Source organism: Mesorhizobium kowhaii (assembly GCF_003253745.1).
Lineage (GTDB): Bacteria > Pseudomonadota > Alphaproteobacteria > Rhizobiales > Rhizobiaceae > Mesorhizobium > Mesorhizobium kowhaii.
The window spans coordinates 631,999-858,019 of sequence record NZ_MZXV01000032.1 but is presented as its reverse complement, the minus strand read 5'-3'; the positions used below and the strand labels follow the sequence as shown (position 1 = coordinate 858,019).

Here is a 226,021-nt window from a genome sequence, read left to right as displayed (position 1 = left end):
CGGCTGCCGTCGAAGGATTGAACTTCAGGCTGGGTCTTTTCCGAAATCGCTGCGTGCATTTCCATCCTGTTCCTTGCGTTATGCGACACAGGCGCCTTTGAAATGGCGGACACGGTCGAAAGAAGCTGGGTAGGCTAGATGGTCAGCCTCGAGGGTTAAGGCTGACGGTAGTCGAGGCCGATATCGAGGATCGGCGCGCTGTGAGTCAACCAGCCGATGGAAATCAGATCGATACCAGTTGCGGCAACGGCTGGCGCAATCGCGGCGGTGATCCTGCCCGACGCCTCGGTCGTGGCGCGGCCGGCAACCATGGCCACCGCCTGGCGAAGCTCGTCGACCGACATGTTGTCGAGCAGGACGGCGTCGGGGGTGAGGGCCATGGCCTCCTCCAGTTGGGCTAGTGTGTCGACCTCGACTTCGATCTTGACGAGATGGCCGACGCTGCTTCGCGCGCGCTCCAGCGCGGGGCGAATTCCGCCGGCGATGGCGATGTGGTTGTCCTTGATCAGGATGGCGTCATCGAGGCCGAAACGGTGATTGGAGCCGCCACCGGCGCGCACGGCGTATTTTTCGACGGCCCGTAATCCAGGCGTTGTCTTGCGCGTGCAGACGATCTTTGCGCCATAGCCGCCAACCGCCGCGACGACCGATGCCGTCGCCGTGGCGATGCCGCTCAAATGGCAGAGAAAATTGAGCGCCGTCCGTTCCGCGGTGAGTATGGCCCGGGCCGGACCGCTGACCGATGCGATGGTCTCACCTTGCGCGATGTTGCTGCCGTCCGCTCGCTCCACTGTCATCTCGACATTCTGGTCGATCAGCCTGAAAGCGAGCATCGCCATATCGAGACCGGCTACAGTTCCGGCCTCGCGCGCAGTCAGCACCGTTGTCGCATGATGGTCCTTCGGTACGATGGCATCGGTGGTCAAATCACCGGCCCTGCCAAGGTCCTCGAGCAGAGCTGCCCGCACCAGAGGCTCGAGCATGATCGTTGGAAGGGGGGATAGGTTCATCAAGCGACGCTTTCCAGCATTGGAGAGTTGGCGAGTTCCCGCGCCGCAAACATGGCCGCGTCGAGCGTGATTTCGGAACGGCGGGCGACGGCCGCTTGATGGGGAAAGTCGGTCCGGTAGTGAGCGCCACGGCTTTCGCGGCGCAGCAAGGCGGCAACCGCGATCATCAGCCCGACGGCGGCGGGATCGGACGCTGTGTCGTGCCGCTGCAACAGCAGCAACAAGGCGCGCGCAGCCTCTTTCAAACCTTCGCCATCCCGCGTGACGCCAAGGGCATGTGACAGGAGAGGGCGCACAGGCCTTGGATCCGGCGTGGGCAGGTTAGCTGCCATTGCTGGCTTTCCGCCGCCGTCGGGCGAACCGGCTACGTTCTCGGCAACCCAGCGCGCACCGACGGCGGCCTCGGTCAGCGAGTTGCTGGCAAGCCGGTTGGCGCCGTGCAGCCCGGTCGAGGCGACTTCGCCGCAGGCCCAAAGTCCAGGAACCGATGTGCGCCCGGCCAGATCCACGGCGACACCACCCATGTGATAGTGCTGCGCCGGCCGGATGGGAATGAGATCACGCGCCGGATCGATGCCGTCCTTGCTGCAGGCTGATGCGATCGTTGGAAAATGCTGCGCGAACGTCGCGCCCGGCTTTTCGCGTGCGTCGAGGAAGACGCGATGGCCGTCGGCAAGATGCCTCCAGACGGCGCGCGCGACAATGTCGCGCGGTGCGAGTTCCGCCCCTCGCAAGCCGTCGAGAAAACGCCGCCCTGTCTCGTCGACGATCACCGCGCCTTCGCCGCGAACTGCCTCGCTGATGAGCGGCATCGGACGGCCTGGCCCGTCAAGCGCGGTCGGATGGAACTGGATGAACTCCAGGTCGGCAAGCACAGCACCGGCACGCGCTGCGAGCGCCAGCCCCTGTCCGCAACTGCCGAGCGGGTTTGTCGTGTCGTGGAACAAGCCACCGATCCCGCCTGTGGCGAGAACGACCCGTCCTGTGGCGAAGAACACCGGACCCGTCGAACAGCTCGCCAGCACCCCGGTGATCCTGCCGTCCTCCACAGCCAATCGGCGCGCTTCCACGCCTTCCACGACCACAATCGACGGAGTGGAACGCACGGCGGAGACCAGGGCGCGCATGACCTCCCGTCCGCTCCCGTCGCCGTCGGCATGAACGATGCGCCGTCGGCTGTGCGCGGCTTCCAACCCGAGGCGCAGCGCTCCTTCGGGTGTCCGATCGAAGCGAACCCCAAGGCGCGCCAGATCCTCGATCGCGGCGGGCGCCGCGTACACGATGTGCTCCGCTGCTTGCGCATCGCAGAGGCCGTCGCCTGCAGCGAGCGTGTCGGCAAGATGGAGCGCCGGTTCATCATTGTCGCCTAGGCTGGCGGCAAGTCCGCCCTGCGCCCAAGCGCTCGACGCATCCGCGCCTAGCGGCGATCTCGACAGGAGAAGCACTGGCTCAGGCGCCATGTGCAGCGCAGTCATCAGTCCGGCTATGCCGCCGCCGATGATGACCGGTCGCCCGGCGAGATCGCGGACGTCCATGCTCATACCGCCAGCATCCGCTCGACGGCCAGCCGAGCACGCCCGGCAATCTCCGGTGCGATGGTCACGACGTGGCGGTTCTGTTCGAGCGCCTCACGGATGTTGGCGAGCGTTATCCGCTTCATGTGAGGGCACAGATTGCAGGGCCGGATGAACTCGACCTCGGGATGCTCGACCGCGACATTGTCGCTCATCGAGCACTCCGTCATCAGCACGACGCGGGGCGGCTTTTGCCGTCCGACATAGTCGGACATGGCCGCGGTCGACCCGGAAAAATCGGCCTCGGCCACCACTTCGGGCGGACATTCGGGATGGGCCAGCACCGTCACACCGGGATGGTCCTCGCGAAGCTGGCGGATGTCGGCAGGCGTGAAGCGCTCATGCACCTCGCAACGCCCTTTCCAGGCGATGATCTGCACGTCGGTCTGGGCGGCGATGTTCTGGGCCAGATACTCGTCCGGCAACATGATCACCCGGGGAACGCCAAGTGACTCCACTACGGCTTTCGCATTGCCGGAGGTACAGCAGATATCGGACTCGGCTTTCACGTCGGCTGACGTGTTGACATAGGTGACGACCGATACGCCGGGATAGCGCTGCCGAAGCAGGCGAATGTCTTCGGCAGTAATCGAGTCGGCCAGCGAACAGCCTGCGCGCAGGTCGGGAATGAGTACCGTCTTTTGCGGATTGAGCAGCTTTGCCGTCTCGGCCATGAAATGCACGCCTGCCAGCACGATGACATCGGCTTCGGCCGTCATCGCCTTGCGGGCAAGCGCCAGGCTGTCGCCGACGATGTCGGCGACACAGTGGAAGATCTCCGGCGTCTGGTAGTTGTGCGCCAGGATGACGGCGTTTCGCTGCCGTTTCAGATCGAGAATGGCCTCGATATCGTCGGCGAAGGTCGGCCATTCGATGGGCGGGATGACCCGCCGCACGCGATCATAGAGCGCGGCCGTGCGCGTGGAGACGTTGAGCATGCCCGGCGTTCCTTATGCTCTATGTGAGTATAACTATGGCATATACTTAGCTTGAGTATAAGCAATGTCAAGCGCGCGAAAGTGGCAATTTCGTCCCTGCGACTGCTCGTTCCGCCAGAACCGTCTGGCGGAAGCGGAAACGCTTGGCCGGGCGCCCGCCTGTATCCGCCACCGTCTCGCCTGTCTCCTCGACCAGGTCCTGCTGTTCGATGAGACGCCGGAAATTCGGCTTGTGCACGAGCCTGCCGGCGAGCGCTTCGACGGTGCGCTGCAACTGCAGCAGCGTGAATGCCGGTGGCATCAGTTCGAAGACGACGGGCCGGTATTTGATCTTGGTTCGAAGCCTGGCGATTCCGGTCGCCAGAATACGGCGATGGTCGGCGATCATCGGTCGACCGGAGACAGATAGCGGGCTGCCATCGTCCGAGTGACGGGTGGCTTCGGCAACCAGCGCGGCTTCATAGAGCAGTTCGTATCGCTGCAGGACGAGTTCCTCGTTCCAGTCGCGATCATCCAGGCCGAAGGCATATGCCACGCGCTGCCGGCGATCACGGCGCATGTTCATGTCTTCGGCTTCATCGGTCCAGACCAAAAGTCGGGGCATGAGGATATCAGGCAGGACGGACGGCACGCCCGCACGGTGATCTTCCCACGGAAAATAGTCGTACCAGCCGCGCCAGCCATGCGTTGGAGACCTCTCGGCCTGCTCTTCCCGCGTCAGGCCGAGATAGCTGATCGAGATCTGCACGCGCTCGTCGCCGATCCGGTCTCGGTCGGCGAACGTATAGAGTTGTTCGATATAGCCCAGCGGATGACCGGTCTGCCGCTCTACCCACGCCCGCAGACCCGACTGCAAGGAGCGATGGCCGAGCTCAAAAGGGCCAGACGGCAAAGCGTCCGCCTGTCCGATGGTCAGAACGCGTGGTTCACCATTCGTCACGGCAATGACAACAGCGATCAGGTCCGCACTGACGGCCCGGCTGCGGTTGGTTGTTGCGGCGCGCTTCGTCGCCTGTGTCGTCGTGTCTTGCATTTGGGTCCGATGGAGTTCCGAAAATCGTGGCGCCCCGAAGGAACCAACGTGAGCGAAGGGTGGACTGCCGCCTGCTGCCCGTCAACGTTCGCGCGGAACGGCACAGTGCAGTCACTGCAGGTCTTTGCCCTTCGCATCCGCACAAATCTATGCCAAATGCGAGCGCCGGGTGGCTTACGTAAGGGAAGGATGCCATGAGCGCGACGCACCATGTGAGGGCGGTGACGCCGCCGGGGGTCGTTTTACGCCAAGAAGGCACTGGACATTCCAATCGCCGTCGTCGGCTGCTCGACGGTGCGCGAGGCTGACAGGCTGGCTCTCTCGTCGCGCAATGTCTGCCTCACGCCCGCCGAGCGACAGGCCGCGCCGAAACTTGCATCGGTGCTGTTCGACGCGGCGGAGCAACTCGCGCGCGGGGCGCCGGTTGGCCCAAAGCTTGTTGAGGCGCGGGCGGCGATCCTTGCCGCCGGCTACGCGCAAGTCGAATATCTGGAGCTGCGGGTGGAGGAGGATTTGCGGCCCGCTGCACGACCTCGACCGGCCTGCGCGACTGCTTGTTGCGGCGTGGCTTGGCGAGACGCGGCTGATCGACAATGTTAGGGTCTTACCCCGGTCGAGCGTACGCCAAGCTGTGACATAACTCGAAGGGATGTCCGTTCTTCCAAAACCGGCTGAATGCTCAAAATTAAGCCGGTGCCGCAGCCGGTTGATTGTAAAATATGTTAACGATTTCGATTAGATGGAATGGCGCGCCCGAAGAGATTCGAACTCCTGACCCCCAGATTCGTAGTCTGGTGCTCTATCCAGCTGAGCTACGGGCGCGCAATGGGCCATGCTTTCCATGACCCCGCGATCTGATCGTGAACGACCGGCCGCGACGAGACGTGTTCCCTAGCGACTGAATTTCCGAAAAGCAAGCCGATCCGGCAAAAGTTTTGTCGCAGGGGCCCTGGTCGGCGATCACAGCCCGGATTCCGGCGCTTCGAAACGGCATCGAAGTCGAGGGCCCGATCTCAATCCTTGAAGGGAAAAGCACCGATCCCTGAGAAATGGGCGGGGGCCTGAGGGGAGAGCATCGGGCGAAACAGCGCCCGAACACGATCATGCCGGGCGGCGCAGGCCGTTGCTGCGGGCCTGGTCGAGCCGGACCGGCTGGTCGGGAATGCTGACCGCGAATGTGGTGCGCCCGCCAATGCTCTCGACCAGCTCCACCGTGCCGCCATGCGCACGGATCAGTTCATGCGCGATCGCCAGGCCAAGGCCGGTGCCGCCGCTGCGGGCCGAGCCGCGAAAGGCCGCGAACAGGTTTTCCCGCGCCTTGGGTGGCAGGCCGGGGCCGGTGTCGGTGACAGCGATGCGGCTGACGCTGCCCAGGCGCACGGCCGACACCGCCAGGCGGCGGACCAGCGCGCTTTCATTGTCCGACGCCATGGCCTGCACGGAATTCCGGCAGAGATTGGTGAGCACGCGGAACAGCTGATCGGAATCGGCGTCCACCTCGAAGGACGGCTCGATGGCGTTGACGAACTCGATGCCCTGCTCGATGTCGAGCAGGCCGTGCACGTCCTCGACCAGCTGGCGCAGCCTGAGCCTGCGGCGCGAAGGCGGCGGCTCCTGGGTGCGGCCATAGGCGAGCACGCCTTCGGAATAGGACACCGCGCGGTCGAGCGCGCGCAGCAGTTTCGGCGCGAAGGCCTGCACGGTCGGGTCCTTGACCTGGCGCAGGCGGTCCGACATCAGCTGCGCAGAGGCCAGGATGTTGCGCATGTCATGGTTGATCTTGGAGACGGCCAGGCCGAGGTCGGCAAGGTGCTTCTGCTCGGAGAGCATCTTTTGCAGCCGCTCCTGCATCTGCGACAGCTCGCGCTCGGCAACGCCGATCTCGTCGGCGCGGGCGGCGGGATGGATGATGCGCCCGGGATCGTCGGGCGCCTCGGAGAAGGACAGCATCGAGCGCGTCATCGTCCGGATCGGCCCGATCATGATCAGGTCGATCGCGGCATAGACCAGCATTGCGGTGAACAGCGAGATCAGCAGCGAGACGAAGGCGACATTGCGCGAATATCTGAGCATGGCATTGCGCAGACTGTTGTCCGGCATGATCAGCTCGAACTCCTTGTCGCTGTCGCCGACCGGGCCGAAAACGCGCAGCATCCGGTTGCCGCCGAAAAACAGCGTGTCGAGCGCGCCGGTCATGCCCTTGATCATGCCGATCGAGGCGATGTCGACATGTTCGTCGACCTTCGGCGGCATCTCGGCCACCACAAGCAGCCGCGAGACGCCGCCGTCGCGCACCGCGATCGCCTTGGCGCCGATCGCCATCAGCACGTCGTTCTGGGCCGTACGCGACAGCGAGGTGGATTCACCTTGCACCAGCACGATCGACACCGCCGCCGCCGTGCTCAGCCGCTCCTTCAGCCAGTTCAGCCGGTAGCTGGCGATCCACGGCAGGAAGATCAGCACTTCGGCCAGAAGCACGAAGACGATGGTCAGGAGCAGCAGCTTGGTCGACAGGCCGCGCGACAGCGGGACGGTGCGCACGGTGGCTGGCGCCGCCGTGTCGATCCTTTCCTCCGCTTGTATGGTTTCGCTCATGCGACTCTATCTTCACAATCACTTGATCAACGCAGATTAGGCGATTACGGCTTTTTTGCCAATTTCATCCTTGGTCTGAAACATAAACTGGCCTGAACGACGACCGGCTTCGGCCTGACGACGCCGGATTGACTTCCAAAACCCTTCTTTCTATAAGCCCGCTCACGCTCGGGCCATTCGTCCCGGCGCGGTTTCGATCGCGCCAAAGCCGGCCCGGCAAAGCTCCTGTTACACAGTGACAGAATCAAGAAGGGCCGCACCCCGCGGTATTAAAACAAATGAAGCGTACCTACCAACCGTCTAAACTCGTCCGCAAACGTCGGCACGGCTTCCGTGCCCGCATGGCCACCAAGGGTGGTCGCGGCGTCGTCGCAGCTCGCCGCAACCGCGGTCGCAAGCGGCTTAGCGCCTGAACGGAAGACGAGATCGTTGCCCGCATCCGGCAAGCCAGTGGGACCAAATCCCAAGCGGCTTCTGAAGCGCGCGGAATTCCTGGCTGTCCGTCGTGGTGAAAAGCGACGCGGGCGGCTTTTTCTCGTTGAGGTTCTCGATCGCGGCGACGGCCTGTCGCCGCGCGTCGGCTATACCGTCACCAAGAAGGTCGGCAATGCGGTTGTCCGCAACCGCGTCCGGCGGCGGCTGCGAGAAGCCGTCCGTACGCATGCGGCAAGTGACATGGCGCCTGGCAATGACTATGTCATCGTCGGGCGCGAAGACGTGCTTACCATTCCGTTCGGCCAGTTGAAGGCCGAACTCTCCCGCCGATTGCGCGGAACACGATAGGCCAAGGGCTTTCGATGGAAAACAACCGGAACTTCTTCATCACCATCGCGCTGTCGGTGCTGATCCTGGCGGTGTGGCAATATTTTTATGTGCTGCCGCGCAGCGAGCAGCAGCGCGAGGCGGCCCGCATCGAGCAGCAGCGCGTCGAAGAGCAGAAGAAGGCCGCCGATGCCGCCAATCCCGGCGCCGATACCGGAACGCCCGTCGCACCTGGCGCCATTCCCAACGCACCCGGCACCGACGCCGTGACGCCGGCCGGCCGCGAACAGGCGCTGGAGACCAGCAAGCGCGTCAAGATCGACACACCGAGCCTCGAGGGCTCGATCAACCTCACCGGTGCCCGTCTCGACGACCTCAAGCTCAAGCACTACACCGAGACGGTCGACAAGAATTCGCCCGAGATCAGCCTGCTCAACCCGGCGGCACTGCCCAATGGCTATTATGCTGAGATCGGCTTTGTCGGCAACGACAAGACCGGCGCGGTGCCCGGTCCCGAGACGGTGTGGACCGTCGATGGCAATGCGACGCTGACCGCGACAACGCCGGTCACGCTGACCTATTCGAACGACAAGGGCCTGACCTTCAAGCGGACTTTTTCGGTCGACACCAACTACATGTTCACGGTTTCCGATACGATCCAGAATTCGGGCGCGGCTTCTGTCTCGCTATCCAATTACGGCCGTGTCACCCGGTTCGACAAGCCGGCCGTCGCCAGCACCTATGTGCTGCATGAAGGCCTGATCGGCTTCACCGGCACGGAAGGCCTGCAGGAACACAAATACGCGTCGATCGAGAAGGACAAGCAGGCGACGCCGGGCAAGTCGACCGACGGCTGGCTCGGCATCACCGACAAATACTGGGCGGTGACGCTGGTGCCGACCGAGAAGCAGCCGTTCCAGCCGCGCTACGCCTATTTCGAGGACGGCCGCCATCGCTACCAGTCCGACTTCCTGACCGACCCGATCACCGTCGATGCGGGTCAGTCGGCGACGCTGGAGAGCGAAATCTTCGCCGGCGCCAAGGAGGTCGGCAAGATCAACGCCTACGCGGAAGACCGCCACATCAAGCGGTTCGACCTCTTGATCGACTGGGGCTGGTTCCACTTCATCACCAAGCCGATGTTCTGGCTGATCGACACGCTCTACAAATTCTTCGGCAATTTCGGCCTGGCGATCCTCGCCACTACCGTCATCGTCAAGGCCATTTTCTTCCCGCTCGCCAACAAGTCCTACGCGTCGATGGCGAACATGAAGAAGGTGCAGCCCAAGATGCTGGAGATCCGCGAGAAATACGCGGACGACAAGATGAAGCAGCAGCAGGCGATGATGGAGCTGTACAAGACCGAGAAGATCAATCCGCTGGCCGGCTGCTGGCCGGTGGCGTTGCAGATCCCGGTCTTCTTCTCGCTCTACAAGGTGCTCTACATCACCATCGAGATGCGCCATGCGCCGTTCTTCGGCTGGATCCAGGATCTGGCGGCACCGGATCCGACGTCGATCTTCAACCTGTTCGGCCTCGTTCCGCTCACTCTGCCGCACATGCTGATGATCGGCGTCTGGCCGCTGATCATGGGCGTTACCATGTTCCTGCAGATGCGCATGAACCCGACGCCGCCGGATCCGACGCAGGCCGCGATCTTCACCTGGATGCCGGTCATCTTCACCTTCATGATGGCGGGTTTCCCGGCCGGTCTGGTCATCTACTGGGCCTGGAACAACACGCTGTCGATCCTCCAGCAAGGCGTGATCATGAAGCGCCAGGGCGCCAAGATCGAACTGTGGGACAATCTGGTCGCACTGTTTCGAAAGAAACCGTCGCCGGCGGAATAGCAGGCCTCTCTTTCAAAGAGCCCCGGCTGGTCCGGGGCTTTTTTTGTTTGGGCTGGGGTCGGCTCACGTTCCTGTGATCGGCGAAACTGAACGCGGTCTCGGGGCGGCCTCGACCGCTGCCAAAGCATCACTCCATGACGGCGCTGTGGTCGACCTTGGCCGACGTCACCGGCTTGCGCAGCAAAAGAACCAGCGGAACGGCGGCAAGCGACAGGATCATCATCAGCTTGAAGTCGTTCATGTAGCTGATGATCGTCGCCTGCAGCGTCACCACGCCGTCGAGTGCCGCACGGCCGGCGGCACTGTAGGGGTTCATCGCCTGGAAGATCGCCGGGTTGCTGAACGCCTGGTTGTACGGCGTCACATAGGTGGCGATGTTGGCGTGGTTGACCTGCACGTTCTGCGTCAACAGCGCGGTGACGACCGATATGCCGACGCTGGAGCCGATGTTTCGCGACAGATTGTACAGTCCGGTGCCTTCCGCGCGCCGCTCCGGCGCCAGCGTGGCGAAGGTGATGGTGGTCAGCGGAACAAACAGGAAGCCGAGCCCCGCACCCTGGATGAAGCCGGTGCTGATGATCGTCCATTGCGAGACATCAGGGGTCCAGCCGGTCATATCGTACATCGCCCAGGCGGTGATCAGCAGGCCGGTCAGGAGAAGCCAGCGCGTATCCACCTTGCCGATCAGCCTGCCGACGAGGAACATGCAAGCCATGGTGCCAAGGCCGCGCGGCCCCATGACGATGCCGGCCGTCACCACCGGATAGCCCATCAGCGTCTGCAGATAGGGCGTCATCAGGGCCAGCGAGGCGAGATAGGTGATGCCGACGATGAAAATGAAGACCATGCCGACGGCGAAATTCCGGTCAAGGAAGAGCCTTGGGTTCACGAACGAGTTGCGGGCGGTGAAGGTGTGGACGAGGAAGATGTAGAAGGCCGACGCGCAGATCAGCGCCTCGACGATGATCTCGGATGACGAGAACCAGTTGAGCTGCTCGCCGCGATCGAGAAACATCTGCAGCGATGCGATGGTGAGGCTGAGCATGCCGAATCCCAGCCAGTCCAGCCTTGCCTTGAGGTCGGTCTTGGTTTCCTGGACGAACATAGACACGCCGGCGAAAGCCAGCATGCCGATCGGGACGTTGATGTAGAACACCCAGCGCCAGCTGACATTTTCGGTCAGCCAGCCGCCGATGACCGGCCCGAGCACCGGCCCGACCATGATGGAAACGCCGAACAGCGCCATGGCCGAGCCGCGCTCTTCCACGCTGTAGATGTCGAGCAGGATGCTCTGCGACAGTGGCACCAAAGCCGCACCGAACAGACCTTGCAGCAGGCGGAAGCCGACGATCTGCGGCAGCGATTGCGCGAAGCCGCAAAGCACCGAAGCGACGACGAAGCCGGTGATGGCGGTCAGCAGGACGCGTTTGCGGCCGAAACGATTGGCAAGGTAACCCGAGGGCGGCGTCATGACGGCCGCGGCGACGATGTAGGACGTCAGCACCCAGTTGATCTGGTCGGCGCTCGCCGAAACGCTGCCCTGGATATAGGGAAGCGCCACGTTGGCGATGGTCGTATCCAGCGCCTGCATGATGGTGGCCAGGATCACGCAAGCGGTGATGGCGCCGCGATTGGCGATCACCGATGTGCCACCTGTCGCGGACGCGCCGGTCATGACTTCTGCTCGAACCGGTTGATGAGATCCGTGACGAAGTCCGGCAGGCCGCGCGCATGGCCGGTATCGATGCCGACCTCGACGCTCATCCCGCCGCGCAGCGGCGGCTTGCCCTGCGGATCGTCGACCGTCACGCGCATCGGGATGCGCTGCACGACCTTGACCCAGTTGCCGGTGGTGTTCTGCGCCGGAAGCAGCGAGAAGCTCGACGACGAGGCCGGGCTGATGGAGGCGACCGTGCCATGCCAGACGCTACCTGGATAGCTGTCGACGCTGATCGTCGCCGTCTGCCCTGGCCGCACATAGGTCAGTTCGGTTTCCTTCGGCTCCGCCGCGATCCAAAGGTCGGTCGCCGACACCAGGCTGAACGCCGGCTGCGACGCCGGCAGATACTTGCCGACTTGAAGCATATCCACATTGGTGACGATGCCGTCGAACGGCGCCTTGACGACGGCATCGTCGAGGTTGCGCTGGGCGTCGTCCACGGCCGACTGGGCCTGCAGGTAGAAGGGGTTCTTCTCGACCGGCTGGTTGGCGTCGCCACCCAGCTGGGCAAGCGTCGCCTGTGCCTGCGCCTTGGCGACGGACACTTTCTGGCGGGCGGCATCGAGGTCGTGCTGAGCGCTGTCGAAAGTCGCCTTGGAGGCAGTGGAGGTCTTGAGCAGATCCTGCTGGCGTTTGAAAGCGGCCTCAAAATAGGGAATATCGGCCTGCGCCTGCTCGATCTGCGCCAACGACTGCTGGTAACTTGCCTGCAAGGTCAGCACCTGGTTGCGCACCGTCCCGAGCTGGGCCTGGGCCGCGGCGAGAGCGGTATCGAAGGAGGCCGGCCTCAAGCGGAAAAGCACGTCGCCCTTCTTCACCGCCTCGTTCTCGTGCACGTCGATCTCGGAGACGGTGCCGGAGACGTCGGTGGAAACCCCGAGCGACTGCGCCTGGATGTAGGCATTGTCCGATGTCATGACCTGGCCGCCGACGACATAGGAATAGCCGCCGACAACCAGCGCGACCGGAAGCAGGGCGAAAAGGATCGGCCGTGTCAGGCTGCGCCTGGGCTTGACCGGCGCCGGGGGTGCAACGGCAACCGCGGCTTGCGGCTGCGGCTCCTTGGAGGGAGCCTCCAGCGCCGCCGGCTCGAGGGCAACCGGTGCTTCCAGTTCGTCACCGGCGATGACGGTGTTGGCTCGCCTCTGTTCGCGTTCGCTATCCAGCCGGATGATCTGGTCGCTCTTCCGATCCGAAGCTTCGTCCTTGGCGGGCTGTTTGGGTGAGGTTGAATCAGCCATGTACTTTCTCCCGGTCGACGGCTGGCTGGGCGCAAGCCTCGAGCAGATTGGATTTGATCAGGGATAGGGTTTGCAGCAGATGCCGCTGGGCATCCGCGGAAAGGCCGACAAAGGCCTCGTCACGCGATTTCTGGCCGTTGCTGCGCATGATTTCGAGCAGCGGATGGGCTTGCGGCGTCAGATAAAGCAGCCATGCCCGGCGATCGGCAGGATTGGGCCGGCGCTCGATGAAGCCGCGCGCCTCCATCTTGTCGAGCAGCCGGGCGAGCGTGATCGGCATGATCTCGATCAGGTCGGCCAGTCTGCTCTGGTGGATGCCTTCGTGCCGGGACAGATAGGCCAGCACCTGCCACTGGGCGCGGGTCAGCCCCGACGCCCGCGAACGCTGCTCGAACCGCTTTCGAAGCAGACGCGCGACATCGTGCAGCACGAAGCTGATGTTGGGTGACGATGGCATGGGGGGCTGGATTTCTGGGTGCGACTTTTAGTGAGCATGCTTATTATCATCATGCACATAATCCTGCTGGACGCGGCGTACAAGACGCACTAAGTCCGCTCGGAAAAAATGTCGCACGCGCTGCGGCGCAACAGAAAGGTCGGGCAGCAGGCAGTTGCCGGACGAGGATATGACGATGAATTGGCTCAAGATCGCGACCGTGGCGGCCTTCGCAGTATGGCCTGGCATTGCGCTCGCAAAGGAGGCGGTCAGCTGCGGCGGCGCCGCCATGCTGGGTGGAGCGCAATTGAACTGCAGCCACGTCGAACCCCAGGCGCCGCCTCAGTTTTGCACGTATAGCTGGGCTCTGCACACGCCGGCCGGCGATCAGAAAATCGTCGAAGGCACCTTCATGCTACCGCCCGGGGCTTCGAACGTCACCGTCTACCAGGGCAGCGGTTTCGACAGCGCTCTCTCCGATCCGATCGTGATCTGCCGCGGCAGCAAATGAGCAACGCCGCCACGCAAGGCTAGCTCGTCAGCCGATTGGTGCTATAGGGCGGATCACGCTATTTTGAACCGGCGCATGCGAACTTCGCTGTGCCTGGCGGCCAATTGATCGACGGACCTCGACATGGACGGACCCAACCCTGACATCAAGCATCCGATCCCGATGCACACCCGCGTCGGCTTCCTCAAGGGACTGGTGAGCGCGCCGAACATCGAGATCGGCGATTTCACCTATTATGACGATCCGGACGGGCCGGACAAATTCGCCGAGAAATGCGTGCTGCATCATTATCCGTTCATTGGCGACAAGCTCATCATCGGCAGGTTCTGCGCCATCGCCGAGGGCGCGCGCTTCATCATGAACGGCGCCAATCACGCCATGTCCGGCTTTTCGACCTATCCGTTCAATATTTTCGGCCATGGCTGGGAAAAGGGTTTTGACCCGGCGACCTGGTCGAAGGAAGTGCGCGGCGACACCGTGCTCGGCAACGATGTCTGGATCGGCATGGACGCGGTGATCCTGCCCGGCGTGACGATCGGCGATGGCGCCATCATTGCCGCGAAATCGGTGGTGACGCACGACGTGCCGCCCTATGCGATTGTCGCCGGCAACGCGGCCAAAATGGTGAAGTTGCGTTTCGACAACCGGACGATCAGGCGGCTGCTGGCGGTGGCGTGGTGGGACTGGCCGGTGGACAAGATCAGCCGCAACCTCGATGCTATCAGGGGTGCCGATATTTCTCTTCTGGAGGCAGCAGCTTGAACGCTCTGAACAACACCGTGATCGGCACCGAACTGTTTACGCGTGGGTGGATATTCATCCGCGGCGTGCCGGCAATGAAGTTCCTGCCGCCGGAAGGGCCGCCGGAAATCGCCTTTGCCGGCCGCTCGAATGTCGGCAAGTCGTCGCTGATCAACGCGCTGGTCAATCAGAAGGGGCTGGCGCGCACCTCCAACACGCCGGGGCGCACGCAGGAGCTCAACTATTTCGTGCCGGATGGATTTTCCGGCGAGGGCGCCGACCTGCCGCCCTTGGCGCTGGTCGACATGCCGGGCTATGGCTACGCCACCGCGCCTAAGGAGAAGGTCGACGAGTGGACCAAGCTGGTCTTCGACTATCTCAAGGGCCGCGTCACGCTGAAGCGGGTCTATGTGCTGATCGACGCCCGCCACGGCATCAAGGCCAAAGACGACGAAGTGCTGTCGCTGCTCGACAAGGCGGCGGTGTCCTACCAGATCGTGCTGACCAAGACAGACAAGATCAAGGCTGCCGGCGTGCCGCGGCTGATCGAGGAGACGCTGGCAAAGATCAAGAAGCGGCCGGCGGCATTTCCGTTCGTCCTGGCCACGTCTTCGGAAAAGGCCGAGGGCCTTGAGGAATTGCAGGCCGCGATCGTGTTGGCCGCCAATGGTGGCTAGAGCATGATCCCGAAAAGTGGAATCCGGTTTTCGGAAAAGATCATGCTCAACAGACAAGCAATTCCAGGAAAAGTGTGTAACGACTTTCCCGGGAAAAGCGCATAGCGCTTTCCCTTGGGAATTGCGTAAAAACAAATACCTAGGGCTTAGCCTCGATTGCAATCGTCTGGTGGCTTTCTTCCGCAGCAAGGCTTTCGGTGCCGTAGGTCTTCAGGAACATGCCGACGCCGGACCTGACGATGTGGTCGATTTCTTCCTGGCTCGGGGCTTTGGTGCGGTAGGCGAAGATGCACTGCCTGAAAAGACCGGCCAGGCACAGTTCGGTGAACTGATAGGCGGCAAGATCGACATCCTCGATCCGCAGCAAGCCGCGCTCGATGGCGGCATCGAGAAAGGCCGCGACCTTGTCATGACCGCGTTTGGGGCCGCGTTCGTAAAAACGCGCGCCAAGCTCGGGAATCCGGTCGGATGCGCCGATCACCGTGCGCTGCGCCTGGATAACCTTGGCCGAGGTGATCTTGAGGGCAAGAACCTTGCCGAACTTCACCAGCGTCTCGCGCAGGTCGTCGGCGTTATCAAGCACGTCATACATGTTCTTGAAGATCGTGCCGCGCTCTTCCTCGATCAGCGCTTCAAACAGCTCTTCCTTGTTGGCGAAGTAGACATAGATGGTGCCTTTGGAGACACCGGCCTCGCGCGTGATGTCATTCATGGAGGCGGCCTCGAAGCCCTTGTCGATGAACACACGACGGGCGCCCTCGATGATCTGGCTGCGCTTGACCGGATCCTGGCCCGCTGCAGGGCGCCCACGACGCAGGCTCTCCGGCAAATCGCACAGGTCCCTGTCAACATTGGGTAAGGCTTCGGCCATAAAAGTCACACCTCGAAAATAATTCGAACCAACCGGTTCGATTGCCCTTGATATGGTCCTGTTTCCGCGCTATGTCAACGGTCGGATCGAACCGAACGGTTCAGTATTATAGCTTTATTTTAGAGAGATGTCATGTCCTCGAACGCGCCAACCACCGCCGAAGTCCGTCCTTTCCCCAATGCCAAGGTCGCCCCGGCGACGGAAGCACCCGAAGTGCCTTTCCAGCCTGCCGTCAACACGCCGGTGGAAGCACCAGCCAAGAAGAAGCGCTCGGTGCGCTCCTTGCTGCTGCCGATCATCGGCGTCGCCTTGCTGAGCGCCGGCGCCTGGTACGGTTACAATTACTGGACCACGGGCCGCTTCATGATTTCGACGGACGACGCTTATGTCCAGGCCGACATGGCGTTCATCTCACCCAAGATTTCCGGCTATGTCGATCAGGTCAAGGTGAGCGAGAACCAGCAGGTCAAGGCTGGCGACCCGCTGCTCGTCGTCGATGACGGCGACTACAAGATCGCCGTCGCCCAGGCTGAGGCGCAGATCGCCACCTTGAGCAAGACGCTCGACCGTATCGACGCCCAGACGCAAGCGGCGCGCGCCTCGCTTCAGCAGGCGCAGGCACAGAAAGTCGCTGACCAGGCCGCAGCCGACAATGCGGCGAAGGTCGCGGCGCGCGCCTCGCAACTGCTCAAGACGCATGTCGGCACGCAGGCACAGCTGGACGATGCCCAGACGGCGGTCCAGCAGGCCAATGCCGCCCTTGTCGGTGCCGACGCGCAGATCGCCGCGGCACAGGCCAATATCGGTGTGCTGCAGGCGCAGCGCGCCGAATCGGCAAGCACGCTGGCATCGCTGCAGCTCGGCCACGACAAGGCCGTGCGCGATCTTTCCTTCACCGTGCTCAAGGCGCCTTATGACGGCGTCGTCGGCAACCGCTCGGTCGAGCAGGGCGATCTCGTCAGCCCCGGCCAGAAGCTCGCCGTCATCGTGCCGATGGACAAGCTCTACATCGTCGCCAACTTCAAGGAGACGCAGCTTGCCCGGCTGGTTCCCGGCGAGAAGGTCAAGATCGCGGTCGACGCGACCGACGGCCAGGATTTCGAGGGAACCGTCTCGTCGCTGGCGCCGGCTTCGGGTGCAGTGTTCTCGCTGCTGCCGCCCGAAAACGCTACCGGCAATTTCACCAAGGTCGTGCAGCGCGTCCCGGTCCGCATCGATGTGCCGGCCGACGTGCTGAAGAGCGGCAGGCTGCGCGCCGGCCTGAGTGTCGTCGTCGCCGTCGACAGCCGTACCGCGCCCTCGGCCTCGAACTGAGCGGCCGCCGGGGAGCAATGCCATGGCTACCGCAACCCTGACAGCAGGAGCGCCGCCGGCGAGGCCGGCTGTGCCTGACACCATCTCGACGCGGCGCGTCATCGCCTTCCTGGCGATGGTGTTCGGCATGTTCATGGCCATCCTGGACATCCAGATCGTCTCGGCTTCGCTGGCCGAGATCCAGGCCGGCCTGAGTGCCAGTTCCGACGAGATTCCGTGGGTGCAGACCGCCTATCTGATCGCCGAGGTGGTGATGATCCCGCTGTCGGGTTTCCTCAGCCGGATGCTGTCGACACGCGTGCTGTTCACGATCTCGGCGGCTGGCTTCACCGCGGCCAGCGCGCTGGCCGCGACCGCGACCAACATCGACCAGATGATCGTCTACCGTGCCGTCCAGGGCTTCATCGGCGGTGGCATGATCCCGAGCGTCTTTGCCGCTGCCTTCACCATTTTCCCGCCCTCGCGCCGCGCCGTGGTCTCGCCGATGATCGGCCTGGTGGCGACGCTGGCGCCGACCATCGGCCCGACCGTCGGCGGCTATATCAGCCATGCCATGTCCTGGCATTGGCTGTTCCTCATCAATGTCGTGCCCGGCATCCTGGTGACGACGGCGGCCTGGTCGCTGATCGACTTCGACAAGCCCAATCTCAAGCTGTTCAGCAAGTTCGACTGGTGGGGCCTCGCCGGCATGGCAGCGTTCCTGGGCTGCATGGAGTATGTGCTCGAGGAAGGCCCCAACAATGACTGGCTGCAGGATCAGGGCGTGTTCATCTGCGCCGTTGTCATGACCGTGGGCGGCGTGCTGTTCTTCTGGCGTGTGTTCACCGCCGAGGAGCCGATCGTCGACCTGAAGGCGTTCAGCAACGTCAACTTTGCCTTCGGCTCGCTGTTCTCCTTCGTCATCGGCATCGGCCTCTACGGCCTGACCTATCTCTATCCGGTGTTCCTCGGGCGCATCCGCGGCTACGATTCGATGATGATCGGCGAGGCGCTGTTCGTCAGCGGCCTGGCCATGTTCGTCACCGCCCCGATCTCGGGCATCCTGTCGAGCAAGATGGACCCGCGCCTGATGATGATGATCGGCTTCTTTGGCTTCGCCACCGGAACCTGGTGGATGACGCATCTGACCGCCGACTGGGATTTTTATGAGCTGCTCATCCCGCAGATCCTGCGCGGCTGTTCGATGATGCTGTGCATGGTACCGATCAACAACCTGGCGCTCGGCACCTTGCCGCCCGACCGGTTGAAGAATGCGTCCGGTCTGTTCAATCTCACCCGCAACCTCGGTGGCGCCGTCGGCCTGGCCGTCATCAACACCGTGCTGATCGACCGCAACGCGTTCCACTACGCAAGGCTCTCCGAGCACGTGCAGTGGGGCAGTGCCGCCGCGCAGCAAAAGCTGCAGAACATGACGCTCAATTTCGAGCAGACCGCCGGCCTCGACGCGACCAGCGCTGCGATCTCCAAGCTGTCGGGCATGGTGCAGCAGCAGGCCGCGCTGCTGTCCTTCATGGACGTGTTCTTTCTGCTGACGGTGCTGTTTGCGACGCTCGGGCTGTTCACCGTGCTGATCCGCAAGCCGGCAGCGGTCGGTGGCGGTGGTGGTGGCGGCCACTGATACCCAAACGTGGACAGCAGTTTCGGGAAGCTCCTCCAGTCCACGCCCGAAAGCTCTGACCGCGCAAAAAAACTCCGGGCCGCAAGCCCGGAGTTTTTTCGTATCCCGATTGGACCTAAACCGCCGTTACGAACCGGCTGCAATGGGGCCGGCTGCACGAATGATTAAAACATCTCGCGATACCTTATTTTAATGGAGACTTGGGTTCTTGCCGTCCTGCTGGTGGCGTGTGTGATCGGCTGTCCATTGTGGGTTCGCATTTGTTTGGCGAACTTGCGCCGATGGTCTGCGGCCGGTGTTGTCAGCCAACGCACCGGCAACGTTTCCCGAGATACCCAGCCCGTCCGGTTCTACTACATCCTTGCCATGATGGCGCTAGGCGCTGTGTTGCCACTTGTCGTAACAATCGCTTTGACCGTTCGACTCATCTTCGAGTAACTAGGCCAGCAATAGAGCGGTTCTGCGTGTCCGCGAACCGATGAACTATTCTAGGCCGTGGCGGGCTTAAAGGTCAGCGCCACGCCGTTGATGCAGTGCCGCAGGCCGGTCGGCGCCGGGCCGTCATCGAAGACGTGGCCGAGATGGCCGCCGCAACGGCGGCAATGTGCCTCGGTGCGGGTCATGCCGAGCGACCTGTCCACAGTCGTGCCGATGCCCTTGGCTATCTCCTGCCAGAAGCTCGGCCAGCCGGTGCCGGAATCGAATTTCGTCTCGGAAGAATAGACCGGCAGATCGCAGCCGGCACAGGCAAAGATGCCCTTGCGGTGTTCGTTGAGCAGCGGGCTGGTGCCGGGATATTCCGTGCCTTCCTTGCGCAGCACATCAAAAGCGGCCGGCGACAGGATGGCTTTCCACTCGGCGTCGGTCTTGGTGACCTCGAAGGTTTCGGCAGCCTGTGCGGGCTGCGGATTGCCCATGCGAAGCATTGTTGCGGCAGCCCCGACGATGCCGATGGCGGCGGCACCGCTCAAAAGAAAGTCGCGACGGTTCATGACCAGTTCCTCCTGTCGTCTCTTTTGCCAAACTATACCGCCCCGCGGAAATCAAAAGCCGGTGACGGTGGCCCCTCGAACGAACACTCCGCGCCGTTCCCCATCTGAACGTGGGCGGCGCGGAGTGCGCGGGTCAATTGCGGGTCACGGGAGCGAGACCATGCAATCGGCAGAGAGCCCTTGCTGCAATTTCGTCGGCAGCAAGCCCTTTGTTACATCTTCGCCCCCCTTTTACATTTTAGGGAGCAGAACCTTGTCGATGACGTGGATGACGCCATTGGACTGCTCGACATCGGCGATCGTCACATTGGCGACGTTGCCGTTCTCGTCGGTGACGGTGACCTTGCCGCCGTCTGCCTTGAGCGACAGTTCGCAACCGCCAACCGTCTTGACCTTGTGGGCGCCGCCATCAGCCTTGGCCATCGCGGCGACGTCCGCCCCCATCGCCTTGGCGCCGATGACATGACAGGTCAGGATCTTGGTGAGCTTGTCCTTGTTCTCGGGCTTGAGCAGCGTTTCGACCGTGCCGGCGGGCAGCGCGGCAAAGGCGTCGTTGGTCGGCGCGAACACCGTGAAGGGACCGGCGCCCTGCAGGGTCTCGACCAGGCCGGCCGCCTTGACGGCGGCAACCAGCGTGGTGTGGTCCTTCGAGTTCACGGCGTTCTCGACGATGTTCTTGCTGGCATACATGGCGGCGCCGCCAACCATCGGGTTTTCGGCATAGGCCGCGGTGGCAAGAGCGGAAACGGCGATCGTGCTGGCAAGCAAAAGGGTGGCGTATCTACGCATGATGTCAAACTCCTCGGGTTTTCTCTTCCCATCTTTGGGGACGCGAGGAGATACGGGACACAAAAGCGGGAGTTTCAGAAACATCGGGATTTTTTTAATTTTATTTACGTCGCCGGGAGATTTTCGCGCGAAGCGTTTTGCCGGCTCAATGGCGCGATTAGACATCAGCTGCGGAAGATAGACTGAAAGTCTTCTATTGTCGGCAGGGAACCCGGTCAGATGCTCTTCAGATCGCCCGCCGCGACCACCGGTCCGGTCGGCTGTCCGGTCGGCGAACCGCCCGCCGGTTCGAGGCTGACGGCGAGCACCGCGCCCTGGGCGAGCTTCTGCTGGGCAGCCGGCGAGACGACAATATGCGCCGTCGCGCCGGCCGGGATGACGCCCATCGAGACTGGCGGGTTCTTGCCCTCGATCATCCACAGCTCGAAGTCCTTGCCGGCGGCGCGCTCACCGGAGACATGCGACAGGCCGACCTCGTGATGCGCGACATCGTAGACGGCGAGATATTTGACATCACTGCCATCGGCGGCCAGCGAGGCGACAAGGCGCGCCTGCGGCTGCTCGACCGGCGGGTTGAGGGTGGGTACGGCTATGTAGATCGCCAGCGCGGCGACCGCCACTGCTGCGAGGCCACGCCAGAAGGCCAGGCTGGACCACAGCCCGCCGCGCGATTCAGCGGGCGTGGTCACGGCCGCGGTGGACGTGAACAGGCGGCGATCGACGGCAGCCTTGACCGAAGCCGGCGGTTCGATTTCCGGGTAGGCGGCGGCCAGCGGCGAGAGAGAGACCTCCCAGCCGTCGACAAGACGGGCGAACTCGGTCTCCGCGTCGATGCGCCGGGACGCAATCTGCCGCTCCTCCGCCGGCAGCACGCCGAGAACGTATTCGGCGGCGAGCAGGTCGTCGCCTCCACGTTCCGGTCCGGTGTCCTCTGCCAGCGTCATCTTTCCAGGCATTCTCTGAGTTTCAACAGGCTGCGGCGCAGCCAGGTACGCATCGTGTTCAACGGCACGCCATGGCGCTCCGCCAGTTCGGCATAACTCTCGCCCTTGAGATAGGCGCCCCGGACGGCCGCCGCCCGGCCCTTTTCCAGCTCATCGAGACAATGATGGATGCGTTCGGATTCTCCGCCCGCCACCACCATCGCTTCAGGCCCCGGCGCCGGATCGGCCACATCGAGCGCGGCATCGATATCGAGGGCGGGCTTGCGGCGCGCTCTGACGCGATCGATCGCGTGGTTGCGCGCGATCGCCACCAGCCAGGAGATCGGGCTCAAGTCTGAGACGGCAAAACGGTCCGCCTTCGTCCATATCTTGACGAAGACTTCCTGCAGGGCTTCTTCTGCATCTCCCCGGTCGTTCAATACACGAAGGCAGACACCGAAAAGTTTCGCGCTGGTCTGCCGGTAGAGCAGATCGAACGCAGCCCGATCCTTCATCGAAGTCCGGACGATCAGCTTGGTGATGTCCTGCGGCGCCATGCAGGCAAATTAGGGGATTGCCATGTATTTGCAACGACGGAAATGGCCTTGTGCACGCCAGACTTACCACATTGCCAGCCCGGATCTGTCCGTCGATTGCCAATGAAATCGCCACTGGCTAGCTTGTCTTCCCAATGGTGGGGGGAACGCGCATGTCAGTTGAACAGACACTGTGGGCGCAAGACGCAACCGGCCTTGCCGATCTGGTCCGCAAGGGCGAGATCTCACCGGTCGAACTGACCGAAGCGGCGATCGCCCGTGCCGAGGCCACCCGTCCCGACATCAACGCCAGCGCGGAGCCGCTCTATGACGCCGCCCGGACCCGCGCGAAGACCGTCGACCGCTCGCTGCCGCTGGCCGGCGTTCCCTTCGCCATCAAGGATCTCGGCATCGCCATCAAGGGCGTGCCGACGCATGGCGGCAGCCGCATTCCGGCATGGCTGGCCGATGTCAATTCGGTGCTGACCGACCGCTATCTCGCCGCCGGGCTCATTCCGATCGTGACTTCGACGTCGCCCGAACACGGGCTGCGCCTGATGACAGAATCCAAGGCCTTCGGCATCACCCGCAATCCCTGGAACACCGGCCATACCAGCGGCGGCTCGTCCGGCGGTGCTGCAGCGCTGGTCGCTGCCGGTGTGGTGCCGGTGGCGCATGCCTCGGATGGCGGCGGATCGATCCGGGTGCCTGCCGCCTGCACCGGGCTTGTCGGCCTCAAGACCTCGCGCGGCCGCATACCGCTGACGCCATTGGTGAGCGAGAGCTGGTACGGCATGGTCGTCGACCACGCGCTCACCCGCTCGGTGCGCGATTGCGCGCTGCTGCTCGACCTCACCCACGGGCCCGACCTTTTGTCGCCCTATGCCGCGCTGCCGCCGAAAGGCAGCTTCACCGCTGCTGCCGCGCGCGATCCCGGCAAGCTCAGGCTGGCCGTGTACCGCAAGTCGCCGCTTGGCCTGCCGGTCTCGGCCGAGACGCTTGTTGCGCTCGACACTGCGGTGGCGCTCGCCCGCGAGGGCGGCCATACGGTCGAGGACATCGACCTGCCCTTTATTGGCCGCGATTTCTTCGCCGATTTTGCCAGCAGCGTGGCCTCTGCCGTCGCCGGCACGATGCGGGCCGAAGCACTGCGTGTCGGCCGTTCCGTTTTGGGCGACATCGAGCGGGCGACGCGCGTGGTCGCCCGCTTCGGTGAACTGGTGTCGGCCGGCGAGACCTATGCCGGCCTGCAGCGGCTGCATGCCGCCTCACGGCAGCTGATCGCGGAGACCGCGCAATATGATGCCGTGCTGATGCCCATCATCGCCCATCCGCCGCTCGCCTGCGGCGGCATGGACCCGAAAGGCGCCGACGAATTCATCGAAAACCTGCTCGACAAGCTTCATCTCAGCGTCTTGCTGAAGCTGAAGCCATTGTTCGGCCAGATGATGGACAAGAGCCTCTGGTTCACCCATTGGCCGGCGATCCAGAATGTCAGCGGCCAGCCGTCGATCGCGCTGCCGGTGCATGTCACCGATGCCGGCCTGCCGCTCGGCATCCAGGCGGCCGGCCGTCCGGGCGACGAGGAGACGCTGCTGTCGCTTGCCGCGCAGATGGAGAAGATCTCGGGCTGGCTGGGCCGCAGGGCGCCGCTGAGGGTGCCGTCATGATGACGACGTCGTGAGGCGCTCGAATATGACAGCAAAGCCATTTGCGGCTGGCGCCAATTCCCGCTAAGACGCCGCCGTCCTTTCCAAGTGCATGTCGCCCAAAAGCGTCCGACGGTTTTTGGGACAACGACATGCATAAACCCAGTGCATGTCGCCCAAAAGTGTCCAGCGGTTTTTGGGACAACGACATGTATAAACCAAGAGCCAGGAACTAAGCCGATGACGGAGATTACCGCCACCGCCGAAATGCAGGCCGCCCTGCTTTCGCGGGCGTTGCCCTACATGCAGCGCTATGAGCACAAGACCGTCGTGGTGAAATATGGCGGCCACGCCATGGGCGATATCGAGCTCGGCAAGGCCTTCGCCCGCGACATCGCGCTCTTGAAGCAATCGGGTGTCAACCCGATTGTCGTCCATGGCGGCGGCCCGCAGATCGGCGCCATGCTGGCCAAGATGGGCATCGAATCGAAGTTCGAAGGCGGCCTGCGCGTCACCGACCAGAAGACGGTCGAAATCGTCGAGATGGTGCTGGCCGGCTCGATCAACAAGGAGATCGTGGCGCTGATCAACGCCGAGGGCGAATGGGCGATCGGCCTGTGCGGCAAGGACGGCAACATGGTCTTTGCCGAAAAGGCGCGCAAGACCATGATCGATCCGGACTCCAACATCGAGCGCGTGCTCGATCTCGGCTTCGTCGGCGAGCCGGTCGAGGTCGACCGTACCTTGCTCGATCTTCTGGCGCGTTCCGAAATGATCCCGGTGTTGGCGCCGGTGGCGCCCGGCCGCGACGGCCACACCTACAACATCAACGCCGACACCTTCGCCGGCGCCATTGCCGGCGCTTGCCAGGCAACGCGCCTGCTGTTCCTGACCGACGTGCCAGGCGTGCTCGACAAGAACAAGAAGCTGATCGACGAACTGACCGTGGCCGAGGCCAAAGCGCTGATCAGGGACGGCACGGTCTCCGGCGGCATGATCCCCAAGGTCGAGACCTGCATCGAGGCGATCGAGCGCGGCGTCGAAGGCGTCGTCATCCTCAACGGCAAGACGCCGCATTCGGTGCTGCTCGAACTCTTCACCGAACACGGCGCCGGCACGCTGATCGTGCCCTGAGCGACACCCTTGGCAGCTTGCTGCCAATCTATCAGGCGGGCTGCGGAAGGCGCGCGATAACCTTGATTTCAAAATCGAAGCCCGCCAGCCAGTTCACGCCCACCGCGGTCCAGTTCGGGTAGGGCGGTTCGCCGAACGCCTTCAGGCGAACGGCGTCAATCGCCGGCCATTGCGTGGCCGGATCGGTGTGGAAAGTGGTCACGTCGACGATGTCGTCGAATGTGCAGCCGGCGGCCTTCAGCACCGCCGCGAGATTGTCGAAGGCAAGCTGGACCTGCTTTTCGAAGACCGGCTCGGCCGACCCGTCCTCGCGGCTGCCGACCTGGCCCGAGACAAACAGAAAGTCGCCCGAGCGGATCGCCGCCGAGTAACGGTTGATCTCGTAGAGAGCCTGCCGGCCGGCAGGGAAGATCGCGTCGCGTTTGGTCATAGTTTCACTCCATCTAGACAAGGCAGGCCAGGCCTCCCGACGATCGCGAATTGGCTTCGCCGGGAGGGCGAGCCGTTCGCAAGGCTTCAGGGTGGTTTTGGATCGCTGCGCTCCACTGTTCGGGGCGGCTATTGACATACGTCCCGTATGTCGGATGTGGGCACATACGCTGCGTATGTCAATACGCATACGCGACGTATATTATTTCAAGAGATGACATTGGGCCGCGGTCCAAGCTCTTTCGAGCGGTCAGGCATTCGGCGAAATCGTGATCCCGGGCAAAGTCAGCTTGCGCGCCGGGCGTCGAACGGTCATCGATTCCTCCTCGGCGTCCTGCGGCGCGCCCCAGAATTCGGCAAGCGTCGGGCCGTCTTTCACCCGGCCGTCGCGGGCCAGAAAACCCCAGACCTCGCGGAACCAGACGCGGCGGCCCATCTGCGTGTACCAGCGCATCGAGTGCCGCTGCTCGGGGTCCTTGTGGAACAGGATGCGCGCCAGCGCCTTCGGCCGCGACTGCACCGCCAGTTCGATCAGCTTGACGCTGAAGAACAGCATCCACGGCTTCAGCCGCGTCATCTGCAGCACCTGGTGCTTGTAGTCCCACAGGCGGGCATCCTTCTGGATCACCTTGCGGTCACGGGCGATCCTGAAGAACGGTGTCCAGCGATGCGGCGTCACATAGAGCGCCTGGATCTGGTCCGGGTCGTAGGCGATGAGTTGGCGAAAGCCGCGCCACAGGTCGCGAAACCCTTCATCCTCGAAGCCGGCCACCCAGGTCGCCATCGACAGGATGCCGTTGAGGCGCAGCAGCCTTATCGCCTCGCGGTCGGATGAGGTGCTGCCGCCCTTGCGGATCAATTGCAGCGTCTGCTCATCGGTGTTTTCCATGCCGAGCAGCCAGCGGATGACGCCCGCCTTGCGGTAGAGATGCAGGATGTCGGCATCACGCACGATGTCGTCGGCGCGGGTCGAGCCGACGATCAGCACCGGTACGTTCTCGGCGATCATGGCGTCGAGAAAGGCGCGCCAGGCTTTCTTCGAAACGGTCGGGTTCTCGTCGGCAAGGTTGATCAGCTCGACGCCGTGCTCGCGATGCAGCCAGGCGATCTCCCTGGCGAATTTCACCGGATCGCGATGCCGCCAGCGGGTCCAGAAGCCGCGCTGGCCGCAATAGTTGCACAGATGCGGGCAGCCGCGCGAAAACTGCATGACCACGGCACGCTTGCCGCCCCAATAGCTGTAGCGGCCGTGGTCGATCAGCTCCCAGCCGACACGGTAGGCGTCGAGGTCGGCGATGGTCATTGCCGGCTGCGTTGCGAAGGGGCGGCGCAGATCGTCGCGAAAGGCAATGCCGGCCACGCTTGCCGGCGGCTGGTGCATTTCCAGCGCCTCGACCAGCGCCACGACAGTCGCCTCGCCCTCGCCGCGCACGATGAAGTCGAAGACGTCCGTATCAGTCAGGATGTCGCCCCAGTGATAGGTCGGGAACACGCCGCCATAGATGATGATGGTGGCCGGCTCGCGCTGCTTGATCATGCGCGCGATCAGCAAGGCGGTCGGGTGCGCCGAGGTCGATCCGGAATGGCCGATTAGGACGAAATCGGGATCATCGTCCAGCGCATTGCGCACCACCAGGTCGAGCGGCATCGGCCCGAATTCGGCGTCGACGAGGCGCACCTCATGGCCGGCATCGATCAGCGGGCCGCCGAGCGCCAACAGGCCAAGCGGCGGCAGGTGATCGTCCGGCACGCGGCTGCCGATGGCGGTGTGCGGTGGATTGATCAGGACGACTTTCATGGCGGACCTCCGGGGCAGTTGGTCCGCGCATGCTGGCCGGTGATATGGACGCCCGATTGGCCCGTTTCAGCAGTTTGCGTGCAGCTTTTCCGCAGGGAAGCGCAAGGCAGGCACCATCACCGCCTGAGGTGGCCGAGCGGCACGTGGCCGGGGCCCTTGATGTTCTGCAGCACCAGCTGGGTGTGGACGTCACGCACGCCGTCGAGCCGCATCAGCCGGTGCATCACGAAAGCGTTGAGCTCGTCGACCGACGGCACCATGACATGCAGCAGGAAATCGTGGTCGCCGGTCATCGTCCAGCATGACGACACCTCGTCCATGCGCTGCACGGCGGCAATGAAGCTTTCGGGCGAGCCGTCACTGTGGCTGACGAGGCGCACCTGGATGAACACCTCGACCATCAGGCCGACCGCGCGGCGGCTGATCACCGCGGCAAAGCCCTTGATGATGCCGGCCTCCTGCAGCGCCTCGAAACGCCGCGCGCACGGCGTCGTCGACAGGCCGATCTCTTGCGCCAGCTCGGACACCGGCTTGCGCCCGTCGCGCTGCAGGACATCGAGCATCTTGATCTCGAAATCATCGAATTGAGGCATTTTCACTCCGTCGAAGTGTTTCTCGAGTTAATATTATCTCGAATATCGCGTTCGAGCCACCATCAAAATCAATTTGCCTCGGCAAATCCGGCTAGCCTTTCGGCACGTCAGCCATTCATGATTTGCAGGGAGAGAACCCATGACCACGATGAGCGTTGCCGAGTATGCCCGCGACTGCGCAGCGCAGGGCTTGCGCGGCGACTATTCGGTCTGCTGCGCCGATTTCACCGTGGCGCAGGGTTACGATTACAGCACCGAGGAGCAGGCGGTGTGGCGCACGCTGTGCGACCGCCAGACCAAACTGACGCGCAAGCTGGCCCACCACTCCTATCTCGACGGCGTCGAGAAGCTCGGCCTGCTCGACCGCATTCCCGACTTCGAGGACATCAGCGCCAAGCTGCGCAAGCTGACCGGCTGGGAGATCGTCGCCGTCCCGGGTCTCATTCCCGCCGCGCCTTTCTTCGACCATCTCGCCAACCGTCGCTTCCCGGTCACCAACTGGCTGCGGACCAGGCAGGAACTCGACTACATCGTCGAGCCGGACATGTTCCATGATTTCTTCGGTCACGTGCCGGTGCTGTCGCAACCGGTGTTTGCCGACTTCATGCAGATGTATGGCCGCAAGGCCGGCGACATCATTGCACTGGGCGGCGACGAGATGATCACCCGGCTCTACTGGTACACGGCCGAATACGGCCTGATGCAGGAGGGTGGCCAGCAGCTGAAGGCCTTTGGCGCCGGCCTGATGTCGTCGTTCACCGAATTGCAATTCGCCGTTGACGGCAAGGACGCCCACCACGTGCCCTTCGACCTCGAAACGGTGATGCGCACCGGTTACGAGATCGACAAGTTCCAGCGCGCCTATTTCGTGCTGCCGTCGTTCGACGCCTTGCGCGATGCTTTCCAGACCGCCGATTTCGAGGCGATCGTCGCGCGTCGCAAGGGCCAGCCGGCGCTCGATCCGGCGACGGTCTAACCGTTCAGCCGGCCTCGGCCTTCAGCCGCGCCAGCTGGGCGCGCTGCAGGTCGAGTGCAGCGTTGACGAAGCGCGATATTGTGGCGAGCTCGGCATCGCTGAAGGTCGCGATGACCTTTTCGCCTTCCCGCGCGATGGCGCCGTAGTAGCGCGCCGACAGGTCCCGCGTGGCCTCGGTCGCCTCGATCACCACCTTACGCCTGTCCTCGAGACTGCGCGTGCGCGTCAACAGGCCCCGCGCCTCCAGCCGGTCGATCAGCGCGGTCACAGCGGCCGGCGTCAGCCCGGTCACAGTGGCGATCGCGCCGGCCGATTGCGGGCCGCCATGGAGCAGCCCGATGCAATGGCGTTCGGCCATGTTCAATCCCAGCCTCACCCCCACCGCCTCGTCATAGGCCTGCGTCGCGTCCTGCCATTGCATGATGGCAAGGCCGATGGCCGCCGTCATTTCGGCGCGATTCACACTTGACGAATTTATTTCGATCATCTAACTATTAATCTGTCTAACATTTAGACCATTATAGCAATATGCGGCTGCAGTGCCCACAAGGCAAGAGCCAGCCGCCATCATGGAGCGAAAAATGAGCTTGATTCAACAGCGTGCGCCCCTCTCGCATGAGGAAGAGTTGAAATATGCCAAGCTGGCAATGGAATGGTACGGATGGGGATCTCCCATCGGCCTCGGTATTTTGCTCGTGGCGCTGGCCGCTGCCGCGGTGTTGGTGCGCCTAGCCGTCTACGGCTTCTGAGCCATGCCGCGCATCTACCGGCGCCATCATTGGCGCCGGTATCGTCGGGATGCTCAACATCCCGAGACGTTGCGGTGGACCGTCAGACGGCGACCACCTTGCTCAGATGGTCTCCCAGCCGGCAGGCGAGCGCTGTGATCGTTGTCGTCGGGTTGCATTCGCCCGATGTGCAGAACACCGAGGAGCCGCCGACATAGAGGTTGTCCATGCCATGCACCTTGCAGTTGGCATCGACAACGCTCTTGGTGACGTCGGTGCCCATGCGCGTGCCACCCATATGGTGATGGCCCGCCGTCTCGTCTTTGGTCGGGTAGTCGTCGCCATTGGCGATCCAGTCGGCAATGCGCACCCGGCCGAGATTCTTCTCGATCAGCGTCGTGCCGAACAGTCTAAGCCCTTCGACAAGGGTGCGGCGTTCCAGTTCAGATTTCTTCCAGTGCAGCTCGATGCGCGGCACACCGGCATGGTCGACATCGGTCTTCGACAGTTCGATCTGGTTGGAGGCCAGCGGCGCCTGTTCCCAGGCGACATAGAGCTGGGCCGCGCAGCGCAGATTCTGGCTGAGCTTGGCGGACATCCATTCGGCCATGTCGGGCGCCGTGCAGGCGAGGTCGGCGATGAGGCTCTTGACGCCCGGATACGGCGTCTCGATCAGCCGGATGCCGAAATTCATGATTTGCAGCCGCTCCATGGCGGCAAGCGTCGGCGAGAAGAAGGCCTCGTTGACGGCATCGACCTCGAACTCGTTGTAATTGGCCAGGATGGCATTGCCGCCCTCGAAGGTCGGATGCTCCATCCAGTAGCGGCCAAGCGCTGTTGCATTCGGCACGACGCCGCCGTTCGAGCGCTGGTTCGACCACAGAAGCAGTCGCGAATTCTCCAGTCCGCCGGTGCAGACAATGAAATAGTCCGCGCTGAAGGCGCCGGCATCCTGTCCGTTGGACCACAATCTGGCCCCCGTCACGCGTTTGCCGTCGCCGGCAAGTTCAGTGGCGTAGGTGTTGAGCACGACCGCGATGTTCCTGCTCTTGTCGAGTTCGTCGGCGAATTTTTCGCCGAAGCGCACCGCCGGGCTCTTGATCAGTTGCACCCAGCGAATGTCGTCGGAAATCGGAACGTCTGGCCGGAAATCGGGAAGTTCGAGGATATCGTGCACTTCCGGCAGATAGGGTTCGATGTCAGTGCGGCGGATCGGCCAGCCCGTATCCGGCGCCCAGGCCTTCGGCTCGAAATCCTGTTTGTCGAGCACGCGGCACCAGCCTGCCCAGTGGTTCGAACTGCCGCCCATGAACCGCAGCCGGGTGATGTCGAGATCGAAATAGAAATCGCCGACTGTGGTGCCACGGTAGAAATCCTGCGACTCGTCGCTGAACTCCCTCGATCCGGCCTCCAGCACCACGACCGGAATGCCGGCGGCGCCAAGCTTGCGGGCAATGGTGGTGCCGGCCGGGCCGGAGCCGAGGATGCAGACTTTGGCGGTGAAATTCGCAGCGCGAAACGCCTCATAGCTGTCGAAGATCATGCCAGATCGCTCCGCTTCAGGATCCAGCCATTGACCTCGACGATCTCGTGCGGATCGGCCCGGGATGGATCGGCATGGGAGGCATTGGCATCGGCATCAGGCAGCTTGCGGAACAAGGACAGGGCAGGCAGTGCGATCAGCGCCTGCACGATCGTGCGGCGGGACATGTTCTTGATGAAGAAACTCATGACTGGTCTCTCGGATGGGGGCTTCGACTGCGCAGGGCGTTCCCGGAACGACAGGTCCCGAAACGACACATGCATCGCTGCAGAAGCCAGTATCGTGCCACGCTAACCGCAAAGCAGCGAAAACCGGGTAAACGGCGCAACCGAGTGCGAACAGGGTTGGAATTTCCTTAACGGGCCGGCCGGCTGATCACGCCGCCTCGGGAATGTCCGTATCGAGGATCGTTAGATTGCGGCCTCGGTGCTTGGCCTGGTAGAGGCGCCGGTCGGCGGCGCGCATCAGGTCCGATACGCTGATATTCTCGCCGCAGACGGTTCCGCCGATGCTGACCGTGAGCGGAACGGTCCGCTCGTCGACGGGCCGGAAGCGGATCAGCTCGACCTCGCGGCGAATGCGCTCGGCGACGCGCTTGGCCTCCTGCTCGGTGGCGCCGACCAGGAAGGCACCGAACTCCTCGCCGCCGATGCGGCCGAGCACATCGCCGCTGCGCACGCCGCGCTCGATCGCGCTGGCGATCAAAAGCAATGCGTCATCGCCGGTCAGATGGCCAAAATTGTCGTTGATCCTTTTGAAGTGGTCGGCGTCGATGATCAGCAGCGCGCCGCGATCGGACTTGCGGCGGGAACCGTCGAGCGTGGCAAAGAAGTTTTCCCGGTTGAGCATGCCGGTCATGTCGTCACGGCTCGCCTTTTCCGCCAGGCGGCGATGCGCGGCGGCGAGCTGGGCATGGGCTCGGGCAAGGTCGCGATGCGCGCTTTTCAGCCTGTCGCTTTGCCAGAAAGTGCTTGCGCTGGCTGCCCATGCGAGGACCAGCGGACACAGCGTTGAGGTCAGCCAGATCGTGCGGTTGACCGGAAATCCCATCGCCGGAACGATGATCAGTGTCAGCAGGAGAGAGGCCGCGACAGAGGCAAAAGCAACGGCGGCGGATCTCAGAATAACGCTATTCATCGCTGGCTCCCACAGGTCTGTCTCTGTGCCAGCAAGCCCTGAAGGCTACCTTTCCCCGATGCCTAAAATTTGAATGGTGACGCTATTTCCGCGACTCTCGACGCGCATAAGTTGTGGATAAAGTCTCTTTCGGAATGACCGTTTCATGCCATAAGGAGCGCATGACCACGCTGCCTGACCCCGCCCGCTTCGCCCATGTCACCGACTGGGTGTTCGACCTCGACAACACGCTCTATCCGCATCATTCGAATCTGTTCTCGCAGATCGACGTCAAGATGACCGCCTATGTCGGCGAACTGCTGGCGCTGCCGCGCGAGGAAGCACGCAAGCTGCAGAAGGAGCTCTATCTGGAATACGGCACGACGTTGAACGGGCTGATGACGCGCCACGGCATCGACCCCGACGATTTCCTCGAGAAGGTGCATGACATCGATTATTCATGGCTGGTGCCCGATCCCGTTCTCGGCACCGCCATTCGCCAGCTTCCGGGCCGCAAGTTCATCTTCACCAACGGCGACCGCAGGCACGCCGAACGCACCGCGCGCCAGCTCGGCATTCTTGATCATTTCGACGACATCTTCGATATCGTCGCCGCCGGGCTCAATCCCAAACCGGCGCGCCAGACCTACGAGAAATTCGCCGAACTCCACGCCGTCACCGGCCACAATGCCGTGATGTTCGAGGACCTTGCCCGCAACCTTGAGGTGCCGAAGTCGCTGGGCATGACCACGGTGCTCGTGGTGCCGCGCAATTTCGAACCGACCTTTTCCGAGATCTGGGAGCGCGACCCGGCCAATGAGGATGATGTCGATTTCGTCACCGACGACCTCGCCGGCTTCCTGACGGCCATCGTCGAGGTCACCGCCTGAGGTTCATCGATATTCAGGTGATGCCGAGCCGGCCTGACCTGAATGTCGACGAACCTTGACCCGCCTGCTCTCACAGATTGTAGAAGCGGCTGATGATCCCCCAGGCCTCGTCGGCGGTGTCGACGAAATCGATGATGTCCTGGTCGCCGGGGCTGATCGTGCCTTGTTCGGCGAGGAAATCGAGATCGATCGCCCGTTTCCAGAAAGATTTGCCGAACAGGATCACCGGCACGCGCTCCATGCGTCCGGTCTGGATCAGGGTCAGCGTCTCGAAGAACTCGTCCATCGTGCCGAAGCCGCCGGGAAACACCGCCACGGCCTTGGCGCGCATGACGAAATGCATCTTGCGGATGGCGAAATAGTGGAAGTTGAAGCACAGCTCCGGCGTCACATAGGCGTTCGGCGCCTGCTCGTGCGGCAAGACGATGTTGAGGCCGATCGACGGTGCGCCGACGTCGTGGGCGCCGCGATTTCCGGCTTCCATCACGCCGGGCCCGCCGCCGGTCACCACGACATATTCGCGGTAATAGGAAGCCGCCGACTGCTGCGAGCAGAGACGGGCGAATTTGCGCGCCTCCTCGTAATATTTGCTGTTTTCCTCGAGGTTCTTCTTCTGCGTCTCGTTCTTGGCCGCCCAGGCCTCGCCGCCGGGTTCCGGCAGGCGTGCGCCGCCGAACAGGATCACCGTCGAACGGATGCCGCGTTCGGCCAGGATCATTTCCGGTTTCAAGAGTTCGAGCTGCAGCCTGACCGCGCGCAATTCGCGCCGCGTCATGAACTCGGGATCATTCCAGGCGAGCCGGTAGGTCTCGGCACGCGTCTGCGGCGTGTCCGGCACGCTCTTCGACCGCTCCAGATCCTCGTCCGAATGCGGCAGCGGCGTCCACCCCGCCTTTTCCATAGGAGTCATAATTGCTTACCCGTCCGAATTCTTCAGTTGCGCCGTCCCATGACGCAGCCGCGATTGACCCTCATTGAGCCTTAACATAAGCAGGTTCCGCAAAAGTGTCCGGCGGTTTTGCGACAAGAACCTGCTACATGCAAAGACCCAGGCAGGCAAAGCCTGCCAGGGGTCCGCGACTTTCAAAACAGGTTAAGGCGCAGCCCCTTAACAGCTTGGTAATGGAGCGAATTCATGTCGAAGCCCGATCTGGCGAGCCTCGAAAAGACCATTGAGAAGGCCTTCGAGGAACGCGACGCGATTTCGACGGCGACGCGCGGCGAAACCCGCGATGCCATCCAGTCGGCGCTCGACCTGCTCGACCGCGGCACCGCCCGCGTCGCCGAGCGGCAGGCCGACGGCAAATGGCACGTCAACCAGTGGCTGAAGAAGGCCGTGCTGTTGTCCTTCCGGCTCAACCCGATGGAGATCATCAAGGGTGGTCCGGGCCAGGCCGTGTGGTGGGACAAGGTGCCGTCGAAGTTCGACGGCTGGAGCGCCGTCGACTTCGAGAAGGCGGGCTTCCGCGCCGTGCCGTCGTCGATCGTGCGCCGCTCCGCCTACGTCGCGCCGGGCGCCGTGCTGATGCCGTCCTTCGTCAATGTCGGCGCCTATGTCGACAGCGGCACCATGGTCGACACCTGGGCCTCGGTCGGCTCCTGCGCCCAGATCGGCAAGAATGTGCATCTGTCGGGCGGCGTCGGCATCGGCGGCGTGCTGGAGCCGATGCAGGCAGGCCCCACCATCATCGAGGACAATTGCTTCATCGGCGCGCGCTCGGAAGTGGTCGAAGGCTGCATCGTGCGCGAAGGCTCGGTGCTCGGCATGGGCGTCTTCATCGGCCAGTCGACCAAGATCGTCGACCGCGCTACCGGCGAAGTCTTCTACGGCGAAGTGCCGCCGAATTCCGTCGTGGTGGCCGGTACGATGCCGGGCAAGAACGTGCCAGGCGAAAACTGGGGCCCAAGCCTCTACTGCGCCGTCATCGTCAAGCGCGTCGACGCCAAGACCCGGTCCAAGACCTCGATCAACGAATTGCTGCGCGATTGATCTTTGCGCAAAGCGAGCGCACCTTCCCGCCGGCGCGACAATCCGTCGCGCTGGTTCAACACGGAGGGGTGGACATGGACTGGAAATATCTGCTGACGAGTTTCGACGGTCGCATCAATCGTGCCAAATTCTGGGCCGCAGTCGGGGTCTTTTTCGCCATTGGTATCGTTGCCTTCATTCTCGATGCGATCCTGGGGACACGCATCACCACCGCCAGCGGCGCCCAGATCGGTATCATCGGCATCCTCGCCGCGCTGGCCTCGATCTATTTCGCACTCGCGGTCTACGCCAAGCGCTGGCATGATCGCGGCAAGTCGGGCTGGTGGAGCCTGATCATGCTGGTGCCTTTCATCGGCGCGATCTGGTTTCTGGTGGAATGCGGCATTCTCGAAGGCGCCAGGGGTGCCAATCAATATGGACCGGACCCGCTTGCCTGACAGATCAGATCTCACCTGGCTTTTCTTCAAAACCTCGGGCCGCGTCAGTCGCGCGGCCTATTTTCTTGGCGGGTTGCTCGTTGCCATCATACAGGCCTTTCCGCTCTACCGCTTCACGCTGGTGCCGGAAGGCTCGGCCGAGAGCAACATGTGGTCGTTCATCTTCTTCATCGCCTTCATAGCCTCGCTGTGGTCGAACATCGTGCTGGCTGTCAAACGGCTGCACGACCTCGACAAGCCGGGCATTGCCGCGCTGATCCTGTTCGTGCCGGTGGTCTCGATCGTCGCCTTCCTTGTGTTGTGCCTGTTTCCAGGGCAGCCTGGACCCAACCGCTATGGCCGGCGCACCAACGAGCCGGACCAACCCTGAGGGCCGATCGGACATGCGCTACCGCACGCTTGATCCGAAACTGATCATCGACACCGCCGAACGGCTGGAGGGCCGCGTCGCCGAGCGTTTTCCCGACGCCGGACTGCGCGGCGTCGCCGCCGAACTGGTGTCGCTATCACGCGATCTTGCCAAGGCGGCTCAAGCGCTCGAAGCGCCGATCTGGTGGCTGCGCGGGCTCATCGTCGCCGCCGTCGTCGCCGGCGCGCTGATCTTCCTGTTCGTCGGCACCATCCTGCCGCTTATTCACATCTCCCAGGCCGACGATGCGGTTCAGTCGGTGCAAGGCATCGAAGCCACGATCAACATGATGATCCTTGCTGTGCTCGGCTTCCTGGCGTTGATCCGCACCGAGGAGCGCATCAAGCGCAAGCGGGTGTTTCGCCAGCTGCACGGCCTGCGGTCGCTGATCCATGTCATCGACATGCACCAGCTGACCAAGGATCCGGCTGCCCTTTCGGTCAATTTCAAGCCGACCTCGCACTCGCCGGCCCGCATCACCAATGCCGCCGACCTGGCGCGCTACCTCGACTATTGCTCCGAAATGCTGTCGATCACCGGCAAGATCGCGGCACTGTTCGCACAGTCGGTCAATGACGACGTGGTCATCGACGGCGTCAACGACATCGAAAACCTGGCGTCCAACCTGTCGCGGAAAATCTGGCAGAAGATCACGTTGATCGACGGCCAGTCGGCGGCGCAACAACCTGCTCCGGCGTCAGGCCCGGCGAGCCAAGCCGCGCCAATTCCGCCGCGCGCACCAGCGCGCTGACGCTCCTCAGCAGAGGCGCCGGCGTACCGGTTTTTTCAGCGAGGCCGAGCACTGCCCCTTGCAATTCGCCGATCTCCGTCTGCCGGCCGCGCTGGAGATCGTCCCACATCGACGAGCGCGCTTGCGGGTCGATCGCCAGCATGCGCCGCGCCAGCAGCCTGAACAGCCAGTCCGGCAGCCTGAGCACCTTCGGCAGCAGTGCCGGCCGCAAGCCGGCGATCTGCGCCGGCTCGATGCCGGACGCTTTCATAGCCGCCAGCGCCTCGTCGATCTGGCCGGCCAGGATCAGCCGCCAGCGCCGGTCGGCAAGTTCTCTCGCCAGCGGCAGGTCCGACAGCGCCACCAGCGCGTTGTTCAAATTCACCAGCAGCTTGCCCCACAGCACGGCCTTCATGTCGCCATGGGCTTCGACCGCAAACCCTTCGACGCCGAGAAGGCCGACCAGGCCGGCATCGCGGTCTTCGACCATCACCTTGCCGTCGCTGGCGCGGTGCGCACGCAGCGGCAGCTCGCCGTCCGGGGACTGCACCACATTGAACGGCACCATGCCGGCCAGCACCGTTCGGCCGTCGAGCCCAGCGCGCAGCCCGTCGGCATTGTCGACGCCGTTCTGCAGGCTGACCACCACCGCATCGCGGCGGGCGTGGGCCCTGATGAGGTCTGCCATGTCCTGCGTCGCGCCGCTCTTGACCGTGACCAGGATCACGTCCGCCTGAGGCAGGGCGAAAGCCGGATCGGCGGTGACGACAAGCGCGTCAGGCGCGATCATGCTGTCGCGGCCCTGGAGGTCGCTGACCCGCAATCCGCGCTGCCGCAACGCCGCCTCGATGCGCGGCCGGGCCAGCAGGATCACCCGGCGCCCGGCAAGCGCCAGGCAGCCGCCGGCATAGCAGCCGATGCTGCCGGCGCCGGCAATGACGATCCTTCTGTCCGCGTTTGCCATCCCGTCGCTCCGCACCGGCCGCAAACTATACGACATGAAAACCATAATGTCGGCGCCATCACTGGCCCTTATGTCTGGCCGTGACAGGCCCTCCGCTTTCGACTATCGCTTTTGCCATGACGCTGCCGACCGATCCCGCCGAAAACCTCGCCGCCCTTATCCGTTGTGCTTCGGTGACGCCCGCCGAAGGCGGCGCGCTGACCGCGCTGGAGACGATGCTGAAACCGCTCGGCTTCCTGGTCGATCGGCCGGTGTTTTCGGAAGGTGGCACGCCGGATATCGAGAACCTCTATGCGCGGCGTTCCGGCAACGGCCCGCATCTGATGTTCGCCGGCCATACCGACGTGGTGCCGGTCGGCGACGAAGCCGCCTGGACGCATCCGCCTTTCGGCGCCGAAATCGCCAATGGCGAGATGTATGGCCGTGGCGCCGTCGACATGAAGGGCGGCATTGCCTGTTTCATCGCCGCCGTGGCGCGCCATGTCGAGAACAATGGCGGCCCGAAAGGTTCGGTCTCGCTGCTGATCACCGGCGACGAGGAAGGGCCGGCCATCAATGGTACGGTCAAGCTGCTTGAATGGGCGGCTTCCAGGGGTGAGAAATGGGATGCCTCGATCGTCGGCGAGCCGACCAACCCGGACGCGCTTGGCGACATGATCAAGATCGGCCGCCGCGGCTCGATGTCCGGCGCCGTGACCGTCAATGGCCGTCAGGGCCATGTCGCCTACCCGCAGCTTGCCGACAATCCGGTGCGCGGCCTGATGGGCCTGGTCGACGCCTTGCTGCATCCTGTCTTCGACAAGGGAACCAGGGATTTCCAGCCGACCAATCTGGAGGTGACCTCCATCGATGTCGGCAATCCGGCCACCAACGTCATCCCGGCCAAGGCGACCGCGACCTTCAACATCCGCTTCAACGACACCTGGACGGCTGAGACCGTGCAGGCCGAGATCCACAACCGGCTCGATCAGGCGGCCAGGCGCAAGAAGTACCGGCAAGGCAAGAAGACACCGGTCGACTATGACCTGGTCTGGCGCGACCGGCCGAGCCATGTCTTCCTGACCCGCGACGACAGACTGATCGAAACGCTCCGCGGCTCGATCAAGTCGGCAGTCGGCAAGGAGCCGACGCTGTCGACCTCGGGCGGCACCTCGGATGCACGCTTCATCAAGGATTATTGCCCGGTGGTCGAGTTCGGCCTGGTCGGCAAGACCATGCACATGGTCGACGAGCGCGTCGCCATTGCCGATCTTGAAACGCTGACGCAAATCTACCAGCGCTTCATCGAAGATTGGTTCGGGCAGGGATGAGCATGCTTTCGGCCGACGAAACCCAAGCTTCGCTGACGGGCGCCTGGCGGTTGATGCTCGGCAAGGCCGACGGCCTGCGCCTGCTCGACCTGTCGGCTGACGGCTTTTGGAATTCCTTTTTCGCCATTATCGTTGCGGCGCCGGCGCTGATCGTCGGCTGGGTCGGCATCGCCAACGAGATCGGGGATCCCGACGCCTTCGCCGGGCGCTTCAGCATGCTGGTGCGCCTGGCGACGGTCGATATCGGCTCCTGGGTGCTGCCGCTCGTCGTTTTGGCCCTGGTCGCGCCGCGCGCCGGCATTGGCGGCCGCTTCGTCCACTATGTCGTTGCCAGCAACTGGGCCTCTGCCATCACCGCCTGGCTGATGCTGCCCTCGGCGCTGATCAGGCTTTTCCTGTCGTCGGCAAACCAGATATCAAGTGCCGTGTCGCTGCTGTTGTTTGCCCTGTCTATGGTGCTGACCTGGCGCATGACCAACGCCACCATCGGCAGAGGCCCAGCCGTCGGCAGCGCTGTCTTTGTCGGCATGTTCATCGCCTCGCTGTTGGTGCTGTTCGGCCTGCAGATGCTGCTCGGCATCACCGTGCCGGACGATGTCGGGTCTCAGAGCCTTTCCGGGTTCATCTCCGGATAGTCGACGCCTGGGTAATCGACGCCCTCGGGATAATCGACGCCAATGAGAAACAGCCCGTCGGGTGGCGCCACCTGGCCGCAGGCGGCGCGGTCGTGCGCTTCGAGCGCCGCTTTCAGGTCGGCAACGGTCCAGCCTCCTTCGCCGACACGTTTGAGGGAGCCGACCATCGAACGCACCTGATTGTGCAGGAAAGAGCGCGCCGAAGCCTTCACCTCGATCAGGTCACCCGCCCGGCTCACATCCAGCCGCTCCAGCGTTCTGATCGGGCTGTTGGCCTGGCATTGGGTCGAGCGGAAGGTGGTGAAGTCATGCCGTCCGAGCAGGACTTTTGCCGCTTCGTGCATGGCGTCGGCGTCGAGCCGTTTCGGCACCCACCACACCTTGCCCTTGTCGAGCGCTGCAGGAGCGCGGCGGTTGAGGATACGGTAGAGATAGTGGCGGCCGGTGGCCGAGAAGCGCGCGTCGAAGCTGTCGGCGACGGCCGTCGCCTTCAGGACGGCGACACGCGCGCCGGCCGCCTGCAGATGGGCGTTGACGGCATCGCGCACCTTGTCGCCCGGCCACGCCTTGACGAGGTCGACATGCGCCACCTGGGCGGTCGCATGCACGCCGGCATCGGTGCGGCCGGCGGCGCGCAACCTGACCTCTTCGCCGCAGAATTTTTCGATCGCCTGTTCGATCGCCTGCTGCACCGAAGGCTGATCCGCCTGGTGCTGCCAGCCAGCAAACAGGCTGCCGTCATATTCGATGTCGAGGCGAAAACGCGGCATGCTAGAGCATGATGCCGAAAGGTGTGAAGCAGTTTTCGGACGACATCATGCTCTATCTCTTTGAGTTAGAGGCGGATTCAGATTTCAGGTCGATTCGGCCTGAAATCATCCGGCTCTAATGCATGTCGCGCAAAAGTGCCTCGGTTTTGCGAAAACGACATGCATGAAACCAAAAACCCAAAGCGCGTCGCCTGAATCCGTTCAAACGCGACGCGTTTTAGGGCTGTCGCCGTTCACGCGGCGAGTGCCGAGCCGAAGGCCGAGGCGTAGACCAGCCTGCCGGCTTCCGGGGCATCGCCCCAGGCCAGTGCCTGCAGTGCTTCGCTCTGGTACTCGCTCTCGAACTTGTCGGCGCGTGCATGGCTGTAGCCGAAACGGCTGTAATAGGCCGGATCGCCCAGCACCACGGCCAGCGTCTCGCCGGCATCCCTGAGGCGGATATGCGCCTCGCGGATCAGCGCGCCGCCGATGCCGCTGCCATGGAACGAGGGCTCCACCGCCAGCGGCGCGAGCGCCACGGCCGCATAGTTCTTGCCGCTGCTCTGCACGAACAGCCGCGAAAACAGGATGTGGCCGACCACCTGGCCGTCTTCTTCCGCCACCAGTTCGGCGACGGCGTCGCCGCCGGTAACCAGCGCGTCGACCAGTCCGGCCTCCGCCTGCTGGCCGAAAGCGTGTTCCTCGACGAGGCGGATCGCCTCGCGATCCCGCGGCGTCGCCGCGCGTATCGACATCATGCTCATGAGAATTTCATTCCTTTTTCGATCTTGGCCCCGCGCAGGAACTCCGACGCGGCAGCGGGCCTTCCGCCCGCCCGTTGAACTTCGACCAGACTGATCGCGCCTGCCCCGCAGGCGACCGTCAGCCGGTCATCGAGAATTCCTCCCGACTCGCCGACGCCTTGCGACAGCGTCGAGCGAAGCAGTTTCAGCCGCTCCAGGCGGCCGCCAATTTCCATCTCGGACCAGGCACCTGGAAAGGGTGACAGGCCACGAATGGTATTGTGGACCGCGCTCGCCGAGCGAGTCCAGTCCACGCGAGTCTCGGATTTATCGATTTTTTTGGCGTAGGTCACCCCTTCCACCGCTTGGCGGGCAAATGTCAGGGTGTTCCTTTCCAGTCGCGCCAGCGCTTCCACCATCAGTGCAGCACCGACACTCATCAACCGATCATGCAGATCGCCGGCAGTCATATCGGGTTCGATGGCGCATTTTTCAACCATTGCCACCGGGCCGGTGTCGAGACCCTCTTCCATGCGCATCACCATCATGCCGGTTTCGCTGTCACCGGACATGATCGCGCGCTGGATAGGCGCGGCGCCACGCCAGCGCGGCAAAAGCGAGGCATGGCCGTTGATACAGCCAAGCCGGGGTGCCTCCAGAACCGCCTTCGGCAGCAGCAAGCCATAAGCGACGACCACTGCGACATCGGCCTGCAGGGCGCGGAAAGCGGCCTGCTCGGCCCCGCCTTTGAGCGATACCGGTGTGCGCGTCTCGATGCCCAGCCGCTCCGCTTCGCGCTGCACCGGCGACGGCGTCAGCTCCAGTCCGCGCCGTCCGGCGGCGCGCGGCGGCTGCGTATAGACGGCGGCGACCTCATGTCCGGCCTCGGCGATGGCGCGCAGCGTCGGCACCGAAAATTCCGGCGTGCCCATGAAGATGACGCGAAGGGGCATTTCCCCTATCCCACCAGCTTGCCCGGCGCCTTGTCCCTGGCCAGCTTCTTGAACTTCTTCACCACCATGTCGCGCTTCAGCTTCGAGATGTGGTCGATGAACAAGACACCATTGAGGTGGTCGATCTCGTGCTGCAGGCAGGTCGCCATCAGTCCCTCGGCTTCGAGTTCCTGCAGCTTGCCGTCGCGGTCGAGATATTTGACCCGCACGGCGGCCGGGCGTTCGACCTCGGCATAGTAGTCCGGGATCGACAGGCAGCCTTCCTCGTAGACGGAGCGCGTGTCGGCGCTCTCCAGGATTTCCGGATTGATGAAGACATGCGGTGCCGGCGTCTCGTCTTCCTTGGCCAGATCGATCACCAGCATGCGCACGGGTTCGCCGATCTGGATCGCCGCCAGCCCGATGCCGGGCGCGTCATACATGGTCGCCAGCATGTCGTCGGCTAATTTGCGCAACGGCGCGTCGACGCGCTCCACCGGCTTGGAAACCTGGCGCAGGATGGGGTCGGGAAGGATGATGAGCGGCTTGATCGGCATGGCGTTCCACCTAAGACCTCCAGCGAAAAGCGTCAACCGGTGCGCCTGGCGCTCGTTCACGTTTTGATCTGTGCCAGCCCCGCGAATCGGCTATGCTGTCCACATGAATGATCTGACATCCATCCTTTCGGAGCCTGTCGCCCGGCTTGGTGCCTCCACGATCACGCTCGGCCATGCGCTGGCCGTCGGCGCATTGCTGTTTCTTGGCCTGTTCGTGGCGCTTGTCATCGCGCTGTGGCGGTCGGCCAAGGCGCGCGCCATTGCCGCTGCCGAAGCCGCCGACCATGCCCGCGATGCCGAGGCGCGGATGGCCGGCATATTGCAAAGCCAGGCCGAGATGCAGGGCCGCATGGGCGCCATCGCCGAAGTGTTCGGGGCACGGCAAGCGGAGCTGACGCAGTCCATCGGCCAGCGGCTCGACGCCATGACCGGCCGCCTCGGCCAGACCATGACCGAGCAGACCAAATCCACCCATGAAAGCCTGGCCAAATTGCAGGAGCGGCTGGCGATCATCGATGTCGCGCAAGGCAACATCCAGTCGCTTGCCGGCCAGGTCGTGCAATTGCAGGCGATCCTCTCCAACAAGCAGACGCGCGGTGCCTTCGGCCAGTCGCGCATGGAGGCGATCGTTGCCGACGGCCTGCCGCATGGCGCCTATGAATTCCAGGCGACGCTTTCGAACGGCAGCCGGCCCGACTGCCTGGTGAAGATGCCGAATGGCGCGCCGTCGCTGGCCATCGATGCCAAATTTCCACTCGAAGCCTGGAACGCCATCCGCGCCGCCGATGGCGCCGACCTGCAGAAGGTCGCTGCCCAGGCCTTCCGCCGCGACATCGAGATCCATGTCCGCGATATATCGGAAAAATACCTGATCCAGGGCGAGACGCAGGACACCGCCTTCATGTTCGTGCCGTCGGAATCGGTGTTCGCCGAGATCCACGAGAATTTCGAGGCCATCGTCCACAAGGCGCACCGCGCCCGTGTCGTCATCGTCTCGCCGTCGCTGCTGATGCTGTCGATCCAGGTCATCCAGGCCATCCTCAAGGATGCCCGCATGCGCGAACAGGCGCATCTGATCCAGGGCGAAGTCATCCGGCTGATGGAGGACGTTGCGCGCGTCGACGAGCGGGTGCGCAAGCTGCAGGTCCATTTCGGCCAGTCGGCCAAGGACATCGACGACATCCTCGTTTCGACGTCGAAGGTGACCAGGCGTGGCCAGAAGATCGAGGCGCTGGAGTTCGGCGCCCAGCCCGACGGCGAGGCCAGCCCGGACGCCACATCACGGCCTCCCGCCGCGAAAGTCGAGACAGGCGCCCGCGTTGCCGATTCGAAAACCGGACAGCTCCGGCTGAGGGTCGTCGAAGGAGACGACTGAGCCGCTGGCTACTGCTCCTCCACGGTCGTCATGCCCTGAAATTCAGGCAGCCAGTGCAGCGCCGAGCGGTGCCATTTCTGCTGTGTCGGGATCAAATCCTCGCGTTGCCGCGCGGTTCCCACCCGAATTCCATAGATTTTTGGGCCATCTCCGACCGACGTGGCGTAAAGGTGCGAACCACAGTCGGCGCAAAAGGCCTGGGCGCGCTTGGCGCCGCTCGCCCCGGTCTTGGTGTAGATTTTCGGCGTACCCTTGGTGATCCGGTAGTGATCCTCGGACGCGGGAACAGTCACCCGAAACGCCGTGCCGGTCAGTTGCTGGCAATCCACGCAGTGGCAGATGCTGGTCTTTTCCGGGTCGACCTCCGCCTCGTAGGTGATGGCGCCACAGTGGCAGCCGCCGTCGATTTTCATCTTGCTTCTCCCTGCTTCGCCGGCATCTTAACCGGCCCGATCCGGCTCGTCTCCTGACGCGGCTTCAACAATCTTGCGCCGCCGTTCCCAGGTCCCGGTCGTCTGCGGCTTGACGAACAGCCGCGCGATCTCCGGCATCTCTGTCTTCAGCCGCTTCTCGATACGCTCCACACAGGCCTCGATGTCTGGGGCCGTCAGATGATCCTCGAACTCGATGCTGAGGGCGGCGACGATCTCTTGCGGGCCCATGTGGACGGTCAGAACGCCGTTCGCCCGCTGCACCGCCGGGTCCTGCTGGACGATCGCCAGCACCTTCTTCTGCACCTCTGGTGAGGCCGGCTCGCCGATCAGCAGGCCTTTGCTTTCGCGGGCGAGGAAGATCGCCGTCGCGCCAAGGATCAGCGCAATGCCGATCGAGGCGGCGCCATCGAGCTCCGGCATCTCGAGCAGTTTCGCTGCCAGGATGCCGGCAAAGGCGACGATCAGGCCGAGAAGGGCGGCGCTGTCCTCGAACAGCACGGTGTAGACGCTCGGATCCTTGCTCGATTGCAGCGCCTGGAGCCAGCCCTCTTTGCCCTTCTGCTTGCGGAACTCCCTCAGCGCCACCAGCCAGGAGCTGCCCTCGAACAGGAAGGACAGGCCGAGAACGATGTAGTTCACCTCAGAGTTGGCGACCGGTTCCGGTGCCATGATGTGGATCACGCCCTCGTAGAACGACACGCCGGCGCCCAGTGCGAAGACAAGAAGGGCGACGATGAAACTCCAGAAGTAGAGCTCGCGGCCGTGACCAAGCGGATGTGTGCGATCAGCCGGGCGGGCGGCGCGGTGCATGCCGTAGAGCAGCAGCCCGCCATTGCCGGTATCGACCAGCGAGTGCACGCCTTCCGACAGCATCGCCGAACTGCCGGTGAAGAAGGCGGCGGCGAACTTGGTCAGCGCGATGGCGAAATTGCCGGCGAGCGCCGCGTAAATAACTCTTTTCGAGCCGCCATGACCGGCCATGGTGTTTAGCCCTCTTCGATGCTGCGAACTTAGCGAAGCACTCGTAGAAGCTCCACAGCCATTCACAACGCTCGAACTGTCCAGTCGTTCAGGGTGCGGCGCAGGTGTCTGCTAGACGAACTCGTCGGTCCAAACTTTAAAGCCGGCAAGCGTGCCCGGCCCGAAAATATGGGTCAGCGGCACGTCGGCCGCGTCACGGCCGGAGGCGATCAGGATGCGGCCGATGCGCGGCGCATTGTTGCGCGGGTCGAAGACATGCCAGCGGCCGCCGAGATAGACTTCCATCCAGGCGGCGAAATCCATGCTCGACCACGGCTTTGGCGTGCCGATGTCGCTGATGTAGCCGGTGCAGTAGCGCGTCGGGATGTTGAGCGCCCGGCAGAAGGTGACCGCGAGATGGGCGAAATCCCGGCACACGCCACTCTGCTCGCGATAGGTTTCCGCCGCGGTGCGTGTCGGCCGCGCATTGCCGTAGTTGAAGACGATGTGATTGTGGACGAAGTCGCAGACCGCCTGTACGCGCGGGATGCCAAGCGGCGTGTGGCCGAACAGCCGCCACGCCTCGCTCGCCAGGAGGTCGCTCTCGCAAAAGCGGCTGGGCAGCAGAAACAAGAGTGTGTCCGCCGGCAGGTCGCGCACCTCGTGCTGCCAGGCCATCAGGTCGCCCATCTCGAAGGTGCCGGGATCGCGGATCACCGCGTCGGTGCCGAAGGTGAAGCGCCCGGGCGGAGCGACGAACCGGTTGCACCAATTGCCGAAACTGTCGCGGTAACTCTCGATCGGCACTGGCGGGTTGGAGGTCAAAAAGTCCGGCCGCTCGAGGTCGGAGGCGCGGGAATAGTGGACATTCAGCATTGCGATGAGCGGCGTTTCCTGCGGAAAGTCGAAGCTCATCTCGCAGCCGATGTGGATTCGCATTGTCGTCCTGACCGGCCTGCCTGTTCATCGCCCGACGAAAAGCCGGGCTGATGCTGCAGTGCGAAGACAACCATGGCACGGACCGCCATGGTTTACGAGCAAATTAGAAACCGGTTGAAAGCGGCCGGCTGGCGGCGTCGACAGGCACTGGCCTCTTGCAGTCGGACGTTTCTCTTGTTTCACTTCGCTTCCCGCAATCGGAGGAACGAATCATGGCTAAAGGTGCGATGAAGGCAGGCAAGGAAGCCCGCAAGCCGAAGAAGGACGCCAAGAAGCCCGCCCCGGCTCCGGCCCTGAAAGCGCCGCCGGTCAAGGCGATGAAGCTCAAGGACAAGTAGGTCCGGTTAATACCCGTCCGAATGGGATTGCGATCGGCAACGTTGTTGCCGGTCGTTGTTGATCGAGCGCTCGAAATTCTTATATTGGTGTGGCGGGGACGACCTCGCACTTTCCCCGAAAATCCGGCCGGGACGACCCGCCATTGTCGATTGAGCATCGGATTCCGAAAATCGAATTCGGCCCGATGCTTTGATGGAGCGTTGTCGATGTCGTGGATTCTTCTGTTTTTTGCCGGCCTGTTCGAGATCGGCTGGGCAATCGGTCTCAAATACACGGACGGCTTCTCGAAGCTGGTGCCGACCGTACTGACCGTTGCCTCGATGATCGTCAGCCTCACCCTGCTCGGCCTGGCGCTGAAGGCGCTGCCCGTCGGTACCGCCTATGCGGTATGGACCGGCATCGGCACCGTTGGCACGGCACTGCTCGGCATCTGGCTGCTCGGCGAGCCGGCCACCGCGATCAGGCTGGCCTGCATTGCGCTCATTGTCTGCGGCATCATGGGGCTGAAGTTCGCCGCCTGACCATACCGTTCTATCTCTTTGTTTTACGCAATTCCCTAAGGGAAAGCGCTACGCGCTTTTCCCGGGAAAACCGCTTCACACTTTTCCTGGAATTGCTCTAAAACGCGTCGCGTTTGAACGGATTCAGGCGACGCGCTTTGGGTTTTTGCTTTTTATGCATGTCGTCCTCCCAAAACCGGGACCACTTTTGGGCGACAGGCATTGGACAAACACGTTCAGGGCCGCTGCAAGGCGACCCTGATCTTCGAAGCAGATTGCTTCCGTTGCCTGGAGGCTAGCGGGCGGAGAAGCCTGGCGGCGTCCTGCCCGTGCGCTGCTTGCGCGCCGCATAACGCGCGTCGCGCTTGGCCTTGCGTTCGGCTTCGTCGGCCAGCAAACGGGCGATGCGCTCGTTTTCTTCGGCTTCCCGAATCTTGGCTTCAGCCTGTGCCGCCTCTTCGGCCGCAAGGCGTGCGGCTTCGGCTGCCGCCTCGCGCTCGGCCTTCTCGACCGCCTCGCGTGCCAGCTTTTCCTGCTTCAGCCTGGCCTTTTCAGCCTCGCGTATCTGACGAGCCTCGAGGATTGCCTTGCGTTCGGCCTGTCGTGCCAGCACCGCAGGATCGTCTGCCGTCGGCTTTGACTTGAAGCGCTCCAGAAGCGCCTTCTTTGCCTCGTTTGCGGCATTGCGCCGCTCGAAAATGTCTTTTTCCCTGTAGATAGCCAAGTCCACTTCCCTGAAGTCAATTCGCGACGCTTACATACGCGCGAATACCGAGAGTTCAAGCGCCAAAACGGCATGCCAGCCATGAAATTCCGGGATGTTGCACCCGGGAGACGCCTTTTCGACCGAAACCGACATGCACTGTTCACCGTCCGCCCCTCTGGCGGCGGGGCTGACGCGTCGCTACCTCTAGAGCGGTTCACCGAAACGGTGAACCGCTCTTTCTCTCTGTTTTGACGCAATTCCGGACGGAAAACCGTTTCACACCTTTCCTGGAATTGCTCTAGCGCGAAAACCCAACACCAGGATGACATTCGAATGGAACTCGGTCTCTACACCTTCGCCGACGTCAGCCCGCAGCCAGGCCGTGGCGCCATCGGCCCGCATGAGCGGCTGCGCAACCTGATCGAGGAGGTCGAACTGGCCGACCAGGTCGGCCTCGACGTCTTCGGTCTTGGCGAGCATCACCGGCCCGACTATGCCGCCTCCGCGCCGGTCGTGGCGCTGGCCGCTGCCGCCGAGCGCTCGAAGCGCATCAAGCTGACCAGCGCGGTCACCGTCCTGTCCTCCGACGATCCGGTGCGCGTCTTCCAGCAGTTCGCCACGCTCGATCTTCTGTCGGGCGGCCGCGCCGAGATCATGGCCGGGCGTGGTTCGTTCATCGAATCCTTCCCGCTGTTCGGCTACAATCTGGAGGACTATGACGAGCTGTTCGCCGAAAAGCTCGACCTCCTGCTCGCCATCCGCGATCATGTGAAGGTCACCTGGTCCGGCAATCTGCGGGCGCCGATCAACGATCGCGGCGTCTATCCGAGGCCGTTCCAGGACAGGCTGCCGGTCTGGATCGCCATCGGCGGCACGCCGCAATCGGCAGCGCGTGCCGGGGCGCTCGGCCTGCCGCTGGCGCTCGCCATCATCGGCGGCGAGCCGGCGCGCTTCGCGCCGCTGTTCGATCTCTACCGTGAGGCGGCCAAGCGCGCCGGCAGCGATCCAGCAAGCCTCGCCACCAGCATCAACGTGCACGGCTTCATCGCTGAAACCACAGAGCAGGCGGCCGACGATTTCTATGGTCCGCAGGCGGAGGTGATGAACCGCATCGGCCGCGAGCGCGGCTGGGGCCCGACATCGCGGGCGCATTTCGACCAGTCGCGCGGTCCCAATGGCGCCCTGTTCGTCGGCAATCCCGAGCAGGTGGCCGAAAAGATCGTCGCCCAGCACAGGATCTTCGGCAATGACCGCTTCCTGCTGCAGATGGCGATCGGCACCATGCCGCATGCCAGGATCATGAAGGCAATCGAGCTCTACGGCACCAGGGTGGCGCCGATCGTGCGCAAGGAAACGGCGAAATCCGCGCCGGCGCTGGCAGCGCCCGTCGCCTGAGCAGCGCGGCCGTTGCACGTTACGGGTTACCGGCGGCCGCCATCATCTCGGCATGATGGATCTCGGTCGCCTCGTCCGCCGGGAACATGCACTCGATGCGCAGTTCCTGGGCGGCAACGGTTTGCGGCGTGCCGACAGTGGTGACCATCGAAAAATAGTTGAGGACCCGGTCTCCCCGGATGAAACCCAAAGGAATGAACGGCATGAAGCCGATCGCCACGGGGTTCTTCCAGTCGCTGTTCACGTCCGGGTAGGCGAGCAGCTCTGCCAGCAAGGCCTTGGTCTTCTCGTCGACGACGCGGCCGAGGGATTCGCGATAGACACGTTCGAACAAACTCCTCGCCACATCCTGCCAATTGGCGACGAACGGGCGCATGCCCTGAGGATCGAACATCAGGTGCAGCATGTTGCGCGGTCCCTGGCGAGCGCCCATGTCGATGAAACAGCCAAAGAAGCGCGGCGCGGATTCGTTGGTCATGAGCACGTTCCAGTATCGATCCATGACCAGGGCGGGAAACGGCTCGTGCTGCCGCAGCATGCGCCTCAAGGCATTGGTCACGCTCGTCATCTCCGCGCTGTCCCACGCGCTTTCGGAAAACATCGGCGCGTAGCCTGCCGCCAGCAGCAATGTATTGCGGTCGCGCAAGGGCATATCGAGCGCCTGGGCGATGGCCATCAAGGTCTGGCGGCTGGGAACGCTGCGGCCGCTTTCGACGAAGCTGATCTGCTTTTGCGAAATGCCGGTATCGAGCGATAGATCGAGCTGGCTTCTGCCACGCAGATCACGCCAGTGGCGCAGGAGCACGCCCAGGTTCGGCATCATATTGGTCGTGAGTTCCGCCGATTTCATTGCTCGTATCCTCGCAACCACCTGCACCACACACGGCGCATACGCCCGACAGCGCATGGATGGCATCGGCCAATCCATGCGCTGCCGATTGATTCAGGCCGCAGCGGACCACGCCTGGGGCTGAAGGCGTTCCTCGATCGGCGTGCCGGCCATATTGGTGGTGGTTGCCGCCACGGTGGAAATGCCGACACCGGTCACCACTTCCAGGATCTGGGCCTTCGAATAGCCCGCCGACACAAACGCGTCGATGTCCACATCGCTCACGTTTCCTCTGTTCTCGATCAGCGCTTTCGTCAGCGCCGAGAGTGCCGCATATTTCGGGTCTCTCGGCAACCGGCCATCACGGATCGCCTTGACTTCGCTTTCGGCAATCCCGTCTTCGATGGCGAAGGTCGAATGCGCGGCAACGGTCCAGGGGCATTTGATCGTGACCGCGTTGGTAAGCAGCAGGACCTGTTTTTCAATTTCATCGAAGCTGCCGCCGTGAAAGCTGCCGAAGATGCCGACGAATCCGTTGAGAAGAACCGGATTGTTCGCCATCGTCGCCAGAGCATTCGGAAGGAAGCCAAATCTCTCTTCCAACGCCTTCAGCGCAGGCTTGGATTTTTCCGGCGCTGACTCGATTGTCTGAAGGTTGAATCTCTGCATTTCTAACGTCCTCTTCCAAGATCAGTTTCCGATTGCACGCACACCTTCGCATTGCGCCACGGCGGGTCGTTGCTCCCTTTGGCGTCGCGAAGGCCTGCCTGTATTAGGCTTGTCGAAGGCGTGGTCTCAATTACACGCCATGTAATATTTCGATCGATCGCTGCGCTGCTGCCGTCTGATTTCCTGCCAAGCCTCACGCCAGGCGGTCTCGTTCTCAAAGCCGGCTCATGGAACCTGCGCCCGTAACTCTGCGTTTCATGCGGGCAATTGCCGTGCGGAAGGGACGCCGGCTCGAGGGGCGAGCATGAAAACCGAACCCACTACCTTGGGCGCAGGCGTTGTCGATGGACCGGATCCGCGCGTCGCGGCTCGCGCGGACACGCATCTGATGCGTTCGCTGCTCGTCGGCATCTTCCTGTTCATGGCCATCTACGCGCTTTACTTCGCCCGTGCCTTCTTCATGCCGGTGATGCTGGCTTTCCTGCTGGCGTTGACGCTGACGCCGATCGTCCGGTTTCTGCGCAAGCACGGCATCCCCGAAGTGGTTTCGGCGACCCTTTTGGTGCTGTTATCGATCTGCATCTTTGCCAGCGCCGGCTATCTGCTCAGCGGCCCGATCATCGACCTTATCAACAACACCTCGTCGATCGGCCAGCAGCTCACCGAACGGCTGGCGCAATTGCGGCGTCCGCTCGAGAGAATCATGCAGATCTCGCATCAGATCGAACAGCTGACCCAGACGTCGCAGGAGCCCGGCATCCAGAAGGTGGCGGTGGCGCAGTCAGGCATGCTGTCGTCAGCGGCCAGCAACATCCTGTCGGCGGGTACAAGCCTCACCATCATCTTCGTGCTGTCGCTGTTCCTGCTCGCTTCGGGCACGATGTTTTACGAGAAGATCATCCAGTCCTTCGCCAGTCTCAGCGAAAAAAAGCGGGCGTTGCGCGTCGTCTATGACGTCGAGCGCGAAATCTCGCACTATCTGCTCACCGTCACCATCATCAATGCCGGTCTCGGCACGGTCACCGGCCTTGGTCTGTGGGCGCTCGGCATGCCCAACCCGCTGGTCTGGGGCGTCGCCGCCGCCCTGCTCAACTTCCTGCCTTATGTCGGGGCGCTGATGACAATCGTGTTTGTCACCATCATGGCGCTGATCAGCTTCGACACCATCTCCTACGCGCTGCTGGCGCCGGCCTTTGTGCTGTTGTGCGACATCGTCGAAGGCCAGTTCGTGACACCGATGGTGGTCGGCCGGCGGCTTGAGATCAACGCCGTGGCGATCTTCATCGCCATCGCCTTCTGGTCGTGGCTCTGGGGCTTCGTCGGCGCTTTGATAGCGGTGCCGCTGCTGGTCGTCATCAAGGTATTCTGCGATCATTTCGACGGGCTCAGCCATGTCGGCAACTTCCTCGCCGCGCAGCACGCGGCAGTCGTCGTGGAAGATGACGTCGCCGATCCCGAATCCGCAAAAGGCTGATCAATATTTTTGAATTTGCGGCGTCGCCAGGCGCTTCCTACATGCGGTCCCTACACAGGATCCCGTTCATGACCGCTCTTTCCGTTCTCGACCTGTCGCCGATCATCGAAGGCAGCGATGCCTCGCAGTCGCTTGCCAACTCGCTCGATCTTGCCCGTCATGCCGAGCGGCTGGGCTACAAGCGCTACTGGCTGGCCGAGCATCACAACATGCCGGGCATTGCCAGTGCGGCAACCGCGGTCGTCATTGCCCATGTCGCCGGCGGCACCAGGACCATTCGTGTCGGCGCTGGCGGCATCATGCTGCCGAACCATTCGCCGCTGGTGATTGCCGAGCAGTTCGGCACGCTGGCCGCCTTGCATCCGGGCCGCATCGATCTCGGCCTCGGCCGGGCGCCCGGCACCGACATGGGCACGGCACGCGCCTTGCGCCGCAATCTCGAGGCCGGCGTCGACAATTTCCCGCAGGATGTCGTCGAGCTGATGGGCTATTTCCAGCCGGCTGGGGAAGGCCAGCGCATCCGCGCCGTGCCGGGTGAGGGCCAGAACGTGCCGATCTGGATCCTCGGCTCCAGCCTCTACGGCGCGCAGCTTGCCGCCATGCTTGGGCTGCCCTATGCCTTTGCCTCGCATTTCGCGCCGGCGGAACTCGATCACGCGCTGGACATCTACCGCTCGCGCTTCCAGCCGTCGGAGCAGCTCGACAAGCCGCATGTCATGCTCGGCCTCAATGTCTTTGCCGCGCCCACCGATGCGGAGGCGAGGCTGCTGTTCACCTCGCTGCAACAGGCCTTCGTCAATCTGCGCACCGGAAGGCCCGGAAGATTGCCGCCACCGGTCGAGAATTATGACCGCGATCTCGATCCGATGGCCAAGACCATGCTCGGCCAGGCGCTGTCCTGCGCTGTCGTCGGGTCTCCGGAAACGGTCCGGCAAGGCATCGACGCCTTCGTGCGCCGCACCGGCGCCGACGAGCTGATGGTCACCGCGCAGATCTTCGACCATGCGGCCCGTGTGCGGTCGTTCGAGATCCTGGCCGAGGCCCACAAATCGCTGTCGCAGGCGGCCTGATATTCTCGGCTTGGAAGGTGCGGTCCGATTCTGCTAAGGGCGGGGCACCCGTCCGCAAGATCGAGTTCCCCCGTGAAAAATGACCATGACTCACGCATGCAGTTTGCCATCGAACTGGCGCGGCGTGCCGGGGACCTCGGCCTGAAATATTTCCGCGACCTCGACAGCCTGACCATCGAGAGCAAGGGCCATCAGGACCTGGTCTCGGAAGCAGACCGCGAGGTCGAACTGTTCATCCGCGCTGCCATTGCCGCCGACTATCCGCAAGACGGCATCGTCGGCGAGGAGCATGCCTCGGTGGCGGGCTCGACGGGCTATGTCTGGGTGATCGATCCCATCGACGGCACCGCCAATTTCGTGCGCGGCATCCCGGCCTGGTGCGTGGTGATCGCTTGCGCCAGGGACGGGGAAACCGTGGTTGGCGTGATCCACGAACCGTCGACCGGCGAGACGTTTCACGGCAGGCTCGGCGGCGGCGCCTTCGTCAACGGCAGACCGATCAAGACCAGTGCGGTCACCAGCCTGGAAGAAGGCTCCGTCGGGACCGGATTTTCAAACCGCGCCGACACCGAAAATGTCGCCGTGCTGGTCCGCATGCTGCTGGCCGAAGGCGGTGTCTTCTTCCGCAACGCATCCGGCGCCTTGATGCTCGCCTATGTCGCCTCCGGCCGGCTGCTCGGCTATGTCGAGGAGCACATGAACGCCTGGGATTGCCTGGCCGGCATGCTTCTGGTCGAAGAAGCCGGTGGCATGGTGGTGAAACCCGATCCGAAGACGGTGCTGCAGGACGGAACGCTGGTGATCACTGGCGGCAGGGGCGTCTTTCCGAAACTGCGGGAGCTTTGTTCTGAAGTGTTCAAGCTCTGAACGCTTTCTGCACGGAGACACCTGGCTGTGACGGCATTCAGGCCAATTTCGCCAGCAGCTTCATAAATGTGGCGATTTCCTTGGCCGAGAGCGGGGCCAGCGTCTCCTGGGTGATCTCGCGGGCAAGCGGGATCAGGCGCTCGACCGCGTCGCGGCCTTCAGCCGTCAGGTTGACCAGCAGCCGCCTTTTGTCGACTTCATGCTTGGAGAGATCGACAAGGCCGCGAGCCCTCAACCGGTCGATGACGCCCTTCACCGTTGCCGCGTCCATGGCGATCAGCGTGCCGAGCTGGTTCTGCGAGGTCTCGCCGACGTCGCGCAGTTTGGCGAGTGCCGCGAATTGCGGCGGCGTCAGATCGGCGATATGCGCGGCAAAGATCGAGACATGGCGCTGATGCGCCTTGCGCAGGATGAAACCGACCTGCTCCTGCAAGCGATAGTCGTTTTCGTCAGGCTCTTCGGCCTCGACCAGTTTGAGCAGATTGTCCTCGGCGCTCACCGCAGCCCGTCCCAGGCCTTGATATCCCCGGCCGCCAGGCCGCCCATGCGGTCGTGGACGCGCGGGCCGCAGGTCATGGCGAGGCAGAACAGGATCTCTTCGGGGCGCGGGCCGTCGCTGATGCCGACTTCCATGGCGTCGAAATGGCTGCGCACATAGGCGGCGTTGATATGGCCGAGCGGCACGTCGAGCCTGGAGCCGAAGGCACCGACCTTCTTTGCCGACGGCACGATCGCCTTGGCGTCGCCGAGCCGTTCGCGCATGGCATAGCCACCGGGCACATGCCAGAGCGCGCCGTGCTCAAGCTCGCCGGCGGAGCCGACGATGGCGCCTTTGCCATAGCCGTCGATCTGTTTCACGTCGCCGCCGAGTGCCGCGATCAGCCGGTCGGCCAGCAGCAGGCCGAGCGGCTTCAGATCGTCCATGGCGCTCTGCAAGTCTTCCACGTAGCGCCCAGCAAACGGGTTCTTGACCAGCGCCATAGCGGCGGCGCGTCGGCGCGGCACCTTGGCCACCGGCCCGCCCTCGTGAAAGATCTCTTCGGTCAGAACCGCGATCTTGCGGATCGGAAACTCAGGCATGGGCAACTTCCTTCCCTGGACTTTTGTTGGGCGCGGCAAGCGCCATGGAACCACTGATGCGGGTCTGGCCGGCAAGAAACAGCGCCGATGCGGCAATCAATCCTCTGCGGCGGAAATCTTCGGCGACGGCAAGTCCGCTGTCCAGCGCTGTGGCGATTTCCGCTGAAGAAAGCCGGCCGACCTCTTGCGTTACCAGCCGGTCGCCAAGGTCGCTGTCCGGCGCCAGATCGCGCGCCGGCACACGCCGGATGGCCGGATGCCCTGGCAGGTCGACGGCATTGGCAATCAGCGTCGCGGCGGCATCGGCCTCGGCCCCGGTTCGTGCCAGCACGGTGACGGCGTCGGCAATGCCAAGCGAAAACGAGCGCCCGCGCCAGCCACTGGTGGCGACGCCGCGCACGCCATCCTCCGCGCGGATGACGATGCGGTCGGCCAAGCCGTGGCCGGTGCCGGCGATGGCAAGCGTCATCGACTGGCCGGCGCCGAGATGGATCGCGCTGTCGCCGCCATTGTTGACATAGGCGCGCTCAAGCTTCCGGCCGGCAAGCATGGCCGCGAGCATTTCGTCGGCTACCGAGCCGGCGACGGCGGCCATCGGCGTGATGAAATCTTTCGCCAACGGCACGACAGCCGCTTCCATGCGCTGCGCTGTCGAACCAGCGAAAGCGCGCGGCCGAAGCGCGGCCGGCTGGCGCAATTCAGGCAATTCCTCCACCAGCTCGGGCAGGACGGTCTGGAAACGCGCCACCGCCTGCTCATAGGCCTGGCGGCATTCGTGCGCCTCGCCAAAGGCCTCGACGATCAGGTCGATCGGCCCGTGGTTGAGATGCAGCCGCTTGCCGTCCTGCAGCCAATGCGCTTGCGGGTCAGACATCACCCGGCCCCGTTCGGGGGCACACGGTGCAATTGAGCCAGCGGCGGCCATGGATTGCCGGCCGCGGCACCTGTGCCACGGCGCGGATTGAGATATTCGCCGCCTTTGGCAACGATATCCTTGACGCTGCGGATCTCGGCCTCGTAGCCGCCAAGCCGGATGTAGTCATCGCGGCGCAGGGTGAATTCGATCGGCGCCACCAGCGCCGGGGTCGGCACATAGCCGAAGGCGCCTTCCGGCACCCGCGTGACATCGACCATCAGCGTGATGCCGCCGCCCGGCCAGACATAGACCGGCGCGCCGCCGACCGTCACATAAGTCTTCAGGCCCTGCACGGAACGGGTCAAGTTGACCGGGTTTTCGGTGACGCCAGCGCGCAGCGAGCCGCCGGCGCCGCCAATGAACAGCACGGTGCACAGCGCCGGCTCGCAATTCTCCTCGATCAGGCCGACGGACTTCTGCAGCCGCTCCGGAAACGGCTTCTGCACCGGCTTCAATTCGTCATCGAGTTCGTAATAGGCAAACTGCTCGCCGGTGGTCGAAACCATCAGCAGCGACAGGCCCGGCCGCGCGCCCTTCTTGGCGTTCCACTCCCCAAGGATCGACAGCGGGTCGGATATGCTGGTGCCGCCCCAGCCGAGGCCGGGCTCGGACACCTTGAAGTAGCGGCCCGGCGTCGAGCGGCGGCCGACAATCTTGATCCCGGTATCCTGCCAGCCCAGCACCTTGCCGGCCTGATGCTCGGAAACGACGCCGGTGATGTGGTCGTCGACCACCACCACCTCGTCGACCAGACCGCGCCATTGCGTGGCGAACATGCCGATGGTGGCCGAGCCGCAGCCGACCCGCATGCGGTGTTCCTGCTTGCCGTCGATAACAGGTGGTTTGCCGGCTTCGACGATGATGGTGGCGCCGCCGTCGATGGCCAGTTCCACCGGCTTGCGGTTGCACAGATTGAGCAGCGCGTCGCAGGTGGCGCGGCCTTCCGCCTTCGAGCCGCCGGTGAGGTGATGCACGCCGCCCAGTGACAGCATCTGCGAACCATATTCGCCCGTCGTGACATGGCCGATCGCTTCGCCTTGCGATCGCACGGTTGCCGTTTCGGGTCCGATATGACGGTCGGTGTCGATCTTCACCTTGACGCCGCAGTAGGAGAAGATGCCTTCGGTGACGACGGTGACGAGATCGACGCCCTCGACTTCCTGGCTGACGATGAACGGGGCCGGCTTGTAATCGGGATAGGTGGTGCCAGCACCGATGGCGGTGACGAAACGGCGGCCCGTGTTGACGAGTTCGCCATCCCATGCCTCGCCCTCGGCGACGAACGGCACCATGGCGGCGCCGGCCTCGGCCGCGTGGTCGAGGATGGTCAGCGGGTCCATGCGCACGATCTTGCCGCCGACATTGCCGTAGCGGTCGCAGGCGCCGGTGCGGCCATCGGCGATGTAGCACATGACCGGGCAGGCATCGCAGCGGATCTTTTCCGCCACCAGCTTCTCGCCGGGATCGTGCGTTTCGAAGCGTTCGGCAAGCTCGCTCATGGGCGCGCCTCCTTTTCGCGAATGGCGGCGCGGATACGCGTCGGCGTCGCCGGAACCTTGGTGACCAGGACGCCGGTCGCATGGCGGATGGCGTTGAGGATCGCCGGCGCCGTCGGGATCAGCACATGCTCGCCCAGACCCTTGGCGCCGAACGGTCCTTCTGGATCGGGAACCTCGATCAGGATCGTCTCGATCGGCGGCACGTCGCCAATGGTCGGAATGAGGTAGTCGTGCAGATTCTCGGTGCGGCCGGGGATATACTCTTCCATCAGCGCCATGCCGATGCCTTGCGCGATGCCGCCCTCGATCTGGCCCTCGACCAGCAGCGGGTTGATCGCCTTGCCGACATCGTGCGCCGCGGTGATCTTGATCAGCTTGACCGTGCCGAGCTTGAGATCGACTTCGAGCTCGGCGATCTGCGCGCCGTAGCCATAGACCGCGTAGGGCTTGCCCTGGCCTTTGGCGTCGAGCGGCAGCGTCGGCGGATCGTAGGTCTCCTCGGCGCGGAAGACGAAGCCATCGGCATCCACGTCCAACGCTGCGAGATCGATGTGGCGCGTGGCCTCACCCTCTCGGATGACGATCGTAGTGCCGTCCAATTGCAGGGACGCCCTTTCAGAAACATTGGCAAAGCGCAGGATCGTTTCGCGCAAGGCGCGGCCCGCCTTTTCGGCCGCCTTGCCGGTGACAAAAGTCTGGCGCGAGGCCGATGTCTTGCCGGCATCGGGGCTGATGGCCGTATCGGCGCTCTTCAGCCGGAATTGTTCCAGCGGCAGGCCAAGCGCATCGGCGCAGATCTGGGTGATGACCGTGTTCGAGCCCTGGCCGATATCGACCGCGCCCTGATGCAGGATGATCGTGCCGTTAGCCGCTATGCCAACGCGGATGGTCGACGGGTTGGGCAGCGAGGTGTTGCCGCAGCCATACCAGCAGGAGGCCACGCCAACGCCGCGCTTTCTATCCCTGTTGGTATCGTTGAATGCATCCGCATCGGTCTTCGCGCGCGCCCAATGCGGCCGCAACGACTCGAGGCACTCGGCAATTCCGACGCCGGAGTCCAGCCGCTGTCCGGTAACCGTTTCGGATCCGTTCCGAAGGCAGTTTTTCAGGCGAAACTCGAGCCGGTCGATGCCCAGCTTCCCAGCCAGCTCGTCATAGAGCGTTTCCTGTATGATCGTCGCTTGAGGCACGCCGAAGCCACGGAAGGCACCGGAGATCGGCCCATGGGTGTGGATGGCGCGGCCCTCGGCGCGATAGTTAGGCGTCGCGTAGGGGCCGGACGCATGCACCGGCACGCGATTGGCGACGGTCGGCCCCCAGCTGGCATAGGCGCCGGTGTTGAAGTCGCCGGCAAATATCATGCCGGTGATAAGGCCATCGGCATCGGCGCCGATGGTCGCCGTCATCTCCGCCGGATGGCGCTTGGTGGTCGACATCATCGATTCGTTGCGGGTATAGGCGAGCGCCGCCGGTCGGCCGGTCTTCAGCGCCACAAGGCCGATCAGCGGCTGCAGCGAGACGTCGAGTTTCGAGCCGAAGCCGCCACCGGTTGCGGTCGGCACGATGCGCACCTTGTCGACGGCAAGGCCGAGCACCTTCGCGGTATCTTCGCGGTCCATATAGGGCGCCTGGGTGCAAGCGACGACGACCAGCGTGTCGCCATCCAGATATGCATAGCCGGCTTCCGGCTCGACATAGGCGTGCTCGACATAGGAGGTATCGATGGCGCCGGACACGGTGAAGGCAGCGCCGGCGAGCGCCGCCTCGGGATCGCCATGCTCGACAAAGCCGGAGGTGAGCAGGTTCGCCGGACGGTTTTCATGGATCAGCCTGGCGCCGCTGGCCTGCGCTTCGCAAGGCTGCAGGACATGCGGCAGTTCGCTCCAGCGGACCGGAAAATCCGACAGGTCGAGATCGAGCATGGCCTCGCGCTCGCCGGCGATCAGCGCCACCGCCTCGCCGCGAAGGCGAGCAAAACCCTCGGCCAGCGCCGGCTGGTCGGCGAACGGGCCGATGACGCCGAAACAGTTCTTTCCCGGAATGTCGGCGGCGGTGAAGACGCCGGCGATGCCGGGATGCGCCTTCACCCAGCCATCGAGGTCGCCGAAGGCGAAGCTGGCATGATAATGCGGCGAGCGGACCACCAGCACGGCCAGTGCATCGGCGGGGAAGGAATCGCCGCCGAATTTTTCACCGCCGGTGACCTTCGGCACGCCATCGAGCCTGACCGGCGACGAGCCGATCGCATGGCCCGATCGAGGCAAGCGGAAATCGAGGCTTCCGGCCTGCAGGGAGGCATCCATCACCGCCGCGATGATCTTCCGGTAACCGGTGCAGCGGCAGAGAATGCCGCCCAGCGCGTCCTGTACCTCGGTCTCGGTCGGGTTGGGTTTCTTGTCCAGCAATGCCGTTGCCGCGACCAGCAGCGCCGGGGTGCAGATGCCGCACTGCGCCGCGCCATGGTCGAGGAACGAGGCCTGCAGCGCCGACAGCCGGCCATTGGCGAGCCCCTCGACTGTTGTAACCGCCGTTCCCGCGGCTGAAGCCGCCGACATCAGGCAGGCGCAAACAGGATCGCCGTCGACCAGCACCGTGCAGGCGCCGCAGTCGCCGGCGTCGCAGCCGACCTTGGTGCCGGTCAGCAGCAATTCGTCGCGCAGCACCGAGGACAGCCGGCGCAGCGGCGGCACGTTGACCGAGATGGCGGCGCCATTCACCTCGAAGGCGATATCCGCTCGCTCGGGGCCGAGGCCAGGCTGAACGCCGCCGAGATCGGGCAGAGCTTCACGCACGTCAGGCGAGACCTGGCTCATGCCGCCACCACCTCGGGATCATTCATCAGCCCGCAGGCATTGAGCACGGCGCGGGCAACGATCTCGCGCACCGCATCGAGCCGGTATTCGGCGCTGCCGCGCACATCGGCGATCGGCGACAGTTCAGCCATCGGCGCGGCCAGGACCGCATTGGCGAGCGCTTGGCCGGCGGGCAAGCCGCGCAAGGCGGCTTCGACGCCGGCAAGGCGCTTGGCCACCACCGAGCAGGAGCCGGCGGCGACCGCCGATTCCACAATGATGTCTTTCTCGACGACCAGACGCGCCGCCACCATGGCGATGGAAATGACGAGATAGCGCCGCGCGCCGAGCTTGACGAAAGCCGACGTGCCGGCAGCAGGCTTCGGCACGCGGATGGCCGTAACCATTTCGCCGGGCTGCAAGGCGGTTCGGCGGTTGCCGAGAATGAAGCCCTGCAGCGGCAGATGACGCGTCGCCGCCACTGAGCGCAGTTCGACCTCGGCATCGAGGACGAGCAGGGCCGGCACACCGTCGGCGGCCGGCGAGGCGTTGCAGAGATTGCCGGCGACCGAGGCGACGTTCTGGATCTGCGCCGAGCCGACCTCACGCGCCGCCTGTTTCAGCGCATCGAAGGCCGCCGGCAAGGGATGGCGGATGATGTCAGTCCAGGTCGTGCGCGCACCGATGACGAAGTGGTCATCCGTCTCGGCAATGCCGCGCAGCGCCGCCAGGCCATTGATGTCGAGAACATTTTCGCGGAACGGCTTGCTGCCTTGGGCCGGATAGAAATCGGTACCGCCGGCAAGAATGCGCCAGGCGCTCTCGCCAAGCAAAGCGAGCGCTTCGTCGACCGAGGTGGGTTTCGCGTAACGGATCACGCTTTGCCTTCCCAAATGGGGCCTTCCAGAAACCGGTATTTCGAAAGACCCTGCCAGCATCGGCGCTGGGCGAAATTCGTTCGTATGCAAATGATATCAAGACGGCGGGAATTGTCAAAGCCGGAGTTTGCGGGCGATCGGTCGGCACGCATTTGTTATGCCGCCAGAGGTTGACGCCGCCGGCCATCTGGTCGAGTTTCTGCCTCCGGTCGCGACAGTCGCATTTTTCACCGGAGCCCGAGACAAAGAGGGAGGCCCTATGGCCGACGAAGCGCTTGTTGTCATCGACCTGCAGAACGACTTTTGTCCGGGCGGCGCGCTGGCGGTTGCCGGCGGCGACGAGATCGTGCCGCTGGTCAATGACCTGATCCGGCACGCCGATCACGTCGTGCTGACGCAGGACTGGCACCCCGCCGGCCATTCGAGCTTTGCCTCCAGCCATCCGGGCTCGCAGCCTTTCACGATGATCGACATGCCCTATGGGCAGCAGACATTGTGGCCGGACCATTGCATCCAGGGCAGCCTGGGCTCGGATTTCCACTCCGGCCTCGCCTGGACCAAGGCGGAGCTCGTCATCCGTAAGGGGTTTCGGCCTGCCATCGACAGCTACTCGGCCTTCTTCGAGAACGACCGGACGACGCCGACCGGCCTTGCCGGCTATCTCAGGGAGCGCGGCATCGACACGCTGACGCTGGTCGGGCTGGCGACCGATTTCTGTGTTGCGTTTTCGGCGCTGGACGCCATCAGCCAAGGTTTCAAAACCACCGTACGGCTCGATGCCTGCCGTGGCATCGATCTCAACGGTTCGCTCGATGCCATGCTGAAGCGCATGCGCGATGCCGGCGTGACGCTCGAAGACCACGTCCTGGATTGAACGGAACGTGGGGTGCAACAGGGGCTTTTCGCGGATTGCGACAGGGGCGGGCGCTGCGATGGCCGTCGCAATGCTGTTTCCGGAACAAGCCTTGGCAGCGGAGGAACACGCTCTGCCCGGCGCTGCGATGTCGCTGTGGTGGGCGCTGCCCTTTGCCGGCCTGCTTTTGTCGATCGCCACCGGGCCGCTGCTGTTCCATCACATATGGGAGCATCACTATGGCAAGATCACCGCGCTGTGGGCGGCGCTGGTGATCGTGCCGCTGGCATTGGCCTTTGGCATTCCCAGTGCGACCGAGGCGGTGCTGCACGCGCTGCTCACCGAATACATGTCCTTCATCATCCTGCTGTTTGCGCTCTACACAATTTCGGGCGGCATCCTGCTTGCCGGCAACATCCACGGGACGCCGCTGGTCAATGCCGGGCTGCTGCTCGCCGGCGCGATCCTGGCCTCGGTGATTGGCACGACCGGCGCCTCGATGGTCCTGATCCGGCCGATCCTGCGCGCCAATGACAACCGGCCGTTCAACGCCCATGTCGTCATCTTCTTCATCTTCCTGGTTTCCAACATCGGCGGCTCGCTGACGCCGCTCGGCGACCCGCCGCTGTTCGTCGGTTTCCTGCGCGGCGTCGATTTTTTCTGGACCAGCGCCAACCTCTGGCGCGAGACGCTGTTCGTCGGCGGCGTCGTGCTGGCCGTCTTCTTAGGCATCGACATCATCCTGCATCGGCGCGAAAGCGGAGCACCGAAGATCAAGGATCCGACACCGGATACGAAGGTGCGCCTGCGCGGCCTAGCCAACCTTCCGCTGCTGGCGGGTGTGATCGGTGCGATCCTGCTGTCGGCGGCCTGGAAGCCGGGAGTGAGCTTTTCCGTGTTGGGCGTGAGCCTCGAGCTGCAGAATCTGGTGCGCGACGCCATCATCCTGGCGCTGGCCTTGCTGTCGCTTCCCCTCTCATACAAGAGCCACCGCGAAGCGAACGGCTTCAACTGGGGTCCGATATCAGAGGTGGCGAAACTGTTTGCCGGCATCTTCATCTGCATCGTGCCGGTCGTCGCCATCCTCAGGGCCAGCCATGAGGGAGCACTGGCGCCGCTGGTGGCACTGGTCAGTTCTCCCTCCGGCCAGCCCAACGATCTCGCCTATTTCTGGCTGACCGGCGCGCTGTCGTCCTTCCTCGACAACGCCCCGACCTATCTGGTGTTCTTCGAACTCGCCGGCGGCGACCCTCAGCACCTGATGACGGAGTTCGCCTCGACCCTGGCGGCGATTTCGACGGGTGCGGTGTTCATGGGCGCCAACACCTATATTGGCAATGCGCCCAACTTCATGGTCTTTGCCATCGCCAGGCATCGCGGCTTCAAGATGCCTGGCTTCTTCGGCTACATGGTGTGGTCCGGCCTGGTGCTGATCCCTACTTTCCTGATCGCCGGCTTCCTGTTTTTCGGCGGCTGAGTCGGCATCATAATGATGATCCAAATAATGATGATCCAATGCGCTGCCCCTCATCCGCCAGCCGGCACCTTCTCCCCGTAAAGAACGGGGAGAAGGGACGAGCTCCGCCGCTGGCGACCCCCTCTCCCCGTTTTTGACGGGGAGAGGGTAAGGGTGAGGGTCGGCGCTACCGTTTGAAGATCGGCGTTGCGCCTTGAAGCGAACCTACCCAACACCCACATAGCGCCTGACCGCCGATGGGTCAGCGCGCAATTCCTCGACATCGACGGTCTCGCGGTTGCGGCCGTTCTCGATGAATGAAACGCGGTCGGCGACCGAGAGCACGGCGTCGACCCGCTGCTCGACCAGTATGGTGGAGACGCCGCGCTCGCGCAGCTTGGCCACCGTCTCGCGGATCTTGGCGATCATCGACGGCATCAACCCTTCGGTCGGCTCGTCGAGCAGCAGCACCTGCGGTTCCAGGCAAAGCGCGCGCGCCATCGCCAGCATCTGTTGCTCGCCGCCGGACAAGGTGCCCGAGCGTTGCCTCAGCCGCTGGCGCAGCAGCGGGAAGAGATCGAGCACGCTTTCGCGCGTCGCCTTGCCCTTGCCGCGCGCCATCAGCCCGATCTCGATGTTCTCCGCCACCGTCATCTCGGCGAACAGCCGCCTTCCCTGCGGCACATAGGCGACCCCGGCCTTCGGCACCTCATGCGCCGGCAGACCGGTCAATTCCTGGCCACCGAGCCTGATCGAACCGGCGCTGGCCGGGACAAGACCCATGATGGCCTTGAGCGTCGTCGTCTTGCCGGCGCCGTTGCGGCCGAACAGGCAGAGCACCTCACCCTTGTTCAGCACGAGGTCGAGGCCATAGAGCACCTGGACCTCGCCATAGAAGCAGTCCAGCCCCGAGATCACCAACGCCTCGGACTTTGTCTGCGCCTTGTTCGTCTCGGTCATGGGGCGGTCCCCAGATAGGCTTCCTGAACAGCTACGTTCTCGCGGATCGCCTCGGGCGTGCCTTCGGCGAGGATCTTGCCGGCATTGAAGACGGTGATGCGGTCGGCCAGTTGCATGACGACCGGCATGTTGTGCTCGATCAGGAGCACGGTCGCACTGCCAGCGATCTCGCGCACCAGGGTGATGAAATTGTCTATCTCGCTGTCGGCCAGGCCTTGCGTCGGCTCGTCGAGGATCAGCAGGCGCGGCTTCAACGCCAGGCCCATCGCCACTTCCAGCAGGCGCTGGTGGCCATAGGACAATTGCCCAGCCGGCATATGGGCACGGTCGGCAAGGCCGGTGCGTTCAAGCGCCGCCATGACGCCGGCCCGCACCGCGCCCTTCGAGCGGCCATCGCTCAGCGTCCGCTGCACCGGCAATGCAACATTGTCGTAGGCGGTGAGGTTGGCGAAGACGCTGGTGATCTGGAACGTGTAGGCGATGCCTTGACGGACGCGGACATAGGCCGGCAGGCCGGTGATGTCGGCGCCATCGAAGACGATCATGCCCGAGGATGGCTGGATGCAGCCACTGACCAGGCTGACGAAGGTGGTCTTCCCAGCCCCGTTGGGGCCGATGACGGCGCGGATTTCGCTGGGCATCAAGGTGAAATCGACACTGTCGACGGCGCGCAGGCCGCCGAAATTGCGCGACAGGCCCTTCGTGGTCAAAAGCGGCATCATGGCAGCCACCCGAGCCAACGCTGCCGGATGCTGCCGAGAATGCCTTTCGGGAAAAACAGCACCAGCAGGATGAGGGCGATGCCGACGATCAGCAGGTAGGCGGAGGTATAGCCGCTGGTGATGTCGATGACATAATACATGAACAGCGTGCCGATCAGCGGCCCAAGCGTCGTGGCGCCGCCGCCGAGCAGCACCCAGAGCAGCGGCAGGATCGAGTATTGCACCGAAGCGAAGCTCGAGCCGACATAGCCGAACAGCAGCGCATAGGCAGCACCCGAGGCAGCGCAAATGATACCGGAGATGACGACGGCGGCGAGCTTGTTGGAGAAGGTGTCGTAGCCCAGCATCTTCGTCCGCTCCTCGTTCTCGCGGATGGCGACCAGCACGCGGCCATATCTGGAGCGGACAATGGCAAGCGTGATCAGCAGCACGAGCGAGAACAAACCGAGCGCGCTCATGTAGCGCATTGTCGGGTTGGTGAGGTCGAGCGCCGTCGCGCCGAAAAAAAGCACCCGCGCCGGCTGCGGCACGACCATGCCCTGGTCGCCGCCTGTCCATGAGGCGAAGTAGAGGATGACCAGGTAAAACACCTGCGCGAACATCATGGTGACGATCATGAAGGCGACGCCCGTGGTGCGCAGCGCCAGCAGGCCGATGACCAGTGAAAGAACGACACCACAGCCGAGGCCTGCGGCGAATGCCGCCGGCACGCTCCAGCCGAGCTGGATGACGGCAAGGCCGGCACCGTAGAGCCCGGCGGCGAAGAACATGGCATGGCCGAGGCTGAGCAGGCCGACATAGCCGAACAGCATGTTGTAGCCCATGGCAAAGACCGCCAGCACCATGATGCGGGCGAGCAGGCCGTGATAATACTCCGGCAAAAGGAAGCTCAGCACGAACAGCAGCGCGATGACGCCGAGATGCAGGCCGTAGGCCTTTGCCGGCGAAGCTTCGCTCATCGCGATGCCGTCCCGAACAGGCCTTGCGGCCGGAACACCAGCACCATGGCGACCAGCAGCGTGGCGATGATCTTGGCCAGTGTCGGCGAGAAGAACATCGAGATGATGCCGTCGGACAGGCCGATCAGCACGGCGGCGACGACCGTGCCGCGCAGCGAGCCGAGGCCGCCGATGATGACGACGATGAAGGAGAGCAGCAGCGGGTCCTGGCCCATCAGGTAATGCGCCTGGCTGATCGGCACGATCAGCACCGCGGCGATGGCCGCCAGCATGGCGCCGAGCGCGAAGACGCCGCCATAGACGCGGCCGACCGGGATGCCGAAGGCCTGCGCCGTTTCGCTGTCATACTGCGTGGCGCGCATGATGAGGCCGATCTTCGTGCGCGTCAGCACCAGCCATGTCGCCACCAGCAGAAGCGCGGAGGCGGCGATGATCGACAGTTTGTAGCCGGAATAGCCGAACCACGGCAAAAGGATGCGATAGCTGAACGGCGGCTCCACCGGCCGCGCCTCCGGACCGTAGAAGGTCAGCGCCAGCTGCTGGATGATGTAGAGCATGCCGATGGTGGCGACGATGGTGGCTTCCGGATTGTAGTTGAGCCGGCGTAGCACCAGCCGTTCGGCGACCAGCGCGATGGCGCCGACGATCAGCGGCGCGATCACCAATGCCGCCAGGAAACCGAGCGCCGGATGGCCGCCGATCGCCGTGGTGATCGCCCAGGCCAGCACCGCGCCGAGCATGAAGAACTCGCCATGGGCGACATTGACCACCCGCATGACGCCAAACACCAGCGACAGGCCAAGCGCCGTCAGCGCCAGCACGGCGGAGGTGACGAGGCCTTCGAGGGCAGCGAGGAGGAGGTGGGGACCAAAGTGCATCGGCTATATGCCCAAGGCAGGTGCGAGACGCACACCCCCTGAGGGGGGTGAGAAGTGGTCCGCGCAGCGGACGGAAAGCCAATAGCTTGGCTTTCCGAACGACGAACGCCCGGAGCGACAGCGAAGGGCCGAGTCCGGCAGGACAGAGGGGGGTGGGCCGAAGGGCACTGCGCTTAAAGAACTCGGCTCACAGCGCCTGCGTCGTATAATCCCCTTCAGCCTCGTAAAGCCCATCCTCGATCTTGGTCTTGTGGACGACCTTGAGCTTGCCGCCCTCGACCTTGGAGATGTTCTGGATGCCAAAGCACTGGTGGATCTTGCCGTTGAAGGTTTTGGCGCCCTGCGGATGCTCCGGGCCTTCGGCGAAGGCGGTCAAGGCCTCGGTCGCCTCGACCAGCTTGGCGCGGTCTTCCGGGCCCTTGTAGCCGGCGTCTTCCATCGCCTTCTTGACGACGTAGAGCGTTTCCCAGCAGCCGAACATGTGCGCTGCGGTTGAGACGTCCTTGGGGTCGCCGACGGCGGCACCATTGTCATCGATGCCGACAGCAGTGCGATAGGCCTTTTGCGCCTCGGTATCATCGGCCTGCGCATAGCGCGGCGAGCCTTCCCAGAAATGGCTGCCGTCGAGGAACTCAAGGCCGGGGCTGTTGATGTCGGTGGCTTCGAGCGAATCGATGAAGCCGAACAATTGCGGCCGGTTGGAGCCGTAGAATTCGCCGAGCTCCTTGACGAAGGTGAGCACGGCCGGTCCGACCATGACGTGGTAGATCACCTCGGTCTCGGCCGGGATCTGCGGGAAGTATTTGGTGAAGGACGATTCCGTCGGCGGGATGGCGATCTGCGCGATGACGTCGGCGCCTTGCGCCTTCAGCGCCGGCGGCAGGTAGTCGCGGTGGTCGTAGCCGAAGGCGAAATCCGGGAAAATCTGCGTCACCTTCTTGCCGGCATTGGCCGCGATCCACGGCGCCATCGACTGGATCTGGCTCTTCACGTCGGTGATGCCGGGCTGGAAGACATAGCGGTTCAGCTTGGTCGAGGCGACATGGTGGCCTTCGCTGACGACGAAGTAGGGGATCTTGGCCTCGCCGGCGGCGGGCGCCGAGCCGATGACAACATGCGAGAACAGCGTGCCGAAGACGATGTCGGTCTTATGCTGGGTGGCGAACTTGCCGACCACCTCGGCGCCACGGCCGGGATCGGTGCCGTCATCCTCGATGATCACCTCGACCTGACGGCCATTGATTCCGCCGGCGGCATTGATCGCCTTGACCGCCGCAGCCGTGGTCTTCTCGTACCAGCGGCCATAGGCGGCGCCGATGCCGGTGCGGTGCGACTGGAAGCCGATCTTGATCGGCGCCGAACTCTGCGCCTGGGAATAGCGGACGAAGCCTGGCGCGGTGACCAGGCCGGCGGTGGCGGCCAGCCCCTTCAGCGTCGTGCGGCGGGTGAGACCGGTTTTCGAGAGGTCGAAGGTCTTGCTCTTGTCCATGATGCCGTTCCCCTTGTTCAGCGTTTCGAGCGTCAAATCCGCTCATTTCCGGAAGTCGAAAAATTGCATGTGTACAAACTAAATCACCAAAGTCCGGACACGGCAATGCCGGTTGCCTAGGAGAATCCCGGTTTATTTTTCCCGCGCAAACGGCTCAGCCCACCGTCGGCGTGGCAAGCAGCCAGAGGCCGAAGACCGTATAGGCGATCATCAGCACGGTGAGCGGGAACTGGCTGAGGGCTGCGCGGGAGGGCTGTGGGTGCAGGCGCCAGGCGAAGCCGTGGGCGACGAGGACGGCGAGCACATGGCCAAGGATGATGGCACCGGCCTGGACATTCCACAGCCACCAGGCGGAATACGCACCGGCAACGATGCCGGCCTCGATCTGCATGTCGGCGGTGCCGAACAGGTTCCAGCCCAGCGCGAACGGGTCGGACAGCGCCGCAAGCGCATACTGGCCGTCGACAAGCAGCGACGTCAGGTAATGCGCGACATGATAGGCAAGCGCGATTGGCACGATCGACCAGACAAGTAAGCCGGCTGCCTCGCCAAAGGCCTGAGTGCTGCCGGCAAGACGCAGGCCGAGCCAGACGGCGAGCATGAACACCGCTGCCAGCAGCACGAACGTCAGAACAAGCCCGAGGCTGCCGCTGCCGATCACCGCCGTGCGGCCCGGGAATTCGAGTGGATTGATGCCGAACAGGCCGAGCCAGAAGAAAGTTTTCGACAGGCCGTCGAAGGAGACCGACGACAGGGCAAGAAGCAGGAAGGCAATGCCGCTGGCCGGCAACGGCTCGGCGGCGAGCAGCTTGGCGCCCGACCAGCACAGTGCCAACTGGCCGGTTTCGTTGCGCTCGACGATGGCGAAACGCGCCACCATCGAGAAGAAGACCGACAGGAATTCGCTACCGCGGCTCCAGCCACGGTAGCCGAACGCCAGCATGGCAAGGAAGGTGAGCAGCCAGTAGAGGCCTGCGGCCAAGGCCAGCCGCGCCGGATCGTCGGGCGCCGGATCGATGAGTTCGAACCAGGCAAAGGCGAAGAACAGCAGGGCCGCCGGCCAGCAGCCGAGCCATCGGGGAAGCCGCCATCTCCCTTCATCCCCCGCGCCGAACAGGCGAGAGGCAAGACGCCACGGCCCATACCACGGGTTGAGCCATGACCAGAGATCGCCGAAGACACCTTGCAGCAGCGTGACGCCTGCCCACAGCAGCGTCCAGATCATCAGCGGCAGCGGGTTGGAGAGCGGGTCGCGGCTGCCGAAAAGGCCGGCAGCGATGAGGATTGCAAAGCCGGCAAAGGAGATCAGGCTGACGGCGGTGCGGGCGCCGTCACCGAAGGCGAACAGCGGCAGGCGTCGGCGCCAGAAACGATCTAGCCAATCCCCTGGCAGCAGCGCCAGCACGAGGAAACTGACGGCCACCGCGAAAGCCCCGCCGACCAGATAGTAGCCGGTCGGCAAGAGCAGGACGTGGCCACGGTCGGAGGCGTGGGCGAAGGCGGGGGTAGGCGACAGGAGGGCCAGCAGAGCGATGAGGCATGCGAGCGAAGTTCTCGAAGAAAGGCGCTCTACGGCGCCCCCCTCTGTCCTGCCGGACATCTCCCCCTCAAGGGGGGAGATTGCGCGGTCATTTTGGCTTTCGCCAACTGTCAGGGTTGCAGAGGAAGCGCGGTCGGTGGAACTGCCGATCTCCCCCCTTGAGGGGGAGATGTCCGGCAGGACAGAGGGGGGCGCGAAGGAACTCGAACTATGGAGGAGTTCCATCACCCCTCACACCTTGACCAATTGCTCCACGCGGTCCTTTTGACCGAAGATGCGCAAATAGCGCTCGATCTCTTTCTCGTCGCCGGTTGCCTTGGCCGGATTGTCGGAAAGCTTGACCGCTGGCCTTCCATTGGCCTCGGTGACCTTGCAGACCAGCGATATGGCATCCAGGCTGTTGGTTTCGGTTGGCGCGCAGCCCTCGAAATCATTGGTGAGGTTGGTGCCCCAGCCGAACGACATGCGCACCTTGCCCCTGAAATGGCGGTAGGTCTCCTCGATGGTTTCAACCTCGAGCCCATCGGAGAAGATCAGCAATTTCTGCCGGGGGTCCTTGCCCTTGTCGCGCCACCAGGACAGGATTTTCTCGCCGCCCTCGATCGGCGGCGCGCTGTCGGGACGAAAACCGGTCCAGTCGGCCACCCAGTCCGGCGCGTCGCGCAGGAACGAGGCCGTGCCGAAAGCATCGGGGAGCACGATCAGCAGATTGCCGCCATAATAGCGCTGCCAGTCCTGCAGCACCTTGTAGGGCGACTGCTTCAGCTCTTTTTCCGAGTTGGCAAGGGCCGCGAACACCATCGGCAGTTCATGCGCGTTGGTGCCGAGCGCTTCGAGGTCGTTGTCCATGGCCAAAAGCACGTTGGAGGTGCCGGTGAAAGCCTCGCCGATGCCTTCCTTCAAAGCTTCCACACACCAGCGCTGCCACAGGAAGGAATGGCGCCGGCGCGTGCCGAAGTCCGAGATGCGGATGCCGGGCAGCGCCTTCAATCGTTCGGTCTTGGCCCACATCTTGGCCTTGGCGCGGGCATAGAGCACATCGAGCGCGAAGGGGCCGAACGCCCGCATGGCGGCGCGTGAGCGCAATTCGTTGATGATGGCGAGCGCCGGGATCTCCCACAGCGTGGTGTACATCCACGGCCCGCTGAAGGTGAGCTCATACTGGCCGTCGCGCTTCGACAAGTCGTATTCCGGCAGCCTGAAATTCTCCAGCCAGGCGAGGAATTCCGGCTCGAAGATCTGCTTGCGGCCGTAGAAATTGTTACCGCCGAGCCAGATCATCTCCTTCTTGCTGAAGCGCAAGGTGCGGGCATGGTCGAGCTGTTCGCGCAGCTCGCCCTCGTCGATCTCGTCGGCCAGCCGCACCGAGGTGGTGCGGTTGATCAGCGAGAAAGTCGTGTCGACCTTGGGGTACATGCCCCAGATCATCTGCAGCATCAAAAGCTTGTAGAAATCCGTATCGAGCAGGCTGCGCACGATCGGGTCGAGCTTCCAGGTGTGGTTGTAGACACGCCGCGCAATATCGGTCTTAGCCATGTTTCAACACCGCCTTCGCTGCCTGCTACTCACAACCGCGACAGGCCTCATAGCATCGAATTGGCCAAAACGCTGCCCGGTTTCAGGCTGGCCCGACAAAAAGAAAACCCTGCATGCGGCTGAAAACGATCGGCCGTCGGCGCCAACGACTGGCCAGTGTCAGCCCCCGGTTCTGCCACCGATGACCCTGAGCGCCGGACGCTTGCGGCGGGTGACGACGCGGCCCGCCACCGGCGCATCGGCGCGGCCGTCATCCTGCGCCTTCTCGGCAAACAGCCAGTCGATGAACAGCTGCACGATCGGCGTCGACTTCATCTCGTTGCGACAGACGACGTAGAAATCGTCGACCGCCGGCACCGACAGGCTGAACGGCGCCACCAGCATGCCCCTGGCCAGCAGCGAGCTCGCCGTCACCGAATCGCCCAGCGCCACGCCGTGGCCGTGGACCGCGGCTTCAACCGCCATGCGTGCGTCGCCGAGATGATGACGGCGGCCGCGCTCCAGGTCCAGCGCATCGGCGGCCGCCAGCCAGGTATGCCATTCGCGGCCGTCGTCGCCATGCAGGAAGACATGGTCGGCGAGATCCCGCACGCTGCGGATCGGACGGTTGTTGATCAATGTCGGGCTGACCACGGGAAACAGTTCGAGCCCCGACCATTTGCGCATCCAGCAATCGGTCCAGCTGCCGTCGCCATAGTGCACGCAGACATCGATCTGCGGCGCACGGATATCCTTGGCGTCGTTGGAAGGGATCAGCGTCAGCCTGATGTCAGGATATTGCGCCATGAAACTGCCGAGTCGCGGTGTCATCCACAGCAAGAGCAATGCCGGCACGCAGGAGACAGAGAGTGTGCCGCTGCTCGCTGGCCTTGTCATGCGCTGCGTGGCGGCGGCGATGCCGTCGAAGGCGCTCGAGACCGCTGGCAGCAGCTCGGCACCATGTGGCGTCAGTTTGACCCGCTGGCCGGCGCGTTCGAAAAGCTTGACGCCGAGCGACTGCTCGAGCGCCTTGATCTGGTGGCTGATGGCGCCATGCGTGACATTCAGCTCACTCGCCGCCTTGGTCAGCGAGCCATGGCGGGCCGTGGCCTCGAAGGCACGCAGCGGATTCAGCGGTGGCAGGCGCTTGGCCATGGGCATCCATTGAAGCACGATCCCGAAAAGTGGAGGCCGGTTTTCGGATGAGATCGTGCTCAGAGTTGATTGTGAGATTTTCTCACAGCCAACACCGTAACAATATCAATTGATTTTTCAATGCGGCTGCCAGACACTTTGGTCCGGAACAGCATCAAGACGTGAAATCTGCAGGCAGCCAGCGGGACAACGACCCGGCCGGATGACGGTCGGTTCGCCAAGGTCACCGGCGGCCGCACTGCATCAACCCGGCAGGAGGAGCGGACATGGGTTACGATCGCGGCAAGCTCGACGCGTTGCGTCGCAAATATGGCGAGAGCCATGGCGGCGAGATGTTCGACCCGAAGTTCCGGCGCGTCGCCGACAAGATCTTTTCCAAGACCGGCACGCGGCTGGCTCCCTATTCCGGCATCCCGACCTTCCTTGCCGCGCCCTACCGCGAAATATCAGCCGACAATCCGGATTTCGGCGACCTACAGGTGGCGATGATCGGCGTGCCGATGGACCTCGGCGTCACCAATCGGCCGGGCTCGCGTTTCGGGCCAAGGGCGCTGCGCGCCATCGAGCGCATCGGCCCTTACAATCACGTGCTGGAATGCGCCCCGACGCATGAACTTCGGGTCGCCGACATCGGCGACACGCCGTTCCGCAGCCGCTACCGGCTCGAGATCAGCCATGAGGATATCGAGCGTCGCACCAACCAGATCGTCGATGCCGGCGTCATCCCTCTGTCGATCGGCGGCGACCATTCGATCAGCCACCCGATCCTGAAGGCCGTCGGCAAGAAAGCCCCGGTTGGCCTGATCCACATCGACGCCCATTGCGACACCAGTGGCCTGTTCGACATGACCAAGTTCCACCACGGCGGGCCGTTCCGCAACGCGGTGCTCGACGGCGTGCTCGATCCGACGCGCACGATCCAGATCGGCATCCGCGGTTCGGCCGAATATCTGTGGGAGTTCACCTACGAGTCCGGCATGACCGTTGTCCATGCCGAGGAGGTGACGGGCCTCGGCATTCCCGCCATCATCGAGAAGGCACGCAAGATCGTTGGCGACGGGCCGACCTATGTCTCCTTCGACATCGACAGCGTCGATCCGGCCTTCGCGCCCGGCACCGGCACGCCTGAGGTCGGCGGGTTGACGACGCGCGAAGTGCTCGAACTGCTGCGCGGCCTGAAGGGCCTCAACATCGTCGGCGGCGACGTCGTCGAGGTGGCGCCGCAATACGACGCGACCACAAACACGGCGCACGCCGCGGCACAGGTGCTGTTCGAGATCCTGAGCCTGATGGTGTTCAGCCCGGCGATATCCGGCAAGGGAGCCTGATCTTTAGAAAAGCAAAGGCGGCCGCCGCGCTGGAGCCGGCGGCCGACCCAAACAAACAAAGCCTCCAGAGGGGAATAAAAATGACGATCCGTATCACACTCAAATCATCCATCGCCGCCGTTCTGATGCTGGGAACCGCTGGCCTCGGCTTCACCACACAGGCTGCCAATGCCGACGCGCTGGCAGACATCACCAAGGCCGGCACCATCAATGTCGGCGTCTTCGCCGATTTCCCGCCCTTCTCCTCGGCCAGCGCCGACATGAGCCTCAAGGGCTATGACATGGATGTCGCGCAATACATTGCCGACACACTCAAGGTGAAGCTCAACCCCGTCGCCGTCACCGGCCAGAACCGCATCCCGTACCTGAACGACCATCGCGTCGACCTCTTGATGAGCGTCGGCTATTCGAAGGAGCGTGAGCAGGTGATCGACTTCGCTGCTGCCTACGCGCCCTACTACATCGCCGTGATCGGTCCGGCGGCGCTGGCGGTCAAAGGCAAGGAAGACCTTGCCGACAAGTCGATCGCCGTCAACCGCGGCACGCTCGAAGACACCTCGCTGACCGAAGCAGCACCGGCGTCGGCCGACATCAAGCGTTTCGACAACTACAATTCGGTGATCCAGGCCTTCATCTCCGGCCAGACGCAGTTGATGGTCGTCGGCAACGATGTCGGCGCGCAGGTGCTGGCCAAGCAGGACGTGCTGAAGCCGGAGCAGAAGTTCCAGCTTTTGACCTCGCCTTCGCATATCGGTCTCAACAAGAATGAAGACAGCCTGAAGAAGGCGGTCAACGACGCCATCGCCAAGATGCTGGCGGACGGCAAGCTGGACGCAAGCTCGCAGGCCTGGCTGAAGACGCCGCTCAACCCCGACAACCTCAAGGATTGAGCTCCGGTGGCCTTTGCCTGGCTTCCAGGTGCTGCGAGCGACATAGCGCGCGGAGCGGTCACGACGATCCTGTTGATCGCCGTGACCACGCTGGCGGGAACGTTTCTCAGCATCCTGGGTGCCGCGGGACGGCGAAACGGCCCCGTACTGCTCAAACGGGCGATCGCCTGGTATGTCGAGGTGATCCGCAACACGCCGTTCCTGGTGCAGCTGTTCTTCATCTTCTTCGGACTGCCCAGCCTCGGCATCAGGCTCGATCCGGTGCTGGCCGCCATCCTGGCCATGACGCTCAACATGGCGGCCTACACCATCGAGATCGTCGGCGCCGGGCTTGACGCGGTGCCCGGCGGACAGACGGAAGCAGCCCTGGCGCTGGGCTTGAGGTCACGCCAGGTCTTCATCAAGATCGTGCTGCCGCAGGCGCTCAAGGTGATCTTTCCGGCGCTGACCAGCCAGATCGTCATCATGATGCTGGAGTCCGCCGTGGTGTCGCAGATCGCGGTACGCGAGCTTACCTACGAGGCCGATATGCTGCAGGCACGCACGTTCCGTTCCTTCGAGACCTATCTTGTCGTGACGATGGTCTATCTCGCCCTGTCGATGGCGTTGCGCCGGCTGTTGGTCACGGGCGGACGCCGCGTCCTGGGGGCTGGCGTGTCATGATCGAATTCACCTTCTGGGACATTGTACGCAACCTGCTGCTCGCCGCCCGCTGGACGGTGCTGCTGTCGCTGGCCGCCTTCGTTGGCGGCGGCGTGGTCGGCATGGTCGTGCTGTTCTTCAGGATCGCCAAGAATAAATGGAGCCGGCGCCTTGCCTCCGGCTATATCGCCCTGTTCCAGGGGACGCCGCTGCTGATGCAGCTGTTCTTGATGTTCTTCGGCCTGCCGATGCTCGGGCTTCGCATCGAGCCGTGGACGGCGGCGGTGCTCGGCCTCACCTTCTTCGCCAGTGCCTATCTAGCCGAGATCTGGCGCAGCGGTGTCGACGCGCTGCCGCGTGGCCAGTGGGATGCCGGCGCCAGCCTCGGCCTGCACTATCTGCAGGAGCTGAGGCTGATCATCCTGCCGCAGGCGTTCTCGATCACCCGCGCGCCGACCGTCGGGTTCCTGGTGCAGCTTATCAAGTCGACGGCGCTCACCTCGATCATCGGCTTCGAGGAACTGGTGCGGACCTCCAACGCCATCAACAATGCGACCTTCGAGCCCTTCAAGGTCTACGGGCTGGTGGCGCTGATCTTTTTCATCATGTGTTTTCCGCTGACGCAATACGCGCGTACGCTCGAACGACGCGCGGCGGCTCACTGAGCCGCAAAAAAGCGGCGAGCAACGGAATTAAGGGAACCAGCCGGGGATCCGGCATAAACAGAGGAGAGACCAGATGAACAGATTGATCGCAACACCCATCAGCCGGCGCGGCGTGCTTGGCGCCGGCCTGGCGACGGCCGGCGTGCTCGCCATGCCGTCGATCCTGCGGGCGCAGGACAAGTCGCTCAAGGTCGGCGTCTACGGCGGCTACTTCAAGAAATCCTTCGACGAGCACGTCTTCCCCGATTTCACCAAGGCCACCGGCATCGCGGTGGAATCGGTCGCCGAGCCGACCGGCGAGGCGTGGCTGGTGCAGCTCGAACAGGCGGCCAAGGCCGGCCAGGCGCCGGCCGATCTTTCGATGATGTCGCAGACCTCGACACTGAAGGGCCAGTCGACCGAACTGTGGACGCCGCTCGACACTTCCAGATTCAAGCATTACGGCGACCTCTTGCCCCGCTTCATCAACAAATATCCGGATGGCCGCGTCGCCGGCATCGGCGCGGTGGCCTGGTGGATCACGCTGGTCTCCAACACCGATGTCTACAAGGAGGCGCCAACCTCCTGGGCGGCGTTCTGGGACAAGGCGAACGAGGACAAGCTCGGCCTGCTGGCGCTCGCCTCCAACTCGTTCCTGCTCGAAGTGACGGCCAAGACCTTCATGGGCGGCACCAATGCCCTCGACACCGAGGAAGGGCTGAACAAGGCGTTCGAGAAGCTTGCCGAGGTCAAGCCCAATGTGCGTCTGTGGTATCGCGATGAGGCGCAGTTTGAACAGGCGCTGAAGTCGGGCGAAATCCCGATGGGCCAGTATTATCACGACGTCACCGGCCTCGCGATCGCCGACGGCTTCCATGTCCGCACCACCTTCCCGAAGGAGGGCGGCATCCAGGACTCCGGCAATTGGGTCCTGTCGCGCGCTTCGACCAAGGTCGACGAGGCGCATGTCTTCATCGACTATATGAGCCAGCCGTCGATGCAGGGCGTGATGTCGCGCAAGGTCGGCACCACGCCGACGTTGAAGAAGGAGGTGCTCGACCTGACGCCGGCCGAGTTCGCATCGGTGTCGTCGGAGATCGAGCCGATCATTCCGCGCTACGACCTCTATACGTCGAAGGCCGACTGGATCAACCAGAAGTGGACCGAATTGATCGTCGGCTGAGCCAAACCGCATGCAGCCTAAAGCGCGTCGCGTTTGATCGGATTCAGGCGCCGCGCTCTAGGTCTTTGTTTCATGCATGTCGTTGCCCCAAAACCGGGGCCACTTTTGGGCGACATGCATTAGCCGGCCGCCGGGCAGTATCCGGCGGCCCTTGCAGCGCAATGCCCGAGAGAGGTGACCCATGTCCGGACTTGATATCAACGCCATCACCAAGACCTTCGGCAATTTCATCGCGGTCGACAATGTGCGGCTCAATGTGCCGCATGGCACCTTCGTCTGCCTGCTTGGACCATCCGGCTGCGGCAAGACCACGCTGCTGCGCATGATCGCCGGGCTGGAGGAGCCGACCAGCGGCGCCATCGTGCTCGACGGCGAGGACATCACGCCGCTGCCGACCCACAAGCGCAATCTCGGCATGGTGTTCCAGTCGCTGGCGCTGTTTCCGCATCTTTCGGTCGGCGACAACATCGCCTACGCGCTGCGCATCCGCGGCGCCTCGAAGGACGAGCAGAAGAAGCGCGTCGACGAGTTGCTGACGCTGATCCATCTGCCCGGTTTTGCCGACCGGCCGGTGGCGAAACTGTCTGGCGGCCAGCGCCAGCGCGTAGCGATCGCCCGTGCGCTCGCGCTGTCGCCGAAGCTGTTCCTGCTCGACGAGCCGCTTTCGGCGCTCGACGCCAAGTTGCGCGAGGCCATGCAGGTGGAATTGCGCCAGCTGCAGCAGCGGCTGGGCATCACCACCATCGTCGTCACCCACGACCAGCGCGAGGCGATGACCATGGCCGACCTAGTCGTGGTCATGGGCAACGGCAGGATCCTGCAGGCAGCGCCGCCGATCGAGATCTACCGCAAGCCGGCCGACGCCTTCGTCGCCGATTTCATCGGCATCACCAACCTTCTGCCGGCCGAGGTCGACAGCGCCGGGCGCACCACCATCCTCGGCACCGCCATTCCGGGCCTCGCCATGCCGGCCGGCGTCACCAAGGCCTCGGTGTCGATCCGTCCCGAAGACGTGCATCTGGGCGAACCCGGCAGCCGCGCCATCACCGGCCAGGTGACGTTCGTGCGCGACCTCGGCGGCACCATCGAAACCTTCGTCGAGGTCGGCGGCACCAGCATCATCGCGGTGGCGACGCCGCGCGAAAGACCCAACGTCTCGGTCGGCGCAAAGGTCGGCGTCACCCTGCCCCCCGAGAGCTGCGTGGTGCTCGGGTCATGAGACGCGAAGTCCCGAAATCATTCGCCGACTATACGCCGCTGTTGTTCCCCGGGCTGATGCTCGTGGTGTTCTTCGTCGTGCCGTTCTCGACGATGATCGCCGTCAGCTTCTTCAAGCGCAATCCGGCCGGTTTCTACACGCCCGATTTCGTCGTCGACAATTATGCCCGGTTCCTGACCACCTTCTTCGCAGGCGTGCTCGGCTTTTCGCTGATGCTGGCGGTGCTGGTCGCCGTCTGCTGCGTCTGCATCGCCTTTCCGTTCACCTATCTGCTGACCAAGCGCTCGCGCCGGGTGCAGACGCTGTGGCTGGTCGGCCTGTTGTCGGTGCTGTCGCTGTCGGAAGTCATCATCGGCTTTGCCTGGTCGACGCTGTTTTCGCAGACCGCCGGCATCACCAATCTCTTCGTCGCGCTCGGGCTGATGGACAAGCCGGTGGCGCTGCTGCCGACCTTCGGCGCGGTGCTGGCCGGCATGGTTTACCAGGCACTGCCCTACACCATCCTGGTGCTCTATCCGGCCCTGGTGCGTCTCGACCCGACGCTGCTCGAAGCCGCCCGCACGCTCGGCGCCTCGCCGGTCAAGGCCTTCTTCAACGTGGTGACGCCGGCGCTGCGCAACACCATCGTGGCGACGCTGATCATGGTCTTCGTCTTCGCGCTCGGCTCCTATCTGCTGCCGCAGATCCTCGGCCGGCCACGCCACTGGACGCTGTCGGTGCTGATCACCGACCAGGCGATCTACCAGTCCAACATGCCGTTCGGGGCGGCCATGGCGGTCTTCCTGGTGCTGATCTCGCTGGCGCTGGTCGGGCTGATGCTGCTTGTCGGGCGCAAGGAGAACGCACTATGACCGCTACCTTCCTTCGCCGGCTCTATTTCACCGTCGTGGCTTTGTTCCTGGCCGCGCCGCTGATCGTTGTCGCTGGCGTCTCGGTCAACGCGCGGCAGGAATTGACCTTCCCGCCGAAAGGCTTCTCGCTCGCCTGGTATGGTCAGATATTTGCCGATCCGGAATGGCGGCTGGCGCTGATCCATTCGGTGACGCTCGCCGTCTGCTCGGTGGCGATCGCGGTCGCCATCGCGCTGCCGCTCGCCTGGTTCCTGTGGCGGCGCATCGCGCCCTGGGCGAACATCTTCCAGGTGCTGGGGCTCGCCCCTTTCATCCTGCCGCCGGTGATCACCGCGCTCGGCTTCCTCACCTTCTGGGCGACGGTCGGGCTGTTTGGCCAGTTCTTCACCGCCATCATTAGCCACGCCATCTTCTTCGTGACGCTGCCGCTGGTGACGCTGTCGCTCGGCTTTGCCTCGATCGACCGGTCGCTGGTCGAGGCCGCCGCGACCATGGGCGCCGACGACCGCGCCGTGCTGAAGACGGTGGTGCTGCCGCTGATCCTGCCCTATCTCGTCTCCGGCTACGCGTTTGCGTTCGTGCTGTCGCTCAACGAATACATCGTCGCCTACATGACGATCGGTTTCACCACCGAGACGCTGCCGATCAAGATCTTCAACGCGCTGCGCTACGGCTACACACCGACCATGGCTTCGGTGTCGGTGTTCTTCGTCGCGGTGGCAGCGCTGGTGTTCGGCTCGATCGCCAGGTTCGGTGATATCCGCAGGCTGCTCGGCGCGATGTCGTCCGAGGGCAACTGACCGAGAATGAAAAACGGCCGCCGGGCACCGGCGGCCGTTTTTGCTTTCAATGACCGAAGGCGAGCGGCGGCGCCAGGCGATCCCGGCGCAGCCAGCGCGCCAGCAGCAGCGCCGCCACCACGGCCAGCCCCGACGACAGGCCGATCCAGATGCCGACGCCATGGAAGCCGAAATGGAAGGCAAGCAGCACGATGTTCTTCGGCCTGCCGATGCTCGGGCTTCGCATCGAGCCGTGGACGGCGGCGGTGCTCGGCCTCACCTTCTTCGCCAGTGCCTATCTCGCCGAGATCTGGCGCGGCGGCGTCGACGCGCTGCCGCGTGGCCAGTGGGACGCCGGCGCCAGCCTCGGCCTGCACTATCTGCAGGAGCTGAGGCTGATCATCCTGCCGCAGGCATTTTCGATCACCCGCGCGCCGACCGTCGGCTTCCTGGTGCAGCTTATCAAGTCGACGGCGCTCACCTCGATCATCGGCTTCGAAGAGCTGGTGCGGACCTCCAACGCCATCAACAATGCGACCTTCGAGCCCTTCAAGGTCTACGGGCTGGTGGCGCTGATCTTTTTCGTCATGTGTTTTCCGCTGACGCAATACGCGCGTACGCTCGAACAACGGGCGCAGGCGCGCTGAACAGGTTGCCCGGCCGGCCTCGCTCCGCAGCTAGGCATGATGTCCCCCCGGCATCGGCAGGGCCTCTATGTTCATCGCCCAAGGAAACCGGTACTCTTCGAAGCCCGAAATGATTGGCGGCGGGAACGTGGGATCGGTGAAGGCGCCGACTTTGATCCCTACGAAGTCGGGGGCGACGGCAATGTCATAGTAAACGTTCGAACCGCACTCGGGGCAGAAGTAGTACGTGACCCCCTCGCTGTCGCAGGAGCGATACGTGACCGGCTGAGCGCCTTCGATGGGAAACTTCCACGCCTTCGATTTGCCTTCGACCGTCACCTGACTGCGTGGAAACCGTGTTTGTATGGAGAACGCGCTGCCCGTCCGCATCTGGCAGTTTTTGCAGAAGCACAGAGATCTCCGCTCCGGGTCGGGGCCTGTGCAGGTAGCGGTGAGCTGTCCGCAATTGCACGAAGCCTTGCGGGTTTTGATGGCAGAGGCCTCGGGCGTCTGCGTTGCTGCCTGCGTCGTCGTACTGCTGGTCATGCTGGTGACCGCGAGCGCGGCGGCGGTAGTCATAAGATCGCGTCTTGAGTAGTTGGTCTTCATGATAGCCTCCATAGTGTTCTTCGGCGTTTGATTTCACTCCTGCACTTACCTCCAGCTCACTTCATCTCCTCGACGTCCGGCAGCTTCCATGTACCGTCGAACAACCCTTCTTTCGGGGTGTAAAAGCGAAAGAACGGGTAGAAGCCCTTGCCGGGAACCGTTTCGATCCAGTTGGCTTCGAGACCCGCGGGGGCGCTTCCAGCAGGGCCGAAGTAAAGGTCGATCGAGCCGTCCGCATTGGCCTTGAGCTTGTCTAGGCCCGAGAGTGCCGAGTCGCTAGGCGGGTTCTGGATCATCGAGCGGGTCGCGGTGTCATAGAGCGTCAGCGACCAGAACGCCTCCGCCGGCGGGTTGGCGGGAACGTGCAGATGGTACTTCTTGTCGCCGTGGAAACGGTTGCCGTCCTTGTCCTTGAACGCCTGGACGTAATTTCCACCGGGGCCGGCCTTCATGACGCCAAGCGCGGGTGTCGTGTAGATGGCGCCATAGGTGTAATGGAGCCGTTCATCGATCTGGCCGTAGGTATCGGTCTGCTGGACGGGATTCACCTGGAAACACCAGTGCCAGTTCGTTCCGGGAAACGGCTCACTTTCGAGACCTTCCCCGACCTGGCGGAATCGGTGGGGCCCTTCCATCAGCATCACGCGGCCCATGGCATCGCCCACCAGCGCCGCTTCTTCGAGGATGGCCTTTTGCCGTGCGTCCGGTTTGAACTCCTTGCCTTTCTCGATGCCAAGCGGCTTGAGCATGCCCAGGACGAACAGGTCGCGCTCGTGAATGGGGTTGTTGTTTATGACCGACGAAAGACGCTCCCAGAATGCGATCCCCGGGGGCGGAAGGGTGTTTGAGGGGTTCTCCGACATTGAGACGAACTTGTTCGGCTTCGGGTTGGCGCTCTCGCTCAGCGGATAGACCTTGACCTTCTTGACGTTCGCGACGGCACCATCCTTGTCGCCGTTCTGAATAATGCCGCGGATCATGGCGTTGTTGTTGTTCATTGTTGCCTGAACAACGTAGTAGCCGGTCTGCGGGACGTCGCCTTTGTAGCCGGGCGGGAGCAGCAGAAACTTTCCGCCCTTCCCGGCGTCGGGTCCGGGCAGACCGACGTCGGTGAGCGATCTCTGCCAGAAATCGTCGATCAACCCGACGATCGCGCCGGGCGGAATCTCGACGACAAGCGGTCCCGACTTCTCAAGGTCCACGTTGGTAAGAGCGTAGATGGTGGTGTCGTTTGCGGTGAGCCAGACGGCCTTGGGGTTCGCATAGTTGTCGGCGATAACGAAGTCGTTGAGGTCAGCGCCGAGGTCGCTTTTGGTCGCGAGCCGGATAGACTCGAATGAAACCGCCGGATAGGCCCACAAATAGGCCTGCACGGCACGCTGATAGTCGATTTCGTCAAACACCATGCGCGTCGTCTCGTCGGTGGGGAAACCCTGCTCGAACTTGAGATCGCCGGCGCGCGTCTTCACGCTGTCGGGCGTCGTCTGCGCGTACGCGCCTGTGAGCATCAGCCCGCTGGTCAGTAAGGCAAGGATGGCTCGTTTGTGGCTGATCTTCATGACTGTTCTCCTCCGATATTTGACTGCGTTACTCACTTCATCAGCTCGATCTCTCCCGGCCGCCACGTTTTGTCGAACCACGGGTCAAGCGGGCCGTAGAGGCGCAAAATCGCGAACCAGCCCTTGCCGGGAACGGTCTGGGTCCAGTTGACCTCCTTGCCGGCCGGGGCCTTGGGACCAAAGTAGAGATCGACCGAGCCGTCGGCGTTGGCGATCAGCTTGTCACGCTTGTTGTTCTTGCTGGGGTAAGGCTGCGGGGTTTGCAGCTCGGATCGCGTCTGCGGGTCGTAAACGACCATCGACCAGAAGTCCTGCGCGGGGACGTTCGCGGGAATGTTGACGCGGTAGGACTTGGCGCCGTCAAACGGGTTGCCGGACGTGTCCGCCACACTCAGCGCGTACTGCGAACCGCGGCCGGGTATCCGCGCAGCCATAGCCGGTGTGTTCACCGTGGCCATGTAGAAGAAATTCGTGCGAGCATCCTGGTCGCGGCCAGCCATCTCGTCGCCGCCGAGCCAGCGGTAGTCGTTCGCGATGAAGCCGGTCCGCCACTGGCTGTTCGGGTAGAAGGGAGAGCGCGGATCGCGGTTGCGGAAGTTGATCGCCCGCGCGGTGGCGTTGCCGATGGCGACGGCATCGGTGAGGATCTTCTTCATCCGCTCATCGGGGGCAAATTTCTTGCCCTTGACGATGCCGATGCTCCCCGCAAGGCCGCGCAGCTCCGGATCGATGAATTCGAGCGGCTCATTCTGGAGCACGTGATCCAGCTCCTCGTAGAACTCGAAATTGTTGGCGTGGATCGTGTTGAACGCCACCTTCGAGCTGTTGATGAATTCCATGGCGGGCGGATTGGTCGCCTTGCTCAACGAATAAATCTTGACGCCTTCGCGGAACAGCTTGGATGACGCGTCGGGCTTCCCGTCCTTGAGGAAACCGCGCAGGATGAGAAGGTTCACCTTCGACGGCGAGCGGGCAATAAAGTACTCGCCGCCGTCCTTCTTGTCCTTCGGGAGCTCGCCCTTGAACCAGTCGGGGACGATCAGGTACTTGCCGCCCTTGGCGCGATCAGGACCGGGAGGGCCCACGTCCGTCACGAAGCGGAAGAAAGCGTCGTCCACGGTGCCGGGTCCGGAGCCCGCCGGAATCTCGACGACGGTGGGGCCATCAGCCTCGAGGTCCAGAAAACCAAAGAGGTACACGGTGTCCGTATTGGCCGTGAGCATCAGCGTCGAGGAATCGAGCAAGTCGTCGTAGATGACCGCCTGATTGCTCTTGGTCGCGCCCCGTTCGGTGCCGCTCAGGCGGGTCGCTTCCACAGATGCGGCAGGAATGAAGTTGAGGAAAACCTCGATGCCGCGGAGAAAGTCGAGGTTGTCGTAGACCTTTTGCGTTGTCTCGACGGTGGGCACGCCGTCGTCGAATTTGAGCGTGCCGATCCGCGTCTCGACCGAATCCGGTGTCATGATCTTGTCGGGTATTTTGTGGTTGTAGCCCGGAGTCTTGTCCTGCGCATGCGCGCTCGTGAGGCTCAGCGAACCGACGACTGCGGCTGCGATGAGACCCTGTCTGTAGCGTGTCGTCATTGCGGCTTGTTTTCGGTAGAAGCTCATCTTCGTGGCTCGCTTGTTTGGCTGGTGTCCGCTTCGATCCTGGCAACGGATCAAGGGGGGTGACCTTACGGTATGCGCCATCCCGGCGGACCGCTATCCGAATCCTGCAGCGGCGAGCAGCCGCAGATGCCGTTGCGGTAGCCGATCGAGGTGAGGTCTGATAATAGAGACCTGGATGAGCCCGCAGAGGGAACGCCAATGGGGTGGCCGGTCGGTCGAGACAATCGTCGGATAGAGATCTTGGCTTCCGTCAAGGCCCGCTATACGGACTTCGACATGATGGCCGCGAGTGCGGTCGGCTGGGATCAGAAATACAACCATATCGGCCGCGGCCGCTTCGAAGGCAGCTTGAGCATGGTCGTCCTCAACACGCTGCAGGTCGGGCGAGAACGCTGGAAACCGGGAATCATGCAGCGCGGCAGCGCGCCGGCACGTTGCTGGTTCGTCGGCCTTCCGATCGTCGCGGAAGGATCGCTGCATGTGCGCGGGCGGCAAATTGCGAGCGGTCAGCCAGTCCTGGCCGGGCCTTGTGACGACATTGCATTCATAGCAAACGGCCATACCGACCTGGCTCAGGCTGTCATTCCGGTCGATCAGATCGAGCACTGGATGCAGATTCGCAGAGGCGCACCTGGCCTCGACAGGAAATATCTGGACCGACCGTTCAAGATGGCCGAGCAGGAGATCGTCAAGCGTGGGACCGCCTTGGCAAGACTTCTGCGGTCGCTGCTCAACGGCGCCGACGGCGCCATCCTACCGGACGCCTTGACAGCTATCGAAGACCAGATCGTCGATGTTGTCCTCGGCATGGTGCCGTCAACCGATGTCGCGGAACCGCTGCACCGGCGCGCGCTTGTTGCTATGAAGCTGAGGGACATGCTGCTGGGCCATGTCGAGGCGCCCGTGAACATCAGCGCAATGTGCGAAGAATTGGGAGTTAAAGAACGCACGCTTTTCGTGGCCTGCGTGGAGGCCTTTGGCCGTCCCCCCAAAGCCATGCTGCTCGAACTGCGCCTCAACGCCGTGCGCCGGGCTCTCACCCACCCTTCCTCCGAGCGGACGGTGACAGATGTGGCGTCACGGTTTGGCTTCTGGCATTTCGGCCACTTTTCCGCCGAGTACGGGCGCCAGTTCGGCGAACTGCCCTCGATCACGCTCGCCAAGACGCTGGGGACAGGTCGGGCGCCCGTCGCAACGCGGCACTGAATCCTGCCCTGGTTTTGGGGTGCCCGCGATGTCCGAAACGAGTCGGAAAGCATCCTTCTATGCACCGGGCGGCGAATTTCCGTGTTGGTCACGTCACGACGATACTCGCACCGACTTGAAGGTCCGCTATTGAATATTCGAGGCCCGAAGCCGCCAGTCAGCTTTCTGCTGCCGGGCAACCGGTAGCCATTTTGCTTTCAACGTCCGAAGGCGAGCGGCGGTGCCAGGCGATCCCGGCGCAGCCAGCGCGCCAGCAGCAGCGCCGCCACCACGGCCAGCCCCGACGACAGGCCGATCCAGATGCCGACGCCATGAAAGCCGAAATGGAAGGCAAGCAGCACGATGTTCTTCGACCTGCCGATGCTCGGGCTTCGCATCGAGCCGTGGACGGCGGCGGTGCTGGGCCTCACCTTCTTCGCCAGTGCCTATCTCGCCGAGATCTGGCGCGGCGGCGTCGACGCGCTGCCGCGTGGCCAGTGGGATGCCGGCGCCAGCCTCGGCCTGCACTATCTGCAGGAGCTGAGGCTGATCATCCTGCCGCAGGCATTTTCGATCACCCGCGCACCGACCGTCGGCTTCCTGGTGCAGCTCATCAAGTCGACGGCGCTCACCTCGATCATCGGCTTCGAGGAGCTGGTGCGGACCTCCAACGCCATCAACAATGCCACCTTCGAGCCCTTCAAGGTCTACGGCTGGTGGCGCTGATCTTTTTCGTCATGTGTTTTCCGCTGACGCAATACGCGCGTACGCTCGAACGACGCGCCGCGGTCCGCTGAGCCGAAGGCATGTTGTGTTGACCGCCATCGACGGCGGCTACAAGCCAGTAAGCTGTCCCGCGGTTAGCGCTCGAATGCCTCCTTTGGGCGGCGGGTTCAACCGATCGCTGCAACACACTCAGCGAACTTCTCCGCTGGGTCTTATAGAGCAAGGTCTTTCTGGGGCGTTCGTTGAGCTGCCGCGCGATGGCGCTGAGCTTAGCCTGGCTATGCAAGGACAGGTCGGTGCCACGCGGTAGATATTGGCGCAGCAATCGGTTGGTGTCTTCGTTGGAGCCGCGCTGCCATGGCGACCGAGGGTCGCAAAAGTAGACCTCAACGTTAGTGGCCAGGGTCAGTCGCTGATGCTCGGCGTGCTCGGTTTGATCTTGGTGCTTCTGAAAGTGCATCTATCTAAATTGATCGAGTAGTTCCTTTGCTTCGACGAGGTCGCGCGTATCGAGACCTTCGGTAAACCAAGCATATACTGGAGTCAGCAGGTCGCGAGCCTCTCCGTCTCGGTCCCGAGCGTGGCACAGCCGCGCGAGGCTAAGAGCCGCCCGCAACTCCAGCGATTTCGTGCCTTGGTCACAGGCTAGGATCAGGGCCTTTCGGAACCAGCTTTCGGCGGTATCATCTTGGGGATTTTGCTGGAGCAGGAGTTCACCCTTGGTGCGGAACAGCTCAGGCACAAGATGTTTCGAACCGAACTCTGCGACGATATTCAACGCCCTATCCAATAGAGGCAGCCCTTCGCTTGCCCCACCACACTCGCCGCAGGCCCGCGCCAGAACACAGAGGTTGTGTTGCAAGCCAGCTCCCGCACCCATCGCTGTGATAGCTGCAAGTCCCTCGCGCATCTCCCGGATGCCCTCCACCCAATGCCCCTCCTCAGCGAGCGCCCAGCCGAGTTGGAATCTGCCCTCGGACATCTCGCGCCGCAGGCCGAATTCCTTTGACAGCGCGATTGATTTGTCTAGATAGCGGCGCCCTTCGGCGGGTTCGCGCCGCAAGAGATGAAGGTCGGTCAAGATCGACTGCGCCATCGCCATCGTAAAGGGATGAGATACTCGTTCGGCCAAGGTTACGGCTTCTTGGCAACGGACAAGGGCTTGGTCAGGATAACCGCGAAGCCAAAGCATCAGCGCAGAAAAGTTCCTGCAGCAGACGCCTGGGTCGTGTCCGGTATAGATGTAAGTCAAGCGATGATCCCGATCGGGATCGTAGGTCGCGATACCATAATCTAAATGGTGTTCGGCGGCAGTGTAGTCTCCGATGTAGTATTTGGTGGCCCATTGCCGATGATGTGCCTCGATGAGTAGGGCCTGGTGGCCGGATGCCCGCGCGAGATCCAGGCACTGAAGGCCGAGTTCGTCAGCGGCGGGCAAATTGCCGGAAATCATGTGGTACGAGGCTTCACCACAGAGCGCGACGAACAACTGGTCCGTGTCACCCAGTTTCTCGGCAAGCGTACGGGCTTCGGAGAAGGCCTGCAGGACCTCCGGCGCTGCAAAGCCCCTGGTTGCCATCATGGTCACGCCCAAAGCCGTCTGGAGATGAATCTCCTGTCGCAGGCGACTCTCTGCGTCCGGCAAGGACGCAACCAATTCGAGTCCCTTGCCTAAGTTGGCAATCGCCTCAGGATGGGCCGATCGCTTCAGGGCTTGTTGGCCAGCCTTCAGCCAAAAGTCGACGGCTTGCTGAGGAAGGCCGCCGGCAGCGTAGTGGTACGCCAGCGTCTCAGGTTCGGCCTCGACGATCTCGCGGAACTGCGCCTCCAGCTCTGACGCGATGCTGGCGTGGATGTGTTGCCGCCGGCTTTTCAGCAGGCTCTGATAGGCAGTGTCCTGGACCAATGCATGCTTGAACGTGTAGGTCGCCTCGGGCGGGACGCCGCGCCGAAAAACGAGTTCGGACTTTTCAAGTTGCTGCAGGATGCCCTCGAGCCGGGCATTATCGTAGCCGGTCACAGCAGCCAGCAGACGATGCTGGAAGACACGGCCGATGCAGGCGCCGATCTGTGCCACCTCCTTGACCGGAGCGAGCCGGTCGAGGCGGGCCATCAACGAATCGTGCAGCGTCGACGGGATCGCAAGGAAGGGCAACGTCCGCGACAGGACATAGTGGTCGCCTTCATCGGTAAGGAGGCCGGACTCGAGAACAGTCTTCGTCAGTTCTTCGACGAATAGGGGCACGCCCTCGGTCTTGGCCAGAATTTGGTTTCTAACGTCGGTGGGCAGCATCTTGCCACCAGCCACCCGGTCGACGATCGCTGATCCCTGACCGTGATCAAGGCGTCTAAGCGATACCGCGGTGACGTACGATAGCGGCGTCCACCGTGGCTTGAACTCAGGGCGGAAGGTGATGATGAGAAGAACCGGCACGCTTTGTAGGCCGTCGATCAGCATGTCGAGCCATTCGCTGGTCGTCGGGTCGATCCAATGGGCATCCTCGATAATCATCAGAACCGGCTGTCGCGCCGCGAATCCTTCGAGTAGTTGGAGCAGGGTTGTCAGCGTACGTGATTTACGCGCCTGCGGTGTCAGCTTCAGGGGCGCATAGCGGCCAAGGGTGTCGATCGACAGCAACTCCGCCAACAATGGTACCGTTTCGGCAATGTCGGGGACAGCCTGTCCCAACAGAGTCTGGAGCTTGTCGAGCTTCGTCTCCGAACTGTCGCTGCGCACCAGTCCCGCAGCACGCTCGAGCTGCTTGATCACCGGGTAGAGCGCGCTGTTCAGGTGGTAGGGCGAACAGAAATAGCGCAACCGGGCGTGCGGCTCGGCGCTCAATCGCTCTTCCAGCGCGGCTATCAGTCGCGATTTGCCGATGCCCGGTTCACCAGACAGCAATACCGCCTGGCCGTTTCCTGCCCGAGCCTGCTGCCAGCGTTGAAGCAGAAGCTCGAGTTCCTCGGATCGCCCCACCAGAGGCGTCGCAACTCCATGCAGCGCATCAAAGCGCCCCTCCGTGTCGGCCTCGCCGATAATGCGCCAGGCGCGGATGGGAGTTGCGAAGCCCTTGAGCTGGCGGTGGCCGAGATCGATCATGTCGAACAACCCGACGACCAGCCTGTGCGTGCCGCCGGCAATCACGACGGTGTTCGGTTCGGCCAGGGCCTGCATGCGTGCCGCAAGGTTGGGCGTTTCACCGACGACCGCTTCTTCCTGCGCTGACCCTTCGCCAACCAGGTCGCCGACCACGACAAGGCCGGTGGCGATGCCAATGCGGGCTGCAAGAGGTTCGCCCGATGGCGTCGTCTGGCTAGCGGTCGCCGCTGTTGCCGCCAGGCTTGCGCGCACTGCCCGTTCAGCATCGTCTTCATGCGCCCTGGGCCAGCCGAAATAGGCGAGCACGCCATCGCCCATGAGCTTGGCAACAAAACCCTCGTAGCGTGCAATCTCCGCCGACACCGCACTCTGGTAGGCACGGATGACGTCGCGCATTTCCTCCGGATCGAGCCGCTGTGACAGCTCGGTCGACCCCACGAGGTCGATGAACACCACGGTCAGTTGCCGCCGCTCGGCCTCGCGTACAGGCGCCGCTGATCCCGGAGCGGACACGGAACTCGCGGGCGACATGGTGTCGTCGTCCAATGCGGAAATCGCCGCCAGAACCTTGCGACGCGGGCCGACGGGTAGGCCCAGCTCCCTCAGGTCGTCTTCCGTGAGATGCCGAAGTGCATCGAAATCAACTTCGTTCGCGCTGAACGCCTCAATGTACTTGTCGAGCCCAAGGCGGGCCAGCCAAGAGGCGATCTCCGGCATGATGCTAACCTCGCTGGCCGGAAATCTATCACGACCGTCGCGCGCCGGACAGCAACACTCTACAATTCATATCTTCGCTTTCGGAGCAAACACACACCCAAGGTGGCCTAGGCGAATGTCGGCTCGCACCGCTTTTCCGGACCTTCAAGATCGCGAGACTGAACGGCAGCATCGGGTCATGGGCGTGAGTTCGGCTGAGCGGAAGCGAACTTCCGCTAATGGGATGAACCGGCTGCTACGCCGGCGGGTTAGTCTGCAAAGACTGTTGCCCGCGAAGGGAAGGAGAAGCAGTCCATAGAAACCCGAGCAGAGAGCGCAGCGCCGACGACGATCGGCATCGACATCGGCAAGGAGGTCTTTCATATCGTCGGTTTCGACGCCGACGGAAAGATTGCCTTCCGTCGGAAGATCAAACGGCTGGCGCGCAGCCATACGGCGATCCGCGACCCGTTGACGTTCCTGTGGCGATAAATGAACGGTCGCATTGGCGGAAAGCTGCCGTTCAGTTCGGAGTGCAAATGCAGCATTTCGATCATGCAGCCAAGAAAACTGTGCTAAAGTTTCCCGGAATTCTGCTGATCCGATACGTGAAATAATGCTCCAACATGTGGATCCAACAAAGCTGCTGCAAGCGCTTTCCGAGCGTGAGTGGGTCGTTGCCGCCAAGTTCGCCGAGGGTATGTCCTATCGGGAAATTGGCAGGACATTGTTCATATCGCCCGCCACGGTCAGAACGCACTTGTCCACGATCTATCGGAAGCTTGGCGTTTCCAGCAAAACGGCGCTGGCCGCCCTCTTTGCGGATCACCGTTATAAATCCGAACAATCTCTTGCCCATGCTCGATCCGGGCCATCGGTCATGGCCGTCCTACCGTTCGACAACCTTGGCTCGGACGAGCGTTGGAACCGCTTGGCGGACGGCTTGTCGGCGGACATCATTGCCGATCTCGCGCGCTATCCTGACCTTGCCGTCATCTCCCGCCAGACCATGCTTTCATACCGGGGGAGGGGCGGCGACATCCGGTCCATCGGGCGCGAACTGAACGCAGACTATGTCCTTGAGGGAACCCTGCAGGCCGCCGGAGGTCAGATCCGCGTCTCCGTGCAGCTTGCCGATGCCGGCAGCGGAGCCGACCTTTGGTCGGCACGGTACGATCAGTCGGGCGACGACCTGTTCGCGATGCAGGACATGGTCACCGAAAACGTCGTCAACGTTCTGGCCAGTTGCGGCGGGAGACTGGTGAAGTTCCGGCGGGATGTCGTCCGGCGCAAGCCTCCGGCGAATTTGCAGGCATATGATTGCTATCTGCTCGGCGCCGAGCAGCACGACCTCTACACCCGGCTCTCCAACGCGGAAGCAATCCGTCTTCTATCCAAGGCGGTGGAACTCGATCCCGGGCTCTCGCGAGCATGGACCTTGCTCGGACTCGCCTACAGCGTCGGGGCATTCAATGGCTTTATCGGCGACAGGGCCGCTGCAATGCAGCGATTTGCGCAGTGCATGGAAAGGGCGCTGGAGCTTGATCCGGGCGATACCGATGCGCGTCTTTGCATTGCGTCACTTTGGGCTTTGCAGGGAAATTTCGACGCCGCTCTCGATGAGCAGGACCGAATCCTCTCGGCCGCGCCCCACTGCGCCGATAACCTGGCCATGCTCGCGGGAAATCTGGCGTTCGTTGCTGGCGACCCACAGAAGGGCTGCGAACTTGCGAGCCGAGCGATCCGCTACAATTCCCAAGTCTCCTGGTATCATGGAATGCTTGGCCGATGCTGTTTTGTCTCTGGCCAGTACAAGGAATGCCTGACGGCCTTCCATCAGGCTCCGGCCCACTCGCCTGCCACCCTGCTGTTCCAGGCGATGGCCAACGCGCTGATTGGGGATGAGGCCGGGGCGAGCAAGATCGCAAGGCGACTGCGCACCGAGTTCCCCGAGTTCACTCCAGAGGGGTTCATTGTGGGATATCCGGTCACAAATCCTGTGGCCATCACCGCGATCCGGGAAGGCGCAAAGCGGGCGAGTTTGGCCTGAGGTCCAGTGGTTCGGGCGTGCAGGTTTGGATATCTCAATGGAAGAGACATATGTCTGCTGTCTGCGTGCTCGACCGTAAGGGTGCAGTCGTTCACGAAGCGAGGACAATGTCGACGGCTGAGGCGATCATTGTGTCGCTGGCGAAGGCTCCGGCATGCCGGCTCGGCGCGAGGCGATGGACTAGTCACTCCAGTTTCCAGTTTGGGCCAAAGCGGTGAGTTCCGCTGAAGGTCCGCTATTTGGGAGAAAATTTGGGCCTGGAATGTCCGACTAGGGTCAGGTTTTGCCGTTTGAGCCGGCCGCCGGAACGGGCAACTAGCGCCTATATCAGTCATTAAGGTTACCTGTGCCACTGCCTTAAAGCGGATATTACCGGCGACCGCTCTGGAGGCCGCGGGTGCGCCATTTCGAGACGTTTGGACAAACGTACCGCCGTCACCAAAGGCCGCATCCATGATGTTGATATCGATGACCCCTCCAATTTCTTTCACTGCGTTCTGGATCAGCACCGCATAGTCAGCGATCGTCCCGGGTTTTCGGAATTGGGCAAAACCTTAGGGGAGTCTTGCCTGTTCAGCGCCGTGGCGGATGGCAAGCAACGCGTCCGGGTTCTTCACGGGGTAGCCTGCGATGAAGCGTTCGACCGAAAAGCTCGGAAAGTCAGCTTTCAGGCGGGCTGCGATCCTGGCCGCCTCGCCGGTCTCGCCCATGGCCGCATGCGCGAGCGCCAGGAACATCAGCACGTCCGGCGACTCGGGCAAGCTTCTGCGCAGCGCCGCAATGGCCTCCTCATGCCGGTCGGCGGCGAACAGGACGCGGCCCTGCATGCCGAAATACCAGGGCGGGGCCAGTGGGTTGAGGCGCATCGCACGCTCGATGAGCGGGATCGCCTCGGACGGATCGCCGACGACAAGAGCTCTGCATCCGGCCAGCAGCGGCAGTATGCCGGCATGGTGGGAGCCGTATTCGAAAGCGCACCGATACGCACGCTCCGCCCCATCGAGGTCGCCGAGGCATGCCCTGAGATTGACAAGGCAAGCATGGGCGCAGCTGTCGCTCGGGTCGAGCCGCAGCGCCGTTTCGGCCGCGGTCCGCCAGTTCTCGATCGATGTTGGCAGATCGTCTCCGAAGCCGTTGCAGGCCTCGATCGAATAGGCATAAGCGAGTTCGGCCCAAGCGTTGGCGAATGTAGGGTCAAGCTCCAGCGCGCGTGAAAACAGTCGGATTGCCTCTGCAGTGCCGGAGCGGCTGACCGTGGTGTGCTGTTCGATGGCAAGCAGATAGCAGTCATAGGCCCGCAGGCTGGTCGGCGGCTTGCGGCGAACCGCATTGCGGCCGACCGTGGCCAGCGTTCCGTAACTACCGACGAGCACGTTGATGATGCTTTCGGTCAGGTTGTCCTGGAGCGCGAAAATATCCTCGACCGGGCGGTCGTAACGCTCCCTCCACAGGCTGACGCCGTTGCGTGCGTCGGCAAGCTCTATCGTCAATCGAACCCTCTGGTCGTCCGCGCGCAATTGACCCGACACGATATAGGCGACGCCGAGCGCCTTGCCGTCGGCCGCGAAATCGGCGGGCTTGCTGCCCAGCGATTTCATCGTGTGGAAAGCGATGACGGGCAAACCCGCGTATCGTGCTAGGTCGATGGTGATGTCAGACGACAGGCCGTCGGCAAAGCGGCGCCAGCGCTCTTCGGAATTCAGGCATTCGATCGGGAATATGGCGAGCATCGGCGAGGCGTCGGACAAAGGTGGAAGTGCCTCCGGCGGCGCGCCGGAGGCATCGGTAAAGTGCGCCGCGAGCCCGATCTTGTTACGCACCCCAAGTTTTTCGTAGATGGTCGCAAGGTGGGTGCGAACAGTGGTCGGGGCAATGAAAAGCGCCTTGCCGATCTCCCGATAGGTCAGGCCGGCTGCAAATTTTTCCGCGACCGCCCGCTCGCGAGCCGACAGGGCATCGAGCGCCTGAGCTTTCGAAGCATCGCTGGGCAGCATGGTGGACCCCGTCTCTGGAAGAGACCTCCTTCCCTAGCGGAAGAATACTACAAATGCAGTAGGCCGAATACCGCATCTGCCCGATGCCGCCGCAGGCTCACACGGTGCAAGCTTCCCCGACGGAAACAAGCATCAGCCAAAGGGGGGTTCCATGCGTTCTGTATCCATAGTGCTGGCATGCACGGTCTTGGGTTTTTCTGCCCCACCGTCGCCTTCGTTCGCAAGCGGGTGCCGACAGTTGCTGGAGTCAAACGTGAAAATCGCCAGCATGCGTGTGTATGCCGACATCCTGGCCAATGCTGCCCGCAACGGCTGGAACTACACGCCTCAATCGATCGTCAGCGGCTCAAATCGGCATTTCGAGGAGATGAGCCTCCAATTGATCGAAGCCGGTTATGAGATCGTCCCCGTCGGCGCTCGCCCATATTGCAACCAGTTGAACAAGCAGGCCGGCGGTTAGCTAGATCACCGATCCGCCCCTTTGCGGCGCAAGCTTTGCCAGGACATCGATATGTCGAAGGTGCAGGCCAACTGTCTGCTGCTGCTTGCCGCCGCCTTTTGGGGGTTCGGCAACGTCGCGCAGAAGACTGTGCTGGATCATCTCGATCCGTTCAGCGCCGTAGGCATGCGCTGCCTGATCGCGGGACTCTTGGCCGCGCCGCTGATGATGCTCGAACGGGGGAGGAAGCTTGAGCCGGGCTACTGGATGAGTCTTATCAAAGTCAGCGCGCTGTTTTCAATTTCCATTGCCATCCAGCAGGTCTCCTATCTCGGCACTTCGGTCACCAATGCGAGTTTCCTGGTGAGCACGGCAACGGTGATGACCCCTCTTGCGGCGTGGCTCCTGATCGGCGAACGACCGACCGCGGCCGTCGGACTTGCGGCGTGCGTGACGTCGGTCGGCGTGCTGCTTTTGTCCGGCGGATTGACCGCCAGCTTCAGTCAGGGCGATCTCGCAGCGATACTATCGGCCGCATGCTACGCGCTTTGGATGGTCGAACTCGGGCGCCATATGCAGACCCACGGCGCTCCAGTCACTGCCGCCGCCGCTCAATTCCTCGGCGCTGCCGTCATCACCCTGCCGCTTGGCGCCCTTCACGGCAATCTATCGATGGCAGCGATCAGCGACGCGGCTCCAGAACTCGCGGTGCTCGGCATCTTCTCGACCGCGGGCGCCTTCGGCATACAGACGATCGCCCAACGGTTCACGTCCGCCAGCCACGCCGCCGTGATCGTCAGCGCAGAGAGCGTGTTCGGAGCGATTGGCGCGGCCATGTTTCTAGATGAGCGGCTGTCGTCGGTCGGGGCGCTCGGGGCTGCGATCGTACTTGGAGCAATCATCTTGCTGTCGCTGTCAGTGCACAGATCCGAAATTGCCAAGCCAGTGGCGGCAGAGTGAGAAACCATCCCCTTGGCAAATCAAGTGGAGGGGTGGCCATGAGCGACGTAAACAGACCGTCATGGTCTTGGGGATCGAACAAGGGGGGAATGGGAGCGAACCCGTGTTTGGGACTAATGGGACGCTTAGCGGACGTTCGCGGCAGTTCTGAAGGCGCCGTTTTTTGAGCCACAATGTTGGGACATAACGGCCGCCGAACCAGCGGTCGTCTTGCTTTCAATGGCCGAAGGCGAGCGGCGGCGCCAGGCGATCCCGGCGCAGCCAGCGCGCCAGCAGCAGCGCCGCCACCACGGCCAGCCCCGACGACAGGCCGATCCAGATGCCGACGCCATGGAAGCCGAAATGGAAGGCGAGCAGCACGCCGAGCGGCAGGCCGACGCCCCAATAGCCGATCGCGGCGTAGATCATAGGCACCTTGGTGTCGTGCAGGCCGCGCAACATGCCGGCGGCCACCGCCTGCGCGCCGTCGAAGATCTGAAACAGGGCTGCGAAGACCAGGAACGACACGGCAAGCGCGATCACCCTGGCATTGGCCGGGTTGGCGAGATCGATGAAGGCGCTGATCAGGAGATGCGGCCACAGGATCATCACCAGCCCCATCAGCGCCATGAACGAAACGCCGATGACAAAGGCGGTCCAGCCGGCGCGGGAAACGCCTTCCGGATTGCCGGCGCCGTGCGCCAGGCCGACGCGGACCGTCACCGCCTGGTTGAGGCCGAGCGGCACCATGAAGCTGATCGAGGCGATCTGGATGGCGATTGCATGCGCGGCTAATGAATCCGCATCGATCAGGCCCATCAGCAGCGCCGCGGCGTTGAAGATGGTCACCTCGAAGGCGAGGATGCCGGCAATCGGCAAGCCGAGCCGCAGCAGGCCCTTGAAGCGCGGCCAGTCGGCGCGCCAGAAGCGCCCGAACAGATGGTAGCGCCGGAACTTCTTCTCCAGCATCACCACAACCGCCATGCCGCCGAACATCAGCGTGCTGGACAGCGAGGTGGCAAGGCCCGAGCCGGCAATGCCCATCGCCGGCACGCCGAGATTGCCGAACATGAACACCCAGTTGAAGAAGACGTTGCAGGCGACGGCGACGAAGACGATGACCAGCGCCCAGCCCGGCCGCTCCAGCGCCGAGATGAACGAGCGCAGCACGATATAGCCATAGAACGGCAGCACCGCCCATTCGAGCCAGCGCAGATAGATCCCGGCCTGATGTGCAAGCGCGGGTTCCTGGCCCATCGCCAGCAGGATGGCCTCGCCATGCCAAAGCACCAGCCAGATCGGGATTGAGATCAAGATCGCCAGCCACAGGCCCTGGCGCACGGTGCGGCGCAGGTCGCGCACCGAATGGCGGCGGCGGCCAAGCTCGGTGGCCATCATCGGCGAGGTTGCCAGCATCAGGCCGAGCCCGAAGATCAGCGGCATGAAATAGAGGTTGGCGCCAAGCGCGCCGCTGGCCAGCGTATCCGACCCCAGACGACCCATCATCATGACGTCGGTGGTCGTCATCGCGGTCTGGCCGAGATTGGTCAGCACCATCGGCCAGGCGAGCGCCAGTGTCGCCCTGATTTCCTGACGCCAAAGATTTTCCGGCGCGCGAGCGCCGGCTTCGATCGCAGACATTGTTCCGCTCTTTCCAAGTGCGGCACGTCGGGATCGAGCCGGAAGCCGCATTTCAAACGGCAAAACCTTCGGTTTCGCGGCGTTTGCGCCAGCTTTTGGACGAAACGCGACATGAAGGCAAGGGAGGAGGGGCCGGAACAGATTGAGCCAGCGGATAGACCTCAGCGTCCTACCTGATCGCGTCCAGCATCTGCCGCTGCCGGTGCATCTCGAGGAAAACCTTGTAATCGCGGTCGAAACGGCCGGCCGATTTCGGGTTTGACGCGCGCGTCCTGCCGCCCTGTTGCATGGCAAGACAGGCGGCGTTAAGGTCGGGGAAAAGCCCGGCCGCGGTTGCCGCGACCATGCCGGTGCCGAGCAGCACCGCCTCGTCGGCCAGCGGCTCGATCACCGTGCAGCCGGTGGCGTCGGCATAGAGCTCCATCAAGAGCGGGTTCTTGGTGTGGCCTCCGGTGACATGCAGCGTGTCGATCAGGTAGCCATTCTCGTTCAGCGCCTCCAGCACATGCCGCACGCCGAGCGCGATGCCGACGGCGGTACGCCAGTAAAGCTTGCACAGGCTGTCGAAGGAGGAGTCCAGCGTCAGCCCGCTGACCACGCCGACGGCGTGCGGATCGGCGAGCGGCGAACGGTTGCCGTGGAAGTCGGGCAGCACATGCAGCCTTGCTGCGAGCGCCTCGCCTTCGGCGGCGCGCAGTTCGGCGACACGCCTGGCGATCTTGGCATGCATGGCGGCATCCGGCTCGCCGCCGGCGCCGTGCCAGCGGATAACATGGTCGAGCAAGGCGCCGGTGGCGGACTGACCACCTTCCGAGAGCCACAGCTTTGGCAGTGCCGCGCCATAGTAGGGGCCCCAGACCCCGGCGAAGGGCTGTGGATCGGGCGACATCGCCATGACGCAGCTCGACGTGCCGGCGATCAGCGCCAAATGCCGGCCAATGTCCTGTTGGTCGCCGGCAAAGCCGCCGAGCACACCAAGCGCGCCGGCATAGGCATCGATGACGCCGGCGCCGACCCGGCACTTTTCAGTCAGGCCGAGGTCCGCCGCCGCTTGCGCCGTCAGCGGACCGATATCGGTGCCGACCGGACTGGCCCTCTCGGGCAGGTTTCCATGCGCGAAAAGATCGTCGAGGCCGACGATCTCGAAGAAATCGCGGCGCCAGCCAGTCTCTTCATGCGCCAGATAGGTCCATTTGGCGGTCAGCGTGCATTGCGAACGAGCCAGCGATCCGGTCGCCTGCCAGGCCAGGAAATCGGTCAGGTCGAATAAATAGCCGGCTTCATTCCACGTTTCAGGAAGGTTCCGCTTCAGCCACATAAGCTTTGGCGTCGCCATTTCCGGTGACATGACGCCGCCGACATAGTCGAGCACGGCATGGCTACTTGCCGTGCATTCGTCGGCCTCGGCAATGGCGCGGTGGTCGAGCCAGACGATGGTGTCCCAGCGCCTGTCGCCGGTGACCGAGACGCTGAGCTGGCCGCCTTGCCGGTCGCGCACGACCAGCGAACAGGTGGCGTCGAAGGAGATGCCGACGACATCCTCGGCGGCGACGCCGGCTTTTTCCCGCGCCGCACGCACGGCGGTGCAGACAGCCGACCAGATATCGCGCGAATCATGCTCGGCGTGATCGGGCTTCGGCTGATTCATGGCGATCGGCCGCTCGGCGCGGCCGAGCAAGGTGCCCGTGGTGTCGAGAATGCCCGCACGAGCGCTCCCGGTGCCGACATCGACCGCGCAAACGAACTGTTTCGTCAAGATGCTCTTACTCTCGCTCCCAGGCCTGCAATCAGATCGGGCAATTGCAGCATGTCAGCGAATATAAAGTCCGGTTCACTCGACGCAAGCAGCGCTTTCAAGGTCGGGTTGCCGGCATGCGAGCCGCCGGTGAAGGCAAAGACGCGCATGCCCGCCGCCCGCGCAGCAGTGATGCCGGCCGGACTGTCCTCGACGACGAGGCATTTGTGCGGATGGGCTCGCATGCTGGCGGCGGCATGGAGGAATAGATCCGGTGCGGGCTTTCCCCTGGTCACCATCCCGGCGCTGAACAGATGCGGCTCCATCAGTCCAAGCAATCCGGTGACGTCGAGCGCATAGCGGATGCGATCGAGGGTGCCCGAGGACGCGACACAGAACGGCAGCCCAAGCCTCGGCAGCATCTCCTTGACGCCAGGGATCGGCTTCAGCTCTTCGCGAAACCTGCGCATCAGCTCGACGCGCATGTCGGTCAGATGGCTGTCGGTGACATAAAGTCCGAAGTCGCGGCCGAGGATCTCGCGCACGCTTTTCATGCTCTTGCCGAGGAAATGCTCGTAGGCGGCATCCTCGCCAATGCTGCCGCCGGCAAGCCGGATCATGCCAAGCAGCGCCGAGACGGAGAGCGCCTCGCTGTCGACCAGCACGCCATCGCAGTCGAAGATGACCAGTTCAGGCGTCATGGCGTCGAATGGTCTCAGAGCTCGCCGGCGAGGTAGCGCGTCAGCGTCGCGCGCGTGCCATTCGCCCACAGCACGTTGAGCGCATGGGCGAAGGCCTCGACAAACGCCGTGGCGCGGCCGACATCGCCATAGATGTCCTCCATGGCGAGCCAGGCGGCGGGCGCGTCCTTTGCCGCCTTTGCCGTCGCCTGCAGCCGGTCCCAACTCGGGTCGTTGGGCTCGATGACGGCGCCGCTGTCCGTCGTGCCGAAGCAGTAGCGGCACCACAGGGCCGATTCCAGCGCCAGGCCGGCGACGCCTTTTCCGGCCTTCAGCCTGTCGGCGATGGTCGGGATGATGAATTTGGGCTGGCGGTTGGAACCATCGAGGCAAAGCCGGCGCACCGTGTCGCCGATCTTGGGATTGGAGAAGCGGCTCTCGATGAGCTGGTAGTAATCCTCCAGAACCGTGTCCGGCACTGGCGGCACGGTCGGAATGATTTCGTCGTGCTCGAGCTTGTCGAGAAAGCCGCGCACCAGCGGCTCGTGCATCGCCTCATGGACGAAATGGATGTCCATCAGACCGGCCGGATAGGCGATCGTCGCATGGCCGCCATTGAGGATGCGGATCTTCATCAATTCGTAGGGCGCGACGTCTTTGACGAACTGCACGCCGACCTTTTCCAGCGGCGGGCGACCGTCGGTGAAATGGTCTTCCAGCACCCATTGCCGGAACGGCTCGCAGAACACCGGCCAGTTGTCCTCCAGCCCGAACTCGCTGGCCAGAATGCCGCGTTCGCGGTCCGTGGTGGCCGGCGTGATGCGATCGACCATGCCATTTGGAAAGGCGACATGCTCGCTGACCCAGTTTGCCAGATCCTCGTCGATCAGCCGGGCAAGGCCGATGACGCCGTCGGAGGTGACATGGCCGTTGTGAGGAATGTTGTCGCAGGACATGACGGTGAACGGCACGATGCCGTCATCGCGCCGGCGGACCAACCCGGCGAGGATGATGCCGAACACCGTCTTCGGCGTCGCGCTCGGCTGCGCGTCGGCGACGATATCGGGATGGGTCGGGTTGAAGACGCCGGAGGCCGGATCGATGAAATAGCCGCCTTCGGTGATGGTCAGCGAAACGATCTTGATCGCCGGGTCGGCGAGCCGTTCGATGATGCCGGCCGCATCGCCCGGCATCAGGAAGTCGATCATGGCGCCGGTGACGCGGGCGCTCATATGGCCGCTGTCCTGTTCGACCACAGTGGTCAGCCAGTCCTGCTCTTGCAGTTTGCCGCGGCCGATCTTCTCGCCCTCGAACACCCCGGCGCCGACCAGCGCCCAGTCATGGCCGATGCCCGAATTGAACAGGTCGTCGAGATAGACGGCCTGGTGCGAGCGGTGGAAATTGCCGACGCCAAAATGCACGATGCCGGGCTTGAGCGCCGCGCGGTCATATTTCGGACCGGCGACCTTGGCGGGCAGCTTGGCAAGGTTTGAAGACGAGAGTTTCACGGTCATCTGTTTTACCCTTTGGCCGGGCTTCGGCCTTCGTTACTCCCCTCTCTCCCGGTCTTTCACGGGGAGAGGGTTAGTTAGGGGTGGCACATACCCTTCCGAGATCGATGCGCCCTTTGATGTCGGCCTCTGCTCCTCGCGGAGGGATGAGGAGCAGAGGCCGTCCCCGCCTCAACTCATCCACTGGCCGCCATCGACATTATAGGTCTGGGCGACGATGTATTCGGCGTCGCTGCTGGCGAGAAAGACCGCCATGCCGGTGAGATCCTGCGCCGTGCCCATGCGGCCATACGGCACCGCCTCGCCAACCAGTTTCTTCTTCTCGCCCTTCGGCCGGTTTTCATACTTGGCAAACAGCGAATCGACGTGATCCCAGTGTTCGCCGTCGACGACACCAGGGGCAATCGCGTTGACGTTGATGCCGTGCTTGATCAGGTCGAGCCCGGCCGACTGGGTCAGCGAGATGACGGCGGCCTTGGTGGCGCAATAGACGCCGACCAGCGCCTCGCCGCGCCGCCCGGCCTGGCTCGCCATGTTGATGATCCTGCCGCCCTTGCCCCGCGCGATCATCGAGCGAGCGGCGGCCTGCAGCATGAACAGCGTGCCGGCGACATTGACGGAAAACAGTTTGTCGTAGCTTGCCTTGGTGATCTCGACGATCGGCGCCAGATCGAACAGGGCGGCGTTGTTGATCAGGATGTCGAGGCCACCGGTCTTCGTCTCGACGGCTTTCACCGCCGCCTCGATGGAGGCGAGGTCGGTGACGTCGAGCTTGACCGCATAGGCCTCACCGCCGATCTCGGCGGCCGTCTTCTGCGCAGCCTCGAGATTGATGTCGGCAATGGCAACGGTGGCGCCTTCGCCCGCATAGGCTTCGGCGAAGGCTCTGCCGATGCCGCGGGCCGAACCCGTGATCAGCGCGGATTTGCCGGCCAGGCGCATGCTCACATAGCCTTCCCGTCGGCGCCGAAGCGATGCAGCTTGGCCTTGTCGGGCGTCAGATAGATGGTGTCGCCGTGACGGACGGCGAGTTCGCCGTCGGCGCGCACCGTCAGCGGGCCGACGCCATCGGCCTGGACATGCAGGAAGGTGTCGGAGCCGAGATGCTCGGCAACGCCGACGATGGCTTTCCATTCGCCCGCAGTGGTCGAAATCTCCATATGCTCGGGACGGATGCCGACGGTCTTGGCGCTGTATTTGGCAGCCGGCGCCCCTTCGATCAGGTTCATCTTCGGCGAGCCGATGAAGCCGGCGACGAACAGGTTCTTCGGCGTCTTGTAGAGTTCCATCGGCGAGCCGACCTGCTCGATGTTGCCGGCGTTCAGCACGACGATCTTGTCGGCCATGGTCATGGCTTCGACCTGGTCGTGGGTGACGTAGATCATCGTCGTCTTGAGCTGATGATGCAGCTCGCTGATCTCGAGCCGCATGGTGCCGCGCAGGGCGGCGTCGAGGTTGGACAGCGGTTCGTCGAACAGGAAGGCCGAGGGCTGGCGCACGATGGCACGGCCGATGGCGACACGCTGGCGCTGGCCGCCGGAGAGCTGGCCGGGGCGGCGTTCGAGATAGTTGGTGAGGTTCAAGACGCGCGCCGCGTCCTTGACCTTCTTGTCGATGGTCGCCTGGTCCTCGCCCGCCATCTTCAGCGGGAAGGCGATGTTCTTGGCCACCGTCATATGCGGGTAGAGCGCGTAGGACTGGAACACCATGGCCAGCTTGCGCTTGGCCGGCGCTTCACCGGTGACGTCGCGGCCGTCGATGTTGATGGTGCCGCCGCTGGTGTCCTCCAGCCCGGCGATCAGGCGCAGCAGCGTTGACTTGCCGCAACCCGACGGGCCGACGAAGACGACGAACTCGCCATTTTCGATCACCAGGTCGAGGCCGGGGATGATGGACGTCGATCCAAAGGATTTGGAGACGTTCTTGAGCGTGATGTTTCCCATAGTTTCCTCCCCGAGGGGTTATGTCTGCCGATTGCTTCAGGCAATTTCTGTTACGTCGCCGCACCGACCATTATTTGACCGCACCAAATGTCAGGCCGCGCACCAGCTGCTTCTGGCTGAACCAGCCCATGATCAGGATCGGCGCGATGGCCAGTGTCGAGGCGGCCGAAAGCTTGGCCCAGAACAGGCCTTGCGGGCTGGAGAAGGAACTGATGAAGGCGGTCAAGGGTGCTGCGTCCGTGGTGGTCAGCCGGATTGTCCAGAACGCTTCGTTCCAGGCCAGGATGATGTTCAAGAGCATGGTCGAGGCGATGCCCGGCACCGCCATCGGCGTCAGCACATAGACGATCTCGTTCCACAGCGAAGCGCCGTCCATGCGCGCCGCTTCGAGGATCTCGCCCGGGATTTCGCGGAAGTAGGTGTAGAGCATCCACACCACGATCGGCAGGTTGATCAGCATCAGCATGACCATCAGGCCGATGCGGCTGTCGAGCAGTCCGAGGTTGCGGAAGATCAGGTAGATCGGGAACAGCACGGCGACCGCCGGCATCATCTTGGTGGAGAGCATCCACATCAGGATGTCCTTGGTCCGCTTGCCCGGCGAGAAAGCCATCGACCATGCGGCCGGTATGGCGACCAGCAAGGCCAGGATGGTCGAGCCCACCGACAGGAACACCGAGTTCAGGAAGAACTTGAAGTAGCCGCTCTGCGCCTGAACCTCGGTGTAACTCTCAAACGTCCCCGACGGGATCAGGTTGAAGCCCTGGATGGCTTCCTGCTCCGACTTGAACGAGGTGATGATCGTGTAGAGGATCGGGAAGAAGATCAGCAGCGCGACGATCCAGGCGGCAACGGTCGCGATTGTCTTGTGCTGGGTGGTGACTGAGCGTGCCATCGTATCCTCCCTTACTTGTCCAGGTTCTTGCCGACGGCGCGCATGGCGAAGAAGGCAACGATGTTGGCGAGAATGACAGCGATGATGCCGCCGGCGGATGCCTGGCCGATTTTGAACTCCAGCAAGGCCTTCTGGTAAACCAGGAAGGGCAGGTTGGTGGAGGCGTATCCAGGGCCACCATTGGTGGTGACGAGGATCTCGGCATAGACCGACAAAAGGAAGATCGTCTGGATCAGGATGACGACGGTGATGGCGCGCGACATGTGCGGCAGCGTCAGATAGATGAAGCGGCTGATGAAGCCGGCGCCGTCCATCTCGGCGGCCTCTTTCTGCTCGCCGTCGAGCGACTGCAGCGCGGTCAAGAGGATCAGCGTCGCGAAGGGCAGCCACTGCCAGGCGACGATGATGATGATCGCCGTCATCGGATGCTGCCCGAACCAGTCGATCGGCTGGGCGCCGAAGAAGCGCGCGATGTCGGCAAAGACCCCGTATTGCGGGTGCATAATCATGTTCTTCCAGACCAATGCGGCCACCGGCGGCATGACGAAGAACGGCGAGATGACGAGGATGCGGACAATGCCTTGTCCCCACATCGGCTGGTCGATCAGCAGCGCCAGCAGGATGCCGCCGATCACCGTGATCAACAGCACGCTGATCACCAGCGTAAGCGTGTTGAGGATCGATTGCAGGAAGGCCGGGTTGGAATAGAACAGCGCGTAGTTCGAGAAGCCGACGAACCCGTCACGGATCGGATTGAGCGGGTTGTACTGCTGGAAGGAGAACCACAGCGTGAGCGCCAGTGGAACAACCATCCAGACCAGCAGCAGGACGACGGATGGCGCCATCATGAAACGGGCAAGCGAACGGGTCTGCTGAGTAGCCATGACGGTCACCCTTCAATGGTCAGACTGAATTTTCAAGAGCCTTTAAAGGCGGCCGCCCGAACTGGGACTCGGGCGGCCGTTGCCGGTCAAGGAGGCGACCGGCATTCGGCACCGGGAGGAGCCTACTTGATATACCCGCCTTCGGTCATTGCCGCGGTGGCAGCGTCCTGGGCCTGCTTCAAGGCATCGTCGACGCTCGACTGGCCGGCAAGAGCCGCCGAGAAGAGCTGGCCGACAGTGGTGCCGAGTCCCTGGAATTCAGGGATGGCGACGAACTGCACGCCGACATAGGGCACCGGCTTGACGGTCGGATGCGTCGGGTCGGCGGCATTGATCGAGTCCAGCGTCATCTTGGCGAACGGAGCCGCCTTCTGGTAGTCGGCATTGGCGTAGAGCGAGGTGCGCGTGCCGGGAGGAGCGCTGGCCCAGCCCAGCTTGTTAGCGACGAGCTCGGAGTAATGCTTGCTGGTTGCCCAGGAGACGAACTTCTCGGCGGCATCTGCCTTCTGCGTGCCGGCCGGAATGGCCAGCGACCATGCCCACAGCCAGTTGCCGCGCTTGCCGAGACCGTTGTCAGGCGCCAGCGCATAGTCAACCTTGTCGGCGACCTTCGAGCTCTTTGGGTCGGAGACCATGGATGCGGCGACCGTGGCGTCGATCCACATGCCGCACTTGCCCTGCTGGAACAGCGCCAGGTTTTCGTTGAACCCGTTGGAGGACGCGCCCTCCGGGCCGTCGGCTTTCATCAGGTCGACATAGAACTGCAGCGTGTTTTTCCATTCGGGCTGGTCGAACTGCGGCTTCCAGTTCTCATCGAACCAGCGGGCGCCGAAGGAGTTCGACATGGCGGTCAGGAAAGCCATGTTCTCGCCCCAGCCCGCCTTGCCGCGCAGGCAGACGCCGTTCACGCCATTGGCGCGGTCGGTCATCTTGTCGGCGGCCTGCTTGATGAAGTCCCAGGTCGGCGCGTCGGGCATCTTCAACCCGGCCTTGTCCATCAGGTCCTTGCGGTACATGACGAAGGAGCTCTCGCCGTAGAAGGGCGCGGCATAGAGCTTGCCGTCGACCGAAAGACCACCGGCAATGGCCGGCAGGATGTCCTTGGCGTCGTAGTCGTCGCCGAGCTTGTCGAGCGGCAGAAGCCAGCTCTGCTTGGCCCAGATCGGAACTTCATAGGTGCCGATGGTCATCACGTCATACTGGCCGCCCTTGGTGGCGATGTCGGTGGTGACGCGCTCGCGCAGCACGTTCTCTTCGAGCGTGACCCAGTTGAGCGTGATGTCGGGGTTCGCCTTGGTGAAGTCTTCCGTCAGCGTCTGCATGCGGACCATATCGGCATTGTTGACGGTGGCGATGGTGATGGATTCGGCATGTGCGGCGAACGCGATTGCGCTGGTCGAGCACAAGCCCAGGATGAGCGTGCGAAGTTTCATCAAATTCCTCCCATAAACCAAGATGAGCATTTGCCTTGGCTATGAGCAATTACTCACCTGGCGTTAATTATGTCAAGCCGGATTCGATGCTGCAGCGCAGCACTCGGTGATGCCGACGGACAATGCGCGCGTGGAAATTGCCAATAGAACTTCGCCGGTCGCCGATATTCAGGCGCAGGACGGAAAGGTCGGCAGGATCGGGTTGACGGAGGGGCTTGCCCGTCAGCAGGCGATTTCGGCCAGCAGCCAGTCGCGGAAGGCGCGGATCTTCGGCACGTTGCGGCGCGCCTCCGGATAGACCAGCCAATAAGCGTGGCCATCGTCGCCAACCAGGTCGAAAGGCTGGATCAGGCGGCCGTCGGCGAGCTCCGCCTTGAACAGTGCCCGGGTCAGGATCGCCACGCCATGGCCGGCGATTGCCGCATTGGCCTCATAGGCCTGCGCGCCCATGCTGCTGCCGGGTCGTCTGGCAAGATCGTGCGAGTGCACGCCGGCGGCCGAAAACCACTCCGTCCACCAGATGTCACCGGGATCGAGGATCGGCAGCCGCAGAAGATCCATCGGTTCGTTGATGCCGCCGATGCTCGCCGCGAGTTTCGGGCTCAGCATCGGCGTGAAATCGGCATCCAGCAGCTTGTGCACTTCCAGGCCCGGCCACGTGCCGCCGCCCGAGCGGATGGCGATATCGACATCCTCACGGGCGAAGTCGGTCATGCGGCTCGACGTCTCCAGCCGCACGGCAAGTGCGGGATGAGCGATCTGGAACGAGCCTAGCCGGTGCGCCAGCCAGTTCGAGGCAAAGGTCAGCACCGTGGTGACACACAGCAACCCGTCGGCGCCGGCGCGCGCCGCGGCGTAAGCCTGGCCGAGAATGGCAAAGGCCTCGCCGACGGCTGGCGCCAGGCGCTGTCCGGCCTCGGTCAGCACGATCTGTCGCGGCCGGCGCAGGAACAGTGGTGAGCCGACGCGCTCCTCCAGCACCTTGATCTGATAGCTGACCGCCGCCTGCGTCATGCCGAGTTCGCCGGCGGCCTTGGTGAAGGAAAGATGCCGCGCCACCGCGTCGAACACCCTGATCGCTTGCAGCGGCGGGAGTTGGGAGACCTGTCGCGAGCTGAGGTCAGGCATAAGGCCTCCTTATGGGCTATAACAGATGTTCGATTGGCGAAGGCGGCCGGCAAGACCGACATTCAGTGTCAACCCGTCATTGGGGTTCAGGATAGCGAAGGTTGACGATCATGACCATGGCGCAGCAAAAATGCACTCCCACTCCAGACCATCGCTGGATTTCGTGGCTCACGGATGGATTTGGCTGGTTCGCGATAAAAAAGAAGGCGCATCTCGACATCAGGGACCTGTCGCCGCATCTGCAGCGCGACCTCGGCTTCCTCGATGGCAACGACCCTTTCGGGCGGGGCAAATAGCCCGGCTGACTTTATCCAAATCAGTCGCGACGGCGCTACCTCCGGCAAGCAGGATCAGATGCTGGCGAGCAGGGCAGCCGCCGTTCGCTCATCGGTGATGAGGCCGTTGATCAGCCGCCGGTTGGCCGCCGCCAGGATGCCCGGCAGTTTTCGTTCGCCCATCGCCAGTGCGATCACCAGCGATTTTTCGCGCGACGGCAGCGATGCCGACGACACCCGGTCGTTGGTGATGCCTTCGATCATGCGGCCTTCGCGATCGAACACCCAGCCGACGATTTCGGCGATGCCGCCGGCCTTCTGCAGCGCCTTCAATTCGCTCTCCGAAATGAAGCCATCCTCATAGAGCGGCGCCTTCGGACCGAGATCGCCAATGCCGATGAAGGTGACATCGGCCTCGGCGGCCAGCGCCAGCGTCGGCTGGATCATCGGCTGGTTGAGCAGCATCTCGCGCTCCTCCGGCGAAGAGGCGATGACCGGCAGCGGCATCGGGAAGGATCGCGCCTTGACCCTGTCGGCCATGGTGAAGATGACGTTGTAGAAGGCGGCCGAGCCGTCCGGCGAGATGTTGCCGGTCAAGGACACCACCTTGTGCTGCGGGCATTCCATTGGCGGCAGCTGTTCGATCGCTGCTTTCAGCGTGCGGCCGGTGCCGATCGCCATGACGATCGGGGTAGGCGAGCGCAGCCGTCGCTCGATCTCGGCGGCGGCCGCTTCGGCAATGCCGATGGTGGTGGAGGATGAATTGGGGTCGCTCGGCACCACTTCGACCAGATCGAGCGCGAAACGCGATCTCAACCGAGCCGCCAGATCGAGGCAGTTGGCGATCGGATGGTCGACACGGACCTTGATCAAGCCTTCCGACACCGCCAGCGACACCAGCCGCTGCGCCGTCTGCCGCGAAATGCCGAGCGTGGTGGCGATCTGGTCCTGCGTGTTGCCGGCAACGTAATAAAGCCAGCCGGCGCGCGCCGCGTCGTCCAGCCTGTTGCTGCCGCCATCCTGCCGGGTATTCACGTTCTGCCTCCCGAAACCGCCGGTCATGAGTGCGGTCCGCTTCTACTCTTGCAGGGAACGGCCTGCTGCGCAATTGTCAATCTCGAGGGCAATTGCTTGCAACCCTCGGCGCACATGGCGCGAAAAGTTGAGGGTTACGCCGGAGAAAGACGAGCGGTTTCAGTTCCAACAGGCGGCACGTTCTGCGATCCCGAAGGTTTATCTCGCCGCGTAAACCCTTTAAGGGATCGCAAAAAGGAGCCTTGCATGACGCCGAAAGCGGTTTTCTGGGATATGGACGGCACGCTGGTCGACAGCGAACCGCTGCACGAGGCGGCCCTGGTGGCGGCGATGCGCAATGTCGGCCTTGTCCCGCCGGCCAACCTGCATGAGCGGGTGCTCGGCGTCGCCGCCTGGCCGGTCTATGAGATGATGCGCGACGAGTTCGGCCTGGACCTGCCGTTCGACGATTGGATCATCCGCAAATACGAGCACTATCTGCCGCTGGTCGAGCGCTTGCAGCCACGTCCCGGCGCGATCGAGATCTTCAACGAGCTGCGGGCAAAGGGCGTGGCGCAGGCCGTGGTGTCGAATTCGGACCGGATGATCGTCGACGCCAATCTGCGCATGGTCGGCCTCACTTATCCCGGCATGAAGACGATCAGCCGCAACGACGTGCGCGAAGGCAAGCCGCACGCCGAACCGTTCCTGCGCGCCGCGTATCTCGCTGGCGTCGCTCCCGCGCAAGCCGTGGCCATCGACGACAGCTGGCCGGGCGCCATGGCGGGGCTGGCGGCGGGCATGAAAACGATCTTCTGGCCGGAAGTGCCGATGGCTGGCCCGCCCGGCGCTATCGTCATCAACAGTGCCGAGGAATTGCGCGCCCAACTCGGGCTTTAGCCTTCAGAGGCTCAGTTCCGGTAGACCGGTTCCTGCTCGTCGAGGATCGCCTTCAATTCGCTCAGATGGCGTTCGGCCTGGCCGGGATAGTCGTCCATCTCGCTTGCCGCCTTCTCGGCGATCGCGTCGGACAGCGTGCGCAGCGGGCGTCCGGTCCACAGCGCCTTGATGTAGGTCTCGGCGGCACGCTCGAAATAGAACATGCGGTTGAACGCATCGGCGACCGTATCGCCAATGATCAGCACGCCGTGATTGCCCATCACCATCACCTTGACCTTGGGATCGACGAGAAGCTGCGAGCAGCGTTCGCCCTCCTCCTCGAAGGCCAGCCCGCCATAATGGGCGTCGACGACATGGCGGTTGAAGAACATCGCCGAATTCTGGTCGATCGGCGGCAAGGTCGAATCGGCGAGCGAGGCCAGCACCGTGGCATGGATCGAATGGACATGCATGACGCAGCGAGCGTGGCGGACATTGCGATGGATGGCGCCGTGCAGCCCCCACGCCGTCGGGTCGGGCGCGTTCGGCCCGGAGAGCGTGTCCGGATCGTTGGCGTCGATCATCAGCAGGTCGCTCGCCTTGATGCGCGAGAAATGCACCTGGTTGGGGTTCATCAGGAACTGCGTGCCGTCGTCGTTGACCGCCAGCGAAAAATGATTGGCCACCGCCTCGTGCATGTTGAGCCGCGCCGTCCAGCGAAAGGCACAAGCGAGATCGACGCGCTCTTCGTAGAAGGGCAGGTTGGTCAGCGTTTCCTTTTGCAGGCGGGCGATGCTCATCGAAGACACTCCGTGAAAGAGGCGAGAATGCCGCGACCAGCCGAGGCTCGCAACCGCTTTCGCTTGGTGCAGAGACCTGCCGGACGCCGATGTTCTTGCCTACGCGGCCGTGCTGGTGGTGGCGCCGGCCCGCAGGCCGCCATGCTCGACGATGAAGTCGATCACCTCCTGCAGTCCCTTGCCGCGCGACAGGTCGGTGAAGCCGAACGGCCGCTTGCCGCGCATGCGGCCGGCGTCGCTCTCCATGACATCGAGATTGACGTTCACATAAGGCGCCAGATCGCTCTTGTTGATGACCAGGAAATCGGAGCGGGTGATCGCCGGCCCGCCCTTGCGCGGGATCTCTTCGCCCTGGCACACCGAGATGACATAGAGCGTCAGGTCGGCGAGATCAGGCGAGAAGGTGGCGGCGAGGTTGTCGCCACCGGATTCGATGAAGACGATGTCGAGATCGGGGAATTTCTTGTTCATCTCGGCGATCGCCTGCAGATTGATCGAGGCATCCTCGCGGATCGCGGTATGCGGGCAGCCACCGGTCTCGACACCCATGATGCGATCCTCCGGCAGCGCCTGCAGCCTCGCCAGCATCATGGCGTCTTCCTTGGTGTAGATGTCGTTGGTCACGACGGCGATCGAGAATTCGTCGCGCAGTGCCTTGCACAGCTTTTCGGTCAGCGTCGTCTTGCCCGACCCGACCGGACCGCCAATGCCGACGCGCAGCGGGCCATTTTTCTGTGTCATGCGGGAAACTCCGTGATGGCGAGGATGGCAAAGCCGAGCCCGATCAATAGGCACAGCGGCGAGTAATAGCTGAGGTCGAGCCGCGCGAAAGGCTGTTCCGGCGCCAGCCGTCGCCACCATGGCGTGAAGCCGGCGATGCCGCGCCCCAGGAACACCAGCCCGATGAGCAGCGAGGTGGCGGCAAGGCCTTGCCTGGGAAAGGGCGAGGCAAAGACGCCTTCAAGCGCCAGCGGCCACAGCGTCGCCAGACAGAGGCACGCCGCAACCGCGAAACTGGCGAACGGCGTCGGCATTTCATCGACGCCGCGAAAGCCGACGACGGCGCGGGCGCAGGAGGCCGCATCCTTGCCCGGCCAGATGCCGCCGATGCCCCAATAGACATGCAGCGCGGTGATCAGCAGCAGGACAAAGGATAGCGCGAAGGCGAGAAAAATCATGAACGGAACAATCGTGAATACTGGGTTTCATGCTTCATCGCCATGACGTCGGAGACAAGGGCGCAGCCGCCGAGATCGTCCAATGTCGAGCGCACGGCGCGGTCGGCGGTCGACAACGCCAGCGGCTCGAAGCCGGCAAGCAGCGCAGTCGCTCCGCTCTGGCCAACGACGCCGAGCCGGATCGCTGCCTGGACGAAGTTGGAGAAGAAGGCCTGCAGGAAGGCGGACAGCGCGTCCTGAAGCGCGATGCCGTTGCCGCCGGCAACGGCGCCGACGGCGACGCAATAGGCGCATTCGGCGGGCAGGCGCTCCAGCACAGGATTGGGCCAGGCCGCCGCCGCTTTCAGGAAGGCCGCACCTTGCAGCATGGTTTCGGTGTGGCGTTCGCGAGAGCCGGCCAGCGCTTCGGCAAGTGCAACTATGTCGTCGAGATCGCCGCCGTTGCGTGCGCGGCGCCAGCTCTCGGCAAACAGCACCGCATCGTTCCAGCCCGAGCCCATCTCGACCAGCGTTTCCAGCCAGTCGGCGAGGTTTTTCGCATCGGCAATCAGCCCGTCATGCACCGCACGCTCGATGCCATGGCTGTAGGAAAAGCCGCCGACCGGAAAGGCCGGCGACAGCCACGCCATCAGCCGTAAGAGCGCGATGTTCGAAGGCTGGTCAGTCATGATCGTGGTGGTGGCCAGCGTGACTGTGCGAATGGGAATGCGACTCGCCATGGCTGTGCGCTTCACCATGGCTGTGTGCATGCGCCTCGGCATGCGCATGGCCGTGATCATGGCTGTGCCCACTATGGGCGGAATAGGCGCCGCGCACCGGCTTGAACGGCTCGGAGACATCGGTCACCGTGGCGCCCAGCCCCTCCAGCATCGCCTTGATGACATGATCGCGCAGGATGAGGATGCGCCCGGCCTCGATGCTTGCCGCCAGATGCCGGTTGCCGATATGCCAGGCGAGTTCGGCCAGATGCACGGCGTCGCGAGCGCGGATATCGTGGACATCTTCCGGCGCCGCGATGATCTCGATATGGCCGCCATCCTCCAGCACCAGCCGGTCGCCATCGTTCAGGGCAACGGGCTCGGGCAAATCGACCAGCACCTTGCTGCCGTCGGCAAGTTCGATGGCTCGGCGGCGCAGATGCCGCTCGTCATGGGCAAGAACGGCACGACCGGACGGCGCGGTGGTTCCGGCATTGCCGGCGCTCAGCACCGAGACGGCACGCGGGAATTTGGTGAAGTCGGTGCGGATGTCGAGTTTCATCTCAGGGATCCCCCATTAGCCTGCGCCCTTGCACGAGCGGGCCGCGCCAGAACGCGATCGAAATAGGCGTTGACGCGCTCGGACTCGATTGGAAACCGCCCGGCGCGGGCCCAGCCGCCCATATCGCTGAGCAGGACGTCGACAGCCGAAAACCGGTCGCCCAATGCAAAGGGCTTGTCGCCCAGTCGCCGGTCCAGCGCCTTGAGCTCCGAGGCAAAGTCATGAGCCGCCGCGGGGCCGACATCGACCCGCACCTCCTTCGGCAGCAGGAAGCGATGGCGCAGCTTGTTCCACAATGGTGCTTCGAATTCCGATTGGGCAAAATGCATCCAGGAATCCATCTCGGCGCGGCCGGAAAGGCCCGGGTTTGCGCCCATGCCCTTGTCCGCGTGCTTGTCGGCGAGATAGACGCAGATCGCCGCCGAATCCGTCACCGTCAGCTCGCCGTCGATCAGGATCGGCACCTTGCCGGAGGGGTTGAGCGCATAGGCTTCCGGCGAGCGCAGCTTGACCTCGACGAATTCATAGGGCTGCCCGAGTTCCTCGAGCATCCAGAGAACGCGGCTGACCCGGGATCCACGCGATCCGACGGCCTTGTACATGCGCAAACCTGCCTTTCCCGAGCAGCTTAGATGATCCCTGACACCATCCCAATGGCGCTCAAACGATCGTGTCGAAGAGCCGCAGGATGAACGATATCTGATAGACGAGTGCGGCCGCGACAAAGGCGATGTGGAAGCGGCGGTCGCGCACCAGGATCGCGGCGATGCACAGCGCGACGAAGACCGGCGTGCGGAACAGATACTCGTTGCCGAAGCGGGCAAAATGCTCCGGGCCCTTCAGCAGCGTATCGACCACGTCGAGCAGATAGGTCGCCGCCAGCAGGCCGAAGAACCAGGCCCGGCGCGAATAGAAGAAATCCTCGTAGCTGGTGTAGTCCAGCATCGAATCCGGAAACAGCAGCGCGCAGAGCAGGAACAGCGTGATCGCGTAGAAGATGATGAACAGGTACTTGCCGAAGGTCCAGGTCTCGATGGCGTAGAGGCCGAATTCCCACCACCAGAAATGCACCAGCATCAAAAGCACCGAACCGACCCAGGCCAGATGTACCGGATAGAGCCGATATTGGCCCGGATGCTGGACGATGCGCGCCAGCCCCGACAGCAGGCGGGTGACGCCAAGTCCGATCACCATGCCCATGACGATGCGGATGTGTGGAAAGATGTCGTGGGGAGAGGCGATTTCGGTGGCCATGGCTAGTCACGCGGTTCCGTTGAGCCGCATATTGCGGCGTCACGACACGAGCCGCAACGGATTTTGCACCGGTCGGCCCGATAGCCAATTTCGCATCAAAACAGAAAATACCTCTGCGCCATCGGCAGCACCGTCGCCGGCTCGCAGGTCAGCAGCTCGCCGTCGGCGCGGACCTCGTAGGTTTCGGGATCGACCTCGATATGCGGCGTGGCGTCGTTGAGCACCATCGAATGCTTGCCGATGCCGCCGCGGGTATTTTCGACGGCGACGAACTGCTTGTCGACACCAAGCCTGCCATGCAGGCCCGACTCGAGCGCCGCTTTGGAGACGAAAGTCACCGACGAGTTGGTCCTGGCCTTGCCATAGGCGCCGAACATCGGCCGGTAGTGCATCGGCTGCGGTGTCGGGATCGAGGCGTTGGGGTCGCCCATCGGGGCTGCGGCAATCATGCCGCCAATCAGCACCATGTCCGGCTTGACGCCGAAGAAGGCCGGGTTCCACAGCACGAGGTCGGCACGCTTGCCGACCGCGATCGAGCCGATGTCCTTCGACAGGCCATGCGCGATGGCCGGGTTGATGGTGTATTTGGCGATGTAGCGGCGGACGCGGAAATTGTCGTTGTTGCCGGTCTCCTGCGGCAGCGAACCGCGCTGGCGCTTCATCTTGTCGGCGGTTTGCCAGGTACGGATCGCCACCTCGCCGACGCGGCCCATGGCCTGGCTGTCCGACGAGATGATCGAGAAGGCGCCGATGTCGTGCAAAATGTCTTCTGCTGCGATGGTCTCCTTGCGGATGCGGCTTTCGGCAAAGGCGATGTCCTCGGGGATCGACGGCGACAGATGATGGCAGACCATCAGCATGTCGAGATGCTCGGCCAGCGTGTTGACCGTGTAGGGCCGGGTCGGATTGGTCGACGACGGGATGACGTTGGGCAGCCCGCAGACCTTGATGATATCGGGCGCATGGCCGCCGCCGGCGCCTTCGGTGTGGAAGGCATGAATGGTCCGCCCCTTGATCGCCGCCACCGTGTTCTCGACAAAGCCGGATTCGTTCAGCGTGTCGGTGTGGATCATCACCTGCACGTCGTAATCGTCGGCGACCGACAGGCAGCAGTCGATCGCCGCCGGCGTCGTGCCCCAGTCCTCGTGCAGTTTGAGCGAGCAGGCTCCGCCCAGCACCATTTCTTCGAGTGCTGCAGGCAGCGACGCATTGCCCTTGCCCGACAGGCCAATGTTCATCGGAAAGGCGTCGAAGGATTGGATCATGCGGGCCATGTGCCATGGCCCCGGCGTGCAGGTGGTGGCCAGTGTGCCATGCGCCGGGCCGGTGCCGCCGCCGAGCATGGTGGTGATGCCGCTCATCAGCGCTTCCTCGATCTGCTGCGGGCAGATGAAGTGGATATGCGCGTCGAAGCCGCCTGCCGTCAGGATCTTGCCCTCGCCGGCAATGATCTCGGTGCCGGGGCCAATGATGATGGTGACGCCATCCTGCATGTCCGGATTGCCGGCCTTGCCTATTGCCGCGATGCGGCCGTCGCGCAGGCCGATATCGGCCTTGAAGATGCCGGCGCTGGCATCGACCACCAGCGCGTTGGTGATGACGGTGTCGACCGCGCCTTGCGCACGTGACACCTGGCTCTGGCCCATGCCGTCGCGGATCACCTTGCCGCCGCCGAATTTCACCTCCTCGCCGTGGATGGTGAAATCCTTCTCGACCTCGATGAACAATTCGGTGTCGGCAAGCCGGACCTTGTCGCCCACCGTCGGGCCATACATCTGCGCATAGGCGGCGCGGGTAATTCTGGCCATCAGCGATTGCTCCCGAAATGCGGCTTGCCAAAATGCGGTTTGCCAAAATGCCGTTGGATTGAAGCCCGGCTGCACATTGTCGCCATCCAATGGTCACGCAATGACCCGCTGGGCGACACCTTCTGATCCGATTTGGCGGTTGAGGTTAGGGGGTCACCCCAAAATGTCCGTTTGCCAAATCGATGGAAGGAAAATCCATGCGCAAAACAATATTGATTACCGCCGCCGCCACGCTGATGCTGGCGGGCGCCGCCAGTGCCCAGCAGCAGCCCGCTCCGACCACGCCTGCTCCAGCCTCGCCCCAGGCTCAGCCGGCCGTGCCGACGATCCAGAGCGTCAAAATCGTCGACATCACGGAGCTGCCGAAGGACACCCAGACGCAGGTCAACCAGGTGATCGCCCAGCGCGGCGATGACGGCCTGCAGAAACTGCGCAGCTCGATCGACGCCACGCCCAAGGTCAAGTCGGCGCTCGAAGCCAAGGGGCTCAGCTCGGCGCAGGTCATCGCCGCCAGCATGGAGCCCAATGGCTCGCTGACCCTGATCACCAAGAAGGCGAGCTGACGACGCGGTGCGGCGGGCCGGCGTCCGGCCCGCCGGCTGCATCAAAGGGCCGAGAGCGCTCGACGCCATCGATCTCACAGCTTGCCCATCACCTTCTGCTGAAATCCGTAGACCTCGCGCTTGCCGCCGAGCGGCACCAGCGTCACGTCGCGCTCCTGGCCAGGCTCGAAGCGCATGGCCGTGCCGGCGGCGATGTCGAGGCGCATGCCGCGCGCACGCTCGCGGTCGAATCTCAGCCCCTCATTGGTCTCGAAGAAATGGTAGTGGCTGCCGACCTGGATCGGCCGGTCGCCGCTGTTGGCCACTTTCAGGATGACGGTCGGCAGGCCCTTGTTGAGCTCGATGTCGCCGTCCTTGGTGATGATTTCGCCCGGGATCATCGTGCCTCACAACACGCCGAAGACGAGGCCGACACCGACCGCCGCGCAGGCCGCACCGGCGGCGCGGGCAACACCACGGAACCTGGCGCCAAGCCCGAACCGGGCAGCGATGCCGGTGGCATGCAGCAGCGCCGTCGCCATGGCAAAGCCCGCCATGTATTCGAGCCCGCCGGCATTTTCCGGCACCTCGGTGCCATGGGCGTGGCCGTGGAACAGCGCGAACAGGCCGATGATGGCGACGCCGGCGGAGACCGGCAGATCGACGGCAAGCGCCACGAGCAGCCCGAGCGCCACGACGGACGCCAGGATGCCGGGTTCGACGAAGGGCAGCGGCATATGCAGCATGCCGAGCGCGCCGCCAACCAGCATCACGCCGACAAAAGCCGCCGGCCAGGCCCAGATTGCCTTGCCGCCCTTGAGCGCCGCCCACAGGCCGACCGCGATCATCACCGTCATATGATCGAGGCCGGAGAGCGGATGCATGATGCCGGCCATGAAGGAGGAGGTCGTGCCGATGCCGACATGGGCATAGGCCGGCATGGCGGCGGCCAGCAGCAGGATCGCAGACAGGCATAGGCGTTTGGCGGACATCATTCTATGTGCCTTTCGTGTGTCGCAGTGTTCACGCGGCCTTGCGGGGGCCACACCCTTCGGCTTTGAGAACGCGCCTGGTCGAAGCGGGATATTTCTTCAGCATCGCCGCCGGCCGGATCGGCCGCGCCGAAAAATTGCCGCCGCAATTGGGGCAGGTGCCGCCCAACACGTGTTCCACGCAGTCGGCGCAAAAGGTGCACTCGAAGGTGCAGATCAGCGCGTCCGCCGCCTCCGGCGGCAGGTCCTTGTCGCAGCATTCGCAATTGGGGCGCAGCTCAAGCATTTTGCTCTCCTCACCTCACCGGACAGGTTCGTGCACGGTCACCAGCTTGGTGCCGTCGGGGAATGTCGCTTCGACCTGCACGTCATGGATCATCTCGGCGATGCCTTCCATCACCTGCGAGCGGGTGACGACATGGGCGCCGGCCTCCATCAGTTCGGCGACCGGGCGGCCATCGCGGGCGCCCTCGACGACGAAATCGGTGATCAGCGCAATCGCTTCTGGATGATTGAGCTTGACGCCGCGTTCGAGCCGCTTGCGCGCCACGATCGCCGCCATGGCAATCAGCAGCTTGTCCTTTTCCCTCGGCGTCAGGTTCATGCGCTTCCCTGGACTGGCATAGACAGACCTACAGTGACCATAATTTAGGCAGCCCCGCCCTTCCGTTGAGCAATTCGACGAGCGGAACCAGCCGTTGGCGGAGCCGATAGCCGTCCCCAGCGTAGAGCCTCGCAAGAAGCTTGCCAGATTTCTTCACGCTCCAGGCACTGGCGCTGCCCTGGTCGCCGACGATCCCCAGAACCGGATCGAGCAGGGCCTCGGCCCGCGGCGACACCAGCAGCAGCGTCGCCATGGCGATCGCGCCACCGGCAATCGCCGGACGGTCGAGCGTGGCCGCGATATCGGGTCCGATGCGGAAATCCTCGGCATGAATGAGGTTGCCATCCTGGCGGACACGCCAGCGGTCATGGAAATTGCCCTGCGTGGCGCGTTCGCCCATGGCCAGGCGGCCGAAGACGGCAGCCTCCAGCACCAGCGCCTCGGCCCCGACGGCAAGCTCGACGTCGAGCGTGCGGGCAAACGCTGCCCGGTCGAAGACGATGGTTTCCTGCGGCAACCAGGCGATGCGGCCATTTTCACCGACCGACAATTTGACCCGCACCTCGGCACGGTCGGATGCTGCCCGATAGATTTTCTCGCAAGCCTGGGTCGTGATCGACGCCGAGGCCGCCGCGCCGACATCCACGTGCCAGGCGAGACGGTCGCCGCCGGTCATCCCGCCGGCGGTGTTGATCAGCACCGCTTCGAGCGGATCGGACGGGACCGCCGGCATCCTTATCTTTGCGGCACCGTCCTGATAGAGGCGCCGCAGGCGCGTGCGACCGTCACTGAGAGCGCAGGAAAGCCGCGCCACGCCCGCAGCGCGCTGCGTCGAAATCCCGCCATCTTCGATCGTATCCATGCGGGCACGTTAAGCACTCCGGCGGCTTTGTCGATATATGGCTCGATATAGCTTGTTGCTTGACAACCTTTCGGTTTCTATAGAGGGAACCACCTTGGTACGGTCATGCAGCGCTTGGCGGGGGTATAGAGCGAAGACGGCGGCTTGATACCAGGAGAAAAAGGGGCGCTGCTCAATTGGCGTCGGGAAACGCGACATAGTGGGGAAGAAACCGAATGGCCGACCAGCTGGCAACGGATATCATCGCGAAGATCAAGGCTCATGCCGAGCCGGGCGGCGAAGAAATCACCGCCAACACTGAATTGACCTCGCTTGGTATCCATTCGCTCGAGCTGACGGAGATCATCTTCGATCTCGAGGAAGAATATGGCATCGAGATCGAGATGAACACGGTCGATGCCTGGAGCAATCTGAAGAATGTCGGCGACATGGTCGAAGCTGTTCGCGCGCTGATCGTGAAAAAAGCCTGACCTGAATGCGACAGCGCGTCGTCATCACCGGCATGGGCGGTATTTGCGGGCTTGGCACCAACGCGCCCGCGATCTGGAATGAAATGCGCGCCGGCCGCTCGGCCATCGGCCAGATCAGCAGTCCGCAGCTGCATGATCTGAAGGTCAAGGTCGGCTGCGAAATCAAGACGCTCCCCGATCATGGCGTCGACCGCAAGCAATTGGTGTCGATGGACCGCTTCAGCCTGCTGGCCGTGATCGCGGCCAGGGAGGCCATGCAGCAGTCCGGCCTGGTCTCGAACGAAGCCACCACCTATCGGATGGGCACTATCGTCGGTGTCGGCGTCTGCGGCTGGGAGGCCATCGAAGAGAGCTATCGCGCCATCCTGATCGAGGGCAAGAACCGCGCCGGTATCTTCACCGTGCCAAAGGTGATGCCCAGTGCGGCCTCCGGCCAGGTCAGCATGAGCCTCGGCCTGCGCGGTCCGGTTTTCGGCGTCACCTCCGCTTGCTCGTCGTCCAATCACGCCATCGCCTCGGCCGTCGACCAGATCAGGCTCGGCCGCGCCGACGTGATGGTCGCTGGCGGCACCGATGCGCCGCTGGTCTGGGGTATCCTGAAGGGCTGGGAAGCTTTGCGGGTGCTGGCGCCCGACACCTGCCGGCCGTTCTCGGCCGATCGCCAGGGCCTGTCGCTCGGTGAGGGCGCCGGCATGGCGGTGCTGGAGAGCTACGAGCATGCCATGGCGCGCGGCGCCACCATCCTTGCCGAGATTGCCGGTGCCGGCCTTTCCGCCGACGCGTCCGACATCGTCGCGCCAACCATCGAAGGACCGACGGCCGCCATGCGCGCCTGCCTGGCCGACGCCGGGCTCAATCCCGAGGATGTCGACTACCTCAATGCCCATGGCACCGGCACCAAGGCCAACGACCAGATCGAGACGGCGGCGATCAAGCGCGTCTTCGGCGACCATGCCTACAGACTGTCGGTGTCGTCGACCAAATCCATGCATGCCCATTGCCTTGGCGCATCGGGGGCGCTGGAGATGATCGCTTGCGTGATGGCGATCCGTGAAGGCATCGTGCCGCCGACGGCCAATTTTCGCGAAGCCGATCCGGATTGCGACCTCGACGTCACGCCGAACGTGGCACGTGAACGCAAGGTGCGCACGGCGATCAGCAATGGCTTCGCATTCGGCGGCACCAATGCGGTGCTGGCCTTCAACGCCGTTTGATCCCAGGCTGTTTCCATTGACTGTCCGTGCATGGCGAAACTGTCGCCGCCATATTGATCAGAATCGGCCGTCCGCCTAATCCTTGTGGGACCCGCCAAAACCAGCGCCGCTAGGCGCCAATCCCCCGTTCAGGAGTTTTCCATGGCTGACCTGTCCGCCTTTCCGATCGCAACGCGCTGGCCGCCCAAGCATCCGGACCAGATCCAGCTCTATTCAGCCACAACGCCCAACGGGGTGAAGATATCGATCGCCCTGGAAGAGCTCGGCCTGCCCTACGAGCCGCATCTGGTCAACATCGGCAAGAACGAAAGCTGGACGCCGGAATTCCTGTCGCTCAACCCGAACGGCAAGATACCGGTGATCATCGATCCGAACGGTCCGGACGGCAAGCCGATCGGCCTGTTCGAATCCGGCGCCATCCTGCTCTACCTCGCCGAAAAGACCGGCCTGCTCATCCCGGCGGACGCGGCGCGGCGCTACGAGACGATCCAATGGGTGTTCTTCCAGATGGCCTCGATCGGGCCGATCTTCGGCCAGGTCGGCTTTTTCCATAAATTCGCCGGCCGCGAAATCGCCGACAAGCGCCCGCTGGAGCGCTATCGCGATGAATCGCGGCGGCTGATCGGTGTGCTCGACGGCAGGCTGAAGGGGCGCAAGTGGATCATGGACAATGACTTCACCATCGCCGATATCTCGCTGCTCGGCTGGGTGCGCAACCTGATCGGCTTCTACGAAGCGCGCGAACTCGTCGGCTTCGATGATTTCGCCAATGTCGGGGCATGGCTGGAGCGCGGGCTTGCCAGGCCCGCGGTGCAAAAGGGCCTGACCATCCCGGCGAAGGGATGAATTAAAGCCGGCCAGGTCCTCGATAAAACGCGGCTACTTTGCCTTCGCCTTGGCTTTCGAGCCACCCTTGCCCATGACGGACGCGGCAAACGATGCAGCGCCCCTTGCCGCCACGACGACGGCACCGGCTGCTACATTGGCCGTGGCCTTGGCCGTGCGCATGGCGCTGCCCGCCAGCGAATCGTTGGCGTTTGCCGGCTTTTTCGGCTTTGTGGCTTTGGGCGCGGCTTTCGCGGCAGCTGGCACCACTTTCTTCGGTGCCGCCTTGCCGAAGGCCGGTTTGGCGTCCTTTGAACGCTCGGCTATCGCCGGACCGGCGCCTGCCTTCGATTGGGTTGCCTTGCCCTTGGCGGGCGCAGGCTTTCTTGCCTTTTGTGCCATCGGATGGAATCCCTCTTCTGGCAGAATTGCCTTGTCGGCGATAACGGCCTGAAAGTCTTAAGGTTCCCCTTGGAGAATCTTTAGAATCAAGCGAAATCGCCGATCACCAGGTCGGCGGCCCGGCGACGGGCAAGCACCCGGTCGATGTTGGGCATGTCGTTGGAGGCGATCCAGGCGCGGGCATCCGCGTCGGAGCGGCCATGGCCGTGCCAGCGCTCGAGCAGCCGGCGCTCGAGCTCGTCGCGCGGCACGTCGACGAAGATCGAGAAATCGAACAGCGGCGCCAGCCGCGACCAGGGTTCCTCGTCGAGCAGCAGGTAATTGCCCTCGACCAGGATGAACTTGGTCTCGGTGGCGACGATGGACGCGGCGGCGCGCGACAGTTCCATGCTGCGGTCGAAGACCGGGATGGCGATATCGGGTTCACCGGCCCGGATGCGCTTCAGCAGGGTTTCGAAGCCGGCAAAATCAAAGGTTTCCGGTGCACCCTTTCGCGCGCGCAGGCCGCGCCGCTCGAGCACGACGTCGTCATAGTGGAAGCCGTCCATCGGCACCACTTCCACCGCACCTTCGGGCAGCAGATCGTGCAGGCTTGCCGACAATGTCGACTTGCCGGCGCCCGGCGGACCGGCAATGGCGACGATGAAGCGCCGCGCCTTGCCGGCGCGCTTGAAGATGGTGGCGGCGAGATGGGCGATTTCGGACATGAGAGCCTCTCTCTGGCAGGAGCTTCAAATCCACCATGTTCCGCATGATGATTTCGGCCACATCTTGGCGGCAGTTGGCGGAAATTTCAAACCCGCATTGATGCCGCGCACTCAGTCGGGAACAGGCTGGCCGATGCGCAGGAAATCGCTGGCGAAGGGAACCTCCCATGTCGAGCCACCGGCTGCAAGCCGCATGCGGCCGTTGGACGAGGTGACCTCTTGCGGCGGCTCGCCGCCGGACAGGGGCATGGCGCCGATGACATGGCGAAAGGAAACGCTATGGCCTTCGCCGAGCGCAAAGGCGGTCGCCACCCCTTCGCGCTTCAGCCAGTTGTCGCCGATCGACGCGGCATGGCCGACGGAAGCGCGACCGTCCTCGATGCCGAGCACGCCGCGATGGCGGCCGCTCCAGGGCGCGTAGTCGCGCCCGCCATTGCTGAGCCACAGCATGGTGATCGGCAGTTCGGCCGGGTTCTTCAGCACCAGCACCAGATCGCCTTCGGCCTCGCGCGCCAGTGCCGTCCAGCCCGGCCCGCCATGATCGGCCTCGACCAGCGTGACGAAGTCTTCGCGACGGTCGCCCATGCGGTACTCCGTCAGGTCGAGTGTGCCGCCGCCGGCGGCGGGAAAATGGCTGAGGTCGGCGGACCGCGCCGGATAGGCCAGCATGAAGCGGCCGCGTGCCGGATCCGGCTCCAGCGGGTCGTCCAGCGTCGCCGCAAAACGCTTTGGCGAAAAGGCCAGCCTGCCGCCGCCCGTCATCGCCGTCATCGGGTGATGGGCGACCGAGATCGCGCCATGGCCGCCGGAAAACACATGCTCCTGGTAGAGGAAGGGATGGTCGTCGCGCAGCGTCAGGATCTTGTCGACCGTCGCACCCATCACGCTGTGCCGCAAACGAAAGACCGCGCGCCAGCCATCGACCGTCGCAGCACTCCCGGCGACATCCCAGGCGCTGTTGGCCGGCCAGCCATGCAGCGGCGCGTCCTCAACATCGCTGCGCGAAAACGGCGCGCAGAGAAAGTCGCCGGACAGGCGAACGGTGCCCTCGGGCAGGTCTTTCGGCAGCGTCTCGCGCGGCTCGTCGATCCACGGTGCGCGATGCAATGGCCTCAGCTGGCGCCCGTCGCTGTCGACGACCATGTCGGCGATGTGGCCGACCGTGAGGTCGAGCGAAACCGAAATGCCTTTTGCCTTGATCGTGCTGATAGTCATTGCGCTCTCACCGATTCTGAAGGCGCAAACAGAACCCTTTCGGCGCGGCTTGCGCAAGCACCGCAATCGGCATTTTGCATCAACTTCACCCGCCCCTTGTGGGGAGGGTGGCCGCGCTACTGCCGCTTGTATTCCCGCACCGGCGATTTGGTGCCGTCGGTATAGGTGACCTGCACCGACATCGACGTCACGCTGTCGGCAACCTTGATATAGCCCTTGGCGTCGTAAGGGATGGCGTAAGGGTCCTTCTTGTCGCAAGGCGGTATCTCGAGCAACTTGTCGAGCGCGGCACCGTTCAGGCTGTAATGCACCTCCTTGATGGCGCAGCGGTAGGACAGCATCTGGGTGAAATAGACCAGCCCGTGGTTGCCGCCGGCGTCGAAGGCGATCCACGACGTCCAGAACTGGTCGAGGATCTGCTTGTCGCCTTGCTGCAGCGCCGTCTCCGGGTCGAAGCGGATGTCGAACGGGCCGGTCTCGCGCCCCCTGATATCGAGATATTTGACGGCGATGATGCCGGCCACGGTGCTGCCGGGCATCTCGAAACTCGGATTGGGCATCGGCTTGCCGGTGGTCTGGTCGTTGAGCGCCAGGAAGCCGGTGTCGGTGAACGGGCCGCTATCGCCCATGCGCCAGGAGATGGCGGTCGCCGGTTCCGGCAGCGAGATGGTCATCGACCAGCCCTGGTTCGAGCGCATCGGCGTCAGCGTCGGCACGAAGCGAGAGGGGTCGAGCACGTCGCCAAGTGCTGCCAGCCGGCTGCGGCTGCGGTCCAGCCAGTCGGCAAGCTGGGTCTGGTCGACGAAATATTTGAGCAGCCCGCCATCCTTCTCGTAAGCCATGAACCTGGTCAGCGCCTTGGCCTCGTTGCGCTTGTCGGCCAGCGTCTGGGCGCCGAGGCGGTCCTCCGAAAACTCCTGCGCCAACAGGAAATAGGCCGGCGCGAAATCCGGATTGGCGGCGATGAAGGCGTTGAGCTTGTCGAGACGCTGGGCGTCGTCGAACTGCAGGATATGCACGAGCTTTATCGACAGCGCCTTGCCCTTGTCGGCCAATGCGCCGAACACCTCGCGGGCGCCGGCCTTGCCGTCCTGCACCCGCAGCAGCGTAGCAAAGCGCGTGTAGGGATCGATGGCATCGACATCGAAGCCGGCAAAGGCGAGATAGGCGCGCCGCGCATTGAGCATGTCGCCCGACAGCTCGTAGACGCGGGCGTTGTGATAAAACTCGTCCGGCCGCTTCGGCTCGGCGATCGCCCCGCCTTGCGCGGCAAGGGCGGCAAACCCTTTGGCTATTGTGTCGATCGAGGCGGCGATCTGCTCGGTCGTTGCTTGCAGCTTCTCGGTCTGCGCCTGCTGCTGCGCCTGGCCGGCGGCCAGCGTCTCGGTCTGCTTCTTCACCTCTTCGGTGGTCTTCTGCACTTGCGCCGTCTGCTGCGTCTGTTGCTGCTGGGCGGACGCGATCTCATCGGTCTTTTTCGCCACCGTGTCGGTCGACTGCTTGACCTCTTCGACCGTCTTCTGCGTTTGCGTGACCGTCTGCTCGATCTTGGCCACCTTCTCCGAGACGATGCCGATCGACTGCTGCAACCCGGCCACAGCAGGCACCAGGCTGGCGATCACACCGTTCTGCGAATTGGTCTCCTTCTGCACGGCATAGACGCCGCCGGCGACGGCCGCCGCACTGGTGGCGAACACCAGCGCCGGCAGCGCCTTGGCCGCCAGCACCAGCCGCAGCACGATGGCAATGGCGATGATCAGCGCCGCCACCGACGCGACCAGCGCGACATAGGCGGCGAACGGCGCCAGCGGATTGAGGATGTCGGAAGCAGCACCCCCGACAAAGGCGACACTGCCGGCCCATTTGCCGGTGCGGCTGAGTGATGCCTTGATAAGCGAGGGTGCTGCGCCGCCAGCCCCGATATTCGTCATGCCCAAGCCCCCCAAAGCCGTCAGATGCCACGCCCCTTCCCACAGGAAACGCGGCTTTGGCAAGAAGAGACAGGAAACAGGCGATTTCACGGCGGGGCAAGCCTGGGAAGGCATGACAATCCTGGGTATGACCGCCATTAACCAAATGGACGCAGCTGGCGCGTTACGTTAGCTTCGCCTCATCTCAGCAACAGCATGACCAGAACAGTCCAGCCCTTGTCCAACCCGCGTCCCCTTCCGCTCATCCAGAGGCTTTTCGCGGCGCTTGCCCTGCTGGTGCTGCCCCTGTTGGTGCTAGTTGCCGGCTGCACGACCGCGACGCCACCGGATGCCGTGCTGGCCGTGCCGGCGCCGCCGCAGAAATATGCGGCGATCGTCGTCGACGCCAGGACCGGCAAGCAGCTGTTCGAGGTCAACTCGACGGCGCAGCGCTATCCGGCGTCGCTGACCAAGATGATGACGCTGTACCTGCTGTTCGAGGCGCTGGACTCCGGCCGCGTCACCAAGGAGACGCAGATCCCGGTGTCCGACCATGCCGCCTCGCAGCCGCCGACCAAGATGCGCTTCCGGCGCGGCGAGACCATCGATGTCGATTCGGCGATCCGCGCCATTGTCGTGAGGTCAGCTAATGACGTGGCGGTGGCGGTCGGCGAATATCTCGGCGGCTCAGAGGAGCAGTTTGCCGCCATGATGACCGCCAAGGCGCGCCAGATCGGCATGACCAGCACCGTGTTCCGCAACGCGTCCGGCCTGCCCGACGACGACCAGCACACCTCGGCGCGCGACATGGCGGTGCTCGGCATGGCGCTGCATTCCCGCTTCCCGCAGCAGTTCCACTATTTCTCCGAAAGCGATTTCATGTTCCGCGGCAGGCTGGTGCGCGGCCACAACGACATGCTCGGCCGCGTGCGCGGCGTCGACGGCATCAAGACCGGCTACATCAGGGCCTCCGGCTTCAACATCGTCACCTCCTACGATGCCGACGGCCGCCAGCTGATCGTGGTGGTGATGGGCGCCGACAGCGCCCGCCAGCGCAACGACCATGTCGAGGCGCTGATCCAGCGCAGCCTGTCGCCTGCGATGGCCGACAGCAAGACCAGGCTGATGTTCGCCGAGCAGCAGTGATCCGCAGCCCGAATTTGCGCCCGGCTGACCGGTGAGGAATTGCAAAGTGAGGGCAGTTATGCTATAGATTTAGGCATGGTGCTGATTTGCGCCAGCGACCCGCCGCAAGGCGGGTTTTTTGTTTCCATCCTTCCACGGGAGTCATCCTCCGCTTCGTCATCCACGGGCGGAGCAAGGAGCTTAGCGACGCAGCGCAGACCCGAGGATCCATGCCGCGACGTCCGAGCGCGGCCGCGGTGCTGAATTCTGCTCCGCTGTACCCGTCGGCCAAGGTCCCGGCATGGATCCTCGGGTCTGCGCGTCCGCTTCGCTCCCGCTCCGCCCGTGGATGTCGAAGACGGGGAGGCTTCGGCCAATCTCGAATGTCTCTGATTGTTCGCGGCCTGCGCACCACCGCCAGCAGCGGCGGGGCGTCGCCTCTCCGATCACAAGCACTTGTACGGGCTGCGAAATCAGCCGCGACGGTGGATATGCTTCACCACCTCAGCGTATCCTCACGCCGAGCACCACCATAGGAGCCCGCACCATGAGCACCGTCCCGAAAGCGCCCGACCAGGCGGCAGACAACCAGCACGACAGCGGCGGCGAGTATTTCGAGGCGCCGACCATTGGCGAGCATGAGGCCGAACATGGTTCGGACGAGCACTCTGAGGTGCCCGACGTGCCGGATTCGGAGCCGGCCGGACCCGGCTTGCCGCGTGGTAAGGCGAAGAAGAAACCCTCGGCGATATCAGGCCGGAAATTCCGCAAGCGCGACCTGGTGCGGATCGACACTTTGCGCCCGAGCCTCGCCGACCGCATCCGCGCCGATCATCCGGACCTGCCGGCCGGCGCCCGCATCAGCCGCGCGGAGCTCGGCCGCTACCGCATGCGCTACATGGAGGAGCTTCTCCAGCAGGAACACGGCGAATTCTCCGAGCTCGATCGCCAGGTGGTCGAAAGCATCGCCAGGCAAGACACCATTTCCGAAAACAGCGAGGAGGAGTTCGAGGAGCACCGGACGTTCGCCGACCGCGTCTCCGACAACATGGCGGCCTTCGGCGGCAGCTGGTGGTTCCTGATCTCGTTCGGCACCGTGCTCCTGGTGTGGATCGGCATCAACCTGGTCGCGGGCATGGCGGGCGCCTTCGATCCCTACCCCTTCATCCTGCTCAACCTTTTGCTCTCCTGCATTGCCGCCATCCAGGCGCCGATCATCATGATGAGCCAGAAGCGGCAGGAGACCAAGGACCGCCTGCGCTCCTTCAACGACTACCGGGTCAACCTCAAGGCCGAGCTGGAAGTGCGCCACCTGCACGAAAAGCTCGACTACCTCATCTCGCGCCAATGGACGCGGCTGGCCGAAATGCAGCAGATGCAGCTCGACGCCATGCACGAACTGACCGGCGCCAAGAAGCCAAAGCGAGCGCCGCGGAGGGGTGAGGCGCGGTCCGCGTAGCGGACGAAAAGCCAATTGCTTGGCTTTTCGAGCGATGAACGCCCTGAGCCTGCGAAGGGCCGGGCGGCGCAGCGAACGGTGAAAGCCCCGGTCCGCCTTCGGGCGTCCTTCAAAAGGTCCGGTGAGCCTTTTGAAGGACGCCCGAAGGCAGGGAGCCTGCGAAGGGCCGGACGCGGCGCGGGGTGATCGGAGTGCGAACCAGATCAGCTGTCCGACGCTCGACCCTTGGACGCCGCCAATCTCTAATTGCCCGTTGAAGCCCGCCCCGGCTTCCGCTAAGAAGCCGTGACTTGCCGGTTTATCGGCTGGTTCGTTTTCCGGATCGCCGGTCCTGAAAGCACCCGTAGCTCAGCTGGATAGAGCGCTGCCCTCCGAAGGCAGAGGTCACAGGTTCGAATCCTGTCGGGTGCGCCATTTCGATAGAAGCCATGATTTTCTTAGCTTTTCCGTCTTCGGGCAGAACAAAGATGAGAACCTCCCTGGCTTCCAAACCCGTGCGACGATTACAGGAGCAGCCTCTTATGCTGCGGGCCTAGGGTAATTTGTGTCGACTGCGGTCGGCGCAGGCCTCCTCTGGATATTCGGGGCGTTGCAGGGGCGACGCTTCCCGCGACGGACCGTGATAGCACTTGCAGAAAGCGGCTACATGGCATCAATATCCTCGCCAACGAAGTGCGGCGAGCCGCATCGGGGCGCTTTCTTGCGCCATTTGCGCGACAGCTCGACTTGCGCGCGGGGAGGAAAACATGGGCAGCTTGGACATCGCAAAGGAAGGCTACGAAGCATTTTCGCGTGGAGACATGGCCAAGTTCATGGCCCTCTGCGACGACGACATCGAATGGATCTACTACGGATCCGTGCCTTGGGCGGGCTCTTTCCGAGGCCAAGGCGAGGTCATGCGTTTCTTCGGAATTCTGGCTGGCGCTGTCGAAATCAGGGCGTTTGGACCTGACGAATTCATAGTGAGCGAAGATGACGTAGCTGTCACAGGGCGTACATCAGCGCAGATCCGGTCGTCCGGCGCACCTTATGAAAACCGCTGGGCTCACTTCATGAAAATGCGTAACGGCAAATTGGCGCGCTTCATCGGCTACGACACGACGCCACTGACCGCGTAAAACCGGCCCGACTTCGGCACGCCCGAACGTACGAGCGTCGAAGGTGACTTCGCACGGCGGCGGGCCAGAGGAACAACGAAATTCGGATACCCTGTTCTGTTGGAGGCCATCATGGGCGTGGAGCAGGCCGCGTCGGAGCCGCAGGGGGAGCGGCGCCAGGTCACGATTATGTTCACCGACCTTGTCGGGTTCACGCCGCTGACGGAGCGGCTAGACGAGGAGGTTGTCTTCGCCCTGATCAAGCGCCTCGCAGGAGAGCAGACCGCGATCATTAACCGTCACGGGGGAATGCTGCAGGACTTTGCGGGAGACGGCCTGATGGCTTTTTTCGGCGCTCCTCAGGCACTCGAAGACGCGCCCGCTCGCGCGTGCCGCGCAGCAGTCGAGATACAGCGGCGCATGAACGCGCTGCAATCCGAGTTCCTCGCCGCCTTTGATTGCGAGCCTGTGCTGCGGATCGGCCTGCATACGGGCGCGGTCGTGCTGGGGCGCATCGGCGAGGACAAGGCCCTTGCCTACAACGCGCTTGGCGACGCAATCAATTTGGCGTCGCGGGTCCAGAGCGCGGCCGAGCCGGGAACCGTCTATTGCACCGAAATCGTAGCCAACCTCGCTGCGGGCTATGCCGAATTCTCGGACCTCGGTGCGAGGGCGTTGAAGGGCAAGTCTGAACCGGCCCGGCTGTTTCGGATCGATGGCCTGCGTTCCGCCGTCAGCCGCTTCGAAGCTAAGCGCGCCCTGGGGTTGGGTTCCCTGCTCGGCCGGGAAAGCGAACTGGCGCGCCTTCGATCGCTGTGGACGCGAAGCAAGACAGAGGGCGCGGCGATTACGCTGATCGTCGCGGAAGCAGGGCTTGGCAAGTCGCGCCTGCTTCATGAGTTTGAAAGCGAATTGAAAGACGCGACTGTCTGGCGGGCGTCCTGTCGCCCCGATGCGGCCTCAGCGCCCTTCTCGCCGTTCGCGGATGTCCTCCGCGCGGCGTTCGGGATCCCCGAAACCGCTTTGGCCGCCGAGATCGAGGCGAGCATCGCATCAGGCTTGCACGGCGCCGGCCACTCGCTTTTGGCCGCAACGCCCTTTCTGCTGAATATTCTGGGCGCCAAGAGGCTTCAGATCGGCGCGATCCAAGCGTCGGAACTCAGCGGCGTGCGCACTCGAGAGGCGCTGGTCGCCCTATTTGAATTCCTTTCTCACGTAGAGCCCCAACTTTTGCTGATTTTCGAAGACCTGCACTGGGCAGACAGCGCGTCGTTGGAAGCGCTTCACGAGATCATGGGCGCAGTGGGACGGATGCGCGCCATGTTCGCCCTTACGACGCGCCCGGAGCCCCAAGTCCAGCATTTGGTTCAGGCGAAGGGTGTTGAAATTTTCAACTTGGCTCCGCTTGAGGACGCCCAGGCGATGCGCCTCGTTACCGATCGCCTCGGCGCCGAGGTCTCGCCGGATCTCCTGAAGTCGATCGTCAGCCGGGCGGAGGGAAATCCGCTGTTCGCAGAGGAGCTGGCCGCTTACGTCGCCCAGCGAAAGCCCGGAGCGGCCGCACAGCCGGAAGATATTCCTGCGAACCTCGAAAATCTCATCATGAACCGGGTGCAGCGGATGCCCGGAGAGGACCGGTTCGCCGTGCAGACGGCGTCAGTCGTCGGCCGTCAGTTCCGGACGACGCTAGTCGGCGAGGTCTGCGCGACGCCAGCGCCGCCGGTGCGCGAAATGTCGCGCGCCGAAGGCGAAGGGCTGATCCTGCCCCTGTCGCCTGACACCGACGCAGACCGCGAATATGCGTTCAAACACTCGCTGATCCAGGATGCGCTGTACGGCTCCCTGCTGAAGTCGCAGCGCGTCGAACTTCACGGCCGGACTGCCGAAGCGCTTGAACGGCGCGCGGGAAATCGGGCGGACGATCTCGCCGCAATTCTCGCGCACCATTACTCGCGCGCGACTTCGGCGAGAAAGGCGGTCCACTATCTCGCGCTCGCCGCCAAGCGCAGTTTGGAAGTGTTTTCGCTGAAGGAAGCTGTCGAGCGGCTCGATCGCGCGCTGGCCTTCATCGAAGCCGATCCAGACTGTGCTGACGAACCGACGCTTGCCGAGATCGTCGTCGACCGCATGCTTGCCTGCTGCTGGGAGGCCGACTTCGCCGGCATGATCCGCCACGCGGAGCGCTGGCTGCCGCGGATCGAAAAACTCGGGCCGAGCCGCGCGCTTTCGCGGACGCTCGCCTGGCTGGGCGAGGGCTATCTCAACGCGGATCGGTTCGAGGAAGCTGAGGCGGCGCTCGACCGCGCCTTGCAGATCGGAACGGCGATTGGCGACCGGGAGAGCATCGCCTACGCGAAATGGGATCAGCTCTGGCTCGCAGAATTGCGCCCCGATGGCAGGCCGTCCGAGACTTTCGACGGGACTGCAAATGAAATCCTAGCCACCGCTGACGCGCTCGGCGATGCCTACCTCGAGACCCTGACCTGTTATCTCGCAAGTACGAGGGCGCTGCAGTTTGGCGACATTGCCACGACCCTCGCCTGGGCGAACCGCTCGCTCGCGCTCGGCGAGCGCACCCATTATCCGCCGGCCCGGTCCATGGGCCACATGCTTACGAGTTTCGCTTTGGCAGTGGCGGGCAACGGAGCCGGCGCCCTCGCCAGCGCCGACGCGGCTTCCGTCGCCTCCGGTGGCCGCACCGAACAGATGGGCGCGGCGGCCGCGACCGCCCTCGCGCTGTTGACACTTGGCCGTTTCGCCGAAGCGAACGAAACCTTCACTCGCCTTTATGAAGACATCGACAAGGCGGGTTTCCGCGCATTGCTGCCAGCGGTCGAGGTGCCGAAATGGGCTGCGATCGCCGCGATCGGGCGCGTCCGAGAGGCGATCGCGGGTCTCGAAAGCGCCATTGCGTTGTTTACGAAGTGGCGCAATTCCCGGCTGGTCGGCTGGGCTCACCTTATGCTCGGCGATCTTCACAAGATCATGGTCGAAATGCCGACGCCGCCAATCTCCGCGGCGTTCCGCGATCCGATCCTGGCGTTCATCTTCATGACCGCGCGCGCGAGGGCCCGGCGCCATTACGAACGCGCCGCTGACATAGCGCGCAGTGCAGCGACGCGGGGATTTCTCATGCAGGCGCTTATGGGAGCCGCTCTGCCGCCGATCGGGAGAGGCGACAGGAGCGATCCGAGGCTCAAGGAGGCGCGCTTAATTGCGGAAGCTCTTGGCGCTTCCACTGCGATCACTCGGATTGACCAGGTCACTCAATAACGTCGCGAGATCGTTCAGAGCCCGCGGGCGTTGCTCTTGGATCGCTTACGTGGCACGGGCCTCGCAGGCTGTATCGGGACGTGCATAGTCCAGGACGAGTTCTCATCTTCGTCTTCTCGGGTGCGCCATCCTTGTCGTGTCCGACCCGGACACATAGGTTACGGTTTATACCGGATGGGTAACACTTTTGGCCCGAAGGGGTTTTGGCGTGGTTCTACTTCTATATGTGCGGCCATTCAGCCGCATTGCGTCCAGCATGAGCGGACTGGCGTCAGGTCGAATTTGAAACAAGCTTGCAAATGGAAGCCGCTTTGGTATCTCGGTCGCAGGAGACTGTTTGGACGCAGCGTCCCCGAGGACCGTTTCCTTTGGCAGGAAATCGCCGGCACTGTTTCGGGACCCTTGCTTCGAACCAGGCGCGGGTAAGACGGCGTGGCGCATAATCCCTTGGTTTCAATCGTGATTCCTGCGCACAACGCGGCGGTAACGCTGGCGCGCGCACTCGATTGCCTCCTCGATCAGGAAATAGTGGATTGGGAGGCGATCATCGTCGACGACGCCTCCACGGACCGCACCCCCGCGATCATCGCCGGTTATGTGGAGCAAGATGCCCGATTTCGGACGTTGAGCTCTTGCGCGTACAGCGCCGCCGGCGCGCGCAACAGCGGGATTTCGACAGCGCGCGGCCACTGGCTCATGTTTCTGGATGCGGACGATTGGGTGGATGCCAGCTTCCTTGCGAAAATGCTGGCCGCACTGAAAACCGCTCCCGATGCAGTGGCCGCCTATTGCGGTTCCCGGCGCGTGATGCCCGATGGCGAATTCACCCCGTCGAGCATCTCAACGGAGGTTGCGATCCAGCCCTTCGAAACATTCGCCCGCCAGTGTGCCATCCGCACTCACGCGCTGCTGGTCGACCGGGAGACAATTGTCGAGTTGGGCGGTTTCGATGTGTCGCTGCGCACCTGCGAGGACTGGGATCTGTGGCAGCGCCTCGCACGTCTGGGCAAAAATTGGGTGATGGTCGACGAGCCGCTCGCTTTCTATCGGGCCAGCCCCAACGCGCTCTCCCGCAATTCGGCGCAGATGCTGGTAGATGCGGAAATCGTGATCGCCCGCGGCTTTTCTGCTGATCCCAGGGTCAAACACCCAGCATCGGCTCACGCCAATGGAGCGACCGAGGCGAACGGCCGCACCGCTTCCGAAGCACTCGCGTGGTTCGCGTTGTGGAACGCCGCGTCGGATTGCGGCAGCGGCTCGCGCTCGGTCAACCCGCAGTCCCTGCGCGCGCTCCCGGCAGGACGCAAGTGGGCGCGTGAGATCGCCAAGGTGGCCTTCGATGGCCTCATGGCAGGAAGCCTATCGGTGCCGGCGCAATTGGCTGCCAGGTGGGACAGGTTCGGCGGCTCCCTCACCGAGTTGATCATCGAACTCGGCAAGGTCTGGGACAATCCCGTCGCGGGTCGCCGCGTCCAGTATCACCTTGAGCAAATGCTTCTCGACGTCGACGATCTTGCCGCGCCGCGCAGGCTGGCGCGGACACTTGGAATTCGCGTTGACGCTCGCAACCCGACCTCGATCGAACTTCCACAAGGAATCGATCAAATTTACGCCTATCTGATGATGGATGGCCAGATCGAGGCTCGCGTGCAGTTCGGCGTCCTCGGGAAAGTGACAAGGCGTCATTGGATTGAACTGATCCTGAATTTCGTGTCCCCCGAGCGGCTTGTACGTGCCGACAAGTCAAACATGTTTGCCGCGCAGGCATTGTTGACCGTAGCGGGACGCCGGCCCGATCGGGACAGCCACTTCGGCAAACTCGCGCGATTGGCCGCGCAAGCGCGGCGGCTGGTTCGGTCGAGCGCCGAACCTACGGAGCCTCTTGCAGCGCCGCGCCGTGCACCGGCCGCGGATAGGCACGACAATGATCGCACGTCGTTCTGGAATCGCCATTTCGCGACCCAGGATCCCTGGAGCTACGGTTCGCCCTATGAGCAGGAAAAATATGAGCGGCAGCTCGAAATTCTGCCTGCCGGTCCCATCGGACGGGCGCTTGAGCTGGCCTGCGCGGAGGGCCACTTCACGCGGCAGCTGGCGCCGCGAGTGGGTCATTTGACCGCAACTGACATCTCCGCCGTAGCCGTCGGGCGGGCGCGCGCGCGATGCAGCGATCAGCCGAATGTTGAGTTCGGCGTACTGGATTTCTCTGCGGACACGCTGCCGGGTGAGATGGATCTGATCGTCTGTTCGGAAGTGCTCTACTATCTGGATGATCTCGCCGAGTTGCGGCGCATCGCCAAAAAATTCGTTGAGGCGTTGGCGCCTCGCGGCAGTTTCATCAGCGCACACGCATTCGTGCTGGGTGACAATGTTGAAAGGACGGGCTTCGACTGGAACACATTCGGTGCGCAAGTGATCTCAGAGACGCTGGCAGGGACCGAAGGCCTCGTCCTCGAGCAATCGATCCAGACCGAGCTCTATCGCATAGACCGCTTCCGCCGCCTGTCACCAGACGACGTGGCGACGGAACCGATGATAGATCATGTGCCAATCCGCGCGCCCATCGAAATCGGGGTCGCGCGAAAAATCATCTGGGGTGGGGCGCGGGCCTTGCGCCGCGACGTCGCACGTAGCGAGCGGCGGCAGCGCATCCCTGTCCTCATGTATCACAGCGTCTCCGATGATGGTCCGGCCGCGCTCGCCCGTTTTCGGCTCACGCCCGCCGCATTCGACAGCCAGATGGCATGGCTGCGCGCCAATGGCTTTCACGCGATTATGTCCGAGCAGCTGGAATGGTTCGTCGCCAACCGTCACCCTTTCGCTGGCCGCCCAGTGCTCATCACCTTCGATGACGGCTTCCAGAACTTTGCTGACCATGCCTGGCCGACCTTGCGCGCGAACGACCTGACCGCGGAAGTGTTCCTGGTGACGGACTTGGTGGGTGAAAGTGCACGGTGGGACGCCGTCAGCGGTCCGCCGACGCAGCTTATGGACGCCGGGACGGTACGACGCCTCGCCGCCGAAGGTGCGTTCTTCGGAAGCCATCTGGCGACGCATCGCGCGATCGATGGTCTGTCGAGCTCTGACCTGGCCGCCGAGCTCCTGCGCTCTCGTATGTTCATCGAACGGTGGACCGGTCGGCCAACCACGGCGTTCGCGGCACCCTTCTCTGTCACCGACCGACGGCTTGGCAGGCTGGCCAAGGAGTGCGGCTATCGAATCGGCTTCGGCGGCAGACACGGGCCGGCGGGCCTCGATTGCGATCCCATCGACCTTCCGCGCATCGAGATTCGCGGGGACCGCTCGCTCGATGACTTTGTTGCCACTGTCGAGGCCGTGCTCGAATGAACGGTGAACTTGTCTATTGGGCGACTTGGTACACGGCTGACATCAGCTCCTGCGGGTTTGGCGCCCCAAACATGTATCGTCCACCCTCTGGAACCTCGGTGAAGCTCCAGCGCACGATCCCCTGCCGGTCCAGCAGGAACTGACCGACCAGTTGTCCATGTCCCGTTGCCATCATCTGCTCGTCGGCTTCGGTCAGTTCGTAATGGTCCTTCTTGTCGAGGAATTCGCTGGCCGCGAAAGGATCCATAGGAGCGGGCAACTCGCCTGGCATGTCGACCCGCATATCCTTTGCCGCTGCCATCGAGACCTTGTACGGCCAGTTCGTCTCGTCTTGGGTGAATTCGAGATTGGGCAGTCCAAAAGCACGATGTGAAGCGCGTTCAGGGTCGGAGGCCGCAAGCAGATTCGGCATCGGGTGGTAGCGGAAATAGAGACGCGCCCGTTCGATCGGCGTGTTGACCACCGTCAGGCTTTCCACGCCCTTTTCGCGCAGCTCCGGATCAAGCCGCGCCTGGGCGGCGATATGGCGCCGGCAAAACGCACAATGCAGACCTCGAAACAGGCCGACCAGCACCGGTTTTTGTCCGCGAAAGTCGTCAAGCGCGATCTTGCCTTCCTGGGTAATGGCGTCGAGTACCAAGTTCGGCGCACGGTCGCCCGGTTGAAGCGGTACCAAGTCACTATGCGCGGACATGTCCAACCTCCCACCCCGGCTAGTCGAGAAAAGGCAGCACCACAAGCGCTTCCGGGTCGAGCCCGTGCTGGGCGCATATACCCTGCGCCAGGGAAAAGTAGCGTTCGGCCTCGGCCAGATTGTCGAGGTCGAGATTAAGCGTTGCAAGACCATCATAGCACGGAAACAGCAGTTGGGGTTCGCCTGTTTCGCGGGCTACGTCCAGTGCTTCGTGGAACAAGCCAACCGCCAGTTCCGGACGGCCGTTGCACTGATGGATCTGCCCAAGCACGATCAACGGCACCGGCAGGTGCTCGCGCTGGTCGAGCGCCCGGTCGATCTCGATGGCCTTCTCGGCAGCAGGCACGCCCTCCGTTGGACAGCGATCCGTGAAAGTACAACAAGCGACCGCCAGATTGGCGAGAAGGCGCGCCTGGAAACCCAAATCACCAATATGGCGCGCCACTTCAAGACCGCGCCGACAGACCTCCATCGCCTTTGCCGGATCGATGGTCGTGTAAAGCACGCCGAGATTGGTGTAGCCGCGGCAGGCCGCGCCCAGTAGACCGGCGGCTTCGGCCAATTCAATGCTTCGCTCAACCTCTCGCACGGCTTCACGGTTTCGCCCAAGGCGGGCCAGCGCAACAGCCTTGGTATTAAGTGCCTCGGCGGTCACAAGAGTGGCATCACGCCCTACCTCGGAGACATGCTCCGTTGTCAGAGTGCGTACGCAATCCAGCGCCGCGTCCGCCCATTTTGCCGCGAGAGCGTTGTCTCCGCTACGGAACGCCTGTCGGCCACGTTCTTGCCACAGATGCGCCTGCTCGATCGGGGCATCCGCTCCATCGAGGAGCGCTGCCGCTTCAGCATAGCGGGATTCCGCGTCGTCCCGCTTGCCGACGTCCCAGAGCAGCCGACCGATCTTACGCAAAACGCGCGCCGAAGCGACACGATCGGCTGACTCGCGGTATGCCTGCAACACCGTCTCGTAGTGGTGGTGCGCGATCTCGCGGCGGCCTACCGGGCCGCTCAAATCGGCAATGCGTTCTGCAATTGCCAGTTTGAGCGGTGTTTGCCCGATCGCGTCCAACGCAGTCAGGGCTCGCTCGTAGAAACGAAGGGCGTCGTCGTTGGCGTATATCATGCGAGCGCGATCGCCCGCCGCCTGCAGGTAATGTGCGCCCCTCTCCCGCTCGGCGCTCAGTGCGAAATGATGACCGAGCACGGTCAAATCCTCGAGCCGTTCCGGCTTGTCGCCGCACAGTTGCTCCAAGGCAGCACCGACCCGCCCGTGGATGTCGGTCCGGCGTTGCAGGAGCAGATTCTGGTAGATCACGTCCTGCAGCAATGTTTGCGTAAAGCGGTAGCTTTGCGACGAGACCGAGCCTGATCCGGCAACTTCCTCGATGATTTCCGCATCGCAAAGCAGTTCGCAGCCGGCTTCTAGCCGGCCGGGGTCGGCTGTCACGGTTTTCAGAAGTGTGGCATCGAAGCGCGGGCCGATTACCGCGGCTTCCTGGGCCAACCGGCGCACCTCTTGGGGCAGCCGGTCGACGCGAGCAAGCAACATTGCCTGGATAGTGGCGGGAATGCCGGTTGCGACTTCGCCTGCCACAGTCCGCCATCGCTGGCCCTCGCGCATCAGTACACCGCGATCGATAAGGCCGCGAACGATCTCCTCTACAAAAAGGGGGTTGCCGCCCGCGCGCTCGAGGATCTGGTCGACAAGCCTTCCTGCGGAGTTTACCCAGCTCTCGCCGAAAAGCGCCGCCAGCAGGCTGCGTCCGTCGTCACTGTTGAGCGGCGAAAGCCTGAGCGCTGTGTGGCTGACCCGACTTGAGTCGAGCTGGTCGTTGTCCGGCGCCGGACGATGCGTGACCAGCAACATCAACCGCGTGCGTTCCAACCTGTCCATCACGAAACGCAGTGCCTCGAGCGACACGGCGTCAGCCCAGTGCAGGTCTTCGACGACAATCAACAGCGGCGACAACGCAAGCCGCCGTTCGATGATTGTCCGGACTGCGTAGAGAATTTGCCGCCGCAGCTGCTCGGGCTCGACATGCTGCAAGGTGGCATTGGGGTCGCCAAGGCCAAGCACATGGTAGAGCAAGGGCATCAGCCGCTTCGCCTCCTCGCCCTGCAGGCCGAGATCGGTAAGCAAGCCTGCGAGCTTCCCCCGCATTTCGTCCCCATTGTCGTTTTGCATCATCCCGGCAGCGCTGCGCACCACTGCGCCCAAGGCGCCAAATGATTGTTCGCCCAGCGGTGAGCACGTTGCCTGCCGCACGGCGACGTTGCGAAAACGATCCTCGTCGCCGACGCGGGCGACGAACTCCTTCACCAGCCGCGATTTCCCGATACCGGCTTCTCCGACGAGGCGGACAAGTTGGGCCGAGCCGCCGCACGCCTGGTCAAGGCTCGCCAGCATTCTCTGGAGCTCCGCATCACGACCTATCATCGGCGCGCTGAGGCCGAGCGCCTCGAGCCCACGCGCTGCACGCGGCGCCGCAAGCGGTGCATCCAGCCGATGGACGAGCACACTGCCAGCCTTGCCGCGAAGCACGACATCACCCAGCGACTCGTAAGAGAAGGCATGCCGGGTCAGCCTGTGAGTGAGCTCGCCTACCAGCACCTCACCCGGTGCGGCCAGCGATTGCAGGCGTTGCGCCGTATTCACTGTGTCGCCGGTCACCGAATAGGATTTGGCGGTGCCGATGCCCAATCCGCCAGTGACGACCGGACCAGTGTTTATGCCGATGTGGAGTAACAGAGGCGAGCCGGAGGGCGGCGCGCTTTCGCCGAGCCGCGCCGTCCGGGCGATCATGTCGAGAGCGGCGCGAAGCGCACGTTCCGGATCGTCCTCATGCGCGACCGGCGCACCGAACAGAGCGAGCAGTGCATCGCCGATGAACTTGTCGACGAAACCACCAAAGTTTCGCACGGCCGCCGTCAATTCCTTGAACAGTTCGTTCTGCAGCGCTTGCATGACCTCGGGGTCGAGCTGCTCGCTGAGTGTCGTGAAGCCGCAAAGGTCAGCAAACAGGACCGTCACAGTCCGGCGATCGGCGTCAGAGACCGGATGCAGCCCATCTTCGCTTTCGATGTTCGCAAGCAGCGACGGAGTTCGAGAAGGCGGCACAATGGTCCGGCTTGGTGTCGGAGCAGGCTGTTCGACGGCTTTTGCGGGCGCACCGAGGCTTGCCCCACATTTCGGACAGAACTCGAAATCAGGTGCGCAGGGGTAGCCGCAACTGGCGCATGTCACGGGCTGGCGCCTGCCACACCTCGGACAGAAAGCGTATCCGCTCTCAACCTCCAAACCGCAGCCCGAGCAGTCCATCGAACAAGACCTCACTAGGGGCCGTGACGGCGTGATCTCGATACGCACTTCACGGCCAGGGTATTCACAAGAATGAACCGATAGCCGTCGACCAGCAAGCGGCAGCGCAGATGGGCATCGAGCGATCAGTGTGAGTCCTGTCGTTCGGGCGGCTGCGTGGCCGTCGTTTGCGAAAGTTCCCTCGTACCCCCCGTCTTCCTGCTATCGTAGGGACGAGGAGACGGACCGATGAGCGAGAATCGTAAGCTGGCCGCGATCCTGGCTGCGGATGTGGTCGGATACAGCCGGCTCGCGAGCGCGGACGAAGATCTTACTTTGGCGAGGTTGCGGGCCCTGCGCAGCGACCTGATCGATCCGACCATCGCCGTGCACAACGGACGGGTGATCAAGCGCACCGGGGATGGGGCGCTGGTTGAGTTCCGCAGTGTGGTGGATGCCGTGCGCTGCGCCGTTGAGGTTCAGAATGGTATGGTTGAGCGCAATGCCGGCGTGCCGCAGGACCGCCGCATCGAGTTCAGGATCGGCATCCATCTGGGCGATGTGGTCGAAGAAAGCGACGGCGACCTGATGGGCGACGGCGTCAACATCGCCTCGCGTTTGGAGGGCGTCGCGGCGCCCGGCGCCATCTGCCTGTCCGAGGATGCCTATCGCCAGGTCAAGGCGAGGCTCGACCTCTCGGTCAGCGATCTCGGCAGCACGCAGCTCAAGAACATCGCCGAGCCGATCCGGGTCTATTCGCTGCAAGTCGGCAGCGCCGGGACCAAGGCGGCCGCGACCTCGGAAACCGCGACGAGCCGGCCGGCAGCGCCGCCGAAGCTGTCGATAGCCGTCCTGCCGTTCGCCAACATGAGCGGTGACGTCGAACAGGACTACTTCGCCGACGGCATCTCCGAAGACATCATCACGGCGCTGTCCAAACTGTCGCAACTCTTCGTCATCGCACGCAATTCGTCGTTCACCTTCAAGGGCCAGAACGTCCATGTGCAGGAGGTGGGCACGAAGCTCGGCGTGCGGCATGTCCTTGAGGGCAGCGTACGCAAGTCGGGGAACAGGGTGCGCATCACCGCGCAGCTCATCGATGCAACCTCGGGCGGCCATCTTTGGGCGGAGCGGTTCGATCGCGACCTGACCGACATATTCGCCGTGCAAGACGACGTGACGCAGCAGATCGTCGCTGCGCTGGCGCTCAATCTGACGGAGGGTGACCGTCAGCGGCTGGCGCCCGAGCACCCGCGCAACGCGGAGGCGTATGACTGTTTCCTGCGGGGCCGGGAGCTGTGGCACCGGCTGACGAAGGAGACGAACCTCGCAGCCCGCGACCTCTTGCAACGTGCCATCGAACTGGACCCGAAGTTTGCCTCGGCCCACGCTTTCCTCGCCCTCACGCACGGACTCGATTACCTGAACAGGTGGAGTGCCTCGCCGCCGGAATCGATGGCGCAAGCGGAAGAGGTCGCAACGCGAGCGGTAACGCTGGATGACAGCGATCCCTGGGCGCACTGGGCGCTGGCTATAGCCAAGCTGTACACACGACGGCACGATGGGGCCATCGGCGAGGCCGAGCGCGCGATCGCCCTCAATCCGAACTTCGCCGAAGGGCACGTGATCCTCGGCGAGGCGCTGTACTATTCGGGCAGACCTGAGGAGGCCCTCGAGAGTTTCGCCCGGGGGAAGACCTTGAATCCGTACTTTCCGGATGTGCTTCTGCACTTCCAGGCTTTGGCCTTGTTTCAACTGGGAAGATACGAAGAGGCCGTTGGCCTCTTGATGCAACGGCTGGCTCGCAACGCTGTTACCGACGTCTCGCGCGCGCTTCTGGCCGCCAGCTACGGCCATCTGGGCCGTTTCGCCGAGGCCCGCGCGGCATGGCAGGAGGTGCTTCGCGTCAATCCCGACTATTCGCTGGAATACCGTCGCAAAGTCTTGCCCTACAAGAACCCTGCCGATTTCGAACTCGTGGTGGACGGGCTCCGCAAGGCCGGTGTCGTGCAATGACAGGTGAGCCCATGTCAGGTCAGGCCTTGAACTGCAGACGGATCGCAGGCAAGCCATATGATCGTCGAGGCGGAAGCCGTCGTCGAAATTAGAAAATCAACCTGAAATAAGGCCTGAAGCGAGGCTCAGGTCGCCTTGATCTCTGCCTGGCCGATCTTGCGCCATCGGGCGTTTTCGCGAACCAGCTTCAGGTCGTCGGTCGTCTCGGCAAGTGTCCGCAAACGGTATTGCCGGAGCAGGTCCGGGAAGAGCGACCCTTCCGGCAGGCCGGCAAGCTGCTCGCGGACCGAGATCTTTTCATCGATGACCCGCATGCCCCAGGCATTTTCCCGAACCTGCAGCTCCGCAGCCAGATCGCGCTCTTCCGGCATGTTTTCGTCCAGCGCAGCCAGCAGGATCGAGTGGAAAAGCGCTACATAGCCAATCTGTCTCAGGCCGCCCACAACCCGCACACGCGGCAATATGGCAAGGACGAGGAACATCAGGAACAAGTTCGGCAGCAGCACGCCGTCCAGCAGCGCCTGCTTGAGATGCGGCCGCTCGAACGGGATGGAAAGACCATGCGGCTTGTCAGGCTCGATCAGGTGCCCGTTCTCGAGGACGAGCTTGCGCACGCGCTCCTCGCGGATGCCCCAGAAATAGGCCGTGGCATTGGGCAGAAACCTGCCAAAGGGGCTCGATGCGGCCTCTTGCAAGGCACGTTCGAGACGCTGGCGCCTTGCGGGCTCAATGAGCAGCCTGGAAAGAAGGCTGCCGTCATATTCTAGATGCCGCGCCATGGCAGCCGCGGCGAGCCGATCATCGATGAAAACCGGCAGGGCCATGCCGGAACGATCCCAATCGGCGACCAGATCCTCGTTGAGGGCTGTCAGCGCATCGGCGGCGGTTCCAAACACCTTGTCCTGGTTGGCAAGCAGTGTGCCCAGCCAGCGGCTGGCATCCGTTTCATCGCCCACCGCTTCGAGCGCGCGCTTGTTGAGGGAGACGGGACCGGCCACGCAGGCGCTTTTGCGGCACAGTTTGTGGCGCCCCATGCCAAACAGGTTGACCTTGTCGTCGCCGACATCGAGCCATCCCGGCCCCTCCCGGCCAATTGTCTCCATGGTCATCGTCGTTCCCATGAAGCCGACGAAGGCCGACAGCCCGTTTTCGACCGCGCCGAGCCAGGCAAGCAGGACGGCATCGAAGGTGATCCGGTCCATCAGAAGCAGGCAGTGCAGGCCGGACTGAATCACCGGTCTGTGCTCGAACTCTTCGAGCGCCTTGCCGATCTCTTCAGGCTGCATGATCACACCAAGGCGCTGATGCAGGACTTCGCGCAGGATCGAGCGGGCAGCGATCGCCGGGGCCGATGCAGGCCTTGCCACCGGCCGCCACAGATGGCGGGCGTAATCGGAAACCGGTGCATTCCAGTTCTGCTCGATGTCACGCACGACTTCCGGACAGAGCAGCGACAGCACAGCCAGAATTTCCGCCGGAGGCGTAGGGGTTGGATCGAAGACGGCGGTCATTGGTCCCGTCTAAAGCGCGTCGCGTTTGAACGGACCCATGCGACGCGCTTTAGACCTTTGTTTTTTAGCATGTCGTTCTCCCAAAACCGGGACCACTTTTGAGCGACATGCATTAGCCGCTTGCGGTGTAAACGCCAAGGGAGACCTCAGAACCGCAGCCGGGCCATGCTCAGGAGGTCGTGGTACTGCCCGTCGGTAAAACCGGCCTTCACATGCCGGCCTTCGACCTCGAAGCCGTGGCTTGTGTAGAGACGGACGGCCGGTTCGTTGTCGGCATAGACGGTCAATTCGACCCGCTTCAGGGCGCGCCAGTTGTCGGCCACGTCAAGCAGCGCGCCAAGTATGGCAGAGCCGATGCCCTTGCCGACAAAGGCATCGTCAAGGCCGATATTGATCTCGCCGATATGCGAACGGCGCGGCGAACCCTGTACGACCAGGCTGCCATGGCCGACGACCTTGCCGTCCAACTCGGCAACGATCCAGGTGGTTTCCGGGCCGGACTTGGCGATGCGCCGCTCCACCTGCTCTACCCGCTCGAAGGGCATCCTGAGCGTGCCCCCGCGGAAGCCCGGCATGTTGAAGATAGCGCAAAGCGCCTCCGCATCGCTTGGCCGGACGGACCGCAGCTGCGGTTGGATTTTCTCGGAGGATGGCGAGGTCGTGCTGGTCATGGCGCTCCCGGCGAAGGCAATCGGCTCGGCACGATGCACCGGACGTCCCCTGAAAATCCAGTCGTCTCTGCAACCTATGATGCCGATTGCGAGCTAAAATACCGGGAGGCGGTGTAGAGTTTGAAGACGCCGCTGATGCCGATCCAGCCGAAAAGGGCGAGCCAGCACAATGTCCCGGTCGCCGGCCAGTCGATCCGGTGCACCGCAGCGTCGGTGATGACGAGGCCAAGGATGGCAAGCAGGCCAACCAGAAACTGCGCCAAGCCGAGCACCAGCAGTTCCTCGCGCGGCGCGCTTCTCCAGACGAGATATATGCCGCCCGCACCGGCGAGGAAGATGACCTGAGCGTGGAAGGCGTCTACCGGCCATGGCCAGATGCTGCTGAATGTCAGGGGAAACAGCAACAGGCCGACGCCATAGAGCCCAAGGATCGCCGATTCCACCGGCATGTAGCCGCGCCATGCGGGGTTTAAGGTCACGCCTTTTGCAGAAGGACGGGCCCTGGCCCGCCACAGGAACAGCCCGGATACCGCGACCGAAGCAAGATAGACCAAAAACCAGAGCCAGGGCGCTTTGCGCCCGAAGTTGAAATAGCCGAGATTGAGGAACGAAGCCACCGACACGATGACGGTGAAGATGAAGGCCATGACGAGCACGAGCCTGGCGGGCGACCAGCGATTCCACAACAGCAGCGCCGCCATCACGACCATTTCGGCGGTGTAGAAGCCGCCGAGGAAGCGGGCATTGAACGGCGTGACGGCCCAAGGCCAGCGCGGCTTGACCAGGACGGGTGCGAAAAACAGGCCGGCGCCTACGATCAGGACGATGATGACCACCGCAGAGAAAAGGCGCAGGGCCGCCGGAAATGGCGGGTTGTCGGATGTCGGCATGGGAGAGAGCCCCAAGGATGAATTCCCCATGGATCATCATAGTGCCGGTTACCGCGAATGGAAATTGGACTGTCACCAGGCTTGTCTATTCGAATGGCCGTACGGTCCGTTTCGAAGTAGAATGAAGACTCGGACCAAAGAGCGGTCCGGTCAACCATGCCTCATGGGGCGTCCGGAGCCTGCACGATGAACGAAGCTCAGGATCTGTTCTCGCTTCTGCGGCAATCGACCGATGTCGATCCACAGGCAATCGACGCGATCGAGCGAACCATCGCGGAAGGCCAGGACCGCGAACTTTGCCGCATCAATGCGCCAGCCTTCGCCAGCAAGCATGGCCTCGACGAGGAACGCACCATAGGCGCCTTTCTCCACGCGGCGCGGGTGGGCATCTTCGACATTTCCTGGAATGTTCTGTGCCCCGGCTGTGGCGGCGTGCTCGACACCAACGCCACGCTGAAAACCCTGCAGAAGGACGAATACACCTGCGCGCTGTGCGCCGAGGGCTATTCGCCGACCCTCGACGAGATGGTCGAGGTGACATTCACCGTCAGTTCCCGCGTGCGCAGGATTGCCGCCCACAATCCACACGAACTGCCGTTGGTGGAATATTTCCGCCAGATCTACTGGGGGTCCGGCGTCGATCTGCCGGAAGAGGATTTCGCCAAAAAGATGGAAGCGTTCTCGCTGGAGGGTATCGAGCTTGCGCCCGGTGAAAAGGCGTTTCTGCTCATACAGCTTCCGTCCGAATTCATCATCGTCTTCGATCCGGTCACCCATTCAGCGCAGTTCATCGACGGGAAGGGCGAACCAACAAAGGAACGCCGAAGCCTCTCTTTGGTCTTCGACCGCGACCATGTGCAGAGCCAGACGCTGGAGATGCAACCGGGCCCGATGCGCATTTCGCTGGAAAACAGGACCGACACCCGCGTGCTGCCGACGGTCTTCATCGCCGGCCAGGCATTGCATGATTTGCTGGGCAAACGCCGGCCCTTCCTGACCGCCAAGCGCCTGCTCACCAACCAGACGTTCCGCAATCTCTATCGTGCGGACACGCTCGACATCAACCAGCGCCTGAAGATCACCAGCCTGACCTTCCTGTTCACCGACCTGCGCGGATCGACCGCGCTTTACGAGCGGGTGGGCGACCTTTCAGCCTTCGATCTCGTGCGCGAGCATTTCCAGGTTCTGCACGAGATCGTCGCGGCGGAGGCAGGCGCGGTGGTGAAGACGATCGGTGATGCGGTGATGGCGACCTTCGCGACGCCTGATCGCGCGATTGCGGCGGCCCTCAGGATGCGCGATGCCATGCGTGCGCTCAACGACAAGAGCGGGCGCGAGGATCTGCTGCTCAAAATCGGAGTCCACGCCGGCCCCTGCATCGCCGTGTCCATGAACGAGCGACAGGACTATTTCGGCCAGACGGTCAACATTGCTTCGCGGGTCCAGAACCTTGCCACCGCACAGGCGATCTTCGCCACTCGTGCGGTGGTCGACGACAATCTCACCGCCGATCTGTTGCACAGGAAAGCGCTGACGCCCGTGCCCCACGAGGTCTCGCTGCGCGGCATTGAGCGGGAGATCGCAGTCTATACGATCCCCTGAAGACTTGGCCCCTGAAGATTTGGGTCGTCTCGGCCTCTCACACGCGCCTACAGACAAAATAACGATCGGCGGGCACCGAAGGCGGCGGCGGGAGGCGTTGCAACTGCGGGTGATCGAGCGGCGTGCCGCTGACCGCGATGCCGCCGACGCGAAGCAGGCGCGCAATCAGATCGGGAAGCCAGGTAGAGGTCACTGCATCGAGATCTTCATAGCCGGTACCGATGTCGGCATGAACAAGAGCGGCATCGATGCCAATGAACCTGCTCGCCGTCTCGCGTATTTCGCCGAGCACGAGGTTTTCAGCTTCGGGAATTGAGCTGGCGTGTGCGGCAAGTGCGCGGTCGAACGCCACGATCCGGCGTCCGGGCAGGCGCTCGCGCAGATGGTGGAACGTCCGGCCATTGCCGAGGCCGAGCTCGACCACGGGCCCCTCCATCTTCGCCACCTCGGTGCAGACATGATCGAGAATGTCGCGCTGTGCGGTCATCCTGCGGATGAAACTGTCGAGGCGACTCATAGGCGATTGTATGTCCTGAACCAGTCCCGCACATAGAGGCGAGCAATGAACATTGCAATAGCCGAACAGGCCGCCGACAAGGATCATACCGGGTGGAGTCGGCGGCACGGCGCGCGGCGGAATTGCGATCTCACTTGTAGGGGTCTGCGGCGTCCCGCAAGCCGTCGCCGAGGAAGTTGAACGCCATGATGACGAGAATGACGGGGAGCATCGGCAAAAGCAGCCATGGATAGAACGCGATCACGTTGACGCTGCGCGCCTCGGTGAGCAGGATGCCCCAACTGGTTATCGGCGCCCTCAGGCCGAGCCCGAGGAAGCTCAGCGCCGTCTCGCCCAGGATCATGCTGGGTATGGAGAGCGTCGCCGTCGCGATCAGATGCGACATGAAGCCGGGAATGAGGTGCCGCCCGATGATGCGGCTGCTCCTGGCGCCCATCAATTGCGCGGCCAGAACGTAATCCTCCTCGCGCAAGGCTAGAAGCTTCGAACGCACGGCCCGCGCCAGTCCGGTCCAGTCGAGCAGCCCGAGGATGACGGTGATGCCGAAATAGATCAGGGCCGGACTCCAGGTTATCGGCATGATAGCCGCCAGAGCCAGCCATAGCGGAATGCTGGGGATCGATTGCAGAACTTCGATTATCCGTTGCACGATCAGGTCGAAGATACCGCCGTGATAGCCGGCCAGTCCGCCGATAACAATGCCGAGCAGGAAGCTGAAGCTGATACCGACGAGGCCGATTGTCAGTGAAATGCGTGCGCCATAGATGATGCGCGAGAGCACGTCGCGCCCCAGCCTGTCAGTGCCGGCCAGAAAGAGCTGGCCGTTTTCGGCAGGGCAGACAAAATGCCTGTCACCTTCGATCAGGCCCCAGAACCGGTAACTGTCGCCCCTGCAGAAGAAGCGGATCCGCTGAACATCATCGTGGTTCTCGATGTAGTTCCGCTTGAGCGTGTCCATATCCAGCGTCATCCGGCGGCCATAGACGAACGGCCCGACGAACTGGCCGTTGTGGAACAGGTGCACCCGCTGCGGCGGCGAATAGATGTAGTCCATGTTGCGCGTGTGCAGATTGTAGGGCGCCAGGAACTCGCAGATCAGTATCCCGAAATAAAGCACTGCCAGGAATATGCCTGATATAACGGCAAGCCGGTGCTTCCGGAATTTCCACCACATCAGCCGCAACTGCGACGCCTGATAGACTTTCGACTGCTCCGGCGTCATCGCCTCGACCGACTGCAGGTCAATGGGCGCGATGGAAACGTAGTGTTGCAGTGGAGCACCCGGAGCGGGCAGCGGAGAATTCGTGTTCATTTGGTGCTGCCGCCCTGCAAACGAATTCGTGGATCAAGCAGCGCCAGCGCCAGGTCGGAAATCAGGACACCGATGACCGTCAGGAAGGCGAGGAACATCAGGAACGACCCTGCCAGATACATGTCCTGGCTTTGCAGCGCCTTGATCAGCATCGGCCCGGTCGTTTCCAAAGACAGCACGATCGCCGTGATTTCGGCGCCGGAGATGATGGCCGGCAGGATAGAGCCGATGTCGGAAATGAAGAAATTGAGCGCCATGCGCAGCGGATATTTGACCAGCGCCTTGAAGGGATGAAGGCCTTTGGCGCGCGCGGTCACGACATATTGCTTGTGTAGCTCATCGAGCAGATTGGCGCGCAGCCGCCGGATCATGCTTGCCGTGCCTCCGGTGCCGATGATCAAGACCGGGATCCAGAGATGGGCGAGGATCGACTTCGCCTTGGCCCAGCTCATCGGCTCGCTGAGATATTGCTGGTCCATGAGATGGCCGATGGATGTGCCGAACCAGATGTTGGCGAAATACATCAGGATCAGCGCCAGCATGAAGTTCGGAATGGCAAGGCCGAGAAGGCCGAAGAAAGTCAGGCCGTAGTCGCCCCAGCTGTATTGATGCGTGGCGGAGTACATGCCGATTGGAAAGGCGATGAGCCAGGTGAAGACGATCGTGACGAAGGAAACCATCACGGTCAGCCACATTCGGTCCCCGACGACGTCGCGAACCGGCAGCTCATATTCGAAGGAATAGCCGAAATCGCCGTGCAGCATCCCGCCGACCCAGTAGAAGTAGCGAACGATCGGCGGCTTGTCGAAACCATATTCCTTGCGCATCATCTCGATGCGATCGGAATCCACCCCTTCGCCCTGAGCCCGAAGCTCGGCAACATAGCTGTCGAAATAGTCGCCTGGGGGAAGTTCGATGATCGTGAACACCAGCGCCGATATGATCAGCAGCGTTGGAACCATCACGGCGATGCGCCAGACAAGATATCGAAGCACGCTCAGGACTCTCCAAGCCAGAATGTATCCGGCATGTAGACACCGAAATAGGCAGTCGGGTCGTAGCCGTAGAGCGCCTTGTCAGGCAGGTTGCGCAGCCGCGAGGACGCCAGAACCGGCTGATGCGTTCCGTTCACCGTGCCGATCGAAAACACCTGATCGGTGTAGATCGACAGCATCGAATTCCAGATTTCGGCGCGCTCCGTGGTTTCGGTCGATGCGTTCCAGCGCTTGAGCAAAGCCATCAACTCGACCACAGGCGGAAGATCGGGCGCCTCACCGAGCTTGCCATGAGACAAGTAGTGAGCACCCCAGAGCGGCCATTGCAGCTGGTCGTCGATGGTGGGGGCCAGTTGGCTCGGGTTCATGTCGGCGGTCGGCACGCCATTGTCGATACCCGACCACATCGACATCATGATCTGGCCGCCAACCGCGCGGCTGCGGAAGATATCGCGCTGCGAAGTCCGGATGAACAAGGCGATGCCGATCTTGCGCCAGTGATCGGTGATGAGTTCGAGCGCGTCGGTTTCCAGCGTGCTTTCGCCGGCCGTCTCCACTATGATCTGCGCCGGGCGTCCATCGGGAAGTATCCGCAGGCCGTCATCGTCACGCGTCTGAAGCCCGACCTCGTCGAGCAGGGCATTGGCCTGGTCGGGATCATGGGCGACCCAGGCTTTCGCGAATTCCGGCCGGTAGAGCGGGCTCTCCGGCAGGACCGTATCGGCACTTTCCTGTGCTAATCCGTAGAACACAGCCATATTGATCTCGCGCCTGTCCACAGCGAGCGAAAGTGCGCGGCGCACGCGCACGTCGCGAAAAAGGCGACGCCACACCTGGTCGGCACAATTCAGATTGGGCAGCAGCGCCAGCCGCGAACCCTGTGTGCGTTTCCAGAGATGCATCTTCACCGGGTAGCGCTTCTCCGCATCCTTCAGGAAGGAGTAATCGGTGAAGTCAATTCCCATGCATTGCAGGTCGCTCTCGCCCGCACCGGTCTTGGCGGAAATGATCGCCGACGAGCTGACATTCATGACAATCCGGTCAACATAGGGCAGTTGCCGGCCATTCTCGTCTATTCGATGAAAGAACGGGTTGCGCTCGAAGACGAACTGCTCAGCCGGCGGCTTGGTCCGGTTCTGCCAGGGATCGAGCGTCGGCAAATCCGGGTTCTCCGGGCGATACTGCCGCGACATGCGGATATGCAGGAGCGTCCATTTCTTGGCCCGGTTCTCCCTCATTAGGCCGGCGAGCCGGAATGGATCCTGGTATTTCTTGTGGAACTGCTTGAGATAGGCGGCTGGCAGAACAAGCGATAGCGGCGAAGCAGCAGCGAGCCTGGGCAGGAAGTCGGGATTGGGCGCATCCCAACTATAGCGGACCGTCAACGGATCGACGATCTCGAAGCGTGGCGGCTTGCCGTCCGCCAGCAGGGCCGGGGCAAGCCCGCCTTGCGAAAGCTCATCGTTCAGCCAGACATCTTCCCAGCAATAGCGAAAATCCTCCGGCGTCAGCAGGCCACCGTCAGACCATTTATGCCCTTCCCGTATCTTGAAAGTGAAGACGCGATCATTCGCTACGTCGAAACTTTCGAGAATGTCGGCTTGCATGTTAAGCTTTTCGTCATAGCCGACCAGGCGAGCATACCCATAGATCGTCATCATCCGGATATCTTTCTGGCTGCCGATGATCGTACGCAGCGTGCCGCCATACTGGCCGGGCTGCCGGCCCATCGCAGCGAGATTCACCGCGCGCGGGCTCTTGGGCAGGCGTTCGGCGAGTGCCGGCAGCGCCCTGGCCTTCAGGTACGGCTGAAGAAATTCCGGCTCCAGATCGCCGGCGTGCAACGTGCCCGGCAGAAATGCCGAAGCCATGAGCCCAAGGACGGTGCGCCGGCTGATCAATGGCGTAGCTCGCTGACATCTGCCGAACGTCGGGCCAGCACGAGGTGGCCGCCGCCAAGATCGAGCGGCGACAGCATATCCTCGTCGCCCTCGTCGCGGAATTGCGGTCCCCATGCGCTGGTGTCGGAAGCGCCGCTGAGATTCAGCGTCTTGAAATCCATCGGCCTGTCGAGATCGGGGAAAGGTACTGCGGCGACCAGTGAGCGCGTGTAGGGGTGCACCGGTTTCCTAAGCAGAATTTCGCGCGGCGCAAGCTCGACGATACGCCCGCCGCACATCACTGCGATGCGGTCTGCCATGTAGTCCACCACCGCCAGGTTGTGGGATATGAACAGGTAGGTCAGGCCCAGTTCCTTCTGCAGGTCCTTCAGAAGGTTCAGGATCTGCGCCTGGACAGAGACATCGAGTGCTGAAACCGGCTCGTCGCAGATCAGGAGTTCAGGCCCCAGCGCCAACGCGCGCGCGATGCCGATACGCTGACGCTGCCCGCCGGAGAAACTGTGCGGATAACGCTTGATGAAGCGCGGATCGAGCCCGATTGCCTGCATCAGGCTCTTGACTGTGGCGAGTCGGGAAGCGGCATTGCCACGTTGATGGATTTCCAGCGGCTCGCTCAAGATGTTCTCCACCGTCATGCGAGGTGAAAGCGACGAAACCGGATCCTGGAAGACCATCTGGATTTTCGCGCGCAGCATGCGCAGGGCGTTTCCCCCGGCTGCCAAGACGTCGATCGGTCCATCGCGGCCGTTGAAGATCACAGAGCCGCCGCTAGGGGTAACAGCCCGCATGAGGATCTTGCTGACGGTGGTTTTGCCGGAGCCGCTTTCGCCGACCAGACCCAGGCACTCACCCCGCCTGATATCGAAGCTCACGCCGTCCACGGCGCGAACAGAGGTTTGATGATCCCCGCCGAACCATCCGGACTTGCGGGTGGTGAAGGTCTTTTCCAGATCCTTGACCGACAGCAGGATGTCGTCCGGCCCTTTCGATACCGGCGCCGTCTGCTTGCCGAGCAGGTTCCCGACATTCACCGGCACCTCGCGGAGCGCCTTTAGCCTTTCGCCAGGCTTCAGGTCGAAATGCGGAACGGCTGCCATCAGGCCCTTCAGGTAAGGGTGACCTGGCCGGCGGAATATCGCCTCGACAGGCCCCGCTTCCATGATCTCGCCATGGTAGATGACCACCACCTCGTCGGCGACATTGGCGACCACGCCGAGGTCGTGCGTGATCAGCAGCATCGCCATGTTCAGCTTGGTCTGAAGCTCGCGCAGCAATTGCAGGATTTGCGCCTGGATGGTGACGTCCAATGCGGTCGTCGGCTCGTCGGCGATCAACAGGGCGGGCCGGCAGATAAGCGCCATGGCGATCATGGCGCGTTGACGCAATCCTCCCGAAAGTTCAAAGGGATACATGTCATAGGCGCGCTTGGGATTGGGAAAGCCGACAAGGCTGAGCATTTCCTCGGTCCGCGCCTTGCGCTCCGCCCGAGCCATGGGCGTATGAATCTGCAGGGATTCGCTGACCTGGTTGCCGATCGTGTGCAGCGGCGACAGCGATGTCATCGGCTCCTGAAAGATCTTGCCGATGCGGCTGCCTCTCAACGCCCGGATTTCGGGTCCGTCACGCGGCATCTGCAGGATATCCTGCGTCGTGCCGGGCTTTTCAGGATCGGAAAACAGGATACGGCCGCGAACATGGGCTGTCTTCGGCAAAATGCCCATCACTGCCTGGCTGAGAACCGATTTTCCGGAACCGGACTCGCCCACAAGCGCGGTAACCTTGCCGGGCAGGACGCGAAGATTTGCACGCCTGACGGCATGCAACGGTCCCCCGATAATGGCAAAAGAGATGCCAACATCTTCGATCCGCAGCAGATCAACACCCGAATTCATTCTCACACCAGCCCCACTCTGGCGGCCTGCCGGGGCGGCCGACCCAGAAAGCGAGACTAGCGCATTGCCAGCCTAGAGCAACTTGGATTCGAAACGGTCGCCAGTTCCCTGGCGGAACCGGCGACCGGACTGCATACCAAAGGCGTTCGGATCAGATCGTGGCGGTTTACTGGAGCTTCCTCGGGTCGCCCGCCGACAGCCGCGCGGCATCGCGATGAAGCAGCATGACCTGCTCGGCGTCCGATATTCGGTCGCGAATCGGCTCCATCGCACCGTCTTCATCGAGTGCGAGAGCACCCGACAGATCAGGTGAAAGCACCGTCAGCTTCTGCTTGATGCCCGCCAGTTCCTCGTTGCCGAGCGTCAGCCAGCTGTTGGCGCCGCAATAGCTGGCGAAGTCTTTGCTGGCGAGAACGCTGTGCGGATATTTCTTGGTCAGGGTCTGGAGGCGCTGGACCTCGTTTACAGCCGAGCCGAAGACAGAGAATGTGAGCCGGTCGGTAAGCCCGACATTGCCGAACATCACATTGCCGACATGCAGGCCGATGCCAAATTTTATGTCGGACAACCCCTTTTCCTTTCTGCGCAGATTGAGATCCATCATGCGCGCGGTGGCCTTGTGCGCTGCCGCAAGAGCAGCCTGGCAGGCGATCTCGGACTGCGAGCGGTGCCTTTCGCAAGGGTAGACGGCAATGAAGCCATCCCCTATGAAACTCATGATCTGCCCGCCTTTGCGATTGAAAGGTGCAGCAACGGCGTCGAAAAACTGGTTCAGCGTATCGATATAGATTTCGCGGCCGGAGGTTTCGGCAAGCCTTGACGACCCGCGCATATCGCCCATGACCAGTGCGGCCCGGATTGTATCGCCCTCGCCGCGCTTGATCTGACCGTCGAGCACGCGCCTGCCGGCGTCGCCGCCGAGATAAGTGGTCATCATGTTGTCGGCGAGCTTGGTGAGCACCGCCATCTTGGTTGCGACAGCGAGATGGTTCTGGATGCGCAGCAGCGCCGCAATCATGCTGTCGCTGAAGCCTGCAGCACTGTCGGTGCACCAGGACCCCATCATGCCCTGACTGGTGTTGCCGCTGAAGGGATGGACGAAAGCCATGTAATCGGTGACGCCCATAAGCCTGAGTTCATCGAAAACAGGAAACTCCGACGGCACCGACGAGTTGAACCGGCGCCGCAGATGGTCGAGCTTGTTGCTGAGCAGATGGTAGTATGGGCTGGTCAGGAACCTGTCAGACGGCACGCCGCCCTCATTGCGGAAGCCTTCCATTTCCATGCCCTGGCCGCGAAACCAGGTGAACCCAAGCGCGTCATAAAGCGGATGAAGCATCGAAAAGCTCAAATGCACCCGCTTCAGTGGCAGGCCGGCAGCAGCCAGCCGTTCACAAAAGCCTTTTACCAATGTTTCCAGGTCGTTGCCCGCCAGCGCCGATTGGCTCAGCCAATCGGCAACCTTATCCATGAGAATGGTGGAAATTTCTGCTTGCGCTGTGCTCATGCTATCTCCAAACCCGTCGAAGACGAGCCACTGCTTTGATCCGCCACAACACAGTCCGCCAACGACCCCAAGACAAGACCTCGAAGTCAATGAAGCCGGCTTCGGCGGCAAAAGCCGGCGAAGAATTTCCCCAATGACTGTCCTTGCATGCAAGGAGCAGGCGTAACTGCATCTATCTTATCTCTTGGGGCACTATGTGGCGAGGCTGCCGGCGGAGTGCAACCACGATCCTGACATCGGGCAAAAAATTCGCCGGCTCAGACGCCGTCAGGCCTTCACCACCGTCTCTCGGGCTAGCCCGAGGCGGCCAAAAACATTGCGTGTGTCGACGATCAGAAGAGCGTGATCAGCGATCGCCTGATAGTCGATCGCGTCGTGGTCGGTTGCAACGACGACAGCATCGAAATCCTTCAAGGCCGCCTCGGTCAATTCGACCGAGCGACGCCCCTTGATCGCCATATGCTCCCGTGTGGTCGGGATTTCGGTAACATGCGGATCGTGGAATTCCGCCTTGCCGCCCCATTCCTCGATGAGTTCAATGAGCCGCAATGAGGGGCTTTCGCGGATGTCGGGCACATTCTTCTTATAGGCGAGCCCGATGATGAGAATGCGCGAGCGGCTGAGCGCCTTGCCGCAGCGCCGGTCCAGCGCCTTCGCCAGTTCATCGACCACATGACGCGGCATAGCCGTGTTGATCTCCGCCGCCAGCTCGATGAAGCGGGTCGGCAGTTCGTATTCGCGCGCCTTCCACGTCAGGTAGAAGGGATCGATCGGAACGCAGTGCCCGCCAAGTCCGGGGCCAGGATAGAAAGGCATGTAGCCGAAGGGCTTGGTCTTTGCCGCCTCGATCACCTCCCAGATGTCGATGCCCATCGCACCGAGCACGACCTTCAACTCGTTGACGAGGGCTATGTTGACCGAGCGGAAAATGTTTTCCGTCAGCTTGACCGCCTCGGCGGTCGCCGTGGTGGAAACCGGAACGACGGTCTCGACCACGCCCCGGTAGAAAGCCTGCACGAGCGTCGCCGCTTCAATGCCGTCGCCTGCCACGACCTTGGGGATCGTCGCGACTTCAAAGCTGCGGTTGCCGGGATCCTCGCGTTCGGGCGAGAAGCCGAGGAAGAAGTCTATCTTCGACTGCAAGCCGGTTTCTTCCAGTATGGGCTTGATCACGTCGTCGGTGGTGCCGGGATAGGTGGTCGATTCCAGCACGATCAGCTGGCCGAGACGCAGATGCTTCGCGATGGTGCCTGCCGTGTCCCTGACAAAGGAGAGGTCCGGCTCGCGGTGTTTCGTCAGCGGTGTCGGAACGCAGATGATGATGACATCGCAGACGCCCAGTTCGGCAAAATCCGCAGTGGCTCGGAACCGTCCGCTCGCCACTTGGCCGGCAAGGGCTGTCGACGTTACCGCCTCAATGTAGGATTGGCCGTTGTTCAGGCTCTCGACCTTCTGGGCTTCGATGTCGAAGCCGGAAACCGGGAAGCCGGCGCGTGCGATTGCAACCGCCAGCGGCAACCCGACATAGCCCAGTCCGATCACGCCGATTTGCGCGGCGCGCGTCGAAATCCGGTTCAGAAGACGGTCATATGTCGATAGTGAGGCGTCCAAAAATCTGCTTTCCCGTCAATTCGGACAGGCTGTCCGCTCCCGTGGCGAGGCTCACCTGATGCCAAGAACCATGGCCGAGGCATATTGCGGAAGATCGATTTCCGCAAGCCGTCATCAGACCGGCACCTTCGCCTTCAGGCTTGCAGCAGCCATCGCATAGCCGCCGGCGGCGCCATCGATGAAATGAACGTGATCGCGCTGCAGCGGCGAGGCGACGAGGCATGTCATCAGGGCCGATTTCTGGCGGTGCAGGCCATAGTTGCAGATGCCCGCCTCTTCCGCCTGTTTCAGCCGGTTCTCGATCCGTTGCAACACATCCGCGTCAACGTCGATGGTCATCTTCAAGCCGTCGTCGAACTTGCGGAAATCCGAATTGCTGGCCACCTCGCGTTTGTAGATCTTCGGATCGAAACGGCCGATCGTCCAGCCATATCTATCGGTGACAGCCGTAAGCGTCATCAGGAACACTATCCACAGCTTCGACAGCCACCGCCATCCTGCCGGCGCCATGGCCCGCGCCTCGATATCGAGGCCGGCGGGCAAAAAACTGTAGCTTGGCCCGTTCACCGGGACCGGGTGGCCATCGCGTTCCTGCATGCCGGCAAGGGCGATGATGTCGGAAGCCAGAAACTGAAAACCGCGCAAGTCGCGCGACGCCCCCGGTATGGCTATGATCGAGACGATTTCGCCATGTCGGGCTTCGATAGGGTTCCAGCGGCAGGAGAGGCCGGTCAGATCCGGCCGCGCGCCGGCCGGCGCAGGATCGATACGGTAGCGCCCCGCTTTCATCTCGGCTTCCGCCCAACTGCCGCCACCGCCGGCGAACATGGCATAGAAGACCGCCTCGGAGGCCTGGAACCTCGCCACGCGAACGTCGAGGCCTTGCGCTCTTATATCGTTTATCGGCACGATTGCGGCACGCAAGGTCAGGTCCAGTTCGTCCGCCACCCATCTCTGGACAGCCGCCAGCGCGTTGCGGGTGATCTCCAGCGCCGAGCCAGGAAACGCCACGAGCGCGCCGTCGCCGCCGAAGACAAAGGGAAGATCTTGCCGACCCAGTGCATTGAGCAGCGCCGAAATGACGCTGGCGCCGGCCATATTGACGGTTTTGTAGCGCCCAGCCTCGATCGCCTTGGTCGAGCCGACAATGTCGGCGGTGGCCAGCGCCCAGCCATCGGGGAGAGGCCGATAGTTGTCGATATCGGCAACGCTTTCGAACTTTGCGAAGACCGGCAAGGAAGCGACAAACGGGTCGGACGCGGCAGCTGTTTCCATGAGCATCAGATAGCACATTCCACTGCTTGAAGGTGAAGTCGATCATGCTTCGAAATTGACTTGCGCAGGCTTTCCGATGATAGGGTCGCGCGATGCGAATTGCCTTCTACGCGCCGCTGAAGTCGCCCAATCATCCCGTTGCCTCCGGCGACCGCCAGATGGCACGGATGCTGGTCAAGGCGCTGGAGCATGGAGGGCACAGCGTCGAACTGGCATCCGAATTACGCTTCTATCTACGCGAACCGGAGTCGAAAAGTTTCGATGCGCTCAAGATCGAGGCCCGAGAGGAAGTCGCGCGGCTGACAAAGCTTTGGGATCGTGACGGCAAGTCCGATCTCTGGTTCTCCTATCATCCCTATTACAAGGCGCCCGACCTGATCGGGCTCGAGCTGGCGTCGGCCTTTGCCGTCCCCTATGTGACAGCGGAAGCCTCCTATTCGAGGCGGCGCAACGTCGGTTTGTGGGCCGATACACAAGCGTTGGTGGCGCGAGCCGTCGAACAGGCAGCGCTGAACATCTGCTTCACGCAAAGGGATCGTCAGGGACTGACAGATGCGATTCCCGACGCCGCTCTCGGTATGCTTTCGCCCTTCATCGACACATCGGTATTCCAGGAAATGCCGGCACGGGGTTGTCCGACGCGCCTCGTTACCGTCGCCATGATGCGCCCGGGCGACAAAGTCGAAAGCTATCGCATGCTGGCGCAAGCGCTCGGTCAGATCGGCCGCCTGCCCTGGACCATGTCGGTCGTCGGGGACGGGCCTGCCCGTGACGAAGTCAAAGCGCAATTCGCCGGCTTGCCCGCCGACCGTATCGAATGGCTTGGCGCGATTGAGCCAGCCGCCGTGCCGGGTGTCCTCTACAGCGGGGGAATTTACGTCTGGCCGGGTTACGGCGAGGCCTATGGCGTTGCCTATCTTGAAGCACAGGCCGCCGGCCTTCCAGTGGTGGCTCAGGACATCGCCGGCGTGCCGGAGGTCGTGCGGCATGGCCAGACCGGGTTTCTCACCCCGCCGGGCGATGTGGCGGCGTTCGCTTCTGCCATTGAAAGGCTTCTGGTCCGTAACGACGAAAGAACCATCATGGCCGCGGAAGCCAGACGTTTCATCCTCGAAGAACGCTCCCTCGATGCTGCAGTGGCGCGTCTGGCCGAACTTCTTGCGAAGATCCCCGTTTCATGACATCCGATCAGATCTGGCAGCCCTTGGTTGAAGAACTGGCGCGCCGGCAACGGGCGGACCGTAAGGCAGAGTTCTGGCTGCGCGACGACGACGCCGTGGATCCGACGCCTGCGCTTGATCGGCTGCTCGACCTCACCGGTGAATTCGCGGTTCCGGTCACTCTGGCCGTCATTCCGGCCCTGACTGATGACAAGCTTGTCGTCCGGCTTGACGAGGCGCCGCATGCCACGGTCGCCATCCATGGCTGGGCGCACCGAAATCATGCGCCCGAGGACCAGAAAAAGCAGGAGCTCGGCGCGCATCGGCCACGCGAGGCGGTGCTCGATGATTTGGCTCGCGGGCTGTCGCACGTAACCGGCCTGCACGGCGCACGTGCGGTTCCGATGCTGGTGCCACCCTGGAACAGGATCGACGCCGGCTTGGTATCCGACCTTGGATCGATAGGATTTGCGGCATTGTCGGTCTATGGGCCGCCGAAGCCGGCTTCACTGGCGGTCATCAACAGCAATGTCGACATCATGGATTGGCATGGCACGCGCGGCTGCCGTGATCATGGCCTATTGGTTCAGGCTATCATCGCGCAATTGCAGCATGCATTCGACGGCGGCGAACCGGTCGGCCTGCTCACCCACCATCTCGTACATGATGAATCGGCCTGGCTTTTCCTCGAACGGCTGTTCGCAGTCACCGCACAGACTGAAGCCTGCGCATGGCTTCCGATCAGGACATTGATCGGGCGCAGCGCCGGTAGAGGAAAATAGCTCAGCGCTTTTTGCGCAATGAGACTGGAAATTTGAGCGTCTGGCCATCCCGCGCGGCAAAAGCGCCGGCAAACCTGTCTTTGGCCAGTTTCTCGATCTCGTCCAGTTCCTCGTCGGTGCGTGTCGGATCGTGGTGAAACAGCGCAAGCCTCCGCGCACCGGCCGCCTCACAGAGCTTGACGCCCTGTTGCCATGTCGAGTGCCCGTTACCGCGGCGGCGTTCCATTTCCTCTTCGGTGTAGGTGCAATCGTAAATCACGAGGTCGGCATCTTCGATCAGGCCGAGCACCGCCTGATCGAGTTTGTCCGGCTCGTGCTCAGTGTCTGTGATCATCGCCACGACACGTCCGCCCCATTCGACCCGGTAGCCTATGCAGCCGCCCGGATGGATAAGACTGCCGGTTCGGACCACCACCCCTTCGCGCGGCCGAAGCACGTCTCCGGATACGAAATCGCGGCAGTCGAGGCTTGCCTTGCAGATCTCCAATTTCACCGGAAACCACGGCGGCTGCATGAACTCATCGACCATCTGCCGGGTCGTCATGCGTCCTGCAAGATGCCCGGACCAAAGCGTAACCTTGACGTTCCGGTCATAGATCGGCGCAAAAAATGGCAGCCCGATGATGTGATCGTAATGGCAATGGGTGAAAAGCAGGTCGAAATCGGTCACGCCCGACGCCCGAAGCGCCCCGCCGGCAGGCCGCAGGCCAGAGCCCGCGTCGAACAGAAGCGTATGCTTACCGCATTGCATCTCAATGCAGGTTGTGTTGCCGCCATAGCGAGAGAATTCTGGCCCCGATACCGAAATGCTGCCGCGCACGCCCCAAAACCTGACCAGGAAAACGTCGTCGTCCATGCTACCCCTTCGCTGACCCCGTCGCCCATCGTAGCCAAACAACTGCTGCTAGGCGAGACAGGTTTTCTCCGGGTGACCTTCTGAGACCAGTGCCATCACGACAGCGAGGACTGAGCGCACCTCATTCGTTATTTGGCGCTTCGTGCGTCGATCAGATCCGCGGTCGTATGGCTTAGGCGATCGGCAAGAACCCGCAATATCTCGATGGTCATTTCCGGGTACTCCTTCATAAGCCTCAGGAAATGATCCTTGCTGATTCTCAAGGCTTCCAGCGGACTTGCCGCTCTGACGGTGGCAGTGCGAGAGCTGTTGCACAATATGGCGATCTCGCCAACAATCGAATTTGGCACCATTTCGGCAACTTTTATCGGTCCGCTGTCGGAATCGACCAGAATATCCGCCCTGCCTGAAAGGATGACATAGGCGGCGTCTCCCTCGTCACCCTGCCGGAAAAGGATCTGGCCGGCGCTGTAGCTCACGCGATCGGATGTGAACGCAAGCAGCTTGAGCTTTGTCGACTCGATGCCAGAAAACAAGGGAATGCGTTGCAGCATTCCAACTTCATCCTTGAGCAGCATTGTCGCAAACCTTCCCAAAATTCGCGTTTGCCAGACTAGTCTATGACAACAGTTCCTTGAAGATACCGTTCCCTGCCAAAAGTGTCTCGTGTGTTCCGTCTTCCACCAATTGACCCGAGTCGAAGACGATAACGCGATCGAACATCATCGCCATTGCCGGACTCGTCACGACCCACACAATTGCCGGCGAATGGCCGTCGCGCCTGGCTTCCTCGAGCACGTTTCGCAGCACCTTATCCTGCATGCGCTGGTCGAGCGCCGACAGCGGCCGGTTGAGAATGAGAAAATCGGGACGCTTGAGCAGGGCCCGGGCAACATCGAGCTTCTGTCGCTGTCCACCGGTCAGCCGCCTGCCGCCGGAGCCGACGTTGAAGTCCAGGCCGACATCCAGAAGTTCGGCATAAAGCCCCAGTTCGTCAAGAATGTCATAGACGATGGAGCGTATGCGGTCCGGCGCGTCGGGATGGTTGTTGCCCACACGCCCGAACAGGACATTATCCATGACGGTGGCCGCGGCAATGTATTTGGCAGGATCATACCGTTCGATCGCATTTTGCAGCTCGGGCGGCAGGTTTTCATAGAACCGGTTGCGTGCAGCGACGATCTTGCTCATCAGCTCGTCGCTCAGCAGGCCGAAGCGGTGCCGGGGCTCGATATAGGCAAAGCTCAGGGTGACGATCATGGCGCGGTCGTTCTCCGAAACCGCCTCGTGGGGACGGTTCTTGAGCCGTTGCAGCAAGGTTTCGTAGGCGGGTATCTCCTCGGCGCTCATGAAGGCGAGCTGCTGGAAGAACTGGTGATCGGGCGGCAGGTCGGCAAACAGCTCGATCGCCTGTTTGGCGATCTCCATGCCCATTTCGTAGAGCGTGCGGTCGAGGCCGGCTTGTTTCAGCACAGAAGCAAAATAGGGATTGGCCGCTAGAGCCCTGTCGGCCAGTTCGGGGCCGGCGGCAGCACCGAAGAGCAGGTTTTGGCCGATCGTCGCTTCCTTGTTGTAGGCGCCCGGTTCGAAAGGCACCACCAGTCCGCTCAGCCCTTCTTGTTCCAGCCGGGTTCGCAGCGCCGCACGCAGTTCGACGATCCGCCTGGCAAGCTCCGTGTGACGCGTGAGGTCAGCCGAAGAGCGCAAGCCAAGGTCCAGAATATCGCGCGACAGAACAACCGCGTCGAGCACCCGGCGCACGGCTTCAAAGAGGTCGTGCGGGCCGGTAGCGCCGGTGGAAGCATAGTCGATCCAGTCGCTGTGGATATCAAGCTCCGGATTGCCCGACCGGCGCGCCTCGTGGATGTTCCATCGGTGCTGGTCTGCCGCAGCACCGTCATAAGTCACCGATGTCAACGGCGCATGCTTCAACCCGTAGAGCAGGTTATCGCGGAGGCTTGCCTGGAGCAGGAAAACATCCGACGAGGCATAGGACATGCGCCGGCCGGTCACTGCTTCGGGGAGTTCAAGCAGGTCGTCGGCGCCCGAAGCGACCCTTCCGCTGTCTGGCCAGTTCAGCCGTGCGAAGGCTTCTGCAAGCGCCTCCGCTCCACCTGTTGCGGTACTGACCAGCGCCACCGTCTCACCCGGCTTGACCTGGAGGGAGATACGGTCGAGGAGCATGGCACCGCCATCGTCTGCTATGGACAGACCGATCGCGGACAGGGGGTTGGTCATCGGATCGGGATTGTCGATCGTCAATGCCCCGATTCTCGGCGCGATGAGACCATCGACGGTGAATTGTTCAACGACCTGCTGATATTTGACCTGGACATCCTGCCGCGCCTGATCCCAGTCGATCAGTTCCTTCATCGGTCCGGGCAGGTCCTTGTAGGCGCCGATCACGGCCACGAGCTGCCCGACGTCCAGCCGCCCCTGGATGACCAGATACCCGCCGATCATGTAGAACAGAAAGGGCGTGAGCTGCGCGAGAAAATTGTTGAGGAACTTCACCATGAATTTCCATTGGTAAAGATCGAAGCGGATCTTGAAGATGAGTCCGAGCCGGGCAGCTATGTCGGCGCGCTCATAGTTTGATGTATCGTGGACGTGAACCGCGCCGATGCCGTCGACGATTTCGCCAACCCGGCCCGAAAGCGCGCGCGCCGTCAACTGCCGTTCGCGCCCGAGCACGATCAGCCGCCGGCGCATTCGGGGGATGAGCACGATCTGGATCACCACGATCACGACCGCTATCATTCCGAGCCAGACGTTCTGGACCATGATGAACAGCATGGCCGTCAGCGCCTGGCCGCCGAGCAGTACCGGTTGCAGGAAGGCATCGCCGATGAAGCCGCCCAGCGGCTCCACCTCGTCCTTCACCATGGTCGCCACTTCGGCGGATTTCACCCGCTTGAAGTAAACCGGCGGAAACCGCAGCACACGATCGACCAGATCGAAGCGGATACGCCGCAGCATGCGCTCGCCGAGGCGGCCCTTGTAGGTGTTGATGTAGAGTTTGAACAGGCCGTTGATGATGACTAGCAAGAGGAACACAACGCTCAGGGCAAACAGCGTCTCCTTGCGGTCGAGCTGAAAACCGGAGAAGAACTGGACCTCTCCAATGAACGGCAGGTTATAGTGCAGCCTCATGAATGGCAGGGTCGCGCCCGGTTGCTCGAAGCCCCTACCTTGGATCGGGCCGTTGACGATCAGCTTCGGCAGGTCGAAGGACATGAAATACGGGATCATCGAAAGCACGACGATCATCAATATCCAGAGCTGCTGCTTCTTGGTGTGCGTCCAGATGTAACGGGCTAGGCTGGGTTCCATATGCGACTGTGGACCCTTCAGTTGGAAGGATGCAGGATGCAAAAGCACCTGCTGGCGAATGGCGTATCGGCAATTTCTTCGTCGCCAGCGACAGGCTCGAAGCTGCAGTGCACGCAGATTGTCCTGCGCTCAACGATGGAAGGAACCTGCGAGGCGGCGCGGTCCAGTTCCGGCGCATGGTCGATGACAACGACATGGGCATTGTTGGTCAGCGAAGAAAGCAACTGGCCAAGCGGTTCGCGGCTTCCATAGGGTTTTGGCGAATAGCCGGGCAGCACGAGGCCGCAGCTGCGCGGCAGGTGCTGGCGGATGGACGCCGATGGTCTGGACAGATGCAACAGGCTCTCTCCGGCACCGGCCAATGGCGAAGCGGCTTGCAGCATAATCACGTCCGCGAATCGAACAGCCTTGCAGGAGGCAAGATTGCGTTGTGTCGCCCGAAATCCCAACATACAAGACGAATATGATGGATGTCACGCAACCACGCAATGCCGGCACGGACTGGCACGAGCAAGCCTTGGACCTCACGCGGGGGATTGCTGCCTATGTCAACTGCCCTCTCGTGGCAGGGCTGGCGCGCGTCATCACCAAGCATCCGAAGGCCGATATCGCCAACGCCTTCAACCACAAGCAGGTCGCCTGCAAGATGTGGGCGCTCGACAGGCTGTTCGAAAGCTGCGGCGGCCGGTTCGAGCGCATATGGGTTCTGGGTGGATGGTACGGCGTATTGCCGGCAATGCTTTTCAACGACGCCCGCTTCGACATCGCGGCGGTCGACAGCATCGACATCGATCCCGAAGTCGCGCCGGTCGCCCGGACCCTCAACCGGGAAGCCGGCGACCGGTTCCGGGCGCTGACGGCAGATATGTACGCACTCGACTATGCGGCCGGGCGGCCCGACCTGATGGTCAATACGAGCTGCGAACACATAGCCGATCTGCGCGCCTGGCTTGCTCTGCTTCCGCGGGGCACGAACGTACTGCTGCAATCGAACGATTATTTCAGCGAGCCGACGCACATCAACTGCGTGGCCTCACTTGCAGCCTTCGAAGCAATGGCGGCGCTCCGGGAGGTGCGGTTCTCCGGCGAACTGCCGACAAAAAATTATACGCGCTTCATGCTGATTGGAACTGTTTAATGCATTTCGCCCAAAAGTGCGTAGCGGTGTTGGGACAAAGACATGCATAAAAACAAGGACTTGAAGCGCGTCGCACGAATCTCGCCAGACGCGACGCGCGTTACAGCAATTCCAGGAAAAGTGTGAAACGGTTTTCCGTCCGGAATTGCGTCAAAAACAAAGAGATAGAGCGGTTCTGCGTTTCCGTGAAACGATGAGCGGCTCTAGGATCTATCGTCGGTTTGATCATGAACTTTTCCGAAACCTGGCCCCACTTTTAGGGACCATGTTCGATACCGTTCGCGCAGGATTTGCGCCGAGTGACGCGCGCCTTCCAGATCGAGGCGATGCGCGGATGGCGTCGGCCCCACAAGCGCCTGTTCGATCGCTTGCGCCAAACCTTCAGGCGTTAGGTCCTTTTCCATCAGCACGGTTGCAAGACCGAGTTCTTCGAGCATCAGGGCGCGAACCGTCTGTTCGGTTTCCCCGCCGGCTGCAAATGGAACGAGCAGGGAGCGACAACCCGCGCGCAGGACATCGCAGACCGTGTTGTAACCCGCCTGCGAGACTGACAGGCGGGCGCCCGTCAGCAGGCTGGCGAAATCCTCGCGGAACCGGAAGATAGACAGGCCCGGCGTGGCATCGCGTGCGATCGCGTCAAACTCGTCTTTCGGCAGGTTTGGGCCGGTGATCAAGCACCATTTCCAACCGTTGTTGGCATTCCGCGCCGCTGCGATGGTGGAGCTGACAAGGCTCTTTCCGGCAGCCCCGCCGCCAACCGACACCAGAACGTCGAAGCGCTCGGAGGCCGCGGGCGTTGGCGGCGCGGCAACGAGCCCTGTGTAGGTGACCTCGGCCCTGATCGCCCCAGCCAGTGGAAATGTCTTGTCGATGGTTGCGAAAGCCGGATCGCCGTGGACCATAACAAGGTCGAAATGTCTGTTGATGAGATCGACCGTTTCCTCGTTTCGGCCCGGCTTGACGCGCTCCTGAAGGATATCACGGACGGACGTCGCCAGCAGCGGTCTGGGCGACGTCGCGTCGATGGCCTCGATCAGCGGCAAGAGTTCGAAACGCATCTGCCGGCGTCCAAATGGAAACGCCTCGACAATGACGATATCAGGCCTGCAATCCCGGAATGCCTGCAGCAGCATCTCTGAACGCCATTTCTTGAAATCATCGTCGATGGGTTTGCCCTGCAGGTCGACAAGTCCGGAAAATCCTTCATCACCGGAGGTGACAGGTGGCAGGGTTACAGATTTTACACCCAGTCCCGGAAACCCCGCGATCGGCGCTCCGCCGGTCACGACGGTTACGTCAAATCCGTCATCGACCAGAGCCGCCGCAATGCGGCTGGCGCGCGCGAGATGGCCGATACCGAGCAGGTGCTGGACATAGAAGAAAGCGTGCAGCCGCTTCATTCGGCGGTCCGCCACTCCCGCTCGAACAGTTCCTTGAGCTGTCCAATGCTTGCCATATGATCGAAATCGCCGCGCACGCGCCGCTCTGCGGCGTCGCCGAGGCGGGCGCGCAGCACGGGATCACGGATCAGGCGCTCCAGCGCCTGTGCCAGCGCAATTGGGTTTTCCGTCGGAACCAGCAGCCCGGTTTCATCCGGCGATAAAAGCTCCGGCACGCCGGAAATATCGGTCGACACGCAGGCAAGCCGCTGGCTTGCCGCCTCCACCAGAACATTCGGCAGACCGTCCCGGTCGCCATTTGCGGTGATCCTGCAGGCCAGGGCGAAGATGTCGGCGCAGCGGTAGTGCTCAAGCACCTCCTCCTGCGCAAGCGCGCCTTTCCAAGAGACGCGACCATCCAGTCCGAGCTTTTGCGCCAGCGCCTTGAGCCGTTCCAGCTCCTCGCCGCCGCCGATATGCTCGAAACGCCACGCCAAATCACCAGGCAAGAGGGCAAGGGCCTCCAGCAAGGTATCGTAACCTTTCTTTTCAACGGCGCGCCCGACACTCAGAACGATAACCGGTTCGTCCGGCGCCGAGCCGTCATGCTGTTTTCGCGCCTCGCCGAAACTGCCGAAGCGATCAAGGTCGAGCCCATGATAGCTCAGATGCACAGACGAGTTGCCGTTAGCGAGTTTTTTCAGACGGTCGAAGCCGGTTTTCGTGCAAGTGACCGTCCAGCGCGCCGAGGAAAGCTTGCCAGTCAGATCCCAGTCCGCCGAAGTCCAGATGTCCTTGGCATGGGCCGAGCAGCTCCAGGGCAGGCCACGAAGCTGGCTGGCATAGCGCGTCACCGATGCCGGCGTGTGCGCGAAATGAGCATGCAGCCAGCCCGCGTCTTCCGGCCATTCGGCCGCCAGCACGAGCGCTTGCCCGAAGCGGCGCACGCGATTGCGCGTAAAGTCGCGGGGGATATCGGCAGCCAGCGATCCGAGCGCGCGCCAGAAGCCCGGCCGCAGCAGATAAGCAAACAGCGAGCGAACCACGCGCAATGGCTCTTCATGCAGATATTCCGGCAGATAATGGACGGGCGCTTTGATCTCGTCATGCACGGGGTGGCGTTTTGCGTCGGTCGGCCGCCTGAGCGAGACGAGTATTAGGTCGAACCCCGCACGCTCCAGACCGAGCAGTTCCTGCGCGATGAAGGTTTCCGACAGCCGCGGATAGCCCTTCAGAACCACGACGATCTTGCGACGTTGCAACTCAGTTCATGCCTCAATGACCGAAAGGTGATGGCCGGCCCGCCGGTCGAGCAGTTCCGCGACGATTTCGGAAATATGAGGCAGCCCTTCCAGTGTCAGATGCGGATTGCTCTGCGATGGGCGGGGCCGGTCTGGCAGCACCTCCAGTGCATCGGCAAACCGCTGGGAATCCTCGGCTTCTTCCGGCAAAAGCATCTCGATGAGGCCGAGTTCGGCTGCGCGCCGTGCGCGGATCAGTTGTTCCTCGCGGGGCTTGACGCGCGGCACGATCAGCGCCGGCTTGTCGAAAGACAGTATCTCGCAATAGGTGTTGTAACCGCCCATCGCCACTACCGCCTTGGCGCCGGCAATCAGCTCTTCCATGCGGTTGTCGAACTCGATGATCTTGATATAGGGGATCTTGGCCCCCTTCTTGAGCAGCTTGTTGCGCTTGCGCGCCGGCATGTAAGGCCCAAGCACGATCAGCGCCCTATGCTGCAATTGCGGATCCTGCTGATAGGCATCGATGACGTCGTGGATCAGTTCGGCGCCGTCACCGCCGCCACCGGTGGTAACGAGGATATAGTCGCCCTCGGGCCGGTGGCCGGGCAACTCGTTCTTCTGCAGGCTCCGTTGCAGGAAGCCGACGAACTTCATCTTTGCCCTGACAGCCGGCGGCACATCCAAGCCGGTCAATGGATCGTAGAAATCCGGCGGACCATAGACCCAGACCTTGTCGTAGAACAGGCCTATCTTGCGCATCACATCCCTGCGTGCCCACTCTGCTTCGAGCAGATGCGGCGCATCCATCACCTCGCGCAGGCCAAGCACGAGCGTGGTGCCCCGCGTCTTGAGGTAGGACAGCGTGTCCTCGATCTCACCGCGCAGGCCGAGCGGTTCCTTGTCGACGATGAAGATATCCGGCCGGAAGGTCTCGGCTGTGTGGCGGATGATCGACTGGCGCATCCTTAGCGTCTCATGCAGATCGATATCCTTTTCCAGCGAGGTGTATTCGCCGTTGCGCAACTTGATGACGCTGGGGATCTTCACGAAGTCGACACGGGCGCGGTAGTCGAAGGCGCCAGCGATAGTCGCACCCGAAATGATAAGCACCTGAAGTCCGCGGAAATCCTCGACCAGCGAATGCGCGATCGTCCGGCAGCGCTGCAAGTGGCCGAGCCCGAACGTGTCGTGGCTGTACATGAGAATTCGAGCGTTTTGTACGTGCTGGGTCATTGTTGAACGTCTTTTAGAATTCTCGCCTTGAGGACCGTAGGCGACCCGGCAGGCTTCCAAACCACCCTTACCGACCTGTTTTGAAACATGAGGGCGCAATTTTCAATTTGTATTACCCAAGAGGGTCCATATGCTCAAGCCAGGAAGCTGCGTCTGCTCAGCTGCCCGCTTGCCACCTGGTCCAGAAGAACCTGCATCATTTCACTGTATTGATCATCTCGGATTCTGGTAGCGGAGATTCGGATAGGGCAGCGTTAGCAGAAATTGACGTTTCCAAGGTTGGGGTCAAGCGTTCGAATCGCTTCACCCGCTCCTCCGCCGCGGCTTTTTCGCTTTCTGGGGTGCTGGACGAGGCGCTTTGGCGGAAATCCTGCCCGCCATCCTGCAGAAATCGCATGAAGCCACAGCGAGGGACGAGTGCTGCGCCACCTGATTTGGCAACCGTATCGGGACCGGCGCGAGCGACCATTCCAGCGGCGTTGGCGCCGAGGAGGTAAATCAGATAGAACTAAATCAGGCAGAACCATTGTCTGCGATTTCAGGAGACGACATGTCCGAGGAGCATGTTGAGCGTCGGCTGGCGGCGATCCTGGCCGCAGATGTGGTCGGCTATAGCCGTCTTATGGAGGTCGACGAAGAGCACACGCTCAATCTCCTTCGGCAGCATCGACGGGAGTTCTTCGATCCGACCGTCACCAAGCACGGTGGGCGCATCTTCAAGGTGATGGGTGACGGCTTCCTGGTGGAGTTCGGCAGCGTAATCAATGCGGCGCGCTGCGCGGTCGAGATCCAACGCGGCATGTCCGAGCGGAATGTCGGCATCCCCGAGGACCGGCATTTCAAGTTTCGCATGGGCATCAACCTTGGCGACATCATCGTCGACGGTGATGATTTCCATGGCGACGGCGTCAATCTTGCGGTGCGGCTGCAGGGCCTCGCGATACCCGGCGGCATCGCCTGTTCGGAAGCGGTGCGCCATGCGGTCGGTAACAAGCTGGGCGTCGACTTCGCCGATCAGGGCGCCATGACCGTCAAGAACATTGCTCAGCCGGTGCGCGTCTATTTCGCCAACTGGGACCAGGGCGTCCCGCATGTCGAGACGCATATTGCGGCCAGGAGCGTCCAGACGCTAGTGCGGTCCGACAAGCCGTCGGTGGCGATCCTACCCTTCGCCAATCTGAGCAATGATCCCGACCAGCAGTATTTCAGCGACGGCATCACTGAAGATATCATAACCGACCTCTCGAACGTCTCCGGCCTGTTCGTGCTCAGCCGCAACACGGTCTTCGCCTTCAAGGGCAGGACCGACAAGATGGAACGCATCGCCAGGGAGCTTGGCGTCGGCTACATTGTCGAGGGCAGCGTCCGCAAGGCGGGAAACCGGGTCAGGATCAATGCCGAGCTGATCGAGGGCGCCACAGACGGACACGTCTGGGCTGCCCGCTACGACCGCGACCTCACCGACATCTTCGCCGTGCAGGACGAAATCGCCAAGGCGGTCGTGGCGCAACTCAGGGTCAGGCTCCTGCCCGAGGAGAAGAAGGCTATTGAGAAGGCGCCGACGGACAATGTGGAAGCCTATACGCATTATCTTCGAGGCCGCGATTACAGCCACATCGCGACCAGAGCGAACCACCTGATGGCCAGACAAAGTTATATCAGGGCCATCGAGCTTGATCCGGGATATGCCCGCGCATATGCAGGTTTGGCGGTCAGCGACGTACGCCTTCAGTCGATGTACGGCTCACCGATCCAAGTGGACAACATTCTCGCGACCGCCGATAAGGCCCTGGCTTTGGACCCGAATTTGGCCGAGGCGCATTCAGCCAGGGGCTTTGCCCTGTCTCTCGCCGACCGCCGTTCCGAGGCCGCGGCGACGTTCGAACAGGCTCTCGCGCTCGACCCCAATTGCCACGAGGCCAACCGCTACTATGCCGAGTTCTGCGTAACCGGCGGCCAGTTCGAGCTCGCCGCGACGTACTTCATGCGCGCTATGGAGATCAAACCGACCGACTACGGCGCACCGGTCATGCTGGTGAACGTCTTCCGCACTCTCGGCCAACAGAACGACGCGGAGCTTTATGCGCGGATCGCATTGGAGAGAGCTGAAGAGGAACTCCGTCTGCATCCGGAGAACGCCAATTGTGCCTGCCTAGGGGCGATCGTGCTGGCCTTCCTTGGTGAACCCGATAGGGCAGCGAAGTGGCTTGACCGGTCTCTGGCGATCGCCCCTAGCGATATCAACGTCCAATACAACGCCGCTTGTACCTATGCGTTGCTGGGGGAGTTCGAACGCTCGATCGACCTTTTGGAAGCGTGGCTGCCGCAGGCTAGCGCCGAGATGAGACTCTGGTTCAAGAACGATTCCGATTTCGCCTCTATTCGCAGTCATCCTCGCTACCAGAAGTTGCTCCAGCTCCTGCAGTAGCGATCCGCATTGTTCCTGAGGCAATTTTATTGCTGATAATCAAGAACTGGCCTTCAGGAAGATTTAACCTGACAAACCAACGCCCTCGCCATCCCACGGATATTATGTTAGGTTACTAATATAACCGAGAGGTGGGGAATGGGTACCCGGTTCAGGCTGTTCGTTCAGCCTCCGTTCGAAGACCCTACGTCAAGCCCTGAAATCATTACGGTTTCGTCCCCGCGAGGCAGCGTCGGACCTGGCCCGTCCGACGATCGTATGTATGTCGTCGAGCCGGTCGACAAGACGCGGCCCTATGGCGTCAACCACGGCCCGTTGGGCACGCCCGTCATCTCCCTGCCGCCCTGGACGCGAGCGATCCTCGATCCGGCCGTTCCCGACGAGGAAGGCAATTTCGATCACTATCAGCCCTCGACGCCCGGCTTCGAAGCAGCGCACGCGTTCGGTTGCGTGCGCTTCACGCTCGACGTTTGGGAGCGTTACATCGGCCAACCGCTCATCTGGCATTTCAGCGATCACTACGACCGTCTGGAAATCTCGATCCTGCCGGGTTGGGATAACGCCCAATACGGCTACGGCTTCCTCGAGCTCGGCAGCCAATTCGTGCAAGACGGATGCGCGCTCCCCTTCAGCCTCGACTTCGATATTATCGCGCACGAGGTTGGCCATGCGTTCGTCTACAGCGTCCTCGGCATGCCGAACCCGGGAGCTGAGTTCCCGGAATATCTGGGCTTTCAGGAGGCCTTTTCCGACTGCGTTTCGTTGATCGCGGCCATGCATTTTCCCTCCGTGATCGAAAATGTTCTGACGGTGACGCGCGGGAATCTCTACATCGCCAACCAACTCTCTCGCTTCTCGGAATTCTCGCCGCACCGCCAGATACGCGAGGCCAACAACAAACTGACGATGGCCGATTTTGCGGACGGCTGGACCGACGAGCATGCCCTGTCACAACCTCTCACCGGCGCCGTCTTCGACATTCTGGTCGATGTCTTTCACGAGAGCTTGGTGGCTCGAGGACTGATCTCGCCTGAGGCCGAAGATCTTGCCGACCTCGCCGAGATCGACCCAGCTGCGGAGCTGCCGGTCCAGGAAGTCTTTGACCGCGACTTCGCCCGCAATCCAGAAGGTTTCGTCGAAGCGCTGCTCGACGCGCGGGATATCGTGGGTACCTATCTCGCCGAGACGCTGTGGGCTCTCGACCCGGATTTCCTGGACTACGGTGACGTGGCGAGAACGATGCTCGCAGTCGACGACAGTGTGACCGGAGGAGAACTATCAAGCATCATCTTCCGGGATTTCGACCGGAGAGGGATTTTTCGCTACCGTGCCGGGCCTCGCCTGACGAAGCCAAACCGAAAGAGCCATTTTCATGAGGGCCGAATCGCTCTTCCACTGGACCAGGCGCGCCTGCCGGACATGAGCTATTTCGAGAAATATTGGATGTCCAGAAGTGGCGCCGATCTTTGATCGACATGCAGAAGATGGGGTGATCCATGATAACTGAAACCATTCTAAATACCCCGGCCATACATTTGTTCGGTCGGGTTCTTGAAGATTTGAAGCTTAAGAAGAGGGCCGATGGGGGACGGCCTCCAAGACTTGGCAACAATAGATTCCTGCAGAACCAGATTGACGCCTCCGGTAGCCTGCTGGCAAGGATTTATGCGTTCACCTTCGAAGCGCAGTTCTACGAGCTAGCCCGACCGACCATACTTCTTGTCCATGGGCCTGGCACTGTCGTTGATTATCCAGCCCCGGGGGACACCGATCTCAAGGTCATGAGCCGCGGTCCAAGCGACCCTGCGTATACCGGACTCGCATCGCAGATAGGCTCGTTCGCGCGCGGAATGCAGGTCTGGGTCTACGACAAGAGTGACCTGACAATGCGGCTGGAACTCGACACCGGAACGCTCGAGGATGTCCTGTTAAGTGCAGAGTTGGACCCGCGTTCATTTGGTCGATCGGGTGGAGCAATGGGCAGATCCGGCGGTGCGATGGGGCGATCAGGCGGCGCCATGGGCAGATCCGGCGGTGCGATGGGACGGTCCGGTGGCGCCATGAACCGCGGCGGGCGCGGCGATTTGGACTAGCGTTTCCGATCGTTAATTGAGAATGCCGAAGGGAGATGGGCCATGGCAAGAGTAGATATAGTACGTGTCGATACACCTGAAGGGGGTGCTGTAAGAGGCGGAGATCCGGTCACTGTCAGTGTGACGGTGGCCCCAGACCGTGGTTGGTTTAACGATACACAATGCTTAGTAATTGACTTTATTGATGCTGTCACTTTAGGTGACGCGGCACACCTAGTGGTATACGACAACTATATAACCATCGAGGATACGACAACAATCAACTTCAAAGTTAAAGCAGAAGTTGGCGCTTCAGCCGGAGAGTACTATGTTCGGATCAAGAATGAATTCTTCGAGGAGACCATCGTAAGTGACTCTGAGGATGGAACTATCCCAGTGTCCCTAAAGCTAGTCACTTCCAAAACGCTGTGACTAAATTAGGCTGGCACGATAGGCGACTTCTCCTTGCGCAAGGCGTGCAGAAACTGCGGGTCGGCGCGCAAACTGACGCGGACCAATTCCGACGGTGTGGCGGCGAGCCATTGATTCAGTGACACATCGGCGAAGTAGTCGCTTTTGAATACCTCCAAATATCGCAGTGTCGTGTTGCCTGTGTTCTCGATGTAGTGCCCCATGGCGAAGACGGCCATAAAGCGTATGTTCCCTTGCGGTAGAAACGGGTGGGGAAGGCATGGCAGTGGAAGAAAACCTACAGGGACGAATTATCGCCTTAGAATTTTTGGTAGTGCATCAGTTTGAAATCTGCAAACTGGCCGGCGATCACGAGATCGCACGCAGGACTATGTTCAACCAAGCCAATGATGTGCAAGCCAGGCGAAGAGCAAGCCGGCTATAACGGCATGGAATAGACCGAATGAGCCATTGTTGAGGGGATGGTACGCCACGCGTCGCGGCCGCATGTAACTCTGCTGCCTCTCGACGATTAGCATTCGCTCCAACTCGCGGCGCCCTTCCTGCCTTGCCCGTTTTGAATCCAGCCGCTCCTGAGCGTAGAGCTGTCTCGTATGCTCCGTGGCCGAAAATGAGTTTTCGTCTAGCCACCCTTTGAATTTGCCGGGTCTGACGAGGACTTTGGCGTGGGTGAAGTCGCGGCGGTGGAGTCTCTCCGCCTTAGAAGCTTCAAAATCCGTATGCCACTCTTCCCAAGTCGTCGGCATGTCATCGGCGCCGGGAAGCTGGCGGATACGAGGATAATCCTTGGCAGTGTAAACTGGGATAGCCCTGACTTTGCTGGCCATTGCAGTCTCCCCTTCTCCCAAGAAGAGGATGCGACATCCTAGGGCTTAGTGTCCAGATGGCGCTACCCAGCCGCAGCGACATATTCAAGGCCCGCCAATTTCAAACTGATGCACTACCGAATTTTTCATGCGGTCGCAACTTGCTGGCATAGTGCTGAAGGACGCCAATCCGGTCGGTGAGCTTCAGAAGATTAAGGCGGCTACGCTGGCGGACACTGGTTATCCGGTGGATGCTTATGGCGAACGCGTAATGAACGAAGCCAGGAAAGCGCTCGCTGGCACGTTTGCCGAGACCACCAAGCGGGTGAAGGCGATTGTAAGGGGACGATCATAACAAACTCGCCGGGAGCTTTTCTGAAGGCTTCTAACATTATCGGTTTCTCCTGATTTGTTGGCCGTGACCTAGCCTCATTGATATGATGCGGTCCTTATCGGGATGGTGTGGAGTGCTAGGTTATGAACGCGGAAGACATGCAGGCGATAGCCGACACGCTGATGCGTGTTGTGACGCCGGAGATGAGTCCCAAGCAACTAATTAAGGCGGTGCAGAAAGAACACCCGAAGGTGTCAAAGAAGGATATCGCCCGCGCGGCCTTCTTCTCAATTATCGCCAATGCCGATCAGGACCACGGCAAGGCAAAGAACTTACAAGCGTTCGCCATTGCCGAGCGTGTAGACGGGACCGCCGAATAGCGCGCAGTTAGATTCCGCTGCCGTCCGAATCCAGCTTTGACCGGATTGCGTTGATGGCGTTCACGATGGCATCGGCAGCCGGCCGATCTAGCGCGCCATTCAACATGCCGTCAGTTGTATGGATCGAGAGGATGCCAAGGGTGCCGTTCTGGTCCGTGACAGCGCTGACATGAATTTCGGTCGGCACGAAAGGTCGCGCCTTTTTCCCAGCGCGCGTCATTGGCCGCGCCGCTAGCGAAGGCCCCATCGACAATGGAAGACCTAAAGCGCGTCGCCTGAACCTTTTCAAACGCAACGCGCTTTAGGACACGGCCGCCACAGCGCGCACGCTCTCCCGTTCCACCAGCGGGCACTCCAGCTTGGTGATCGGATAGCGTCCCCGCCCAGCCGCCGCCGGCGCCTCTAGTTGTTCGATCGCCCATTGGCCCATCGCCATATGCGGCAGGATCGAGGTCGTCAGCGGCGGGAACAAATGCCGGGCGATTTCCTCGTCGTCGTAGCCGACGACGGAAATGTCCTGCGGGATGTGCAGGCCGGCTTCCTTAAGCGCCTCGTAGCAGCCGATCGCGGTGCGGTCGTTCTGGCAGAAGATGGCGGTCGGTCGGTCTTTCAGCGCCAGCAGCTTGACGGTCGCGGCATAGCCGGCGCTGGCCGACCAGTCGCCCTCGACCACCAGCTCCGGATCGAACGGGATGTCGGCGGTGGCGAGCGCCCGGCGATAGCCCTTCAGCCGGTCCTGTGCTGCCTGCATCCAGGGTTCGCCGGTGATCGTGGCGATGCGGCGGTGGCCGTGGCTGATCAGGTGGCGGGTGGAGCTTTGGCCGCCGGCGATCTCGCTCGGCACCACGGCCGGGAAGGCATAGTCGGCCGTGTAGCAATTGAGCAGGATCACCGGGATGTCGAGGCCGTAGAGATAGTCGGGGGCCGATATCTCGCGGGTGAAGATGGTCATGTAGATCAGCGCCGAAATGCCCCGCTTGGTCAGCGCCGCGATGGCGCGCGGCTCCATGACGGAATCGCCCAGCGTCTGCGCCACCAGCAGCACATTGCCGGCATTCCACGAGGCCTGCCGCGCGCCCTCGATGGCGACGACGGCTTCGGGGCTGGTGGCAAGCTGATCGACGGCGAAGCCGATCACCCCGTCCAGCCCCTCGAACGCCGGCAATGGCTTCTGCAATGCCGAGAAGGCCGGTGGCGAATAGCCGAGCGCGCGCGCGGCCTCGATCACCCGTTCGCGCGTCTGCTGTGACAGCTTGATGCCGGGCGAATTGTTGAGCACGAAGGAAACGGTCGCCTGCGAGCAGCCGGCGGCCCTGGCGATGTCGGTCATGGTGACGCGACCCCTGGCGCTCTTCGCCGGCGGCTTGCGTCGCCGCGCCGTATCGAGGGCTTCCGGATCCGTCGTCTCGCTCATGGCATCCCCAATCCTAGGCCTGTCTAGCGGCAGCCGGTCAGGCCGACAAGATGGCGTGATGTTATCGATTTATAGAAATCGTCATCGCCATTTATATCTATTAGTGACCTCGTGGTCCATCCACCACGCCGTTACCGCAGTCCGAAACTCAAAAGCCACAAGGCTCGGCTCGGGCGCGGCCAACGCAACGGCTCGCCGACAGGCACGCCACGAAACCGCAATATGCCCTGAGATATCGCCTCGGAACTAATACTGTTTACTAATACAAAAATGCGCTGTACCGTCAATCCGTCGCGTCCGGCCCGCTCGGTTGGGAGCGGCGGGAGTGTACGTGAACAGCCCGATGGCGAGCGGATCCTACCTCCGCAAACTTTGTCTCGGACAAATGATATGTCAGACAAATCGGACTATTTACGAATGATGGATGAGTCTCTAAAGTCCACGATCGTGGCTGGAACGACGCCATTCTTTCGGTGCCGGGAACCCTTTGAGGAGGAAGGCGTCCAAGCTGCAAACGGCAAAATCAGGTCAGTGCAAGATCGGCCAGTCGAACGACTGAGCCAAACGGGAGGTTGAACATGAAATCCTTGATACGAAATGCATCCGTAGCCACAGCTGTGCTGCTGCTTGGCCTGTCGGCGACGGCCATCGCGCGCGCCGACGACAAGCCGACGCTGGCCTTCGTCGTCAACGGCGCTTCCGACTTCTGGAAGGCCGCCGAAGCCGGCGTCAAGAAGGCGCAAGGCGAACTGCCGGACTACACTCTGGAGCTTAAATATCCCGAGCAGTCCTCGGTCGCCATCCAGCAGCGGCTGATGGACGATCTGGTGACGGCCGGCGTGAAGGGCATCATGGTCTCGGCGGTCGATCCGAAGACCTCCACCGATGGTCTCAACAAGATCGCCTCGGAAACGGCGCTGTTCACCACCGACAGCGACGCCCCGCAGACCAAGCGCGTCGCCTATATCGGCTCGTCCAATGTCGATGCCGGCAAGCAGGCGGCCGAGATCGCCAAGAAAGCGATGCCCAATGGCGGCAAGTGCCTCGGCTTCGTCGGCCTGCTCGGCGCCGACAATGCCAAGGAACGCATCCAGGGCATGAAGGACGGTCTCGCCGGCACCAAGATCGAACTCATTGACGTGCGCGGCGACGACATCGACCAGGCGCGCGCCAAGAAGAACGTCGAGGACGCGCTGGTCGCCAGCCCCGATGTCACCTGCATGGTCGGCTTCTATTCCTACAACACGCCGCGCATCTATGAAGCGCTGCGCGACGCCGGCAAGCTCGGCTCGATCACCGTCGTCGGCTTCGATGACGATCCGATCACGCTGGGCGGCGTCAAGGAAGGCACCGTTGCCGCCACCGTCGTGCAGCAGCCCTTCGAATGGGCCTATCAGGGCATGAAGCTGATGGCTTCCTATCTCAAGGGCGACAAGTCGGGTATCCCGGCCGGCGGCCTCATCATCATCCCGACCAAGATCATCGGCAAGGATGACGTCGACGCCTATGCCGCCAATCTGAAGGCGATGTCCGGAAACTGAGACAAAGCAGTTACGCCGGCTCAGGGTTCGCCTTGAGCCGGCGATCGTATTGACGGGCCGGCGAAGGCCCGTCAGTCTGTAGCCCACCGGCTGCTGTCAGGCATGATGAATTATTCCGACACATCCATAACGGCGTCCACCCCGTTCCTCAGCCTCGAGAACGTGCGCAAGACCTATCCGGGCGTCGTGGCGCTCGATGGCTTCTCCATGGAGGTCAGGCCGGGCGAGGTCATCGGCCTCGTAGGCGAGAACGGCGCTGGCAAATCGACATTGATGAAAATCCTCGGCGGCGTCACCACGCCCGACACCGGTACCGTCACCGTCGACGGCATCGCGCATGATGGGCTCACCGTCGAAGCCAGTCTCGGTTCCGGCATCGCCTTCGTCCACCAGGAACTCAACCTGTTCGAAAATCTCGACGTTGCCGCCAACATCTTCTTCGGCCGCGAGCCGCTGCGCGCCGGCCCGCTGAAACTCGTCGACCGCGCCCGGCTGCGCACCATGGTGGCGCCGCTGCTGAAGCGCGTCGGCGCCAATTTCTCCGCCGACACGCCTGTCGCCGCCTTGTCGCTGGCCCAGCAGCAGATGGTCGAGATCGCCAAGGCGCTGTCGATCAAGGCGCGGCTGGTCATCCTCGACGAGCCGACATCGAGCCTGCCGCTCGCCGAAACCGACAAATTGCTCGATGTCATCAAGGCGCTGAAGGCTGACGGCATCAGCGTCATCTTTATTTCGCACCGCCTGCATGAGGTCGAGCGCGTCGCCGACCGCGTCGTGGTGCTGCGGGACGGCATGCTTGCCGGCACGCTGCAGAAAAGCGCCATCAACCACGACCAGATGGTCAAGCTGATGATCGGCCGCATGCTGAAGGAGCGCGAGAAAGCCTCAGAGGCGGCGCGCGCGCCAGGTGCCATCGCCCTGTCGGCCAAGGCCGTCCGCACCCCTGCCTATCCCGGCCGGCCGGTCGATCTCGACGTCAGGCGCGGCGAAATCCTCGGTCTTGCCGGGCTTGTCGGCTCCGGCCGCACCGAGCTGGCACGGGTGTTTTTCGGCATCGACAGCAGCCTTGGCGGCGCGCTCGAACTCGGCGGCAAGCCGCTTGTTCTGGGCTCGGCGGCGGATGCCGTCGCGCAAGGCATCTTTCTCGTGCCAGAGGATCGCAAGCTGACCGGCATCCTGCTCGACCTGTCGATCGCCCAGAACATCTCGCTGCCCAATTTGCCGGCGCATGCACGGCGCTCGCTGGTTTCGGCAAGTGCCGAGACCGCCACCGCCGAGAAGCAGAAGACCAATCTCGGCATCAGGGCGCCCTCGGTGCAGACGCGCACCGGCACGCTGTCGGGCGGCAACCAGCAGAAGGTCGTGCTCGGCAAGTGGCTGGCCATGAACCCGAAGGTGATGATCCTCGACGAGCCGACGCGCGGTATCGACATCGGCGCCAAGGCGGAAATCTACGGGCTGATGCGGGCGCTGGCTGACGCCGGCGTCGCCGTGCTGATGATCTCCAGCGACATGGAAGAGGTGATCGGCGTGTCCGACCGCATTGCCGTCATGCATGAGGGCCAGATCTCCGGCATTCTCGACAAGGACCAGTTCAGCCAGGAAAACGTGCTGCTGCTGGCGGTGGGCAAGCAGCCGCAATAGTTTTTTTGTTCTGCCGTAGCCCCGGTCGCGGGAAACACTTTGTAGAACCTGTTCAAGCAGGCGTTTGGGAGAAGACGATGAGCAAGAAAGATCTCGGCCTGCTGATCCTGATCCTGGTGGTCGGTACCATCGTGGCGATCATCAATCCGCGCTTTCTTTTGCCGATCAATCTCGCCAACACCTCGAACCTGATCGGCCTGTTCGGCATCCTGTCGATCGGCCAGGCCTTCGTCATCATCACCGGCGGCATCGAATTGTCGGTCGGTTCGGTGGTCGCGTTGCTGGGAACGCTGTTCATCGACTTCATCGCCGTGCGCGATCTGGACTGGCCTCTGGCCTTCGTGCTGATCATCGCGCTCGGCGCCATCATCGGCCTGGTGCATGGCTGGCTGATCACCCGGCTCAAGCTGCAGCCCTTCGTCGTCACGCTGTGCGGCCTGCTGATCTATCGCGGCGTCGCCCGCTTCTACACCGCCGACGGCACCGCCGGTTTCGCCTTCGGCCAGAATTTTCCTGAGCTGGAATTCCTCACGGCCGGCCGCTCCTGGGGCGTGCCGAACAGCTTCATCGCGCTGGTCGTCATCGCCATCGTCATGTGGGTGGTGCTGCACCGCTCGGTGTTCGGCCGCTATCTCTACGCCATCGGCAAGAACGAGGAGGCGGCGAAATATTCCGGCATCCGCACCGGCCGTGTCGTCATGGCCGCCTATGTCATCTGCGGTGTGCTGACGGCGCTGTCGGCGATCTATTTTGCCATGTACACGCGCTCGATCTCGCCGGCCAGCCATGGCCAGTTCTACGAGCTTTATGCCATTGCCGCGGCGGTGCTCGGCGGCTTCTCGCTGCGCGGCGGCGAGGGCTCGCTGATCGGCGTCATCCTCGGCACGGTGCTGCTGCAGGAACTGCAGAACCTCGTCAATCTGCTCGGCATTCCGTCCTCCCTCAACTTCGCGGTGATGGGCGGCGTCATCCTCATCGGCGTGCTGGTCGACCAGCAATGGGGCGTGTTCCGGGCACGGCGGCTGATGGTCGATGCCGCTCGCAAGAACGTGGCCGGTGCGGCCGCGGAATAACCGCCAGCCCCGACACAACTGTATCGATGAAATGATTGCGGCCGCGGTGTTCTTCTGCGATCCACTGAACACGCACGTCGGGCCAAATGCCCGATATCGATGGGGGATGGATGGCAGGCGATGGGTGTAATTCCTGAACCGTTGACGCTCAACGCAGGAGCGCTTGAGGTCGACCTCGTGCCGCGAATTGGCGGCAGTATGGGCGCGCTGCGCTGGCGCGGCATCGATCTCATGCGCCGGCTTTCCGATGACGATCGCGAAGCGGGCAACGTGCTCGGCGTGGCCATGTTCCCGATGATGCCCTACGCCAACCGCATCGCTGGAAATGCCTTCGACTTCGCAGCGAAGCGCTGGCAGGTCCAGCCGAACAATCCACCCGAAACAGTCAACCTGCATGGCAGTGGCTGGAAACACGCCTGGACCGTCGCCCAGGCGGGCCACGCCCAGGCAACGCTGTCGCTGGATATCGCAGCCGGCGTCGAACCCTACTCCTATCACGCGACGCAGGCTTTCGTGGTGTCCGAAGAAGGGCTCAGCGTGACCATGACGCTGGCCAATACGGGGCCAGTTTGCATGCCGTTCGGTTTTGGCCTGCATCCCTGGTTCGATCGCGACCCGGACGTCACATTGCAGTTCGAAGCCACGCGATTCTATCTGGAAGAACCGCAAAACATCGCGGGCGATCCGATCACGCTTGCACCCGAACTCGACTTCGCCGACGGCCGGCCTTTACCCGCCGGCTGGCGCAACAACGATTATGGCGGCTGGACGGGTGAGGCGACGCTTCGCTTTCCGGCGCGCGGCGCAGGATTGCGCATCAAGGCCGACCCCGTCTTCAAGCACCTGATGCTGTACGCCGACGCGACGAAGCCCTATTTCTGCGTCGAACCGCAGACCAATGCCTCCGGCGCTTTCAACCGGGGCGGATGGAACGATCCGGACGAGGGCATCATCGTGCTCGCCCCAGGCGAAACTGTCACTGGCACCGTGTCGCTGATGCCCTTTGCGCTTGGAGCTTAAAAGCAGCCGCGCCAGCGCCAGCACTACCGATTGGTCCCGCGTGCGGCGCGGCGAACGCTTTGCAACAGGATGGCGAGGCAGCCCAGCAACAGCAGGGCGCCGCCGAGAAGCGGCGGCAGCGCCAGCAGCTTCACCGCCGCCGCGACAACAGCCACCAGGACCAGCGCCAGCAGCGCCAGACTGCCGTCATCGACGAACATGCCGAAGAATTCCTTGGCCGCGACCCGAATGACGTTCATCGGGCGAGCCCTCCAGTGAGTGTGGGGTAGGCACCGCGCAACCAGCGCACCATGGCAAACGACGCCAGCGCAACGATGGCGAAGATGGCGAACAAGGCGAGATCGGCGCCCGGCCAGTCGGCGCCGATGCCTTCGCCGGTCCAGAAGATGCCGAAGCTGGTCAGCATCAGCCCGACGACGAATTTGAGCGCATTTTCCGGCACGCGCGCCAGCGGCCGGTGGACCGCCAGGCCGATAAGCATCACCAGGACGAACGCCGCCAGCGCGCCCAGGCTGGCGTAAAGCGTCTGCCGATGTGCTGCGCCGACGGCAATGACGATAAACACCACCTCGACGCCCTCGAGCAGCACCGCCTTGAACGATGTCAGCCCGGCGAGGTAGTCGGCGCGGCGGTCGTTGGCCTGCTGGTGCAAGGCAGCGGTCTCCTTGGAGAAGGCCGCCTCCTCGTCATGCAGGGCGATGACGCCGACGCTGCGCAGGATGGCCTTTCGCAGCCAGCGCATGCCGAACAGGATCAGCAGCACCCCGACGACGAACTGCAGCGTGGTGATGGGTACGAGTGCCAGCAGCGGGCCGAACGCCAGCACCAGTGCCGCCAGCACCGCCAGCGCCAGTGCGGCGCCGGTCAGTGCCGGGCGCCAGCTGCGCGTCACCCCGACAGCGAGCACGATGGTGAAGGCCTCGACGACCTCGACGAAGGACGCCAGAAATGCCGCCGTGACCGTCGAAAGGATGGGTGTCAGCGTCTGCATGAAGGCTTCCTGTATTGTCTCGTTTGACCATGATCTTTTGGAAGATCATTTCCACGTCCCGGATCGCGGTCCAGAATCATGATGCGGTCAGCACCACACAGCGCTCCGGCGTCAGCGAAAAAGCAAATGAAGCGCCAATTGGCTCTAAATCAAGCCCGACATGTCCGAAAAGGCCATCGCCTTGCGCAGCACCTCGGCGAAACGCTCGCCGGCCGCCTCACGCGGGCCGCTGTTGTCGATCGAGGTGACATCAGGTCCGGACAAGGTCACATTGGCGCTGCGCGCCAGTCGCGCCAGCACCTCGCCGCGTGACTCGCGGCCGCGCATCGCCAGCCGCTCGGCCAGCACGTCCGGCGAGGCGGTAATCTCGACGATCGCCAGATTGGCATAGCGCTCGCGCAGGACCGGGATGATCGCACGCGACACGTTCGCCACCGCGACACGGCCATTGGCGACCGACCAGTCGACATCGGCCGGGATGCCATAACGCAAGCCATGCGCCTCCCAGGAGATGGCGAAGGCGCCATCGGCTTCGGCTTCGACGAAGGCGGCGTCGGCCAGCGTGTCGTGATCCTCGCTCGCGGCATCGCTCGGCCTGGTGATGACGCGGCGAACGAACTCCAGCCGGGTCTCGTCGGCAAAACGGGCGCGGGCATAGCCGATCACCGTATCCTTGCCGGCGCCGCTTGGGCCGACGACGGCGACGAAGACGCCGTCGCGGATCGGAAACGTCTCGGCGGACAATTCACGCTCGATCAACGCCGACACCATCATGCGACCCGGCGTCCCTGCCGCCAGACCGTGCGCACGACCGGAACATGGTCGTCGACACGCACGCGCACCAGATCGGCGCGGCGGCCCTGCTCGATGATGCCGCGGTCGGTCAGGCCAACTGCTTCGGCCGGGTTCTTCGAGACCATGGCGACCGCCTGCGGCAGCGAAATGCCTTCGACAACGTCGCCGAGGAAGAACGCAGACTGGATCAGGCTGAAAGGAATATAGTCGGACGACAAGATGTCGAGCAGCCCGTCTCTGGCCAGCGTGCGGGCCGAGACATTGCCCGAATGAGAGGCGCCGCGCATGACGTTGGGAGCACCCATCAACACGCCGAGCCCGGCCTGTTTCGAGGCCCTGGCGGCTTCCTCCGTGGTCGGGAACTCGGCGACGCGCACGCCTTGTTCGATCGCCTCGTCGACATGGCCAACGGTGGCGTCGTCATGGCTGGCCAGCACGATGCCGCGCTCATGGCAGGCGGCAGCGATCACCGCACGGTTCGGTCTCGAATTCTCGGCCGATTCCCCCATCCGCTTTTCGCAGAAAAGCTTGAAGTCGCGGTCGGTCAATTTCAGCTTGCGCTGGTAGTAATAGGCATAGGTCTCGAGATTGACGAACTGGCGCTGGCCGGGCGCGTGGTCCATCAGCGATGCCAGCTTGACCCGCTCGTCGCCGTCGAAATTGGCGAAGGCCTTGAGGCAGTCCGGCGCCGAAACCTCGCACCGCAGATGGATGAAATGGTCGGCCCGCAGACGATCCTGCTGGACACTGTCCTCGATCGCGTCGGTCAGCTTGCGGATATCGTCCGATGTCAGGTCGGCGTCCTCGTCCATGCCAACGCGCAGGGCATCGAGCACGGTGGTGATGCCGGCGGTCGCCACTTGCGCGTCATGGGCGAGCACGGCGGCGATCGGGTTCCAGCGCACCTTCGGCCGCGGCGCGTAATGGCCTTCGAGATGGTCGGTGTGGAGTTCGACCAGCCCGGGAATGATGTAGTCGCCGCCCATGTCCTCGCCGGCCATGTTCCCGCCGGTGTGGCCGGTGCCGGCATCGATGCCGGCGATAAAGCCGTCGCGTAGCACCAGCGAACCCTCGACGATCTCGTCGGCAAGCACGATGCGCGCGTTGGTCAGAACAGTTTCGGCGGTCATTTCAGGCAGTCCTTGCTTATTCCGGTTGGGGTTGTTCCGGCAGGGTTATTCAGGCAGTTTTTCTGGCAGGGCGGCGCCCGAGCGCGCGATGGGACAGCACCATGAACGGTGCGCCCGGCTCGGTTTCGACAAACAGCGTCAGCGCATCCACCAGCACCGGCTGTTGCAGCACCTCCGCGAACAGGCTGTCGATTGCTAGGCGAAGACGAGGGCTTTCCTGTGGCCCCGCCCGGCCGGACAGCGTCATGTGGAAGCGAAAGGTCTCGAAGACATAGGGATAGCCCCATTGGCAGAGATTGCGGAATTCGGCCGGCTTCAGCGAATCCGGGCTGCGCCGCTCGATCTCCGCCTCGGTCAACGGCGCGCGAAACCGGTCGAAGCCGAGCACGACATCATCGGCGAAGCGGTTGAGCGGAGGCAGCGGTCCTTCCGGCACCAGCGCAAAGAAGCTGTCGATCTGGCTGAGGACAAGGCGCGGGATCGTCACCACCGGCGTTGCTTCGGCAAAATGGTCGAGCGCGGCGCGCAGCGAGGCCTCCGTCTCGTTGGCAGCCAGCCTGAAGGGGGCTTTCAGCGTCGCGTGAAAACCGTAGCGCCGCGCCGAAGCAGTGTGGAAGGCGACTTCCGCCGCCGACAGATCAGCCACTGCCTCCACCGGCCTAGTCGCGGCACCAAACGGGTCGCGGCCCAGCCAGTTGGCGGCGATCCGCGCCAGCGGCTCGTCCTGCCGGGGGGTGAAATAGATGGCGTAGCGCATGAGAAGTCCTCGTTAAAGCGCGCCGCGTTTGAAGAGATGGTGCGACGCGCTTTAAGTCTTTGTTTTTCGCATGTCGTCATCCCAAAACCGCTGCACACTTTTGGGCGACATGCACTGGCCCCGTTGCCATAGGTGATTTCCATGACGGATTGACGAAGCTTTGAAGGGTTTTCGAAGGCAAATCGACCCAGGCGGTCCTTAGCCGACGATTTTTCCAAGCTGGACCAATAGCTTCATCCGAAAGGCATGACCGATTAGGCTTTCATCAACCATTCGTGCTCGGGCGCGTTGTGGAATTTCCACGTTCGCTTCGGTCCGGCCATCACGTTGAGATAATAGAGGTCATAGCCATGGCAGGCGGCGCAGGGATGATAACCCTTGGGCACCAGCACGACATCGCCATCCTCGATCGCCATGGCTTCGTCCAGCGCCCGGTGGCCGTTCTTGTCGGCGTCGGTGTAGACGCGCTGGAAGGCAAAGCCCTGCGGCGGGTTGAGGCGATGATAATAGGTTTCCTCGAGATAGGATTCGGCCGGCAGATTGTCCTGGTCGTGCTTGTGCGGCGGGTAGCTCGACGTGTGACCGCCGGGCGTGATGACCTCGACCACCAGCAGTGAATCGGCCGGCTTGCCTTCCGGCAGGATGTTGGTGACGTAGCGCGTGTTGGTGCCCTTGCCGCGCACCTCCTGGCCGAGATCGTCGGGTCTGATCACGCGCACCGCCAGACCGCCGCCGAGGCCTGGCGCCGAGCAGGCCGCGAGTTCCAGCTCGGTGTCTGCCGTAACCGACCAGTCCGATCCCTCGGGCACATAGACCGACCAGGGTTTGCCTTCGAAGGGCGACATGCGCTCACCGAGCAGGCCGAGGTCCTTGCCGCCCGCCGTCGCGTTGCCCTTGCCAGTGACGAACACCAGACAGACCTCGCGATCGTCCGTCTTTCCCGAGGCGCTTTCGCCGGGCTTCAGCCGATGCAGGTCGAAACCGACATAGGTCCAGCCTGCGATTTGCGGCGTCACATGGGCGACGCGGCCATGGCCCTTGTCGGCCTTCACCAGCAGTTTCGACATCCGGGTTACTCCTTCGGTTCGGCCTCGGTCGTTGCCTTGCTCTCGTCGGCCGGTTTGTAGAGATAGAAGAACTGCCAGACGGCGTAGCCGGCGAAGCCGAGCGCGATCACGCCCCAGAACGGCGTGCCGGTGGCGAATTCGATGATCGACCAGATGACGCAGACGGCGACGACAGCGACGCGCCGCCACAAAGGCCGGAAGAATGGGTGCTCGGAATCTTTCATCCGGTCAACCTACAGCAACCCGGCTTCGCCGAGAACCAGCGCGTCAGGCATTGGCAAAGCCCTGGGTATTGGGGAAGCCCTAGGCATTGGGGAAACCTTGTGTCTCGACCGTATAGCCGGCCGCCGTCATCACCCGCATCAGTTCCTTGTGGCCGACCTCAGCCATCTTGAGCGGCGGGTTCTTTTTCGGATCCTGCTCGGCTTCGACCACGAACCAGCCCTCATAGCCATGGTCGGCGAACCGCTGCACGATGGCACCGAAATCCAGCGAGCCGTCACCCGGCACCGTAAAGGCGCCCAGCGCCACGGCGTCGAGGAAGGACTGCTTGCTGCGATCGAGCTTGTCGATCACGCCCATGCGCACGTCCTTCACATGCACATGGCTGATGCGCGCGTGGTGTTTGTCGATGGCGCGCAGGACATCGCCGCCGGCAAAGGCCAGATGTCCGGCATCGAGCAGCAGCGGAATGCCGGCTCCGGAATAATGCATGAAGGCATCGAGCTCCGGCTCGGTCTCGACCACCGCCGCCATGTGGTGATGATAGGAAAGCGGCATGCCTTGTTCCGCGCACCATTCGCCGAACTCGGTGAGGCGTTTCGCATAGGCCTTCATCTCGTCGTCCGACAGCTTCGGCTTGGTGGCGAGCGGCTTCGAACGGTCGCCCTGGATCGAGCGGCCGACCTCGCCATAGACGATGCAAGGCGCGTTCACCGCCTTGAACAGATCGATCATCGGCTGGATGCGATCCTTGTTGTCAGCCATCTCCCCATCGACCAGCGTGCCCGAGAACCAGCCGCCGCACAGCGTCACGTCGGCCTTTTTGAGGATCGGCAGCATGACATCGGGATCGTTGGGAAACCGCCGGCCCATCTCCATGCCGGTGAAACCGGCCGAGCGCGACTGGCGCAAACACTCTTCCAGCGACACGTCATCGCTGAGTTCCGCAAGATCGTCGTTCCACCACGCAATGGGGGACATGCCCAGTTTGGCTTTCAAGTCGTCACTCCAGTTTCAGGCCATTCGGACCGGGTTCGCCCGGTCATTTCAATTCAAGGCAGAGTTGGCATCAATCGCCAATGGTTTGCATCTGCCGCTTCTCGTCATAGGCCTTGCGCGCCGCATTCACTTGGGCTCGCGCCGAGACCTCCGGCACCGCGACATCCCACCAATGGCCACCGGCGTCGGTCGAAACCAGCGGATCGGTGTCGATGACCAGCACGGTGGTGCGGTTGTTCTTCCTTGCCTTTTCCAGGGCATTTTCCAGCCCGGCGATCGACGGTACTTTCTCGGCAATCGCCCCCATGCTCGCCGCATGCGCGGCGAAGTCGATATCGGGCAGGATCTCGTGGCGCGAGTCCTTCAGGAGATTGTTGAAGTTGGCGCCACCGGTCGCCATCTGCAGCCGGTTGATGCAGCCATAACCGCGGTTGTCGAGCAGCACGATGGTCAGCTTGAGGCCGAGCATCACCGAGGTGGCGATCTCGGAATTCAGCATCAGATAGGAGCCGTCGCCGATCATGACGACGACCTCCTCGTTTGGCTTCGCCATCTTGGCGCCGAGCCCGCCGGCGATCTCGTAGCCCATGGTCGAGAAGCCGTATTCGGCGTGGTAGGAGCCGGGCGCGCCTGCTTGCCAGAGCTTGTGCAATTCGCCGGGCAGGCCGCCGGCGGCATGCAGCAGCGTCACGCCGGATCCCAGCGCGCGCTGCACGGCGCCGATCACTTGGGCGTCGGAAGGATAGGCGGCGTTGGTCGACGCCGTCACCTTGGCCGCCTCGGCCTGCCAGGCCTTCTTGCCGGTGGCCGCATTGTTGGTCCAGCTTGCCGGTGCTTTCCAGCCCTTCAGCGCCGCGCCGAGTTCGGCGAGCCCCTCGGCCGCATCGGCGACCAGTGGCAGCGCCCTGTGCTTGCCGGCGTCGAAAGGCTGCACGTTGAGCCCAATGATGGTCTTGCCGGAATTCTTGAACAGCGCCCACGAGCCGGTGGTGAAATCCTGCAGCCGCGTACCGATGGCCAGCACGACATCGGCTTCTTCGGCCAGCCGGTTGGCGGCCGAGGTGCCGGTGACTCCGACCGCCGCCATGTTGAGCGGATGGTCGTCCGGCAGCGAGGATTTGCCGCCTTGCGTCTCGCAGACCGGAACGCCGGCGCCCTGTACGAATTTCGCCAGCTCATCCGAGGCCTGCGAATAAAGCACGCCGCCGCCGGCGATCACCAGCGGCTTTTTCGCCCCCTTGAGCGCCGCCACCGCGGCGGCAAGCTCGTGGCGGTCCGGGCGCGGCCGGCGCTGGTGCCAGACGCGCTCGGCAAAGAAGCTCTCGGGATAGTCATAGGCTTCGGCCTGCACGTCCTGGCACAGCGACAGCGTCACCGGGCCGCAATCGGCCGGATCGGTCAGCACCTGCATCGCGCGGTTCAGCGCCGGGATGATCTGTTCGGGCCGCGTGATGCGGTCGAAGTACCGAGACACCGGACGGAAGCAGTCATTGACCGTAGCGGTGCCGTCGGAGAAATCCTCCGCCTGCTGCAGCACCGGATCGGGGATGCGGTTGGCGAAGACATCGCCGGGCAGAAACAGCACCGGCAGCCGATTGACGTGAGCCAATGCCGCCGCCGTCACCATGTTGAGCGCGCCGGGGCCGATCGACGAAGTCGCGGCCATGAAACGGCGGCGGAAATTGGCCTTGGCATAGGCGATCGCCGCATGCGCCATCGCCTGTTCGTTGTGGGCGCGGAAGGTCGGCAGTTCGTCGCGCACCTGATAGAGTGCTTCGCCGATGCCCGCGACATTGCCGTGGCCGAAGATCGCCCAGACGCCGCCGAAGATCGGCATGGTCTTGCCGTCGATCTGGGTCATCTGCTTGCTGAGAAAGCGGGTCAGCGCCTGCGCCATCGTCAGGCGGATTGTCTTGCTCATGGTATTTTCCTCCGCAGTCCTTATGCCGCGCCTTCTTATGCTGCTTTGCGGCCGCGCGCGGCAAGCCACGCTTCGGTCAGCTGTTCGAAGCGCGACGCCATGTCGGCGATCGCCTCGTCATCCGACATCTTGCCGGCCAGCCATTGTTCGGCCGCGTGGACGAAGATGGTGCGGCCGACGGCAAACCCCTTGACGATGGGCGCCTTGGCGGTCGCGGCAAAAGCCGCTTCCAGCTCGTCCTGCGGCGCTTCCAGGCCAAGCAGCACGACGCCCCGGCACCACGGATCGTGCTTCAGGATCACCGCTTCGATCTTGGCCCACGCCGCTGCCGAAGCCTGCGGTTCGAGCTTCCACCAGTCGGGCTTGATGCCGAGCGCATAGAGTTCCTCCAGCGCGCGTGGGATCGTCGTGTCGTCGAGCTTGCCATGCTTGCCGGCGATGATCTCGACGAGAAGTTCTCGGCCTACTTTCCGCGCGGCCTCGAACAGCGCGCGCAGCTTTTGCTGCTGCTCTTCCTTCAAGGCCGCCGGATCGTCGGGGTGATAGAAGCACAGGCACTTGATGCAGTGGTCGACCGGCCATTCGACGAGTTGCGAGCCGATGTCCTGCGAGAACTCGAAACGCAGCGGCCGCGATCCCGGCAATTCGACTGGCCGCCCGAGCCAGGCGAAGGGATGGCGGGCGAATTCGAACATCGCCTCGCGGCCATGCTTCTCGTCGATCAGCATGCCGTAGCCGTCGCGGCCGGCGGCAACCTTCGCCGCCGCCTTGACCGCCAGAACCTTGAAATCGCGGATGCGTGCGGGATCAGCACCGGCCTTCGCCGCCACATCCTCGAGCTGGATGCGATGGTCGCAGGCGAGCGCCATCAGCGAGGGCACGTCGCGGCGACGAGTGGTCGCCCAATGGATGTGGTTGATCGCCTCGTCCTTGCGCAAGGCGAGATGCTTGCTGCCGTTCTTGAGGAAGAACTGCAATTCCTCGAAGGTCGGATATTCCGGCGCGCAGAGCAGCCGCGACACGGCGAAGGCGCCGCAGGCATTGGCCCAGGTCGCCGCCGTCGCATGGTCTTCCCCACCCAGCCAGCCGCGCAGGAAGCCGGACATGAAGGCGTCGCCGGCGCCGAGAACATTGTAGATTTCGATCGGAAAACCCTTGCCGACGACGCCGTCTTCCAGATCGTCGCTGATCGGCCCGTCATAGACGATGCAGCCCATGGCGCCGCGCTTTAGAACGATGGTCGCCGAAGACAGCGAGCGGATCGTCTTCAGCGCGCTCAGGCAATCGTCGGCACCCGACGCGATCATGATCTCTTCTTCGGTGCCGACGATCAGGTCGCAATCGGGCAGCACCGTCTTCAACTGGGCCGAGACCCGGTCCGATTTGACATAGCGCTCGAACCCTTCGGCATGGCCGGCGAGACCCCACAGATTCGGCCGATAGTCGATGTCGAACACCACCTTGCCGCCCTTGGCCTTGATGATGCGGATCGCCTTGCGCTGGGCGGCATCGCTGTTGGGGCGGGAAAAATGCGTGCCGGTGACGACGATGGCGCGCGCCGAGGCGACGAAGGCTTCGTCGACGTCTTCCGGCGCCAGCGCCATGTCGGCGCAGTCCGAGCGGTAGAAGATCATCGGCGAAACGCCTTCATCCTCGACCGACAGCAGCACCAGCGCGGTCAGTCTCTCCTTGTCGGTTTTCAGCCCGTCGACGCAAACGCCTTCGCGCTTAAGCTGTTCGCGGATGAAGCGGCCCATCTGCTCGTCGCCGACGCGGGTGAGCAGCGCCGAGCGCAGGCCGAGCCTCGCCGTGCCGACCGAAATGTTGGCCGGGCAGCCGCCGACCGACTTGGCAAACGAGGTGATGTCCTCCAGCCGCGAGCCGATCTGCTGGCCGTAAAGGTCGACGGAAGCACGACCGATGGTGATGACGTCGAGCGGCGCCTGTTTCGCGTCCACGGCTTCGCTCATTGGAACCTCCCGTCGGCCTTGTTGTTTTGGGGTACACGCGCGAGCGGCAGCGTGGCGCCGGGAATATGAAATAATAATTCCAATCCATAGTCAATATGGAATGAGCGTTCCCCGTTCTAAAATTGCCCGAGCATGATCCCGAAAAGTGGCCGCCGGTTTCGAAAAAGATCGTGGTCAAAGAACAAAGAAGGCCTGCTAGGCCTTGCGCTTCTTGCCCGTACTGCGCCGCTTCTCGCCGACGCCGACGGTCAGCGACATGGCCAGCGCCATCGTCGCCGACAGCGAGCGGAAGCCGGCGAAATCGGCTTCGGCAACCTCGAACCAGACCCGGGCGAACTGGGCAAGCGGCGAAAACGAGCTGTCGGTGATGGCGACGATCGGCACGCCCTGTTCCGAAATGCTGCGCGCCTCATCGATGGTGGCCGGCGCGTAGGGCGAGAAGCTGATGGCAATGACGGCATCCGCCGGCGTGGCGAATGCGATCATCTCGGCGTTCAGCCCGGCGGCCGATTCGATCAGCTGGTTGCGGATCTTCAGCTTGCCCAGCGCATAGGCGATGTAGGACGCCACCGGATAGGAACGGCGCTTGGCCAGCACGTAGATGGTCTCTGCCTTTGCCAGCAGGGAAATCGCGTCTTCCAGATGCGCGTCATCCAGCGTGCGCGAAATATCGTTGAGCGAGGTGCTGGCGGCGGCGACGAAGCCGTCGAAGATCGACCTGTGGCCGGCGCCGCCCTCAGCCTTGGCGCGCAGGGCTTGCAGGCGTTCGTCATAGGACGAGTTGCGCTCGCGCAGCCGCTCGCGGAACACCTGCTGCAGGCTGGTGAAACCATCGAAGCCAAGCTGTTGGGCAAAACGGATCAGGGTCGACGGCTGCACGCCGGCCGAAGCGGCAATGCTTGCGGCGGTGCCGAAGGCGATATCGTCGGGATTGTCGAGCGCATAGGCGGCGATCTGGGCGATGCGCTTCGGGAGGCTTTCGCGCCGGTCCAGGATGGTGGCGCGCAGCGTCTCGAAGTCGCGAGGTACCCGTTCGTCCATCGTCGCTCTGTCCAGGCTCATCTATGGGTACCCTCTCTGCCCCATCATAGCGAGCCTGCGCAAGAACGCCATAAAAAATGAGGCAGACATTCCATTCCAAGAGAAAATGGACTAATTCATCCACGCAACGCTTCAGGCAGTGGAGGAACGGAAAATGGTCGGCGTCGGTCTCATCGGCACGGGTTTCATGGGCAAGTGTCACGCCATTGCATGGAGTGCCGTCGGTGCCGTCTTTCCCGACGTGGCCAAGCCACGGCTCGTCCATCTTGGCGAGGTCAATGAGGACCTCGCCAGGCGCAAGGCGGGCGAGTTCGGCTTTGCCAAGGCATCCGGCGACTGGCGCGCCGTCGTCAACGACCCGGACGTCGATATCGTCTCGCTGACCACGCCCAACCAGTTCCATCCGGAAATGGCCATCGCCATCCTCGAGGCCGGCAAGCATCTGTGGTGCGAAAAGCCGATGGCGCCGAGCTTCACCGAGGCCGAAGCCATGGCCGCGGCGGCGAAAAAGTCAGGCAAGGTCGCCGCACTCGGCTACAACTACATCCAGAGCCCGGCCATCCGTCACATCGGCGCGCTGCTCGACGAGAAGGTCATCGGCGAGGTCAACCATCTGCGCATCGAGATGGACGAGGACTTCATGGCCGACCCGGAGGCGCTGTTCTTCTGGAAGCACGAAGCGGCTTCCGGCTATGGCGCGCTCGACGATTTCGCCGTGCATCCGCTGTCGCTGGTCTCCGTGTTGTTCGGCCGCGTCGCCAGCGTCATCTGCGACATGGCAAAACCCTATGCCGACCGCAAGCTCGCGGCCGGCGGGCGCCGCGCGGTGGAGACCTACGACATCGCTAGCGTGCTGATGCATCTGGAAAACGGCATCGCCGGCACGTTGCTGGTCAATCGTTCGGCCTGGGGCCGCAAGGGCCGCATCGCCATCCAGATATTCGGCTCGAAGGGATCGATCCTGTTCGACCAGGAGCGGATGAATGAATTCCAGCTCTATCTCACCGCCGATCGCCCGACCGAACAGGGCTATCGCACCATCCTGGTGGCGCCGCACCACAAACCCTACGACGCCTTCCTGCCGGCGCCCGGCCATGGCCTCGGCTTCAACGATCTCAAGATCATCGAATGCCACGAGCTGCTGAAGCGGCTTGCCGGCAAGCCGGCGCGGGTCATCGAGTTTGCCGAAGGGCTCGAGATCGAGCGCACCGTGCACGCGATGGCGCGCTCGTTCGAGGAAAAGCGCTGGGTGGATGTGAGGTAGTTCCTCGCCTGGCATGGGTTTCCGGCATGCGCTTCGCGGGCCTCAGCCGCCTGCGGCCGAGGCGTTCGTCTCCCATCCGTTTACCCAGACCTGCCGCAATCGGTCGCCTTCGCCCTTGAATCGCAGCCCCGTCGCCTGGCAATCCTCGATCCGGTCGCTGCGAAAATTGCGGATCGCCTGGCGTAGCTCGCACCAGGCGACGATGTTGGCGGTTTCGGCGTAGTAGATGAGGGCGATCGGGCGGATCAGGCGCTCGGAGGCGCGGCCAAGTTCGTCGCGATAGGACAGGTCGAGTTTCTCCTCGTCGCGGATGGCGCGGCGCACCAGCGCCAGATCGACAGCGCCGACCGAGGGCGCGGCGAACCCCCACGCATGCAACGCATTGGCATCGAACGTCTGGCGCAAGGGCGGCGGCACCGCGCCGGCGATCTTGGCGCTGACGCGCTTGGCCGCCTGCTTGAGCTCGCTGTCCCCCGTGCGCTCCAGCAGCGCGAGCGACAGAACGATCGCCTCCATCTCCTCGATCGAAAACATCAGCGGCGGCAGGTCGAAGCCGGGGCGCAGGATATAGCCGATGCCGCGCCCGCCCTCGATCGGCACGCGCATCGCCTGCAAAGCGGCAATATCGCGATAGACAGAGCGCACCGTCACTTCCAGCTTTTCGGCCATCATGGCCGCCGTCACCGGTTGCCTCGCCAGCCGCACGATCTGGATGATCTCGAACAGCCGTGACGCCTTGCGCATTTCCTCACCGCTCCGATCACAACTGACACTACATCGTCAGTTGGGCTGACCTATACGATCGCCTATCGAATTGAAAAGCAACACATTCCTCGGCGGCTTGGCCGGGCGAGGCGACAGGCAACTGACATGAATTATGCGGAAAATCTCTGGCTGTTCTTCCTCCTCCTGTTCGGCATCATCATCGTGCCCGGCATGGACATGCTTTTCGTGCTTGCCAATGCGCTGACCGGTGGCGGCAACAGAGGGCTTGCCGCGACAGGCGGCATCATGCTGGGCGGCATGGTGCATACGCTGAACGGCGCTGTCGGCGTCGGCCTACTGATGCACTTCGTCCCGATCCTCTACAATCCGCTGCTGATTGCCGGCGCTGCCTACATGGCCTTTATCGGCCTGACGCTGATGCGCAGCTCAATCAAGGTCGGCCAGGAGGGGCCTGCCGGCAGCCGCTCCGCATGGAAGGCGTTTCGCCAGGGGCTGGTGATCTGCCTGATCAATCCCAAAGCCTATCTCTTTGTCTTTGCGGTCTATCCGCAATTTCTGAGGCCGGCTTACGGTCCGATCTGGATGCAGGCGGCCATCATGGGATTGATGACGATCGTCGTACAATTTGCCGTCTATGGCGGGCTCGCCATATCAGCCGGGCGCAGCCGCAATCTCCTGGTCGCCAATCCACGGGCGACCGCATTTGCCGGCCGGGCGGCCGGACTGCTTCTGGTTGCGGTGTCGGTGCTGACCGCCTGGCAAGGTTTGAAGGCGGCGTGAGGAAACGCCGCCTTGTCCTCGCTGCATCGCCAACTGCGTCAGGCGGCTCCCTGCCTGCTGTCCATCATGGCGCGGCGCACTGAGCGGCGCCACTCGACGGCGCCGGCAAGGCCGTGCAGCACCGTCCCGGTGGTCGCCCAGTCGATGCAGCCATCGGTGATGCTCTGGCCGTAGACGAGCGGCTTGCCGGGCACCACGTCCTGCCGCCCGGCGACGAGATTGCTCTCGATCATGACGCCGATGATGCGCTCGTCGCCCGCCGCGACCTGGCCCGCGACATCAGCCGCCACCTTGGGCTGGTTCTCGGGCTTCTTCGAGCTGTTGGCGTGGCTGACATCGATCATCAGCCGTGGGGCCACGCCGATGCGGGCGAGTTCCACGCTGGCGGCCTCGACGCTCGGTGCATCATAATTGGGCGCGATGCCGCCGCGCAGGATGACGTGGCAGTCCTCATTGCCGGTGGTCGTCGCGATGCCACTGCGTCCGCCCTTGGTCACCGCCATGAAATGATGCGGCTGCGCGGCGGATTTGACCGCCTCGGCGGCGATCCGCAGATTGCCGTCGGTGCCGTTCTTGAAGCCGACCGGGCACGACAGACCGGAAGCGAGCTCGCGGTGGATCTGGCTCTCGGTCGTGCGCGCGCCGATGGCGCCCCAGGCGACGAGATCGGCGATGTATTGCGGCGTGGTCATGTCGAGGAATTCAGTCGCCGCCGGCAGGCCGAGATTGTTGACGGCGGAGAGCACGTTGCGCGCCATCCGCAGCCCCTTGTCGATGTTGAAGCTGCCGTCGAGGTCGGGATCGTTGATCAGCCCCTTCCAGCCGACCGTCGTGCGCGGCTTCTCGAAATAAACCCGCATCACGATCTCGAGCCGGGCCGACAGGCTCTCGCGCAGCGCCGCCAGACGGCTGGCATAGTCCACCGCAGCGACTGGATCGTGGATCGAACACGGACCGACGATGACCAGCAGTCGATCGTCGGTACCATTCAAAATAGCGTGTATCGCATTGCGCGACGCGGTAACGGTGCGCGTCGCCGTCAGCGTGCGCGGTATCTCCCGCATCACCTGGTCCGGCGTACTCAATTCCCTGATTTCCTTGACCCGAAGGTCATCTGTGGTGGTCAACACGGCTTTCTGCTCCTGTTAGGAGACCTGCCGGCTGAAACAAAAAAGCCGCCAGGTCTGGCGGCTGTTCGGATATTGATGCTGCAATCTTCAGATCGAGCGCAATCCTCCCGCCGCCAGCGAGCTCCTAAAGTACCAATACGTGGCGGTCAGGTTGATCATGAGGCTCATATAGTCGAAGCGGAGGCGCTTGTCACGTACCTGATGAGGCTACTGACGTAGCATAGGGTCGAGACCCAACATGCAGCACCGAGCGGTTCATGCAATCCAGGGATCGAAGAGTTCAATTCCAAAGCCTTCGAAATCCTTCGTATTACGTGTTGCCAAGGTGAGTTCCTGTGCAATCGCCGTGGCTGCGATCAGGCCGTCCATCGACGACAGACCGCGACCGCGGCGCTTCGCAAGGCCCATCAGGTCGCCCCAGGCCAAGGCAACCGGTTCGTTCACTGGAAGAACCCTCTGCTCGAAGCGCTGCGGCAGGTCCCGAGCGAGCCAGTCGGCCAGTGCCTCGCGTTTCCGGCCCTCATCCATGAGGGCGACGCCGCGCCGGATCTCGGCGATCGACACGACGCTGATGAATGAGCGGTCCTCATCAAGCCCGTCCAGCCAGTCCAGAACGCGTGCATCCGGCGCCGGCCTTGTCACCTCGGACAGGACATTCGTATCGAGCAGTAGCCTCACAGCGGCAGATCACGCGGTTCGTCGCGCTGACGCTCAAGGTTGAGATCGGCGCCGCACAGCGGCGACTCCAGCAGGAACTCCGCAAGCGTACCCTTGCGCGCGGTCTTCCGCTGCCATTCCTCGGCCGAGACGACAACAACGCTTGGTTTGCCGTTTCTGGTGATCGTCTGCGGCGAAGACTGCGCACGCTCGATTACCTCCGAGAGCCGGGCTTTTGCCCCAGCGACCGTCCAGTTGGTATCCTCTTTGGGCGCAGACGGCATCTCTACCTCAGTGACCACTCTGACTATCATGACTATATGGGAATGGCGATGCGGCGGCAACAGGCAGGGAGAGGGGCTTTCAGAGCCCGGGTGCCTTGGTGAGTTTGATCCGGAACCGATCACCCCGGCGCCGATATTTTCGGCCGACGCATGGCCAAGCTACTTCTGGACGTGAGGCTACCCTGTTGCTGCTACTCTGGCGATGACCCCGCAACGCTCTGATCGTAGTCGACCAGCGATCCGGTCATCACCCCCGACTGCGGGCTGACCATATAGCTGATCAGCCGGGCGAGTTGCGCTGGCTTCACCAACTGGCCCATCGGCTGCGCCGCTTCGGCCTTTTCCAGCCAGTCATCCGGAGCGTCGTGCCATTTCTTCTGCACGATCGCCTCGCCTTCGGTGTCCATCCAGCCGGGCAGCACTGCGTTGCTGCGGATGCGGTTGCCTCGATAGGCATTGGCGACATTCTTGGTCAGCGTCATCAGCGCGCCCTTGCTTGTGGAATAGGGCGTCAGGAACGACTGGCCGCAATGCGCCGACATCGACAGCACATTGACGATCGAGCCAGGCGCCTTTCGCTCGAGCAAATGCGCCACCACGCCCTGCATCAGGAAAAACGGTCCGCGCACATTGGTGTCGAAAATAGTGTCGAAAAGCTCTTCGCTCGTCTCGACCAGTGAACCGCGTGCCGATGTCGCGGCGGCATTGACCAGTGCGTTGATGGTGCCGAAATGCGAGATCGCGGTCGCGACCGCACGCTTGCAGTCAGCGACCTTTGAAACGTCGGCGCTGATGAACATCGCGTCGACGCCTGCTTTCTTGAAATGGGCGACGGCCTTGTCGCCCTTCTCCTGCGAGCGGCCGATGAGCGCCAGCGCCCGGCAGCCCTCGTCGGCCAGCGCCTCGGCGACGGCAAAGCCGATGCCTTGCGCGCCGCCGGTGACGATGGCGCGCGTTTCATGATTGCGATCGGCTGATGTGCTCATCGCTCTGCTCCTGTGGCTTGGGTCCGGATTCCGGTTCTTACTTTGCCGTGTCGAGGCGGACGGTCTTGCCTGACGTCGCTGATTTCAGCGCCGCATCCGCCAGCTTCAGCGCCACGAGGCCGTCGGCGCCGCTCGGTGCCGCCTTCTTGCCTGACGTCGCGGCTGCGATGAAGGCAGCGATCTCGTTGGCATAGGCGTCGAGGTAGCGGGTCATGAAGAAGTCATGCAGCGGCGGGCGCGTATAACCCTTCTCATTGGCCAGTTCGATCGACACCGGGCGCTGGTTCTCGGCCGCGACCATGCCCTTCGAGCCATGCACCTCGATGCGCTGGTCGTAGCCGTAGGTGGCGCGGCGCGAGTTGGAGATGACGGCCTGCTTGCCGGAAGCGGTTTCGAGGATGACGCTGACGCTGTCGAAATCACCGGCCGCGCCGATCTTCTTGTCGACCAGCACCGAGGCATGCGCGCTGACCGCCACTGGCTCCTCGCCGAGCAGGAAGCGCGCCATGTCGAAATCATGGATGGTCATGTCGCGGAAGATGCCGCCCGAGCGCTTGATGTAGTCGATCGGCGGCGCACCTGGATCGCGCGAGGTGATGGTCACCATCTCGACGGTGCCGATGGCGCCGTCGTCGATCGCCTTGCGCACGGCGGCGAAATGCGGATCGAAGCGCCTGTTGAAGCCGACCATCAGCGTTGCCTTGGTTTTCTCGACCACGGCCAGGCACTTCTCGACGCGCTTGACGTTGAGGTCGATCGGCTTCTCGCAGAAGATCGCCTTGCCGGCCTTGGCGAAACGTTCGATCAAATCGGCATGGGTGTCGGTCGGCGTGCAGATGACGACGGCGTCGATGTCCTTGGATTTTTCGATGGCGTCGATGCTGCGCACTTCGGCGCCATAGGCCGTCGCCAGCTCGGTCGCCGCTTTCTCGAAGGCGTCGGCGACGGCAACCAGTTTGGCCTGCGGATTGGAGCCGACGGCGCGGGCGTGGACCTTGCCGATGCGACCGGCACCGAGGAGAGCGAAGCGGAGTACCATGGAATGTCCTTTGAGGATGGTTCGAAGCGGGGCGCCGGTCATGGGCGCGGGTGATTTTCCGGTCAAGATGACATCGACAGGGAGGCGGCGACCACCGCCTCCGCGCCCGGCCTAGGCCGCGAGTTCCGCCTCCCCGGTCTTGGCGCCGGTGATGTAGGAGACGATATCGTTTCCGTCGGTGTCCTGCTTGCGCAGGTTGGCGACGATGCGGCCGCGGCGGAAGACGACGATGCGGTCGCAAAGGTCGAACACCTGGCGCATGTTGTGGCTGATCAGGATCAGCGGCTCGCCATTGTCCTTCAGCGTGCGGATGATGTTCTCAACCTGCGCGGTCTCCTGCACGCCGAGGGCTGCCGTCGGTTCATCCATGATGATCAGCTTGGAGGCGAAGGTCGCGGTCCTGGCGATCGCCACGCACTGGCGCTGGCCGCCCGACATATGGCGGATGGTGTTGGACAGATTGGGGATCTTCACCGCCGTGCGGACAAGTGCGGCCTCGGTCGCCTTGCGCATGTATTTGCGGTCCAGGATCGAGAACGGTCCGAGATTGAACAGCACCTTTTCGCGGCCGAGGAACAGGTTCGACGGCACGTCGAGATCGTCGGCGAGCGCCAGGTTCTGGAACACGGTCTCGATGCCGGCCTCGCGCGCCGCGATCGGCCCGGTGAAATTCACTTCCTTGCCGTCGAACCAGATCTTGCCGTCGGTGCGCTGCTCGACGGCCGTGATCTGGCGCACGAAGGTCGACTTGCCGGCGCCGTTGTCGCCCATGATGGCGACATGTTCGCCTTTGCGCAGCTCGAAGTTCGCGCCTTCCAGCGCATGCACGCCACCATAGCGCTTGGTCAGGTTTTCGGTCTTCAGGACGATGTCTGCCATGATCAAGCCCTCATTGCCCGCAGGCGTTGACGCCACTGGTCGAGAACGACTGCGCCGACGATGATCACGCCCTTGACCATCTCCTGGTAGTAGGCGTCGAGGCGCAGGAAGGTGAAGCCGGAGATGATGACGCCGAAGATCAGCGAGCCGATCACCGTGCCGACGATCGAGCCGCGGCCGCCCGACAGCGACACGCCGCCGATGACCGCCATGGCGATCGCGTCGAGCTCGTACATCACGCCCATGCCCGACTGCGCAGTGAGGTTCTTGGAACTCAGCACCACGGCGGCGAGCGCGGCGAGCACGCCGGCGATGACGTAGACGAGGATCTTGTGGTTGGCGATCTTGATGCCGGACATGCGCGCGGCGTCCTCGTTGGAGCCGATCGCGTAACAGTGCTTGCCATAGCGCGTGTAGGTCATGATCAGCTGGAACAGCACCGCCAGCGACAGGAAGATGATGACGGGCATCAGGCCTTTGCCGATGCCTGCGAAACTTTCGGTGGGAAACGAGATCGGCTGACCCTTGGACCACCACTTGGCGATGCCGCGCGCGGTGACCATCATGCCGAGCGTGGCGATGAATGGAGGGATGCGCGTGTAGGCAATCAAGGCGCCGTTGACCAGGCCAGCGAACAGCCCGCAACCGATGGCCACCAGCACCGGCACGATGACGGGCAGGTCGGTCCAGCCCTGGGCCAGGAACATCGCCTTGGGGTTGGGATTGCCGTTGACGGTCGCCACCTGGGCAAAACTCATGGCGATCATCGCGGTCGCACCGACGATCGAGCCCGAGGACAGGTCGATGCCGCCGGTGATGATCACTTGCGTGACGCCGATGGCGATGATGCCGACGATCGACACCTGCAGGATGATGATCTGCAGGCGTGCCTCGTTGAAGATCGCGCTGACGTCGCTGCGGGTGTTGAACAGGAAGCTGTCGCCGAGAAAGATCCGGCCGATCAGTTCGAAGACGACGACGAGGATGACAAGCGCCAGGAAGACATTGATTTCGGCAGGCCATGCGCGCTTCTTCGCGTCATAGCCGACCCCGCCGACGCCGTGAGATGTCTGTGCCAAATCTTCTATCCTCCGTCAGCCGCGGTCGCCCCTCGCTGCCTTGCCGGCGCTGAGGGAAAGGGGAGCGGCGCTCTTGGCGCCGCTCCGTATGTCCGCCGCTCAGTTCTTCTTCAGGAACTTGTCGATGTTCGCCGGCGTCACCAGCTGGAAGGGCACGTAGACCTTGTGTTCGACCTTCTCGCCCTTGGACAGTTTCAGTGCTGCATCCAGCGCGCCCGCGCCCTGGCCGGCCGCGTCCTGGAACACGGTAGCGTCGAGGTCGCCGGCCTGCATGGCGGCAAGCGCGTCCTGGGTGGCGTCGACGCCGCCGACCACGACCGCCTTCATGTCGATGTTGGCGGCCTTCATCGCCTGGATGGCGCCGATGGCGCTTTCGTCATTGTTGGCGATGACGCCATCGAACTTCTTGCCGGTCGACAGCCAGTTGGTCATCAGGTTCTGGGCCTCGTCGCGGTTCCAGTTCGACGTCTGCTTGTCGATGATCTTGATGAAGCTGCAATCCGGCGTGGCGATCACCTCTTCAATATCCTTGGTGCGCTGCACGGCGGCCTGGTTGGACAGCTCGCCCATGATCACATAGACGTTGGCTTCCTTCTTGCCGGCTTCCGTGAACAGGCGGCAGACTTCCTTGGTTTCGAGCGTGCCGGAATCGGCCTCGTTCGAAGCGACGAAGGCCTGGTTGTCCGGCAGTGTGTCGACATTGACCGGTTCGCGATTGACATAGACCAGCGGGATCTTGGCGGCCGCCGCGGCGTCCGACATGGCCTGCGTGGCCGAGGTGTCGACCGGATTGACGATGATCGCATCGACGCCCGAGGCGGCGAAGTTCTTGATCTGGTCGAGCTGCTTGGCGACGTCGTTCTGCGCGTCCTCGACCTGCAGCTCCACGCCGCTCATGCCCTTGGCCTGCTCGATCATGCCGTTGCGCAGCACGGTCAGGAAGTTGTCGTCGAACTTGGCCATCGACACACCGACCTTGGCGGCCATGGCGGATGAACTCATCAGCGCCGCGAAAGCGACGCCCAAAATCAGTTTCTTCATTGTGTTTCTCCTCCACATTTTGGTGTCCGGTTGCACCGATCTATCCGGAATCCCCGATCTCCCCGGGGAATCTCTCCCGATTGTCATTTCTGTTCCGGGTAACGTCTCCTGCTTGCTGGAACGCCAAACCCTCTGTTTGAAACAGATGTTCCGGAACGAAAGAACCAAAATACACAGTTGGTGAAATATTTATTCCATTTTGCCTCCGGGCGTCAAGGGAGATTCCAAAACCGGATGCGCGATTTTCGGATGATGGGCACCCATCACTTCGTCATCCCAGGGTCTCCGCGACGTCGCTTCGCTCCTGCTCCGCCCTGGGATGACGAAGTTTAGGCGCTTCGGTCCGAACTCGAAGGGTCGAGAGCCTAGATGTTCTCGGGCAGAAAGATGTCGAATGGCAGGAAGGTCTGGCCAGGCGCGTTCGCGGCACCCGTTTCGATGGCATGTGCCATCAGGTCGACCAGCTCGCGGCAAAGCGCTGCCAGTGGCGTCGAGATCACCATCGTCAGGACGCCGTCCGCCAGGGCGGAGCGCGATACTGCCGTGATCTCGTTGCAGATGACCGCGGGCATCTCGGCCGGCTTTGCCTGCCTGAGTGCCGCGACCGCGCCCTCCATGCCGCCGCCGGCGACATAGCAGCCAACGAGATCGGGGTGGCGGCCGAGGAGGTCGAGCAGCGTGTCCTGCGTGATCTGGTTGGCTTCCAGATTGACCAATGTCTCAAGCAAGGTGAATTCCGGCGCCTGCTCGCGAAAGAAGGAGCGAAAGCCGATCTCGCGCAGTTCATGGCCATGGAAGCGATGGCTGCCGACGAACAGCGCAACCTTGCCCGGCCGCTTGGCGGCCTTCGAAATCATCCAGGCCGCGCTGCGGCCAACCTTGCGGTTGTCCAGGCCGACATAGCCCTCGCGAATGCCGGCGGCGAAGTCGGATAGCAGGGAAAACACCGGCAGCCCCTTCGCCTTCATCTCCTCGACGGCGACCGTCAGCGTCGGGTGATCTGGCCCGACCAAAGCAACGGCCCTGCTTTTGGCCGCCAGCCTGCGCGCGCGCTCGACGATTTCATCGGGAGCTAGCGAATCCGCGAAGTCGATGGTGGCGACACCGCGGAAACGCGGCGATCGCGACACGGCGAGTTCAAGCTCGCGGGCGAACTCGCTGTAGAAGACATAATTGCCCTTGAGCAGCAGGAAACCCAGCCGATACTCCGGCAATTCGTGACGCATCCGCTGCTTGATCAGGCCGGCCGCGTGATAGCCGATCTCGGTCGCCGCCTCGTAGACGCGGCGCGCCGTGTCCTCGCGCACCGGCAGGCGGCTGTTGAGCACGCGGTCCACCGTGGCAACACTGACACCAGAGATGCGCGCCAGGTCGGTGATGGTCGGCCGTTTTGCCATGCTTGCCTCATCGGATTGCTTGGCCCCTTCTTACATCATCATGATAGGAAATGATAGAAACTATCTTTGTGATGTTGAGTCTATCATGCGTCGGCGTTATTTTCAGCCTCGAAGCCGAGTGCCTTTGCCAAGGGAGGCAATCATGTCCACAACGCCGTCCCGGCGTGACTACAGCCTGATCGGCCGCGACGCCAAGCTCGCCGTCGAGACCGGCCTGTCGGCGGCCGAGTGGTATCACACCGACATCCCGCGCAAGCAGATGAAGGAGCTGATGCAGCGCTCCGACGCACCGGCGATCCGCGACACCATCATCTGGCTCGCCGCCCTGATCGTCAGCGGCGCCGGCGGCGCCTGGTTTTGGGGCACATGGTGGTGCGTGCCGTTCTTCTTCGCCTATGGCGTCCTCTACGGCTCATCCACCGATTCGCGCTGGCACGAATGCGGCCACGGCACCGCCTTCCGGACGCAGTGGATGAATGATGTGATCTATCAGATCGCCTGCTTCATGATCATGCGCAATCCGGTGACCTGGCGCTGGAGCCACACGCGCCACCACACCGACACCATCATCGTCGGCCGCGACCCGGAAATATCGGTCATGCGGCCGCCGGACCTGGTTCGCGTCGTCCTTGCCTTTGTCGGTGTGCTCGATGCCTGGCATGCGATGAGCGACATGCTGCGCAACGCGGCCGGCAACATCAGCGCGGCGGAAAAGACCTTCATTCCCGAGCAGGAGCAGCCAAAGGCGATCCGCATCGCCCGCATCTGGACGGCGATCTATGCCGCCACCATCGCCCTGGCGCTCTACACCGGTTCGTTCCTGCCGCTGATGCTGATCGGCCTGCCCAGGCTCTATGGCGCCTGGCATCACGTCATGGTCGGGCTGCTGCAGCATGGCGGCCTGGCCGACAACGTTACCGACCATCGCCTCAACAGCCGCACCGTCTACATGAACCCGATCAGCCGTTTCATCTATTGGAACATGAATTATCATGTCGAGCATCACATGTTCCCGATGGTGCCCTATCATGCGCTGCCAAAACTGCATGAATTGATCAAGCACGACCTGCCGGCGCCGACACCATCGATCCTGGCCGGCTACCGCGAGATGATCCCGGCCTTCCTGCGCCAGCTGCGCAACGAAGACTATTTCCTCAAGCGCGAGCTGCCGCCGACCGCCAGGCCATACCGCGAGGAATTCCACAACGATGCCGTCGCGGCCGCGGCGGAGTGATCGTGCGCTTATCCGATTTCCAGGGGAGGACTGAATGAGCGACTGGGTCGAGGCCTGTGCCGCCGGCGATATCGATGAAGAGGATGTGATGCGCTTCGATCATGGCGGCCGCACCTTCGCCATCTATCGCAGCCCGGACGACGACTATTTCGCCACCGACGGCCTTTGCACGCACGAAAAGGTGCATCTCGCCGACGGGCTGGTGATGGACGACATCATCGAATGCCCCAAGCACAATGGCCGCTTCAACTACAAGACGGGGGACGCCCGCGGCGCGCCGGTCTGCGTCAACCTCAAGACCTATCCGGTCAAAGTCGACGCCGGCAAAGTGCTGGTTCAGATCGGATGACGGCGATGGTGCACGGAATGGTCATCATCGGCGCCGGCGAATGCGGCGGCCGGGCAGCATTGGCGTTGCGCGATCTCGGCTATGGGGGGCCGGTGACGCTGGTCGGCGACGAACCGCATCTGCCCTATGAACGGCCGCCTCTGTCCAAGGAGGCTATGGCCAGCGACACACCCGAAATCAAGGCGATCGCAAGCGACGCAATTCTGACTGAAAAATCGATCCGCCATATCCATTCCGTTCAAGCCGTGGCGATCGACCGTGCCGCGCATATGGTGCGCCTGTGGGACGGCTCCGCGCTGCCCTATGAGAAGCTGCTGCTGGCCACCGGCTCGACGCCGCGCAAGCTGCCGATGCCGGGATTGGGTTCGCGCTGCGTTTATCTCCGCACCTTCGCCGATGCGCTGGCCATCCGCGCCCATCTCAGCGCCGGCAACCGTATCGCCATTGTCGGCGGCGGCTTCATCGGCCTCGAACTCGCCGCCGCGGCGCGCAAGCTCGGCGCTGCGGTCACCGTCATCGAGGCGCAGCCGCGCATCCTGATGCGCGGCGTACCGGCCGAGATCGCCGAAATCATCCATGATGCGCATGTTGCCGAAGGCGTCGACATTCTGTGCGGCAACGGCATTGCGTCCATCGCCGACGACGGCAACGAGGTGCGCATCGCGCTTGCTGGCGGACAGGAGATATCAGCCGATCTCGCCATCATCGGCATCGGCGCCGTGCCGGTGACCGGGCTGGCAGCCGAAGCGGGGCTGACGATCGACAACGGCATCGCTGTCGATGCGGAGCTGCGCAGCAGCGATCCCGACATCTTCGCCGCCGGCGATTGCTGTTCGTTTCCGCTCGCCGTCTATGGCGGCCGTCGCGTGCGGCTGGAAGCCTGGCGCAACGCCCAGGAACAGGGCGCGCTGGCGGCCAGGAACATGCTGGGCGCCGGCGAGGCGCATGCGGCAGTGCCGTGGTTCTGGTCGGATCAATATGGCCTATCCCTGCAGATCGCCGGGCTGTCCGACGAAGGCCGCAGCATCGTGCGTCGCGATCTCGACGACGGCGCCTTCATCCTCTTCCACCTCGCTGAGGACGGCAGGCTGATGGCGGCCAGCGGCATCGGTCCGGGCAACGCGGTCGCCCGCGACATCAGGCTGGCCGAAATGCTGATCGGCAAGCGGGCGAAGCCGGCGCCGGAAGCGCTTCGCTCACAAACGGTAAAATTGAAGTCACTGCTGGCGGCTTAGGGGCGGCGCAAACGCCCAAAAAAGGGGGCGAATTCAACTCTGGTGCGGCGCAACCCGAACCTCAACACGCCCTAGAAAAGCGCCTTCAGCTCCGGCAGCTTGTCGTTGACCAGCCAGCCGTAATAATTCTCCTCGGGCAGCTTTTCCGGCTCGCCGGCAGCGCGGCGCCTGTCGTTCTCCGCCTTCAGCGCATCGGCGCGCTGCTCCGGATTGCCGACATTGTAGAGCGTGGCGGTGAGCCCCGGATTGCCCGAAATGTCGAAGCCGGCAATGCTCTTGTAGGCGTCGATCGATTTCCTGATCGTCGCGGCGACGTAAGGCAGCGTCAGGTCCGGATCCATGATGGTCTTGTAGACCGAATTGGGATCGGCGACGTCGAGCTTCGGCAGGCCGGAAACCTTGTGCACGAGATCGCTCATCTGCAAGGCCGTCAGCGGGTTGAGCTGGCCGAGGCCGAAGGTCTGGCCGGCATAATAGGGCTGGAAGAAGGTGGCGCCGAAACGGTCATCGGGGAAACTCTCGCCACCGACGCTTTTGCCACGAAACGAATGGTTCCACACCTGCTCGCGGCATTCCCACAGATCATAGCTGTCCGACACCCCAGCGCATTTCTTGAATTCCGGCCGCTGCACGAAATCGGTGATGTCCTCGCCGTCATAGGCGAAGGAGAGCTTGCTGGAGAGATAGGAAATCGCCTTGACGTAGTAGGTCTGCAGCCGGTCGTAGGCGTCGACATTGTAGGTGTGCTCGCCGACGATGGCGCCGACAATGTGCAGGGGATCAATGCCGTAGGCGGCAGCGGCCTTCTTGATCTTGCCGCGCAGATCGGCGTCGTTCTGCAGCAAGGCATAGACCTTGCGGTACTTCGCCTGGAAGGTGGTGTTGGTGGCCTGCGTGCGCCGGCTCGAAGCGCCGGGAATATCGGGCTGCTCGGCGTTGCGGTTTCCCGGCGGCACCAATGTCGCCGCATTGGCGGCGAACAGCGTCGCCGCCAGCGTCAAGCCGAGAATGACCAGGATCAGTTTTTTCATGCGCCGCCGCCTGCAGATGTTGCCGCGCAAACTAGGTAGTGCTCTTGGTCGAGTCGAGAGCGCCCCATCCACCGGCAAGACGAAAGGTGGCCAGATGGTGCCATCTGGCCACACATGATTCTGTTTGCCAGACTGTGTTGCAACGCATCGGCTCAAAAATCGGAATCGATTTTTGTAAAGCACGATGCGTCACTTTGAAGAGGCCGGCACCGGAATAAACCCGGCGCCGTCGTTTAAAGGATGAATCGCGACAAATCTGTGTTTCTGGAGAGGTCGCCGACATGCTTTTCCACATAGGCGGCGTCGATGGTGACCGCAGTGCCATTGCGGTCGGGCGCGTCATAGGAGATTTCGTCCAGCACCCGCTCCATCACCGTCTGCAACCGCCGGGCGCCGATGTTCTCGACGCTGTCGTTGAGGTCGACGGCGATGCCGGCCAGCGAATCGATGGCGTCGTCGGTGAAGGTCAGTTCGACGCCCTCGGTCTTCATCAGCGCGATATACTGCTTGATCAGGCTGGCTTCGGTCTCGGTCAGGATGCGGACGAAATCGTCCTTCTCCAGCGCCCGCAATTCGACCCGGATCGGCAGGCGGCCCTGCAATTCAGGCAAAAGGTCGGATGGCTTCGAGACATGGAACGCCCCGGAGGCGATGAACAGGATGTGGTCGGTCTTCACCGGCCCATATTTGGTCGCCACCGTGGTGCCTTCGATCAGCGGCAAGAGGTCGCGCTGCACGCCTTCACGGGAAACGCCGGCGCCCATGCCGCCTTCACGCGACGCGATCTTGTCGATCTCATCGAGGAAGACGATGCCGTCATTCTCCGTCGCATCCAGCGCCTGGCGCACCACCTCGTCCTGGTCGAGCAGCTTGTCGGACTCGTCGTTGACCAGCAGCGCGTAGGATTCCTTGACTGTCGTCTTGCGCGACTTGGTCTTCTTGCCGCCCATCGCCTTCGACAGCATGTCGTTGATGTTCAGCACGCCGATATTGGCGCCCGGCATGCCGGGAATCTCGAAGCCGGGCATGCCGCCGCTGCCGGTGTCGGCCACTTCGATCTCGATCTCCTTGTCGTCGAGTTCGCCGTCGCGCAATTTCTTGCGGAAGCTATCGCGGGTGGCCGGGCTCGCCGTCTTGCCGACCAGCGCCTCCAGCACGCGTTCCTCGGCGTTGATGTGGGCGCGCGCCTTGACGTCTTCGCGCAACTTCTCGCGCACCAGGCCGATGGCGATCTCGACCAGGTCGCGGATGATCTGTTCGACATCGCGGCCGACATAGCCGACTTCGGTGAACTTGGTCGCCTCGACCTTGACGAAAGGCGCCCCGGCAAGGCGCGCCAGGCGGCGCGAGATCTCGGTCTTGCCGACGCCCGTCGGCCCGATCATCAGGATGTTCTTCGGCATCACCTCTTCGCGCATCTGGCCTTCCAGCTGCTGGCGGCGCCAGCGGTTGCGCAAGGCGATGGCCACAGCGCGCTTGGCGTCCTTCTGGCCGATGATGAAGCGGTCGAGTTCCGAAACGATTTCGCGGGGAGAGAATGTGCTCATATCACTAAATTCCACTTTGCCACTGCTTGATGGCCTCGAACGGATGCAGCAGCATGATCACGTTGAGTGTCAGATTGTCCCGGATGAGATAGCCGGTACCGAGTTCGAAGATGATGGCGAGGCTGACGATCACCCATATAGGTAGCCTTCGCGCCATCACAAATCCCAGCACCATGGCCAGTGTGTCGGACACCGAATTGATGATGCTGTCGCCGTAATAATCGAGCGAGATGGTACCGGCGCGGTAACGGTCGATGATGAACGGGCTGTTTTCCAGCAGTTCCCAGCCGCCCTCGACGAGGACCGCGAATGCCAGCCTCAACCCGATCGGCGAACGCGGGAACAGGAACCGTGCCAGCGCGTAGAACAGGAAGCCGTGGATGATGTGCGAGAATGTGTACCAGTCCGAAATGTGCTGGGAGTTCTCTGAACTCTGCACGACACCGTGCCAGAGCTTGACGTAACCGCAGGTGCAGATCGGCGTCCGGCCCATCAGGTAGAGCGTCACGGCCTGGACAATGACCAGGCCAAGCACGATCAGCAGCCCCATCCGCCAGCTGTTTTCATAGGCCGAGAGGTTTTTATCCTCGCCGGATGCGATCATGCCTTATTGCCCCTCTTCCGCGTCGCCTTCTTCGGCATCGATAGCCATCAGCACGACGTCGCCATATTCCGATTGCCTGCGGTCGATACGCCTGAAACCAGCCTTTTCATAGGCGCGGATGGCGCGTCCGTTGGCGGGATCCGGGTCGATGATGACACGCGGCACGCCTTCCTCGAACAGCTGTTCGACGAACTGCCGCACGATCGCCGAGCCGTGGCCGCGGCCGACCAGCTCCGGCCGGCCGATCGACAGGTCGATGCCGAGCGTGCCGAACGGCTGGTCGGCATAGGGGTGGTCGTCTTCCAGATGCGGGTCGTAGCTCTGCAGGTACGCGATCGGCTTGCCGTCGAGCTCGACGATCAGCGGCTCGACGGAAATGCTGTCGATGTGGTCGCGAATCCCGGCGATTTCCGTCTCTGGATCGTCCCACCATTGCGCGACATGCGGCTCGGCGAGCCAGCCGGCGATCATCGGCAGGTCCTTCTCGGTCACCGGCCGAAAATCATACAGGACGGCCGGGTCAACCGGCATCGAGCGTTTCGATGACGAAGTTGTTGTTGGTGTAGACGCAGATGTCGGACGCGATCTGCATCGCCTTGCGGGCGATCTCTTCGGCATCCTTGTCGGTGTCCATCAGCGCGCGTGCCGCGGCCAGTGCGTAATTGCCGCCGGAACCGATGGCCATGACGCCATGTTCGGGTTCGAGCACGTCGCCGGTGCCGGTCAGCGCCAGCGAGATCGACTTGTCGGCAACCAGCATCATCGCTTCCAGCCGGCGCAGATAGCGGTCGGTGCGCCAGTCCTTGGCAAGCTCGACGCAGGCGCGCGTCAACTGGTCGGGATATTGTTCGAGCTTGGCTTCCAGCCGCTCCAGCAGCGTGAAGGCATCGGCGGTCGCGCCGGCGAAACCGGCAATCACATTGCCGCCCTTGCCGATGCGGCGCACTTTCCTGGCGTTGCCCTTCATGATGGTCTGGCCAAGGCTGACCTGGCCGTCGCCGGCGATCACCACCTTGTTGCCCTTGCGCACCGTCACGATGGTCGTGGCGTGCATGGTCAGTTCATTCGACATTTCCTGGCTCCGATTCGCGCCATCCCAAAAAGGCGATTGGCGCGGTACGAGTGACTTGATCGGCCATATGTATGCATGGGCCCGGTGATTGCAAACGGCTCGATAGCGACCGGGATGGCAACTGGCAATCGCCGGATCATGCTGCTAGAAGGCTTTCGTTTTCAAGCCGGTGAAGGCTTGGAACGCATCAAACCCTGGGACAAGGACAAGGTCATGTCGCCCCGTTCCGCCGAAGCAAGCCGCAAGACCAAGGAAACCGATATCGCCGTATCGGTCCATGTCGACGGCTCGGGCAAATCAGACATTTCGACGGGCGTCGGTTTCTTCGACCATATGCTGGACCAGCTGTCGCGCCATTCCTTGATCGACATGACGGTCAAGGCCAAGGGCGATCTGCATATCGACGACCACCACACCGTCGAGGACACCGGCATCGCGCTCGGCCAGGCGCTGGCCAAGGCACTCGGCGAGCGGCGCGGCATCATGCGCTATGCCTCGATCGACCTTGCCATGGACGAGACGCTGACGCGCGCGGCGATCGATGTGTCCGGCCGGCCGTTCCTGGTCTGGAACGTTTCCTTCTCGTCGCCGAAGATCGGTACGTTCGACACCGAACTGGTGCGTGAATTCTTCCAGGCGCTGGCGCAAAATGCCGGCATCACGCTGCATGTCACCAACCACTATGGCGCCAACAATCACCATATCGCCGAGACCTGCTTCAAGGCGGTGGCGCGTGCGCTGCGCACAGCGCTAGAACGCGACCCACGCCAGCCGGACGCGGTTCCTTCCACCAAGGGATCGTTGAAGGGATAGCGTGATGGCCGCTTATGTCGTGATGGAACCGCCCGGCCGCCGCGAGAAGGTCGACGCCACGGCTTTTGTCCGCGATGGCTTCACCTGGCTGGGTTTTCTGGTGCCGCCGCTATGGTTCGTCTGGCATCGGCTGTGGATCGAAGCAGCACTCGCCTTCGTCGTCATGGGCCTGCTTTCGATGCTTGGCCAAAGGCTCGGCCTTGGGCTCGCCGGCTCGCTGCTGTCGCTCCTGGTTTCGCTCTATGTCGGGTTGGAGGGGCAGGGCCTGCGCATCGCAGCACTTCGCCGCCGCGGCTGGCATGAATGGGGCGTGGTCGAGGCCGGCTGGCTCGATGAGGCCGAGATGCGCTATGCGCTGGAGGCGGAAGCACTTTCCGATCAAGCCGCTCCAGTGCCGCGCATGGTTCCGGATGCCGCCCTTGCGCGCCCGGCGCAGCCGGGCATGGCGCTGGGGCTGACCCACATTCCGGGACGGACCTGACATGCGGGTTGCGATCATCGATTACGGCTCGGGCAATCTGCGCTCGGCCACCAAGGCCTTCGAGCGCGCCGCGCGTGAAGCCGGCATATCAGCTGAAATCGACCTGACCGCCGATGCGGAACGGGTCCGCACCGCCGACCGCATCGTCCTGCCCGGCGTCGGTGCCTATGCCGACTGCGCGGCCGGCTTGCGCGCCGTCGCCGGCATGTGGGAAGCGGTCGAGGAGGTCGCCGTGGCCAAGGGCCGGCCTTTCCTGGGCATCTGCGTCGGCATGCAGCTGATGTCCGAGCGCGGCCTGGAAAAGACCGTCACCAACGGCTTTGGCTGGATCGCCGGCGACGTCAAGGAGATCACGCCGGCCGATACCTCACTGAAGATCCCGCAGATCGGCTGGAACACGATCGAACTCAAGCGTGAGCATCCACTGTTTTCCGGCATTCCGAGCGGGCCGGACGGACTGCACGCTTATTTCGTGCATTCCTACCATCTCGATGCGCAGAAGCCCGACGAGGTTCTGGCGATCGCCGACTATGGCGGCCCCGTGACGGCCACCGTCGCCCGCGACAATCTCGTCGGCACGCAGTTCCACCCCGAAAAGAGCCAGGCGTTGGGCTTGGCGCTGATCACCAATTTCCTGCGCTGGAGGCCCTGAAGCATCATGAGCAAGAAGGGCTACTGGATGGCGATGATCGATGTTCGCGATCCCGATGTGTACAAGCAATACATCGAGGCGAATGCCGTCGCCTTCACTAAGTACGGCGCGAAATTCCCCGTGCGGGCCGGTCGCTACGAGAATCCGGAAGGACCGACCGGAAACCGCCACGTGCTGGTCGAGTTCGAATCCTACGACAAGGCGGTCGAATGCTATCATTCGCCCGAATATCAGCATGCCTCGAAGTTTCGGTTTGCCGCCTCGACAGGCCATTTCGTCATCGTTGAAGGCGCTTGAACGGATGATCCTTTTCCCCGCCATCGATCTCAAGGACGGCCAATGCGTGCGTCTGAAGCACGGCGATATGGCGACCGCGACCATCTACAATGACGACCCGGCCGCCCAGGCCAAAGCCTTCGAGCAACAGGGCTTCGAATGGCTGCATGTCGTCGACCTCAATGGCGCCTTCAAGGGCCAGAGCGTCAACAGCGCGGCGGTCGGCGCCATCCTCAAGGCGACGAAGAACCCGGTCCAGCTCGGCGGTGGCATCCGCACCTTGCCGCAGATCGAAGACTGGCTCGATCGCGGGCTGGCCCGTGTCATCCTCGGCACGGTGGCGGTGCGCGATCCCGATCTGGTCAAGCAGGCCTGCAAGGCGTTCCCGGGCAAGGTGGCAGTCGGCATCGACGCCAAGGGCGGCAAGGTCGCCGTCGAAGGCTGGGCCGAGGCGTCGAGCCTCGGGGTCATCGAATTGGCGAAGAAATTCGAGGGCGCCGGCGTCGCCGCCATCATCTACACCGATATCGACCGCGACGGCGTGCTGACCGGCATCAACTGGGACGCCACCATCAGTCTCGCCGACGCCGTGTCTATTCCCGTCATTGCGTCCGGCGGCCTCGCCTCGATCGCCGACATCGTGCGCATGACCATGCCCGATGCGCAGAAGCTCGAAGGCGCGATCTCCGGCCGGGCGCTCTATGACGGCCGCATCGATCCGGCCGAGGCGCTGGCGATCCTGCAAGGCAGGCCGGCGATGGAGACGCGGCCGTGAAGATCTCGATCATCCTGGCGTCCTATGACAGCGGCCATTATCATGGCGGCATGGGCCAGGGGCCGGACGCGCTGATATCAGGCGGTCTCGTCGATGCCTTGACCATGGCGGGTCACGACGTCGCGGTCGAGGACATCGGCAGGGTCGGAGACGACCAGGAGCGCGAGATCGCCACCGGCTTTGCCGTCTGCAACGCGGTCGCGGCCGAGGTTCGCTTTGCTCGCGACAGCGGTCGCTTTCCCATCGTTCTCTCAGGAAATTGCCTGACCAGCGCCGGCGCAGTCGCTGGCGAAGGCGCCGATGCAATCATCTGGGCCGACCAGCACGGCGACCTCAACACGCCCGAGACATCCGTCTATGGCTTTCTCGACGGCATGGCGCTGGCGACCGTACTCGGCCTGTGTTGGCGGCCGATGGCGGCGGCCATTCCAGGCTTCCAGCCGATCGATCCGTCACGTTGCGTGCTCGTAAACGCGCGCGATCTCGATCCGGCGGAAAAACAGCTTCTCGAGACATTGCCGATCCTTCGAACGGAATGCCCTGGAGTGGCCCAGGCGACCGAAAGACTGAAGGTTGCCGGCGCCAAACGCGTGCACATGCATCTCGATCTGGACGTGCACGATCCCGAGGAGCTGCAGGCCAACCGATACGTCAGTTCGGGCGGGCCGAACCCGGAACAATTGCGCGACGCGGCTTGCGCCATGGCCCTTACGGTGCCGGTGGTCGGCATCACCGTTTCCGCCTACGATCCGGCTTTCGATGCGCAGGCCGATGTTCCCCCGCTTGTCGGCCAGTTGCTGAACGATCTCATCGCCACGATAGAGGGAAGGTGATGCTGAAAGCCCGTGTCATCCCCTGCCTCGACGTCAAGAATGGCCGTGTCGTCAAGGGCGTCAACTTCGTCGATCTCATCGACGCCGGCGATCCAGTCGAGGCGGCCAAGGCCTATGACGCGGCCGGCGCCGACGAGCTCTGCTTCCTCGACATCACGGCTTCATCGGACAATCGCGAGACCATCTTCGACGTCGTTGCCCGCACCGCCGAACAGTGCTTCATGCCGCTGACAGTCGGCGGCGGCGTGCGCCAGGTCGCCGACATCAGGAAGCTGCTGCTTGCCGGTGCCGACAAGGTGTCGATCAACACGGCGGCGGTGAAGAACCCGGATTTCGTCGCCGAGGCCGCCGACAAGTTCGGCAACCAGTGCATCGTCGTCGCCATCGACGCCAAGAAGGTGTCAGGCGCCGGCGAAGCCGATCGCTGGGAGATCTTCACCCATGGCGGACGCGAGAAAACCGGCATCGATGCGGTTGAATTTGCTCAGCTGATGGTCGATCGCGGCGCCGGCGAGATCCTTTTGACCTCGATGGACCGTGACGGCACCAAGGCCGGTTATGACATCGCGCTGACCCGCGCGATTGCAGATGCGGTGCGCGCGCCGGTCATCGCGTCCGGCGGCGTCGGCACACTCGATCATATGGTCGAAGGCATCCGTGATGGCCATGCCGGCGCGGTGCTGGCGGCATCCATCTTCCATTTCGGAACCTACACGATAGGGCAAGCCAAGGCGCATATGGCCCGAGCCGGGCTGCCGATGCGGCTGGACTCGCCCGGTAATCGGTCTTAAACGGCGGCCATGACCGAGTTTTCGCTCTCCGACCTGGAAAAAATCGTCCGGGAACGCGCCCATTCCGGTGACCCGGATTCGTGGACGGCAAAGCTGTTTGCGCGCGGCATCGACAAGGCGGCGCAGAAGCTCGGCGAAGAGGCTGTCGAGACAGTGATTGCCGCCGTCAAGGGCGACAAACAGGCCCTCGTTTCGGAAAGCGCCGATCTCATATATCATTGGCTCGTCGTTCTCGGCATCTCAGGGGTTCCGCTGAGCGATGTGCTTAGGGAACTCGAAGGCCGCACCGGGCGTTCGGGCATTGCCGAGAAGGCGTCACGGCCCAAGGGCTGACCGCGAGGAGGGTAGGAATCTCGATGGACCAGCTCGCGCCAACCGAGAAATATTCCCCCTTTCGTTTCTTCTCCGCCGAGCAATGGTCGCAATTCCGCGCCGACACGCCGCTGACGCTGAGCGAGGACGAATTCCGCCGCCTGCGTTCGCTCAACGACCCGGTCGACCTCGAAGAGGTCAAGCGCATCTACCTGTCGCTGTCGCGGCTCTTATCCGCGCATGTCGAAGCGAGCCAGTTGCTGTTCAGGCAGCGCCAGGCCTTCTTCAACGCGGTCGACGTGGTCAAGACGCCGTTCATCATCGGCATTGCCGGCTCCGTCGCGGTCGGCAAATCGACCACCGCGCGCGTGTTGAAGGAGTTGCTGGCGCGCTGGCCATCGAGCCCCAAGGTCGATCTCATCACCACCGACGGTTTCCTGCTGCCCAACGAGGTCCTGCGCCGCGAAAACCTGATGGAGCGCAAGGGTTTTCCCGACAGCTACGATGTCGGCGCGCTGCTGCGCTTCCTGTCGGGCATCAAGTCGGCGCTGCGCAATGTCCGCGCGCCGGTCTATTCGCACCTGACCTATGACGTCATTCCCGGCGAGTTCGTCACCATCGACCGGCCGGACATCCTGATCTTCGAAGGCATCAACGTCCTGCAGCCCGGCAAGCTGCCGCAGGACGGCAAGATCGTGCCCTTCCTGTCGGACTTCTTCGACTTCGCCATCTATATCGATGCCGACGAGAAGCTGATCCATCAATGGTACACCGCTCGTTTCATGCGGCTGCGCGAAACCGCCTTCCGCAATCCGGACTCCTTCTTTCACCGCTATTCGCAGCTCTCGGAGGATTCGGCCCGCGCCATCGCCGAAGGCCTGTGGACCAACATCAATCTGAAGAATTTGCGCGAGAACATCCTGCCGACGCGGGCCCGCGCCGACCTCATCCTGCGCAAGGGCGCCGATCACCTGATCGAGGAAGTGGCGCTCAGGAAGCTGTGACGGCGGCCGCCAGCGCGTCAATTTTCCTGGAATTGCCTTATAGGCCTTCTCGCGAGCCTTCGTCCGGCGCGGCTGAGATCGGTTTCGTCACCCGCCGCAGTGTCAGATTGATGCGGCCGCCATTTTTCAGCAATGCCGAGGTCGAGGGATAAATGCGGTCGACGCCGTGAAAGCTGAGGCGTCCTTCGCCGCCGAGCACCACGACGTCGCCGCTTTTCAGCCTGAACGACCGGGTCGCCCCCTCACGCGTCGTCTGGCCGACCCGGAACAGGCAATCGTCGCCCAGTGAAACGGAAACCACCGGTGCCGAAAACTCGGCCTCGTCGCGGTCCTGATGCAGGCCCATTTTTGCGTCCGGCGTGTAGAAATTGACCAGGCAGGCTTCCGGCGGATGCGGATAGCCCGACACCTGCCGCCACAGGTCGAGCAGCCCGTCCGGAATTGGCGGCCATGGCAATCCGGTCACCGGATGCGTCGGCTGGTAGCGGTAGCCGCCTTCCTTGTCGGTGACCCAGCCGAGCGGGCCGCAATTGGTCATGCGCACGCTCATCTCCTTGCCGGTGCGCGGCATCGCCGGCACGAACAGCGGCGCCTGCTGCACGATGCCTCTCACCGCCTCGACCAGCGCTTCCTGCACGGTGCGTGACAGGTAGGCCGGCATGTGGCGGACGCCTTTGGGCAGGACGAGCATGAGGTCGGTTCAATCGAGTCAATCGTGTGAAACAGGATGACATGATGAGTCGCTCCCGGCGACCCGAAAACCGCATGTCCGGACACTTCCGATGGCTCAATCGTCGCCAACGCGGCCGCGCAGTTTTTTGATCGTGCCGCGTCCGGCCTTGCTCTTCAGCCGCCGCTCCACCGCACCTTTCGACGGCCGCGTCTTCTTGCGTGGTGGCGGTGGCGGCTCGGCGGCCTTGGCGACCAGTGCCGTGAGCCTTGCCCGTGCGTCCGCCCGGTTCTGTTCCTGGGTGCGGAAGCGGCCTGCCTCTATGACGATGACACCGTCCTTGGTGGCACGCTGGCCGGCAAGCTTGATCGTCCGCTCGCGCACGCGCTCCGAAAGACCCGTTGCGTTGGCCGCGTCGAAGCGCAGCTGCACCGCCGTCGCCACCTTGTTGACGTTCTGGCCGCCCGGACCGGACGAGCGGATGAAGTCCTCGTGCAGGTCGCCCGGGTGGATCACCGCATCGTCGGCAATGATGATGTCGTCGTCGCTCGCCATGCCGCAGTCATGGCGCGGCGGATCGAAAAAGAAAAGGCCCGATCGAAACCGGGCCTTTCAACGACAGGCTGACTGATTACTCCGCCGCTTCCTGCATGTGGGGGGCGGCACCCAGCACCACGGCGTCGACATGGCTTTCGAACTTCTCGAAATTGTCGATGAACATGCCGACCAGCCTTGCCGCCTGCCGGTCATAACCGGCCTTGTCCGCCCAGGTCGACCGCGGATCGAGAATGGCGCTGTCGACGCCCGGGACAGCCATCGGCACCACGAAACCGAAATGAGGGTCGGTGCGGAACTCGGCCGCCTTCAGCGAGCCGTCGAGTGCTGCCGCAAGCAATGCTCGCGTTGCCTTGATCGGCATCCGCTTGCCGGTGCCGTAGGCGCCGCCGGTCCAGCCGGTGTTGACCAGCCAGCAATCGGCGTCATGGCGGGCAATCAACTCGCGCAGCAAATTGCCGTATTCCGAGGGATGGCGCGGCATGAACGGCGCGCCGAAGCAGGTCGAAAACGTCGCTTCGGGTTCGGTCACGCCCTTTTCGGTTCCGGCCACCTTGGCCGTGTAGCCGGACAGGAAATGATACATCGCCTGTGCCGGGGTCATCCGGGCGATCGGCGGCATCACGCCGAAGGCATCGGCGGTCAGCATGATGATGTTCTTCGGATGACTGGCGCGTCCCGTCTTGCTGGCATTGGGGATGAAATCCAGCGGGTAGGCGCAGCGCGTGTTCTCGGTGAGCCTTCCGTCGTTGAAATCCGGCACGCGGTTCGCGTCCAGCACGACATTCTCCAGCACCGTGCCGAAGCGCTGCGTGGTGGCGAAGATTTCCGGTTCGGCTTCCGCCGACAGCTTGATCGTCTTGGCGTAGCAGCCGCCTTCGAAATTGAAGATGCCGTGCGGTCCCCAGCCATGCTCATCGTCGCCGATCAGCGTGCGCGACGGATCGGCCGAGAGCGTCGTCTTGCCGGTGCCTGATAGGCCGAAGAAGATGGCGGCGTCGCCGCTCTCACCCTCATTGGCCGAGCAATGCATCGGCATCACGCCCTTCGCCGGCAGCAGATAGTTGAGCATGGTGAACACCGACTTCTTCATCTCGCCGGCATAGGAGGTGCCGCCGATCAGCACGATCTTGTGCGTCAGGTCGACAGCGATCACCGTTTCGGTGCGGCTGCCGTGACGGGCGGGATCGGCGCGGAACGACGGCAGGTCGATGATCGTCATCTCAGGCACGAAATGCTCGAGCTCGGCAGCATCCGGGCGGATGAGCAGATTGCGGATGAACAGCGAGTGCCAGGCGAGTTCGGTAACCACCCTGGTCGGCAGCTTCAGCCCTTCGTCAGCGCCGCCGACCAGATCCTGCACGTAAAGATCCCTGGCCGCGGCGTGATCGCGGAAATCGGCAAGCAGCAGGTCGAACTGGGCCTGTGAGATCGCCTTGTTGTTGTCCCACCAGACATGCGGCTCGGTGGCGCCGTCGCGCACGACGAATTTGTCCTTGGGCGAGCGGCCGGTGTGCTGGCCGGTCTCGGCGACCAGTGCGCCATGTGCGGTGAGCCGGGCCTCGCCGCGCCGGATCGATTCCTCGTAAAGGGCCGCTGCACCGAAATTATAGCGCACCACGCCGGTGGTTTTCAGGCCGATATGATCGATCGCGCAGGCAGAATTGCGTTTGCCGACTTCCGACATCAAGTGTCCCTCTTCGTTTTCCGCATCTTTGCCGGCGTATTTTCCGGCAGGCCCACGACGCAGGCTGAGATCGTCAGAACCAGAAAAGCCAAATGATATCAAATCATTAATCGATTTAAATATTTTGAAAGTTGTTTAAATCGTTTATATGTGCAAAAAGTTTGGCGGTTGCCCAAAGGATTGGCGGTGTTCGTTCGTCCAATCCATATCGAGGTAGGATTGTGGCCGCCGGCATGCCGCGCGTGACAGCGGACAAGGCCTATGCCACATTTTGTACCTAATTTGTCCTGCAAAAGCCCCTTCTCTACAAAAGAAGGGACAGCTCATGAGGGAGCCGCTTGAAATGGCAACAATCGCGCTTGTCGATGACGACCGCAACATTCTGACATCGGTGTCGATCGCCCTCGAATCCGAAGGGTATCGGGTCGAGACCTACACGGATGGTGCGTCTGCGCTGGAAGGGTTGGCGGCACGCCCGCCGAATCTTGCCATCCTCGACATCAAGATGCCGCGCATGGATGGCATGGAACTGCTGCGCCGGATGCGTCAGAAATCCGACCTTCCGGTGATCTTCCTGACCTCCAAGGACGACGAGATCGACGAATTGTTCGGCCTCAAGATGGGCGCCGACGATTTCATCCGCAAACCGTTCTCGCAGCGTCTGCTGGTCGAGCGGGTGCGCGCCGTGCTGCGCCGCGCCAGTGCCCGCGAGGCTTCGGCAAAGACGCCCAGCCAGCAGGCCCGCTCGCTCGAACGCGGCCAGCTTGTCATGGACCAGGAGCGCCACACCTGCACCTGGAAAGGCGAGCCGGTGACGCTGACCGTCACCGAATTCCTGATCCTGCATTCGCTGGCGCAGCGTCCCGGTGTCGTAAAAAGCCGTGATGCGCTGATGGATTCGGCTTATGATGAACAGGTCTATGTCGACGACCGAACCATCGACAGCCACATCAAGCGGCTGCGCAAGAAGTTCAAGGCCGTCGACGACGACTTCGAGATGATCGAAACCCTTTACGGAGTCGGATACCGGTTCCGCGAAGCGTAAGTTGATGCATGTCGCCCAAAAGTGGTCCCGGTTTTGGGACAACGACATGCATCAAAGCAAAGACTAGGCGGGAGCTGCTATTCGATGGCAGTGGAAGCACAGCGAAGCAGACCGGCGGGCGCCTCCAGGCGGCCGTCGCGCATCATGCCGTCATTCGTGTCGAAAATCACGGTGCCGATGCGCCGCTTCCTCGGCCATCATATCTTTTCCAGCCTGACGCGGCGTATCCTCTTCCTCAACCTCGCCGGCTTGGCCGTCCTGGTGACCGGCATCCTCTATCTCAACACCTTCCGTGACGGGCTGATCGACGCCCGCGTCGAAAGCCTGATGACCCAGGGGGAGATCATCGCCGGCGCCATCGCCGCGTCGGCGACGGTCGAGACGGATTCGATCAGCATCGACCCGGAAAAGCTGCTCGAGCTGCAGGCCGGCGAAAGCCTCGGGCCGGGCTCGGACCAGCTCGACAATCTCGACTTCCCGATCAATCCGGAGCGCGTCGCGCCGGTGCTGCGAAGGCTGATCTCGCCGACCCGGACGCGCGCCCGCATCTATGACCGCGACGCCAATCTGCTGCTCGATTCGCGCCATCTCTATTCGCGCGGCCAGATCCTGCGCTACGACCTGCCGCCGGTCGACGAGGAAGAGCCCGATCTGGTCGAGCGCATCCAGAAGTTTGTCTTCGATTTCTTCCGCAACACCGAGCTGCCGGTCTATCACGAGCAGCCGGGTGGCAATGGCGCCGCCTTCCCGGAAGTGGTCAAGGCGCTCACCGGCAGCCCGTCGACCATCGTGCGCATCTCGGAACAGGGCGAGCAGATCGTCTCGGTGGCGGTGCCGATCCAGCGCTTCCGCGCCGTTCTCGGCGTGTTGATGCTGTCGACCGAAGGCGGCGACATCGACAAGATCGTCGCCGCCGAGCGCAAGGCGATCCTGCGCGTGTTCGGCATCGCGGCCCTTGTCACCGCCATCCTGTCGATGCTGCTCGCCTCCACCATCGCCAATCCGCTGCGCCGGCTGTCGGCGGCTGCCGTGCGGGTGCGGCGCGGCGTCAAGAGCCGCGAGGAAATCCCGGACTTTTCCGACCGCCAGGATGAGATCGGCAATCTGTCGATCGCCATACGCGACATGACCAACGCGCTCTACGCCCGCATCGAGGCGATCGAAAGCTTTGCGGCTGACGTGTCGCACGAATTGAAGAACCCGCTGACGTCGCTGCGCAGCGCGGTGGAAACCTTGCCGCTGGCCAAGAACGACAATTCGCGCGGCCGGCTGATGGACATCATCCAGCACGATGTCAGGCGACTGGACCGGCTCATCACCGACATTTCCGACGCCTCCCGTCTTGATGCCGAGCTGGCGCGTGAAGATGCAGGCACGGTCGACCTGAAGAAATTCATCACCGATCTCGTCGCCGTTTCGCGTGAAGCCACGCGCAACAAGAAGGCGGTCGAGATCGAATTCAAGGTCGCCAAGCTGCCGCAGGGCGTCAAAGGCTATGTGGTCGTCGGCCATGATCTGCGCATCGGTCAGGTCATCACCAACCTGATCGAGAACGCCCGTTCCTTCGTTCCCGAAGACCATGGCCATATCAGCCTGTCGCTGGCGCGCGCCGGCAAGTTCAACATCGTCACCGTCGACGACAATGGTCCCGGCATCCGCGCCGACAACATCGACCGCATCTTCGAACGCTTCTACACCGACCGGCCGGCCGGCGAGGCGTTCGGCCAGAATTCGGGCCTTGGCCTGTCGATATCCAGGCAGATCGTCGAGGCCCATGGCGGCACCTTGACCGCCGAAAACATCCCCGGCACCAAACCCGGCGAAATCAAGGGCGCGCGTTTTGTCGTGACGCTGCCGGCCGAAGCATGATCCCGAAAAGTGGAAACCGGTTTTCGGACAAGATCATGCCATCCAAAAACATGATCGGGCAAGATCGTGCCTGATCCGGTTGCGCAGCCTGAAAACATTCACGGAACCGCGATCCTGATCGGCGAGCGCGGCGTCCTTATCACCGGGCCATCCGGCGCCGGCAAGACGACGCTGGCACTGACACTCCTGGACCATTGCCGCGCGCGCGGGCTGTTCTCGCGGCTGATCGGCGACGACAGGCTGCTTGCCGCGGCCCGCGCCGGGCGGCTGGTCTGTCGCGTGCCGGCGACCATCGCCGGTCTCGCCGAAGTACCTGGGTTCATGCCGCGCCCGCTGCCGTTCGAGCCGGGCGGAGTGATCGACCTCCATGTGAGGCTGGTGCCAAAGGCAGAGATGGCCCGTTTCCAGGAGGAAATCAGCGAGCCGGTCGCAGGCTGCCCGGTGCCGCGTATCGACCTTGCCGAGCGTAACGCCGCCACGGCCTTGCCCGCCGTAATGGCGCGGCTGTCGATCGCGCCTTTTCTATGATCCGCTCCGGATTTTTTGCTGCAATGCGTCAAAATGGCATGGGCCGGCGCAATTTGGGGCTTGTCAACCGGCCGCGCGTCGACAAGATAGCGCTCCCGCCGCCTGGAATGGCTGGCGAGCATAATATGCGCCTGTGAAGCGGCGATGACGGGAGCCACCAAAGAATGATCGGACTCGTGCTTGTAACGCACGGTCAACTGGCCGCCGAATTTCGACATGCCGTGGAACATGTCGTCGGGCCACAAGACAATTTCGAAACCGTGGCGATCGGCGCCGATGACGATATGGAGCAGCGTCGCCGCGACATCGTCGATGCCGTGGCCCGTGTCGACACCGGAACGGGCGTCATCGTGCTGACCGACATGTTCGGCGGCACGCCCTCCAACCTTGCCATTTCGGTGATGGAGTCCGGTCGCACCGAGGTGATCGCCGGCATGAACCTGCCGATGCTGATCAAGCTCTCCTCGATCCGCAAGGGCGACAACATGGCGGCCGCGCTAGACGAGGCGCAGGCCGCCGGCCGCAAATACATCAACGTCGCCAGTCAGCTTTTGAGCAGCAAATGAACGCGCTGTCCCCGGAAAAAGATCAGATCATCCGGGACTTTCCCATCATCAACCAGCGCGGCCTGCACGCGCGCGCCTCAGCGAAATTCGTCCAGCTGGCGAGCGGCTTCGACGCCTCGGTGCATGTCGAGAAGGACGGTGTCAAGGTCGGCGGCACCTCGATCATGGGCCTGATGATGCTGGCGGCAAGCCCCGGCTACTCGATCCGTGTCACTGCCAGCGGGCCGGAGGCGCTGCAGGTCATCGACGCGCTGGAGCAATTAGTGGCGTCCCGCTTCGGCGAGGAAAGCTGATCCTCGCGCGGAGCGAAGAAGCTCTTCGAGACATGCACGGATAAAGATTTCTTTATATCCCATTGTCGTCTCGGCCCCGATCTGCTAGTCAGGCCGGCAATTCGCGCCCTTCGACGCGCCGACGGCGCGGGCGCATCCGCAACCAATTCGCAGCACAACCAATTCGCATCGGAGCACTGCCATGACGGGTAGCAAGGACTATGTGGTCGCCGACATCTCGCTCGCCGGCTGGGGCCGCAAGGAAATCGAGATCGCCGAAACCGAAATGCCGGGGCTGATGGCCAGCCGCGAGGAATTCGGCGACAAGAAGCCGCTCAAGGGCGCGCGCATCACCGGCTCGCTGCACATGACCATCCAGACGGCGGTGCTGATTGAGACGCTGAAGGCGCTCGGCGCCGAAATCCGCTGGGCTTCCTGCAACATCTTCTCGACCCAGGATCATGCGGCCGCGGCCATCGCCGCATCCGGTATCCCGGTGTTCGCCGTCAAGGGCGAGTCGCTTGAGGAGTATTGGGACTACACCGACAAGATCTTCCAATGGGCCGACGGCGGCACCTCCAACATGATCCTCGATGATGGCGGCGACGCCACCATGTACATCCTGATCGGCGCCCGCGCCGAGGCCGGCGAGGACGTGCTGTCCAACCCGCAGAGCGAGGAAGAGGAATATTTCTACGCTCAGGTCAAGAAGCGCCTGAAGGCTTCGCCCGGCTTCTTCACCAAGCAGAAGGCGGCGATCCGCGGCGTCACCGAAGAGACGACCACCGGCGTCAACCGGCTTTACCAGCTGCAGAAGAAGGGCCTGCTGCCCTTCCCCGCCATCAACGTCAACGACTCGGTCACCAAGTCGAAGTTCGACAACAAATATGGCTGCAAGGAATCGCTAGTCGACGGCATCCGTCGTGGCACCGACACCATGATGGCCGGCAAGGTCGCGGTTGTCTGCGGCTATGGCGACGTCGGCAAGGGCTCGTCGGCCTCGCTCAAGGGCGCCGGCGCCCGCGTCAAGGTCACCGAGGTCGATCCGATCTGCGCCCTGCAGGCGGCGATGGACGGTTTTGAAGTCGTCACGCTGGAAGATGCGGCACCCACCGCCGATATCGTCATCACCACCACCGGCAACAAGGATGTCGTCACCCTCGACCACATGCGCTCGATGAAGGACATGGTGATCGTCGGCAACATCGGTCACTTCGACAACGAGATCCAGGTGGCCGCGCTGCGCAACCTGAAATGGACCAACGTCAAGCCGCAGGTCGACATGATCACCTTCCCGGACGGCAAGCGGATGATCCTGCTGTCGGAAGGCCGGCTGCTCAATCTCGGCAACGCCACCGGTCACCCGAGCTTCGTCATGTCGGCCTCGTTCACCAACCAGGTGCTGGCCCAGATCGAGCTCTACACCAAGCCCGGCCAGTACGAGAACCAGGTCTATGTCCTGCCCAAGCATCTCGATGAAAAGGTCGCGCGCCTGCATCTCGACAAGCTTGGCGCCCGCCTAACCGAATTGTCCGGCGAGCAGGCCGCCTATATCGGCGTGACTCAGCAGGGGCCGTTCA

General features: G+C 62.9%; 219 protein-coding genes, 2 tRNA genes and 6 pseudogenes (1 of these 227 cut by a window edge). 91 read left to right on the top strand and 136 right to left on the bottom strand.

Translation table 11 applies throughout. From position 1 onward, the window contains the following. Positions 1–155 precede the first annotated feature (155 nt). The 4 genes from nadC to B5V02_RS16965 form a co-directional block, all read right to left on the bottom strand. The gene (gene nadC / locus B5V02_RS16980; protein WP_111545244.1) at positions 156–1,010 is read right to left on the bottom strand and encodes a carboxylating nicotinate-nucleotide diphosphorylase; all 855 of its coding nucleotides are present in this window, start codon (positions 1,008–1,010) and stop codon (positions 156–158) included. Continuing rightward, positions 1,010–2,551, bottom strand: a complete 1,542-nt coding sequence (locus B5V02_RS16975; protein WP_111545243.1) for an L-aspartate oxidase — start codon at positions 2,549–2,551, stop codon at positions 1,010–1,012. The genes nadC and B5V02_RS16975 overlap by 1 nt, the downstream gene beginning before the upstream one ends. After that, on the bottom strand, positions 2,548–3,522 hold the full coding sequence (gene nadA / locus B5V02_RS16970) for a quinolinate synthase NadA (protein WP_111545242.1): 975 nt from the start codon (positions 3,520–3,522) through the stop codon (positions 2,548–2,550). The genes B5V02_RS16975 and nadA overlap by 4 nt, the downstream gene beginning before the upstream one ends. A gap of 67 nt (positions 3,523–3,589) precedes the next feature. Next, positions 3,590–4,555, bottom strand: coding sequence for an NUDIX hydrolase (locus B5V02_RS16965; protein ID WP_111545241.1), 966 nt, complete (start codon positions 4,553–4,555; stop codon positions 3,590–3,592). A gap of 294 nt (positions 4,556–4,849) precedes the next feature. On the opposite strand from B5V02_RS16965, the gene B5V02_RS16960 reads away from it, so the two are divergent. After that, positions 4,850–5,155: a pantoate--beta-alanine ligase gene (locus B5V02_RS16960; RefSeq protein ID WP_342633861.1), complete on the top strand. Its 306-nt coding sequence runs from the start codon at positions 4,850–4,852 to the stop codon at positions 5,153–5,155. Positions 5,156–5,300: 145 nt separating this feature from the next. Here the strand turns inward: B5V02_RS16960 and B5V02_RS16955 are convergent. Together B5V02_RS16955 and B5V02_RS16950 are read right to left on the bottom strand one after the other, a co-directional pair. Beyond that, positions 5,301–5,377: transfer RNA gene (locus tag B5V02_RS16955), tRNA-Arg, on the bottom strand. Positions 5,378–5,656: 279 nt separating this feature from the next. Further along, positions 5,657–7,150, bottom strand: a complete 1,494-nt coding sequence (locus B5V02_RS16950) for a sensor histidine kinase (protein ID WP_111545240.1) — start codon at positions 7,148–7,150, stop codon at positions 5,657–5,659. A 278-nt stretch (positions 7,151–7,428) separates the two neighbouring features. Here B5V02_RS16950 and rpmH point away from each other — a divergent pair, with 278 nt between their 5' ends. From rpmH to yidC, 3 genes are read left to right on the top strand one after another with little or no spacing between them, the layout of a single operon-like run. Beyond that, positions 7,429–7,563, top strand: a complete 135-nt coding sequence (rpmH, locus tag B5V02_RS16940; protein WP_008833937.1) for a 50S ribosomal protein L34 — start codon at positions 7,429–7,431, stop codon at positions 7,561–7,563. 16 nt (positions 7,564–7,579) lie between these two features. Beyond that, the gene (gene rnpA / locus B5V02_RS16935; RefSeq protein WP_111545239.1) at positions 7,580–7,933 is read left to right on the top strand and encodes a ribonuclease P protein component; all 354 of its coding nucleotides are present in this window, start codon (positions 7,580–7,582) and stop codon (positions 7,931–7,933) included. Positions 7,934–7,947: 14 nt separating this feature from the next. Further along, positions 7,948–9,762, top strand: a complete 1,815-nt coding sequence (gene yidC / locus B5V02_RS16930) for a membrane protein insertase YidC (protein ID WP_111545238.1) — start codon at positions 7,948–7,950, stop codon at positions 9,760–9,762. A gap of 127 nt (positions 9,763–9,889) precedes the next feature. Here yidC and B5V02_RS16925 read toward each other — a convergent pair whose 3' ends face one another. From B5V02_RS16925 to B5V02_RS16915, 3 genes are read right to left on the bottom strand one after another with little or no spacing between them, the layout of a single operon-like run. Continuing rightward, positions 9,890–11,437, bottom strand: a complete 1,548-nt coding sequence (locus B5V02_RS16925) for a DHA2 family efflux MFS transporter permease subunit (protein WP_111545237.1) — start codon at positions 11,435–11,437, stop codon at positions 9,890–9,892. Next, positions 11,434–12,723, bottom strand: coding sequence for an HlyD family secretion protein (locus B5V02_RS16920; protein ID WP_111545236.1), 1,290 nt, complete (start codon positions 12,721–12,723; stop codon positions 11,434–11,436). Before B5V02_RS16920 ends, B5V02_RS16925 begins: the two co-directional genes overlap by 4 nt. Further along, positions 12,716–13,180 carry a MarR family winged helix-turn-helix transcriptional regulator gene (locus tag B5V02_RS16915; protein ID WP_111545235.1) on the bottom strand — a complete coding sequence of 155 codons (465 nt, stop codon included), beginning with the start codon at positions 13,178–13,180 and terminating at the stop codon, positions 12,716–12,718. Before B5V02_RS16915 ends, B5V02_RS16920 begins: the two co-directional genes overlap by 8 nt. Before the next feature lie 175 nt (positions 13,181–13,355). On the opposite strand from B5V02_RS16915, the gene B5V02_RS16910 reads away from it, so the two are divergent. From B5V02_RS16910 to yihA, 3 genes are all read left to right on the top strand, one after another. Further along, positions 13,356–13,670 carry a hypothetical protein gene (locus tag B5V02_RS16910; protein ID WP_111545454.1) on the top strand — a complete coding sequence of 105 codons (315 nt, stop codon included), beginning with the start codon at positions 13,356–13,358 and terminating at the stop codon, positions 13,668–13,670. A 123-nt stretch (positions 13,671–13,793) separates the two neighbouring features. Then, positions 13,794–14,432, top strand: a complete 639-nt coding sequence (locus tag B5V02_RS16905; protein ID WP_111545234.1) for a CatB-related O-acetyltransferase — start codon at positions 13,794–13,796, stop codon at positions 14,430–14,432. Next, a complete protein-coding gene (gene yihA / locus B5V02_RS16900; RefSeq protein ID WP_111545233.1) occupies positions 14,429–15,088 on the top strand; it encodes a ribosome biogenesis GTP-binding protein YihA/YsxC in 660 nt (219 codons plus the stop codon). The genes B5V02_RS16905 and yihA overlap by 4 nt, the downstream gene beginning before the upstream one ends. Before the next feature lie 139 nt (positions 15,089–15,227). Here yihA and B5V02_RS16895 read toward each other — a convergent pair whose 3' ends face one another. Beyond that, positions 15,228–15,959, bottom strand: coding sequence for a TetR/AcrR family transcriptional regulator (locus tag B5V02_RS16895; RefSeq protein ID WP_111545232.1), 732 nt, complete (start codon positions 15,957–15,959; stop codon positions 15,228–15,230). Between the two features lie 132 nt (positions 15,960–16,091). On the opposite strand from B5V02_RS16895, the gene B5V02_RS16890 reads away from it, so the two are divergent. Together B5V02_RS16890 and B5V02_RS16885 are read left to right on the top strand one after the other, a co-directional pair. Beyond that, positions 16,092–17,273, top strand: a complete 1,182-nt coding sequence (locus B5V02_RS16890; RefSeq protein ID WP_111545231.1) for an HlyD family secretion protein — start codon at positions 16,092–16,094, stop codon at positions 17,271–17,273. Between the two features lie 22 nt (positions 17,274–17,295). Next, positions 17,296–18,891: a DHA2 family efflux MFS transporter permease subunit gene (locus B5V02_RS16885; RefSeq protein ID WP_111545230.1), complete on the top strand. Its 1,596-nt coding sequence runs from the start codon at positions 17,296–17,298 to the stop codon at positions 18,889–18,891. Between the two features lie 488 nt (positions 18,892–19,379). On the opposite strand, the gene msrB is transcribed toward B5V02_RS16885, so the two are convergent. The 4 genes from msrB to B5V02_RS16860 all read right to left on the bottom strand — a co-directional run bounded on the left by msrB (position 19,380) and on the right by B5V02_RS16860 (position 22,152). Then, positions 19,380–19,883, bottom strand: coding sequence for a peptide-methionine (R)-S-oxide reductase MsrB (msrB, locus tag B5V02_RS16875; protein WP_111545228.1), 504 nt, complete (start codon positions 19,881–19,883; stop codon positions 19,380–19,382). A gap of 231 nt (positions 19,884–20,114) precedes the next feature. Continuing rightward, entirely contained in the window at positions 20,115–20,672 is a 558-nt protein-coding gene (locus tag B5V02_RS16870; protein WP_111545227.1) for a fasciclin domain-containing protein, read from the bottom strand. 215 nt (positions 20,673–20,887) lie between these two features. Next, positions 20,888–21,616, bottom strand: a complete 729-nt coding sequence (locus B5V02_RS16865; RefSeq protein ID WP_111545226.1) for an anti-sigma factor — start codon at positions 21,614–21,616, stop codon at positions 20,888–20,890. After that, on the bottom strand, positions 21,613–22,152 hold the full coding sequence (locus B5V02_RS16860) for a sigma-70 family RNA polymerase sigma factor (protein ID WP_111545225.1): 540 nt from the start codon (positions 22,150–22,152) through the stop codon (positions 21,613–21,615). The genes B5V02_RS16865 and B5V02_RS16860 overlap by 4 nt, the downstream gene beginning before the upstream one ends. A gap of 152 nt (positions 22,153–22,304) precedes the next feature. On the opposite strand from B5V02_RS16860, the gene B5V02_RS16855 reads away from it, so the two are divergent. Both B5V02_RS16855 and argB read left to right on the top strand, forming a co-directional pair. Continuing rightward, positions 22,305–23,801, top strand: coding sequence for an amidase (locus B5V02_RS16855; protein WP_111545224.1), 1,497 nt, complete (start codon positions 22,305–22,307; stop codon positions 23,799–23,801). 219 nt (positions 23,802–24,020) lie between these two features. Further along, positions 24,021–24,914, top strand: a complete 894-nt coding sequence (gene argB / locus B5V02_RS16850; protein ID WP_111545223.1) for an acetylglutamate kinase — start codon at positions 24,021–24,023, stop codon at positions 24,912–24,914. A 31-nt stretch (positions 24,915–24,945) separates the two neighbouring features. On the opposite strand, the gene B5V02_RS16845 is transcribed toward argB, so the two are convergent. From B5V02_RS16845 to B5V02_RS16835, 3 genes are all read right to left on the bottom strand, one after another. Next, positions 24,946–25,344, bottom strand: coding sequence for a RidA family protein (locus B5V02_RS16845; RefSeq protein ID WP_111545222.1), 399 nt, complete (start codon positions 25,342–25,344; stop codon positions 24,946–24,948). A 249-nt stretch (positions 25,345–25,593) separates the two neighbouring features. Then, entirely contained in the window at positions 25,594–27,141 is a 1,548-nt protein-coding gene (bchE, locus tag B5V02_RS16840; protein ID WP_111545221.1) for a magnesium-protoporphyrin IX monomethyl ester anaerobic oxidative cyclase, read from the bottom strand. Positions 27,142–27,257: 116 nt separating this feature from the next. Then, positions 27,258–27,734: an Lrp/AsnC family transcriptional regulator gene (locus tag B5V02_RS16835; RefSeq protein WP_027040109.1), complete on the bottom strand. Its 477-nt coding sequence runs from the start codon at positions 27,732–27,734 to the stop codon at positions 27,258–27,260. Positions 27,735–27,873: 139 nt separating this feature from the next. Between B5V02_RS16835 and phhA the strand changes: the two genes are divergently transcribed. Next, positions 27,874–28,710, top strand: a complete 837-nt coding sequence (gene phhA, locus B5V02_RS16830; RefSeq protein ID WP_111545220.1) for a phenylalanine 4-monooxygenase — start codon at positions 27,874–27,876, stop codon at positions 28,708–28,710. A 4-nt stretch (positions 28,711–28,714) separates the two neighbouring features. Here the strand turns inward: phhA and B5V02_RS16825 are convergent, their stop codons facing one another. Continuing rightward, positions 28,715–29,197: a MarR family winged helix-turn-helix transcriptional regulator gene (locus tag B5V02_RS16825; RefSeq protein ID WP_111545219.1), complete on the bottom strand. Its 483-nt coding sequence runs from the start codon at positions 29,195–29,197 to the stop codon at positions 28,715–28,717. Positions 29,198–29,291: 94 nt separating this feature from the next. Between B5V02_RS16825 and B5V02_RS40620 the strand changes: the two genes are divergently transcribed. Next, positions 29,292–29,459 (top strand): hypothetical protein, encoded by a 168-nt coding sequence (locus tag B5V02_RS40620; protein WP_167458515.1) that lies wholly within the window; start codon positions 29,292–29,294, stop codon positions 29,457–29,459. An 82-nt stretch (positions 29,460–29,541) separates the two neighbouring features. Here the strand turns inward: B5V02_RS40620 and B5V02_RS16815 are convergent, their stop codons facing one another. The 3 genes from B5V02_RS16815 to B5V02_RS16805 form a co-directional block, all read right to left on the bottom strand. Further along, the gene (locus tag B5V02_RS16815; RefSeq protein ID WP_111545217.1) at positions 29,542–30,981 is read right to left on the bottom strand and encodes a GMC oxidoreductase; all 1,440 of its coding nucleotides are present in this window, start codon (positions 30,979–30,981) and stop codon (positions 29,542–29,544) included. Beyond that, positions 30,978–31,169 carry a hypothetical protein gene (locus B5V02_RS16810; protein WP_111545216.1) on the bottom strand — a complete coding sequence of 64 codons (192 nt, stop codon included), beginning with the start codon at positions 31,167–31,169 and terminating at the stop codon, positions 30,978–30,980. Before B5V02_RS16810 ends, B5V02_RS16815 begins: the two co-directional genes overlap by 4 nt. A gap of 187 nt (positions 31,170–31,356) precedes the next feature. Continuing rightward, on the bottom strand, positions 31,357–32,118 hold the full coding sequence (locus B5V02_RS16805) for a GGDEF domain-containing protein (protein WP_111545215.1): 762 nt from the start codon (positions 32,116–32,118) through the stop codon (positions 31,357–31,359). Positions 32,119–32,279: 161 nt separating this feature from the next. Here B5V02_RS16805 and B5V02_RS16800 point away from each other — a divergent pair, with 161 nt between their 5' ends. After that, positions 32,280–32,987, top strand: a complete 708-nt coding sequence (locus B5V02_RS16800; RefSeq protein WP_111545214.1) for a pyrimidine 5'-nucleotidase — start codon at positions 32,280–32,282, stop codon at positions 32,985–32,987. Between the two features lie 70 nt (positions 32,988–33,057). Here B5V02_RS16800 and B5V02_RS16795 read toward each other — a convergent pair whose 3' ends face one another. Then, positions 33,058–33,897: an LOG family protein gene (locus B5V02_RS16795; RefSeq protein ID WP_111545213.1), complete on the bottom strand. Its 840-nt coding sequence runs from the start codon at positions 33,895–33,897 to the stop codon at positions 33,058–33,060. A 225-nt stretch (positions 33,898–34,122) separates the two neighbouring features. Between B5V02_RS16795 and dapD the strand changes: the two genes are divergently transcribed. The 4 genes from dapD to B5V02_RS16775 all read left to right on the top strand — a co-directional run bounded on the left by dapD (position 34,123) and on the right by B5V02_RS16775 (position 36,574). Beyond that, positions 34,123–34,977, top strand: coding sequence for a 2,3,4,5-tetrahydropyridine-2,6-dicarboxylate N-succinyltransferase (gene dapD, locus B5V02_RS16790; protein ID WP_111545212.1), 855 nt, complete (start codon positions 34,123–34,125; stop codon positions 34,975–34,977). Between the two features lie 74 nt (positions 34,978–35,051). Beyond that, positions 35,052–35,414 carry a DUF805 domain-containing protein gene (locus tag B5V02_RS16785; RefSeq protein ID WP_111545453.1) on the top strand — a complete coding sequence of 121 codons (363 nt, stop codon included), beginning with the start codon at positions 35,052–35,054 and terminating at the stop codon, positions 35,412–35,414. Further along, a complete protein-coding gene (locus B5V02_RS16780) occupies positions 35,407–35,784 on the top strand; it encodes a DUF805 domain-containing protein (protein WP_167458514.1) in 378 nt (125 codons plus the stop codon). The genes B5V02_RS16785 and B5V02_RS16780 overlap by 8 nt, the downstream gene beginning before the upstream one ends. Before the next feature lie 13 nt (positions 35,785–35,797). Next, on the top strand, positions 35,798–36,574 hold the full coding sequence (locus tag B5V02_RS16775) for a hypothetical protein (RefSeq protein ID WP_111545210.1): 777 nt from the start codon (positions 35,798–35,800) through the stop codon (positions 36,572–36,574). On the opposite strand, the gene B5V02_RS16770 is transcribed toward B5V02_RS16775, so the two are convergent. Beyond that, entirely contained in the window at positions 36,474–37,517 is a 1,044-nt protein-coding gene (locus B5V02_RS16770; RefSeq protein ID WP_111545209.1) for a 2-dehydropantoate 2-reductase, read from the bottom strand. The two genes, B5V02_RS16775 and B5V02_RS16770, sit on opposite strands and share 101 nt — an antisense overlap. 116 nt (positions 37,518–37,633) lie before the next feature. On the opposite strand from B5V02_RS16770, the gene dapE reads away from it, so the two are divergent. Further along, positions 37,634–38,827, top strand: a complete 1,194-nt coding sequence (dapE, locus tag B5V02_RS16765; RefSeq protein ID WP_111545208.1) for a succinyl-diaminopimelate desuccinylase — start codon at positions 37,634–37,636, stop codon at positions 38,825–38,827. 2 nt (positions 38,828–38,829) lie between these two features. Then, a complete protein-coding gene (locus tag B5V02_RS16760; RefSeq protein WP_111545207.1) occupies positions 38,830–39,462 on the top strand; it encodes a transporter in 633 nt (210 codons plus the stop codon). Here B5V02_RS16760 and truA read toward each other — a convergent pair. The 4 genes from truA to def form a co-directional block, all read right to left on the bottom strand. After that, entirely contained in the window at positions 39,432–40,232 is an 801-nt protein-coding gene (gene truA, locus B5V02_RS16755) for a tRNA pseudouridine(38-40) synthase TruA (protein ID WP_111545206.1), read from the bottom strand. The two genes, B5V02_RS16760 and truA, sit on opposite strands and share 31 nt — an antisense overlap. A gap of 233 nt (positions 40,233–40,465) precedes the next feature. Further along, positions 40,466–40,975, bottom strand: coding sequence for a GNAT family N-acetyltransferase (locus B5V02_RS16750; protein ID WP_111545205.1), 510 nt, complete (start codon positions 40,973–40,975; stop codon positions 40,466–40,468). After that, complete coding sequence (fmt, locus tag B5V02_RS16745; protein ID WP_111545204.1) at positions 40,972–41,907, bottom strand: methionyl-tRNA formyltransferase; 936 nt, start codon at positions 41,905–41,907, stop codon at positions 40,972–40,974. Before fmt ends, B5V02_RS16750 begins: the two co-directional genes overlap by 4 nt. A gap of 5 nt (positions 41,908–41,912) precedes the next feature. Continuing rightward, positions 41,913–42,443, bottom strand: coding sequence for a peptide deformylase (def, locus tag B5V02_RS16740; protein WP_111545203.1), 531 nt, complete (start codon positions 42,441–42,443; stop codon positions 41,913–41,915). Between the two features lie 103 nt (positions 42,444–42,546). Between def and B5V02_RS16735 the strand changes: the two genes are divergently transcribed. Continuing rightward, a complete protein-coding gene (locus B5V02_RS16735; protein ID WP_111545202.1) occupies positions 42,547–43,818 on the top strand; it encodes a DNA recombination protein RmuC in 1,272 nt (423 codons plus the stop codon). Between the two features lie 8 nt (positions 43,819–43,826). On the opposite strand, the gene B5V02_RS16730 is transcribed toward B5V02_RS16735, so the two are convergent. The 3 genes from B5V02_RS16730 to B5V02_RS16720 form a co-directional block, all read right to left on the bottom strand. Next, positions 43,827–44,231, bottom strand: coding sequence for a GFA family protein (locus B5V02_RS16730; RefSeq protein ID WP_111545201.1), 405 nt, complete (start codon positions 44,229–44,231; stop codon positions 43,827–43,829). Between the two features lie 27 nt (positions 44,232–44,258). Next, entirely contained in the window at positions 44,259–45,233 is a 975-nt protein-coding gene (locus B5V02_RS16725) for a cation diffusion facilitator family transporter (RefSeq protein ID WP_111545200.1), read from the bottom strand. A 111-nt stretch (positions 45,234–45,344) separates the two neighbouring features. Continuing rightward, the gene (locus B5V02_RS16720; protein ID WP_111545199.1) at positions 45,345–46,151 is read right to left on the bottom strand and encodes a transglutaminase-like domain-containing protein; all 807 of its coding nucleotides are present in this window, start codon (positions 46,149–46,151) and stop codon (positions 45,345–45,347) included. 212 nt (positions 46,152–46,363) lie between these two features. Here B5V02_RS16720 and B5V02_RS42245 point away from each other — a divergent pair, with 212 nt between their 5' ends. Then, a complete protein-coding gene (locus B5V02_RS42245; RefSeq protein WP_013528464.1) occupies positions 46,364–46,489 on the top strand; it encodes a hypothetical protein in 126 nt (41 codons plus the stop codon). A gap of 207 nt (positions 46,490–46,696) precedes the next feature. After that, positions 46,697–47,011, top strand: coding sequence for a quaternary ammonium compound efflux SMR transporter SugE (gene sugE, locus B5V02_RS16710; protein ID WP_064990686.1), 315 nt, complete (start codon positions 46,697–46,699; stop codon positions 47,009–47,011). Positions 47,012–47,285: 274 nt separating this feature from the next. On the opposite strand, the gene B5V02_RS16705 is transcribed toward sugE, so the two are convergent. Further along, positions 47,286–47,714, bottom strand: coding sequence for a DUF6481 family protein (locus B5V02_RS16705; RefSeq protein ID WP_111545198.1), 429 nt, complete (start codon positions 47,712–47,714; stop codon positions 47,286–47,288). A 315-nt stretch (positions 47,715–48,029) separates the two neighbouring features. Between B5V02_RS16705 and B5V02_RS16700 the strand changes: the two genes are divergently transcribed. Further along, complete coding sequence (locus B5V02_RS16700) at positions 48,030–49,091, top strand: LLM class flavin-dependent oxidoreductase (RefSeq protein WP_111545197.1); 1,062 nt, start codon at positions 48,030–48,032, stop codon at positions 49,089–49,091. Between the two features lie 19 nt (positions 49,092–49,110). On the opposite strand, the gene B5V02_RS16695 is transcribed toward B5V02_RS16700, so the two are convergent. Beyond that, positions 49,111–49,941, bottom strand: coding sequence for a helix-turn-helix domain-containing protein (locus B5V02_RS16695; protein ID WP_425374399.1), 831 nt, complete (start codon positions 49,939–49,941; stop codon positions 49,111–49,113). Positions 49,942–50,034: 93 nt separating this feature from the next. Beyond that, entirely contained in the window at positions 50,035–50,481 is a 447-nt protein-coding gene (locus B5V02_RS16690) for a carboxymuconolactone decarboxylase family protein (protein ID WP_245445943.1), read from the bottom strand. A 412-nt stretch (positions 50,482–50,893) separates the two neighbouring features. Between B5V02_RS16690 and B5V02_RS16685 the strand changes: the two genes are divergently transcribed. The 3 genes from B5V02_RS16685 to B5V02_RS16675 all read left to right on the top strand — a co-directional run bounded on the left by B5V02_RS16685 (position 50,894) and on the right by B5V02_RS16675 (position 54,000). Then, a complete protein-coding gene (locus B5V02_RS16685) occupies positions 50,894–52,063 on the top strand; it encodes an AI-2E family transporter (protein ID WP_111545195.1) in 1,170 nt (389 codons plus the stop codon). Between the two features lie 68 nt (positions 52,064–52,131). Continuing rightward, positions 52,132–53,133 (top strand): LLM class flavin-dependent oxidoreductase, encoded by a 1,002-nt coding sequence (locus tag B5V02_RS16680; protein ID WP_111545194.1) that lies wholly within the window; start codon positions 52,132–52,134, stop codon positions 53,131–53,133. A gap of 96 nt (positions 53,134–53,229) precedes the next feature. Further along, positions 53,230–54,000, top strand: a complete 771-nt coding sequence (locus tag B5V02_RS16675) for an inositol monophosphatase family protein (RefSeq protein WP_425374396.1) — start codon at positions 53,230–53,232, stop codon at positions 53,998–54,000. Positions 54,001–54,037: 37 nt separating this feature from the next. On the opposite strand, the gene B5V02_RS16670 is transcribed toward B5V02_RS16675, so the two are convergent. From B5V02_RS16670 to B5V02_RS16645, 6 genes are read right to left on the bottom strand one after another with little or no spacing between them, the layout of a single operon-like run. Further along, positions 54,038–54,499, bottom strand: coding sequence for a MarR family winged helix-turn-helix transcriptional regulator (locus B5V02_RS16670; RefSeq protein ID WP_111545192.1), 462 nt, complete (start codon positions 54,497–54,499; stop codon positions 54,038–54,040). Continuing rightward, the gene (locus B5V02_RS16665) at positions 54,496–55,080 is read right to left on the bottom strand and encodes an amino acid synthesis family protein (RefSeq protein WP_111545191.1); all 585 of its coding nucleotides are present in this window, start codon (positions 55,078–55,080) and stop codon (positions 54,496–54,498) included. Before B5V02_RS16665 ends, B5V02_RS16670 begins: the two co-directional genes overlap by 4 nt. Beyond that, complete coding sequence (locus tag B5V02_RS16660) at positions 55,073–55,954, bottom strand: UPF0280 family protein (RefSeq protein WP_111545190.1); 882 nt, start codon at positions 55,952–55,954, stop codon at positions 55,073–55,075. Before B5V02_RS16660 ends, B5V02_RS16665 begins: the two co-directional genes overlap by 8 nt. Then, complete coding sequence (locus B5V02_RS16655) at positions 55,954–57,495, bottom strand: 6-hydroxynicotinate reductase (RefSeq protein ID WP_111545189.1); 1,542 nt, start codon at positions 57,493–57,495, stop codon at positions 55,954–55,956. Before B5V02_RS16655 ends, B5V02_RS16660 begins: the two co-directional genes overlap by 1 nt. Continuing rightward, on the bottom strand, positions 57,492–60,308 hold the full coding sequence (locus tag B5V02_RS16650) for a molybdopterin-dependent oxidoreductase (protein ID WP_111545188.1): 2,817 nt from the start codon (positions 60,306–60,308) through the stop codon (positions 57,492–57,494). Before B5V02_RS16650 ends, B5V02_RS16655 begins: the two co-directional genes overlap by 4 nt. Beyond that, the gene (locus B5V02_RS16645) at positions 60,305–61,165 is read right to left on the bottom strand and encodes an FAD binding domain-containing protein (protein WP_111545187.1); all 861 of its coding nucleotides are present in this window, start codon (positions 61,163–61,165) and stop codon (positions 60,305–60,307) included. Before B5V02_RS16645 ends, B5V02_RS16650 begins: the two co-directional genes overlap by 4 nt. 259 nt (positions 61,166–61,424) lie before the next feature. Here B5V02_RS16645 and pncA point away from each other — a divergent pair, with 259 nt between their 5' ends. Continuing rightward, a complete protein-coding gene (gene pncA / locus B5V02_RS16640; RefSeq protein ID WP_111545451.1) occupies positions 61,425–62,039 on the top strand; it encodes a bifunctional nicotinamidase/pyrazinamidase in 615 nt (204 codons plus the stop codon). A 58-nt stretch (positions 62,040–62,097) separates the two neighbouring features. Continuing rightward, complete coding sequence (locus B5V02_RS16635; RefSeq protein ID WP_111545186.1) at positions 62,098–63,495, top strand: sodium:proton antiporter; 1,398 nt, start codon at positions 62,098–62,100, stop codon at positions 63,493–63,495. 204 nt (positions 63,496–63,699) lie between these two features. Here B5V02_RS16635 and B5V02_RS16630 read toward each other — a convergent pair whose 3' ends face one another. The 8 genes from B5V02_RS16630 to gcvA (B5V02_RS16590) form a co-directional block, all read right to left on the bottom strand. Continuing rightward, positions 63,700–64,434, bottom strand: coding sequence for an ABC transporter ATP-binding protein (locus B5V02_RS16630; protein ID WP_111545185.1), 735 nt, complete (start codon positions 64,432–64,434; stop codon positions 63,700–63,702). After that, on the bottom strand, positions 64,431–65,156 hold the full coding sequence (locus B5V02_RS16625; protein WP_111545450.1) for an ABC transporter ATP-binding protein: 726 nt from the start codon (positions 65,154–65,156) through the stop codon (positions 64,431–64,433). The genes B5V02_RS16630 and B5V02_RS16625 overlap by 4 nt, the downstream gene beginning before the upstream one ends. Further along, positions 65,153–66,115 (bottom strand): branched-chain amino acid ABC transporter permease, encoded by a 963-nt coding sequence (locus B5V02_RS16620; protein WP_111545184.1) that lies wholly within the window; start codon positions 66,113–66,115, stop codon positions 65,153–65,155. Before B5V02_RS16620 ends, B5V02_RS16625 begins: the two co-directional genes overlap by 4 nt. Next, positions 66,112–66,993 (bottom strand): branched-chain amino acid ABC transporter permease, encoded by an 882-nt coding sequence (locus B5V02_RS16615; protein ID WP_111545183.1) that lies wholly within the window; start codon positions 66,991–66,993, stop codon positions 66,112–66,114. The genes B5V02_RS16620 and B5V02_RS16615 overlap by 4 nt, the downstream gene beginning before the upstream one ends. A gap of 187 nt (positions 66,994–67,180) precedes the next feature. Beyond that, positions 67,181–68,482 carry an ABC transporter substrate-binding protein gene (locus B5V02_RS16610; protein WP_425374398.1) on the bottom strand — a complete coding sequence of 434 codons (1,302 nt, stop codon included), beginning with the start codon at positions 68,480–68,482 and terminating at the stop codon, positions 67,181–67,183. A 154-nt stretch (positions 68,483–68,636) separates the two neighbouring features. After that, complete coding sequence (locus B5V02_RS16605; RefSeq protein WP_111545182.1) at positions 68,637–70,082, bottom strand: hypothetical protein; 1,446 nt, start codon at positions 70,080–70,082, stop codon at positions 68,637–68,639. Between the two features lie 171 nt (positions 70,083–70,253). Next, positions 70,254–71,558, bottom strand: a complete 1,305-nt coding sequence (gene pncB, locus B5V02_RS16595) for a nicotinate phosphoribosyltransferase (protein ID WP_111545181.1) — start codon at positions 71,556–71,558, stop codon at positions 70,254–70,256. A gap of 159 nt (positions 71,559–71,717) precedes the next feature. Beyond that, positions 71,718–72,692, bottom strand: a complete 975-nt coding sequence (gcvA, locus tag B5V02_RS16590; RefSeq protein ID WP_111545180.1) for a transcriptional regulator GcvA — start codon at positions 72,690–72,692, stop codon at positions 71,718–71,720. Positions 72,693–72,958: 266 nt separating this feature from the next. On the opposite strand from gcvA (B5V02_RS16590), the gene speB reads away from it, so the two are divergent. From speB to B5V02_RS16550, 8 genes are all read left to right on the top strand, one after another. Further along, positions 72,959–74,020, top strand: coding sequence for an agmatinase (gene speB, locus B5V02_RS16585; protein ID WP_111545179.1), 1,062 nt, complete (start codon positions 72,959–72,961; stop codon positions 74,018–74,020). Positions 74,021–74,100: 80 nt separating this feature from the next. After that, on the top strand, positions 74,101–74,910 hold the full coding sequence (locus tag B5V02_RS16580; RefSeq protein ID WP_111545178.1) for a transporter substrate-binding domain-containing protein: 810 nt from the start codon (positions 74,101–74,103) through the stop codon (positions 74,908–74,910). A gap of 6 nt (positions 74,911–74,916) precedes the next feature. Next, on the top strand, positions 74,917–75,573 hold the full coding sequence (locus tag B5V02_RS16575; protein WP_111545177.1) for an amino acid ABC transporter permease: 657 nt from the start codon (positions 74,917–74,919) through the stop codon (positions 75,571–75,573). Next, complete coding sequence (locus B5V02_RS16570) at positions 75,570–76,217, top strand: amino acid ABC transporter permease (protein WP_111545176.1); 648 nt, start codon at positions 75,570–75,572, stop codon at positions 76,215–76,217. The genes B5V02_RS16575 and B5V02_RS16570 overlap by 4 nt, the downstream gene beginning before the upstream one ends. Positions 76,218–76,290: 73 nt before the next feature. Beyond that, on the top strand, positions 76,291–77,379 hold the full coding sequence (locus B5V02_RS16565; protein WP_111545175.1) for an ABC transporter substrate-binding protein: 1,089 nt from the start codon (positions 76,291–76,293) through the stop codon (positions 77,377–77,379). A 181-nt stretch (positions 77,380–77,560) separates the two neighbouring features. Then, positions 77,561–78,598 (top strand): ABC transporter ATP-binding protein, encoded by a 1,038-nt coding sequence (locus B5V02_RS16560; RefSeq protein WP_111545174.1) that lies wholly within the window; start codon positions 77,561–77,563, stop codon positions 78,596–78,598. Further along, the gene (locus B5V02_RS16555) at positions 78,595–79,449 is read left to right on the top strand and encodes an ABC transporter permease (protein ID WP_111545173.1); all 855 of its coding nucleotides are present in this window, start codon (positions 78,595–78,597) and stop codon (positions 79,447–79,449) included. The genes B5V02_RS16560 and B5V02_RS16555 overlap by 4 nt, the downstream gene beginning before the upstream one ends. Further along, positions 79,446–80,249 (top strand): ABC transporter permease, encoded by an 804-nt coding sequence (locus B5V02_RS16550; RefSeq protein ID WP_111545172.1) that lies wholly within the window; start codon positions 79,446–79,448, stop codon positions 80,247–80,249. The genes B5V02_RS16555 and B5V02_RS16550 overlap by 4 nt, the downstream gene beginning before the upstream one ends. Before the next feature lie 46 nt (positions 80,250–80,295). Here B5V02_RS16550 and B5V02_RS16545 read toward each other — a convergent pair. Then, positions 80,296–80,439, bottom strand: a pseudogene (locus B5V02_RS16545) (MATE family efflux transporter); the annotation flags it as partial. Position 80,440: 1 nt separating this feature from the next. Between B5V02_RS16545 and B5V02_RS16540 the strand changes: the two are divergent. Next, positions 80,441–80,875: pseudogene (locus B5V02_RS16540) on the top strand (amino acid ABC transporter permease); the annotation flags it as partial. Positions 80,876–80,905: 30 nt separating this feature from the next. Here the strand turns inward: B5V02_RS16540 and B5V02_RS16535 are convergent. Genes B5V02_RS16535 through B5V02_RS16525 form a run of 3 tightly spaced genes read right to left on the bottom strand, consistent with a single transcriptional unit; the run spans position 80,906 to position 84,632 of the window. Beyond that, complete coding sequence (locus B5V02_RS16535; protein WP_208647083.1) at positions 80,906–81,463, bottom strand: GFA family protein; 558 nt, start codon at positions 81,461–81,463, stop codon at positions 80,906–80,908. Positions 81,464–81,519: 56 nt separating this feature from the next. Beyond that, the gene (locus tag B5V02_RS16530; protein ID WP_111545171.1) at positions 81,520–83,022 is read right to left on the bottom strand and encodes a DUF1254 domain-containing protein; all 1,503 of its coding nucleotides are present in this window, start codon (positions 83,020–83,022) and stop codon (positions 81,520–81,522) included. Between the two features lie 32 nt (positions 83,023–83,054). Next, positions 83,055–84,632 carry a DUF1254 domain-containing protein gene (locus tag B5V02_RS16525; RefSeq protein ID WP_245445941.1) on the bottom strand — a complete coding sequence of 526 codons (1,578 nt, stop codon included), beginning with the start codon at positions 84,630–84,632 and terminating at the stop codon, positions 83,055–83,057. 240 nt (positions 84,633–84,872) lie between these two features. Here B5V02_RS16525 and B5V02_RS16520 point away from each other — a divergent pair, with 240 nt between their 5' ends. Then, a complete protein-coding gene (locus tag B5V02_RS16520) occupies positions 84,873–85,838 on the top strand; it encodes a helix-turn-helix domain-containing protein (protein ID WP_167458513.1) in 966 nt (321 codons plus the stop codon). 197 nt (positions 85,839–86,035) lie between these two features. Here the strand turns inward: B5V02_RS16520 and B5V02_RS16515 are convergent. After that, a pseudogene (locus tag B5V02_RS16515) lies at positions 86,036–86,179 on the bottom strand (MATE family efflux transporter); the annotation flags it as partial. A gap of 1 nt (position 86,180) precedes the next feature. Here B5V02_RS16515 and B5V02_RS16510 point away from each other — a divergent pair. Further along, positions 86,181–86,614, top strand: a pseudogene (locus tag B5V02_RS16510) (amino acid ABC transporter permease); the annotation flags it as partial. 96 nt (positions 86,615–86,710) lie between these two features. On the opposite strand, the pseudogene B5V02_RS16505 reads toward B5V02_RS16510, so the two are convergent. Then, a pseudogene (locus B5V02_RS16505) lies at positions 86,711–86,934 on the bottom strand (IS30 family transposase); the annotation flags it as partial. A 69-nt stretch (positions 86,935–87,003) separates the two neighbouring features. Continuing rightward, positions 87,004–90,360 (bottom strand): adenylate/guanylate cyclase domain-containing protein, encoded by a 3,357-nt coding sequence (locus tag B5V02_RS16500; RefSeq protein WP_111545168.1) that lies wholly within the window; start codon positions 90,358–90,360, stop codon positions 87,004–87,006. A 595-nt stretch (positions 90,361–90,955) separates the two neighbouring features. Between B5V02_RS16500 and B5V02_RS16495 the strand changes: the two genes are divergently transcribed. Further along, the gene (locus B5V02_RS16495) at positions 90,956–92,389 is read left to right on the top strand and encodes a LuxR C-terminal-related transcriptional regulator (RefSeq protein WP_111545167.1); all 1,434 of its coding nucleotides are present in this window, start codon (positions 90,956–90,958) and stop codon (positions 92,387–92,389) included. A gap of 37 nt (positions 92,390–92,426) precedes the next feature. Next, a pseudogene (locus B5V02_RS41550) lies at positions 92,427–92,550 on the top strand (IS110 family transposase); the annotation flags it as partial. Positions 92,551–92,943: 393 nt separating this feature from the next. On the opposite strand, the gene B5V02_RS16490 reads toward B5V02_RS41550, so the two are convergent. After that, positions 92,944–94,383, bottom strand: a complete 1,440-nt coding sequence (locus tag B5V02_RS16490) for a LuxR C-terminal-related transcriptional regulator (RefSeq protein ID WP_111545166.1) — start codon at positions 94,381–94,383, stop codon at positions 92,944–92,946. 253 nt (positions 94,384–94,636) lie between these two features. Here B5V02_RS16490 and B5V02_RS16485 point away from each other — a divergent pair, with 253 nt between their 5' ends. Both B5V02_RS16485 and B5V02_RS16480 read left to right on the top strand, forming a co-directional pair. Beyond that, positions 94,637–94,843, top strand: coding sequence for a hypothetical protein (locus B5V02_RS16485; protein WP_146606077.1), 207 nt, complete (start codon positions 94,637–94,639; stop codon positions 94,841–94,843). A gap of 51 nt (positions 94,844–94,894) precedes the next feature. After that, positions 94,895–95,782 (top strand): DMT family transporter, encoded by an 888-nt coding sequence (locus B5V02_RS16480; RefSeq protein WP_111545447.1) that lies wholly within the window; start codon positions 94,895–94,897, stop codon positions 95,780–95,782. A gap of 216 nt (positions 95,783–95,998) precedes the next feature. On the opposite strand, the gene B5V02_RS16475 is transcribed toward B5V02_RS16480, so the two are convergent. From B5V02_RS16475 to gcvA (B5V02_RS16430), 10 genes are all read right to left on the bottom strand, one after another. After that, complete coding sequence (locus B5V02_RS16475) at positions 95,999–97,402, bottom strand: MATE family efflux transporter (protein ID WP_111545164.1); 1,404 nt, start codon at positions 97,400–97,402, stop codon at positions 95,999–96,001. Between the two features lie 169 nt (positions 97,403–97,571). Further along, entirely contained in the window at positions 97,572–99,158 is a 1,587-nt protein-coding gene (locus B5V02_RS16470; RefSeq protein ID WP_111545163.1) for an FGGY-family carbohydrate kinase, read from the bottom strand. Next, positions 99,155–99,838, bottom strand: a complete 684-nt coding sequence (locus B5V02_RS16465; RefSeq protein ID WP_111545162.1) for an HAD family hydrolase — start codon at positions 99,836–99,838, stop codon at positions 99,155–99,157. The genes B5V02_RS16470 and B5V02_RS16465 overlap by 4 nt, the downstream gene beginning before the upstream one ends. Before the next feature lie 14 nt (positions 99,839–99,852). After that, complete coding sequence (locus B5V02_RS16460; protein WP_111545161.1) at positions 99,853–101,331, bottom strand: mannitol dehydrogenase family protein; 1,479 nt, start codon at positions 101,329–101,331, stop codon at positions 99,853–99,855. 168 nt (positions 101,332–101,499) lie between these two features. Further along, positions 101,500–102,270, bottom strand: coding sequence for an L-iditol 2-dehydrogenase (locus tag B5V02_RS16455; protein WP_111545160.1), 771 nt, complete (start codon positions 102,268–102,270; stop codon positions 101,500–101,502). Positions 102,271–102,272: 2 nt separating this feature from the next. Next, positions 102,273–103,271, bottom strand: a complete 999-nt coding sequence (locus B5V02_RS16450) for an ABC transporter ATP-binding protein (RefSeq protein WP_111545159.1) — start codon at positions 103,269–103,271, stop codon at positions 102,273–102,275. A gap of 70 nt (positions 103,272–103,341) precedes the next feature. Beyond that, a complete protein-coding gene (locus B5V02_RS16445; protein WP_111545158.1) occupies positions 103,342–104,166 on the bottom strand; it encodes a carbohydrate ABC transporter permease in 825 nt (274 codons plus the stop codon). Between the two features lie 11 nt (positions 104,167–104,177). Beyond that, positions 104,178–105,050 (bottom strand): carbohydrate ABC transporter permease, encoded by an 873-nt coding sequence (locus tag B5V02_RS16440; RefSeq protein ID WP_111545157.1) that lies wholly within the window; start codon positions 105,048–105,050, stop codon positions 104,178–104,180. A 122-nt stretch (positions 105,051–105,172) separates the two neighbouring features. After that, a complete protein-coding gene (locus tag B5V02_RS16435) occupies positions 105,173–106,483 on the bottom strand; it encodes an ABC transporter substrate-binding protein (protein ID WP_111545446.1) in 1,311 nt (436 codons plus the stop codon). Positions 106,484–106,705: 222 nt separating this feature from the next. Then, positions 106,706–107,611 (bottom strand): transcriptional regulator GcvA, encoded by a 906-nt coding sequence (gcvA, locus tag B5V02_RS16430; protein WP_111545156.1) that lies wholly within the window; start codon positions 107,609–107,611, stop codon positions 106,706–106,708. Between the two features lie 110 nt (positions 107,612–107,721). On the opposite strand from gcvA (B5V02_RS16430), the gene B5V02_RS16425 reads away from it, so the two are divergent. Then, a complete protein-coding gene (locus B5V02_RS16425; protein WP_111545445.1) occupies positions 107,722–107,907 on the top strand; it encodes a hypothetical protein in 186 nt (61 codons plus the stop codon). Between the two features lie 54 nt (positions 107,908–107,961). On the opposite strand, the gene B5V02_RS16420 is transcribed toward B5V02_RS16425, so the two are convergent. Further along, positions 107,962–108,921, bottom strand: coding sequence for a sugar-binding transcriptional regulator (locus B5V02_RS16420; RefSeq protein ID WP_111545444.1), 960 nt, complete (start codon positions 108,919–108,921; stop codon positions 107,962–107,964). A 246-nt stretch (positions 108,922–109,167) separates the two neighbouring features. Here B5V02_RS16420 and B5V02_RS16415 point away from each other — a divergent pair, with 246 nt between their 5' ends. Beyond that, the gene (locus tag B5V02_RS16415; RefSeq protein ID WP_111545155.1) at positions 109,168–109,800 is read left to right on the top strand and encodes an HAD family hydrolase; all 633 of its coding nucleotides are present in this window, start codon (positions 109,168–109,170) and stop codon (positions 109,798–109,800) included. 11 nt (positions 109,801–109,811) lie between these two features. On the opposite strand, the gene B5V02_RS16410 is transcribed toward B5V02_RS16415, so the two are convergent. The 8 genes from B5V02_RS16410 to ureC form a co-directional block, all read right to left on the bottom strand. Next, entirely contained in the window at positions 109,812–110,579 is a 768-nt protein-coding gene (locus tag B5V02_RS16410; RefSeq protein ID WP_111545154.1) for a class II aldolase and adducin N-terminal domain-containing protein, read from the bottom strand. Between the two features lie 99 nt (positions 110,580–110,678). Then, positions 110,679–111,320, bottom strand: coding sequence for an urease accessory protein UreG (gene ureG / locus B5V02_RS16405; protein WP_111545153.1), 642 nt, complete (start codon positions 111,318–111,320; stop codon positions 110,679–110,681). Then, positions 111,317–111,757: a DUF3995 domain-containing protein gene (locus B5V02_RS16400; RefSeq protein WP_111545152.1), complete on the bottom strand. Its 441-nt coding sequence runs from the start codon at positions 111,755–111,757 to the stop codon at positions 111,317–111,319. Before B5V02_RS16400 ends, ureG begins: the two co-directional genes overlap by 4 nt. Continuing rightward, positions 111,754–112,425 carry an urease accessory protein UreF gene (locus tag B5V02_RS16395; protein WP_167458534.1) on the bottom strand — a complete coding sequence of 224 codons (672 nt, stop codon included), beginning with the start codon at positions 112,423–112,425 and terminating at the stop codon, positions 111,754–111,756. Before B5V02_RS16395 ends, B5V02_RS16400 begins: the two co-directional genes overlap by 4 nt. Continuing rightward, entirely contained in the window at positions 112,418–113,017 is a 600-nt protein-coding gene (gene ureE, locus B5V02_RS16390) for an urease accessory protein UreE (RefSeq protein ID WP_111545150.1), read from the bottom strand. Before ureE ends, B5V02_RS16395 begins: the two co-directional genes overlap by 8 nt. Next, positions 113,014–113,619 (bottom strand): glutathione S-transferase family protein, encoded by a 606-nt coding sequence (locus tag B5V02_RS16385; protein WP_111545149.1) that lies wholly within the window; start codon positions 113,617–113,619, stop codon positions 113,014–113,016. The genes ureE and B5V02_RS16385 overlap by 4 nt, the downstream gene beginning before the upstream one ends. Before the next feature lie 58 nt (positions 113,620–113,677). Continuing rightward, a complete protein-coding gene (locus tag B5V02_RS16380; RefSeq protein WP_111545148.1) occupies positions 113,678–114,271 on the bottom strand; it encodes a hypothetical protein in 594 nt (197 codons plus the stop codon). A 95-nt stretch (positions 114,272–114,366) separates the two neighbouring features. Beyond that, the gene (gene ureC, locus B5V02_RS16375) at positions 114,367–116,079 is read right to left on the bottom strand and encodes an urease subunit alpha (protein ID WP_111545443.1); all 1,713 of its coding nucleotides are present in this window, start codon (positions 116,077–116,079) and stop codon (positions 114,367–114,369) included. A 197-nt stretch (positions 116,080–116,276) separates the two neighbouring features. On the opposite strand from ureC, the gene B5V02_RS16370 reads away from it, so the two are divergent. Then, positions 116,277–116,642, top strand: coding sequence for a hypothetical protein (locus tag B5V02_RS16370; RefSeq protein ID WP_111545442.1), 366 nt, complete (start codon positions 116,277–116,279; stop codon positions 116,640–116,642). 74 nt (positions 116,643–116,716) lie between these two features. Here the strand turns inward: B5V02_RS16370 and B5V02_RS16365 are convergent, their stop codons facing one another. The 5 genes from B5V02_RS16365 to B5V02_RS16345 are packed head-to-tail and all read right to left on the bottom strand — an operon-like array spanning position 116,717 to position 119,079. Next, positions 116,717–117,022, bottom strand: a complete 306-nt coding sequence (locus tag B5V02_RS16365) for an urease subunit beta (RefSeq protein WP_111545147.1) — start codon at positions 117,020–117,022, stop codon at positions 116,717–116,719. A 6-nt stretch (positions 117,023–117,028) separates the two neighbouring features. After that, on the bottom strand, positions 117,029–117,616 hold the full coding sequence (locus B5V02_RS16360) for a HupE/UreJ family protein (protein WP_111545146.1): 588 nt from the start codon (positions 117,614–117,616) through the stop codon (positions 117,029–117,031). Positions 117,617–117,644: 28 nt separating this feature from the next. Then, positions 117,645–117,899, bottom strand: coding sequence for a DUF1272 domain-containing protein (locus B5V02_RS16355; protein ID WP_111545145.1), 255 nt, complete (start codon positions 117,897–117,899; stop codon positions 117,645–117,647). 15 nt (positions 117,900–117,914) lie between these two features. After that, entirely contained in the window at positions 117,915–118,217 is a 303-nt protein-coding gene (locus B5V02_RS16350) for an urease subunit gamma (RefSeq protein ID WP_111545144.1), read from the bottom strand. 28 nt (positions 118,218–118,245) lie between these two features. After that, positions 118,246–119,079 carry an urease accessory protein UreD gene (locus B5V02_RS16345; RefSeq protein WP_111545143.1) on the bottom strand — a complete coding sequence of 278 codons (834 nt, stop codon included), beginning with the start codon at positions 119,077–119,079 and terminating at the stop codon, positions 118,246–118,248. 215 nt (positions 119,080–119,294) lie between these two features. On the opposite strand from B5V02_RS16345, the gene B5V02_RS16340 reads away from it, so the two are divergent. The 3 genes from B5V02_RS16340 to B5V02_RS16330 all read left to right on the top strand — a co-directional run bounded on the left by B5V02_RS16340 (position 119,295) and on the right by B5V02_RS16330 (position 121,609). Further along, entirely contained in the window at positions 119,295–119,549 is a 255-nt protein-coding gene (locus tag B5V02_RS16340; protein WP_111545142.1) for an acyl carrier protein, read from the top strand. 5 nt (positions 119,550–119,554) lie between these two features. Next, entirely contained in the window at positions 119,555–120,763 is a 1,209-nt protein-coding gene (locus tag B5V02_RS16335; protein WP_111545141.1) for a beta-ketoacyl-[acyl-carrier-protein] synthase family protein, read from the top strand. Between the two features lie 141 nt (positions 120,764–120,904). Further along, positions 120,905–121,609 (top strand): glutathione S-transferase family protein, encoded by a 705-nt coding sequence (locus B5V02_RS16330; RefSeq protein WP_111545140.1) that lies wholly within the window; start codon positions 120,905–120,907, stop codon positions 121,607–121,609. 33 nt (positions 121,610–121,642) lie between these two features. Here B5V02_RS16330 and B5V02_RS16325 read toward each other — a convergent pair whose 3' ends face one another. The 4 genes from B5V02_RS16325 to B5V02_RS16310 all read right to left on the bottom strand — a co-directional run bounded on the left by B5V02_RS16325 (position 121,643) and on the right by B5V02_RS16310 (position 125,843). Beyond that, the gene (locus B5V02_RS16325; protein ID WP_111545139.1) at positions 121,643–121,990 is read right to left on the bottom strand and encodes a hypothetical protein; all 348 of its coding nucleotides are present in this window, start codon (positions 121,988–121,990) and stop codon (positions 121,643–121,645) included. An 86-nt stretch (positions 121,991–122,076) separates the two neighbouring features. After that, positions 122,077–122,697 carry a nucleoside triphosphate hydrolase gene (locus tag B5V02_RS16320; RefSeq protein WP_111545138.1) on the bottom strand — a complete coding sequence of 207 codons (621 nt, stop codon included), beginning with the start codon at positions 122,695–122,697 and terminating at the stop codon, positions 122,077–122,079. Between the two features lie 111 nt (positions 122,698–122,808). Continuing rightward, positions 122,809–123,912 (bottom strand): hypothetical protein, encoded by a 1,104-nt coding sequence (locus B5V02_RS16315; RefSeq protein ID WP_111545137.1) that lies wholly within the window; start codon positions 123,910–123,912, stop codon positions 122,809–122,811. A gap of 116 nt (positions 123,913–124,028) precedes the next feature. After that, positions 124,029–125,843, bottom strand: a complete 1,815-nt coding sequence (locus tag B5V02_RS16310; protein WP_111545136.1) for a methyl-accepting chemotaxis protein — start codon at positions 125,841–125,843, stop codon at positions 124,029–124,031. A 195-nt stretch (positions 125,844–126,038) separates the two neighbouring features. On the opposite strand from B5V02_RS16310, the gene B5V02_RS16305 reads away from it, so the two are divergent. The 6 genes from B5V02_RS16305 to B5V02_RS16280 all read left to right on the top strand — a co-directional run bounded on the left by B5V02_RS16305 (position 126,039) and on the right by B5V02_RS16280 (position 136,124). Continuing rightward, a complete protein-coding gene (locus tag B5V02_RS16305) occupies positions 126,039–126,968 on the top strand; it encodes a D-alanyl-D-alanine carboxypeptidase family protein (protein ID WP_245445937.1) in 930 nt (309 codons plus the stop codon). 526 nt (positions 126,969–127,494) lie between these two features. Beyond that, positions 127,495–128,406 (top strand): DUF1003 domain-containing protein, encoded by a 912-nt coding sequence (locus B5V02_RS16300; RefSeq protein WP_111545134.1) that lies wholly within the window; start codon positions 127,495–127,497, stop codon positions 128,404–128,406. 337 nt (positions 128,407–128,743) lie between these two features. Continuing rightward, a tRNA-Arg gene (locus tag B5V02_RS16295) sits at positions 128,744–128,820 on the top strand. 332 nt (positions 128,821–129,152) lie between these two features. Next, the gene (locus B5V02_RS16290; protein WP_111545133.1) at positions 129,153–129,524 is read left to right on the top strand and encodes a nuclear transport factor 2 family protein; all 372 of its coding nucleotides are present in this window, start codon (positions 129,153–129,155) and stop codon (positions 129,522–129,524) included. Positions 129,525–129,635: 111 nt separating this feature from the next. Next, positions 129,636–132,776 carry an ATP-binding protein gene (locus tag B5V02_RS16285; RefSeq protein WP_146606076.1) on the top strand — a complete coding sequence of 1,047 codons (3,141 nt, stop codon included), beginning with the start codon at positions 129,636–129,638 and terminating at the stop codon, positions 132,774–132,776. 432 nt (positions 132,777–133,208) lie between these two features. After that, positions 133,209–136,124: a trifunctional glycosyltransferase/class I SAM-dependent methyltransferase/polysaccharide deacetylase gene (locus B5V02_RS16280; protein ID WP_111545131.1), complete on the top strand. Its 2,916-nt coding sequence runs from the start codon at positions 133,209–133,211 to the stop codon at positions 136,122–136,124. A 13-nt stretch (positions 136,125–136,137) separates the two neighbouring features. Here the strand turns inward: B5V02_RS16280 and B5V02_RS16275 are convergent, their stop codons facing one another. Both B5V02_RS16275 and B5V02_RS16270 read right to left on the bottom strand, forming a co-directional pair. Beyond that, complete coding sequence (locus B5V02_RS16275; protein WP_111545130.1) at positions 136,138–136,818, bottom strand: peroxiredoxin-like family protein; 681 nt, start codon at positions 136,816–136,818, stop codon at positions 136,138–136,140. A gap of 19 nt (positions 136,819–136,837) precedes the next feature. Further along, a complete protein-coding gene (locus tag B5V02_RS16270) occupies positions 136,838–140,137 on the bottom strand; it encodes an ATP-binding protein (protein WP_111545129.1) in 3,300 nt (1,099 codons plus the stop codon). A gap of 228 nt (positions 140,138–140,365) precedes the next feature. Between B5V02_RS16270 and B5V02_RS16265 the strand changes: the two genes are divergently transcribed. Beyond that, complete coding sequence (locus tag B5V02_RS16265; RefSeq protein ID WP_111545128.1) at positions 140,366–142,132, top strand: adenylate/guanylate cyclase domain-containing protein; 1,767 nt, start codon at positions 140,366–140,368, stop codon at positions 142,130–142,132. Positions 142,133–142,257: 125 nt separating this feature from the next. On the opposite strand, the gene B5V02_RS16260 is transcribed toward B5V02_RS16265, so the two are convergent. The 3 genes from B5V02_RS16260 to B5V02_RS16250 form a co-directional block, all read right to left on the bottom strand. After that, complete coding sequence (locus tag B5V02_RS16260; RefSeq protein WP_111545127.1) at positions 142,258–143,643, bottom strand: hypothetical protein; 1,386 nt, start codon at positions 143,641–143,643, stop codon at positions 142,258–142,260. A gap of 146 nt (positions 143,644–143,789) precedes the next feature. Next, positions 143,790–144,314, bottom strand: a complete 525-nt coding sequence (locus tag B5V02_RS16255; RefSeq protein ID WP_111545441.1) for a GNAT family N-acetyltransferase — start codon at positions 144,312–144,314, stop codon at positions 143,790–143,792. Positions 144,315–144,388: 74 nt separating this feature from the next. Continuing rightward, positions 144,389–145,204: a hypothetical protein gene (locus B5V02_RS16250; protein ID WP_111545126.1), complete on the bottom strand. Its 816-nt coding sequence runs from the start codon at positions 145,202–145,204 to the stop codon at positions 144,389–144,391. A 186-nt stretch (positions 145,205–145,390) separates the two neighbouring features. Between B5V02_RS16250 and B5V02_RS16245 the strand changes: the two genes are divergently transcribed. Then, positions 145,391–146,806 carry an adenylate/guanylate cyclase domain-containing protein gene (locus B5V02_RS16245; protein ID WP_111545125.1) on the top strand — a complete coding sequence of 472 codons (1,416 nt, stop codon included), beginning with the start codon at positions 145,391–145,393 and terminating at the stop codon, positions 146,804–146,806. A gap of 37 nt (positions 146,807–146,843) precedes the next feature. Here the strand turns inward: B5V02_RS16245 and B5V02_RS16240 are convergent, their stop codons facing one another. From B5V02_RS16240 to B5V02_RS16205, 8 genes are all read right to left on the bottom strand, one after another. Then, positions 146,844–147,323, bottom strand: a complete 480-nt coding sequence (locus tag B5V02_RS16240) for a class I SAM-dependent methyltransferase (RefSeq protein ID WP_111545124.1) — start codon at positions 147,321–147,323, stop codon at positions 146,844–146,846. Between the two features lie 130 nt (positions 147,324–147,453). After that, complete coding sequence (locus B5V02_RS16235; RefSeq protein WP_111545123.1) at positions 147,454–148,635, bottom strand: ABC transporter permease; 1,182 nt, start codon at positions 148,633–148,635, stop codon at positions 147,454–147,456. Next, the gene (locus B5V02_RS16230) at positions 148,632–149,630 is read right to left on the bottom strand and encodes an ABC transporter permease (protein ID WP_111545122.1); all 999 of its coding nucleotides are present in this window, start codon (positions 149,628–149,630) and stop codon (positions 148,632–148,634) included. Before B5V02_RS16230 ends, B5V02_RS16235 begins: the two co-directional genes overlap by 4 nt. Before the next feature lie 2 nt (positions 149,631–149,632). Next, on the bottom strand, positions 149,633–151,531 hold the full coding sequence (locus B5V02_RS16225) for an ABC transporter substrate-binding protein (protein WP_111545121.1): 1,899 nt from the start codon (positions 151,529–151,531) through the stop codon (positions 149,633–149,635). Beyond that, on the bottom strand, positions 151,528–153,423 hold the full coding sequence (locus B5V02_RS16220; RefSeq protein WP_111545120.1) for an ABC transporter ATP-binding protein: 1,896 nt from the start codon (positions 153,421–153,423) through the stop codon (positions 151,528–151,530). The genes B5V02_RS16225 and B5V02_RS16220 overlap by 4 nt, the downstream gene beginning before the upstream one ends. Before the next feature lie 166 nt (positions 153,424–153,589). Beyond that, on the bottom strand, positions 153,590–154,930 hold the full coding sequence (locus tag B5V02_RS16215; protein ID WP_111545119.1) for an adenylate/guanylate cyclase domain-containing protein: 1,341 nt from the start codon (positions 154,928–154,930) through the stop codon (positions 153,590–153,592). A gap of 267 nt (positions 154,931–155,197) precedes the next feature. Continuing rightward, a complete protein-coding gene (locus B5V02_RS16210; RefSeq protein ID WP_111545118.1) occupies positions 155,198–156,541 on the bottom strand; it encodes a nucleotide sugar dehydrogenase in 1,344 nt (447 codons plus the stop codon). Between the two features lie 114 nt (positions 156,542–156,655). Further along, complete coding sequence (locus B5V02_RS16205; RefSeq protein ID WP_111545117.1) at positions 156,656–157,834, bottom strand: DUF3095 domain-containing protein; 1,179 nt, start codon at positions 157,832–157,834, stop codon at positions 156,656–156,658. A 74-nt stretch (positions 157,835–157,908) separates the two neighbouring features. On the opposite strand from B5V02_RS16205, the gene B5V02_RS16200 reads away from it, so the two are divergent. Both B5V02_RS16200 and B5V02_RS16195 read left to right on the top strand, forming a co-directional pair. After that, complete coding sequence (locus tag B5V02_RS16200) at positions 157,909–158,997, top strand: glycosyltransferase family 4 protein (protein WP_111545116.1); 1,089 nt, start codon at positions 157,909–157,911, stop codon at positions 158,995–158,997. Then, entirely contained in the window at positions 158,994–159,758 is a 765-nt protein-coding gene (locus B5V02_RS16195) for a polysaccharide deacetylase family protein (RefSeq protein WP_111545115.1), read from the top strand. Before B5V02_RS16200 ends, B5V02_RS16195 begins: the two co-directional genes overlap by 4 nt. A gap of 1 nt (position 159,759) precedes the next feature. On the opposite strand, the gene B5V02_RS16190 is transcribed toward B5V02_RS16195, so the two are convergent. From B5V02_RS16190 to B5V02_RS16175, 4 genes are all read right to left on the bottom strand, one after another. Further along, positions 159,760–160,614 carry an MBL fold metallo-hydrolase gene (locus tag B5V02_RS16190; protein WP_111545114.1) on the bottom strand — a complete coding sequence of 285 codons (855 nt, stop codon included), beginning with the start codon at positions 160,612–160,614 and terminating at the stop codon, positions 159,760–159,762. Between the two features lie 128 nt (positions 160,615–160,742). After that, the gene (locus B5V02_RS16185; protein ID WP_111545113.1) at positions 160,743–161,192 is read right to left on the bottom strand and encodes a cyclic nucleotide-binding domain-containing protein; all 450 of its coding nucleotides are present in this window, start codon (positions 161,190–161,192) and stop codon (positions 160,743–160,745) included. A gap of 40 nt (positions 161,193–161,232) precedes the next feature. Beyond that, a complete protein-coding gene (locus B5V02_RS16180) occupies positions 161,233–163,947 on the bottom strand; it encodes an ABC transporter transmembrane domain-containing protein (protein ID WP_111545112.1) in 2,715 nt (904 codons plus the stop codon). Between the two features lie 17 nt (positions 163,948–163,964). Then, positions 163,965–164,330 carry a hypothetical protein gene (locus B5V02_RS16175; protein ID WP_111545111.1) on the bottom strand — a complete coding sequence of 122 codons (366 nt, stop codon included), beginning with the start codon at positions 164,328–164,330 and terminating at the stop codon, positions 163,965–163,967. 83 nt (positions 164,331–164,413) lie between these two features. On the opposite strand from B5V02_RS16175, the gene B5V02_RS16170 reads away from it, so the two are divergent. Continuing rightward, positions 164,414–165,085 carry a class I SAM-dependent methyltransferase gene (locus B5V02_RS16170; RefSeq protein ID WP_111545440.1) on the top strand — a complete coding sequence of 224 codons (672 nt, stop codon included), beginning with the start codon at positions 164,414–164,416 and terminating at the stop codon, positions 165,083–165,085. A gap of 203 nt (positions 165,086–165,288) precedes the next feature. Here the strand turns inward: B5V02_RS16170 and B5V02_RS16165 are convergent, their stop codons facing one another. The 3 genes from B5V02_RS16165 to B5V02_RS16155 are packed head-to-tail and all read right to left on the bottom strand — an operon-like array spanning position 165,289 to position 168,941. Beyond that, on the bottom strand, positions 165,289–166,485 hold the full coding sequence (locus B5V02_RS16165) for a glycosyltransferase family protein (RefSeq protein WP_111545439.1): 1,197 nt from the start codon (positions 166,483–166,485) through the stop codon (positions 165,289–165,291). Next, positions 166,482–167,726, bottom strand: coding sequence for a glycosyltransferase (locus tag B5V02_RS16160; RefSeq protein ID WP_111545110.1), 1,245 nt, complete (start codon positions 167,724–167,726; stop codon positions 166,482–166,484). Before B5V02_RS16160 ends, B5V02_RS16165 begins: the two co-directional genes overlap by 4 nt. 6 nt (positions 167,727–167,732) lie before the next feature. After that, complete coding sequence (locus B5V02_RS16155) at positions 167,733–168,941, bottom strand: glycosyltransferase family protein (RefSeq protein ID WP_111545109.1); 1,209 nt, start codon at positions 168,939–168,941, stop codon at positions 167,733–167,735. Between the two features lie 550 nt (positions 168,942–169,491). Between B5V02_RS16155 and B5V02_RS16150 the strand changes: the two genes are divergently transcribed. The 4 genes from B5V02_RS16150 to B5V02_RS40105 all read left to right on the top strand — a co-directional run bounded on the left by B5V02_RS16150 (position 169,492) and on the right by B5V02_RS40105 (position 173,873). Further along, positions 169,492–171,369, top strand: coding sequence for an adenylate/guanylate cyclase domain-containing protein (locus B5V02_RS16150; protein ID WP_111545108.1), 1,878 nt, complete (start codon positions 169,492–169,494; stop codon positions 171,367–171,369). Positions 171,370–171,507: 138 nt separating this feature from the next. Continuing rightward, complete coding sequence (locus tag B5V02_RS16145; protein WP_111545107.1) at positions 171,508–172,839, top strand: gluzincin family metallopeptidase; 1,332 nt, start codon at positions 171,508–171,510, stop codon at positions 172,837–172,839. 26 nt (positions 172,840–172,865) lie between these two features. Then, the gene (locus tag B5V02_RS16140) at positions 172,866–173,462 is read left to right on the top strand and encodes a hypothetical protein (protein ID WP_111545106.1); all 597 of its coding nucleotides are present in this window, start codon (positions 172,866–172,868) and stop codon (positions 173,460–173,462) included. A 42-nt stretch (positions 173,463–173,504) separates the two neighbouring features. Next, positions 173,505–173,873, top strand: a complete 369-nt coding sequence (locus B5V02_RS40105; RefSeq protein WP_146606075.1) for a hypothetical protein — start codon at positions 173,505–173,507, stop codon at positions 173,871–173,873. Between the two features lie 5 nt (positions 173,874–173,878). On the opposite strand, the gene B5V02_RS16130 is transcribed toward B5V02_RS40105, so the two are convergent. Both B5V02_RS16130 and B5V02_RS16125 read right to left on the bottom strand, forming a co-directional pair. Further along, complete coding sequence (locus tag B5V02_RS16130) at positions 173,879–174,091, bottom strand: cupin domain-containing protein (protein WP_111545104.1); 213 nt, start codon at positions 174,089–174,091, stop codon at positions 173,879–173,881. A gap of 156 nt (positions 174,092–174,247) precedes the next feature. Continuing rightward, positions 174,248–174,700 carry a hypothetical protein gene (locus B5V02_RS16125; RefSeq protein WP_111545103.1) on the bottom strand — a complete coding sequence of 151 codons (453 nt, stop codon included), beginning with the start codon at positions 174,698–174,700 and terminating at the stop codon, positions 174,248–174,250. A gap of 127 nt (positions 174,701–174,827) precedes the next feature. On the opposite strand from B5V02_RS16125, the gene B5V02_RS16120 reads away from it, so the two are divergent. Both B5V02_RS16120 and B5V02_RS16115 read left to right on the top strand, forming a co-directional pair. After that, complete coding sequence (locus tag B5V02_RS16120) at positions 174,828–175,034, top strand: hypothetical protein (protein ID WP_111545102.1); 207 nt, start codon at positions 174,828–174,830, stop codon at positions 175,032–175,034. 122 nt (positions 175,035–175,156) lie between these two features. Beyond that, positions 175,157–175,393, top strand: coding sequence for a hypothetical protein (locus B5V02_RS16115; protein WP_111545101.1), 237 nt, complete (start codon positions 175,157–175,159; stop codon positions 175,391–175,393). 7 nt (positions 175,394–175,400) lie between these two features. Here the strand turns inward: B5V02_RS16115 and B5V02_RS16110 are convergent, their stop codons facing one another. Together B5V02_RS16110 and B5V02_RS16105 are read right to left on the bottom strand one after the other, a co-directional pair. After that, positions 175,401–175,613, bottom strand: coding sequence for a hypothetical protein (locus B5V02_RS16110; RefSeq protein WP_111545100.1), 213 nt, complete (start codon positions 175,611–175,613; stop codon positions 175,401–175,403). An 81-nt stretch (positions 175,614–175,694) separates the two neighbouring features. Continuing rightward, positions 175,695–176,807, bottom strand: coding sequence for a LacI family DNA-binding transcriptional regulator (locus B5V02_RS16105; protein ID WP_167458511.1), 1,113 nt, complete (start codon positions 176,805–176,807; stop codon positions 175,695–175,697). 578 nt (positions 176,808–177,385) lie between these two features. On the opposite strand from B5V02_RS16105, the gene B5V02_RS16100 reads away from it, so the two are divergent. From B5V02_RS16100 to B5V02_RS16085, 4 genes are all read left to right on the top strand, one after another. Next, positions 177,386–178,348, top strand: a complete 963-nt coding sequence (locus tag B5V02_RS16100; protein ID WP_111545099.1) for a sugar-binding protein — start codon at positions 177,386–177,388, stop codon at positions 178,346–178,348. A gap of 105 nt (positions 178,349–178,453) precedes the next feature. Further along, positions 178,454–179,992, top strand: a complete 1,539-nt coding sequence (locus tag B5V02_RS16095; protein WP_111545437.1) for a sugar ABC transporter ATP-binding protein — start codon at positions 178,454–178,456, stop codon at positions 179,990–179,992. Positions 179,993–180,069: 77 nt separating this feature from the next. Next, positions 180,070–181,065 carry an ABC transporter permease gene (locus B5V02_RS16090; RefSeq protein WP_111545098.1) on the top strand — a complete coding sequence of 332 codons (996 nt, stop codon included), beginning with the start codon at positions 180,070–180,072 and terminating at the stop codon, positions 181,063–181,065. A 120-nt stretch (positions 181,066–181,185) separates the two neighbouring features. Continuing rightward, on the top strand, positions 181,186–182,085 hold the full coding sequence (locus tag B5V02_RS16085; protein WP_111545097.1) for an aldose 1-epimerase: 900 nt from the start codon (positions 181,186–181,188) through the stop codon (positions 182,083–182,085). A 23-nt stretch (positions 182,086–182,108) separates the two neighbouring features. On the opposite strand, the gene B5V02_RS16080 is transcribed toward B5V02_RS16085, so the two are convergent. The 11 genes from B5V02_RS16080 to B5V02_RS16030 form a co-directional block, all read right to left on the bottom strand. Beyond that, complete coding sequence (locus tag B5V02_RS16080; RefSeq protein WP_111545096.1) at positions 182,109–182,324, bottom strand: hypothetical protein; 216 nt, start codon at positions 182,322–182,324, stop codon at positions 182,109–182,111. Then, complete coding sequence (locus B5V02_RS16075; RefSeq protein WP_111545095.1) at positions 182,321–183,076, bottom strand: COG4280 domain-containing protein; 756 nt, start codon at positions 183,074–183,076, stop codon at positions 182,321–182,323. Before B5V02_RS16075 ends, B5V02_RS16080 begins: the two co-directional genes overlap by 4 nt. A 144-nt stretch (positions 183,077–183,220) precedes the next feature. Next, complete coding sequence (gene phnN / locus B5V02_RS16070; protein ID WP_167458510.1) at positions 183,221–183,850, bottom strand: phosphonate metabolism protein/1,5-bisphosphokinase (PRPP-forming) PhnN; 630 nt, start codon at positions 183,848–183,850, stop codon at positions 183,221–183,223. Beyond that, complete coding sequence (locus B5V02_RS16065; protein WP_111545094.1) at positions 183,847–185,001, bottom strand: alpha-D-ribose 1-methylphosphonate 5-triphosphate diphosphatase; 1,155 nt, start codon at positions 184,999–185,001, stop codon at positions 183,847–183,849. The genes phnN and B5V02_RS16065 overlap by 4 nt, the downstream gene beginning before the upstream one ends. A 49-nt stretch (positions 185,002–185,050) precedes the next feature. Beyond that, positions 185,051–185,758 (bottom strand): DUF1045 domain-containing protein, encoded by a 708-nt coding sequence (locus tag B5V02_RS16060; protein ID WP_111545093.1) that lies wholly within the window; start codon positions 185,756–185,758, stop codon positions 185,051–185,053. A gap of 254 nt (positions 185,759–186,012) precedes the next feature. Beyond that, positions 186,013–186,825, bottom strand: coding sequence for a 5-deoxy-glucuronate isomerase (gene iolB, locus B5V02_RS16055; protein ID WP_111545092.1), 813 nt, complete (start codon positions 186,823–186,825; stop codon positions 186,013–186,015). A gap of 5 nt (positions 186,826–186,830) precedes the next feature. Beyond that, positions 186,831–187,049 (bottom strand): DUF3329 domain-containing protein, encoded by a 219-nt coding sequence (locus B5V02_RS16050; RefSeq protein WP_111545091.1) that lies wholly within the window; start codon positions 187,047–187,049, stop codon positions 186,831–186,833. 79 nt (positions 187,050–187,128) lie between these two features. Beyond that, positions 187,129–188,046, bottom strand: coding sequence for a myo-inosose-2 dehydratase (gene iolE, locus B5V02_RS16045; RefSeq protein WP_111545090.1), 918 nt, complete (start codon positions 188,044–188,046; stop codon positions 187,129–187,131). 70 nt (positions 188,047–188,116) lie between these two features. Continuing rightward, positions 188,117–189,967 carry a 3D-(3,5/4)-trihydroxycyclohexane-1,2-dione acylhydrolase (decyclizing) gene (gene iolD, locus B5V02_RS16040; RefSeq protein ID WP_111545089.1) on the bottom strand — a complete coding sequence of 617 codons (1,851 nt, stop codon included), beginning with the start codon at positions 189,965–189,967 and terminating at the stop codon, positions 188,117–188,119. Positions 189,968–190,002: 35 nt separating this feature from the next. Then, a complete protein-coding gene (locus tag B5V02_RS16035) occupies positions 190,003–191,937 on the bottom strand; it encodes a bifunctional 5-dehydro-2-deoxygluconokinase/5-dehydro-2-deoxyphosphogluconate aldolase (RefSeq protein WP_111545088.1) in 1,935 nt (644 codons plus the stop codon). A gap of 195 nt (positions 191,938–192,132) precedes the next feature. After that, entirely contained in the window at positions 192,133–192,978 is an 846-nt protein-coding gene (locus B5V02_RS16030; protein ID WP_167458532.1) for a MurR/RpiR family transcriptional regulator, read from the bottom strand. 154 nt (positions 192,979–193,132) lie between these two features. Here B5V02_RS16030 and B5V02_RS16025 point away from each other — a divergent pair, with 154 nt between their 5' ends. After that, the gene (locus B5V02_RS16025; protein ID WP_111545086.1) at positions 193,133–194,242 is read left to right on the top strand and encodes a Gfo/Idh/MocA family protein; all 1,110 of its coding nucleotides are present in this window, start codon (positions 193,133–193,135) and stop codon (positions 194,240–194,242) included. Between the two features lie 42 nt (positions 194,243–194,284). On the opposite strand, the gene B5V02_RS16020 is transcribed toward B5V02_RS16025, so the two are convergent. After that, positions 194,285–194,986 (bottom strand): helix-turn-helix transcriptional regulator, encoded by a 702-nt coding sequence (locus B5V02_RS16020; RefSeq protein WP_111545085.1) that lies wholly within the window; start codon positions 194,984–194,986, stop codon positions 194,285–194,287. Between the two features lie 126 nt (positions 194,987–195,112). Between B5V02_RS16020 and B5V02_RS16015 the strand changes: the two genes are divergently transcribed. Continuing rightward, positions 195,113–195,748, top strand: coding sequence for a LysE family translocator (locus B5V02_RS16015; RefSeq protein ID WP_111545084.1), 636 nt, complete (start codon positions 195,113–195,115; stop codon positions 195,746–195,748). Positions 195,749–195,786: 38 nt separating this feature from the next. Here the strand turns inward: B5V02_RS16015 and B5V02_RS16010 are convergent, their stop codons facing one another. The 9 genes from B5V02_RS16010 to B5V02_RS15970 form a co-directional block, all read right to left on the bottom strand. Then, entirely contained in the window at positions 195,787–196,878 is a 1,092-nt protein-coding gene (locus tag B5V02_RS16010; RefSeq protein ID WP_111545083.1) for a 3-deoxy-7-phosphoheptulonate synthase, read from the bottom strand. A 255-nt stretch (positions 196,879–197,133) separates the two neighbouring features. Further along, entirely contained in the window at positions 197,134–197,556 is a 423-nt protein-coding gene (locus tag B5V02_RS16005; protein WP_111545082.1) for a type II toxin-antitoxin system VapC family toxin, read from the bottom strand. After that, positions 197,553–197,819 carry a type II toxin-antitoxin system Phd/YefM family antitoxin gene (locus B5V02_RS16000; protein WP_111545435.1) on the bottom strand — a complete coding sequence of 89 codons (267 nt, stop codon included), beginning with the start codon at positions 197,817–197,819 and terminating at the stop codon, positions 197,553–197,555. Before B5V02_RS16000 ends, B5V02_RS16005 begins: the two co-directional genes overlap by 4 nt. Positions 197,820–198,010: 191 nt before the next feature. After that, entirely contained in the window at positions 198,011–198,805 is a 795-nt protein-coding gene (locus B5V02_RS15995) for an SDR family oxidoreductase (RefSeq protein WP_111545081.1), read from the bottom strand. Between the two features lie 37 nt (positions 198,806–198,842). Beyond that, the gene (gene iolG / locus B5V02_RS15990; RefSeq protein WP_111545434.1) at positions 198,843–199,844 is read right to left on the bottom strand and encodes an inositol 2-dehydrogenase; all 1,002 of its coding nucleotides are present in this window, start codon (positions 199,842–199,844) and stop codon (positions 198,843–198,845) included. Positions 199,845–199,955: 111 nt separating this feature from the next. Next, positions 199,956–200,723, bottom strand: a complete 768-nt coding sequence (locus tag B5V02_RS15985; RefSeq protein WP_095083257.1) for an ATP-binding cassette domain-containing protein — start codon at positions 200,721–200,723, stop codon at positions 199,956–199,958. 2 nt (positions 200,724–200,725) lie between these two features. Continuing rightward, positions 200,726–201,802: an ABC transporter permease gene (locus B5V02_RS15980; protein WP_111545080.1), complete on the bottom strand. Its 1,077-nt coding sequence runs from the start codon at positions 201,800–201,802 to the stop codon at positions 200,726–200,728. A 99-nt stretch (positions 201,803–201,901) separates the two neighbouring features. After that, on the bottom strand, positions 201,902–202,843 hold the full coding sequence (locus B5V02_RS15975; RefSeq protein WP_111545079.1) for a sugar ABC transporter substrate-binding protein: 942 nt from the start codon (positions 202,841–202,843) through the stop codon (positions 201,902–201,904). A 365-nt stretch (positions 202,844–203,208) separates the two neighbouring features. Continuing rightward, positions 203,209–204,240 (bottom strand): LacI family DNA-binding transcriptional regulator, encoded by a 1,032-nt coding sequence (locus B5V02_RS15970; protein ID WP_111545078.1) that lies wholly within the window; start codon positions 204,238–204,240, stop codon positions 203,209–203,211. A gap of 142 nt (positions 204,241–204,382) precedes the next feature. On the opposite strand from B5V02_RS15970, the gene B5V02_RS15965 reads away from it, so the two are divergent. The 3 genes from B5V02_RS15965 to B5V02_RS15955 are packed head-to-tail and all read left to right on the top strand — an operon-like array spanning position 204,383 to position 207,058. After that, on the top strand, positions 204,383–205,474 hold the full coding sequence (locus B5V02_RS15965; protein WP_111545077.1) for a fatty acid desaturase family protein: 1,092 nt from the start codon (positions 204,383–204,385) through the stop codon (positions 205,472–205,474). 34 nt (positions 205,475–205,508) lie between these two features. Beyond that, a complete protein-coding gene (locus B5V02_RS15960; protein WP_111545076.1) occupies positions 205,509–205,823 on the top strand; it encodes a MocE family 2Fe-2S type ferredoxin in 315 nt (104 codons plus the stop codon). 5 nt (positions 205,824–205,828) lie between these two features. Next, on the top strand, positions 205,829–207,058 hold the full coding sequence (locus B5V02_RS15955) for an NAD(P)/FAD-dependent oxidoreductase (protein WP_111545433.1): 1,230 nt from the start codon (positions 205,829–205,831) through the stop codon (positions 207,056–207,058). 71 nt (positions 207,059–207,129) lie between these two features. Here B5V02_RS15955 and B5V02_RS15950 read toward each other — a convergent pair whose 3' ends face one another. The 5 genes from B5V02_RS15950 to hslV all read right to left on the bottom strand — a co-directional run bounded on the left by B5V02_RS15950 (position 207,130) and on the right by hslV (position 211,312). Then, complete coding sequence (locus tag B5V02_RS15950) at positions 207,130–208,089, bottom strand: DUF1402 family protein (RefSeq protein WP_111545075.1); 960 nt, start codon at positions 208,087–208,089, stop codon at positions 207,130–207,132. 233 nt (positions 208,090–208,322) lie between these two features. Continuing rightward, positions 208,323–209,636 (bottom strand): ATP-dependent protease ATPase subunit HslU, encoded by a 1,314-nt coding sequence (gene hslU / locus B5V02_RS15945; protein ID WP_111545074.1) that lies wholly within the window; start codon positions 209,634–209,636, stop codon positions 208,323–208,325. Positions 209,637–209,640: 4 nt separating this feature from the next. Further along, a complete protein-coding gene (locus B5V02_RS15940; protein WP_111545073.1) occupies positions 209,641–210,240 on the bottom strand; it encodes a DUF2585 domain-containing protein in 600 nt (199 codons plus the stop codon). A 3-nt stretch (positions 210,241–210,243) separates the two neighbouring features. Beyond that, complete coding sequence (locus tag B5V02_RS15935; RefSeq protein ID WP_111545072.1) at positions 210,244–210,771, bottom strand: GNAT family N-acetyltransferase; 528 nt, start codon at positions 210,769–210,771, stop codon at positions 210,244–210,246. Continuing rightward, on the bottom strand, positions 210,761–211,312 hold the full coding sequence (gene hslV, locus B5V02_RS15930; protein WP_111545071.1) for an ATP-dependent protease subunit HslV: 552 nt from the start codon (positions 211,310–211,312) through the stop codon (positions 210,761–210,763). Before hslV ends, B5V02_RS15935 begins: the two co-directional genes overlap by 11 nt. A gap of 213 nt (positions 211,313–211,525) precedes the next feature. Here hslV and hisB point away from each other — a divergent pair, with 213 nt between their 5' ends. Genes hisB through coaA form a run of 9 tightly spaced genes read left to right on the top strand, consistent with a single transcriptional unit; the run spans position 211,526 to position 217,249 of the window. Continuing rightward, positions 211,526–212,125: an imidazoleglycerol-phosphate dehydratase HisB gene (gene hisB / locus B5V02_RS15925; protein WP_023761120.1), complete on the top strand. Its 600-nt coding sequence runs from the start codon at positions 211,526–211,528 to the stop codon at positions 212,123–212,125. A 4-nt stretch (positions 212,126–212,129) separates the two neighbouring features. Next, positions 212,130–212,606 (top strand): DUF2628 domain-containing protein, encoded by a 477-nt coding sequence (locus B5V02_RS15920; protein ID WP_111545070.1) that lies wholly within the window; start codon positions 212,130–212,132, stop codon positions 212,604–212,606. A gap of 1 nt (position 212,607) precedes the next feature. Then, positions 212,608–213,258, top strand: a complete 651-nt coding sequence (hisH, locus tag B5V02_RS15915) for an imidazole glycerol phosphate synthase subunit HisH (protein WP_111545069.1) — start codon at positions 212,608–212,610, stop codon at positions 213,256–213,258. Between the two features lie 6 nt (positions 213,259–213,264). Continuing rightward, positions 213,265–213,555, top strand: a complete 291-nt coding sequence (locus B5V02_RS15910; RefSeq protein WP_111545068.1) for a DUF1330 domain-containing protein — start codon at positions 213,265–213,267, stop codon at positions 213,553–213,555. A 4-nt stretch (positions 213,556–213,559) separates the two neighbouring features. Then, positions 213,560–214,309, top strand: coding sequence for a 1-(5-phosphoribosyl)-5-[(5-phosphoribosylamino)methylideneamino]imidazole-4-carboxamide isomerase (gene hisA, locus B5V02_RS15905; RefSeq protein ID WP_111545067.1), 750 nt, complete (start codon positions 213,560–213,562; stop codon positions 214,307–214,309). Then, the gene (locus B5V02_RS15900; protein ID WP_111545066.1) at positions 214,306–215,142 is read left to right on the top strand and encodes an arginase family protein; all 837 of its coding nucleotides are present in this window, start codon (positions 214,306–214,308) and stop codon (positions 215,140–215,142) included. Before hisA ends, B5V02_RS15900 begins: the two co-directional genes overlap by 4 nt. Next, positions 215,139–215,933 carry an imidazole glycerol phosphate synthase subunit HisF gene (hisF, locus tag B5V02_RS15895; RefSeq protein WP_167458508.1) on the top strand — a complete coding sequence of 265 codons (795 nt, stop codon included), beginning with the start codon at positions 215,139–215,141 and terminating at the stop codon, positions 215,931–215,933. The genes B5V02_RS15900 and hisF overlap by 4 nt, the downstream gene beginning before the upstream one ends. A gap of 9 nt (positions 215,934–215,942) precedes the next feature. After that, the gene (locus B5V02_RS15890; protein ID WP_111545064.1) at positions 215,943–216,266 is read left to right on the top strand and encodes a phosphoribosyl-ATP diphosphatase; all 324 of its coding nucleotides are present in this window, start codon (positions 215,943–215,945) and stop codon (positions 216,264–216,266) included. Positions 216,267–216,289: 23 nt separating this feature from the next. After that, positions 216,290–217,249: a type I pantothenate kinase gene (gene coaA, locus B5V02_RS15885; protein WP_111545063.1), complete on the top strand. Its 960-nt coding sequence runs from the start codon at positions 216,290–216,292 to the stop codon at positions 217,247–217,249. 37 nt (positions 217,250–217,286) lie between these two features. Here coaA and B5V02_RS15880 read toward each other — a convergent pair whose 3' ends face one another. The 3 genes from B5V02_RS15880 to B5V02_RS15870 all read right to left on the bottom strand — a co-directional run bounded on the left by B5V02_RS15880 (position 217,287) and on the right by B5V02_RS15870 (position 220,161). Further along, positions 217,287–217,940 carry an alpha-ketoglutarate-dependent dioxygenase AlkB family protein gene (locus B5V02_RS15880; protein WP_111545062.1) on the bottom strand — a complete coding sequence of 218 codons (654 nt, stop codon included), beginning with the start codon at positions 217,938–217,940 and terminating at the stop codon, positions 217,287–217,289. A gap of 96 nt (positions 217,941–218,036) precedes the next feature. Continuing rightward, on the bottom strand, positions 218,037–218,474 hold the full coding sequence (gene arfB / locus B5V02_RS15875) for an alternative ribosome rescue aminoacyl-tRNA hydrolase ArfB (RefSeq protein ID WP_111545061.1): 438 nt from the start codon (positions 218,472–218,474) through the stop codon (positions 218,037–218,039). A gap of 76 nt (positions 218,475–218,550) precedes the next feature. Further along, positions 218,551–220,161 (bottom strand): phosphoenolpyruvate carboxykinase, encoded by a 1,611-nt coding sequence (locus B5V02_RS15870; RefSeq protein ID WP_111545432.1) that lies wholly within the window; start codon positions 220,159–220,161, stop codon positions 218,551–218,553. A gap of 343 nt (positions 220,162–220,504) precedes the next feature. Here B5V02_RS15870 and B5V02_RS15865 point away from each other — a divergent pair, with 343 nt between their 5' ends. From B5V02_RS15865 to ahcY, 6 genes are all read left to right on the top strand, one after another. After that, positions 220,505–221,206: a response regulator transcription factor gene (locus B5V02_RS15865; protein WP_065011523.1), complete on the top strand. Its 702-nt coding sequence runs from the start codon at positions 220,505–220,507 to the stop codon at positions 221,204–221,206. An 84-nt stretch (positions 221,207–221,290) separates the two neighbouring features. Beyond that, positions 221,291–223,075 (top strand): sensor histidine kinase, encoded by a 1,785-nt coding sequence (locus B5V02_RS15855; protein WP_111545060.1) that lies wholly within the window; start codon positions 221,291–221,293, stop codon positions 223,073–223,075. Positions 223,076–223,141: 66 nt separating this feature from the next. Next, positions 223,142–223,603, top strand: coding sequence for an HPr kinase/phosphorylase (locus B5V02_RS15850; protein WP_111545059.1), 462 nt, complete (start codon positions 223,142–223,144; stop codon positions 223,601–223,603). Positions 223,604–223,767: 164 nt separating this feature from the next. Next, a complete protein-coding gene (locus B5V02_RS15840) occupies positions 223,768–224,169 on the top strand; it encodes a PTS sugar transporter subunit IIA (protein WP_056589309.1) in 402 nt (133 codons plus the stop codon). Then, entirely contained in the window at positions 224,166–224,462 is a 297-nt protein-coding gene (locus tag B5V02_RS15835) for an HPr family phosphocarrier protein (RefSeq protein WP_111545057.1), read from the top strand. The genes B5V02_RS15840 and B5V02_RS15835 overlap by 4 nt, the downstream gene beginning before the upstream one ends. A 181-nt stretch (positions 224,463–224,643) precedes the next feature. Beyond that, a protein-coding gene (ahcY, locus tag B5V02_RS15830) for an adenosylhomocysteinase (RefSeq protein WP_111545056.1) crosses the window boundary here: on the top strand, positions 224,644–226,021 show its 5' portion. The gene runs 23 nt beyond the window's last position; 1,378 of the gene's 1,401 nt are visible here — the first part of the coding sequence; the start codon lies at positions 224,644–224,646; its stop codon lies beyond the right edge, outside the window.

Coding starts and splice junctions, on each gene's coding strand:
- nadC (WP_111545244.1), bottom strand. CDS start 1,010: ATGAACCTATCCCCCCTTCCAACGATCATGCTCGAGCCTCTGGTGCGG.
- B5V02_RS16975 (WP_111545243.1), bottom strand. CDS start 2,551: ATGAGCATGGACGTCCGCGATCTCGCCGGGCGACCGGTCATCATCGGC.
- nadA (WP_111545242.1), bottom strand. CDS start 3,522: ATGCTCAACGTCTCCACGCGCACGGCCGCGCTCTATGATCGCGTGCGG.
- B5V02_RS16965 (WP_111545241.1), bottom strand. CDS start 4,555: ATGCAAGACACGACGACACAGGCGACGAAGCGCGCCGCAACAACCAAC.
- B5V02_RS16950 (WP_111545240.1), bottom strand. CDS start 7,150: ATGAGCGAAACCATACAAGCGGAGGAAAGGATCGACACGGCGGCGCCA.
- rpmH (WP_008833937.1), top strand. CDS start 7,429: ATGAAGCGTACCTACCAACCGTCTAAACTCGTCCGCAAACGTCGGCAC.
- yidC (WP_111545238.1), top strand. CDS start 7,948: ATGGAAAACAACCGGAACTTCTTCATCACCATCGCGCTGTCGGTGCTG.
- B5V02_RS16925 (WP_111545237.1), bottom strand. CDS start 11,437: ATGACCGGCGCGTCCGCGACAGGTGGCACATCGGTGATCGCCAATCGC.
- B5V02_RS16920 (WP_111545236.1), bottom strand. CDS start 12,723: ATGGCTGATTCAACCTCACCCAAACAGCCCGCCAAGGACGAAGCTTCG.
- B5V02_RS16915 (WP_111545235.1), bottom strand. CDS start 13,180: ATGCCATCGTCACCCAACATCAGCTTCGTGCTGCACGATGTCGCGCGT.
- B5V02_RS16910 (WP_111545454.1), top strand. CDS start 13,356: ATGAATTGGCTCAAGATCGCGACCGTGGCGGCCTTCGCAGTATGGCCT.
- B5V02_RS16905 (WP_111545234.1), top strand. CDS start 13,794: ATGGACGGACCCAACCCTGACATCAAGCATCCGATCCCGATGCACACC.
- B5V02_RS16895 (WP_111545232.1), bottom strand. CDS start 15,959: ATGGCCGAAGCCTTACCCAATGTTGACAGGGACCTGTGCGATTTGCCG.
- B5V02_RS16890 (WP_111545231.1), top strand. CDS start 16,092: ATGTCCTCGAACGCGCCAACCACCGCCGAAGTCCGTCCTTTCCCCAAT.
- B5V02_RS16885 (WP_111545230.1), top strand. CDS start 17,296: ATGGCTACCGCAACCCTGACAGCAGGAGCGCCGCCGGCGAGGCCGGCT.
- msrB (WP_111545228.1), bottom strand. CDS start 19,883: ATGAACCGTCGCGACTTTCTTTTGAGCGGTGCCGCCGCCATCGGCATC.
- B5V02_RS16870 (WP_111545227.1), bottom strand. CDS start 20,672: ATGCGTAGATACGCCACCCTTTTGCTTGCCAGCACGATCGCCGTTTCC.
- B5V02_RS16865 (WP_111545226.1), bottom strand. CDS start 21,616: ATGACGCTGGCAGAGGACACCGGACCGGAACGTGGAGGCGACGACCTG.
- B5V02_RS16860 (WP_111545225.1), bottom strand. CDS start 22,152: ATGGCGCCGCAGGACATCACCAAGCTGATCGTCCGGACTTCGATGAAG.
- B5V02_RS16855 (WP_111545224.1), top strand. CDS start 22,305: ATGTCAGTTGAACAGACACTGTGGGCGCAAGACGCAACCGGCCTTGCC.
- argB (WP_111545223.1), top strand. CDS start 24,021: ATGACGGAGATTACCGCCACCGCCGAAATGCAGGCCGCCCTGCTTTCG.
- B5V02_RS16845 (WP_111545222.1), bottom strand. CDS start 25,344: ATGACCAAACGCGACGCGATCTTCCCTGCCGGCCGGCAGGCTCTCTAC.
- bchE (WP_111545221.1), bottom strand. CDS start 27,141: ATGAAAGTCGTCCTGATCAATCCACCGCACACCGCCATCGGCAGCCGC.
- B5V02_RS16835 (WP_027040109.1), bottom strand. CDS start 27,734: ATGCCTCAATTCGATGATTTCGAGATCAAGATGCTCGATGTCCTGCAG.
- phhA (WP_111545220.1), top strand. CDS start 27,874: ATGACCACGATGAGCGTTGCCGAGTATGCCCGCGACTGCGCAGCGCAG.
- B5V02_RS16825 (WP_111545219.1), bottom strand. CDS start 29,197: ATGATCGAAATAAATTCGTCAAGTGTGAATCGCGCCGAAATGACGGCG.
- B5V02_RS40620 (WP_167458515.1), top strand. CDS start 29,292: ATGAGCTTGATTCAACAGCGTGCGCCCCTCTCGCATGAGGAAGAGTTG.
- B5V02_RS16815 (WP_111545217.1), bottom strand. CDS start 30,981: ATGATCTTCGACAGCTATGAGGCGTTTCGCGCTGCGAATTTCACCGCC.
- B5V02_RS16810 (WP_111545216.1), bottom strand. CDS start 31,169: ATGAGTTTCTTCATCAAGAACATGTCCCGCCGCACGATCGTGCAGGCG.
- B5V02_RS16805 (WP_111545215.1), bottom strand. CDS start 32,118: ATGAATAGCGTTATTCTGAGATCCGCCGCCGTTGCTTTTGCCTCTGTC.
- B5V02_RS16800 (WP_111545214.1), top strand. CDS start 32,280: ATGACCACGCTGCCTGACCCCGCCCGCTTCGCCCATGTCACCGACTGG.
- B5V02_RS16795 (WP_111545213.1), bottom strand. CDS start 33,897: ATGACTCCTATGGAAAAGGCGGGGTGGACGCCGCTGCCGCATTCGGAC.
- dapD (WP_111545212.1), top strand. CDS start 34,123: ATGTCGAAGCCCGATCTGGCGAGCCTCGAAAAGACCATTGAGAAGGCC.
- B5V02_RS16785 (WP_111545453.1), top strand. CDS start 35,052: ATGGACTGGAAATATCTGCTGACGAGTTTCGACGGTCGCATCAATCGT.
- B5V02_RS16775 (WP_111545210.1), top strand. CDS start 35,798: ATGCGCTACCGCACGCTTGATCCGAAACTGATCATCGACACCGCCGAA.
- B5V02_RS16770 (WP_111545209.1), bottom strand. CDS start 37,517: ATGGCAAACGCGGACAGAAGGATCGTCATTGCCGGCGCCGGCAGCATC.
- dapE (WP_111545208.1), top strand. CDS start 37,634: ATGACGCTGCCGACCGATCCCGCCGAAAACCTCGCCGCCCTTATCCGT.
- B5V02_RS16760 (WP_111545207.1), top strand. CDS start 38,830: ATGCTTTCGGCCGACGAAACCCAAGCTTCGCTGACGGGCGCCTGGCGG.
- truA (WP_111545206.1), bottom strand. CDS start 40,232: ATGCCGCGTTTTCGCCTCGACATCGAATATGACGGCAGCCTGTTTGCT.
- B5V02_RS16750 (WP_111545205.1), bottom strand. CDS start 40,975: ATGAGCATGATGTCGATACGCGCGGCGACGCCGCGGGATCGCGAGGCG.
- fmt (WP_111545204.1), bottom strand. CDS start 41,907: ATGCCCCTTCGCGTCATCTTCATGGGCACGCCGGAATTTTCGGTGCCG.
- def (WP_111545203.1), bottom strand. CDS start 42,443: ATGCCGATCAAGCCGCTCATCATCCTTCCCGACCCCATCCTGCGCCAG.
- B5V02_RS16735 (WP_111545202.1), top strand. CDS start 42,547: ATGAATGATCTGACATCCATCCTTTCGGAGCCTGTCGCCCGGCTTGGT.
- B5V02_RS16730 (WP_111545201.1), bottom strand. CDS start 44,231: ATGAAAATCGACGGCGGCTGCCACTGTGGCGCCATCACCTACGAGGCG.
- B5V02_RS16725 (WP_111545200.1), bottom strand. CDS start 45,233: ATGGCCGGTCATGGCGGCTCGAAAAGAGTTATTTACGCGGCGCTCGCC.
- B5V02_RS16720 (WP_111545199.1), bottom strand. CDS start 46,151: ATGCGAATCCACATCGGCTGCGAGATGAGCTTCGACTTTCCGCAGGAA.
- B5V02_RS42245 (WP_013528464.1), top strand. CDS start 46,364: ATGGCTAAAGGTGCGATGAAGGCAGGCAAGGAAGCCCGCAAGCCGAAG.
- sugE (WP_064990686.1), top strand. CDS start 46,697: ATGTCGTGGATTCTTCTGTTTTTTGCCGGCCTGTTCGAGATCGGCTGG.
- B5V02_RS16700 (WP_111545197.1), top strand. CDS start 48,030: ATGGAACTCGGTCTCTACACCTTCGCCGACGTCAGCCCGCAGCCAGGC.
- B5V02_RS16695 (WP_425374399.1), bottom strand. CDS start 49,941: ATGAAATCGGCGGAACTCACGACCAATATGATGCCGAACCTGGGCGTG.
- B5V02_RS16690 (WP_245445943.1), bottom strand. CDS start 50,481: ATGGCGAACAATCCGGTTCTTCTCAACGGATTCGTCGGCATCTTCGGC.
- B5V02_RS16685 (WP_111545195.1), top strand. CDS start 50,894: ATGAAAACCGAACCCACTACCTTGGGCGCAGGCGTTGTCGATGGACCG.
- B5V02_RS16680 (WP_111545194.1), top strand. CDS start 52,132: ATGACCGCTCTTTCCGTTCTCGACCTGTCGCCGATCATCGAAGGCAGC.
- B5V02_RS16675 (WP_425374396.1), top strand. CDS start 53,230: ATGCAGTTTGCCATCGAACTGGCGCGGCGTGCCGGGGACCTCGGCCTG.
- B5V02_RS16665 (WP_111545191.1), bottom strand. CDS start 55,080: ATGCCTGAGTTTCCGATCCGCAAGATCGCGGTTCTGACCGAAGAGATC.
- B5V02_RS16660 (WP_111545190.1), bottom strand. CDS start 55,954: ATGTCTGACCCGCAAGCGCATTGGCTGCAGGACGGCAAGCGGCTGCAT.
- B5V02_RS16655 (WP_111545189.1), bottom strand. CDS start 57,495: ATGAGCGAGCTTGCCGAACGCTTCGAAACGCACGATCCCGGCGAGAAG.
- B5V02_RS16650 (WP_111545188.1), bottom strand. CDS start 60,308: ATGAGCCAGGTCTCGCCTGACGTGCGTGAAGCTCTGCCCGATCTCGGC.
- pncA (WP_111545451.1), top strand. CDS start 61,425: ATGGCCGACGAAGCGCTTGTTGTCATCGACCTGCAGAACGACTTTTGT.
- B5V02_RS16635 (WP_111545186.1), top strand. CDS start 62,098: ATGGCCGTCGCAATGCTGTTTCCGGAACAAGCCTTGGCAGCGGAGGAA.
- B5V02_RS16630 (WP_111545185.1), bottom strand. CDS start 64,434: ATGACCGAGACGAACAAGGCGCAGACAAAGTCCGAGGCGTTGGTGATC.
- B5V02_RS16625 (WP_111545450.1), bottom strand. CDS start 65,156: ATGATGCCGCTTTTGACCACGAAGGGCCTGTCGCGCAATTTCGGCGGC.
- B5V02_RS16620 (WP_111545184.1), bottom strand. CDS start 66,115: ATGAGCGAAGCTTCGCCGGCAAAGGCCTACGGCCTGCATCTCGGCGTC.
- B5V02_RS16615 (WP_111545183.1), bottom strand. CDS start 66,993: ATGCACTTTGGTCCCCACCTCCTCCTCGCTGCCCTCGAAGGCCTCGTC.
- B5V02_RS16610 (WP_425374398.1), bottom strand. CDS start 68,482: ATGGACAAGAGCAAGACCTTCGACCTCTCGAAAACCGGTCTCACCCGC.
- B5V02_RS16605 (WP_111545182.1), bottom strand. CDS start 70,082: ATGTCCGGCAGGACAGAGGGGGGCGCCGTAGAGCGCCTTTCTTCGAGA.
- pncB (WP_111545181.1), bottom strand. CDS start 71,558: ATGGCTAAGACCGATATTGCGCGGCGTGTCTACAACCACACCTGGAAG.
- gcvA (WP_111545180.1), bottom strand. CDS start 72,692: ATGGCCAAGCGCCTGCCACCGCTGAATCCGCTGCGTGCCTTCGAGGCC.
- speB (WP_111545179.1), top strand. CDS start 72,959: ATGGGTTACGATCGCGGCAAGCTCGACGCGTTGCGTCGCAAATATGGC.
- B5V02_RS16580 (WP_111545178.1), top strand. CDS start 74,101: ATGACGATCCGTATCACACTCAAATCATCCATCGCCGCCGTTCTGATG.
- B5V02_RS16570 (WP_111545176.1), top strand. CDS start 75,570: ATGATCGAATTCACCTTCTGGGACATTGTACGCAACCTGCTGCTCGCC.
- B5V02_RS16565 (WP_111545175.1), top strand. CDS start 76,291: ATGAACAGATTGATCGCAACACCCATCAGCCGGCGCGGCGTGCTTGGC.
- B5V02_RS16560 (WP_111545174.1), top strand. CDS start 77,561: ATGTCCGGACTTGATATCAACGCCATCACCAAGACCTTCGGCAATTTC.
- B5V02_RS16555 (WP_111545173.1), top strand. CDS start 78,595: ATGAGACGCGAAGTCCCGAAATCATTCGCCGACTATACGCCGCTGTTG.
- B5V02_RS16550 (WP_111545172.1), top strand. CDS start 79,446: ATGACCGCTACCTTCCTTCGCCGGCTCTATTTCACCGTCGTGGCTTTG.
- B5V02_RS16535 (WP_208647083.1), bottom strand. CDS start 81,463: ATGAAGACCAACTACTCAAGACGCGATCTTATGACTACCGCCGCCGCG.
- B5V02_RS16530 (WP_111545171.1), bottom strand. CDS start 83,022: ATGAAGATCAGCCACAAACGAGCCATCCTTGCCTTACTGACCAGCGGG.
- B5V02_RS16525 (WP_245445941.1), bottom strand. CDS start 84,632: ATGAGCTTCTACCGAAAACAAGCCGCAATGACGACACGCTACAGACAG.
- B5V02_RS16500 (WP_111545168.1), bottom strand. CDS start 90,360: ATGCCGGAGATCGCCTCTTGGCTGGCCCGCCTTGGGCTCGACAAGTAC.
- B5V02_RS16495 (WP_111545167.1), top strand. CDS start 90,956: ATGCTCCAACATGTGGATCCAACAAAGCTGCTGCAAGCGCTTTCCGAG.
- B5V02_RS16490 (WP_111545166.1), bottom strand. CDS start 94,383: ATGCTGCCCAGCGATGCTTCGAAAGCTCAGGCGCTCGATGCCCTGTCG.
- B5V02_RS16480 (WP_111545447.1), top strand. CDS start 94,895: ATGTCGAAGGTGCAGGCCAACTGTCTGCTGCTGCTTGCCGCCGCCTTT.
- B5V02_RS16475 (WP_111545164.1), bottom strand. CDS start 97,402: ATGTCTGCGATCGAAGCCGGCGCTCGCGCGCCGGAAAATCTTTGGCGT.
- B5V02_RS16465 (WP_111545162.1), bottom strand. CDS start 99,838: ATGACGCCTGAACTGGTCATCTTCGACTGCGATGGCGTGCTGGTCGAC.
- B5V02_RS16460 (WP_111545161.1), bottom strand. CDS start 101,331: ATGACCGTGAAACTCTCGTCTTCAAACCTTGCCAAGCTGCCCGCCAAG.
- B5V02_RS16455 (WP_111545160.1), bottom strand. CDS start 102,270: ATGCGCCTGGCCGGCAAATCCGCGCTGATCACGGGTTCGGCCCGCGGC.
- B5V02_RS16450 (WP_111545159.1), bottom strand. CDS start 103,271: ATGGGAAACATCACGCTCAAGAACGTCTCCAAATCCTTTGGATCGACG.
- B5V02_RS16445 (WP_111545158.1), bottom strand. CDS start 104,166: ATGGCACGCTCAGTCACCACCCAGCACAAGACAATCGCGACCGTTGCC.
- B5V02_RS16440 (WP_111545157.1), bottom strand. CDS start 105,050: ATGGCTACTCAGCAGACCCGTTCGCTTGCCCGTTTCATGATGGCGCCA.
- B5V02_RS16435 (WP_111545446.1), bottom strand. CDS start 106,483: ATGAAACTTCGCACGCTCATCCTGGGCTTGTGCTCGACCAGCGCAATC.
- gcvA (WP_111545156.1), bottom strand. CDS start 107,611: ATGCCTGACCTCAGCTCGCGACAGGTCTCCCAACTCCCGCCGCTGCAA.
- B5V02_RS16425 (WP_111545445.1), top strand. CDS start 107,722: ATGACCATGGCGCAGCAAAAATGCACTCCCACTCCAGACCATCGCTGG.
- B5V02_RS16415 (WP_111545155.1), top strand. CDS start 109,168: ATGACGCCGAAAGCGGTTTTCTGGGATATGGACGGCACGCTGGTCGAC.
- B5V02_RS16410 (WP_111545154.1), bottom strand. CDS start 110,579: ATGAGCATCGCCCGCCTGCAAAAGGAAACGCTGACCAACCTGCCCTTC.
- ureG (WP_111545153.1), bottom strand. CDS start 111,320: ATGACACAGAAAAATGGCCCGCTGCGCGTCGGCATTGGCGGTCCGGTC.
- B5V02_RS16400 (WP_111545152.1), bottom strand. CDS start 111,757: ATGATTTTTCTCGCCTTCGCGCTATCCTTTGTCCTGCTGCTGATCACC.
- B5V02_RS16395 (WP_167458534.1), bottom strand. CDS start 112,425: ATGACTGACCAGCCTTCGAACATCGCGCTCTTACGGCTGATGGCGTGG.
- ureE (WP_111545150.1), bottom strand. CDS start 113,017: ATGAAACTCGACATCCGCACCGACTTCACCAAATTCCCGCGTGCCGTC.
- B5V02_RS16385 (WP_111545149.1), bottom strand. CDS start 113,619: ATGTACAAGGCCGTCGGATCGCGTGGATCCCGGGTCAGCCGCGTTCTC.
- B5V02_RS16380 (WP_111545148.1), bottom strand. CDS start 114,271: ATGGCCACCGAAATCGCCTCTCCCCACGACATCTTTCCACACATCCGC.
- ureC (WP_111545443.1), bottom strand. CDS start 116,079: ATGGCCAGAATTACCCGCGCCGCCTATGCGCAGATGTATGGCCCGACG.
- B5V02_RS16370 (WP_111545442.1), top strand. CDS start 116,277: ATGCGCAAAACAATATTGATTACCGCCGCCGCCACGCTGATGCTGGCG.
- B5V02_RS16365 (WP_111545147.1), bottom strand. CDS start 117,022: ATGATCCCGGGCGAAATCATCACCAAGGACGGCGACATCGAGCTCAAC.
- B5V02_RS16360 (WP_111545146.1), bottom strand. CDS start 117,616: ATGATGTCCGCCAAACGCCTATGCCTGTCTGCGATCCTGCTGCTGGCC.
- B5V02_RS16355 (WP_111545145.1), bottom strand. CDS start 117,899: ATGCTTGAGCTGCGCCCCAATTGCGAATGCTGCGACAAGGACCTGCCG.
- B5V02_RS16350 (WP_111545144.1), bottom strand. CDS start 118,217: ATGAACCTGACGCCGAGGGAAAAGGACAAGCTGCTGATTGCCATGGCG.
- B5V02_RS16345 (WP_111545143.1), bottom strand. CDS start 119,079: ATGGATACGATCGAAGATGGCGGGATTTCGACGCAGCGCGCTGCGGGC.
- B5V02_RS16340 (WP_111545142.1), top strand. CDS start 119,295: ATGGCCGACCAGCTGGCAACGGATATCATCGCGAAGATCAAGGCTCAT.
- B5V02_RS16335 (WP_111545141.1), top strand. CDS start 119,555: ATGCGACAGCGCGTCGTCATCACCGGCATGGGCGGTATTTGCGGGCTT.
- B5V02_RS16330 (WP_111545140.1), top strand. CDS start 120,905: ATGGCTGACCTGTCCGCCTTTCCGATCGCAACGCGCTGGCCGCCCAAG.
- B5V02_RS16325 (WP_111545139.1), bottom strand. CDS start 121,990: ATGGCACAAAAGGCAAGAAAGCCTGCGCCCGCCAAGGGCAAGGCAACC.
- B5V02_RS16320 (WP_111545138.1), bottom strand. CDS start 122,697: ATGTCCGAAATCGCCCATCTCGCCGCCACCATCTTCAAGCGCGCCGGC.
- B5V02_RS16315 (WP_111545137.1), bottom strand. CDS start 123,912: ATGACTATCAGCACGATCAAGGCAAAAGGCATTTCGGTTTCGCTCGAC.
- B5V02_RS16310 (WP_111545136.1), bottom strand. CDS start 125,843: ATGACGAATATCGGGGCTGGCGGCGCAGCACCCTCGCTTATCAAGGCA.
- B5V02_RS16305 (WP_245445937.1), top strand. CDS start 126,039: ATGACCAGAACAGTCCAGCCCTTGTCCAACCCGCGTCCCCTTCCGCTC.
- B5V02_RS16300 (WP_111545134.1), top strand. CDS start 127,495: ATGAGCACCGTCCCGAAAGCGCCCGACCAGGCGGCAGACAACCAGCAC.
- B5V02_RS16290 (WP_111545133.1), top strand. CDS start 129,153: ATGGGCAGCTTGGACATCGCAAAGGAAGGCTACGAAGCATTTTCGCGT.
- B5V02_RS16285 (WP_146606076.1), top strand. CDS start 129,636: ATGGGCGTGGAGCAGGCCGCGTCGGAGCCGCAGGGGGAGCGGCGCCAG.
- B5V02_RS16275 (WP_111545130.1), bottom strand. CDS start 136,818: ATGTCCGCGCATAGTGACTTGGTACCGCTTCAACCGGGCGACCGTGCG.
- B5V02_RS16270 (WP_111545129.1), bottom strand. CDS start 140,137: ATGGACTGCTCGGGCTGCGGTTTGGAGGTTGAGAGCGGATACGCTTTC.
- B5V02_RS16265 (WP_111545128.1), top strand. CDS start 140,366: ATGAGCGAGAATCGTAAGCTGGCCGCGATCCTGGCTGCGGATGTGGTC.
- B5V02_RS16260 (WP_111545127.1), bottom strand. CDS start 143,643: ATGACCGCCGTCTTCGATCCAACCCCTACGCCTCCGGCGGAAATTCTG.
- B5V02_RS16255 (WP_111545441.1), bottom strand. CDS start 144,314: ATGACCAGCACGACCTCGCCATCCTCCGAGAAAATCCAACCGCAGCTG.
- B5V02_RS16250 (WP_111545126.1), bottom strand. CDS start 145,204: ATGCCGACATCCGACAACCCGCCATTTCCGGCGGCCCTGCGCCTTTTC.
- B5V02_RS16245 (WP_111545125.1), top strand. CDS start 145,391: ATGAACGAAGCTCAGGATCTGTTCTCGCTTCTGCGGCAATCGACCGAT.
- B5V02_RS16240 (WP_111545124.1), bottom strand. CDS start 147,323: ATGAGTCGCCTCGACAGTTTCATCCGCAGGATGACCGCACAGCGCGAC.
- B5V02_RS16235 (WP_111545123.1), bottom strand. CDS start 148,635: ATGAACACGAATTCTCCGCTGCCCGCTCCGGGTGCTCCACTGCAACAC.
- B5V02_RS16220 (WP_111545120.1), bottom strand. CDS start 153,423: ATGAATTCGGGTGTTGATCTGCTGCGGATCGAAGATGTTGGCATCTCT.
- B5V02_RS16215 (WP_111545119.1), bottom strand. CDS start 154,930: ATGAGCACAGCGCAAGCAGAAATTTCCACCATTCTCATGGATAAGGTT.
- B5V02_RS16205 (WP_111545117.1), bottom strand. CDS start 157,834: ATGTGCTATCTGATGCTCATGGAAACAGCTGCCGCGTCCGACCCGTTT.
- B5V02_RS16200 (WP_111545116.1), top strand. CDS start 157,909: ATGCGAATTGCCTTCTACGCGCCGCTGAAGTCGCCCAATCATCCCGTT.
- B5V02_RS16195 (WP_111545115.1), top strand. CDS start 158,994: ATGACATCCGATCAGATCTGGCAGCCCTTGGTTGAAGAACTGGCGCGC.
- B5V02_RS16190 (WP_111545114.1), bottom strand. CDS start 160,614: ATGGACGACGACGTTTTCCTGGTCAGGTTTTGGGGCGTGCGCGGCAGC.
- B5V02_RS16185 (WP_111545113.1), bottom strand. CDS start 161,192: ATGCTGCTCAAGGATGAAGTTGGAATGCTGCAACGCATTCCCTTGTTT.
- B5V02_RS16180 (WP_111545112.1), bottom strand. CDS start 163,947: ATGGAACCCAGCCTAGCCCGTTACATCTGGACGCACACCAAGAAGCAG.
- B5V02_RS16175 (WP_111545111.1), bottom strand. CDS start 164,330: ATGCTGCAAGCCGCTTCGCCATTGGCCGGTGCCGGAGAGAGCCTGTTG.
- B5V02_RS16170 (WP_111545440.1), top strand. CDS start 164,414: ATGGATGTCACGCAACCACGCAATGCCGGCACGGACTGGCACGAGCAA.
- B5V02_RS16165 (WP_111545439.1), bottom strand. CDS start 166,485: ATGAAGCGGCTGCACGCTTTCTTCTATGTCCAGCACCTGCTCGGTATC.
- B5V02_RS16155 (WP_111545109.1), bottom strand. CDS start 168,941: ATGACCCAGCACGTACAAAACGCTCGAATTCTCATGTACAGCCACGAC.
- B5V02_RS16150 (WP_111545108.1), top strand. CDS start 169,492: ATGTCCGAGGAGCATGTTGAGCGTCGGCTGGCGGCGATCCTGGCCGCA.
- B5V02_RS16145 (WP_111545107.1), top strand. CDS start 171,508: ATGGGTACCCGGTTCAGGCTGTTCGTTCAGCCTCCGTTCGAAGACCCT.
- B5V02_RS16140 (WP_111545106.1), top strand. CDS start 172,866: ATGATAACTGAAACCATTCTAAATACCCCGGCCATACATTTGTTCGGT.
- B5V02_RS40105 (WP_146606075.1), top strand. CDS start 173,505: ATGGCAAGAGTAGATATAGTACGTGTCGATACACCTGAAGGGGGTGCT.
- B5V02_RS16130 (WP_111545104.1), bottom strand. CDS start 174,091: ATGGCCGTCTTCGCCATGGGGCACTACATCGAGAACACAGGCAACACG.
- B5V02_RS16125 (WP_111545103.1), bottom strand. CDS start 174,700: ATGGCCAGCAAAGTCAGGGCTATCCCAGTTTACACTGCCAAGGATTAT.
- B5V02_RS16120 (WP_111545102.1), top strand. CDS start 174,828: ATGCGGTCGCAACTTGCTGGCATAGTGCTGAAGGACGCCAATCCGGTC.
- B5V02_RS16115 (WP_111545101.1), top strand. CDS start 175,157: ATGAACGCGGAAGACATGCAGGCGATAGCCGACACGCTGATGCGTGTT.
- B5V02_RS16110 (WP_111545100.1), bottom strand. CDS start 175,613: ATGACGCGCGCTGGGAAAAAGGCGCGACCTTTCGTGCCGACCGAAATT.
- B5V02_RS16105 (WP_167458511.1), bottom strand. CDS start 176,807: ATGAGCGAGACGACGGATCCGGAAGCCCTCGATACGGCGCGGCGACGC.
- B5V02_RS16100 (WP_111545099.1), top strand. CDS start 177,386: ATGAAATCCTTGATACGAAATGCATCCGTAGCCACAGCTGTGCTGCTG.
- B5V02_RS16095 (WP_111545437.1), top strand. CDS start 178,454: ATGAATTATTCCGACACATCCATAACGGCGTCCACCCCGTTCCTCAGC.
- B5V02_RS16090 (WP_111545098.1), top strand. CDS start 180,070: ATGAGCAAGAAAGATCTCGGCCTGCTGATCCTGATCCTGGTGGTCGGT.
- B5V02_RS16085 (WP_111545097.1), top strand. CDS start 181,186: ATGGGTGTAATTCCTGAACCGTTGACGCTCAACGCAGGAGCGCTTGAG.
- B5V02_RS16080 (WP_111545096.1), bottom strand. CDS start 182,324: ATGAACGTCATTCGGGTCGCGGCCAAGGAATTCTTCGGCATGTTCGTC.
- B5V02_RS16075 (WP_111545095.1), bottom strand. CDS start 183,076: ATGCAGACGCTGACACCCATCCTTTCGACGGTCACGGCGGCATTTCTG.
- phnN (WP_167458510.1), bottom strand. CDS start 183,850: ATGATGGTGTCGGCGTTGATCGAGCGTGAATTGTCCGCCGAGACGTTT.
- B5V02_RS16065 (WP_111545094.1), bottom strand. CDS start 185,001: ATGACCGCCGAAACTGTTCTGACCAACGCGCGCATCGTGCTTGCCGAC.
- B5V02_RS16060 (WP_111545093.1), bottom strand. CDS start 185,758: ATGCGCTACGCCATCTATTTCACCCCCCGGCAGGACGAGCCGCTGGCG.
- iolB (WP_111545092.1), bottom strand. CDS start 186,825: ATGTCGAAACTGCTGGTGAAGGCCGACAAGGGCCATGGCCGCGTCGCC.
- B5V02_RS16050 (WP_111545091.1), bottom strand. CDS start 187,049: ATGAAAGATTCCGAGCACCCATTCTTCCGGCCTTTGTGGCGGCGCGTC.
- iolD (WP_111545089.1), bottom strand. CDS start 189,967: ATGAGCAAGACAATCCGCCTGACGATGGCGCAGGCGCTGACCCGCTTT.
- B5V02_RS16035 (WP_111545088.1), bottom strand. CDS start 191,937: ATGAGCGAAGCCGTGGACGCGAAACAGGCGCCGCTCGACGTCATCACC.
- B5V02_RS16030 (WP_167458532.1), bottom strand. CDS start 192,978: ATGGACGAACGGGTACCTCGCGACTTCGAGACGCTGCGCGCCACCATC.
- B5V02_RS16025 (WP_111545086.1), top strand. CDS start 193,133: ATGGTCGGCGTCGGTCTCATCGGCACGGGTTTCATGGGCAAGTGTCAC.
- B5V02_RS16020 (WP_111545085.1), bottom strand. CDS start 194,986: ATGCGCAAGGCGTCACGGCTGTTCGAGATCATCCAGATCGTGCGGCTG.
- B5V02_RS16015 (WP_111545084.1), top strand. CDS start 195,113: ATGAATTATGCGGAAAATCTCTGGCTGTTCTTCCTCCTCCTGTTCGGC.
- B5V02_RS16000 (WP_111545435.1), bottom strand. CDS start 197,819: ATGCCGTCTGCGCCCAAAGAGGATACCAACTGGACGGTCGCTGGGGCA.
- B5V02_RS15995 (WP_111545081.1), bottom strand. CDS start 198,805: ATGAGCACATCAGCCGATCGCAATCATGAAACGCGCGCCATCGTCACC.
- iolG (WP_111545434.1), bottom strand. CDS start 199,844: ATGGTACTCCGCTTCGCTCTCCTCGGTGCCGGTCGCATCGGCAAGGTC.
- B5V02_RS15985 (WP_095083257.1), bottom strand. CDS start 200,723: ATGGCAGACATCGTCCTGAAGACCGAAAACCTGACCAAGCGCTATGGT.
- B5V02_RS15975 (WP_111545079.1), bottom strand. CDS start 202,843: ATGAAGAAACTGATTTTGGGCGTCGCTTTCGCGGCGCTGATGAGTTCA.
- B5V02_RS15970 (WP_111545078.1), bottom strand. CDS start 204,240: ATGGCAAAACGGCCGACCATCACCGACCTGGCGCGCATCTCTGGTGTC.
- B5V02_RS15965 (WP_111545077.1), top strand. CDS start 204,383: ATGTCCACAACGCCGTCCCGGCGTGACTACAGCCTGATCGGCCGCGAC.
- B5V02_RS15960 (WP_111545076.1), top strand. CDS start 205,509: ATGAGCGACTGGGTCGAGGCCTGTGCCGCCGGCGATATCGATGAAGAG.
- B5V02_RS15955 (WP_111545433.1), top strand. CDS start 205,829: ATGGTGCACGGAATGGTCATCATCGGCGCCGGCGAATGCGGCGGCCGG.
- B5V02_RS15950 (WP_111545075.1), bottom strand. CDS start 208,089: ATGAAAAAACTGATCCTGGTCATTCTCGGCTTGACGCTGGCGGCGACG.
- hslU (WP_111545074.1), bottom strand. CDS start 209,636: ATGAGCACATTCTCTCCCCGCGAAATCGTTTCGGAACTCGACCGCTTC.
- B5V02_RS15940 (WP_111545073.1), bottom strand. CDS start 210,240: ATGATCGCATCCGGCGAGGATAAAAACCTCTCGGCCTATGAAAACAGC.
- B5V02_RS15935 (WP_111545072.1), bottom strand. CDS start 210,771: ATGCCGGTTGACCCGGCCGTCCTGTATGATTTTCGGCCGGTGACCGAG.
- hslV (WP_111545071.1), bottom strand. CDS start 211,312: ATGTCGAATGAACTGACCATGCACGCCACGACCATCGTGACGGTGCGC.
- hisB (WP_023761120.1), top strand. CDS start 211,526: ATGTCGCCCCGTTCCGCCGAAGCAAGCCGCAAGACCAAGGAAACCGAT.
- B5V02_RS15920 (WP_111545070.1), top strand. CDS start 212,130: ATGGCCGCTTATGTCGTGATGGAACCGCCCGGCCGCCGCGAGAAGGTC.
- hisH (WP_111545069.1), top strand. CDS start 212,608: ATGCGGGTTGCGATCATCGATTACGGCTCGGGCAATCTGCGCTCGGCC.
- B5V02_RS15910 (WP_111545068.1), top strand. CDS start 213,265: ATGAGCAAGAAGGGCTACTGGATGGCGATGATCGATGTTCGCGATCCC.
- hisA (WP_111545067.1), top strand. CDS start 213,560: ATGATCCTTTTCCCCGCCATCGATCTCAAGGACGGCCAATGCGTGCGT.
- B5V02_RS15890 (WP_111545064.1), top strand. CDS start 215,943: ATGACCGAGTTTTCGCTCTCCGACCTGGAAAAAATCGTCCGGGAACGC.
- coaA (WP_111545063.1), top strand. CDS start 216,290: ATGGACCAGCTCGCGCCAACCGAGAAATATTCCCCCTTTCGTTTCTTC.
- B5V02_RS15880 (WP_111545062.1), bottom strand. CDS start 217,940: ATGCTCGTCCTGCCCAAAGGCGTCCGCCACATGCCGGCCTACCTGTCA.
- arfB (WP_111545061.1), bottom strand. CDS start 218,474: ATGGCGAGCGACGACGACATCATCATTGCCGACGATGCGGTGATCCAC.
- B5V02_RS15870 (WP_111545432.1), bottom strand. CDS start 220,161: ATGTCGGAAGTCGGCAAACGCAATTCTGCCTGCGCGATCGATCATATC.
- B5V02_RS15865 (WP_065011523.1), top strand. CDS start 220,505: ATGGCAACAATCGCGCTTGTCGATGACGACCGCAACATTCTGACATCG.
- B5V02_RS15855 (WP_111545060.1), top strand. CDS start 221,291: ATGGCAGTGGAAGCACAGCGAAGCAGACCGGCGGGCGCCTCCAGGCGG.
- B5V02_RS15840 (WP_056589309.1), top strand. CDS start 223,768: ATGATCGGACTCGTGCTTGTAACGCACGGTCAACTGGCCGCCGAATTT.
- B5V02_RS15835 (WP_111545057.1), top strand. CDS start 224,166: ATGAACGCGCTGTCCCCGGAAAAAGATCAGATCATCCGGGACTTTCCC.